This window comes from Mycobacterium sp. Panama NTM2 (assembly GCF_054355555.1).
On record NZ_CM135953.1, the window covers coordinates 1246918 to 1477603 of the forward strand.

The 230686-nt window shown below is 67.2% G+C and carries 213 protein-coding genes and 2 pseudogenes (2 of these 215 running past the window's edge); 117 read left to right on the top strand and 98 right to left on the bottom strand.

The features are described from left to right. A protein-coding gene (locus ACXYX3_RS06060) for an FAD-dependent oxidoreductase (RefSeq protein ID WP_458610664.1) crosses the window boundary here: on the top strand, nt 1-879 show its 3' portion. Its footprint begins 648 nt before the window's first position; only the last 879 of its 1527 coding nucleotides appear in the window; the start codon falls outside the window, past its left edge; its stop codon occupies nt 877-879. Next, nucleotides 876-1886, top strand: a complete 1011-nt coding sequence (locus ACXYX3_RS06065; protein WP_458610666.1) for a DUF5914 domain-containing protein — start codon at nt 876-878, stop codon at nt 1884-1886. Before ACXYX3_RS06060 ends, ACXYX3_RS06065 begins: the two co-directional genes overlap by 4 nt. Here ACXYX3_RS06065 and idi read toward each other — a convergent pair. After that, nucleotides 1883-2428, bottom strand: a complete 546-nt coding sequence (gene idi, locus ACXYX3_RS06070; protein WP_458610668.1) for an isopentenyl-diphosphate Delta-isomerase — start codon at nt 2426-2428, stop codon at nt 1883-1885. The two genes, ACXYX3_RS06065 and idi, sit on opposite strands and share 4 nt — an antisense overlap. A 122-nt stretch (nt 2429-2550) precedes the next feature. Continuing rightward, nucleotides 2551-3036: a CGNR zinc finger domain-containing protein gene (locus tag ACXYX3_RS06075; RefSeq protein ID WP_458610670.1), complete on the bottom strand. Its 486-nt coding sequence runs from the start codon at nt 3034-3036 to the stop codon at nt 2551-2553. A gap of 87 nt (nt 3037-3123) precedes the next feature. On the opposite strand from ACXYX3_RS06075, the gene ACXYX3_RS06080 reads away from it, so the two are divergent. Together ACXYX3_RS06080 and ACXYX3_RS06085 are read left to right on the top strand one after the other, a co-directional pair. Continuing rightward, nucleotides 3124-3990, top strand: coding sequence for an alpha/beta fold hydrolase (locus ACXYX3_RS06080; RefSeq protein WP_458610672.1), 867 nt, complete (start codon nt 3124-3126; stop codon nt 3988-3990). Between the two features lie 30 nt (nt 3991-4020). Further along, the gene (locus ACXYX3_RS06085; RefSeq protein ID WP_458610674.1) at nt 4021-5091 is read left to right on the top strand and encodes an AI-2E family transporter; all 1071 of its coding nucleotides are present in this window, start codon (nt 4021-4023) and stop codon (nt 5089-5091) included. Here the strand turns inward: ACXYX3_RS06085 and ACXYX3_RS06090 are convergent. From ACXYX3_RS06090 to sdhC, 4 genes are read right to left on the bottom strand one after another with little or no spacing between them, the layout of a single operon-like run. Further along, nucleotides 5063-5833 (bottom strand): succinate dehydrogenase iron-sulfur subunit, encoded by a 771-nt coding sequence (locus ACXYX3_RS06090; RefSeq protein WP_241203051.1) that lies wholly within the window; start codon nt 5831-5833, stop codon nt 5063-5065. The genes ACXYX3_RS06085 and ACXYX3_RS06090 overlap by 29 nt on opposite strands. 4 nt (nt 5834-5837) lie before the next feature. Then, nucleotides 5838-7592: a succinate dehydrogenase flavoprotein subunit gene (sdhA, locus tag ACXYX3_RS06095; protein ID WP_221362905.1), complete on the bottom strand. Its 1755-nt coding sequence runs from the start codon at nt 7590-7592 to the stop codon at nt 5838-5840. A 13-nt stretch (nt 7593-7605) separates the two neighbouring features. After that, nucleotides 7606-8079, bottom strand: a complete 474-nt coding sequence (locus tag ACXYX3_RS06100) for a succinate dehydrogenase hydrophobic membrane anchor subunit (RefSeq protein WP_241203050.1) — start codon at nt 8077-8079, stop codon at nt 7606-7608. Continuing rightward, nucleotides 8080-8505 (bottom strand): succinate dehydrogenase, cytochrome b556 subunit, encoded by a 426-nt coding sequence (gene sdhC, locus ACXYX3_RS06105; RefSeq protein WP_241203049.1) that lies wholly within the window; start codon nt 8503-8505, stop codon nt 8080-8082. 218 nt (nt 8506-8723) lie between these two features. On the opposite strand from sdhC, the gene ACXYX3_RS06110 reads away from it, so the two are divergent. Genes ACXYX3_RS06110 through ACXYX3_RS06120 form a run of 3 tightly spaced genes read left to right on the top strand, consistent with a single transcriptional unit; the run spans nt 8724 to nt 11531 of the window. Next, nucleotides 8724-9140 (top strand): cytidine deaminase, encoded by a 417-nt coding sequence (locus ACXYX3_RS06110; RefSeq protein WP_458610677.1) that lies wholly within the window; start codon nt 8724-8726, stop codon nt 9138-9140. After that, the gene (locus tag ACXYX3_RS06115; RefSeq protein WP_458610679.1) at nt 9137-10432 is read left to right on the top strand and encodes a thymidine phosphorylase; all 1296 of its coding nucleotides are present in this window, start codon (nt 9137-9139) and stop codon (nt 10430-10432) included. Before ACXYX3_RS06110 ends, ACXYX3_RS06115 begins: the two co-directional genes overlap by 4 nt. Nucleotides 10433-10442: 10 nt before the next feature. Beyond that, a complete protein-coding gene (locus ACXYX3_RS06120; RefSeq protein ID WP_458610681.1) occupies nt 10443-11531 on the top strand; it encodes an adenosine deaminase in 1089 nt (362 codons plus the stop codon). Between the two features lie 173 nt (nt 11532-11704). Here the strand turns inward: ACXYX3_RS06120 and satS are convergent, their stop codons facing one another. Next, nucleotides 11705-12955 (bottom strand): protein export chaperone SatS, encoded by a 1251-nt coding sequence (gene satS / locus ACXYX3_RS06125; RefSeq protein ID WP_241203045.1) that lies wholly within the window; start codon nt 12953-12955, stop codon nt 11705-11707. Nucleotides 12956-13086: 131 nt separating this feature from the next. On the opposite strand from satS, the gene ACXYX3_RS06130 reads away from it, so the two are divergent. Next, entirely contained in the window at nt 13087-13962 is an 876-nt protein-coding gene (locus ACXYX3_RS06130) for an LLM class F420-dependent oxidoreductase (RefSeq protein WP_458610683.1), read from the top strand. 6 nt (nt 13963-13968) lie between these two features. Here ACXYX3_RS06130 and ACXYX3_RS06135 read toward each other — a convergent pair whose 3' ends face one another. Beyond that, complete coding sequence (locus ACXYX3_RS06135; RefSeq protein ID WP_458610685.1) at nt 13969-15048, bottom strand: C40 family peptidase; 1080 nt, start codon at nt 15046-15048, stop codon at nt 13969-13971. Next, nucleotides 15045-15347, bottom strand: a complete 303-nt coding sequence (locus tag ACXYX3_RS06140) for a type VII secretion target (protein ID WP_458610687.1) — start codon at nt 15345-15347, stop codon at nt 15045-15047. The genes ACXYX3_RS06135 and ACXYX3_RS06140 overlap by 4 nt, the downstream gene beginning before the upstream one ends. A gap of 64 nt (nt 15348-15411) precedes the next feature. Between ACXYX3_RS06140 and upp the strand changes: the two genes are divergently transcribed. Continuing rightward, on the top strand, nt 15412-16035 hold the full coding sequence (upp, locus tag ACXYX3_RS06145; protein ID WP_458610689.1) for a uracil phosphoribosyltransferase: 624 nt from the start codon (nt 15412-15414) through the stop codon (nt 16033-16035). On the opposite strand, the gene ACXYX3_RS06150 is transcribed toward upp, so the two are convergent. After that, on the bottom strand, nt 16017-17633 hold the full coding sequence (locus ACXYX3_RS06150; protein WP_458610691.1) for a phospho-sugar mutase: 1617 nt from the start codon (nt 17631-17633) through the stop codon (nt 16017-16019). The two genes, upp and ACXYX3_RS06150, sit on opposite strands and share 19 nt — an antisense overlap. Next, nucleotides 17634-18077, bottom strand: a complete 444-nt coding sequence (locus ACXYX3_RS06155) for a MarR family winged helix-turn-helix transcriptional regulator (protein WP_458610693.1) — start codon at nt 18075-18077, stop codon at nt 17634-17636. A gap of 89 nt (nt 18078-18166) precedes the next feature. On the opposite strand from ACXYX3_RS06155, the gene ACXYX3_RS06160 reads away from it, so the two are divergent. Further along, the gene (locus ACXYX3_RS06160; RefSeq protein WP_458610695.1) at nt 18167-19294 is read left to right on the top strand and encodes an AbrB family transcriptional regulator; all 1128 of its coding nucleotides are present in this window, start codon (nt 18167-18169) and stop codon (nt 19292-19294) included. On the opposite strand, the gene ACXYX3_RS06165 is transcribed toward ACXYX3_RS06160, so the two are convergent. Then, nucleotides 19240-20034 (bottom strand): purine-nucleoside phosphorylase, encoded by a 795-nt coding sequence (locus ACXYX3_RS06165; RefSeq protein WP_458610697.1) that lies wholly within the window; start codon nt 20032-20034, stop codon nt 19240-19242. The two genes, ACXYX3_RS06160 and ACXYX3_RS06165, sit on opposite strands and share 55 nt — an antisense overlap. A 47-nt stretch (nt 20035-20081) precedes the next feature. Here ACXYX3_RS06165 and ACXYX3_RS06170 point away from each other — a divergent pair, with 47 nt between their 5' ends. From ACXYX3_RS06170 to ACXYX3_RS06180, 3 genes are all read left to right on the top strand, one after another. Further along, nucleotides 20082-21260: a M20 family metallopeptidase gene (locus tag ACXYX3_RS06170; RefSeq protein WP_458610699.1), complete on the top strand. Its 1179-nt coding sequence runs from the start codon at nt 20082-20084 to the stop codon at nt 21258-21260. Continuing rightward, nucleotides 21257-22420, top strand: coding sequence for an amidohydrolase (locus ACXYX3_RS06175; protein WP_458610700.1), 1164 nt, complete (start codon nt 21257-21259; stop codon nt 22418-22420). The genes ACXYX3_RS06170 and ACXYX3_RS06175 overlap by 4 nt, the downstream gene beginning before the upstream one ends. A gap of 158 nt (nt 22421-22578) precedes the next feature. Continuing rightward, nucleotides 22579-23466, top strand: coding sequence for a hypothetical protein (locus ACXYX3_RS06180; RefSeq protein ID WP_458610702.1), 888 nt, complete (start codon nt 22579-22581; stop codon nt 23464-23466). Between the two features lie 71 nt (nt 23467-23537). Here the strand turns inward: ACXYX3_RS06180 and ACXYX3_RS06185 are convergent, their stop codons facing one another. Then, nucleotides 23538-24017 (bottom strand): gamma-glutamylcyclotransferase family protein, encoded by a 480-nt coding sequence (locus ACXYX3_RS06185; RefSeq protein WP_241203034.1) that lies wholly within the window; start codon nt 24015-24017, stop codon nt 23538-23540. Nucleotides 24018-24058: 41 nt separating this feature from the next. On the opposite strand from ACXYX3_RS06185, the gene ACXYX3_RS06190 reads away from it, so the two are divergent. From ACXYX3_RS06190 to ACXYX3_RS06210, 5 genes are all read left to right on the top strand, one after another. Continuing rightward, on the top strand, nt 24059-25474 hold the full coding sequence (locus ACXYX3_RS06190) for an NAD(P)H-quinone dehydrogenase (protein ID WP_458610704.1): 1416 nt from the start codon (nt 24059-24061) through the stop codon (nt 25472-25474). Nucleotides 25475-25522: 48 nt separating this feature from the next. Next, the gene (gene glpD / locus ACXYX3_RS06195) at nt 25523-27247 is read left to right on the top strand and encodes a glycerol-3-phosphate dehydrogenase (protein ID WP_458610706.1); all 1725 of its coding nucleotides are present in this window, start codon (nt 25523-25525) and stop codon (nt 27245-27247) included. Continuing rightward, the gene (locus tag ACXYX3_RS06200) at nt 27244-28119 is read left to right on the top strand and encodes a pseudouridine synthase (protein WP_241203031.1); all 876 of its coding nucleotides are present in this window, start codon (nt 27244-27246) and stop codon (nt 28117-28119) included. The genes glpD and ACXYX3_RS06200 overlap by 4 nt, the downstream gene beginning before the upstream one ends. Before the next feature lie 415 nt (nt 28120-28534). Further along, nucleotides 28535-28873, top strand: coding sequence for an RNA-binding protein (locus ACXYX3_RS06205; RefSeq protein WP_241203030.1), 339 nt, complete (start codon nt 28535-28537; stop codon nt 28871-28873). Then, entirely contained in the window at nt 28873-29643 is a 771-nt protein-coding gene (locus ACXYX3_RS06210; RefSeq protein WP_241203029.1) for an SDR family NAD(P)-dependent oxidoreductase, read from the top strand. The genes ACXYX3_RS06205 and ACXYX3_RS06210 overlap by 1 nt, the downstream gene beginning before the upstream one ends. Here ACXYX3_RS06210 and ACXYX3_RS06215 read toward each other — a convergent pair. Both ACXYX3_RS06215 and ACXYX3_RS06220 read right to left on the bottom strand, forming a co-directional pair. Then, nucleotides 29640-30419: an enoyl-CoA hydratase/isomerase family protein gene (locus ACXYX3_RS06215; protein WP_458610709.1), complete on the bottom strand. Its 780-nt coding sequence runs from the start codon at nt 30417-30419 to the stop codon at nt 29640-29642. The two genes, ACXYX3_RS06210 and ACXYX3_RS06215, sit on opposite strands and share 4 nt — an antisense overlap. A 9-nt stretch (nt 30420-30428) precedes the next feature. Next, a complete protein-coding gene (locus tag ACXYX3_RS06220; protein ID WP_241203027.1) occupies nt 30429-31118 on the bottom strand; it encodes a TetR family transcriptional regulator in 690 nt (229 codons plus the stop codon). A gap of 71 nt (nt 31119-31189) precedes the next feature. Between ACXYX3_RS06220 and ACXYX3_RS06225 the strand changes: the two genes are divergently transcribed. Continuing rightward, complete coding sequence (locus ACXYX3_RS06225) at nt 31190-32245, top strand: ferredoxin reductase (RefSeq protein WP_241203026.1); 1056 nt, start codon at nt 31190-31192, stop codon at nt 32243-32245. A 43-nt stretch (nt 32246-32288) separates the two neighbouring features. Continuing rightward, nucleotides 32289-33416: a fatty acid desaturase family protein gene (locus tag ACXYX3_RS06230; protein ID WP_458610712.1), complete on the top strand. Its 1128-nt coding sequence runs from the start codon at nt 32289-32291 to the stop codon at nt 33414-33416. Between the two features lie 57 nt (nt 33417-33473). On the opposite strand, the gene ACXYX3_RS06235 is transcribed toward ACXYX3_RS06230, so the two are convergent. The 3 genes from ACXYX3_RS06235 to ACXYX3_RS06245 all read right to left on the bottom strand — a co-directional run bounded on the left by ACXYX3_RS06235 (nt 33474) and on the right by ACXYX3_RS06245 (nt 41948). Then, complete coding sequence (locus ACXYX3_RS06235; protein ID WP_458610714.1) at nt 33474-36596, bottom strand: bifunctional cytochrome P450/NADPH--P450 reductase; 3123 nt, start codon at nt 36594-36596, stop codon at nt 33474-33476. A gap of 70 nt (nt 36597-36666) precedes the next feature. Then, nucleotides 36667-37419: an endonuclease VIII Nei2 gene (gene nei2, locus ACXYX3_RS06240; protein WP_241203024.1), complete on the bottom strand. Its 753-nt coding sequence runs from the start codon at nt 37417-37419 to the stop codon at nt 36667-36669. Continuing rightward, complete coding sequence (locus ACXYX3_RS06245; RefSeq protein ID WP_458610717.1) at nt 37419-41948, bottom strand: ATP-dependent helicase; 4530 nt, start codon at nt 41946-41948, stop codon at nt 37419-37421. Before ACXYX3_RS06245 ends, nei2 begins: the two co-directional genes overlap by 1 nt. Nucleotides 41949-42030: 82 nt before the next feature. Between ACXYX3_RS06245 and ACXYX3_RS06250 the strand changes: the two genes are divergently transcribed. Next, nucleotides 42031-44235, top strand: a complete 2205-nt coding sequence (locus ACXYX3_RS06250; RefSeq protein ID WP_458610719.1) for a winged helix-turn-helix domain-containing protein — start codon at nt 42031-42033, stop codon at nt 44233-44235. On the opposite strand, the gene ACXYX3_RS06255 is transcribed toward ACXYX3_RS06250, so the two are convergent. Genes ACXYX3_RS06255 through ACXYX3_RS06270 form a run of 4 tightly spaced genes read right to left on the bottom strand, consistent with a single transcriptional unit; the run spans nt 44232 to nt 47529 of the window. Beyond that, entirely contained in the window at nt 44232-44633 is a 402-nt protein-coding gene (locus ACXYX3_RS06255; protein ID WP_458610721.1) for a nuclear transport factor 2 family protein, read from the bottom strand. The genes ACXYX3_RS06250 and ACXYX3_RS06255 overlap by 4 nt on opposite strands. Then, nucleotides 44630-45640, bottom strand: coding sequence for a hypothetical protein (locus ACXYX3_RS06260; RefSeq protein ID WP_458610723.1), 1011 nt, complete (start codon nt 45638-45640; stop codon nt 44630-44632). Before ACXYX3_RS06260 ends, ACXYX3_RS06255 begins: the two co-directional genes overlap by 4 nt. Before the next feature lie 3 nt (nt 45641-45643). After that, nucleotides 45644-46972 carry a Dyp-type peroxidase gene (locus ACXYX3_RS06265; protein ID WP_458610725.1) on the bottom strand — a complete coding sequence of 443 codons (1329 nt, stop codon included), beginning with the start codon at nt 46970-46972 and terminating at the stop codon, nt 45644-45646. After that, the gene (locus tag ACXYX3_RS06270; RefSeq protein ID WP_241203018.1) at nt 46969-47529 is read right to left on the bottom strand and encodes a hypothetical protein; all 561 of its coding nucleotides are present in this window, start codon (nt 47527-47529) and stop codon (nt 46969-46971) included. Before ACXYX3_RS06270 ends, ACXYX3_RS06265 begins: the two co-directional genes overlap by 4 nt. Before the next feature lie 591 nt (nt 47530-48120). On the opposite strand from ACXYX3_RS06270, the gene ACXYX3_RS06275 reads away from it, so the two are divergent. Further along, nucleotides 48121-48459: a hypothetical protein gene (locus tag ACXYX3_RS06275; RefSeq protein ID WP_241203201.1), complete on the top strand. Its 339-nt coding sequence runs from the start codon at nt 48121-48123 to the stop codon at nt 48457-48459. Between the two features lie 29 nt (nt 48460-48488). Then, entirely contained in the window at nt 48489-48818 is a 330-nt protein-coding gene (locus ACXYX3_RS06280) for a heme-binding protein (RefSeq protein WP_374238295.1), read from the top strand. On the opposite strand, the gene ACXYX3_RS06285 is transcribed toward ACXYX3_RS06280, so the two are convergent. From ACXYX3_RS06285 to amaB, 7 genes are all read right to left on the bottom strand, one after another. Then, on the bottom strand, nt 48815-50158 hold the full coding sequence (locus ACXYX3_RS06285; RefSeq protein WP_458610727.1) for a cation:proton antiporter: 1344 nt from the start codon (nt 50156-50158) through the stop codon (nt 48815-48817). The genes ACXYX3_RS06280 and ACXYX3_RS06285 overlap by 4 nt on opposite strands. Nucleotide 50159: 1 nt before the next feature. Next, entirely contained in the window at nt 50160-51005 is an 846-nt protein-coding gene (locus tag ACXYX3_RS06290) for an ABC transporter permease (RefSeq protein WP_458610729.1), read from the bottom strand. After that, nucleotides 51005-51856 carry an ABC transporter ATP-binding protein gene (locus ACXYX3_RS06295; RefSeq protein ID WP_458610731.1) on the bottom strand — a complete coding sequence of 284 codons (852 nt, stop codon included), beginning with the start codon at nt 51854-51856 and terminating at the stop codon, nt 51005-51007. Before ACXYX3_RS06295 ends, ACXYX3_RS06290 begins: the two co-directional genes overlap by 1 nt. Next, nucleotides 51853-57372, bottom strand: a complete 5520-nt coding sequence (locus tag ACXYX3_RS06300; RefSeq protein WP_458610733.1) for a type I polyketide synthase — start codon at nt 57370-57372, stop codon at nt 51853-51855. The genes ACXYX3_RS06295 and ACXYX3_RS06300 overlap by 4 nt, the downstream gene beginning before the upstream one ends. Then, nucleotides 57342-59102: an NAD(P)/FAD-dependent oxidoreductase gene (locus tag ACXYX3_RS06305; protein WP_458610735.1), complete on the bottom strand. Its 1761-nt coding sequence runs from the start codon at nt 59100-59102 to the stop codon at nt 57342-57344. Before ACXYX3_RS06305 ends, ACXYX3_RS06300 begins: the two co-directional genes overlap by 31 nt. 316 nt (nt 59103-59418) lie before the next feature. After that, a complete protein-coding gene (locus tag ACXYX3_RS06310) occupies nt 59419-60240 on the bottom strand; it encodes an SDR family NAD(P)-dependent oxidoreductase (RefSeq protein ID WP_458610737.1) in 822 nt (273 codons plus the stop codon). A 118-nt stretch (nt 60241-60358) separates the two neighbouring features. After that, on the bottom strand, nt 60359-61903 hold the full coding sequence (gene amaB, locus ACXYX3_RS06315; RefSeq protein WP_458610739.1) for an L-piperidine-6-carboxylate dehydrogenase: 1545 nt from the start codon (nt 61901-61903) through the stop codon (nt 60359-60361). Between the two features lie 82 nt (nt 61904-61985). On the opposite strand from amaB, the gene ACXYX3_RS06320 reads away from it, so the two are divergent. After that, the gene (locus ACXYX3_RS06320) at nt 61986-62456 is read left to right on the top strand and encodes an Lrp/AsnC family transcriptional regulator (RefSeq protein WP_458610741.1); all 471 of its coding nucleotides are present in this window, start codon (nt 61986-61988) and stop codon (nt 62454-62456) included. A 49-nt stretch (nt 62457-62505) separates the two neighbouring features. Then, complete coding sequence (gene lat / locus ACXYX3_RS06325; RefSeq protein WP_458610743.1) at nt 62506-63858, top strand: L-lysine 6-transaminase; 1353 nt, start codon at nt 62506-62508, stop codon at nt 63856-63858. Here the strand turns inward: lat and ACXYX3_RS06330 are convergent. Further along, nucleotides 63827-64387 carry a restriction endonuclease gene (locus ACXYX3_RS06330; RefSeq protein ID WP_458610745.1) on the bottom strand — a complete coding sequence of 187 codons (561 nt, stop codon included), beginning with the start codon at nt 64385-64387 and terminating at the stop codon, nt 63827-63829. The two genes, lat and ACXYX3_RS06330, sit on opposite strands and share 32 nt — an antisense overlap. Nucleotides 64388-64466: 79 nt before the next feature. Between ACXYX3_RS06330 and ACXYX3_RS06335 the strand changes: the two genes are divergently transcribed. Next, a complete protein-coding gene (locus ACXYX3_RS06335; RefSeq protein ID WP_241203006.1) occupies nt 64467-64835 on the top strand; it encodes a hypothetical protein in 369 nt (122 codons plus the stop codon). Nucleotides 64836-64876: 41 nt separating this feature from the next. Here the strand turns inward: ACXYX3_RS06335 and ACXYX3_RS06340 are convergent, their stop codons facing one another. Genes ACXYX3_RS06340 through ACXYX3_RS06355 form a run of 4 tightly spaced genes read right to left on the bottom strand, consistent with a single transcriptional unit; the run spans nt 64877 to nt 69766 of the window. Further along, nucleotides 64877-65461: a carbonic anhydrase gene (locus ACXYX3_RS06340; RefSeq protein ID WP_458610747.1), complete on the bottom strand. Its 585-nt coding sequence runs from the start codon at nt 65459-65461 to the stop codon at nt 64877-64879. A gap of 26 nt (nt 65462-65487) precedes the next feature. After that, nucleotides 65488-65823, bottom strand: coding sequence for a P-II family nitrogen regulator (locus ACXYX3_RS06345; protein WP_241203004.1), 336 nt, complete (start codon nt 65821-65823; stop codon nt 65488-65490). Continuing rightward, the gene (locus tag ACXYX3_RS06350) at nt 65820-68366 is read right to left on the bottom strand and encodes a DUF2309 domain-containing protein (RefSeq protein WP_458610750.1); all 2547 of its coding nucleotides are present in this window, start codon (nt 68364-68366) and stop codon (nt 65820-65822) included. Before ACXYX3_RS06350 ends, ACXYX3_RS06345 begins: the two co-directional genes overlap by 4 nt. Continuing rightward, a complete protein-coding gene (locus ACXYX3_RS06355; RefSeq protein ID WP_458610752.1) occupies nt 68363-69766 on the bottom strand; it encodes a proton-conducting transporter transmembrane domain-containing protein in 1404 nt (467 codons plus the stop codon). The genes ACXYX3_RS06350 and ACXYX3_RS06355 overlap by 4 nt, the downstream gene beginning before the upstream one ends. A 103-nt stretch (nt 69767-69869) precedes the next feature. On the opposite strand from ACXYX3_RS06355, the gene ACXYX3_RS06360 reads away from it, so the two are divergent. Beyond that, nucleotides 69870-70220 carry a helix-turn-helix transcriptional regulator gene (locus ACXYX3_RS06360; RefSeq protein ID WP_458610754.1) on the top strand — a complete coding sequence of 117 codons (351 nt, stop codon included), beginning with the start codon at nt 69870-69872 and terminating at the stop codon, nt 70218-70220. A 56-nt stretch (nt 70221-70276) separates the two neighbouring features. Here ACXYX3_RS06360 and mbp1 read toward each other — a convergent pair whose 3' ends face one another. Then, nucleotides 70277-70513 (bottom strand): microaggregate-binding protein 1, encoded by a 237-nt coding sequence (gene mbp1 / locus ACXYX3_RS06365; protein ID WP_241203000.1) that lies wholly within the window; start codon nt 70511-70513, stop codon nt 70277-70279. A 313-nt stretch (nt 70514-70826) separates the two neighbouring features. On the opposite strand from mbp1, the gene ACXYX3_RS06370 reads away from it, so the two are divergent. Together ACXYX3_RS06370 and ACXYX3_RS06375 are read left to right on the top strand one after the other, a co-directional pair. Further along, nucleotides 70827-71258 carry an ATP-binding protein gene (locus tag ACXYX3_RS06370; protein WP_458610757.1) on the top strand — a complete coding sequence of 144 codons (432 nt, stop codon included), beginning with the start codon at nt 70827-70829 and terminating at the stop codon, nt 71256-71258. 62 nt (nt 71259-71320) lie between these two features. Then, the gene (locus ACXYX3_RS06375; protein WP_458610759.1) at nt 71321-72046 is read left to right on the top strand and encodes an RNA polymerase sigma factor SigF; all 726 of its coding nucleotides are present in this window, start codon (nt 71321-71323) and stop codon (nt 72044-72046) included. Here ACXYX3_RS06375 and ACXYX3_RS06380 read toward each other — a convergent pair. Then, nucleotides 72017-72439 carry an STAS domain-containing protein gene (locus tag ACXYX3_RS06380; RefSeq protein ID WP_458610761.1) on the bottom strand — a complete coding sequence of 141 codons (423 nt, stop codon included), beginning with the start codon at nt 72437-72439 and terminating at the stop codon, nt 72017-72019. The genes ACXYX3_RS06375 and ACXYX3_RS06380 overlap by 30 nt on opposite strands. A 318-nt stretch (nt 72440-72757) precedes the next feature. Between ACXYX3_RS06380 and ACXYX3_RS06385 the strand changes: the two genes are divergently transcribed. The 5 genes from ACXYX3_RS06385 (at nt 72758) to ACXYX3_RS06405 (ending at nt 78367) form a co-directional block, all read left to right on the top strand. Then, nucleotides 72758-73243 (top strand): nucleotidyltransferase family protein, encoded by a 486-nt coding sequence (locus tag ACXYX3_RS06385; RefSeq protein ID WP_458611992.1) that lies wholly within the window; start codon nt 72758-72760, stop codon nt 73241-73243. A 113-nt stretch (nt 73244-73356) separates the two neighbouring features. Continuing rightward, entirely contained in the window at nt 73357-73602 is a 246-nt protein-coding gene (locus ACXYX3_RS06390; protein WP_241202996.1) for a hypothetical protein, read from the top strand. Continuing rightward, entirely contained in the window at nt 73509-75269 is a 1761-nt protein-coding gene (locus tag ACXYX3_RS06395) for an Ig-like domain-containing protein (RefSeq protein WP_458610763.1), read from the top strand. The genes ACXYX3_RS06390 and ACXYX3_RS06395 overlap by 94 nt, the downstream gene beginning before the upstream one ends. 54 nt (nt 75270-75323) lie before the next feature. Then, the gene (locus tag ACXYX3_RS06400) at nt 75324-76868 is read left to right on the top strand and encodes an Ig-like domain-containing protein (protein ID WP_458610765.1); all 1545 of its coding nucleotides are present in this window, start codon (nt 75324-75326) and stop codon (nt 76866-76868) included. A 2-nt stretch (nt 76869-76870) separates the two neighbouring features. Then, a complete protein-coding gene (locus ACXYX3_RS06405) occupies nt 76871-78367 on the top strand; it encodes an Ig-like domain-containing protein (RefSeq protein WP_458610767.1) in 1497 nt (498 codons plus the stop codon). Here ACXYX3_RS06405 and ACXYX3_RS06410 read toward each other — a convergent pair. The 3 genes from ACXYX3_RS06410 to ACXYX3_RS06420 all read right to left on the bottom strand — a co-directional run bounded on the left by ACXYX3_RS06410 (nt 78360) and on the right by ACXYX3_RS06420 (nt 81268). After that, nucleotides 78360-78677 carry a hypothetical protein gene (locus tag ACXYX3_RS06410; protein ID WP_458610769.1) on the bottom strand — a complete coding sequence of 106 codons (318 nt, stop codon included), beginning with the start codon at nt 78675-78677 and terminating at the stop codon, nt 78360-78362. The genes ACXYX3_RS06405 and ACXYX3_RS06410 overlap by 8 nt on opposite strands. Before the next feature lie 89 nt (nt 78678-78766). Further along, nucleotides 78767-80566, bottom strand: coding sequence for an acetyl/propionyl/methylcrotonyl-CoA carboxylase subunit alpha (locus ACXYX3_RS06415; protein WP_458610771.1), 1800 nt, complete (start codon nt 80564-80566; stop codon nt 78767-78769). Between the two features lie 123 nt (nt 80567-80689). Continuing rightward, nucleotides 80690-81268, bottom strand: coding sequence for a TetR/AcrR family transcriptional regulator (locus ACXYX3_RS06420; protein ID WP_458610773.1), 579 nt, complete (start codon nt 81266-81268; stop codon nt 80690-80692). Between the two features lie 79 nt (nt 81269-81347). Here ACXYX3_RS06420 and ACXYX3_RS06425 point away from each other — a divergent pair, with 79 nt between their 5' ends. Beyond that, nucleotides 81348-82184, top strand: coding sequence for an ERCC4 domain-containing protein (locus tag ACXYX3_RS06425; protein WP_458610775.1), 837 nt, complete (start codon nt 81348-81350; stop codon nt 82182-82184). 4 nt (nt 82185-82188) lie between these two features. Here the strand turns inward: ACXYX3_RS06425 and ACXYX3_RS06430 are convergent, their stop codons facing one another. After that, complete coding sequence (locus tag ACXYX3_RS06430) at nt 82189-82968, bottom strand: DeoR/GlpR family DNA-binding transcription regulator (RefSeq protein ID WP_458610777.1); 780 nt, start codon at nt 82966-82968, stop codon at nt 82189-82191. Nucleotides 82969-83095: 127 nt separating this feature from the next. Between ACXYX3_RS06430 and ACXYX3_RS06435 the strand changes: the two genes are divergently transcribed. The 11 genes from ACXYX3_RS06435 to ACXYX3_RS06485 are packed head-to-tail and all read left to right on the top strand — an operon-like array spanning nt 83096 to nt 94219. Then, entirely contained in the window at nt 83096-83968 is an 873-nt protein-coding gene (locus tag ACXYX3_RS06435; protein WP_458610779.1) for a class II fructose-bisphosphate aldolase, read from the top strand. Further along, entirely contained in the window at nt 83965-85290 is a 1326-nt protein-coding gene (locus ACXYX3_RS06440; protein ID WP_458610781.1) for a D-tagatose-bisphosphate aldolase, class II, non-catalytic subunit, read from the top strand. The genes ACXYX3_RS06435 and ACXYX3_RS06440 overlap by 4 nt, the downstream gene beginning before the upstream one ends. Then, on the top strand, nt 85287-86420 hold the full coding sequence (locus tag ACXYX3_RS06445) for an SIS domain-containing protein (protein WP_458610783.1): 1134 nt from the start codon (nt 85287-85289) through the stop codon (nt 86418-86420). Before ACXYX3_RS06440 ends, ACXYX3_RS06445 begins: the two co-directional genes overlap by 4 nt. Continuing rightward, complete coding sequence (locus tag ACXYX3_RS06450) at nt 86420-87415, top strand: N-acetylglucosamine kinase (RefSeq protein WP_458610785.1); 996 nt, start codon at nt 86420-86422, stop codon at nt 87413-87415. The genes ACXYX3_RS06445 and ACXYX3_RS06450 overlap by 1 nt, the downstream gene beginning before the upstream one ends. Continuing rightward, entirely contained in the window at nt 87412-88365 is a 954-nt protein-coding gene (locus tag ACXYX3_RS06455) for a DMT family transporter (protein ID WP_458610786.1), read from the top strand. The genes ACXYX3_RS06450 and ACXYX3_RS06455 overlap by 4 nt, the downstream gene beginning before the upstream one ends. Continuing rightward, a complete protein-coding gene (gene melA / locus ACXYX3_RS06460) occupies nt 88362-89666 on the top strand; it encodes an alpha-glucosidase/alpha-galactosidase (protein ID WP_458610788.1) in 1305 nt (434 codons plus the stop codon). The genes ACXYX3_RS06455 and melA overlap by 4 nt, the downstream gene beginning before the upstream one ends. A 12-nt stretch (nt 89667-89678) precedes the next feature. Then, on the top strand, nt 89679-90959 hold the full coding sequence (locus tag ACXYX3_RS06465; RefSeq protein ID WP_458610790.1) for an ABC transporter substrate-binding protein: 1281 nt from the start codon (nt 89679-89681) through the stop codon (nt 90957-90959). 4 nt (nt 90960-90963) lie between these two features. Beyond that, nucleotides 90964-91908 (top strand): carbohydrate ABC transporter permease, encoded by a 945-nt coding sequence (locus ACXYX3_RS06470; RefSeq protein ID WP_458610792.1) that lies wholly within the window; start codon nt 90964-90966, stop codon nt 91906-91908. Between the two features lie 20 nt (nt 91909-91928). Then, nucleotides 91929-92783, top strand: coding sequence for a carbohydrate ABC transporter permease (locus ACXYX3_RS06475; RefSeq protein WP_458610794.1), 855 nt, complete (start codon nt 91929-91931; stop codon nt 92781-92783). A 4-nt stretch (nt 92784-92787) separates the two neighbouring features. Beyond that, the gene (locus tag ACXYX3_RS06480) at nt 92788-93852 is read left to right on the top strand and encodes an ABC transporter ATP-binding protein (RefSeq protein ID WP_458610796.1); all 1065 of its coding nucleotides are present in this window, start codon (nt 92788-92790) and stop codon (nt 93850-93852) included. Between the two features lie 19 nt (nt 93853-93871). After that, nucleotides 93872-94219 (top strand): hypothetical protein, encoded by a 348-nt coding sequence (locus tag ACXYX3_RS06485; protein ID WP_458610798.1) that lies wholly within the window; start codon nt 93872-93874, stop codon nt 94217-94219. A gap of 7 nt (nt 94220-94226) precedes the next feature. Here the strand turns inward: ACXYX3_RS06485 and ACXYX3_RS06490 are convergent, their stop codons facing one another. The 7 genes and pseudogenes from ACXYX3_RS06490 to ACXYX3_RS06520 all read right to left on the bottom strand — a co-directional run bounded on the left by ACXYX3_RS06490 (nt 94227) and on the right by ACXYX3_RS06520 (nt 101325). Continuing rightward, the gene (locus tag ACXYX3_RS06490; RefSeq protein ID WP_458610800.1) at nt 94227-94523 is read right to left on the bottom strand and encodes a hypothetical protein; all 297 of its coding nucleotides are present in this window, start codon (nt 94521-94523) and stop codon (nt 94227-94229) included. A 100-nt stretch (nt 94524-94623) separates the two neighbouring features. Then, nucleotides 94624-95487: a GGDEF domain-containing protein gene (locus ACXYX3_RS06495; protein WP_458611993.1), complete on the bottom strand. Its 864-nt coding sequence runs from the start codon at nt 95485-95487 to the stop codon at nt 94624-94626. Nucleotides 95488-95499: 12 nt separating this feature from the next. Continuing rightward, nucleotides 95500-96012, bottom strand: a pseudogene (locus ACXYX3_RS06500) (GAF domain-containing protein); the annotation flags it as partial. 169 nt (nt 96013-96181) lie between these two features. Further along, nucleotides 96182-98662, bottom strand: coding sequence for an Ig-like domain-containing protein (locus ACXYX3_RS06505; protein ID WP_458610802.1), 2481 nt, complete (start codon nt 98660-98662; stop codon nt 96182-96184). Nucleotides 98663-98799: 137 nt separating this feature from the next. Beyond that, nucleotides 98800-99213, bottom strand: a complete 414-nt coding sequence (locus ACXYX3_RS06510; protein WP_458610804.1) for a SufE family protein — start codon at nt 99211-99213, stop codon at nt 98800-98802. Between the two features lie 28 nt (nt 99214-99241). Then, a complete protein-coding gene (locus ACXYX3_RS06515; protein WP_458610806.1) occupies nt 99242-100129 on the bottom strand; it encodes a sulfurtransferase in 888 nt (295 codons plus the stop codon). Between the two features lie 35 nt (nt 100130-100164). After that, nucleotides 100165-101325: a beta-ketoacyl synthase N-terminal-like domain-containing protein gene (locus ACXYX3_RS06520; RefSeq protein ID WP_458610807.1), complete on the bottom strand. Its 1161-nt coding sequence runs from the start codon at nt 101323-101325 to the stop codon at nt 100165-100167. Nucleotides 101326-101506: 181 nt separating this feature from the next. Between ACXYX3_RS06520 and ACXYX3_RS06525 the strand changes: the two genes are divergently transcribed. Beyond that, the gene (locus ACXYX3_RS06525) at nt 101507-103129 is read left to right on the top strand and encodes a diguanylate cyclase domain-containing protein (protein ID WP_458610809.1); all 1623 of its coding nucleotides are present in this window, start codon (nt 101507-101509) and stop codon (nt 103127-103129) included. Between the two features lie 285 nt (nt 103130-103414). Continuing rightward, nucleotides 103415-108490 (top strand): Ig-like domain-containing protein, encoded by a 5076-nt coding sequence (locus ACXYX3_RS06530; protein ID WP_458610811.1) that lies wholly within the window; start codon nt 103415-103417, stop codon nt 108488-108490. A gap of 45 nt (nt 108491-108535) precedes the next feature. Here ACXYX3_RS06530 and ACXYX3_RS06535 read toward each other — a convergent pair whose 3' ends face one another. Next, the gene (locus tag ACXYX3_RS06535) at nt 108536-109753 is read right to left on the bottom strand and encodes a sensor domain-containing phosphodiesterase (protein ID WP_458610813.1); all 1218 of its coding nucleotides are present in this window, start codon (nt 109751-109753) and stop codon (nt 108536-108538) included. A gap of 252 nt (nt 109754-110005) precedes the next feature. On the opposite strand from ACXYX3_RS06535, the gene ACXYX3_RS06540 reads away from it, so the two are divergent. After that, entirely contained in the window at nt 110006-110500 is a 495-nt protein-coding gene (locus ACXYX3_RS06540; protein ID WP_458610815.1) for a hypothetical protein, read from the top strand. Between the two features lie 60 nt (nt 110501-110560). Here ACXYX3_RS06540 and ACXYX3_RS06545 read toward each other — a convergent pair whose 3' ends face one another. The 3 genes from ACXYX3_RS06545 to ACXYX3_RS06555 are packed head-to-tail and all read right to left on the bottom strand — an operon-like array spanning nt 110561 to nt 114262. Further along, nucleotides 110561-111928, bottom strand: coding sequence for an O-antigen polymerase (locus ACXYX3_RS06545; RefSeq protein ID WP_458610817.1), 1368 nt, complete (start codon nt 111926-111928; stop codon nt 110561-110563). After that, complete coding sequence (locus ACXYX3_RS06550) at nt 111882-113066, bottom strand: hypothetical protein (protein WP_458610819.1); 1185 nt, start codon at nt 113064-113066, stop codon at nt 111882-111884. The genes ACXYX3_RS06545 and ACXYX3_RS06550 overlap by 47 nt, the downstream gene beginning before the upstream one ends. After that, entirely contained in the window at nt 113063-114262 is a 1200-nt protein-coding gene (locus ACXYX3_RS06555; protein WP_458610820.1) for a hypothetical protein, read from the bottom strand. Before ACXYX3_RS06555 ends, ACXYX3_RS06550 begins: the two co-directional genes overlap by 4 nt. Before the next feature lie 433 nt (nt 114263-114695). Between ACXYX3_RS06555 and ACXYX3_RS06560 the strand changes: the two genes are divergently transcribed. The 3 genes from ACXYX3_RS06560 to ACXYX3_RS06570 are packed head-to-tail and all read left to right on the top strand — an operon-like array spanning nt 114696 to nt 117863. After that, nucleotides 114696-115793: a glycosyltransferase family 4 protein gene (locus ACXYX3_RS06560; protein WP_458610822.1), complete on the top strand. Its 1098-nt coding sequence runs from the start codon at nt 114696-114698 to the stop codon at nt 115791-115793. Between the two features lie 4 nt (nt 115794-115797). Next, a complete protein-coding gene (locus ACXYX3_RS06565; protein ID WP_458610823.1) occupies nt 115798-116751 on the top strand; it encodes an NAD-dependent epimerase/dehydratase family protein in 954 nt (317 codons plus the stop codon). Beyond that, the gene (locus ACXYX3_RS06570) at nt 116748-117863 is read left to right on the top strand and encodes a glycosyltransferase family 4 protein (protein WP_458610825.1); all 1116 of its coding nucleotides are present in this window, start codon (nt 116748-116750) and stop codon (nt 117861-117863) included. The genes ACXYX3_RS06565 and ACXYX3_RS06570 overlap by 4 nt, the downstream gene beginning before the upstream one ends. Here the strand turns inward: ACXYX3_RS06570 and ACXYX3_RS06575 are convergent. Together ACXYX3_RS06575 and ACXYX3_RS06580 are read right to left on the bottom strand one after the other, a co-directional pair. Next, complete coding sequence (locus tag ACXYX3_RS06575; RefSeq protein WP_458611994.1) at nt 117851-118726, bottom strand: acyltransferase family protein; 876 nt, start codon at nt 118724-118726, stop codon at nt 117851-117853. The two genes, ACXYX3_RS06570 and ACXYX3_RS06575, sit on opposite strands and share 13 nt — an antisense overlap. After that, nucleotides 118621-119061, bottom strand: coding sequence for an acyltransferase family protein (locus ACXYX3_RS06580; RefSeq protein WP_458610827.1), 441 nt, complete (start codon nt 119059-119061; stop codon nt 118621-118623). Before ACXYX3_RS06580 ends, ACXYX3_RS06575 begins: the two co-directional genes overlap by 106 nt. 323 nt (nt 119062-119384) lie before the next feature. Between ACXYX3_RS06580 and ACXYX3_RS06585 the strand changes: the two genes are divergently transcribed. Next, a complete protein-coding gene (locus ACXYX3_RS06585; RefSeq protein WP_458610829.1) occupies nt 119385-119708 on the top strand; it encodes a hypothetical protein in 324 nt (107 codons plus the stop codon). On the opposite strand, the gene ACXYX3_RS06590 is transcribed toward ACXYX3_RS06585, so the two are convergent. From ACXYX3_RS06590 to ACXYX3_RS06600, 3 genes are read right to left on the bottom strand one after another with little or no spacing between them, the layout of a single operon-like run. Further along, on the bottom strand, nt 119705-120340 hold the full coding sequence (locus tag ACXYX3_RS06590) for a Maf family protein (protein WP_458611995.1): 636 nt from the start codon (nt 120338-120340) through the stop codon (nt 119705-119707). The genes ACXYX3_RS06585 and ACXYX3_RS06590 overlap by 4 nt on opposite strands. Beyond that, the gene (locus tag ACXYX3_RS06595; RefSeq protein WP_458610830.1) at nt 120337-120618 is read right to left on the bottom strand and encodes an acyl-CoA carboxylase subunit epsilon; all 282 of its coding nucleotides are present in this window, start codon (nt 120616-120618) and stop codon (nt 120337-120339) included. Before ACXYX3_RS06595 ends, ACXYX3_RS06590 begins: the two co-directional genes overlap by 4 nt. Before the next feature lie 32 nt (nt 120619-120650). After that, a complete protein-coding gene (locus ACXYX3_RS06600) occupies nt 120651-122276 on the bottom strand; it encodes an acyl-CoA carboxylase subunit beta (RefSeq protein ID WP_458610832.1) in 1626 nt (541 codons plus the stop codon). A gap of 423 nt (nt 122277-122699) precedes the next feature. On the opposite strand from ACXYX3_RS06600, the gene ACXYX3_RS06605 reads away from it, so the two are divergent. From ACXYX3_RS06605 to ACXYX3_RS06620, 4 genes are all read left to right on the top strand, one after another. Next, a complete protein-coding gene (locus tag ACXYX3_RS06605) occupies nt 122700-123119 on the top strand; it encodes a hypothetical protein (protein ID WP_458610834.1) in 420 nt (139 codons plus the stop codon). 171 nt (nt 123120-123290) lie between these two features. After that, nucleotides 123291-125033, top strand: coding sequence for a DUF4012 domain-containing protein (locus ACXYX3_RS06610; protein ID WP_458611996.1), 1743 nt, complete (start codon nt 123291-123293; stop codon nt 125031-125033). 277 nt (nt 125034-125310) lie between these two features. Continuing rightward, the gene (locus ACXYX3_RS06615) at nt 125311-126780 is read left to right on the top strand and encodes a tyrosine-protein kinase domain-containing protein (RefSeq protein WP_458610835.1); all 1470 of its coding nucleotides are present in this window, start codon (nt 125311-125313) and stop codon (nt 126778-126780) included. A gap of 662 nt (nt 126781-127442) precedes the next feature. Further along, on the top strand, nt 127443-127784 hold the full coding sequence (locus tag ACXYX3_RS06620) for a hypothetical protein (protein ID WP_458610837.1): 342 nt from the start codon (nt 127443-127445) through the stop codon (nt 127782-127784). Between the two features lie 132 nt (nt 127785-127916). On the opposite strand, the gene ACXYX3_RS06625 is transcribed toward ACXYX3_RS06620, so the two are convergent. Both ACXYX3_RS06625 and ACXYX3_RS06630 read right to left on the bottom strand, forming a co-directional pair. Next, the gene (locus ACXYX3_RS06625) at nt 127917-129110 is read right to left on the bottom strand and encodes an O-antigen ligase family protein (RefSeq protein ID WP_458610839.1); all 1194 of its coding nucleotides are present in this window, start codon (nt 129108-129110) and stop codon (nt 127917-127919) included. A gap of 255 nt (nt 129111-129365) precedes the next feature. Beyond that, a complete protein-coding gene (locus ACXYX3_RS06630; RefSeq protein ID WP_458610841.1) occupies nt 129366-130085 on the bottom strand; it encodes a class I SAM-dependent methyltransferase in 720 nt (239 codons plus the stop codon). 418 nt (nt 130086-130503) lie between these two features. On the opposite strand from ACXYX3_RS06630, the gene ACXYX3_RS06635 reads away from it, so the two are divergent. The 5 genes from ACXYX3_RS06635 (at nt 130504) to ACXYX3_RS06655 (ending at nt 136767) form a co-directional block, all read left to right on the top strand. Next, nucleotides 130504-131448, top strand: a complete 945-nt coding sequence (locus ACXYX3_RS06635) for an NAD-dependent epimerase/dehydratase family protein (protein ID WP_458610843.1) — start codon at nt 130504-130506, stop codon at nt 131446-131448. 135 nt (nt 131449-131583) lie between these two features. Further along, complete coding sequence (locus ACXYX3_RS06640) at nt 131584-132675, top strand: glycosyltransferase (protein ID WP_458610845.1); 1092 nt, start codon at nt 131584-131586, stop codon at nt 132673-132675. A gap of 23 nt (nt 132676-132698) precedes the next feature. Then, on the top strand, nt 132699-134309 hold the full coding sequence (gene murJ, locus ACXYX3_RS06645; RefSeq protein WP_458610847.1) for a murein biosynthesis integral membrane protein MurJ: 1611 nt from the start codon (nt 132699-132701) through the stop codon (nt 134307-134309). Between the two features lie 556 nt (nt 134310-134865). Next, nucleotides 134866-135672: a glycosyltransferase gene (locus ACXYX3_RS06650; RefSeq protein ID WP_458611997.1), complete on the top strand. Its 807-nt coding sequence runs from the start codon at nt 134866-134868 to the stop codon at nt 135670-135672. A gap of 87 nt (nt 135673-135759) precedes the next feature. Then, complete coding sequence (locus tag ACXYX3_RS06655; RefSeq protein WP_458610849.1) at nt 135760-136767, top strand: methyltransferase domain-containing protein; 1008 nt, start codon at nt 135760-135762, stop codon at nt 136765-136767. Between the two features lie 125 nt (nt 136768-136892). Here the strand turns inward: ACXYX3_RS06655 and ACXYX3_RS06660 are convergent, their stop codons facing one another. Continuing rightward, complete coding sequence (locus ACXYX3_RS06660; RefSeq protein WP_458610851.1) at nt 136893-138221, bottom strand: UDP-glucose dehydrogenase family protein; 1329 nt, start codon at nt 138219-138221, stop codon at nt 136893-136895. A gap of 185 nt (nt 138222-138406) precedes the next feature. Next, nucleotides 138407-139129: a glycosyltransferase gene (locus ACXYX3_RS06665; protein WP_458611998.1), complete on the bottom strand. Its 723-nt coding sequence runs from the start codon at nt 139127-139129 to the stop codon at nt 138407-138409. Nucleotides 139130-139935: 806 nt separating this feature from the next. Here ACXYX3_RS06665 and ACXYX3_RS06670 point away from each other — a divergent pair. The 4 genes from ACXYX3_RS06670 to ACXYX3_RS06685 all read left to right on the top strand — a co-directional run bounded on the left by ACXYX3_RS06670 (nt 139936) and on the right by ACXYX3_RS06685 (nt 143863). Continuing rightward, the gene (locus tag ACXYX3_RS06670) at nt 139936-140610 is read left to right on the top strand and encodes an ATP-grasp fold amidoligase family protein (protein WP_458610852.1); all 675 of its coding nucleotides are present in this window, start codon (nt 139936-139938) and stop codon (nt 140608-140610) included. 181 nt (nt 140611-140791) lie between these two features. Then, complete coding sequence (locus ACXYX3_RS06675) at nt 140792-141313, top strand: arsenate reductase/protein-tyrosine-phosphatase family protein (protein WP_458610854.1); 522 nt, start codon at nt 140792-140794, stop codon at nt 141311-141313. Nucleotides 141314-141530: 217 nt separating this feature from the next. Further along, nucleotides 141531-143027, top strand: a complete 1497-nt coding sequence (locus ACXYX3_RS06680; protein ID WP_458610856.1) for a sugar transferase — start codon at nt 141531-141533, stop codon at nt 143025-143027. Between the two features lie 317 nt (nt 143028-143344). After that, nucleotides 143345-143863, top strand: coding sequence for a PH domain-containing protein (locus ACXYX3_RS06685; RefSeq protein ID WP_458610858.1), 519 nt, complete (start codon nt 143345-143347; stop codon nt 143861-143863). A gap of 31 nt (nt 143864-143894) precedes the next feature. Here the strand turns inward: ACXYX3_RS06685 and ACXYX3_RS06690 are convergent, their stop codons facing one another. Beyond that, complete coding sequence (locus ACXYX3_RS06690) at nt 143895-145862, bottom strand: cellulose biosynthesis cyclic di-GMP-binding regulatory protein BcsB (protein WP_458610860.1); 1968 nt, start codon at nt 145860-145862, stop codon at nt 143895-143897. A 390-nt stretch (nt 145863-146252) separates the two neighbouring features. On the opposite strand from ACXYX3_RS06690, the gene ACXYX3_RS06695 reads away from it, so the two are divergent. Beyond that, nucleotides 146253-147386: a hypothetical protein gene (locus ACXYX3_RS06695; protein ID WP_458610861.1), complete on the top strand. Its 1134-nt coding sequence runs from the start codon at nt 146253-146255 to the stop codon at nt 147384-147386. A gap of 4 nt (nt 147387-147390) precedes the next feature. Here the strand turns inward: ACXYX3_RS06695 and ACXYX3_RS06700 are convergent, their stop codons facing one another. Next, the gene (locus ACXYX3_RS06700) at nt 147391-149346 is read right to left on the bottom strand and encodes a glycosyl hydrolase family 28-related protein (RefSeq protein ID WP_458610862.1); all 1956 of its coding nucleotides are present in this window, start codon (nt 149344-149346) and stop codon (nt 147391-147393) included. A 992-nt stretch (nt 149347-150338) separates the two neighbouring features. Between ACXYX3_RS06700 and ACXYX3_RS06705 the strand changes: the two genes are divergently transcribed. Further along, nucleotides 150339-150923, top strand: coding sequence for a YdcF family protein (locus ACXYX3_RS06705; protein ID WP_458610864.1), 585 nt, complete (start codon nt 150339-150341; stop codon nt 150921-150923). Here the strand turns inward: ACXYX3_RS06705 and ACXYX3_RS06710 are convergent. Both ACXYX3_RS06710 and ACXYX3_RS06715 read right to left on the bottom strand, forming a co-directional pair. Next, on the bottom strand, nt 150920-151291 hold the full coding sequence (locus tag ACXYX3_RS06710) for a hypothetical protein (RefSeq protein WP_458610866.1): 372 nt from the start codon (nt 151289-151291) through the stop codon (nt 150920-150922). The genes ACXYX3_RS06705 and ACXYX3_RS06710 overlap by 4 nt on opposite strands. Next, entirely contained in the window at nt 151288-151656 is a 369-nt protein-coding gene (locus tag ACXYX3_RS06715) for a chromosome condensation protein CrcB (RefSeq protein WP_458610868.1), read from the bottom strand. The genes ACXYX3_RS06710 and ACXYX3_RS06715 overlap by 4 nt, the downstream gene beginning before the upstream one ends. A gap of 76 nt (nt 151657-151732) precedes the next feature. Here ACXYX3_RS06715 and ACXYX3_RS06720 point away from each other — a divergent pair, with 76 nt between their 5' ends. The 5 genes from ACXYX3_RS06720 to ACXYX3_RS06740 all read left to right on the top strand — a co-directional run bounded on the left by ACXYX3_RS06720 (nt 151733) and on the right by ACXYX3_RS06740 (nt 157749). Continuing rightward, nucleotides 151733-152452: a GAF domain-containing protein gene (locus tag ACXYX3_RS06720; protein WP_458610869.1), complete on the top strand. Its 720-nt coding sequence runs from the start codon at nt 151733-151735 to the stop codon at nt 152450-152452. A 142-nt stretch (nt 152453-152594) separates the two neighbouring features. Further along, nucleotides 152595-154130: a sugar transferase gene (locus ACXYX3_RS06725; protein ID WP_458610871.1), complete on the top strand. Its 1536-nt coding sequence runs from the start codon at nt 152595-152597 to the stop codon at nt 154128-154130. 96 nt (nt 154131-154226) lie between these two features. Beyond that, entirely contained in the window at nt 154227-155306 is a 1080-nt protein-coding gene (locus ACXYX3_RS06730; RefSeq protein ID WP_458610873.1) for an IS110 family RNA-guided transposase, read from the top strand. 398 nt (nt 155307-155704) lie between these two features. After that, the gene (locus ACXYX3_RS06735; RefSeq protein ID WP_458610875.1) at nt 155705-156358 is read left to right on the top strand and encodes an undecaprenyl diphosphate synthase family protein; all 654 of its coding nucleotides are present in this window, start codon (nt 155705-155707) and stop codon (nt 156356-156358) included. After that, on the top strand, nt 156355-157749 hold the full coding sequence (locus ACXYX3_RS06740) for an NAD(P)/FAD-dependent oxidoreductase (RefSeq protein ID WP_458610877.1): 1395 nt from the start codon (nt 156355-156357) through the stop codon (nt 157747-157749). Before ACXYX3_RS06735 ends, ACXYX3_RS06740 begins: the two co-directional genes overlap by 4 nt. Here ACXYX3_RS06740 and ACXYX3_RS06745 read toward each other — a convergent pair. Next, nucleotides 157746-158357: a GtrA family protein gene (locus ACXYX3_RS06745; RefSeq protein ID WP_458610879.1), complete on the bottom strand. Its 612-nt coding sequence runs from the start codon at nt 158355-158357 to the stop codon at nt 157746-157748. The two genes, ACXYX3_RS06740 and ACXYX3_RS06745, sit on opposite strands and share 4 nt — an antisense overlap. Before the next feature lie 130 nt (nt 158358-158487). On the opposite strand from ACXYX3_RS06745, the gene ACXYX3_RS06750 reads away from it, so the two are divergent. Both ACXYX3_RS06750 and purE read left to right on the top strand, forming a co-directional pair. Further along, complete coding sequence (locus ACXYX3_RS06750) at nt 158488-159642, top strand: 5-(carboxyamino)imidazole ribonucleotide synthase (RefSeq protein ID WP_458611999.1); 1155 nt, start codon at nt 158488-158490, stop codon at nt 159640-159642. Then, entirely contained in the window at nt 159639-160139 is a 501-nt protein-coding gene (purE, locus tag ACXYX3_RS06755) for a 5-(carboxyamino)imidazole ribonucleotide mutase (RefSeq protein WP_458610881.1), read from the top strand. The genes ACXYX3_RS06750 and purE overlap by 4 nt, the downstream gene beginning before the upstream one ends. A 96-nt stretch (nt 160140-160235) precedes the next feature. Here purE and ACXYX3_RS06760 read toward each other — a convergent pair whose 3' ends face one another. Beyond that, nucleotides 160236-160361, bottom strand: a complete 126-nt coding sequence (locus ACXYX3_RS06760) for a hypothetical protein (RefSeq protein ID WP_458612280.1) — start codon at nt 160359-160361, stop codon at nt 160236-160238. Nucleotides 160362-160383: 22 nt separating this feature from the next. Next, nucleotides 160384-160476 (bottom strand): annotated as a pseudogene (locus ACXYX3_RS06765) (LuxR C-terminal-related transcriptional regulator); the annotation flags it as partial. Between the two features lie 8 nt (nt 160477-160484). Here ACXYX3_RS06765 and ACXYX3_RS06770 point away from each other — a divergent pair. Beyond that, nucleotides 160485-160781, top strand: coding sequence for a hypothetical protein (locus ACXYX3_RS06770; protein WP_458610883.1), 297 nt, complete (start codon nt 160485-160487; stop codon nt 160779-160781). 316 nt (nt 160782-161097) lie between these two features. Here the strand turns inward: ACXYX3_RS06770 and ACXYX3_RS06775 are convergent, their stop codons facing one another. After that, nucleotides 161098-161289, bottom strand: coding sequence for a hypothetical protein (locus tag ACXYX3_RS06775; RefSeq protein WP_458610885.1), 192 nt, complete (start codon nt 161287-161289; stop codon nt 161098-161100). Between the two features lie 134 nt (nt 161290-161423). Between ACXYX3_RS06775 and ACXYX3_RS06780 the strand changes: the two genes are divergently transcribed. Continuing rightward, nucleotides 161424-162593: an acyl-CoA dehydrogenase gene (locus tag ACXYX3_RS06780; protein WP_458610887.1), complete on the top strand. Its 1170-nt coding sequence runs from the start codon at nt 161424-161426 to the stop codon at nt 162591-162593. 88 nt (nt 162594-162681) lie between these two features. On the opposite strand, the gene ACXYX3_RS06785 is transcribed toward ACXYX3_RS06780, so the two are convergent. The 4 genes from ACXYX3_RS06785 to ACXYX3_RS06800 all read right to left on the bottom strand — a co-directional run bounded on the left by ACXYX3_RS06785 (nt 162682) and on the right by ACXYX3_RS06800 (nt 166197). Then, entirely contained in the window at nt 162682-163446 is a 765-nt protein-coding gene (locus tag ACXYX3_RS06785; protein ID WP_458610889.1) for a biotin--[acetyl-CoA-carboxylase] ligase, read from the bottom strand. A gap of 43 nt (nt 163447-163489) precedes the next feature. Beyond that, nucleotides 163490-163816: a hypothetical protein gene (locus ACXYX3_RS06790; protein WP_458610891.1), complete on the bottom strand. Its 327-nt coding sequence runs from the start codon at nt 163814-163816 to the stop codon at nt 163490-163492. A 201-nt stretch (nt 163817-164017) separates the two neighbouring features. Then, the gene (locus ACXYX3_RS06795; protein WP_458610893.1) at nt 164018-164728 is read right to left on the bottom strand and encodes a TIGR03089 family protein; all 711 of its coding nucleotides are present in this window, start codon (nt 164726-164728) and stop codon (nt 164018-164020) included. Next, on the bottom strand, nt 164728-166197 hold the full coding sequence (locus ACXYX3_RS06800) for an LCP family protein (RefSeq protein ID WP_458610894.1): 1470 nt from the start codon (nt 166195-166197) through the stop codon (nt 164728-164730). The genes ACXYX3_RS06795 and ACXYX3_RS06800 overlap by 1 nt, the downstream gene beginning before the upstream one ends. A gap of 68 nt (nt 166198-166265) precedes the next feature. Between ACXYX3_RS06800 and rfbD the strand changes: the two genes are divergently transcribed. The 3 genes from rfbD to manB are packed head-to-tail and all read left to right on the top strand — an operon-like array spanning nt 166266 to nt 169097. Continuing rightward, on the top strand, nt 166266-167123 hold the full coding sequence (rfbD, locus tag ACXYX3_RS06805; RefSeq protein WP_458610896.1) for a dTDP-4-dehydrorhamnose reductase: 858 nt from the start codon (nt 166266-166268) through the stop codon (nt 167121-167123). A 16-nt stretch (nt 167124-167139) separates the two neighbouring features. Beyond that, complete coding sequence (locus ACXYX3_RS06810) at nt 167140-168018, top strand: glycosyltransferase family 2 protein (protein WP_458610898.1); 879 nt, start codon at nt 167140-167142, stop codon at nt 168016-168018. Beyond that, a complete protein-coding gene (gene manB, locus ACXYX3_RS06815; RefSeq protein ID WP_458610900.1) occupies nt 168018-169097 on the top strand; it encodes a mannose-1-phosphate guanylyltransferase in 1080 nt (359 codons plus the stop codon). The genes ACXYX3_RS06810 and manB overlap by 1 nt, the downstream gene beginning before the upstream one ends. A gap of 38 nt (nt 169098-169135) precedes the next feature. Here the strand turns inward: manB and ACXYX3_RS06820 are convergent, their stop codons facing one another. From ACXYX3_RS06820 to cofD, 4 genes are all read right to left on the bottom strand, one after another. Next, nucleotides 169136-170005, bottom strand: a complete 870-nt coding sequence (locus ACXYX3_RS06820) for a hypothetical protein (RefSeq protein ID WP_458610902.1) — start codon at nt 170003-170005, stop codon at nt 169136-169138. 84 nt (nt 170006-170089) lie between these two features. Next, nucleotides 170090-170638, bottom strand: coding sequence for an NUDIX hydrolase (locus ACXYX3_RS06825; protein WP_458610904.1), 549 nt, complete (start codon nt 170636-170638; stop codon nt 170090-170092). Further along, nucleotides 170635-171978 carry a coenzyme F420-0:L-glutamate ligase gene (locus ACXYX3_RS06830; RefSeq protein ID WP_458610906.1) on the bottom strand — a complete coding sequence of 448 codons (1344 nt, stop codon included), beginning with the start codon at nt 171976-171978 and terminating at the stop codon, nt 170635-170637. Before ACXYX3_RS06830 ends, ACXYX3_RS06825 begins: the two co-directional genes overlap by 4 nt. Further along, entirely contained in the window at nt 171975-172961 is a 987-nt protein-coding gene (gene cofD, locus ACXYX3_RS06835) for a 2-phospho-L-lactate transferase (RefSeq protein ID WP_458610908.1), read from the bottom strand. The genes ACXYX3_RS06830 and cofD overlap by 4 nt, the downstream gene beginning before the upstream one ends. Before the next feature lie 429 nt (nt 172962-173390). On the opposite strand from cofD, the gene ACXYX3_RS06840 reads away from it, so the two are divergent. Next, entirely contained in the window at nt 173391-173654 is a 264-nt protein-coding gene (locus ACXYX3_RS06840; protein WP_221356043.1) for a WhiB family transcriptional regulator, read from the top strand. A gap of 4 nt (nt 173655-173658) precedes the next feature. Here the strand turns inward: ACXYX3_RS06840 and ACXYX3_RS06845 are convergent, their stop codons facing one another. Further along, entirely contained in the window at nt 173659-174081 is a 423-nt protein-coding gene (locus ACXYX3_RS06845) for a metallopeptidase family protein (protein WP_458612000.1), read from the bottom strand. Between the two features lie 131 nt (nt 174082-174212). Between ACXYX3_RS06845 and ACXYX3_RS06850 the strand changes: the two genes are divergently transcribed. From ACXYX3_RS06850 to manA, 4 genes are all read left to right on the top strand, one after another. Further along, complete coding sequence (locus ACXYX3_RS06850) at nt 174213-174632, top strand: DUF3499 domain-containing protein (protein WP_241202899.1); 420 nt, start codon at nt 174213-174215, stop codon at nt 174630-174632. A gap of 79 nt (nt 174633-174711) precedes the next feature. Next, nucleotides 174712-176097, top strand: coding sequence for a phosphomannomutase/phosphoglucomutase (locus tag ACXYX3_RS06855; RefSeq protein WP_458610910.1), 1386 nt, complete (start codon nt 174712-174714; stop codon nt 176095-176097). Beyond that, a complete protein-coding gene (locus ACXYX3_RS06860) occupies nt 176094-177188 on the top strand; it encodes a TobH protein (protein ID WP_458610912.1) in 1095 nt (364 codons plus the stop codon). The genes ACXYX3_RS06855 and ACXYX3_RS06860 overlap by 4 nt, the downstream gene beginning before the upstream one ends. A gap of 5 nt (nt 177189-177193) precedes the next feature. Further along, nucleotides 177194-178420, top strand: coding sequence for a mannose-6-phosphate isomerase, class I (gene manA, locus ACXYX3_RS06865; protein WP_241202896.1), 1227 nt, complete (start codon nt 177194-177196; stop codon nt 178418-178420). Here manA and ACXYX3_RS06870 read toward each other — a convergent pair. Further along, a complete protein-coding gene (locus tag ACXYX3_RS06870; protein ID WP_458610915.1) occupies nt 178365-179738 on the bottom strand; it encodes an FAD-dependent oxidoreductase in 1374 nt (457 codons plus the stop codon). The two genes, manA and ACXYX3_RS06870, sit on opposite strands and share 56 nt — an antisense overlap. A gap of 78 nt (nt 179739-179816) precedes the next feature. On the opposite strand from ACXYX3_RS06870, the gene ACXYX3_RS06875 reads away from it, so the two are divergent. The 5 genes from ACXYX3_RS06875 (at nt 179817) to alkX (ending at nt 183862) form a co-directional block, all read left to right on the top strand. Continuing rightward, nucleotides 179817-181292: an APC family permease gene (locus ACXYX3_RS06875; RefSeq protein ID WP_458610917.1), complete on the top strand. Its 1476-nt coding sequence runs from the start codon at nt 179817-179819 to the stop codon at nt 181290-181292. 329 nt (nt 181293-181621) lie between these two features. Then, a complete protein-coding gene (locus ACXYX3_RS06880; protein ID WP_458612001.1) occupies nt 181622-182761 on the top strand; it encodes an alkane 1-monooxygenase in 1140 nt (379 codons plus the stop codon). Then, nucleotides 182758-182931: a rubredoxin gene (locus ACXYX3_RS06885; protein ID WP_458610919.1), complete on the top strand. Its 174-nt coding sequence runs from the start codon at nt 182758-182760 to the stop codon at nt 182929-182931. The genes ACXYX3_RS06880 and ACXYX3_RS06885 overlap by 4 nt, the downstream gene beginning before the upstream one ends. Then, complete coding sequence (locus ACXYX3_RS06890; RefSeq protein WP_111511717.1) at nt 182928-183110, top strand: rubredoxin; 183 nt, start codon at nt 182928-182930, stop codon at nt 183108-183110. Before ACXYX3_RS06885 ends, ACXYX3_RS06890 begins: the two co-directional genes overlap by 4 nt. 107 nt (nt 183111-183217) lie before the next feature. Further along, nucleotides 183218-183862: a TetR family transcriptional regulator AlkX gene (alkX, locus tag ACXYX3_RS06895; RefSeq protein WP_241202892.1), complete on the top strand. Its 645-nt coding sequence runs from the start codon at nt 183218-183220 to the stop codon at nt 183860-183862. Here alkX and ACXYX3_RS06900 read toward each other — a convergent pair. Further along, a complete protein-coding gene (locus ACXYX3_RS06900; RefSeq protein ID WP_458610921.1) occupies nt 183846-185081 on the bottom strand; it encodes an MFS transporter in 1236 nt (411 codons plus the stop codon). The two genes, alkX and ACXYX3_RS06900, sit on opposite strands and share 17 nt — an antisense overlap. A gap of 259 nt (nt 185082-185340) precedes the next feature. Between ACXYX3_RS06900 and ahcY the strand changes: the two genes are divergently transcribed. Next, entirely contained in the window at nt 185341-186807 is a 1467-nt protein-coding gene (ahcY, locus tag ACXYX3_RS06905; protein ID WP_241202890.1) for an adenosylhomocysteinase, read from the top strand. A 1-nt stretch (nt 186808) separates the two neighbouring features. Next, the gene (locus ACXYX3_RS06910; protein ID WP_458610923.1) at nt 186809-187285 is read left to right on the top strand and encodes a hypothetical protein; all 477 of its coding nucleotides are present in this window, start codon (nt 186809-186811) and stop codon (nt 187283-187285) included. 6 nt (nt 187286-187291) lie between these two features. Here ACXYX3_RS06910 and ACXYX3_RS06915 read toward each other — a convergent pair whose 3' ends face one another. From ACXYX3_RS06915 to ACXYX3_RS06925, 3 genes are all read right to left on the bottom strand, one after another. After that, nucleotides 187292-188986, bottom strand: a complete 1695-nt coding sequence (locus ACXYX3_RS06915; protein ID WP_241202888.1) for a metallophosphoesterase — start codon at nt 188984-188986, stop codon at nt 187292-187294. Further along, the gene (locus ACXYX3_RS06920; RefSeq protein ID WP_458612002.1) at nt 188983-189963 is read right to left on the bottom strand and encodes a glycerophosphodiester phosphodiesterase; all 981 of its coding nucleotides are present in this window, start codon (nt 189961-189963) and stop codon (nt 188983-188985) included. Before ACXYX3_RS06920 ends, ACXYX3_RS06915 begins: the two co-directional genes overlap by 4 nt. Before the next feature lie 103 nt (nt 189964-190066). Continuing rightward, the gene (locus ACXYX3_RS06925; RefSeq protein ID WP_458610925.1) at nt 190067-191401 is read right to left on the bottom strand and encodes an alpha/beta hydrolase fold domain-containing protein; all 1335 of its coding nucleotides are present in this window, start codon (nt 191399-191401) and stop codon (nt 190067-190069) included. A 53-nt stretch (nt 191402-191454) separates the two neighbouring features. Between ACXYX3_RS06925 and ACXYX3_RS06930 the strand changes: the two genes are divergently transcribed. The 9 genes from ACXYX3_RS06930 to secA all read left to right on the top strand — a co-directional run bounded on the left by ACXYX3_RS06930 (nt 191455) and on the right by secA (nt 202200). Continuing rightward, nucleotides 191455-192093: a dTMP kinase gene (locus ACXYX3_RS06930; protein ID WP_458610927.1), complete on the top strand. Its 639-nt coding sequence runs from the start codon at nt 191455-191457 to the stop codon at nt 192091-192093. Between the two features lie 72 nt (nt 192094-192165). After that, nucleotides 192166-192846, top strand: coding sequence for a hypothetical protein (locus tag ACXYX3_RS06935; protein WP_458610929.1), 681 nt, complete (start codon nt 192166-192168; stop codon nt 192844-192846). A 67-nt stretch (nt 192847-192913) separates the two neighbouring features. Next, nucleotides 192914-193600: a two-component system response regulator MtrA gene (mtrA, locus tag ACXYX3_RS06940; RefSeq protein WP_221355749.1), complete on the top strand. Its 687-nt coding sequence runs from the start codon at nt 192914-192916 to the stop codon at nt 193598-193600. Nucleotides 193601-193610: 10 nt separating this feature from the next. Continuing rightward, nucleotides 193611-195263, top strand: a complete 1653-nt coding sequence (mtrB, locus tag ACXYX3_RS06945) for an MtrAB system histidine kinase MtrB (protein WP_241202884.1) — start codon at nt 193611-193613, stop codon at nt 195261-195263. Nucleotides 195264-195271: 8 nt separating this feature from the next. Further along, nucleotides 195272-197020, top strand: coding sequence for an MtrAB system accessory lipoprotein LpqB (gene lpqB, locus ACXYX3_RS06950; RefSeq protein ID WP_458612003.1), 1749 nt, complete (start codon nt 195272-195274; stop codon nt 197018-197020). Between the two features lie 22 nt (nt 197021-197042). After that, nucleotides 197043-197477 carry a QcrA and Rieske domain-containing protein gene (locus ACXYX3_RS06955; protein WP_458610932.1) on the top strand — a complete coding sequence of 145 codons (435 nt, stop codon included), beginning with the start codon at nt 197043-197045 and terminating at the stop codon, nt 197475-197477. Between the two features lie 184 nt (nt 197478-197661). Continuing rightward, nucleotides 197662-198303 (top strand): ComF family protein, encoded by a 642-nt coding sequence (locus ACXYX3_RS06960; protein ID WP_458610933.1) that lies wholly within the window; start codon nt 197662-197664, stop codon nt 198301-198303. Between the two features lie 287 nt (nt 198304-198590). After that, on the top strand, nt 198591-199274 hold the full coding sequence (hpf, locus tag ACXYX3_RS06965; protein ID WP_241202881.1) for a ribosome hibernation-promoting factor, HPF/YfiA family: 684 nt from the start codon (nt 198591-198593) through the stop codon (nt 199272-199274). A 112-nt stretch (nt 199275-199386) separates the two neighbouring features. Then, nucleotides 199387-202200, top strand: a complete 2814-nt coding sequence (gene secA, locus ACXYX3_RS06970) for a preprotein translocase subunit SecA (RefSeq protein WP_458610936.1) — start codon at nt 199387-199389, stop codon at nt 202198-202200. An 18-nt stretch (nt 202201-202218) separates the two neighbouring features. Here the strand turns inward: secA and ACXYX3_RS06975 are convergent, their stop codons facing one another. Continuing rightward, complete coding sequence (locus ACXYX3_RS06975; RefSeq protein ID WP_458610938.1) at nt 202219-202710, bottom strand: Rv3235 family protein; 492 nt, start codon at nt 202708-202710, stop codon at nt 202219-202221. Between the two features lie 165 nt (nt 202711-202875). Between ACXYX3_RS06975 and ACXYX3_RS06980 the strand changes: the two genes are divergently transcribed. From ACXYX3_RS06980 to ACXYX3_RS07000, 5 genes are all read left to right on the top strand, one after another. Further along, nucleotides 202876-204285: a WS/DGAT/MGAT family O-acyltransferase gene (locus tag ACXYX3_RS06980; protein WP_241202878.1), complete on the top strand. Its 1410-nt coding sequence runs from the start codon at nt 202876-202878 to the stop codon at nt 204283-204285. A 60-nt stretch (nt 204286-204345) separates the two neighbouring features. Continuing rightward, entirely contained in the window at nt 204346-206127 is a 1782-nt protein-coding gene (locus ACXYX3_RS06985) for a BCCT family transporter (protein WP_241202877.1), read from the top strand. A 58-nt stretch (nt 206128-206185) separates the two neighbouring features. After that, nucleotides 206186-206653 carry a DUF6912 family protein gene (locus tag ACXYX3_RS06990; RefSeq protein WP_458612004.1) on the top strand — a complete coding sequence of 156 codons (468 nt, stop codon included), beginning with the start codon at nt 206186-206188 and terminating at the stop codon, nt 206651-206653. Nucleotides 206654-206721: 68 nt separating this feature from the next. After that, nucleotides 206722-207861 (top strand): ferredoxin reductase, encoded by a 1140-nt coding sequence (locus tag ACXYX3_RS06995; RefSeq protein WP_458610940.1) that lies wholly within the window; start codon nt 206722-206724, stop codon nt 207859-207861. A gap of 72 nt (nt 207862-207933) precedes the next feature. Then, nucleotides 207934-209184 carry a fatty acid desaturase family protein gene (locus ACXYX3_RS07000; protein ID WP_458610942.1) on the top strand — a complete coding sequence of 417 codons (1251 nt, stop codon included), beginning with the start codon at nt 207934-207936 and terminating at the stop codon, nt 209182-209184. A 72-nt stretch (nt 209185-209256) separates the two neighbouring features. On the opposite strand, the gene ACXYX3_RS07005 is transcribed toward ACXYX3_RS07000, so the two are convergent. From ACXYX3_RS07005 to aroA, 3 genes are all read right to left on the bottom strand, one after another. Further along, the gene (locus ACXYX3_RS07005; protein WP_458610944.1) at nt 209257-210102 is read right to left on the bottom strand and encodes an aldo/keto reductase; all 846 of its coding nucleotides are present in this window, start codon (nt 210100-210102) and stop codon (nt 209257-209259) included. A 171-nt stretch (nt 210103-210273) separates the two neighbouring features. Continuing rightward, nucleotides 210274-211248 (bottom strand): ribosome small subunit-dependent GTPase A, encoded by a 975-nt coding sequence (gene rsgA, locus ACXYX3_RS07010; RefSeq protein WP_458610946.1) that lies wholly within the window; start codon nt 211246-211248, stop codon nt 210274-210276. After that, nucleotides 211245-212558, bottom strand: coding sequence for a 3-phosphoshikimate 1-carboxyvinyltransferase (gene aroA, locus ACXYX3_RS07015; protein ID WP_458610948.1), 1314 nt, complete (start codon nt 212556-212558; stop codon nt 211245-211247). The genes rsgA and aroA overlap by 4 nt, the downstream gene beginning before the upstream one ends. Nucleotides 212559-212604: 46 nt before the next feature. Here aroA and ACXYX3_RS07020 point away from each other — a divergent pair, with 46 nt between their 5' ends. Further along, complete coding sequence (locus ACXYX3_RS07020; protein WP_458610950.1) at nt 212605-213357, top strand: SOS response-associated peptidase; 753 nt, start codon at nt 212605-212607, stop codon at nt 213355-213357. Next, the gene (locus tag ACXYX3_RS07025) at nt 213354-214865 is read left to right on the top strand and encodes a DUF7782 domain-containing protein (RefSeq protein ID WP_458610952.1); all 1512 of its coding nucleotides are present in this window, start codon (nt 213354-213356) and stop codon (nt 214863-214865) included. Before ACXYX3_RS07020 ends, ACXYX3_RS07025 begins: the two co-directional genes overlap by 4 nt. Here ACXYX3_RS07025 and ACXYX3_RS07030 read toward each other — a convergent pair. After that, nucleotides 214850-215617, bottom strand: coding sequence for a class I SAM-dependent methyltransferase (locus ACXYX3_RS07030; protein WP_458610954.1), 768 nt, complete (start codon nt 215615-215617; stop codon nt 214850-214852). The two genes, ACXYX3_RS07025 and ACXYX3_RS07030, sit on opposite strands and share 16 nt — an antisense overlap. A 26-nt stretch (nt 215618-215643) precedes the next feature. Here ACXYX3_RS07030 and ACXYX3_RS07035 point away from each other — a divergent pair, with 26 nt between their 5' ends. Continuing rightward, complete coding sequence (locus ACXYX3_RS07035) at nt 215644-216363, top strand: YqjF family protein (RefSeq protein WP_458610956.1); 720 nt, start codon at nt 215644-215646, stop codon at nt 216361-216363. Nucleotides 216364-216435: 72 nt separating this feature from the next. Here ACXYX3_RS07035 and ACXYX3_RS07040 read toward each other — a convergent pair whose 3' ends face one another. Further along, nucleotides 216436-217281 (bottom strand): SDR family oxidoreductase, encoded by an 846-nt coding sequence (locus ACXYX3_RS07040; RefSeq protein WP_458610958.1) that lies wholly within the window; start codon nt 217279-217281, stop codon nt 216436-216438. A 10-nt stretch (nt 217282-217291) separates the two neighbouring features. Continuing rightward, entirely contained in the window at nt 217292-217780 is a 489-nt protein-coding gene (locus ACXYX3_RS07045) for an aminoacyl-tRNA deacylase (protein WP_458610960.1), read from the bottom strand. A gap of 222 nt (nt 217781-218002) precedes the next feature. On the opposite strand from ACXYX3_RS07045, the gene ACXYX3_RS07050 reads away from it, so the two are divergent. Then, nucleotides 218003-218668, top strand: a complete 666-nt coding sequence (locus ACXYX3_RS07050) for a sigma-70 family RNA polymerase sigma factor (protein WP_241202866.1) — start codon at nt 218003-218005, stop codon at nt 218666-218668. Nucleotides 218669-218673: 5 nt separating this feature from the next. Then, the gene (gene rsrA / locus ACXYX3_RS07055; RefSeq protein ID WP_458612005.1) at nt 218674-218979 is read left to right on the top strand and encodes a mycothiol system anti-sigma-R factor; all 306 of its coding nucleotides are present in this window, start codon (nt 218674-218676) and stop codon (nt 218977-218979) included. 90 nt (nt 218980-219069) lie between these two features. On the opposite strand, the gene ACXYX3_RS07060 is transcribed toward rsrA, so the two are convergent. Beyond that, nucleotides 219070-219162 carry a 50S ribosomal protein bL37 gene (locus tag ACXYX3_RS07060; RefSeq protein ID WP_104863173.1) on the bottom strand — a complete coding sequence of 31 codons (93 nt, stop codon included), beginning with the start codon at nt 219160-219162 and terminating at the stop codon, nt 219070-219072. Between the two features lie 135 nt (nt 219163-219297). On the opposite strand from ACXYX3_RS07060, the gene ACXYX3_RS07065 reads away from it, so the two are divergent. Both ACXYX3_RS07065 and ACXYX3_RS07070 read left to right on the top strand, forming a co-directional pair. After that, nucleotides 219298-219513 (top strand): biotin/lipoyl-binding carrier protein, encoded by a 216-nt coding sequence (locus tag ACXYX3_RS07065; protein ID WP_090281687.1) that lies wholly within the window; start codon nt 219298-219300, stop codon nt 219511-219513. 27 nt (nt 219514-219540) lie between these two features. Then, complete coding sequence (locus ACXYX3_RS07070; RefSeq protein WP_458610963.1) at nt 219541-221031, top strand: sensor histidine kinase; 1491 nt, start codon at nt 219541-219543, stop codon at nt 221029-221031. A 137-nt stretch (nt 221032-221168) separates the two neighbouring features. Here ACXYX3_RS07070 and whiB1 read toward each other — a convergent pair whose 3' ends face one another. After that, nucleotides 221169-221423, bottom strand: a complete 255-nt coding sequence (whiB1, locus tag ACXYX3_RS07075) for a transcriptional regulator WhiB1 (RefSeq protein ID WP_046364816.1) — start codon at nt 221421-221423, stop codon at nt 221169-221171. Between the two features lie 269 nt (nt 221424-221692). Beyond that, nucleotides 221693-222649 carry a diacylglycerol/lipid kinase family protein gene (locus ACXYX3_RS07080; protein WP_458610965.1) on the bottom strand — a complete coding sequence of 319 codons (957 nt, stop codon included), beginning with the start codon at nt 222647-222649 and terminating at the stop codon, nt 221693-221695. An 81-nt stretch (nt 222650-222730) separates the two neighbouring features. Between ACXYX3_RS07080 and aroQ the strand changes: the two genes are divergently transcribed. Next, entirely contained in the window at nt 222731-223174 is a 444-nt protein-coding gene (gene aroQ / locus ACXYX3_RS07085) for a type II 3-dehydroquinate dehydratase (RefSeq protein ID WP_458610967.1), read from the top strand. Then, complete coding sequence (locus ACXYX3_RS07090; RefSeq protein ID WP_458610969.1) at nt 223171-223584, top strand: hypothetical protein; 414 nt, start codon at nt 223171-223173, stop codon at nt 223582-223584. The genes aroQ and ACXYX3_RS07090 overlap by 4 nt, the downstream gene beginning before the upstream one ends. On the opposite strand, the gene ACXYX3_RS07095 is transcribed toward ACXYX3_RS07090, so the two are convergent. From ACXYX3_RS07095 to ACXYX3_RS07105, 3 genes are read right to left on the bottom strand one after another with little or no spacing between them, the layout of a single operon-like run. Continuing rightward, nucleotides 223533-224018, bottom strand: a complete 486-nt coding sequence (locus ACXYX3_RS07095) for a GNAT family N-acetyltransferase (protein ID WP_241202860.1) — start codon at nt 224016-224018, stop codon at nt 223533-223535. The two genes, ACXYX3_RS07090 and ACXYX3_RS07095, sit on opposite strands and share 52 nt — an antisense overlap. Next, nucleotides 224011-225111: an isochorismate synthase gene (locus tag ACXYX3_RS07100; protein WP_241202859.1), complete on the bottom strand. Its 1101-nt coding sequence runs from the start codon at nt 225109-225111 to the stop codon at nt 224011-224013. The genes ACXYX3_RS07095 and ACXYX3_RS07100 overlap by 8 nt, the downstream gene beginning before the upstream one ends. Further along, entirely contained in the window at nt 225108-225719 is a 612-nt protein-coding gene (locus ACXYX3_RS07105) for an acid phosphatase (protein ID WP_458610972.1), read from the bottom strand. Before ACXYX3_RS07105 ends, ACXYX3_RS07100 begins: the two co-directional genes overlap by 4 nt. An 82-nt stretch (nt 225720-225801) precedes the next feature. On the opposite strand from ACXYX3_RS07105, the gene ACXYX3_RS07110 reads away from it, so the two are divergent. Further along, on the top strand, nt 225802-226605 hold the full coding sequence (locus ACXYX3_RS07110) for a ParA family protein (protein WP_458610974.1): 804 nt from the start codon (nt 225802-225804) through the stop codon (nt 226603-226605). Between the two features lie 11 nt (nt 226606-226616). Here the strand turns inward: ACXYX3_RS07110 and ACXYX3_RS07115 are convergent, their stop codons facing one another. Together ACXYX3_RS07115 and ACXYX3_RS07120 are read right to left on the bottom strand one after the other, a co-directional pair. Beyond that, complete coding sequence (locus ACXYX3_RS07115) at nt 226617-227831, bottom strand: Rv3212 family protein (protein ID WP_458610976.1); 1215 nt, start codon at nt 227829-227831, stop codon at nt 226617-226619. Nucleotides 227832-227837: 6 nt separating this feature from the next. Beyond that, nucleotides 227838-229316, bottom strand: coding sequence for a DEAD/DEAH box helicase (locus tag ACXYX3_RS07120; protein WP_458610978.1), 1479 nt, complete (start codon nt 229314-229316; stop codon nt 227838-227840). Between the two features lie 277 nt (nt 229317-229593). On the opposite strand from ACXYX3_RS07120, the gene ACXYX3_RS07125 reads away from it, so the two are divergent. Beyond that, complete coding sequence (locus ACXYX3_RS07125; RefSeq protein ID WP_241202854.1) at nt 229594-230304, top strand: ferritin-like fold-containing protein; 711 nt, start codon at nt 229594-229596, stop codon at nt 230302-230304. A 6-nt stretch (nt 230305-230310) separates the two neighbouring features. Here the strand turns inward: ACXYX3_RS07125 and ACXYX3_RS07130 are convergent, their stop codons facing one another. Next, nucleotides 230311-230686, bottom strand: the end of a protein-coding gene (locus tag ACXYX3_RS07130; RefSeq protein ID WP_458610980.1) for a hypothetical protein. Its footprint extends 473 nt past the window's final position; only the last 376 of its 849 coding nucleotides appear in the window; its start codon lies off the right edge, out of view; the stop codon is at nt 230311-230313.

Consider the following 230686-nt stretch of genomic DNA (forward strand, 5'->3'; position numbering starts at 1 on the left):
ACGATGTTCCACATCTACTTCCTGGGCTCGAGCGAGGGCCTCATCTTCGATGTCGCGAACGCCAATTTCGATGTGGCTCTGTGGAATCCGTTACGTACCTACCTGAGCGGACGCGGCGTGGTGTTCCACACCGGGAAGACCGTCGACGCGGTGACGGACGGGGACGGGGACGGGGTGACGGTCCACACGACCGGCGGTGACGTTTTCGACGCCGACGGTGCGGTTCTCGCCACCGACGTCGCGGGTCTGCGGCGCATCGTCGCGGCGTCGCCCGAGCTCGGTGATGCGCCCTGGCGGGATCGGGTGGCGGCGATGGGCACGGCGCCGCCGTTCGTGGTGCTGCGGTTGTGGCTCGATCAGCCGGTGCGCCCGGATCGCGCCGCGTTCGTCGGGACCGGCGGGCGCGAACCGCTCGACAACATCAGCGTGGTGGAACGTTACGAGCGGGAAGCGGCGCGCTGGTCGGCACGCACCGGGGGGTCGGTCGTGGAGCTGCACGCCTACTCGGTGCATGAACCGCTGAACACCGTGCGCACCGCGCTGATCGAGCGGATGCACGGGCTCTACCCTGAGACGGTGACTGCCTCGATTGTCGACGAGCGGCTGCTGCACCGCGACGACTGCCCACGCTTCGCTCCGGGCGACTTCGCCGACCGGCCCACCGTGCGCACCCCTGATCCGCGAATCATGCTGGCGGGCGACGGGATTCGCATCGATCTGCCGGTCGCCCTGATGGAGCGCGCCGCGACGACGGGTTGGACGGCTGCCAACGAGTTGCTGGGCGGATTCGGAGTGGCCGGACACGCGCTGCACACGGTGCCCAACCAGGGGCGCTCAGGGCTGCTGAGGCGCCTGGCGACCGCAGGAGCACCCCGATGAGCGACGCGACGGGCTGGCGCGCACGGGTGGCCGCGGCCTCGCCGTTCGAGCTGCTCCCGGCGCTCGACTGGGCGGGCCAGACCCCGACCTACGCCGAGGCCAGCCCCACGCTGATCACCGCCGCGCTGCGTCGTGCCCAGCGCAAGGCGGGCGGCAACTGGTTCGCGTTCGCCGAGAGCTCGACGCTGACCACCGCGGCGCTGGGGACGAGGGTCGCGGGCCGCGAGATCGTGGCGTGGCGTGGGGCCGACGGCGGGCTGCTGGTCGCGCCGCGCGCCTGCCCGCATCTGGGCGCCGATCTGGCCACCGCTCCGGTGGAGTGCGGCACGCTGGTGTGCCCGTGGCACGGCCTGCGGCTCGGGGAGCGCAGGCATGGCACGTGGAAGCCGTACGCCTCCCACGACGACGGCGTGCTGTGCTGGGTGCGATTCGACGACGCGGTCGACCCGGCGACGTCGCCGTTGTCGGACACCCCGCCGCCGATGCCGCGCCCCGGCGCGCCGGCGCTGGCCGCCGTGACCCGGCTCGAGGGGATCTGCGAGCCGGCCGACGTCGTGGCCAACCGGCTCGATCCCTGGCACGGCGCCTGGTTCCACCCGTATTCGTTCACCCAGCTCAAGGTGCTCAGCGCCCCGCCGGCCGAGGACGATCTGCCCGACGCGCTGGACCGGTTCGTCGTCGACGTCACGTTCCGCATCGGCCGCTTCGGGGTCCCGGTGATCGCCGAGTTCACCACACCCGGCCCGCGCACGGTCACGATGCGGATCATCGAGGGCGAAGGGCAGGGCAGCGTCGTCGAAACCCACGCGACACCGCTGGGCCCGGGCCGTGACGGGCGACCGAGGACCGCGGTGGTGGAGGCCGTCATCGCGCATTCGGATCGACCCCACTTCGGCAAGGGGCTGGTGGCCGGTCCACTGTTGCGGCCGCTGATGCGGCGCGCGGCGGCCCGGCTGTGGCGCGACGATCTGGCCTACGCCGAGCGACTGTTCGAGACCAGGAACTAACGACCCGACGGGACGCCGGCGTTGTCGAGCAGCGGGATCTGCTCGGCGGCCCACGGGCTGATCGCCCAGCCCAGGCCGGCGGCGGTGCGGGCGTGTTCCCAGGGCACCCACCGGTAGTCCATGACTTCCTCCGGGTCGGCGCGCACGGGCCCGTCGACGCGTCCGCAGTAGACCGGGCACAGCTCGTTCTCGGCGACGCCGTCGGCTGCCACGGCGTAGTAGCGGAAGTCGGGGAGCACGCACGTCAGCTCGGCGATGCCGACGCCCAGTTCTTCGCGCACGCGGCGGTGTACGGCGTCGGTCATCGACTCGTCGGGGGCGGGGTGGCCGCAGCAGGAATTGGTCCAGATGCCGGCGAAGGTGCGTTTGTGCAGGGCCCGCCGCGTCAGCAGGACGTTGCCGGAGTGGTCGAAGAGGTAGCAGGAGAACGCCAGGTGCAGCGGTGTGGCTTCGTGGTGCACCTGGGCCTTCGGTGCGGAGCCGAGGGGCCGGCCGGCGTCGTCGACCAGGACGACCAGTTCAACAGTGTGCGAAGGCGCCATGACCGGCATTCGTCACCACCCCCGCACCGGATGGGTCCGTCCGGCGAGCGCGCGCGTCTGTACACCGACGCGCCGCCACAGCTGGCATTTTGCGCGCGCTCAACGGCAGCGAGCGCGCGCGGTCAGTCCGCTCGGCTCCGCCGGTAGTGCCGCCGGGCCTTCATCCGGTTGCCGCAGATCGCCATCGAGCACCATCGCGCGGTGTTGGGCTTGCTGCGATCGAGCAGGAACAGCTGGCATTCGGTGTTGGCGCACGGCCGCAGACGCCCTGGACTGCTGATCCGTAGCGTGTCCCACGCCATGACGGCCCGGGCAGCGGCATCGACGGCCTCGAGTTGCCAGTCGATGCCGTCGTCGGTGACGACAGGTCGCAGCGCCACGCGGTCGAGAAACGGCTGCACCGCCGACCCGGACTGATCGCCCCGGACCACCGCCTGCAGCACCTGTCGAGCGGCGATGAGGTCCGCGCGCTCGCGCTCGTCGATCTGGCGCTCGGCGAGCCAGCCCGACGTCAGGAGGTCGGTGGGCACGCCGTCGACGATCGGGGTGGTGTTGAGCAGATCGAGCAGCAGTGTCTCGTCGGCGGGATCGGCTACCGGCAACTCCATGACTAACCTCCTAAATGCTATTGACAGGTTACACCGCGACCGGTTCACTGGGTGCTAACCGTTAAAAACAATTTTAGGAGTTACATCGTGAACGTGGTCCACCATCGGTACGCCACCGTCGCCGGTCGCCAGATCTTCTACCGTGAGGCAGGCACTCCGGGCGCGCCGGTGATCGTGCTCCTGCACGGCTTTCCCACCAGCTCGTTCATGTTCCGCAACCTGATGCCCGAACTGGCCGACCGCTACCACGTGATCGCGCCGGACTACCTCGGCTTCGGCTACTCCGACGCGCCGCCGGTCGACGAGGTCGACTACACCTTCGACGCCCTGACCGATCTGGTCGCCGGCCTGCTCGACCAGCTGCAGGTGACCGACTACGCCATCTACGTGCAGGACTACGGCGCCCCGGTGGGCTGGCGGCTGGCACTGCGCGATCCGCAGGCGATCGCCGCGATCATCACGCAGAACGGCAACGGCTACGACGCAGGCTTCGTCCCCGAGGGCTGGAAGGCGGTCTGGGACTACCAGCGTGAGCAGACACCCGCGACGGCGGCCGCGCTGCGAGAGTTCCTGTCGTTCGAGGCGACGCGGAGCCAGTACGTCACCGGAGTGCCGGACCCGAGCGTCGTCAGTCCCGACACCTGGCACCACGACGCCGCGCTGCTGTCCCGTCCCGGCAACGACGCGATTCAACTGGCGCTGTTCAAGGACTACGCGAGCAACCCGCGGCTCTATCCCGCGCTACACGACTATCTGCGCACCAGTGCGGTGCCGGTGCTGGCGGTCTGGGGAGACAAGGACCCGTTCTTCGGGCCCGACGGCGCCCGCGCGTTCGCCGCCGACGCCGTCGACGCCGAGATCCACTTACGCGACGGCGGCCACTTCCTGCTGGAGAGCGACCTCGCTGCCGTCACCGCGTTGATCCGCGATTTCTTGGCCCGCCGCTGGCGGTGAATTCACCGTCTGGGTGGGTAGAAGGGGCGGGTGGACCGCGGCGAGGTTTTCAACAGGCATCTTCACTCGACGGCGAGTGCAGCGGGTCGCCTCGTGGTGGTCGCGGTGGCGCTGTGGGTGCTGGCGTGGGTGATCGGGAAGACGTGGGTGATCCTGCTGCCCGTGGCGCTGGCCCTGATCGTCTGCACGGTGTTGTGGCCGCCGGTGCGCTGGTTGCGCGGCAAGGGGTTGCCCCCGGCCGCGGCCGCGTTGCTGGTGCTGGTGGCGGCGGTCGCCGTCGTGGCCGGCATCATCGCCGCGATCGCACCGGCGATCGTCAGCCAGGTCAGCGAGATGGCCGAGCAAGCGAGCGCCGGCGTCGTGCAGGTGCGTGACTGGCTGGGCGGCCCGCCGCTGAACATCAGTGACGCGCAACTGAATTCGGCGGTCGACGCGATCAACGACACGTTGAATTCCAGTAGCACCAAGATCGCCACGGGCGTGTTCACCGGTGTGGAAGCCGCCACCTCGGCATTGGTCACGCTCTTCACCGCGGTGGTGGTGGCGTTCTTCTTCCTCAAAGACGGGCCCGGCTTCCTGCCGTGGTTGCGGCGCGTCACGGGTCTGCCGGCAGCCCCGCATCTGGCGGAGATCCTGCAACGCGTCTGGTCCACCCTCGGCGGGTTCATCCGAACACAGGCGCTGGTCAGTCTCGTCGATGCGGTCCTCATCGGCATCGGGCTGCTTATCGTCGGCGTACCGCTGGCCTACGCGCTGGCGATCATCACGTTCATCGGCGGGTTCGTGCCGATCGTCGGCGCGTTCGTCGCCGGCGGGCTCGCGGTGCTCATCGCGCTGGTCGCCAACGGCCCGGTCAGCGCCTTGATCGTGCTGGGCATCATCGTCGCCGTACAGCAGCTCGAGGGAAACGTCCTGCAGCCGTGGCTGCAATCGAAGTCGATGAAGCTGCACGCGGTGATCGTGCTGCTCGCGGTGACGCTGGGGGCCTCGACCTTCGGGGTGATCGGGGCGTTCCTCGCGGTGCCGGTGGCCGCGACGGTGGCGGTGATCCTGCGCTACTACGACGAGCAGGTCAGCGGGCGAACATCAACGCCCGCTTGACCTCCTGGATCGCCTTGGTCACCTCGATGCCGCGCGGGCAGGCCTCGGTGCAGTTGAACGTCGTGCGGCACCGCCACACCCCGTCGACGTCGTTGAGGATGTCCAGCCGCTCGGCCGCACCTTCGTCGCGGCTGTCGAAGATGAACCGGTGGGCGTTGACGATAGCCGCAGGGCCGAAGTACGAGCCCTCGCTCCAGTACACCGGGCAGCTCGTGGTGCAGCACGCACAGAGGATGCACTTGGTGGTGTCGTCATAGCGGGCGCGGTCGGTCTGGCTCTGAATCCGTTCCCGGGTGGGCTGATTGCCCGACGTGATCAGATACGGCTTGATCGCGCGGTAGGCGTCGAAGAACGGCTCCATGTCGACGACGAGGTCCTTCTCCACGGGCAGCCCTCGGATCGGCTCGATCGTGATGGTCAGCTGCTTGTCGGGGTTCTTCGGCAGCATGTCGCGCATCAGCACCTTGCACGCCAACCGGTTTACGCCGTTGATGCGCATGGCGTCCGACCCGCACACGCCGTGCGCGCAGGACCGGCGGAACGTCAACGTCCCGTCGAGGTACCACTTCACGTAGTGCAGCAGGTTCAGCAGCCGGTCGCTCGGCAGGCACGGCACCCGAAAGCTCTGCCAGCCGGCGTCATCGGGTGACTCGGGGTTGAACCGGGCGATCTTCAGCGTCACCATCACCGCACCCTCGGGCACGGGGGGAGTGTCTTGCTTGTCCAGGACAGGCGCGCTCATGTGATCAGTACTTCCGTTCCATCGGCTCGTACCGCGTCTGCACCACCGGCTTGTAGTCCAGCCGGATGTCGCTCAGCAGGTCCGATCCGTCCTTGTAGGCCATGGTGTGACGCATGTAGTTGGTGTCGTCGCGGTTCGGGTAGTCCTCGCGGGCGTGGCCGCCGCGGGACTCCTTGCGGTTGAGCGCACCGACCACGGTGACTTCCGCCAGCTCCAGCAGGAAGCCCAGCTCGATGGCCTCGAGCAGATCGCTGTTGTAGCGCTTGCCCTTGTCCTGCACGGTGATTCGGGCGTAGCGCTCCTTGAGCGCGTGGATGTCGGTGAGCGCCTGCTTGAGCGTCTCCTCGGTGCGGAACACCGCCGCGTTGTTGTCCATCGACTGCTGCAGCGCCCCGCGGATCTCGGCGACGCGCTCGTTGCCGTGTTCGGAGAGGATGTCGCCGACCCAGCCGACCACCATGTCGGCTGGCTTCTCGGGCAGGTCGACGAAGTCGTGTCCGAGTGCGTAATTCGCGGCGGCGATGCCGGCACGGCGGCCGAACACGTTGATGTCGAGCAGCGAGTTGGTGCCCAGCCGGTTGGCGCCGTGCACGGACACACACGCGCATTCACCGGCGGCGTACAGACCCGGGACGACGGTGGTGTTGTCCGAGAGCACCTGGCCGTTCACGGTGGTCGGGATGCCGCCCATGACGTAGTGACAGGTCGGGTAGACGGGCACCAGTTCCTTGACCGGGTCGACGCCGAGGTAGGTGCGGGCGAACTCGGTGATGTCGGGCAGCTTGGCCTCGAGGACGTCCTCGCCGAGGTGACGCACGTCGATGTAGACGTAGTCCTTGTTCGGTCCGGCGCCGCGGCCCTCGAGCACCTCGAGCACCATCGAGCGGGCGACGATGTCGCGCGGTGCCAGGTCCACGATCGTGGGCGCGTAGCGCTCCATGAACCGTTCGCCTTCGCCGTTGAGCAGTCGGCCGCCCTCGCCGCGCACGGCCTCGGAGATCAGGATGCCCAGACCGGCCAGACCTGTCGGGTGGAACTGGTGGAACTCCATGTCCTCCAAGGGAAGTCCCTTGCGGAAGATGATGCCCAGCCCGTCACCGGTCAGCGTGTGGGCGTTGGAGGTGGTCTTGTACATCCGGCCCGACCCGCCGGTGGCGAACACGATCGCCTTGGCGTGGAAGACGTGGATGTCGCCGGTGGCGAGTTCGTAGGCGATGACGCCGGTGGCGACCGGGCCCGACGGGGTCTCGGTCATCGCGATGTCGAGGGCGTAGAACTCGTTGAAGAACTCCACGTCGTGTTTGACGCAGTTTTGATACAGCGTCTGCAGGATCATGTGGCCGGTGCGGTCGGCGGCGTAGCAGGCCCGCCGCACGGGGGCTTTGCCGTGGTCGCGGGTGTGGCCACCGAAACGGCGCTGGTCGATGCGGCCCTCGGGGGTGCGGTTGAACGGCATCCCCATCTTCTCGAGGTCGAGCACCGCGTCGATGGCCTCTTTGGCCATGATCTCGACGGCGTCCTGGTCGGCGAGGTAGTCGCCGCCCTTGACGGTGTCGAAGGTGTGCCACTCCCAGTTGTCCTCTTCGACGTTGGCCAGCGCGGCGCACATGCCGCCCTGGGCCGCGCCGGTGTGCGAGCGCGTCGGGTACAGCTTGGTCAGCACGGCGGTGCGCACGCGCGGGCCGGCCTCGACGGCGGCCCGCATGCCGGCGCCGCCGGCACCGACGATGACGACGTCGTAGCGGTGTTCTTGAATCATCGTGAGCTCCCGATCAAGAGATGGACGCGTCGAACGTCAGCAGCACGTAGGTGCCCAGCACCAGCACGAACACCATCGACAAGGCCAGCAGGGAGTTCAACCAGAACTTGGTCGAATCCTTGCGGCTGTAGTCGGCGATGATCGTGCGCATGCCGTTGCCGCCGTGCAGCTGAGCGAGCCAGAGCAGCAGCAGGTCCCAGGTCTGCCAGAACGGCGAGGACCAGCGCTGCGCGACGAAGTTGAAGTCGATGCGGTACACGCCGCCGTCCCACATCAACATGATGAACAGGTGGCCGAGCGCCAGGAAGACGAGCACCAGGCCCGAGAACCGCATGAACAGCCAGGCGTACTTCTCGAAGTTGGGCATGCCGCCCGCGCGCCGCGGCGCCCGGGGGTTGTCGAGGCTGGCCGGCCGGTCGTGGCTGCGCTGCATGACCGGCGCGCTGCCGCCGCGGTCGCTGATGTGGTCGTACGGGTTCTCGGGCATTTAGAGGAACCTCTCCGCCATGTGCATGCCGATGACACCGATCGACGCGATCAGCACCGCGATGAACACGCCGGCGACGACCCACAGCATCTTGCGCTGGTGGCGCGGGCCCTCGGACCAGAAGTCGATCAGGATGACGCGGATACCGTTGAGCGCGTGGTACAGCACAGCGGCGACGAGGCCGAGCTCCATCAGCCCGATGATGGGTGTCTTGTAGGTCTCGATGATCTCGTTGTAGGCCTGCGGGCTGACCCGCACGAGCGCGGTGTCCGTCACGTGGACGAACAGGAAGAAGAAGATCGAGGCACCGGAGATCCGGTGCAGAACCCACGACCACATCGCGGGATCGCCGCGATACAGGGTTCGTCGGCGCGACGGCTGCGAGCGTGGTGCCGCAATGTCGTCCGATGATGTTGCCGTACTCATCTGACCCCTCCAACGCCATCGGTGGATGCTCGGAGATGTGCCCGTCGGTCGGTTCTCCGAACCTCGCAGCGACTCTAATCTCCTTTGTACTGCCGAACGAACTAGCCTGTGGCCGTATGCCCTCGGAAAAGGGCGTTTATTAGGGTCACCTATCTGATACTGCTGGTCACGAGGCGGGGGGTTCGGAATGGATTCAGAATCTGCTGGAAAGGCCTGACGTGAGCGCCGACATCGACTGGGAGTTGTTGCGCCGCAAGGCTATTGACGTGTCAGGTCATGCGTACGCACCCTATTCGCAGTTTCCGGTGGGGGCGGCTGCGCTGGCCGACGATTACCGAATAGTTACCGGCTGCAATGTGGAAAATGTCTCATATGGCCTGGGTCTCTGCGCCGAGTGCGCAGTGGTCTGCGCCCTGGTCTCCAGCGGTGGCGGGCGCCTGCTCGCACTGGCCTGCGTCGGCCCCGACGGCGCGACCCTGATGCCGTGCGGACGCTGCCGCCAGGTGCTGCTCGAACACGGCGGCCCCGACATGCTCGTCGACCACCCGGCGGGGCCACGCCCGCTGAGCGAGCTGCTGCCCGACGCGTTCGGACCGGACGACCTGGCCCGTGCGCCCGGAGGGGAATCGGCGTGACCCAGAACACTTTCGGACCGCGTTTCGATGCCCCCACCGTCATCCGGACCAAGCGGGACGGCGATGCGCTCTCCGACGCCGCGATCGACTGGGTGATCGACGCCTACACCCACGATCGCGTCACCGACGGGCAGATGGCCGCGCTGCTGATGGCGATCTTCCTGCGGGGCATGTCCGGGCACGAGATCGCGCGCTGGACCGCGGCGATGGTGGCCTCGGGGGAGCGGTTCGACTTCTCCGACGTGGGCCGCCCGACCGTCGACAAGCATTCGACCGGTGGGGTCGGCGACAAGATCACGATTCCCTTGGTTCCGATGATCATGGCGTGCGGGGGCGCTGTCCCGCAGGCGGCCGGGCGGGGCCTGGGACACACCGGCGGCACCCTGGACAAGCTGGAGTCGATCGCCGGGTTCACCGCCGAGATCACCAAATCGCAGATCCATCAACAGCTTCGGGATCTCGGTGCGGCGATCTTCGCCGCCGGGGAGCTGGCGCCCGCCGATCGCAAGATCTACGCGCTGCGCGACGTCACCGGCACCACGGAATCGCTTCCGCTGATCGCGAGTTCGGTGATGAGCAAGAAGATCGCCGAAGGGGCTGCCGCGCTGGTGCTCGACACCAAGGTCGGCTCCGGGGCGTTTCTGGCCACCGAAGCGGAGTCGCGTGAGCTCGCGGCCACGATGGTGGCGCTGGGGCGCGAGCACGGGGTCGCCACTCGCGCGCTGCTGACCGACATGGAGGTGCCGCTGGGGCGCACGGTCGGTAACGCGGTCGAGGTGGCCGAATCACTGGAGGTACTCGCCGGCGGTGGACCGGAGGACGTGGTCGAGCTGACCGTTGCGCTGGCGCAGGAGATGTGCGACGCGGCGGGGCTCGACGCCGTCGATCCGGCCCAGACGCTGCGCGACGGGTCGGCGATGGACCGGTTCCGCGCGTTGATCGCCGCTCAGGGCGGTGACCTCGCGGCGCCGTTGCCCATCGGTGCCCACAGCGAGACCGTGGTGGCCCCCCACGGTGGCACGATGGGGGACATCGACGCGATGGCCGTGGGACTCGCGGTGTGGCGGCTCGGAGCGGGCCGCTCCGCACCGGGTGAGCGCGTGCAGTTCGGCGCCGGGATGCGCATCCACCGTCGGCCCGGTGAACCCGTCGCCGCGGGGGAGACGGTGTTCACGCTCTACAGCGACACCCCCGAGCGCTTCGGGCCGGCGCTGTCCGAACTCGACGGGGCCTGGCGGGTGGGCGACGAGGCGCCACCCGTGCGTCCGCTGATCATCGACCGGATCACGTGAGGAGAGCCAGATGACGACACCGTTGACGCTGGAGAACATCCGACAGGCGCCCAAGGCGCTGCTGCACGATCATCTCGACGGCGGGCTGCGGCCGCAGACGGTCCTCGAACTGGCGGAGGAGACGGGGTACGACCAGCTGCCCGCACACGATGCCGAGTCGCTGGCGACGTTCTTCCGCACGGCCGCGCACAGCGGCTCCCTGGTTCGGTATCTCGAACCGTTCGCCCACACGGTCGGCGTGATGCAGACTCCCGAGGCGTTGCATCGGGTCGCGTTCGAGTGCGTGGAGGACCTCGCTCACGACAACGTCGTCTACGCCGAGATCCGGTTCGCCCCCGAGTTGCACATCGATGGCGGGCTGTCGCTCGATGCGGTCACCGAGGCGGTGTTGGCGGGCTTCGCCGACGTGGAGAAGGCGGCCGCGGCTGCGGGGCGCCCCATCGTGGTGCGGACTCTGGTGACCGCGATGCGGCACGCCGCGCGCTCGCGCGAGATCGCGGCGCTGGCGATCCGGTTCCGCGACCGCGGGGTCGTCGGGTTCGACATCGCCGGCGCCGAAGCCGGCTACCCGCCCACCCGTCACCTCGATGCGTTCGAGTACATGCGAAGCAACAACGCGCGCTTCACGATTCACGCCGGTGAGGCGTTCGGGCTGCCCTCGATCCATGAAGCGATCGCGTTCTGCGGGGCTGATCGGCTGGGCCACGGGGTGCGCATCGTCGACGACATCACCGTCGATCCGGACGGCACGCCGCGGCTCGGTCGGCTGGCGAGTCTGCTGCGCGACAAGCGCGTGCCCTTCGAGATGTGCCCGAGCTCCAATGTGCAGACCGGCGCCGTGGGCAGCATCGCCGAGCATCCGTTCGACCGGCTGGCTCGGCTGCGGTTCCGGGTGACGGTGAACACCGACAACCGGCTGATGAGCGACACCTTCATGAGCCAGGAGATGTTCCGGCTGGTCGAGGCGTTCGGCTACGGGTGGAGCGATCTCGAGCGGTTCACGATCAACGCGATGAAGTCGGCGTTCATCGCCTTCGACGAGCGGCTCGCGATCATCGACGAGGTGATCAAACCCCGCTACGCCGTCCTGATCGGCTGACCCCCGTCCCGCGAGCGCTGGGGGCACCTCCCGCTTGCGGGGGAGCGTCTGCACAGCGGCACGCCGCGCAGGGCGAGCATTCGCGCGCGCTCGTCACGCCCGAGCGAGCGCACAGGCACGCCACACGCCGCGCGGGCGCGTACAAACACGCTCGCTCGCCAGAGAACCGGTCATCACTCCGAACGCAGGCGTGACTCCACGAAGCGCTCCAACGACTCCCACTGCGTGACGGCCTCGGCGTACGGCGCGCTCGGGCGTGACACCGAACCGGGCTCCAGCGAGTAGGCGATCAGCCGGCCCAGCGCGGTGTTCTTCTCGAGCTTGGCTGCAACGCTGGTGTCGTCGGCGTAGTCGGCGATGTCGCGCAGCAGCTCGACCGCGAGTTCGAGCTGGTCGTGATCGAGCGCGTCGGGGCCCTCGGCGAGGTCGTCGACGATCCCCGACAGCACGTAGATGTTGTCGTCGGTGACGTCCACCCGCAGCGACCCGTCGGTGGCAGCGGTGCGGATGTCGTCGTAGGTCGCCAGATCCGACAGGTCGTGATCGTGTTCGTCGGCCAGATAACGCGCCAGTGCCCGTTCCGAGCCGAACACGCTGATGCGGCCGTTGCGACCCAGGAAGATGGGACGATCGTCGAAATAGCAGCGCAGGGTGAAGAAGGTGCCGCTGCTGGTCATGATCCGGACGGGGTCGATGCCGACGCGCGCCCAGAAATCCTCGTCGCTGCCCAGCACCTTGTCTTCGGCTGCCGCCGCCAGGTCGTCGGCTTCTTCCGGGGTGTCGACGATGTCGTCGATGACGACCTCGTCCTCCTCCGGCTCGGGGGCGGGCGCGTCGAGCTCTGCCTGGGCCTTCTCGACCGCGGCGCTGTCGACGTCAGGCTTGGTGATGATCTCGTCGATCGACTCGATGACCGCATCCCACCCGCGGTTGATGATCTTCTCGATCTCGGCCCAGCGCTTGCGTCCGGCCCGGCCCGCGTACGCCTCGACGCCTCCGCCGACGGTGCCCAGGATCGGGTTGCCGTTGAAGAACTTCGTCACCGCGGGAAGTTCGCACACCGACCCGATGGACGACACCACCGACAGCGCGCGGTGCAGGGTGCGCACGCTGTCCTCGGTCGGCTTGTTGGACAGGATCTCCTCGAACCCGGCGAGGTCGTAGGAGTGCTCCTCGTCGGGCACCAATCGGTGCGCGTTCGCCGTGGTCAGCTTCTCCCACGCCGGGTGATCGTTCAGGTCGTTGTCGGTGTTGGTCCGCACGAACGCGGCCAGGTCGGCCACGGAATCGAGCACGTAGAGGTCCTCGTCTTTGCCGAGGAACGCCTCCCACTCGTCCCCGTCGGCGCGCCACCGCGGCGCCCACAGCGTGTACACGTCGCCCTTGGTCAAGCTCAGCCCGATCGGCACGATGTCTGCAGCCATGCGGCACAGCCTAACGACACGCCCGTCAGCGGTACCTGTGGTCCATGGGGACGGCCGTCCACTGCGGGTCGTTAGCGGATCGCAACGCGATCGTCGCTCAGTGCAGTGGGCGGCGCTGCCACGATGGCCAGGTGGTCAGCCTCGGGTTGCATGGTCTGGGCATCGGCGCGGGAGCGTCCCGGCCTGTGATCGACGCCGTGGCCGCCGCCGCCGAACGGTCCGGCTTCGCCACCCTGTGGATCGGCGAGCACGTCGTCATGGTCGACGAGCCGTCGTCGCGGTATCCCTACAGTCCCGATGGCAGGATCGCGATTCCCGCGGACGCCGATTGGCTCGATCCGTTGATCGCACTGAGTTTCGCCGCGGCCGCCACCAACCGGATCGGGTTGGCGACCGGGGTGTTGCTGCTGCCGGAACACAACCCTGTCGTCACGGCGAAGAGTGCCGCGTCGCTGGATCGTCTGTGTGGTGGTCGGCGGTTGTCTCTGGGGGTCGGGGTCGGCTGGTCACGGGATGAGTTCGACGCGCTGGGGGTGCCGTTCGAGCGCCGCGGTCGGCGCACCGAGGAGTACGTGGCCGCGATGCGCACGCTGTGGCGCGACGACGTGGCTACCTTCACCGGTGAGTTCGTCTCGTTCGACGGTGTGCGCGTCAATCCGAAGCCGGAGCGGCGCATGATCCCGGTGATCTTCGGCGGGAACTCCGACACCGCTCTGCACCGTGTCGCCGCGTGGGGAGACGGCTGGTACGGGTTCGGTCTGGCCGACGTGGAGGAGGTCGCCGAGCGGGTCTCGGTGCTGCGCCGGATGTGCCGCCGGCTCGGCCGCGACTTCGGTGACGTGAAGCTGTCCGTCTCGCTGCGGGAGTCGGGGCCGGCGGATCTGGCCGCGTTGGCCGATATCGGCGTCGACGAACTCGTCGTGGTGGCGGCACCGCCCGCCGATCCGATCGTCGCGGAGGGCTGGGTCGACGAGTTGGCTCGCCAGTACGTGGGCGCCGTGCAGTAGGCCCGCCTACGCGGTCGGTCGCCAGAAGCCCTGAAAACCCTGGCCGGCGTTCGTCGTCCTGATCGGGGACAGTTTCACGGGATCGCCGGCCTCGATCATGGTCCCGTCCCCGACGATCATCGCGACGTGGCCGTCCCACACCGCCAGATCTCCGGGCAGCAGGGCGCCCGGTGCCACCGCCCGGCCGACGTCCTGCTCCTGAGCCAGGCGCGGAAGATCCAGCCCGGCTTGGTGATAGGCCCATTGGGTCAGGCCGCTGCAGTCGAGGCCTCGGCCCGGCGTGGTGCCACCCCACTGGTACGGGACGCCGAGCTGGGTCAGCGCGTGGCGGACCGCGCTGGCGGCGACGGCGTTGGGCGCCATCACCACCGTGCCGTCGGGCAGGCGTACCGCCACGCCCTCCCCGAACGTCGCGGCGTCGGGGGTGTCGATCGGCGCCTCGGGCGCCATGGCGGAGGTGAAGGCGGCCGGTTGCGCGCTGGGGCCGCCCATCCCCGAAACACCCCCGTCCGGTAGCGCGCCGCCCAGTCCGGCGGGACCGGTGCCCGACCAGCCGGTCGGCCGCGTGGGGGCGGCGGATGCAGGCCTGCTCTCGACAGCCGCGGCATGCCGGTCGAGTTCGGCGAGCAGTTCCTCGACCACGTCGATCGCGCGGCCCAGCGCGTCGCGTGCCTCGGTGAGCAGCTGCTTGGCCACTCCGGGTTCGGAGAGTCGAGGCTCGAGTGCGGCCGCCTTCGCCTCGAACTCCTCGACGATGTCCTGCAGTCGCCGGTGAGCCGCCGCCACGGCGCCGGCCGCGGCGTGCGCGACAGAGCCCAACCGCCCCGCCCGCTCTGCGGCACCGTCGATCGCCGCCGTCGTCGTCGCTGCGAACTCCGCCGCCGCATCCGCGCCCGACCCCGACCAGTCCGCATCGGCCTCGCGCCACGCCTGCGACGCGGCGTCGGCCACGTCGGTCAACGTGTCGCGGACCCCGGTCAGCACCGCGGCGGGATCGCCGGTCGGATCGCCCGACCAACCCGGACCCACCAGCGCCTGCACTCGGCGCAGCGGGGCCGCGAGCGCGCTGACCAGGGCGCTGGTCACCAGAGGGCGATCCGGGTCGCGGCGTCGGCGTCGGTGGCGCGGTAGGCGAGCGCCGAGGCGTCGGCGGCGGTGCGGGCGCCCGCAAGTGACGCGCCGAGTGCGGTGAGTGCGGTGGCGTCGTCCCCGGTGGCGCGGGTCAGTGCGGCGAGGAACCGCGCTCCGACCGGGCCGTAGGCGGTGCCGCCCGCCGCACCGGTGAGCTGCGCGGCGGCGGTGTGCAGCGCGGCGGCGTGGGCATCGGCTGCGCGGCCGTAGGCGAGGACGGCGTCGGTGTCGACGGACAGGGCATCGACGGGCATACGGGCGAACACAGACAGTTAGACGCCGGGAAACGTCATCCGGTTCCCATTAAGGTCCAATCCCATGGATGTGCGCGTTGTCGACCACCCGCTGGCCGCGGCGCGGCTGACCACCCTGCGCGACGAGCGCACCGACAACGCGGCGTTCCGCGCCGCGCTGCGGGACCTGACGTTGATGCTCGTCTACGAGGCGACCCGCGAATCGCCCATCGAGACCATCCCGGTGCGCACCCCGATGGCCGAGACGGCGGGTGCGCGGCTGGCGAATCCCCCGCTGCTGGTTCCGGTGCTGCGCGCCGGGCTGGGCATGGTCGACCAGGCGCATGCCCTGATCCCGGAGGCTCAGGTCGGCTTCGTCGGGGTCGCCCGCGATGAGGAGACCCACCAGCCCACGCCGTATCTGGAGTCGCTGCCCGCCGATCTGAGCTCGCGCCCGGTCATCGTGCTCGATCCGATGCTCGCGACCGGCGGCTCGATGGTGCACACACTCGAGCTGCTGTTCGCCAGGGATGCCGTCGACGTGACAGCGCTGTGTGTGGTGTGTGCACCGGAAGGTGTTGCAGCACTGAAGAAAGCGGCTCCACAGGTGAAGTTGTTCACCGCCAGCATCGACGCGGGCCTCAACGACGTCGCCTACATCGTGCCGGGCCTGGGCGATGCCGGCGATCGTCAGTTCGGTCCGCGCTGAGTCAGGTCGCGGACCTGCTCGGCCAGGGTGGTGAGCACCTGCGCGGCGCGCGGCCGGGCCGCCGCCACCTCGCCGTCGCACCGAACTTCGAGGTAGCACTTGAGTTTCGGTTCGGTGCCCGAGGGGCGCACGACGACGCGGACCGACGTCGACGCGTCGCCGCCCGTGCACACCAGGGCGTCGGTGCGCGGCGACAGATCGATGGTGTCGACGGGGTAGGAGGCCAACTGTCGCGGCGGGCGAGAGCGAAGGGCGGCCATCAGTTCCGCTGCGGCAGAGGCCGATTCGACGCGGCGCGTGATCGCCGTGGTCAGGTGCACGCCGTGGCGGTGCGCCAGCTCGTCGAGGGCGCCGGTCACCGACGTCCCGCGCGCGCGTAGCGCGGCCACCAGGTCGCAGGCCAGCACCGCGGCGCTGATGCCGTCCTTGTCGCGGACCGCCGTCGGATCGACGCAGTGTCCGATCGCCTCCTCGTAGGCGTACAGCAGCGTCTCATCGAGCCCCTCGTCGGCGCGGGCCAGCCATTTGAAACCGGTCAGCGTCTCGACGTGGTGCGCGCCGTATCCGGCGGCGATGCGTGCCAGCATCCGGGACGACACCACCGTGCTGGCCACGACCGCGCGCGGGGCGTCGCTGTGTGAGAGCAGGTAATCGCCCAGCAGCCAACCGGTTTCGTCGCCGGAGAGCATGCGCCACCCGTCCTGCGTGGGCACGCCGATCGCGCACCGATCGGCGTCGGGGTCCAGCGCCACGGCGATGTCCGCCTCCACGTCGGCGGCCAACGCCAGCAGTGCGTCGGTGGCCCCGGGCTCCTCGGGGTTGGGGAAGGCGACGGTGGGGAAGTCGGGGTCGGGCGCGAACTGGGACTCGACGACGTGCACGTCGGCGACGCCGGCCAGTGCCAGGGCGTCGAGTGCGAAGTCGCCGCCGACTCCGTGCATCGGGGTGAGCGCGACGCGAACGGACCCGCCGCCGCGCCGGACGCTCGACGCGCGTTCCAGATACCGCGTCAGGAACTCGGCTCCCGACGGAGAGACCGGCCGGCGGGGGATCTCGTCGGCCGGTGGCGCGAGCGCGATGGCCGCCTCGATCTCGGCGTCGACGGGGGAGACGATCTGCAGTCCGCCGGCGAAGTAGACCTTGTAGCCGTTGTCGGGTGCCGGATTATGGGATGCCGTGATCTGCACCCCGGCCGCCGCTCCGGTGTGCCGGACCGTGAACGCCACCGCGGGTGTCGGCACCGCAGAGAACATCAGCGTCACCGAGAAACCCTGTGCGGCAAGTACTTCTGCAGCGCCGCGCGCGAAGCCCGCGGAGTGGTGCCGGGCGTCGTAGCCGACGATCACCTGCTCGCCGCCCCGTCCGTGGCGCGTCAGGACGGTGCCCAGGGCCCACGTCGCGCGCAGCACCACTGCCAGGTTCATCCCGTTGGGCCCGGCGCGCATCGGTCCGCGCAGCCCCGCGGTGCCGAACGTCAGTGATCCCGCGAAACGGTCGGCCAGTTCGTCGGCGCCGCAGGCGGACAGCTCCGCGGCGGCGTGAGGGTCGGGATCGTGGGCCAGCCACTCCCGAACGGCGGCGTTCAGATCGGACGTCACTTACGTCAGTGTGCCCGCCTCCGGGTCGGCGAGTTTGCGCAGGATCGGCGCGACGAGCATGAGCAGGTCGAACTCGAGGGTGGAGAGCCGTTCACGCATCGTCGTGTGCAACCACGCGTCGCGTTCGGCGCGATCGGCGTCCAGTATCACGGTCCCTTCGGGGGTGATCTCGACGAGCTGGCGGCGCCGGTCGGCGGCGTCGGGCCGGCGCGCGATCAGGCCGCGTGCTTCGAGTTCGTTCAGCGAGTCGGTGAGTGACTGCACCCGCACACCCAGCCGCACACCCAGTTCCGCGGGCGCCGTCACTCCGGCGCGGCTGATCTCACCGAGCAGCTGCATCTGGCTCAACGTCAGGCCGTTGTCAGGCCGGTGCCGGCGCAGCTGCCGTGTCACCGCCATCATCGATTCCCGCAGCTCGGTGGCTGCCGACGCCTCGATACCCATTACCAAGTTATACCTTGGCAAAACCTCGATGTCATGAGGAAATAGCTGCGTTGCGATCAAGAATTAGTAAGCGCATACTTGTCATCACGATGGCGTGGTGGAAACAGATACTCAGGTGGGCGGTGCTGTTGGCTGCGACGGTGGCGGTCACCGTTCCGCTGACCCTGGTCGGTGTGCCGTCGGCGGCGCTGTTCGCCGCGCTGGTCGTCGGCATCGTGCTCGCGCTCGCGTCGGCCGGCCCCGCCGGGGTGCCGCGAAAGCTCGGCGTCGCGGCCCAAGGGGTGCTCGGCGTCTACATCGGCACGATGGTGCAGCAGGACTCCCTCGGCAGCCTCGGTGCGCACTGGCCCGTCGTCGTCGGTGTCGCGGTGGGCACGCTGCTGCTCAGCGTCATCGCCGGGGCGCTGCTCGGACTGCGCCGGGATGTGTCCCCGCTGACCGGCTCGCTGGCGCTCGTCGCCGGCGGCGCATCGGGCCTCGTTGCGATCGCCCGTGAACTCGGCGGTGACGACCGCGTGGTCGCCGTCGTGCAATACCTGCGCGTCGGGCTGGTCACCGCGTCGATGCCCGTCGTGGTCACGCTGGTCTATCACGCCGACAAGTCCCGCGCCGACGCGGACGCCGGGGCCGCCGCGGGCCAGGCCCCCTGGTACCTGAGTCTCGCGATGCTCGTCGTGCTGGTGGTCGCCGGGGCGACCGCGGGGCGGCTCATCCGGCTGCCCGGCGCCGGCCTGCTCGGCCCGCTGGCGCTGACGGTCGCGCTGGAGGTCAGCGGGTTCTCGTTCGGCCTCTCGGTGCCGACGTTGCTGGTCCAGGCCGGGTACATGCTGATCGGCTGGCAGGCCGGCCTGGCGTTCACTCGGTCGTCGCTGCGCGCGGTCGGGCGACTGCTTCCGGCGGCCATCGCGTTGATCGTCGCGATCGGTGTGACGACGGCCGGTTTCGGCGTGCTGCTGTCCCATCTCACCGGGCTCACGCCGCTGGAGGGCTATCTCGCGACGAGCCCTGGCGGGGTGTACGCGGTGCTGGCGACGGCTGTCGAGACCGGGTCGAACGTGACGTTCGTGATCGCGGCGCAGGTGGTGCGGATCCTGCTGATGCTGTTCGCGGCCCCGCTGATGGCTCGCGGTGTGGTGTGGGCGAGCCGGCGCCTCGGCCGGGATCAGAGTCGGGCGATCACCGCCGAGAGCAGGGAACCCATCCGCGTGGCCGACTGACGGCCGGCCTCGAGCACCTCGTCGTGACTCAGCGGCTGCCCCGTCATCCCGGCGGCGAGGTTCGTCACCAACGACACTCCCAGCACCGCGGCGCCGGCAGCCCGCGCGGCGATGGTCTCGTGCACGGTCGACATCCCGACCAGGTCGGCGCCCAGCGTGCGCAGCATCCGGATCTCGGCGGGCGTCTCGTAGTGCGGCCCCGGCAGGCCGGCGTAGACGCCCTCGGCGAGAGATGCGTCGATCTCGCGCGCCAGTGCCCGCAGGTGCGGTGAGTACGCGTCGACGAGGTCGACGAACTGCGCCCCCACCAGCGGCGATCGTGCGGTCAGGTTGAGGTGGTCGCTGATCAGCACCGGCTGACCCACGCTGAACTCGGGACGCAGCCCGCCGGCAGCGTTGGTCAGGATCACCGTGCCGGCGCCCGCGGCGCACGCGGTGCGCACCGGGTGGACGACGTGCCGCAGATCGTGGCCCTCGTAGGCGTGGATGCGGCCGAGCAGTACCAGGACCCGCTGCGTGCCGATCCGGAGCGAGATCGCCTGCCCTGCGTGGCCCTGCGTGGTGGGCGGGCTGAACCCGGGGAGATCGGCCATCGGAACGACGGCGGTGGGTTCGCCGAGCGCCTCGGCGGCCGGCGCCCATCCCGAGCCGAGCACGACGGCCACGTCGTGGCGTTCGATTCCGGTGCGCTGCGCGAGAGACCGGGCAGCATCCTGTGCGACTGCCCCGGCGTCTTCCACGACCGGCAGCTTAGTGCCGGTGCGGCGGCAGTGAGATACTTGCCCGCATGCCCACCGCCGCCGCCACGTCTGTCGCCGACGTGATCACCAGCCGCCGGCGCGACCTGGTGGAGCTCTCACATCAGATCCACGCCGAACCGGAATTGGCGTTTGCCGAGCACCGCAGCTGTGCCAAGGCCCAGGCCCTGGTCGTCGAGCGCGGGTTCGAGCTGACGCCGGGGGTGGCCGGGCTGGACACCGCGTTTCGGGCGGTCTACGGCAGCGGAGACCTCGTGGTCGGGATCTGTGCCGAATACGACGCGCTGCCCGGCATCGGGCACGCCTGCGGGCACAACATCATCGCTGCGTCGGCGGTCGGTACGGCGCTGGCGCTGGCCGAGGTGGCCGACGATCTCGGCCTGACGGTGGTGCTGCTGGGCACGCCCGCCGAGGAATCCGGCGGTGGCAAAGCGCTGATGCTGGACGCGGGCGCGTTCGATGACATCGCGGCGACGGTCATGCTGCATCCCGGGCCTCTCGACATCGCGGCCGCTCGCTCGTTGGCGTTGTCGGAGGTCGTCGTGCGCTACACCGGCCGGGAGTCCCATGCTGCCGTCGCGCCGTATCTCGGCCTCAACGCCGCCGACGCGGTGACGGTCGCGCAGGTCGCGATCGGATTGTTGCGTCAGCAGCTGGCCCCGGGGCAGATGTGTCACGGCATCGTCACCGACGGTGGCCAGGCGGCCAACGTCATCCCGGCCCACGCCGAGATGGCCTACACGATGCGCGCGACGAACTCGGAATCGTTGCGCGCGTTGGAAACTCGTATGGCGGGTTGTTTTGCCGCCGGTGCGGTGGCCACCGGATGCGAGCACGAAATACACGAGCCGGCACCCGGCTACGCCGAGCTGACGCCGGATCGCTGGCTGTCGTCGGTGATCCGTGCCGAGATGCTGCGGTTGGGTCGCACCCCGGTTCCCGAGGAGGTCGAGGCGTCAGTGCCGTTGGGTAGTACGGACATGGGCAACGTCACGCAGGTGATGCCCGGAATCCACCCGATCGTCGGGATCGACGCCGGTGGCGCGTCGATCCACCAGCCGGAATTCGCTGCCGCGGCGGTGGGCGAGAGCGCGGACACCGCCGTCGTCGAGGGCGCGATCATGTTGGCGCGCACCGTCGTGGAGCTCGCCGGCGACGCAGGTGAACGCGACCGCGTCATCGATCTGCAGCGCAGGCGCGCCGCATGAGCGTGTTGGCGCACGCGGCGGCGCGTTTCCTGTCGGCCCGTTACGACGACCTCGTCGCCTGGCGGCGGCATCTGCACATGCATCCCGAGTTGGGTCGCCAGGAGTTCGCGACCACGCAGTTCGTCGCGTCGATCCTGGCCGATGCCGGGCTCAATCCGAAGGTGCTGCCCGGCGGCACGGGGTTGACGTGTGACTTCGGTCCCGACGACGGGCCGCGCGTGGCTTTGCGCGCCGATATGGACGCGCTGCCGATGACCGAGCGCACCGAGGCGCCGTACGCGTCGACGGTGCCCGGTGTCACGCATGCGTGCGGTCACGACGCGCACACGGTGGTGCTTCTGGGTGCGGCGCTCGCCATGGCGTCGGCGCCGGAGCTGCCGGTCGGTGTGCGGTTGATCTTCCAGGCCGCCGAGGAGCTGATGCCCGGCGGCGCGATCGACGCCATCGCCGCGGGCGCGCTGACCGGTGTGTCGAGAATCTATGCGCTGCATTGTGATCCGCACTTGGAGGTCGGCAAGGTCGCGGTGAAGCCAGGCCCCATCACCTCAGCTGCCGATCAGCTCGAGGTGGTGCTGCACTCGCCCGGTGGGCACACGTCGCGCCCGCATCTGACGGGCGATCTGGTCTACGGCATCGGCACGCTGATCACCGGTCTGCCCGGGGTGCTGTCGCGGCGCATCGACCCGCGCAACAGCACGGTGATGGTGTGGGGGGCGGTCAATGCAGGTGTCGCCGCCAATGCGATTCCGCAGACCGGCACGCTGGCCGGCACCATCCGCACCGCCAGCCGCGAGACCTGGGTGGGGATGGAAGACGTTGTCACCGAGACCATTTCGGCTCTGCTGGCGCCGTTGGGCATCGAGCATGTGGTGAACTATCGCCGCGGCGTGCCGCCGGTGGTCAACGAAGAGGTCTCCACGCGCATCCTCACCCACGCGATCGAGGCGATCGGCCCCGATGTGCTGGCCGATACCCGTCAATCCGGTGGCGGAGAGGACTTCTCCTGGTATCTGGAGGAGGTGCCGGGCGCGATGGCGCGGCTCGGCGTGTGGAGCGGTCAGGGCCCGCAGCTGGATCTGCACCAGCCGACGTTCGACCTCGACGAGCGTGCGCTCGGTGTCGGGGTGCGACTGCTCACCAACATCATCGCCCACTCCTAGGTCCGTTTCGGCGAGCGCGCGCGTTTGTACGTCGACACGCCGCCGTTATTGGCATTCAGCGCGCGCTCGCGCCCCGCGAGCTGTGCATAACTGCCCATCGATCCCCAGACGGCAGCCAACCCCTGGACCGGCGCTGAGCCCGCACCCAGCATGGCCGCATGGACGAACACCTCATCGCACTGTTCGAAGCCCAGGGCGGCGTCGCCACCAGCGCACAGATCCTGCGCTACCTCACCCGCCGCCGCTTCGAGAAGGCCGTCAACACTGGTGTCCTCGAGCGTCTTTGGCAGGGCATCTACTGTCTCGGCGAGCCGACCGACGAACTCCGACTGCGCGGCCTCGACCTGATCTGCGGCCGGCCCGTGGCCGTCTGCCTCGCCACTGCGGCAGCAATGTTCGGCTTCGACACCGAGCGGCCGGCCGAACTCCATGTGCTCGACTCACCGGCCTGCGGGTTGCGAGACGCCGACGGGTTGGTCGTGCACCGCCGCGACGGTGCGCCGTTGGTGCGGGTCGACGATCGGCGGGTGACGTCGCCGGCGTGGACGGCCATCGAGGTCGCGCGCAGTCTGCGACGCCCGCGGGCGCTGGCCACGCTCGACGCCGCGCTGCGCAGCGGCACGTGCACTCGCGCCGATCTCTGGCGTGCGGCGATCGAGCAGAAGGGCCGCCGCGGCATCGTGGCGGTACGCGATCTGCTGGCCATCGCCGACCCGCGGGCCGAGTCGCCGATGGAGAGTGAGGCCCGGCTGGCGATGCTCGACGGTGGCTTACCCGGGCCGGAGCTGCAGTACGAGATCCTCGACGGCAATGGAGATCTGCGTCGGCTGGATTTCGCCTGGCCCGACCGACACGTGGCTGCGGAGTACGACGGTATTGCGTGGCACTCGGGACCGGAGGCGATGATCGAGGACAGGAGGCGCTTCAATGCACTGGCGGACGTCGATTGGACCGTGGTGCCGATCGTGTTCGACGACGTCCGCTACCGGGCGTGGGAGATGGTGGCGCGTATCGACCGGCAGTTGACGCGTGCTCGGGCGGCGTGAGCGCGCGCAGAGTGCCACCCAACGCGGCGTGTCGATGTGCAGACCCGCGCGCTCGCCGAACCGAACAGCAGCTACCCGCCCGGGCCGGGGCCGATGTTGCTCGACGGGCGGGTCCGCAGATCGTAGACGTATTCCGCTGGGGCGCCGGCGATTTCGGCGGCCTCGGCCATCACCCCGAGATAGCGTGCCGACGGGATGCCGCCCTCCCAGGCGTCCACCACATACAGCCACGCCAACGCCGGGTCGTTGGAGGTGTCCGACGACGTGCGCTCCACCCGGCAGCGGATCTTCTTGTGGATGCCGAGCTCCGAACCCTCCCAGCGGTCGAGGTTCTCCTCGTCCTCCTTGGTCACGTCGTAGAGCACCACGAAGACCTTCGAGTCAGGATCCTCGACGATCGTCGCGAGAGCGCCCTCCCAGCCGATGTCCTCCCCGCCGAAGGTGAGCCGCCACCCGTGCAGCCAGCCGGTCCCCGCCATCGGCGAATGAGGAGCCCGCTGCAGCATCTGCTCGGGATGCATGTTCGACCCATAGGCGGCGTAGAGCGGCACGCGAGAAGCTTAAACGTATCTGTGTGCAATAGGTTGGTGGCGTGGTAACGCGGATCGTGATCATCGGCGGAGGACCGGCGGGCTACGAGGCGGCACTGGTCGCGGCGAGCCGGGGGCGCGATGTCGCACAGGTGACGGTGGTCGACTCCGACGGCATCGGCGGCGGATGCGTGCTCTATGACTGCGTGCCGTCCAAGACGCTGATCGCCTCGACGGGCGTGCGCACCGAGCTGCGCCGCGCGCAGGGGCTGGGCTTCGACATCAGCATCGAGGACGCGACGATCTCGCTGCACGGCATCAACAACCGGGTCAAGACGCTGGCCGCCTCACAGTCGGCCGACATCGGGAGCCAGCTGCTCAACCAGGGTGTGACGATCATCGGTGGCCGCGGTGAGCTGGTCGACGACATCGCCGGCATGGCCCATCACCGCGTCAAGGTCACCACGCCCGACGGCAAGGTCGGCGTCCTCAAGGCCGACATCGTGTTGATCGCCACCGGGGCCAGCCCCCGCGTGCTGCCCAACGCGGTGCCCGACGGCGACCGGATTCTCACCTGGCGCCAGGTCTATGACCTCGAGGCGCTGCCCGAGCACCTGATCATCGTCGGCTCCGGGGTGACCGGGGCCGAGTTCTGCAACGCCTACACCGAGCTCGGCGTCACCGTCACCGTCGTCGCGAGCCGCGACCAGATCCTGCCGCACGAGGACTCCGACGCGGCGGCGGTGCTCGAGCAGGTGTTCAACGAGCGCGGGGTGACGCTGGTCAAGAACGCCCGCGCCGAGTCGGTGACCCGCACAGACAAAGGGGTGCGGGTCGCGATCGCCGACGGACGCGTCGTCGAGGGCAGCCATGCGCTGATGACGGTCGGTTCGGTGCCCAACACCGCAGGTCTGGGCCTGGAACGCATCGGCGTCGAGCTGAAGCCGGGCGGCTACATCCCCGTCGACCGCGTGTCGCGCACACCCGCGCCGGGCGTCTACGCGGCGGGTGACTGCACGGGCTTGCTGCCACTGGCCTCTGTCGCGGCGATGCAGGGCCGGATCGCGATGTACCACGCGCTGGGCGAAGGCGTGTCCCCGATCCGGTTGCGCACGGTCGCCTCGGCGACGTTCACCCGGCCCGAGATCGCCGCGGTCGGCATCCCGCAGTCCGCGATCGATGACGGCAGCGTCCCGGCCCGCACCTTGACGCTTCCGCTGAGCACCAACGCCCGCGCGAAGATGTCCCTGCTCAGGCATGGTTTCGTCAAGATCTTCTGCCGGCCGGCCACCGGGGTCGTGATCGGTGGCGTGGTCGTCGCGCCGATCGCGTCGGAGTTGATCCTGCCGATCGCGCTGGCGGTACAGAACCGGATCTCGGTGACAGATCTGGCGCAAACTCTGTCGGTCTACCCCTCACTGTCGGGTTCGATCGTGGAGGCGGCGCGACGGTTGATGGCACACGACGATCTGGACTGATGCCACGTACCCTGGACTCTGTACTGACCGGTAACAAGGAAGGTGCACGTGAGCACCCAGGTGGACGATCTCGGCCCTGATCAGCGTGCCCAGGCGTGGCAGCTGCTCGGCAGTGAGCAGTTCGACGTCGTGGTGATCGGCGGGGGAGTCGTGGGCGCCGGCGCTGCCCTCGACGCGGCGACCCGTGGTCTGAAGGTGGCGCTCGTCGAGGCGCGTGATTTCGCGTCGGGCACCTCGAGTCGCAGCAGCAAGATGTTCCACGGCGGGCTGCGTTATCTGGAGCAGCTGGAGTTCGGGTTGGTGCGCGAGGCGCTGCACGAGCGCGAGCTGTCGCTGACGACGCTGGCGCCGCATCTGGTCAAGCCGCTGCCATTTCTGTTCCCGCTGACCAACCGCTGGTGGGAGCGGCCCTACATCGCGGCGGGCATCTTCCTCTACGACAGCCTGGGCGGCGCCAAATCCGTTCCTGCGCAGAAGCATCTGACGCGCGCCGGGGCGCTGCGGCTGTCGCCGGGACTCAAGCGCAGCGCGCTGATCGGCGGAATCCGCTACTACGACACCGTCGTCGACGACGCCCGGCACACCATGATGGTCGCGCGCACCGCCGCGCACTACGGGGCGGTGGTGCGGACGTCGACGCAGGTGGTCGCGTTGCGCCGGGAGGGGGACCGGGTCACGGGCGTGCGGGTACGGGACTCCGAAGACGGCTCGGTCACCGATGTCCGCGCCCACGTCGTGGTCAACGCCACCGGGGTGTGGACCGACGAGATCCAGGCACTGTCCAAGCAGCGCGGCCGGTTCCGGGTGCGTGCCTCGAAAGGGGTGCACATCGTCGTCCCGCGTGACCGCATCGTCAGTGAGGTCGCGATCATCCTGCGCACCGAGAAGTCGGTGCTGTTCGTGATCCCCTGGGGCACGCACTGGATCATCGGCACCACCGATACCGACTGGAATCTCGACCTGGCGCATCCGGCGGCCACCAAGGCCGACATCGACTACATCCTCGGCACCGTCAACACCGTGCTGGCCACGCCGCTGACCCACGACGACATCGACGGCGTCTATGCCGGGTTGCGGCCGCTGCTGGCAGGGGAGAGCGAGGAGACCTCGAAGCTGTCGCGGGAGCACGCGGTCGCGGTCCCGTCGCCCGGCCTGGTGGCGATCGCCGGCGGCAAGTACACCACCTATCGGGTGATGGCGGAGGACGCGATCGATGCGGCGGCGGAGTTCGTGCCCACCCGGGTGGCGAAGTCCATCACGGAGAAGGTGCCGCTGATGGGTGCCGACGGCTACTTCGCGCTGGTGAATCAAACGCAAAGTGTCGGAAAGCGATACGGGCTGCATCCGTACCGCGTCCGGCATCTGCTCGACCGGTACGGCTCGCTGATCGACGAGGTGCTGTCGATGGCCGACGAGCGGCCCGAGTTGCTCGAGCCGATCACCGATGCGCCGGTGTACCTCAAGGTGGAAGCGGCCTACGCCGCTGCTGCCGAAGGGGCATTGCATCTGGAGGACATCCTCGCCCGGCGCATGCGGATCTCGATCGAGTACCCGCATCGCGGGGTGGACTGCGCTCGCGAGGTCGCCGACATCGTTGCGCCCGTGCTGAATTGGTCCCCGAAGGATGTGGATCGCGAAGTCGAGACCTACCGCGCCCGGGTCGATGCCGAGGTGCGCTCGCAGACCCAGCCCGACGACGAGTCGGCAGACGCGCTGCGGGTCGCGGCGCCCGAGGCGCGCGCGGAGATCCTCGAACCGGTCCCGCTCACGTGAGACGCCCCGCGCCGCTCCCGGTGCGTGACGGGCTGGGGCCGGCGCGGGTGCGGCTGCGCGGTGGTGCGGTGCTCGTCGAGCTGGCCGATCGGTTCGGCGAGGATGCGGCGGCGAAAGTGCTTGCGGGAGAGGTGGTGTGCGCGGACGGGGCGGTCGTGACGACGTCGACGGTGCTGCCGCCGGGCGCGTACGTGTACCTGTATCGGGACCTGCCCGACGAGGTGCCGGTTCCGTTCGAGATCCCCATTCTGTATCGCGACGACAACATCGTCGTCGCCGACAAGCCGCATTTCCTGGCGACGATGCCGCGGGGAGGCCACGTCGCGCAGACGGCCCTGGTACGGCTGCGCCGGGAGTTGCAGCTGCCGGAGCTGAGTCCGGCGCACCGACTGGACCGGCTGACCGCGGGTGTACTGGTGTTCACCGTTCGCCGCGAGGTCCGCGGTGCCTATCAGACGCTGTTCGCCCGGGGCGAGGTCGACAAGGTGTATCTGGCGCACGCCCCGGACGTGGACATCGCTTTGCCGGTCACGGTGCGCAGCCGCATCGTCAAGCGGCGCGGCTGCCTGCAGGCGGCGGAGGAGCCGGGTGAACCGAACGCCGAGACGCGGGTCGAGCGGGAGGGGGCCGAGCAGCACGGAGCGCGGTACCGGCTGTCTCCTCGCACCGGCCGTACGCACCAGTTGCGGGTGCACATGGCGTCACTGGGCGTGCCGATCACCGGTGATCCGTTGTACCCGGAGGTCGTCGACGTGGCGCCGGATGACTTCTCGACGCCGTTGCAACTGCTCGCGCACAGCGTGGCGTTCGACGATCCGGTCACGGGGCGGCGTCACGTGTTCACGAGCGCCCGCACTCTGCGCGACCTTTAGTGTGCGTCCAGATCGCAACTCCCCTCGAACTGCGATCCGCGGTTGCGATCTGAACACACACCATGCGCCGCGAGTGCGCACCCCGGAAATGTACGACATCGTCAACGAGTTCGCTGACCGAATACTTGAAATCGACAAAATTCCTTCGACGTGGCGTTCTTCTCCGAAGGAGAGGCAACATCGAATTTGCTCGGCACCCTCGATCAGTCGCTACGACGAGCCGGTCGGGCGGTACCGCCGGGTCGGCGCCCGTGCGCTGTGGCGATGGCGCGCGCCGATACGCGAACGTCCGATGCTGGCAAAGTCGGCCGCCGTCGGCTCGAGCGGTGTTGCGCGTGTTCGACCGCGCCGACGATCCAGGGCTGCCACAATCGACGCTGATCCGCGCCGTGACTGCGGACAGGGAGGAGTGCGTGTGCGCATCAGCTGGCTCGTGGCGACGGCCGTGACGGTCGGGGTGAGTCCCCTGCTGGTGCCGTCACCGCCCGCGCAGGCGATCTGCGGCTCGATCGGAGGCCGGATCGTCGACGTCACCGGGTGTTCCGACCCGCTCTGGGAGCTCAACGGAGTGCTGACCCCGCCACCACCACCTCCGCCGCCCCCACCCCCTCCACCGCCACCGGGGGCGCCGCCACCGCCGCCGCCACCACCTCCGCCTCCGCCACCCCCACCCCCGCCGCCGGTGGCCTGGACGCCGGACGTCAGTGTCTGCGCCGATGTCGGCCGACGGATCAGCGTCGGCGGGTGCATCTAGTGGATCGACCCACCTTCGATCGACTCTTCGACATGTCGGGGCGGACCGTGATCGTGACCGGCGGCACCCGCGGCATCGGTCTGGCGCTGGCGCAGGGCTATGTGTTGGCGGGCGCGCGGGTGGTGGTGGCCAGCCGCAAGGCCGACGCGTGCGAGCATGCCGCGGCGGCGCTGCGCGAGCTCGGTGGCGAGGCGATCGGCGTGCCCACCCATCTCGGTGAGGTCGACGACCTCGGCGCACTCGTGGAGCGCACCGTCGCCGAGTTCGGTGGGGTGGACGTGGTGGTCAACAACGCCGCCAACGCGCTGGCCCAGCCGCTCGGTCAGATGACGCCCGATGGGCTCACGAAGTCCTTCGAGGTGAATCTGCGCGGGCCGGTGTTCCTCGTGCAGGCGGCGCTGCCCCATCTGAAGGCCAGCGAGCATGCCGCGGTGCTGAACATGGTGTCGGTGGGGGCGTTCATCTTCGCGCCGATGTTGGCGATCTACGCGTCGATGAAGGCCGCGCTGATGTCGTTCACGCGGTCCATGGCAGCGGAGCTGGCGCACGACGGGATCCGGGTCAACGCGCTGGCCCCCGGACCCGTCGACACCGACATGATGCGCAAGAACCCGCCCGAGGCGATCGACGGGATGGTCAGCGGCACGCTCATGCGTCGGTTGGCCTCCGCTGACGAAATGGTCGGCGCCGCACTGCTGTTGACCTCGGATGCGGGCAGCTTCATGACCGGACAGGTCATCATGGTCGACGGCGGCGGCACCCCGCGCTAGGTCTTGCGCAGCACCTTCGCCGCCGCCTCGCGCATCTCGCCGCTGGTGCTGGACAGTATCTGGCTGCGGTTCTCCAGGTGCAGCGCGGCCTCGAGGCTACCCGCGTCGAGGTTGGCCCACAGGACTTGCTTCGTCGATTCCACGCCGAATTTGCCGTAGCCGCAGAGTGTTTCGGCGATCGCAAGCGCCTCGGCAACGGCGTCGTCGGCCACTCGGGACACCAGGCCGAGGCGCAGTGCTTCGTCGGCGGCGACGACGCGGGCGGTGAGGATCAGGTCGAAGGCCTGGCCCGCGCCCACGATGCGGGGCAGGGTGTAACTCACGCCGATGTCGCAGCCGCCGAGGCCCAGCTTGATGAACTGCGTGCAGAACCGCGCGGTGGGCGCGGCGACGCGAAGGTCGCACGAGGCCGCGATGCCCAGCCCGCCGCCGTAGGCGACGCCGTTGACGGCGGCGATCACGGGCTGCCGGAGCCGGTGGATCTTGGCGGTCAGATCGGCGATGCGCTCCTGCCACCGCATTCCGGAACGGGGGAACTCGAGGCCACCACCGGTCCGCTCGGGTTCAGAGGTGCGTAGGTCCAGACCCGAGCAGAAACCGCGGCCCGCGCCGGTGAGCACCACGACCCGGCACGTGTTGTCCGATGCGACGTCGTCCAACGCTGCGTGCAGCGCTTCGACCAAGTCATAGGACAGCGCATTGAGGGAATCGGGTCGGTTCAGGGTCAGGACGGTGATCTCGGGCTGCGGTCGTGTCACTTCCAGGACGGACGCCATGGCGTCACGTTAGCTGCTGCGCCATTCCGCCACCCCGATGGTGATCATGCGTAGCTGCTTGATCGCGATCCGGCGGATCTCGGCGACGGCCACCGGGTCGGTGGTGTCCTCCAGCGCCTCGGCGATCGAGATCATCGAGTTCACGAAGACGCTGGCCAGGATGTTGAGGTCTTCGCCGCTCCACGTGTTCAGCCCGGGGAAGCGGGCCAGGTCGATGGCCAGCTCGGAGGTGATCAGGCGGATCTCGGTCCGGATCGCGTACCGCAGCACCGTCACCCCGCTGGAGCGTTCCCGCCCGATGAACAGCCAGTGTTCTCGGCGGGCTTGCACGCCCTCGATGAGGATGTCCACCGAGGATTCGATGACCCTGTTGGGGTCGAGCTTGCCGGCGCGTCCTCCGCGCAGCATGTCGCGCAGCGTGCGGAAGGATTCGTCGATCAGCACGAGGCCGAGCGCTTCCATCGACTCGAAATGCCGGTAGAACGCGGCGGGCACGATCCCCGCCTCGCGGGTCACCTCGCGCAGGCTCAGCGCACTGAAGCTGCGCTCGGCCAGCAGGTGCAGGGCCGCATCGACGATCGCACGGCGGGTCGCTTCCTTGCGTTCCTCGCGGCTCTGCGTGTCGCGGCCTGCTCCCGACCGTGACCTGCTCGACCGTCCGGACCGGTCCGAGTGTGACCTGGGCGTACGACTGTTCACTGGCTGTGAAACCTACCACACGCTGCACCGATCTCTTGACTCGGGGTGCGTGAAGCGCGCACGGTATACACATGTTCACTCAAACTTTGACCACCCGGGCACGGCGGTCGAGGCTGCTGGACCTCCTGACCGGACCGCACGGCGTCGACCGCTACACCGAGCTGGTCGATCCGACGTGGACGCGCGGGGACGCCCGGGCACGGGTCGTCGCGGTGCGCCGCAGCACTCCCCGCAGCGTCACGCTGACGCTGGCGCCCAATCGCGCGTTCGCCGGCTTCCGGGCCGGGCAGCACATCAACCTGTCGGTCGAGATCGACGGACGCCGTCGCACGCGGCCCTACTCGCCGGCGGGCTCCGAGACCGACCGGCACATCGAGCTCACGGTCGGCCGCCACGACGGCGGCCTGGTGTCGAACCACCTCTACGAGCACGCGCGCCCCGGCATGGTCGTGTACCTCGACTCCGTGGCCGGCGACTTCGTTCTGCCCCAGACCCTGCCGGACCGGATGTTGTTCGTCTCCGGCGGCAGCGGCATCACGCCGGTGATGTCGATGCTGCGCACGCTGCGCGCACGTGGCCACCGAGGGGAGGTCGCGTTCGTCCACTACGCGCGATCGGCTCAGGAGGCGTGCTACCGCGACGAACTCGCCGAGATCGCGGCCACGATGCCGAACGTGACGGTGCGCCACGGCTTCACCCGTGACGCGGCCGGCTCGGACCTCTCCGGCCGGTTCGGCGCCGACCACCTGCCGTTCACCGACCCCGGGGCGGTGTTCGTCTGCGGCCCGACGCCTCTGGTCGACGCGGTCCGCGAGATGTTCCCCGACGCTCTCCACGAGAGCTTCGTGCCGCCGGTGTTCGACGGCGAATCCTCGGGCGGTCAGGTCACGTTCAGCGACAGCGGCATCGAGTTGACCGACGACGGCCGCCCGCTGCTCAACCAGGCCGAGGACGCCGGCCTGACCCCGGAGAGCGGATGCCGGATGGGCATCTGCTTCTCCTGCACCCGGCGCAAGAACAGCGGCCTGGTGCGCAACGTCATCACCGGTGCGGTGTCATCGGCGGACGAGGAGGACGTGCAGATCTGCGTCTCCGCGCCGCTCGGCGACGTCGACATCGCGCTGTAGAAACCCGACCGAGTAAGTCAATCTCCGCGAAAGGAACGAAGAGATGACCGAGACTTTGGACACCACAAGCACTTCCGAGAAGGCCCAGGCCAAGACGCTGTCGAAGACCGTCGGCGGCCGCACCATCACCATGACCCCCGGGCAGGCCGAAGCTTTCGGCCGCGAGCTCGACGCGCTGAAGGAAAGCGTGATCGCCGACCTCGGCGAGCGCGACGCCACCTACATCCGCCGGATGATCAAGGCGCAGCGAGGACTCGAAATCGGCGGACGTGCACTGCTTTTCGGTGGCATCTTCCCGCCGTTCTGGCTGGCCGGCACGGCGATGCTGGGATTGTCGAAGATCATCGACAACATGGAGATCGGCCACAACGTCATGCACGGCCAGTACGACTGGATGGGCGACCCGGCGATTTCCTCGCGCGGATTCGAGTGGGACACCGCCTGCCCGGCCGACCAGTGGCGTCACTCGCACAACTACATGCACCACACCTACACCAACATCGTCGGCATGGACCGCGACGTGGGCTACGGCATTCTGCGGATGAGCGCGGACCAGAAGTGGCACCCCTACTACCTGGGCAACCCGCTGTGGGCGTTCCTGCTGATGGTGCTGTTCCAGTACGGCGTCGCCCTGCACGAGATGGAAAGCGAGCGCATCGCCCGCGGCGAGATCACCGTCGCCGACAAGCGCGAGATCCTCGACGGCATCTGGCGCAAGACCAAGCAGCAGACCCTGAAGGACTATGTGGCATTCCCGCTGCTCGCCGGTCCGTTCGCGCCGTGGGTGTTCGCGGGCAACGTGACCGCCAACCTGATGCGCAACGTGTGGGCCTACATGATCATCTTCTGTGGCCACTTCCCCGAGGACGTTCAGGAGTTCTCGATCGAGGAGACCAAGGCCGAGACGCGGGGTCAGTGGTACTTCCGTCAGGTGCTCGGTTCGGCGAACCTGACCGGCGGCAAGCTGTTCCACATCCTCAGCGGCAACCTCAGCTTCCAGATCGAGCACCACCTGTTCCCGGACATCCCGGCGTTCCGGCACGCGGAGATCGCGCCCAAGGTGCGCGACATCTGCGAGCGTTACGGCGTGCCCTACAACACGGGCCCGCTGCCGCGGCAGTTCGCGACGGTGGTCCGCAAGATCGTCAAGCTCGCGCTGCCCTGGAACTGAATCATCGAAACGCGAAGGCCCCCGGCTCAGCCGGGGGCCTTCGGCGTGTGCGGGGCGTCAGCCGGCCCAGACGTCCTCCACGTAGTGGTCCGAGGCCACCAGGCCGTCGAGCCAGGTGACCGCGGCGGCGTCGTCGGCCCCGGTGCGGGACCGGTAGATGTCCCGGAACGCGGCCCGCACCGCCGGCGCCATCCGGGCGCCGTCGCCGCAGACGAACACGTGAGTGTTCTTCGCCGGATCGCCGAGCAGTTCCCAGACGTCGTCGGCGTCGGCCGCGATCCGGTCTTGCACATAGCGCACACCGTCTTCCGGTGCCCTCGAGAAGGCCGGCCGCATCCGCACGATGCCCTCGCGCTCGGCGTCCTCGAATTGCGACCGGAAGATGTAGTCGACGTCCGGGTCGCGCACCCCGAAGAAACACAGCGCCGGGGCGAACGGTTCCCCTGCCTGTTTGGCGGCGAGCCGGTCGCCCAGGAATCCGCAGAACGGGGCGACGCCGGTGCCCGCGCTGACGAGGATGACATTGCGTTGCGGGTCCGCGCCGGCGCGGAAAGCCTGGCGTGCCGGGTCGATACGTGCACGTACGCACGTTCCGGGGGCCATCGCCGCGAGGTGGTTGGACGCCACACCCTTGAACGGTCCGTAGCCGGAGCGGGCGGGGGTGTCCAGCACGCTGACGATCAGCGCCACCTCGTGCGGCGACAGTTGTGACGACGAAGCGATCGAATAGTGCCGCGGGGTCATCGGCTCGAGGAGCTCCAGAAGCTGCGCGCCAGTCAGCGCGCAGGCCGGGAATCGGTGCAGCAGCTCCACCGGGCTCAGCCAGCACGGTTCGTCGGACTCGGCGAGCTGTTCGAGGGCGGCACGCTCGGGATCGCAGGGGTTCGTCCCGGCCAGCCGGCGCAACTGGCTCGTCGTCGCCGGCTTGCGCAATTCGACGAAGTGGGTCAGCAGTTCGCGGACGCTCACCTCGCGGTCCAGCGCGATCGATCGCCGTGAGGAGCGGCGCGGATTGACCGACAGCCGCAGCTCCGGGTCCAGGGACAGCATCTGGAGGACGGTGTCGACGACCTCCGGGGGATTGTCGGCCAGCACCGTCAGATGATCTCCGGTCGAGTACTCGGCCCCCTCCGGGAGGGCCACCCGCACATATTGTTTCTGCTGTCCCGGCACGGCGACGAGCTCGTCGTTGAGGGTGACCGTCATCGGCTGCACCGCGAACCGCTCATCGAGTGCACTGGTCACCGGTCCGGTGATGAGGCGCAGGTCGTAGAGCGGCTCGTCCGCCGCGGTCAGCGGCGTGGCGTCCGGATCGCCGAAGCGTTCCGACAGTGCCGCCCACAATGCATCCTCGAACTGCTCGACCGTCGCCGTCAGATCGCCGGAGGTGTCGGCGGCCGCCCGCGGCACCAGCGGTCGGCCGCCGAGGCCCGTCAGGCGCTCGTCGATCAGGATCGGGATGGCCTGATAGGTGTCGGCCCAGTTGTGGTCGCCGACGCCGAGCACGGCGAACAACGGATCCCCCTGCAGCGCAACGGTGTCCGACTGCAGCCACGCGACGAAATCCCGCGCGTCGTCGGTGGGTTGCCCGTTGTAGGACGAGGCGACGATCACGACGGCGTCGGTGGCGGGCAGCCCGTCCGCGGCGTTGTCGAGCGGTGCGACGGTGACGGTGCAGCCGAAGTCGGTCGCGTCGTCGGCGAGCTGTTTGGCCAGGGCGCGGCACGTCCCGAGATTCGATCCGTGCAGGATCGCGACCGTCGTCCCGGTCTTGACGGGCAGGCGGGCCGAGGAGGACGACGTCGGAGACGACACGGCCGCTGCGACCGGTACCGCGGTCGTGCTGCTGCGTTCGTCGGGGGTCCGGCGCAACAGCTCGACGGTGAAGCCGACCGGCCGCCGGCTGAGCCCGTCCCAACGCAGTTCGTAGTGAGAGGAGTCGATCAGCCGGTAGCGGTGCACGACGCGCGCGACCAGAAGGGCCGCCTCGTGCAACGCGAATTGGCGGCCGATGCAGGACCGTTCTCCGGTGCCGAACGGTTTGAACAGCGCCGTCGAACGACGTTCTGCGACAGCGGGATCGAAGCGAGCCGGATCGAAGACCTCGGGATTGTCGCCCCACTGCGGCTGCCGGTGCAGTGCCCCTGTCAGAACGGTCACCGCTTCACCGGCCGCGACCGGGTAGCGGCCCGCGAGGACGGTGTCACGCAGGGCCATCCGATCGAACGTCAACACGGGTGGTGAGAGGCGCAACGTCTCACTGATCACCTGCCGCAGGAAGGTCAGCTTGCCGATTTGGTCGAACGTCGGCACGTGGTCGTCGTCGCTGCCGAACACCGCGTCGACCTCTGCGCGGACGCGGGCGAGAACCGCCGGGTGGTGGAGCAGGTTGTAGACGGTGTTCGGCATCAGTTCAGACGTCGTCAACTGCCCGGCGATCAGGAACGTCATGATCTGGTTGCGGATGTTGTCGACGTCGAGGTGCCCGTCGAGCATGACGTAGAGCAGGTCGCCGGCGCCGCCAGCCGAATGGTCGGCGATCAGCTCGTCGAACGAGGCGTGCAGCGAGGCGAGTTCGTCACGGAACGCCGGTGTCTCGCCATGGGTGAACACTTCGTGCAGTGCGTCGGTGAATGCCTGGGGGATCGGCGCGAGTCCGTCGTGGTCGAAGGAGTCGAACCGCGCCCCGAAACCGGCGAGTGCGACGGTGTCCATCGCGAGCTTCTGCAGATCGGCGGAGACGTCGACGGGTCGCACACCGGTGCTGGCGTCCCATCGCGCGATGAGCTGATCGTTGATGTCGAGCATCGCGTCGTGGTAGGCCCGCAGCCCGGCATAGCTGAAGCCCGGCAACAGGACGTCGTGGGCTGTGCGCCAGGTGGGTTCGCCGTGGAAGGCGGTGAACAGACCGTCGCCGGCGAGCGGTCGGACCCGCGCCAGCGACGCCGTCAGGTTCTTGGCGAACCTGCTCTCATCGCAGAGCTCCTCGACCAGCTCCAGCGAGCACGCGTAGAGCTTGCGCGTCCCGCTCCAATCGCCGTAGAAGATTGGGCCGTGCATGTCGGCGAGGACGTCGACGGGCAGCGCGTAGGGCCGCCCCGGGAGGTGCTCGGCACCGGGCAGCTCGACGACCGGCACGTCGTCGAGGACCGGCGGTTCGGAGGGGGTGAACTCGGTCATGCCGCGCAGCTTAGGCCCGCGCAGCACGGTATCTGACGGGTCCGGTAATTTTGCCGGCGTCGCCCGGGGCTCAGCGCTGGCAGGTGGGGCACCAGTAGGTCACCCGGTCGCCGTCCTTGTCGGTCTCGATGCGGGTGCCGCACCGTCGGCACGGCAGCCCCGCCCGGCCGTACACCCAGACGTCCTGACCGGGCCGGGTGTTACCGGTCGTGGTGCGATTGAGGCGTAACCGGTTCTGCCACAACATCTGCTGTGCCCGGGTGGCCATTCGTAGCGGGTCGGCGAGTTCACCGACCGGCGTGGTGGGCCGCAACCCGAACACGAACGACAGCTCGTTGGCGAACACGTTGCCCACTCCGGCCATCACCCGCTGGTCGAGCAGCGTCTCGGCGACCGGACGCGCCGGATCCGACATCAGATTCGCCGCCGCCACCGTCGGTGCCCAGTCGTCGCCGAGCAGGTCCGGCCCCAGGTGCGCGACGGCATCCATGTCGTGTTCGCGCTCGAGCACCTCGAGCACGCCGAGGTCGATCCCGGAGGCCACCGAATCGGCGGTGCCCAGGACGATCCGGATCTTGTAGGCGGGCGCCTTGACCCGACCGATGATCCACGCGCCGTCCATCTTCAGATGCGAGTGGATGCTCGCCTGGCCCACCCGGATGAACAGATGCTTGCCGCGGCTGAGCACCTCATCGACGACCTGGCCGCTCAGATCCACTGCCGCATAACGCGGCACCCGTACATCGCAGCGCGTCAAGGTCTTGCCCTGCAACGCTGTGCGCAACTTGTCGGCGGTGCGGAAGACGGTGTCACCCTCGGGCATCAGCGCAACCGCAGCCCGCGGGGAGTCCTGGAGAACCCCGCCTGTGTCAGCGACTCGACGACCAGCGATTCCCGGCTCTCCAGTACCGGAACCCCGTCGATGCGTTCGACGAGCAGCGCCGGCACACGCTGCCGGGTCACCAGTTCGGCCAGGGCCGCGGCCGCGGCGTTGTGGACGCCGGCGTCGTCGGTGAAGCTGAGCAGTGACCTGCCTCCGCGCTCGACGAACCACACCAGCTCGCCGTCGACGAGCACCACCAGCGCGCCGGCTTTGCGGCCGGGCCGGTGGGCGCCCTCACCCTGGCTGGGCCAGGGCAGCGCCGCCCCGAAGGGGTTGGCGGGATCGGTCGCCGCCAACGCGACCGCGCGCAGACTCTGCTGCTTGTCGTCGATGCTGTCGGCATGGCTGCGCAACCGGTCGACGGTGCTCGCGGTCGCGAACTGCGCCCCGCCGAGCGATTCGACGAAGTACCCGCGCTGGCAGCGGCCGGCATCTTCCATTGCGCTGAGCACCTTGTACATCGACGCGAACCCGCCGGCGATGTTCTCCGCGGCCACCGCGCCTTTGGTCAGCACACCGTGGCGTGCCAGCAGTTGATCGGCTTGGTAGGAGGCCCGCAGCGTGGTGTCGAGCTCGGCGATGGGCAGTGCCGCCCACCGACCCGCCACGGTCGGGTCGGTGTCGCGGTGCGCGCCGAGCCCGGCGGAGCTGATGCTATAGCGGCTCAGTCGTGGTGCACGGCGATGCCGGTGCGACGGTGCCGCCGATCGGCGGGCACCGGGGCCGCGGGACCCGGCCAGCAGCGCACGCACGGGTGCGAATGTGTCGCCGCCCACGTAACCCGCCCAGATCAGTTGCCACAGAGCTTCTTTGAGAGCCTCGGTGGTGACCCCGTCGACGGAGAGCTGACGGAAGAAGTAGGCGCCGCCACCACTGAGCGCGCCGAGAACGGCGTGGTGGGTGTCGGTGAGGTCGAGGTCCCCCGGCGGGGCCAGGGACAGCGGCGCGGTGTCGGCGGGATGAAAGGCCACCCAGCCGTCGGCGGACGAGATCGCGCCCGCGCCGGACCACAGGACCTCGCCGGAGGCCAGAAGTTCGTCGAGCATGCCGGGCTGATAGTCACGCACCCGCTGTCCGAAGATCAACGGCTCGACCGCTGATGCGGGCAGCGATACCCCGGCGAGCTGATCGATCACCGATGCCAGACCGTCGACCCCCGAGACGCGGTCGGTGCCCAGCTGCTGCCAGGCCGGCAGGAAACGTCCGAACGCCGCGGTGCTGACCGGCTCGATCTGGGCGCGCAGGGCGGCCAGCGAGCGGCGCCGCAGAATGCGCAGCACCTCGGTGTCGCACCACTGGTCGCCGGTGTCTGCGGGCACGTCGGTGAACTCGCCGCGCACGAGCTTGCCGTCGGCGGCCAGCCGACCCAGCACGTCGGCGGCCACCCGCACACCGAGGCCGAACCGCGTCGCCGCCTCCGCCGTCGTGAACGGCCCCCGGGTGCGGGCGAAGCGAGACATCAGTTCGCCCAGCGGGTCCAGCACGGGTTCGAGGAACGCGACGGGCACCCCCACCGGCACCGCCACACCGACGCCGTCGCGCAACCGCCCGATGTCCTCCACCGACGCCCACCAGGTGCGCCCCGCGTAGGACATCGTGACCAGCCGCTTGGCGCTCAACAGTCCTTCGAGCCAGCCGCCGACGTCGTCGACGGTGGCGCGTTCGGTGATCTCCTCGACCGTCAGCGGACCCAGCATCCGCAGCAGGTCGGCCACGCCTTCGGCGTCGCGGGCCAGCCGTTCATCGGTGAGGTGTTGGAGCTGGCGGGTGGTGCTGGCGATGACATCGGTGTCGAGCAGCTCCCGCAGTTCGACCCGGCCGAGCAGCTCGGCCAGCAGCGTCGGGTCCAACGCGAGCGCGGCCGCGCGGCGTTCGGCCAGCGGGCTGTCGCCCTCGTACATGAACGCACCGACGTAGCCGAACAGCAGCGAGGCCGCGAAGGGCGACGGCGTCGGCGTCTCGACCTCGAGCAGACGCACCCGACGCTGCGCGATGCGGGCCATCAGATCGGTGAGCATCGGCACGTCGTAGACGTCTTGCAGGCATTCGCGAACAGCTTCCAAGACGATGGGGAAGTCCGGGTAATTGCGCGCGACATCGAGCAGTTGGGCGGCACGCTGGCGCTGGTGCCACAGCGGTGAGCGCTTGCCGGGGTGTCGGCGCGGCAGCAGCAGAGCGCGTGCCGCACATTCGCGGAACCGGGAGGCGAACAGCGCCGACGAGCTGACCTCCGTGGTGACCAGCGGCTCGATCTCGTCGGGGTCGAACACGAAGATGTCGGCGCCCGGGGCGGTGTCGTCGGTGTCGGGCAGCCGGACGATGATGCCGTCGTCGGACGCGGTGGGCTTCTCGTCGATGCCGAACCGCTCGTAGAGCCGTTTACCCACCGCGAGCGCGAGTGGCCCGTGCACCCGCAGGCCGTAGGGGGAGTGCAGGATGATTCGCCAGTCACCGAGCTCGTCGCGGAACCGTTCCACCACCAACGTGGTGTCCGACGGTACGGAGGAGGTGGCGTTGCGTTGCTCGTCGATCAACGTCCACAGGTTGTCGGTGGCGAAGGCATCGAAACCGACCTCCGCGCATCGGTTTTCGAACGCCGGGCGGTCGAGCCGGGCCAGCTCGCCGTTGAAGGCGCCGATCGCGGCGCCGAGTTCGGCGGGCCGTCCGACACCGTCGCCGCGCCAGAACGGCAGCCGCGCCGGCTCGCCCGGAGCGGGGATCACCAGCACCCGGTCATGGGTGATCTCGGTGATCCGCCAGCTCGTCGCGCCCAGTGAGATGACGTCACCGGGCCGGGACTCGTAGACCATCTCTTCGTCGAGTTCGCCGACCCGCGAGGGCTTTTCGGAGTCGGCACTGGAGGCGAGGAACACTGTGAACAGCCCGCGGTCGGGGATGGCCCCGCCGGAGGTGACCGCGAGGCGTTGTGCGCCGGGCCGCGCTGTCAGCGTGCCGGAGTCCCGGTCGTAGACGATGCGAGGCCGTAGCTCGGCGAACTCCGTTGACGGATACTTACCCGAGAGCAGGTCGAGGGTGGCTTCGAACGCACTGCGCGGCAAGGTGGCGAACGGGGCGCTGCGCCGCACGGTGTCGAACCACGCCTCGACGTTGATCGGTTCCAGCGCGCAGGCCGCCACGGTGTGCTGGGCGAGCACGTCGAGCGGATTGGCCGGCACGCGCATCGTCTCGATCTGCCCGCCGAGCATGCGTTGCACGCTGACCGCACAGCCGATCAGGTCGGTGCGGTGCTTGGGGAACAGGACTCCTTGGCTGATCTCGCCGACCTGGTGGCCCGCACGGCCGATGCGTTGCAGCCCGCTCGCGACCGACGGCGGAGTCTCGACCTGGATCACCAGGTCTACGGCACCCATGTCGATACCCAGCTCGAGGCTGGACGTCGCGACCACGGCCTTGAGCCGGCCGCTCTTGAGGGCGTCCTCGACGTCGGCGCGGGCTTCCTTGCTGACCGAGCCGTGGTGCGCCCGCGCGAGCAGTGGTTCGGCGCCGAAGCTCTGCCCGCTGCCCATCAGGTGGGCCGGGGCGCCGCCGGCCACGCCGGGATTGGGGCCGCCCAACTCGATGCCCAGGCGTTCTGCATGGATCTCGTTGAGCCGCGCGGTGAGACGCTCGGCCAACCGGCGCGAGTTGGTGAACACGATCGAGCTGTTGTGCGCCTCGACCAGGTCGACGATGCGTTCTTCGACGTCGGGCCAGATCGAGTTGTTCTCGAGGTTCGCCATGTCGGGCACCGGAACCTGCACGGTGAGATCGAACGTCTTGGCCGCGGGCGGCGCCACGATGGTCGTCGGTGCGGCACCGGCCAGGAACCGGGCCACCTCCTCGGGCGGGCGGACCGTCGCCGAGAGCCCGATCCTCTGCGCAGGCCGCTCGAGCATCGCGTCCAGCCGCTCCAGCGACACCGCCAGATGCGCGCCGCGTTTGGTGCCGGCGACCGCGTGCACCTCGTCGACGATCACCGTCTGCACCCCGGCGAGTGTCTCCCGCGCCGCGGAGGTCAGCATCAGGAACAGGGACTCCGGCGTGGTGATCAGGATGTCCGGCGGCTTGGTGATGAGCTCACGACGCTTCGCCGCCGTGGTGTCGCCGGAGCGGACGCCGACGCTGATCTTCGGCGGCTCCTGACCGCCGCGCTCGGCGATCCGCGAGATCCCGGTCAGTGGGGTGCGCAGGTTGCGTTCGACGTCGACGGCCAGCGCTTTGAGGGGGGACACGTACAGCACCCGCGTGGTGGGCTCGCTCGACGGCGACCGCGCCAGGCCGTCGATGGCCCAGAGGAACGCCGCGAGTGTCTTACCGGATCCTGTCGGCGCGATGACCAGGGTGTTGTCCCCGTCGGCGATGGCGTTCCATGCCTGTGCCTGCGCGGCCGTCGGCTCGACGAACGTGCCGGTGAACCACTCGCGCGTCAGCGCGCTGAAGCGCTGGAGCGGCTCCGACGTCAAAGGCATGACTCCATGGTGCCAACGACCACCGACAACAGCGGCAGGTGAGGTCAAACGGGCCCATCGGCGCAGGTGAGGGGCTTACGATATGGGCGTGGTTGCAGGGGGCTGGCGAGCTTTCGTGCCGGTGGCCACGATCGGCCGGCCGCGCATCGCTGCGAGTGCGGTGCCTCGCGTTGGCCTGGTCGAACGATTGACCGGGGCTCTCGACGCGCGCGTGGTCACCGTGACGGCTCCCGCCGGCTACGGCAAGACGACAGCCGTGGCGCTGTGGGACGAGGCCGATGCCCGGCCGTTCGCGTGGACTCGGCTCGACTACCTCGACAACGATCCCGCTCACCTTCTGCTGCATGTCGCCACCGCCGTCGCTGCGGTGTCCCGACTCGACGACGCCGTCGTCGATTACCTTCGCGGCCCCGGCCGTGAGCCGCTCGCCCAGCTGCTGCCCTCTCTCATCGCCGCACTCGAGGCGGCAGGTCCGCTCGTCATCGTGTTCGACGACGCCCATCACCTCGATGCAACGGAGGCGGTCGTCGTGCTCCGTGCATTGATCGACAGGGTCCCGCGGTCGACGGTCATCGCCGTGGTGGGCCGCCGCCCCGTGCCGATGGATCTGGCCCGCCGCCGCCTTGCCGAAGACGTTGTGGATGTCGACGCCCGCGAGCTGCGAATGGCCGACGACGAAGCGGCTGCTGCGATCGCCTCGGTGGGGGTCGTGTGCGACCGCGCGACGACCACGCGGATCACCCGGCTCTGCGAGGGCTGGGCCGCAGGAATCGTGTTGACCAGTATGGCCTTCCGCGACGGCGCCCCGATCGACGCGACGGCGGGCAGGAACGGACTGATCGGACAGTACCTCGTCGAAGAAATGCTCGACCGCCTGGACGGGACGATCGCCGACTTCGTCGTCGAGTCGTCGGTCCTGGACCGCTTCAGCGCAGCACAACTCGACGATGTCCTCGATCGCACCGATTCAGAGCTGTTGCTCGACGACCTGTCAGCGTCGGCGAACGGGTTCCTGGTCGCCCTCGATCACCATCGTCAGTGGTACCGCTATCACCGACTGGTCGCCGACGTGCTTCGAAACCGTCTGCGCTCGAACGACCCGGATCGGTTGCGCATGTTGGCTTCTCGCGCCTCGGCGCTCTTCGAGCGTGACGGTGACATCGATGGTGCGCTGGTGCACGCGGTGATCGCCGAGGACAGGGCCCGGTCGGCGGCCCTGGTGGGCCGCGACGCCGTCCGGCTCGGTTTCGACGGTCGCGCAGGCGTACTCGCGCGTCGGCTGGGGATGCTCGACACCGCCACGTTCGCCGAATATCCCGACGCGGCGCTCGCTCGGGCGTGGCTGGGGGTGACGACCGGCGACGCCGAGATGATCGGGCGCTCTCTGCTCGATGCTCAGGCGGCCGACCGTGGCTCGCCGTTGTCGGACGGCACGCCGTCGGTGAAAGTTGCCGTCGCACTGATCGGTTCGTTGTTGGGTGTGGGCGGGGTACGCGACGTGATTCGGCAGGCGGACATCGTGCGCGATGCGGGGGACCAGCTGGTCAACCCGTGGTGGGGTGCCGCCACGGTCATGATGGGTGCGGCGGAGTCGATGCTGGGCCATGTCGCGCGAGCCCGGATGTTACTCGAGGCCGCGCTTCCTGCTACGGAGAACGTTCCGGGATTCCAGGCTGCCGCGCTGGCCCACCTTGCGCTGCTGCATCTGACTGCCGGCGATGACGACACGGCCATCGCGCGCAGCGAAGCCGCGCGACTGCTGGCCGACAAGTACGACCTGTGCGATGTGGTGCCGATGGTGGTCGTTTATGCGACGAGTGCAGTGATGTCCGCCCGGGTCGGGAACGAGGCGGCAGCGCGGGTGTCGGTGGCGATCACCGAGAGGTTGCTCGACCGCCTCGGGGAGATGGCCGCGCGCACAGCCTTGCTCGGGCACGGGTTACTGGCATGGACGGCGGCGGTTGTGCAGGACTCCGCGATGCTCACCCGCCACCTCAGCGCGGCCGAGCATGCCGGGCGCCGTGAGCCAGACGCCACCGCGCTCTTGCAGAGGATCGATCGGGTGCGCGCGTTGGCCTGTGGTGGGCACAGTCCGCTGACGGCCGCGGAGTTGCGGTTGCTGCCTTATCTGTCCACTCATCTCACCTTGCAGCAGATCGCCGACTCGCTGGTGATAGGTCGCGAAACCGCAAAGTCGCAGGCGACCGCGATCTACCGCAAGCTGGGTGTGTCGTCACGTGCAGATGCCGTCACCGAATCGAAAAGGCTTGGCTTCACCTCGGTCTAGCCGCCCTTGGACCAGCTCCACGCGGTCAGTCGCCACACGTCGTCGCAGTTTCGCAGTGCGACGGTGAACGTCGCACCCTCCTGGACGTGGCGTCGGCCACCGAGTGTGAACGCCATGGCGGCCGGGATCACCGCATAGGCATCATGGTCTTCGATGTCCACGTGTCGCGGTGTGCCCAGCGTGATGTGGTAGTCGCCGGTGCCGAGGTGATCCGCCTCGACGAGCACAGCGGCCCACCATTCTTCGCTGGCCGTTGGTCCCTGCCACACGTGCGGGGCCATACCATCGAGAATCTGCATGCTGTCCCCGCATTCGGATGCCATTGCTGCGGGGTCGGCCCGGTTCACGGCGTCGACGTAGCGACGCACCGCGGTCATCGGATCGTCTCCTGCCCTCATGACATCGTCACCAGGTTGCGCCACAGTGTCCGCAGGCTCTCGGTGCCGCCGAACAGGGTGGTGAAGTGGGTGGAGTCGATCAGCAGGATGTCCCCTGCTCGCTCACCTGTGGGTGGCATCCAGATCACACAGTTGAATTCAGTGTTGCCCGCGGCGGTGAAGGGGTGCGGCCGGTGCGGATCGACACGTTGCCGCGCCAGCACTCGCAGGCTTGCGCTCTCGGGTGCGGTGAGTTCGTAATGCGGAAGGTGCTGGTGGAAGCTCAACGTCGGAACGTCGGTGAGGAAGCCGCGCTGGTCGAGATCGGAAAACGTTGTCAGAGGCGCGATGTCGCGTGTCCCGTCGATGACCGCTGGACGCAACCCCCAGGTGTTGTGCACCGGCACGTCGAGTGCCCGCATCAACGACCGGGTGTACTGACTGAACCGTTGCTGCCGAGGGACCAGCCGATCACCGTGATGTTCGTACTCCATCTGGCGTTGGGCGAGGTCGTCGGTGAACCCGACGTCATGATGCGGCGCGAGCAGCAGACACGTCCCCTCGCGGCGGAGCCAGGCCTCGAGGCTCTGCACCTCAGCGTCACTGGCCTGAAGTCCTGACGTCAGATGGTCCAGCCCGAACACCATCAAGGTGTCGGTGTCGGCGAGGATCCGCTCGTCGATCGGTTGCGCGTACCCGGCCTGGTCGACACGCTGGAACACCGCGGCCGGATGGCCGGTCAGCTCGACCGTGAGGTCTTGGAACGTCAGCGTGGAGCGATGAAACAACTCGAGGGTGCCCGCGATGCCCTGGAGGAAGTTCGCGGCCTCGAACTCCGGGTGCTCGTAGGCGGGGTAGACGACGTTGCGCACCTCGGTCATCGTGGAGAAGCGATTGGAGATGGCCGCGGGATCCCGCTGTGCCTCCCAGGGGTAACTCCACGTCCAGTAGATGCTCACCCGACGCCTGCCGTCGGATGCTCGGCGCACATGGTCCTGGTTGTAGGTTCGGGCGGCCCGCACGGTCATGCTCTACGCATCCTTCCCCCGCTCGGCCAGGTAGCGGAGGCCGCGCAGGCCCGGCAGAAAGAAGTAGGCGCCCCCGCGCAGCGTCGTGAACGCAGGGATGCCCTTGTGGACCTTGCGGATCGGTCGCTTCGGCACCGTGAAGTCGAGGCTGCCGTCCTGGCTTCCGCAGATCGGGTCGTGCTCGTTGCCCAGTTCGTGAAAAGTCTTGTCGTTGATCCACACGTTCTGCGCAAACTCGAACTGGCGGACGAGGCTGGCGCAGATGATGAACGCGGCGATTCCGCGGTCGACACCGTCCTCGGGCGCACCGTCCGGTAGCGCTGGACCGTAGGTGGCGCCGCGACGAATCATTCTGCGGCGATTCATGTTCGGTGCCGTGTCGCGGGGATTGAGCCGTCTGGCGTGTGAACCCAGCGGACATGCGTACCCGAACGGATCCATGTCCTTGTACGTGAAATCGTTGTTGCGCATGGGGTCGGCCCCGAGCTCGGGATCGTCTGCGGTCGGGGCGAGAACCAGCGGCGCACCGCTGCGCCAGCGGCCCATGAACTTCGCTGCCAGCAGCTCCTGCTCGTCGGGGCTTCCGGCATTGTCGGCGAGGTATGCGCGAAACGCCCCGACATGCTCCTGGAGTCTCCGGTAGGCCATGAAGCTGCCGTTGCGGGAAAGGGCATCGGGTCGAGGCAGATTCGCCGGTGGTCCGTACTCGTCGGGGTATCCGAGGATGAATTCCCCGGCTTCGAGGGCAGCGCCCGACCCCGGGGTGGGCTCTTCTCCGGTTCCTTTGATGGCGGGCTGGGACAGCCGGTCGCGGAACCCAAAGTGATCGTGGGCGTAGTTGAACGGGGGGTGGGCGTTCAGATCGAGATGGGACAGGCTGCGGACACCGGGGCATCGTGCCAAAAACGCGTCATGTTCACCCACACACCGCCTGTGCTCGTCGTCGTCACGTGCGAAGAGGATCGCGATGGCATGGAGGTCATCGCCGGCCAGACCGCCGATCCAGTGCTCCGGAGCGTTGGCACCCGTGTCGCCGAGGATGTCGGCCCGGGCGGCCATGCCCTCCCGGAACTCGTCGGGGAAACTCGCCAAAGCCTCGGGCGGTACACCCAACGCGCGCAGGCCGTTCCACGTGAACGCCAGCGTGATCCACCGCTTGGAGGCATCCATCGTCTCGGCGACGTCGGCGGCCGACTGTGCGCGCTGTGCCATCTCGGCCAGCCAGGTGCGCCCCGCTTCGGGAGTGTCGAACGTGAGGAACTCGTACCTCCCGGTCATCGCGGGGGTGCGGGTCAGCAGGATGTGCTGGATGTCGTCGAGTTCGAGGGTCACTGCATCTGGTCGAGCATGTCGGAGAACGCCGCCTTGAGCTTCAGCGCCTTCTTGATCTCATCCGCCGTGACGTAGGGGTATTCGCCGTACTCCAGGAAGCTCGGGCACTGGTGTGCGCGAACGAACTCGATGAAGGCCTGCGGGTTGGTCTTCCAGTCCTCCGGGAAGCCTTCGAGGTTCGTGAAGACGGTAGTGATGCCGGTCTCGCTGAACAGTCGAACGGCGTCTTCGGTGTACTTGTCGAAGTCGGTATCGAAGATCCCCTGATACTGGAAGTGCAGACCTGAGCCGACGTCGAACAGCACCCACCGCAGATAGTGCAGCTTCAGCGGCGCCAGAACGTCCGGGCTGCCCTTGATCGCGTCTTCGATCTGCTTGCCATAGGCGCGGACAGCCTCCTCTCGGCCCTCCTTGACCTTGGCGATGATCGAGAAGCCGTAACACGCGGGCGTTCGGGGATAGGTGGGGCCATAGCGTCCCCGCTCCAGTTCGAAGTAGCCCTCCGGCGGGATGGCCATGGCCGCCGGCCGCTGCCAGGCGTCGTCGTGGATGCCCATGGGAAGCCTTTCGTGCGACTGGCCGCGGGGAGGCCCGGGGTCAACGACTCTCCGGCGCAAGGGTTGCCGGTTCACGCCGACCCCGGGCGATCGCAGCGTACCTCCGCTGGGCGCGGTTGCTCACGGGATTGCGAGACGGCGGTCGATTTCCCCCAGTGTGGGGGATGTCCGCCCGGCGGGGGCGCTCCTAGTCTCTGTCCACCAGGACTTCGTCGTCACTTGGCCATGCGCTCACCGAGAAAGTGGGGCAGCGATGAGAACCGCGAAAGTGATTGCCACATCGACGCTTCTGTTGACCTCCTTGGTCACGGTGCCGGCAGTCACCGCGCCCTCTGCCGCTGCCGGATGTGTCAAGAGCAGCGGAATCACGGTCTGCGATCAGAACGGCGGATCGGACAACGGGCCCGTCGTGCCCTACCCGTGCGAGTTCGACTGGTATTGCTACGACGGATCAGAATGGGATCTCGGCTTGGACGTCTCGCCGCCGCCTCCACCTCGGCCCAACAACGACCTTCCACGTCCAGATCGCGGTCGACCGGGCACGCCCGGGAACCGACCCGGTGGTGGCGGCGGCGGGGGTGGCCGCCGATGATGCGCGCAATGGGCGTGGTGGCGGCCGGCGTCTTCGTCGTCGCTCTCGTGGAGTCGGCACCGCCCGCGGTAGCCGACTGCACCAGCGCGGGCGGCACGACCATCTGCTCCCAAGGCGACGTTCGTGGCGCGAACACAGGTGACGGACCCAGCGGATCGTCAGGCCCGTACATCCCCTATCCCTGTGAGTACGACTGGTATTGCAACGACGGCGTCACCTGGGACATCAACATGGACTGGGACCCCGGTATCGGCATCGGTGCGCCGGGACGCCCAGGCAACCGGCCGGGGGGCGGCGGTGGCCGGCCCGGTGGCGGTGGACGAGGCGGACGACGATGACGAAACCCCGAGCAACCGAGGAGAAGACAGTGGCCATCTCATTCAGCATGGCGCGGAGGATGATCGCGGGCGCGCTCGGGGCGGGCGCCGTCCTGGTCTGCGCGGCTTCACCGGCGCAGGCCCAACCCAACTGCACCGCAGCAGATCTCGCCGGCATCATGGCGGGAGTGACGGCGTCGACGTCGGCGTATCTGTTCACTCATCCGCAAGTGAACGACTTCTTCACCTCGCTGAAGGACGTGCCCAAGGACCAGCGGCAGTCGGCGCTGGCGGACTACGCGTCGGCCAACCCGCAAGTGCAGGCGGAATTGCAGGGCATCCGCCAACCCGCGGTCGACTTCCGTAATCGCTGCGGCTAAGTGCGGGTCACTACGGCGTCGACCGGCTCCACCCCGTTGGGCCCGAACCGGTTCCCGGTGCGTTCCAGCCGCCGCGCGAAGAGGCGCTGCAGCGGCGTCGCGACGAACGTCGTGATGATCGTCATCACCGCCAGGATCGTGTAGAGCTTGCCCGTGATCAGCCCGGCTTCCAGACCGATGTTGAGCAGGATCAGCTCCATGAGCCCGCGGGCGTTGGCCAGTGCCCCCATCGAGCCGGCCTCGTACCAGCTCATGCCCTGCCAACGCGCGGCCAGCCCGATGGCGCCGAACTTCGCCGCGAACGACACGACCAGCACGACACCCGCCATCAGCAGCGTGGAACTGTCCAGGATCAGGCTCAGCTGAGTGTTCAGCCCCGAATAGATGAAGAATCCCGGCAGCAGCAGGTAGGCGGTCAGCGGCTCGAAACGATCGCGAATCCTGTCGAGGAAATCTCCGCGCGGCATCATCAATCCGGCCACGAACGCGCCGAAGACCGAATAGATCCCGACCAGATCGGTGAACCAGCTCGCGGTCAGCAGCACCAGCAAGACGATGCTCAGCTTTGCGATCGGCAGGCCGCCGGTGCTCTCGGAGTCGCGGCGGGGCGTCCACGTCTGAAGCCGCGCCAGCAGGGGGCGCCCGGCGTAGATCATGAACACCAGGTAGACCAGGCCGCCACCGACGGCGATGACGGCGCCGAGCACGCTGCCCTTCGCGGTGGCGACCACCGTCGCCAGCAGAACCCACGAGCAGGCGTCGTCGACCGCGGCGCACGACAGCGACATGGTGCCCAGCCGGGTGTTCAGCAGCCCGGAGTCGTAGACGATCCACGCCAGCATCGGGAACGCCGTGATGGCCACGGCCGCGGCGACGAACAACCCGCCCTGCCAGTGCGCGACCTTGTCGGTGAAGTAGCCGCCGGAATCGACCATCCACCAGCCCAGTAGGCCGCCCAGGACGAGCGGAACGACGATCCCGGCCGACGACGTGGCACCGGCCTGCCGGGTATGGGCGCCGAGGATGTCCAGCTTGAAGGACGAGCCCACCAGGAACATGTAGAGCACGAGGCCGAGCTGGCCGACGACGTAGATCGCGATCAGATTGGGGTGCGTGATGGTTTCGGTCCCGATGGTCAGCTTCGTCGGGAACAGCCAGTGCTGCGCCTGCGGCCAGATCGCGCCCAGCACAGAGGGTCCGAGCAGGAACCCGGCGACCATGATCGCGACCACCTGCACCTGGCCCAGACGCCGCAGCAGCGGCCACAGCAGCCGATAGGTCGCCAGGATCACCACGATCTGCAGGAAGAACTGATAGGTGATCGTCAGCAGAGGCGGCATGTCAGCGCGTCTCCGACCACCGGAACACCTTGAGGCAGGCCAGCAGACCGATCACGGTCCACGCCGCGAGCACCCAGAAGATGCGTTCGTGCTCCCAGCTGCCTGCCGGTTCGAAGGCCTCCATCTCGGGCGGCAACAGCACCGACCGGAACCCCTGTGCCATCCACTTCACCGGGAACAGCGAGCCGATGGTGAGCATCCACGCGGGCAGCACCATGATCGGCACGTAGGTGCCCGAGATGAACTGCAGACTGACCGCGGGGCCGTTGGTCAGCACAGCGGCCGAGACCGCGTTGTTGGCGACGTTGCTGATCAGGATTCCCAGCAGCGAGCAGCTGGTGATTCCGAGCGCGAACACCCAACCGAGAGTGAGCCATTCGCTGATCCCAGTGGGTAGATGCAGCCCGAAGACGAGCAGCCCGACCAGCAGCAGGATCGCAGCCTCGGCCAAGCTGGCGATCGCGACGAGGGCGATCTTGCCGACGAAGTAGGACGTCGCGGTCGCCGGGGTACCGCGCAGCCGCCGCAGCGCACCGGTCTCCCGGTCGGCGGCGACGCTGATGCCGAGGTTGATGAAGGACGTCGACAGAATCCCGTAGGCCAGCATGCTCGCGGCGATCACCGCGCTCGTCGACGTTCCGGTGCCCGGAAGGTCCTGGGAGAAGATCGAACCCAGCAGAAGGCAGATGACCGCAGGCATCGAGAAGGTCAGCACCATCTGTTCGGGGCGCCGGTAGAACATCTTCAATTCGGGGATCACCCGGGACGCTCCGATGCGCAGCGGCGAGGGCAGCGCGATGGTGGACCGCGAGCTGTGGCGGGCTCTCGATTGCGACGAGGCGGTCATCACGTCGCGCCGATCAGCTGGAGGTAGGCGTCTTCCAGGCTGGGTCGGGTGATCGTCAGCGCGGTGAGCTCGCCGCCGTCCGCGGCCTGCTGCCTGACGAACTCGGTGGGACGGTCGGTGTGCACGATGCGTTCCTCGCCGCGTTCGATCCACCGCACCGTCGCGGTCGCGTGCGCGGCGGCGGTGAGGCGGTGTGGCGTGTCGACGGCAACCAGGCGTCCGGCGGCGATGACGGCGACCCGATCGGCCAGTGCGGCGGCCTCCTCGAGGTAGTGCGTGGTGAGCACGATCGTGGTGCCGTCGGCGGCGAGAACCTTGATCAGATCCCAGAATTGGCGTCGCGCCTCGGGGTCGAATCCGGTGGTCGGCTCGTCCATGAACAGCAACTCCGGTCGTGCGATGATGCCCAGCGCGACGTCGAGCCGTCGGCGCTGACCGCCCGACAGCGTCCGAACCCTGACCTCGCCCTTGCCGGCCAGCCCGACGAGGTCGAGCACGTCCTCCGGAGCGCGCGCTCTGCTGTAGCACTGCCCGAACATGCGGAGCGTCTCGGCGACGGTCAGCGTGCCGAAGTCACTGGCGTCCTGCAGCACGATGCCGATGCGCGCACGCCAGGTCCGGTCGGCGGTGCCGGGGTCTTCACCCAGCACTCGCACGGCGCCGGCGTCGCGTCGACGGTGTCCTTCGAGGATCTCGATCGTCGTCGACTTGCCCGCACCGTTGGGGCCCAGGATCGCGACCACCTCGCCGTAGGCGACGTCGAGGTCGATGCCCCGCACCGCCTGCACGCGACCGTAGGACTTGGTCAGCCCTCGAATGTGCACGGCGGGCGCGAGATCTGCTGCGGTCACTGCGCGTCCGCACTTCCTTCGATGTCGGCCAGCAGAGCCCGCAGCTCCTCGTCGGACAGCGTGGCGATCAGCTGGTCGAGGTCGTCGGCGGCCATCTCGGCGGACACGGCGGCCTCGGCCTCGACGCTGTCGGCGTGGATCTGGCGCAATTCGGCGAGAATCCGGGCGGCCAGCGAGTTCACGGTCACACCCCGCAGGATCTCCAGCACCGGCAGGTCGATCGAGAACATCGTGTTGATGCGTACCCGGAACTCCATCGCCATCATCGAGTCCAACCCGAGGTCGTCGAGCATGGCGTCGGGTTCGACATCGTCGGCCGCACAGTCGAACACCGCAGCAACGATGCCGCGGACGTGCTCGGTGACGACCGGGAGCCGGTCGGCGTCGGGCAGTGCGGAAAGGGTGTCGATCAGGGACGCCGCGCCGGCACCTGCGGAAGAATCACCACCGGTCTCGAGGTCACGGTAGATCGCAGGCAGCCGCGCGCCGAAGCCCTGGCGGGCCCGGTTCCAGTCGGCGGTGATCGCGACGACGTGAGCGACCTTCTGGGACAGCAGGCGATCCAGGATCCGGACGCCGGCGCCCGGGGTGATCAACTCGATACCCCGGTTGGCGTAGATCTTCTCGAGCTTGAGCTCCTCGACCATCCCGACCGACCACGGCCCCCAACCGATGGTCAGCGCCGGTAAGCCGCGGGCGCGTCGGTAGTGGGCGAACGCGTCGAGGAAGGCGTTCGCGGCGGCGTAGTTGGCCTGCCCGGGGGAGGCGATCACCGAGCCTGCCGAGCCGAACATCACGAAGAAGTCGAGGTCAGCCTTCTCGAAGGCGTTGTGCAGCAGGCGAGTACCGATGACCTTGGGCGCCATGACGGTGGCGAAGTCCTCTTCGGTCATGCTGACGAGGAGGCGGTCGTCGACCGATCCGGCGGCGTGCACGATGCCGCGGATCGGCGGGCTGCCCGCGCGGTCATGCTCGTCGCGCCAGCGTTCCACGTGCTCGGCGTCGGTGATGTCGACGGCGACGCACCGCACGTGGGCGCCGAGCCGTTCGATGCGGCGGATCGTCTCGACGGTCGCGTGCTGGGAGTCCGCCGGATCCAGATGGGACCAGCTCGCGCGCGGCGGGAGCTCGCGACGGCTCAGCAGCGTGATGTGTCGTGCTCCGCGTTCGGCGAGATGCAGCGCCACACTGCGCCCGAGTGCACCGGTGCCGCCCGTGACGACGTAGGTGGCGGTGGCGTTGAGCTTGGTGGGGAAGGGTTTGGTCAGATCGGGGCACGGAAGCAGACGCGGGGCGAGCGTGCGGTCGCCGCGCAGCGCGATCTGGTCTTCGGCCTCCTCGTCGAGCAGGTGTGCGTGGAGGCGTCTGGCGACCAGATCCGGGTCGTCCGTGTCGTCGATGTCGACGAGACGGCCCCACATCTCGGGGAATTCCTGGTGTCCGATCACCCGGCCCAGGCCCCACACCGTCGCCTGGTCGACGGCCAGGTCTTCGGTGCCTAGCGCCGGCTGGGCGTTGGCGGTGACGATGTGCACCCGCGGTGGCGGGCCGTCGCGCCCGGCGAGGGCGGTCACCGCGTGGAGCAGGGCGTGCACACCGAGTCGGTGATCGGAACCGTAGATGTCGATCGGCCAGAAATCGACGAGTGCACCCACGCCGCCCTCGTCGCGGTGTATCCGGTCGATCAGCTCCCGAAGCTGTTCTCCGCGTTGCGGATCGACGGCATATCCCGTGTCCGTCCGGGTGATGGCGGGCACCGACTGATGCGCGATCTCGATGACGCGGTGCCCGTCGGCGGACAACCGACGGGCGAGTGCCGACCCGAAACCGACGGTGTCGCAGAGGATCAGCCAGGGACCGGGGGGTGCCGCGGCGGTGCCCCGCGCTGTTGGAGGGCAGTCACGCCACTGGACGCTGAAGAGACCTCGGTCGATCCGTTCGGTGGACATGGCCGACGAGGCGCTCAGCGACTGCACGGTGAAGCCGCGCAGGACCACCAGCGTCTGCCCGAGACGATCGACGACCGTGATGTCGCTCTCGATCTCCTCACGGGTGGCCGCGACGACCTTGACGTGCACCGTCATGTCGGATTCCGGGCGCCCGTAGACGGCGCAGTGGCGGATGCGGGTGGGTAGATACGTTGCCTTCGTGGCGTTGTCGGCCACCGTGGACGTTCCGAACAGGCCCTGCAGCGCACCGTCGAGCAGCGCCGGATGGAACGAGAAGGCATCCGAGTACGCGTCGATGTCGTGGCTGACCGTGGCGGGAATGCGTAACCGGGCCCGCGCCCATCCGTTGCCGCCGGTGACGTCGCGCACCGGCCGGAACGCGTCGCCGTAGGCGAACCCGAGTGCGGTGGTGCGCGCATAGAATTCGTCGGAATCCAGTGTGGCGACGGAGCGGTCTTCGGCTCCGTGGTCGTGGGCCGGTACGGAGGGCAGGGTGTTCAGTTCGGCCGTGGCGGTCACGATCCAACCGAAGTCGCCGTCCCCGATCCCGGTGAATGCCGTGAATTCGATCTTGCCGTCGTCCTCGTTCAGGGTGGTGCGCACCAGTGGATCGCATGTGTCGTCGAGCAGGAGCGCCCGGTGCAGCACGAGATCGTCGACGCTGCAGGCAGTTCCGTAGGTCTCCATGGCCGCCGCGAGCGCCATCTCCAGGTAGACGGCGCCGGGCACCACGACTGCGCCCTGGACCTGGTGGTCGGCCAGGAAGGGCAGCGACACGACGCTGAGTTCGACCTCCCAGGTGGGGTGCGCGCCCGTCACCGGCTGGCCGAGGAGGGGGTGCACCGGCGTGTAGTGCAGGTCTTCGGCCGCCTCCTGTGTTTCGTGCCAGAAGCGTTTCGACTGCCACGGGTAGGTCGGCAGAGTGACCAGATTGCCGGCGGGATGGAATGCCCGCCAATCGATGTCGTGGCCGTGGCCGTACAGCGCGGCCACGCCGCCCAGCAGGGTGCGGGCGTCGTCCTCACCTCGGCGCTGGGTCGCCACCACCGCGACACCCTGTGAACCGGCGATCTCGAGAAGGGACGACGCCAGCACCGGATGCGGACCCAGTTCGATGAAATGGGTGTAGCCGTCATCGAGCATCCGTCGTGCGGCGGCCTCGAAAAGGACGGTGGCGCGGCAGTTCTGCCACCAGTACGCCGCGCCGGCCGCATACTCGGTGAGCCGTTCCCCGGTCACGGTCGAGTACAGCGGGATGCGTGCGGGTGCCGAGGACAACGCGTCGAACGCGGTGAACAGATCGTCGCGGATGAGGTCCATGTAGTGGGTGTGATAGGGCACCTTGACCGCGAGCTGGCGGTTGAAGACCTCCGCGTCGTCGAGTTGGCGCACGATGTCGGCGAGCACGTCCTCGTCGCCGGCCACCGTCACGGCGAACGGGCTGTTGATCGCAGCGATCGACACCCGGTGCCCGAACTCGGCGACGGTGCCGGCGTCGAGGGTCTGCATCAGCGTCTCGGCGTTCAGGCCCACCGCGAGCATGCGGCCCATGCCGGTGGTGCGCTGCTGCAGGCGGCTGCGGTGATAGATCACCTCGACGGCCTGCTCGAAGGTCAGTAATCCGGCCAGATGATGCGCCGCCACTTCGCCGGCGCTGTGCCCGATCACGGCGTCGGGCGTCACGCCGTAGTGGGCGAGTTGTTCGGCCAGGGCGAGCTGGATGGCGAAGTTGGCCGGCTGGGCCACCTCGGTCTCACCCATCCGCGACTCGGCTTCGTCGCGGCGGAGTTCGGCGAGCAGCGACCAGTCGGTGTAGCGGGAGAGTTCGCGATCGGTGCGCTCCATGCTGGCGGCGAACACCGGATGGGTGTCGAGCAGGCCGCGGCACATCTTCCACCACTGCGGGCCCATCCCGGTGCAGACGAAGGCCAGCTTCGGCGCCTCGGTCCCGGTGCGGGCAGCCGCCGATTCACCGCCGGTGTCGGCCAGTTTGAGCAGTTCCTCGCGGCCTTGGTCGATGTCGGCGGCGGTGAGCGCGCGGCGGTGGCTCAGATGGCTGCGGCGCCTGCTCAGGGTGTGACCCAGATCCGCCAGGTCGATGTCGGGGTGGCCCTGCAGGTGGTCGGCCAATTGGCGGGCCGTGGCTGCCAGCGCTTCCGGGGAGCGTGCCGACACGGGCAACAGGGTGAGCCCCCGCTCGGTCGCGTGACCGTCGGACTGCCGTGTGGCGGTGGGGGGTTCGGCGATGACGACGTGGGCGTTGGTGCCGCCGAACCCGAACGAGTTGACCCCGGCGATACGTCGCTGCCCGTTCGGGAAGGGCATCGTGGTGCGGGGGATGTCGAGGTTCAGTTCCGCGAGCGGGCTGCTCGGGGTTTCCAGGTGCAGGCTGGCGGGAATCTGGCCGTGCTGCAGGGTGAGCGCGGCCTTGATGAGTCCCGCGACACCGGCGCCGGCTTCGAGATGGCCGATGTTCGTTTTGACCGATCCGATCAGCAGCGGGTTCTCGGGTGTCCGGTCCGCCGCGAGTGCGCCTGCCAGAGCGCGGGTTTCGACCGGATCCCCGACGGGGGTTCCGGTGCCGTGCGCTTCCACGTAACCGATCTCGGTGGCTGCGACACCGGCGCGCTCGAGCGCCGTGGTGATCGCGGCGCGCTGGGCGTCTTCGCTGGGGACTGTGATGCCGTCGGTGTGGCCGTCCTGGGTGACCGCGGAGCCCAGGATCTGGGCGTAGATCCGGTCGCCGTCGCGCACCGCCTCATGCAGAGGTTTGAGGACGACGACGGCGCCGCCCTCACCGCGGGCGTACCCGTCGGCCGATGCGTCGAAGGCCTTGCAGCGCCCGTCGGCCGAGAGGAAGCCGCTCTTGGATTCGGCGATCGCGGTGTTCGGGCCCACGATGATGTTCACCCCGCCGGCGAGCGCCAACCGGCAGTCGCCGTTCCAGATACTCTGCGCGGCAAGGTGAACGGCGACGAGTGAACTCGAGCACGCGGTGTCGACGGCCATGCTCGGGCCGCGGAAGTCGAACGCGTAGGAGATGCGATTGGCGAGCATCGTCATCATCATCCCGGTCGCCGAGTGCGGCTTGAACCGGAATCGGCTGGTGCGTCCTTGGTTCTGCAGCAGCTGGTAGTCCAGCGTGAACCCGCCGATGAACACCCCGACGTCGGTGCCGGCCAGCGAGTCGGCGGGAATTCCGCCGTCCTCCAGAGCTTCCCAGGTGGCGTGCAGCAGTAGTCGCTGCTGCGGGTCGAGCAGGTTGGCCTCGCGGGGAGAGATGCCGAAGAACGCCGCGTCGAACTGGTCGATCTCCTCGAGATAGCCGCCCCGGCGGGTCACCATCTTCCCGGCCTTGCCCGCCGTGGGGTCGTGGAATCGCGGCGCGTGCCAACGAGATTCAGGTACCTCGCGAGTCGCATCGACCTCGTCGAGCAGTAGGCGCCAGAAGTCGGCGGGGGAGTCGACGCCTCCGGGCAGTCGGCATCCGATGCCGACGATCGCCAGTGCCTCGCGGTCCTCCCGGTGGGCTGGGCTCATCGGGCTGCCGCGGTGCTCAGCACCCATCCGGTGGAGATGGGGTCGATTTCCTGCTGCTCACGGAAGATGGTGCGCAATTCGCGCAGCAGCCCGTCACGCTGCCATGCCTGCGCCTGGGCCACCACGTCGTCGTCGGAGAACCGAGACGCCTTGTCGCTCATCACATCGTCGACGACCTGGCCCGCGATCTGTCGCAGCAGCAGCGCGTTGGCGTCGAACTGTTCGCGGACGGCGTCGGAGGTGCCCATCATCGCGTGGTGCAGCGTAGCCATGAAGTTCAGCGGAACGTAGAGGTCGACGAATCGGGCGGGGGTGGGATCGCGCTCGACGGCGGCCCACTCGCGGAAGAACAGCTGCATGCGATTGCTCAGGTCGATGAGACCCTGCAGATACGGCACCAGTTCGGGATCGTCGGCCACTTGGGTGAAACGGTCGTTGCTGTACAGGAATCCGATGAAGCCCCAGTAGAACGCGATGTCCCAGATGACTTTCACCGACATGACCGTCGGCGACCCCATCAGCACGTATTGGTCGCGGTAGATGTTGCACCACATGTCGGTCAGTGAGCGGAACATCGAGTCACCGATGGCGGCGCGGGCGATCACGTCGGATCCGTCGAGGTTGCGGGTGATCATGTCGGTGACCAGACCGTTGCCGATGGCGACCAGGTCGAGCCCGGAGGAGTAGAGCGGGTCGAGGAAGACGCCGGCATCACCGGTGAGACACCAGCGGGCCTGCCCGTCGTAGACCTTGGCGACCGTGTGGCTGTACTGCTTCATCACACGGAAGTCCTTGATGAGCCCCGCGTTCTCGTCGAGGACCGCGGCGCACTGCGGTTCGCGCTCACGCAGCCACACCAGGGCCTTGTCGAGCGTGTTGAACCCGTCGAAGGGGTGAAAGGCGGGGTCGGCCACGATGCCGACACTGGTAGCGCCGGACGCCAGCCGGATCAGCCACACCCAGTAGCCCTCGCCCATCAGGTGGTTCGTCGAATACTCGCGTCGCCCCTCGGACAGTCGGGCATGCCATGCGGGGTCGTCGCTCCACTGCCCGACGTCGATCTCGGTCGCGATGCGCAGCCAGGCGGCGTTGCAGTGGTGTCCGTTGCCCCGCTTGAGGTCGAGCTCGCGCGGCAGCAGCCGGTTGCGCCCGGATGCGTCGACGACCCACCGTGCCGTTCGCTCGACGACATCGTCGTCACGCTGGATGGTCACCCGGTGCGGCGCCTCCGAGCCGCCCAGCGCCACCGCCCGCGCTCGCCCGGTCAGGAACTCGACACCTTCGGCCACGCATCGCCGGTGCAGTTCGTTCTCCAACCTGCCGCGGTCGATCTGATAGGTGGTCTGTGGAACGAACGCGCTGCTGCCCACCTCGATGCGTCGGCTGATGTCGGTGTTGTTGTCCTGGCTGAAGAACATCCGCAACCCCATCTTGCGGATCTGGTGGTTCTGCAGGTGATCGGCCAACCCGAGCCGCTCGCGCAGGTAGTGCGCCGAGATCTCGACGGTCGATTCGCCGACCGTGTGGGTGATCTCGGGGACCGGGTGCGGGCTGGGTTCGACGACGAGGATGCGGGTGCCGGGCCGGACGGAGCGCAACTCGAGGGCCAGGGTCAGTGCGGCGACGCCGCCGCCGACGATCGCGACGTGATGATCGCTCGTATCGTCGTCACGGGCCGCGAGCCGGGTCTTGATGCGGCGCGCGAGTGCGTCGCGCGCAGTCTCGTCGAGTTGTGACAATTGCGCTCGAACGTCCACCCTCGTCCCTTCCTCGTGGAGCCCAAACGGGTGTCCAGAGTTCGGAGATTACACGCGGCGCAGCCCCTACCGGGGGCGATGAAACGAGCCGACCGGGCGGTGTACGGGGGCCGCGGTGCGGGCCCTGGCGGAGGTGGCCGCAGCCGGAAATCACCGGTCCCCGCGGGTCGTCCGGCGCGTATTAGCGGACGCGGTACCCGATCTGATCTAGCTGCTCAGACGTACGGCTGTGGCTTTGCTGTGACAGGGAGTCGGCGCAGGTGCCCGCATCCAACAGGGGCGGCGTCGGTGGCACCAGGGTCGGGAGGTGACGGGATTATGACGTCTCGCCCTGGGCGCGCAGCGCGCGCTGATAGCGCCGCATCCCCGAGATCCACCGGTCGTAGTCACCGCCCTTGTGCCGGTACATGTCCAAGAGTTCGAGGTGCGGCAGCACCATGAAGTGGTCGGCGAGCATCGCCTCGATGGTCGCCGTCGCCACGTCGTCGGCGGTGAGCACCGCGGCGGACTGTTCGATCGACGAGGCGCCGAGCCGCGCATCCGGATCTTCGGTGCTCCGAACCGCCTGCAGCAGTGGAGTTTCCACCCCGAGCGGGCACACGCAGCTGACGCCGATGCCGTCGTCGCCGTAGGTGATCGCCAACCATTCCGCGAACCCGACGACGGCGTGTTTGCTCACCGCGTACCCGGCCGCGCCGAGTTGGGTCAACAGCCCCGCGGCCGAAGCCACCGACACGAAGTAGCCCGAACCCTTCGATTGCCAGTGCGGCACAAGCAGTCTCGCGGCCCGGATGTGCGCGCGCAGGTTGACGTCGAGGATGGTGTCCCAGTCCTTCTCGGTGCCGAGCCCGGGCCGGCCGATGATGCCGGCGTTCGCGATGTAGATGTCGACGGGGTCGAATTCGCGGCCGGCCAGCGTGATCATGCCCTCGATGTCGACGACGTCGGAGGCGTCGGCTCTCAACCCGGTGGCCTGACCACCCTGCGACCGGATCGCCTCGGCGTGGGCATGCGCGCCCGCTTCGTCGAGGTCGCCGAGGACCACCCGCACGCCGCGGGCGGCGAGCCCGGTCGCGAGCGCCGCACCGATGCCCGACCCCGCGCCGGTGACGATTGCGACCTTGCCGTCTAGTTCCATAGCCACAATTCTCGACGGCGAGCGCGCGCAGAATGTACGCCCGGCGCGGCGTGTCGGCGTACAAACCCGCTCGCTCGCGAGCGGGTGGTGCCCCCAGCGCTCGCGGCACGAGGGGGGCCTAGCCGAAGTGGACGCCCTGGGCCAGGGGGAGCTCCGCGGAGTAGTTCACGGTGTTGGTGGCCCGGCGCATGTACGCCTTCCACGCATCCGAACCGGACTCGCGGCCGCCCCCGGTCTCCTTCTCGCCGCCGAACGCGCCGCCGATCTCCGCGCCCGAGGTGCCGATGTTGACGTTGGCGATGCCGCAGTCCGACCCGTCGGCGGCCAGGAACCGCTCGGCCTCGCGGACGTCGAGAGTGAAGATCGCCGAGGAGAGACCCTGGGGGACAGCGTTGTTCATCGCGATGGCCTCGTCGAGCGTCTCGTAGGTCAGCACATAGAGGATCGGCGCGAAGGTCTCCAGGTGCACCACCTCGCTCTGCGCGGGCATCCGCACCACCGCGGGCCGGACGTAGAAGGCGCCCTCGTCTCCGACGTCCACCCGATCCCCGCCGATCACCTCGCCGCCCTCGGCGGCCGCCTGCTGCAGCGCGCCGACCATGTCGCGGTAGGACCGCTCGTGGATCAGCGGGCCGACCAGCGTGCCCTCGGCGGCGGGGTCGCCGACCGGCAGCTGCTCGTACGCAGCGACGATCCGGGCCACCAACTCGTCGGCGATCGACGAGTGCACGATCAGCCGGCGCAGCGTCGTGCAGCGCTGACCGGCGGTTCCGGCGGCGGAGAACACGATGCCGCGCACGGCGAGGTCGAGGTCGGCCGACGGGGTGACGACGGCGGCGTTGTTGCCGCCGAGTTCGAGCAGGACCTTGCCGAAGCGCTGCGCCACCCGCGGCCCGATCTCCCGGCCCATGCGCACCGACCCGGTCGCCGACAGCAACGCGACGCGGCGGTCATCGACCAGCTGCTCGCCCACCGCGCGGCTGCCCTGCACCAGCTGGGAGACGCCGGTGGGCGCGCCCACGTCGGCGCAGGCGCGGGCCAGCAGCGCGTGGCAGGCGATCGCGGTCAGCGGTGTCAGTTCCGACGGCTTCCACACGACGGTGTCACCGCAGACGAGCGCCACCGCGGTGTTCCACGCCCACACCGCGACGGGGAAGTTGAACGCGGTGATGACGCCGACGACGCCGAGGGGATGCCAGGTTTCCATGAGCCGGTGCCCGGGCCGTTCGGAGGCGATGGTCTTGCCGTAGAGCTGGCGGGACAGGCCGACGGCGAACTCGCAGATGTCGATCATCTCCTGCACCTCGCCCAGTGCCTCGGATGTGATCTTGCCCGCTTCGATCGTCACCAGGGTGGCCAGCGCGTCCTTGTGTTCGACCAGCAGCCGGCCCAACCGGGCCACCAGCGCGCCGCGCACCGGGGCGGGTGTGGTCCGCCAGATGGCGAAGGCGTCGGCGGCCGCGGCGATCGCGGCGTCGACCTCGTCGGTGGATGACTCGGTGACGGTGAACAGCACGTCACCGTTGATCGGGGAGCTGGCGGTGATGCCGCCGGCGTTCGGCGCGCCCAGGGCCACCCGGGCGCCCACCGCGTCGAGCGCCTCCTGCACCCGGGCACGCAAGTCATCGGAGGTGGGGAGCGCGGACAAGACGGTGGAGGTCATGAGGCGGCGGCTTTCTCGTAGAGGTGGTGGGGGTCGCGGCGGATGTGGTTGTCAGGCACGGGTCCTCCGATACAGTGCGGCCATGACCGGGCCCGACGAATGCCAGCCGCTCGACGAGATCGACCGTGTGCTGGTCCGCGAACTCGTCTCCGACGGGCGCGCCACCCTGGCGCATCTGGCGGCGACCGCGGGGCTGTCGGTGTCGGCGGTGCAGTCGCGGGTGCGCCGGCTGGAATCGCGAGGCGTGGTGACCGGATACACCGCCCGGATCAATCCCGAGGCGGTCGGCAACATGCTGTCGGCGTTCGTGGCCATCACCCCTCTCGATCCCTCGCAACCCGACGACGCCCCCGCCCGACTGGAACACATCTCCGAGATCGAGGCGTGCTACTCGGTGGCCGGTGACGACAACTATGTGCTGCTGGTCCATGTGAAGTCGGCCCGGGCGCTGGAAGGCCTGCTGCAACGCATCCGCACCGCGGCCGACGTCAAGACCCGCAGCACGATCATCTTACATAAATTTTATAGCGACAGGCGCGTCATACCGGACTAGTCACGGTAAAGACTGGTGCAGACGGGAAAAATTCCGTTAGGATTCCGGCATGACCGATGTTCTGGCGGCTCCCGCTGTCGCGTCCCGGATCACCCCCGATGACGTCCGCCCGGTGCTGGCTCGCAGCATCCTGGCCGACGGGCTGGACCTCGTGCTCGACGTCGAGCGTTCGCGTGGGTCCTATCTGATCGACGCGCGGTCCGGTCGCGGCTATCTGGACATGTTCACGTTCTTCGCGTCGTCGGCGCTGGGCATGAACCATCCGGCCCTGGCCGACGACGAGCAGTTCCGCGCGGAGCTGACCGCGGCCGCGCTGAACAAGCCGAGCAACTCCGACGTCTACAGCGTGCCGATGGCCCGCTTCGTGGAGACGTTCGCCCGCGTTCTCGGCGACCCGGCGCTGCCCCACCTGTTCTTCGTCGACGGTGGGGCGCTGGCCGTCGAGAACGCGCTCAAGGTCGCGTTCGACTGGAAGAGCCGGCACAACGAGGCGCACGGTCGCGACCCGGAACTGGGCACCAAGGTGCTGCATCTGCGCGGCGCCTTCCACGGCCGCAGCGGGTACACGATGTCGTTGACCAACACCGATCCCAACAAGGTCGCGCGCTTCCCGAAGTTCGACTGGCCCCGGATCGACGCGCCTTACCTGCGGGCAGGGGCCGACGTCGAAGCGCTGGAGGCCGAGTCGCTGCGCCAGGCCCGGGCCGCGTTCGAGGCCGCGCCGCACGACATCGCCTGCTTCATCGCCGAGCCGATCCAGGGCGAGGGCGGCGATCGACACATCCGGCCACAGTTCTTCGCCGCGATGCGTGCGCTGTGCGACGAGTTCGACGCGCTGCTGATCTTCGACGAGGTGCAGACCGGCTGCGGGATCACCGGAACAGCCTGGGCGTACCAGCAATTGGGCGTGCAGCCCGACGTGGTGGCGTTCGGCAAGAAGACGCAGGTGTGCGGCGTGATGGCAGGCGGCCGTGTCGACGAGGTGGCCGACAACGTGTTCGCGGTGAGCTCGCGGATCAACTCCACGTGGGGCGGCAACCTCGTGGACATGGTGCGCTCGCGCCGCATCCTCGAGGTCATCGAAGCCGAGGGGCTCTTCGAGCGCGCCGCCGACAACGGTCGCTATCTGCTCGAGCGTCTGGACGAGGTGGCGGCCGCGTTTCCCGCGCTGGTTCGCGACGTGCGCGGGCGCGGCCTGATGTGTGCGTTCAGCCTGCCGGGGGCGGAGCTGCGGGACACGTTGGTGGCCCAGCTCTGGGATGCCGGGGTGATCATGCTCGGGTGCGGAGCCGACAGTGTCCGGTTCCGGCCGGCGTTGACGGTGTCGCGCGGGGAGATCGACGCCGCGGTCGACGCGGTGCGCGCGGTGCTCAGGTCGATGTCGGTTCGATCGGCCGGGTGAGCCGGCGGATCGTCGAGCGCAGCCGCGGGAGCTCGTCCCCGGCCACCAGCTCGCACCCGTGAAGCTCGGCGAGTTTCCGTGCTGCAGGGGTGAATTGGTGGTTGGTCACGACCATGGTGCGTGTGCAGTCCTGCATCGGCGCGCCCGCCACCACCTCTTGGACGGCGCCGGTGCCGACCGGGCGTGACTGCCGTTTGCACTGCACCGCCAGGCGATCGGGCCGGTGCCCGACGATCAGGTCGACGCCCCAGTCGCCGGAGAGCGGTGTCATGATCACCGGCACCCCGACCGAGCGTGCGATGCGGGCCACGTAATCCTCGAACTCGGTGCCCGACATCTCGTCTCGGGCATGGGTCTCCCGGGCGCCCGGGGTGGCCGCGCCGACGACGACGGCCGCGACGAACCCGGGCACCAGCGGTGCGGCGATCGCGATGACCAGACACCACCACGGGGACACACCCGACAGCGCCGCGCCGACTCCGGCGGCGATACCGAGCGCGCCCGCCAGGCGCCACCGAGTCCGCGTCACCACCGGATCGTAAACAGCGGCGGTGACACGGCGGCCCACCGACGTTTACCAGTGCAGATCACTGGGAAGTCACGATCCCATGACGGACCTGTCGGGCCACGAGCGCCGGTCGGGCATCGGTTACGCCGACCGAGTGGCGGATCGTGGTGTGCGCGACGCCGTGCGCACCGGGCTCGGTTTCGCGGCGGCGGGTCTGCTGTTCCTCCTCACGGCGTCACTGTGGATGAGCACCTGCACCGGCTCCACCATCGACGCGGTGGCCTGCGGCGCTCCGCAACAGGCAGGCGCCGTCGTCGGCGCGCCCCTCATCCTGCTGGTGGGTGGTGCGGTGGCCCTGCTGCGCGGGGCGCGGGTGCAGCGCGAGACGCCGGCATGGTGGGCCTGGCAGGTGGCCGGGTGGACGCTGATCGTCCTGATGGCGACCACCGCCGTCCTCGCCGTGGCGTAGCTGTCAGTACACCCAGCCCCCGCCCGAACCACGCCCCGGCGTCAAACCATCTCCACCAGAACGCCGTTGGTTTCCTCGACGCCGAGCGTCGCGTGCACCCGGATCGCTCCGTCGGAGGGGTTCACGGTTGCGCAGACGATGCCGCATTCGCCGCGATCGACCCTGCGGGCCAACGCCGGGGAGCGCTGCGTGAGGCCCAGGCCGGTTTCGACGATGTGGGCTGAGGCCACCGACTCGACGGAATCGGCTGCGGCGCCGCGCCGCACGACCGACAGCAGCGCATGCTCGACGGCGCTGCGCATCGCGCCGTCGGGGAGTTGGGCCTGTTGCCATGCCCGCAGCGCGGCGGTCATCGCGGGGCAGTCGTCGTGGCCCAGCACCACCACGAGCGGGACGCCCAGCGCCTCGACCGCGTACTCGAGGCTGGCCAGCACGCTGGTGTCGACGGTGTGTCCCCACGTGCTGACGTCCAGCAGCGCGCCGGCGGACTGGCCGAAGACGTTCTCGCTGCTGATACCGGCGTCGGCGCAGCGAAACACCGCCGCGACCGGTCCATCGCCGGGTGCGGGTACCCCGGCCTTCAGTTTCTGCCAGACGGTCGTCGCGTCCGTGGTGTCGTGTGCCATGTCGTTCATTTCCTTTCGTGGGGTTCTCAGCTGAAGTACTCGGGGCGGCTGACGTAGGTCTCGGTCACGAACAGCACGCCGGGGGAGGAGTCGAGGAGTCGGCGTAGTCCGGCGAGCAGCGCCTCGACCTTGTCGTCGGGCACCACGGTGATGATCAGTTCGAGGGTCGCCTGCTGGTTGAACAGCAGCCGGCCCTGGTGGTAGCCGTGGTGGCCGAGCCCGGAGACTCCGGACAGGCTGGTGAAACCGGTGGCGCCGGCACCGGCGATCAAGTCCCGCACCGCTGCGGCGTCCTGTCCGGAGACGACGACCTCGACTTTGGTCATCCGGGTGAGGGCGTTGGGTGTCGTAGAGGGTGTCACGGGATCATCTCCTTGTCTCCTGGGGTGTCTTGTGGAGTTGCTGCACGCGTGTCGAGCCACGTGCGCCAACCAGTCCGGGTGCGACGGCGCCAGCTGTCGTGGGCGTGCTCGCGCGCGGCGAGGGTGACCCAGTCGTTGTCGAACAGTTGCCGCAGCAACGGGTTGCGCTCGATCACGGTGTCGATGCGCGACAGCGGAGCCTGGATCACCGCGAGCAGACGTTGCGGTTCATGAATCAGCTTGTCGCCGTAGCGAACCGACTGCCGGGGCAAGCCGAGGCGTAGATCTCCGACGTGCCCGGAGAGCACCCCGGCATCGCCGACGACGTTGTGGATCGTCTTGCTGCCCGCGCCGAACGCATCGGGTGCGACCGTCGAGAAGTAGTACTGGCAGTTGATCCACTGCGCGACCACCAGCGGTGCGGTCATGATGGTTTCCAGCGCGGTGCCGTCGACATCGACGTCGGCGTCGTAGGAATGCAGGAAAGCGCGGCGCTGCAGGTCGATTCCGGTGCTGATGGCTCGGGGGCCGATGATGAACGCGGCGTTTCCCGCCAGTCCCCATTCGGGGTACACCTGCGCCCAGTCCAGCGACCGCGCGGTGACATGGCGCGCGGCCCTGGCCGACGTTCGCCGACGCGGGGCGCCGGGCAGCTCAGCGCACCGCTCGGCGGCCAGCGCCTCACCCGCATGGGCGAGGTCGGCTTCCAGCCGGGTGATGTCGTCACGATGGGTCGTCGGGATCAGATGATGGTCGAGCACCATGACCCGGTCGGTGGCGGTGTCGTGGTCGGCGGCGACGACCAGAGTCTGCTTCGGGATGTCGATTCCGTTGTCCCGCAATTCGTCACGCACCGCGGGGTCATTGAGGATCAGCGCCGCGGTCCGCGCGTTCGGCCCGCCGCCCTGCCCACCGCAGGCGCCGCAGTCCAGCGATGCCTGGTACGGGTTGTTCTCCGTCGTGCTGTGATGCCCGCACAGCACCAGCAGGCGGCCGAAGTCGCGGACCAGCCCGATCGACTGCAGCACTGTCTGCGCGAACAGGACTCGCTCGCCCAGCGGCATCCCGTCGATCGCGAGCACGGTTGCCGTCGGAGGCGCGATGGCCTTCCGCAGGCGGTGGCGGACCTTGCCGACGGCGCCCGGCGCCGCGGTCTTCGCCACGGCCAGCGGCGCCGCGAGCCAACCGGCCGCTTCGGCGAGCGTGAAGGGCCCCGTCAGGGATTGTTTGGCGGTGTGGAACGCGGTCTCGGCGGCGGCCAGCCCTGTGGCACCGCGGATCTCACGCGTCGGGTCGGCCGCGGCGTGTTCGGTGACGTCGTGGTTGGGGGAGATCAGCACCGGGCAGAGGTCGGCAGAGTCACCGCCGAGCAACCCGGTGAACCGGATCGCGACTGCGAAGAATCCCGCGAACCCGAAAGTCTCGTAATCGCCGCGGCTCTCGAGATGCCGGCGAAGCCCCTCCGAGCGGGTGTCGATGCAGGTGACCAGCTGAGTGTGTGCCGCAGCCCGGGGGGACGGCGTCGTGTCGGCCAGCGCGGTGAGCAGCCCGTCCTGGTAGTGGGCCTCGAACGCCTGCTGCCACACCATGGCCCGGGCGGCCACCGGCATCGCGGCCAGAATCCGTGCCGCCGCGGTCAAGTCACTCTCCGGGATCGCGACGCCGGTCGAGGTGGCCAGCAGCTGGGCGGCGCGGTCGCGCGCGGTGGGCGTCGACGACCGGCGCGGTCCGTCCGCCGGTGCGGGCGACGGCTCCGGCACGAACGCGGCCTCGTAACTCAGCCGCATCGCCAGATACTGCAGCAGGTCGATACCCGCGGCGCGATCGGCTCCCCATTGGATGTGAGCGGCCCAGCCCGGTAACCGGGTCAGGTGTGCCTGAAGGTAGGTGACGCGCTCGTCGTCGCCGACACCCAGCGCGTCGAGCGCGGCCAGGATCGCGTCGTCGGCGCGTTCGGGCAGCGCAGTCAGCCGGCGGCGCACAGCGCGCGGCAGCGTCCGTTCGGTGCGGACCAAATCGCGCCATGCGGGGTAGAAACCCTCGTCGCGTCCCGGCATCGGCCAGCTCCCGCCGCCGAGGAACGCGGCACACCAGGTCGCGGCGTGGGCGTCGATGTCGGCGGCGACCCGGGCCGAGATGCGCTCGGCGTGAGTGGTGAAGCGGCGCAGCGGTTCTGGCGCTGCCTGACCGTGCAGCAGGTCCGACCGCAGCAGCTCGATCGCCGTCATGGTGCGCCCGGCCAGCTGCAGGTCCGGTTCGTCAGCCAGGTTGGGGTGACGTCGCATCAGCACGGCGTCGAGATCGGCGTCGGTGATGCGGCCCTGCCGGTGCAGCGCCCGGTAGAGCTCTTCGGAGAGCGTGCCGCGCATCCCGTACACGTCGCTCGCACGGCGCACCGCCTGCTCGAAGGGCATGGTCTGCAGGCCGGCGAGCGGGTTCACCGCGATGAAGGTGCCGAGCGGGTAGTGGGTGGGCAGCGCGCGGGCGGCCAACCGGATATCGCTGCGGAGTTGGGCACGCCGGGAGGCGACAGCGGTGGTCATCGAAGGGCTCCTGTCGGGTGAAGGGTTCCGGCGGACAGTGCGTGGGTGTAGAGCCGCGGTGAGGCGCGCAGGCTGGCCACGGCGCCCAGCACGATCAACGCAGCGGCGATCACGGCCCACACCGTGGCCGCTGAGGCGCCCGGCCCGGGCAGCGCCGGTTGCAGATACCGGCTGAGGACGCTGACCACTGCGACGTAGGCAATCGCGGCCGGTACCAGCAGCGCGGCCGCACCGGCGAGGCCTCCGATCGCGGGTTGGCGGCGCAGCCACCCCCACAGTGCGATCGATCCGGTCACCCAGGCGAAGACGAGAAGGGCGAGTTCCGCGGAGTGTCCTTCCTGCCAGGTCGGCACCAGCACCACGCCGATGCCGAGGGCCAGCGGTGGCAGGAGCACGGCCCCGGCGGCGATGCCGAAGCGTCGCGGCCGGGAGGGATCGCGCGGCGGAGCGAGAACGTGGTGCCTGCGGTGCCGGGCGATCGCCGAGCCGGAGGACAGGAACAGCGTCGCCTTGTAGAAGCCGTGGCCGATCAGGTGGATCACCGCGGCGGCCCACAGCCCGAGCCCGCAGGTCAGCATCATGAAGCCCATCTGCGCCATCGTCGAGTAGGCAAGTGCGCCTTTGATGTCGGGCCGGACGAGCATCAACACCGCGCCGTAGGCCATCGAGGCCAAGCCGGCGGCGATGACGATTCCGGCAGCCAGGGCAGTGTTGAGCGCGCTGAGTTTCACCAGCAGCACACCGCCGCCGTTGACCACCCCGGCGTGCAGCAGCGCCGACACCGGGGTGGGCGCCGCCAGCGTGGCCGGCAACCAGCGATGGAAGGGGATCTGGGCGGAGCGGGACAGGGCGGCGGCGACGATGAGCACCGCGATCACGGGACGTGCTGTCTCGCCGGCGAATTCATGTAATCCCACGGCGAGCCACAGCGCACCGTCGCCGACGGCGAAGGCCAGTACCGTGCGCCGCACCCCGTCGCGGGCCGCCGGCAGCTCGCGGTAGGTGGCCAGCAGAAGGCAGAGCGCCAGACCGACCCCGGTCCAACCGAGGGCAAGCTCGACGAAGGTGGTGGCCGACGCCATCGCGGCGGCGGCTGACGTCAGAAGCAGTGCGCCACAGGTGAACCACGTGGCGCGATCATCGCCGGCCAGATAGCGCACCGCGAAACCTTTTGCGACAGAGGACACTCCGAAGATCAGCAACAGGAGCGCGGCCGCGAGATGGTCCTGTGCCATCGGCGCGTTCACGATGGCGATCACCAGTCCGGCCGTCGCAGTGGCGGTTCCGAGGCGTGCGACGACGCGCGGGGCGCGACGCCCCACGATCGCGGCGACCGCAGCCACGAGGGCGGGGACGACGATCAGCGCCGCCAGGGCCGAAGTCGCGAGTGCATCAGACATGCGAAGTAAATTACGTGTATTACGTATCGCGTGTCAAGCTTCGTAGATTGTGACGGAGGTCAAATGCCGAACCGTGCTCTGTGCATCACCTATGCTGTGGCCGATGCCCGCCTCACGGAAAAGCCCTGGCAAGGTGGCACCGCGCGTGGCGGCAGCCCCTCCCGTCGCCGACGTCGCACCGTCGGCGCGGACGTGGACGTTTTTGACCAATCACGGGCACGTGCTTCTCTGTCTCGCGCAGGGGCAGTCGCTGACCGCACGCGAGTTGAGCGTGCTGATCGGCATCACCGAACGGTCGGTCCAGACGATCCTCGCCGACCTCATCGCCGACGGATACGTCACCAAGTCGAAGGTCGGCCGTCGCAACAACTACACGGTCAACCGAGACGGGCGGATGCGCCACCCGGTGGAAGCCGCGCACACCGTCGGTGAGTTGATCGACGCGCTGACCTGACCCGGAACGACAACAGGCCCGACCGGAGAGTCCGGTCGGGCCCGTCGAGAGTCCTCTTACTGGTTGGCTTCCTGGCGCTCCTCGGCGGCCTTGGCGCCGGCACGAGCCGATTCGGCCTCGGCTTCTTTCTCCGCGACCTCGCGCTGAGCGTCGGCCTTGTCCTGCTGGGCCTCGCCCTCACGCTTCAGATCGTCACGGCCGGCGACGGTGCCGACAGCCTCCTTGGTCTTTCCCTTGACGTCCTCGACGACGCCCTTGATGCCCTCTTCGGGACCGCTGTTCTTGTCAGTCATGATCACCTTTCGGCTGGGTCTTCGACTTCTGGCTCCGACGCGGGGCCGGCCTGCGTGGGCTTCCCCGGGCCACGGGGCTTAAACAGGTGACGCGCGTCTCACCGCGGCCGGTCAGATTGCGCCTCGACGCAACGCTTTTCGGCCCCGAGTTTGCCGTTTTGGGGGCCGGGGTATGGATTCCGCACCATGTCAAGAACAGTTCATCGGCGGCGCGCGGACACGGATTCGGCGCTCGTCGATACGGGCCGGAGCACCCATGGGTAGCAGTCACGCGCCCTGGGGTAGTCTCTCGGGGAAGTTTTCGGGAGGTCAGATGGCGCAGGGCGCGAGCCACGTCAATGGGAATCGGCACGGCGCCCAGTCCGTGGAGCTGCGTGTCGCGGCGACGCTGGAGAACCTGGCGGTGCTTCGCACGCTGGTCGCCGCGATCGGCACCTTCGAGGACCTCGATTTCGATGCGGTCGCGGATCTTCGGCTGGCCGTCGACGAAGCCTGCACCCGGCTGATCAGGTCCGCGGTGCCCGATTCGACGTTGCTGCTGGTCGTGGATCCGCAGCCCGAGGCCTTGGTCGTGCACGCGTCGACCACCTGCGACAGCCCCGATATTCTCGCTCCCGGCAGCTTCAGCTGGCATGTCCTGAGTTCGCTGACCGACGAGGTCACGACGTTCTCCGACGGTCAGTCGCCCGCAGGTCAGGTTTTCGGCATCTCGATGACGACAAGGCGAGCGAGTTCGTTGCAGTGACGCGTTCGTCCTCCCAGGGTTCGTCCTCGCGATCGAGCTCTGAATATGCGGACGTGGTCGCCATGTTCCGGAAGCTCGAAGGGCTCGAGCAGGGGTCGGCGGCGTTCCAGCGTCAGCGCGACGCGATCGTCGAACGGTGCCTGCCGCTGGCCGATCACATCGCGCGTCGATTCGACGGGCGCGGGGAGCCTCGCGACGACCTGGTGCAGGTCGCCCGGGTGGGGCTGGTCAACGCGGTGATCCGGTTCGACGTCAACGCCGGCTCGGACTTCGTGTCGTTCGCGGTGCCCACCATCATGGGCGAGGTTCGCCGGCACTTCCGGGACAACAGCTGGTCGGTGAAGGTGCCCCGTCGGCTCAAGGAACTGCATCTGCGGCTCGGCGCGGCCACCGCGGACCTCTCGCAACGTCTCGGACGCGCGCCGACGGCCACCGAGTTGGCCGCCGAGTTGGAGATGGACCGCGACGAGGTCATCGAGGGTCTGGTGGCCGGTAGCTCGTACAACACCCTGTCGATCGACAGCGGCGGGAGCGGCAGCAACGAGGATGCCCCGGCGATCGCCGACACCCTCGGTGACTTCGACATGTCACTCGACCAGATCGAGAACCGCGAGGCGCTGCGTCCGCTGCTCGACGCCCTGCCCGAGCGGGAACGCACGGTCCTGGTGCTGCGGTTCTTCGAGTCGATGACCCAGACGCAGATCGCCGAGCGGGTGGGCATCTCGCAGATGCACGTGTCCCGGCTGTTGGCGAAGTCGCTAACGCGGTTGCGAGACCAGCTTCAATAGTCGCGGGGGGTCGCTGTGCACAGTGGTCAGTGCATTGGCGATGTCGACGCATATCGGCAGCGTGGAGTCCGGATCGCAGAGCCGTAGCAGCCGGTCGACGGCGAGGCTCGGGATCAGCGCCCATCGGATGTTCTCGCCGGCGCACTGCACATTGAGTGTGTGCAGGGCCGAGAATCCCGCGGTGGCGAAAAAGCTCAAGCCGCTGAGGTCGATGACCAGCCATTGCGTCTGCTTCGCATCCCGCAGGGCGTAGGAGACGAACGCATTGCCGTTCGCGGCGTCGAGCTCACCTGATGCGGAGACGACGGCGGTCGATGGTTGCGGGCGACGGGTCTGGAACTCGGCGGGGTGACACACGTAGGTGTCGAGCGTCGTGTCGGGCGCTTCAGCCATTGTCGGCTCCATCAGTCGAAATGGAATTCGGTCTGTGGTCGCGCCAAGGGGGCCGAGATGCAAGAAGCCTGCGCGGGAATTGCACACCCGCGTGACGATGACGTGTCCTCAAAACGAGCTGGTCAGTCAACCCGTGATCTCGACCATACGCCGACGCGGTGATCTTGGACAATGACTTTCAGGAGATGTTCACAATTGCCGCTCGCGCGAATGTCAAAATTGCCAAAGCATCAGAGGTGTGTCGTCAAAGTGTCTGTCGTGCAGCAACATTCAGATGTGGGTGTGGTCCTCGCCGCCGGGGCGGGCACGCGCTTCGGCATGCCCAAGGTGCTCGCTGACACTGGCCGGTGGTTGGCGTCGGCAGTGGCGGCTCTCCACGGAGGCGGATGTCGCGACGTCGTCGTGGTCCTCGGTGCGGCCGTCGACGGAGTCACCATCCCTCCTGCGGCCCGGGCCGTCGTCGCCGACGACTGGGCCGACGGGCTCAGCGCATCGGTGCGTGCCGGTGTGCGCGCGCTCGATGACGGCACCGACCGCGCGGTGTTCCTGCCCGTTGACACGCCCGACGTCACCGTCGCTGCGGTGCGGCGGGTGCGCGACGCCGCGCGAGACACCGGAGTGGCGCGCGCGGTCTACGCGGGCAGACCGGGGCATCCGGTGGTGATCGCTCGCCGGCACTGGCCGACGCTTCTCGACACGCTGGCCGGGGACGAGGGCGCCGCGCCGTTCTTGCGCTCCCGTGACGACGTCGTCACCGTCGAGTGCGCCGATCTGTGCTCGGGCGTCGACATCGACAGTCGGTGATGTCCGCCGATCGGGGGACATGGCGATCCACCGGCATATCGCCTGATCACGGGACAGACGGGAGGCGCGCGGCGGGAGAGAGTTGAGTCATCACCTCAACCAAGGAGCCCCACATGAACCGCATCGCCCGCATCATCGCCCTGCCCCTGCTGTCGGCCGGAATCATCGGCGGCGCCGCGCTCGGCCTGGCCGGGCCGGCCAGTGCCGCGATGACGGTCAACGACGACGGCAGCATGGTCGCGACCCCCGACACCGTCGCGCAGCCGTGGGTCGGCTGGCCGCGGGTGGGCTACGGCTACTACTACTGGCCGCAGCAGGGCTTCTCGACGCCCAGCTGGTCGATTCAGCAAAGCCACTGACCTGGTGCCCAAAACCAAGCCTGGCAAACGAGGTTGCTGTACGCTCCCAGTCAATTGACAGGGGGGTCAGTAATATGGCGAAACACCGCCGTCGGCGTGCGGAAAGCTTTGCAATCAAGCGTTGGCTTCAGCTGGGTGCGGCTTCGGCGGGGCTGGGCGCGGCTTTGCTCGGCCTTTCGCTCGCCGGCCCGGATCTCGGTGTGGCCTTGGCCGACACGGGTGACACGCCGTCGGTGTCTGCCGGCCCCGTACGTCACGAAGCGGCGGGTGTCGGTAGCCAGCGGAGGTCCGCCAAGGCCGCGCGGGCGGAAGCGCGGAGCACCCGGGCCGAAGCTCGAAGCGCACAGGCCGACGACAACGACGAGGATGGGGCGCCAACCGAGAGCACCCGTCAAGAGCGCGTCGCCGCAGCGATCGAGAAGCTCTCCGAATCGGTGCACGCCAGAATCGATTCCCGTCCGGTCAGCGACGCCAGGAAGGAAAGGCTGGAGGACCGGTGGGAGGCCACCCAGCGCAGGTTCCTCAACCAAGCCCCGACACTGGCTCCTGTACAGGTCAGCGGAGTCATCGACGGACCGGTCACCGGTTCGCTCAACGCCGTGGATCCCGACGGGGACCGGATGCGCTACCGGGTGGTCAAAGGCCCGTCGTCGGGTTCGGTGACGGTCGCCAGGGACGGCTCCTATACCTACACGCCGGGGGACGGGTTCACCGGTGTGGACACCTTCGAAGTGCGGGCAGTCGACCTCGGCCTGCACGTGAATCTGCTGCAATGGTTCCGGCCGGCAGGCACCCGCGCGAGTTCTCTGGTGAACCAGGGGGCGATCATCTTCGACTTCAGGTATCGCGACGGTGCCGACTACTGGACGGAGGAGCGCAGGGCCGCGTTGGTCGAGTCGGCGAACGCTCTCGTGTCCTACTTCAGGGTCATGGCGCCAGTCGTCATTCGCTACGACATCACGGGCGTGGACGACTCGTCGGTCGGTTGGCTCGCCGGCGCCGGCAGCAACATCATCAGTGAGGATCCGGGATTCTGGCCCACGTTCGTGCAGAACAAGCTTCTGACGGGAGAGGACGCCAACGGCGACGCGGCCGACGGATTCATCGAATGGAACTTCTCCTTCGCGTGGGCACTCGGCGATGTGGTCGGCGACGGCGAATACGACTTCATGAGCACGGCCATGCACGAACTGCTGCATTCCTTCGGCTTCGCGTCGTGGTTGAGTCGGCCGGGCGGCAACGATTACACCGGCCGAAGCGTGTTCGCCCGCTACCTGAGTACCTCAGACGGCACCGCGATCATCGGGGACGACTACGCATGGCCTCAGTGGGCTGACGCCAATCTGGTCGGCGGGAACGGCGGCCTCTTCTTCAACGGAGCCAATGCCGTTGCGGCATACGGTGAACCGGTGCCGTTGTTCGCTCCCGATCCATGGGAGCCCGGCAGTTCCGGTAGTCATCTGGACACCTTCACCTTCACCGGCGACAACTTCCAGATGATGAACCACCAAAGCAAAGGCAAGGGCGCACTGGATATCCGCACCCTGAGTCCCATCGAGATCGGAATCCTGCGGGACCTCGGCTACACGGTGGTGCCGTCGAGCCAGTCGATAGCGGCGCTGAGCTTCGTCATCCTGTTGTGGCGTCGGCGCGCGAAGAAGGCCTGAACAAACAATCATGCTGCACAACAACGGAATAGGAAAACCAATGGGGGGTAATCGGTGAGCGCTGTCAGCAACAGTGTCCGGTTGGGTTTGGCATCGGCGGGGGTGGGCGCGGGCCTGCTGGGTTTCGCGCTGCTGGGTCCGCAGATCGGATCGGCGGCGGCCGACTCCGGCGATACGTCGGTCTCGGCCGGCGACGCAGGCGGTTCATCGTCGACGCCGAGCCGGCAGGATCGCGCGGATCGCATCGCCGAACGGAAGAGCGCCGCGCAGCGCGCCCGCGGTGAGCGAGCGGCCCGCCGCGCCGACGTCGCGCAGAAACGTCGGGATCGGGTCGCCGACAAGGTCGACGACTGGGCGTCCGACGCCCAAGCCCGGATCGACTCCCGCCCCGTGAGCGAAGAGAGGAAAGACCGACTGGAGCAGCGGTTGACGAATGTGCAGCACACGTTCTTCAACCAGGCACCCTCCGTTGCGCCCGTGCAGACCAGTGGCGTCGTCGAGGGGCCCATCAGTGGGACGGTCGGCGCCTCGGACCCCGACGGCGACGTGCTGAGATATCGGATGGCGAAGCGTCCCAAGACAGGCGCAGTGACGCTGAACCCCGACGGCACCTACGCCTACACGCCGGGCAAGAGGTTCAACGGTGTCGACTCCTTCGTCGTGAACGTCCGCGACGTCGGGTCCAACCTGAACCTCCTCGGCGTGCTGCGCGGAGGGGTGACCAGGGCCGAGGTGCTGATCAACCACGGCGCCGTCACGTTCGAATTCCAGTACCAGGTGGGAGCAGAGAACTGGACACCGGACCGGCAGGCCGCCCTCGAGCGCGTCGCCGACAACATCACCGAGTATCTGCGGGTGTATGCGCCGGTGACACTGGTCTATCGGGTCGACGGTGCCAACGATCCGGACGCCAAGTGGCTCGCGGGAGCCAGTAGCAGCCTGATCAGCAAAGAAGCCGGGTTCTGGCGGACGGTGGTGCAGAACAAGATCATCTCCGGCGTCGACTCGAACAGCAGCCGACCAGACGGCTTCATCGAGTGGAACTTCGCTGCACCAACGGCCATCGGCGACGTCGTCACCGGCGAGGACTACGACTTCACCAGCATCGTCATGCACGAGCTGATGCACTCCTTCGGCATGATCGGCACGGTGGGCCCGCCGGGGAGCAACGGTGATCACCGCGCATGGTCGATCTGGGACAGTCTGATGGTCTCGGCCGACGGCACGCCGCTGATCTCCGCGGACTACACGTGGTCGGAGAACTCCGACGACTATCTGCTCGGAGCGAACGGCGGCATGAACTTCGGCGGATCCCGCGCAGTCGAGACGTACGGCAAGCCGGTCCCGCTGTATTCGCCCGGTACATGGGAATCGGGCAGTTCGGCCTACCACCTCGACACGAACACGTTCACCGGCGATGACTATCAGCTGATGAACCACCGCATCAAGGCCAAAGGCGCGCTCAGTGTCCGCGAGCTCAGCCCGATCGAAATCGGGATTTTGCGGGACCTCGGCTACACGGTGGTGCCACCGACGCACTCCATGGCAGCACTGAGCTTCGTGGTGCTGCTGTGGCGTCGACGCGCGAAGAAGGCCTGACCATGGCGACCAGGAGTGAGCAGTTCGCGGTGCGGCGCTGGTTGACGCTCGGTGCTGCGTCGGCGGGCATGGGTGCGGCGTTGTGGGGTCTGTCGTTGACGGGCCCGCAGGTCGGGGTGGCGTCGGCAGACACCGAGACGTCGGTGTCGGCGCCGGCGGGTGAGTCGGCGGGCCCGTCGAAGCCGGCACGCCTGACCAGGGCCGAGAGGGTCGAGAAGGCCGAGGCGCGGCGGCAGCGCGTGACCGAGAAGCGTCGCGCTGCCCATGCCGACGATGCCGACGAGCCCCTCGTCATGCCGAGAGAACGCCGGCAGCAGCGGGCCGCCGAGGCGATCAACGAGATGACCGCCGCTGCGCTGGAACGGATCGATGACCGGCCGATCAGCGACGCCCGCAAGGAGCGGTTGGAGAAGTCGTTGGCGGCGACACGTCGCGCGTTCTTCAACCAGGCGCCGACGGTGAACCCGGTCCAGGTCACCGGCGTCATGGACGGGCCGATCAGTGGCACCGTCGGCGCGGAGGACCCCGACGGGGACCGGCTGCGGTACCGGCTGGTCACAGGTCCGTCGACGGGATCGGTGACGATCAACAAGGACGGTTCCTACACCTACACGCCGGGCGAAGGCTTCACCGGCGTCGACACTTTCGTCGTCGCGGCGAGGGATCTCGGCCTGCACGTGAACCTGCTCAACTGGTTCCGGCCTGCCGCCACCCGCGCCGAATCGGTGATCAATCACCGGGCCATCACGTTCACGTTCACCTACGCCGGTCTGATCGACGAATGGACGCCGGAGCGGAAAGCGGCGTTCCAACGGGCGGCCGATTTCATCGCGGGGTATTTCGTGGTCAGAACGCCGATCGTGCTCTCCTATGAGCTCACCGCGATCAACGAACCCGAGTATCACGTCACCGCGGACACGGGCGTCGAGTTCACCGATCCGCCCGGCTATCTGCAGTCCGTCATCCAAAAGGACGTGATCACCGGCGTCAACGACGTGGAGGGTCCGACGCAGAGTCAGATGAACTGGAACTTCGCTCTGAAGTGGGCGACCGGTGACGTCATCGCCGACGACGAGTACGACTTCCAGAACACGGCGCGCCACGAGCTGCTTCACTCGTTCGGCATCTACTCGCTGATCAGTTCAGACCTGGGTTACTGGTCCGTCTACGACAGCTTCCTGACCACCGCAGACGGTACGTCGCTGTTCGGTCCGGACGGCAAACTACGCCCCGACGCCGAGGACTACATCAACGGACTCAACGGAGGCGCCTACTTCGGTGGCCCGCATGCGATCGCCGCATACGGCTCGCCGATCCCACTCTCGAAGCAGGGGTTGCCGGCGCACCTGGACCGTTTCGTGTTCTCCGGTGATGACTTCAAACTGATGAACGACAAGAGCCCCGGGCCAGGGTGGCACAACGTGCGCTTCATCAGCCCGATCGAGTACGCGATGCTGCAGGACATCGGGTTCACGATGCGGCCCATGCCGATCAGCTGAGCATCGCCTCGGCAAAGCGGGCCACGGCCTCGGCTCCGGTCTGCGCGGCTTGCTCGTGGCCCGAGCGCGCGCGGGTGGCGACGGCATGGGTGGTCGGGTCGAGGGTCACTTCGGCGAGTAGTTCACCGGTCGTCGGCTCGCACACCGCCCAGGTGAACAGGGTCTCCGAATCCCACTGCGCCGCAGCCTGATCGACGTACTCAGCCCGCTGCTCCCCGAGGTCGGCGAGCGCAGGCCGGTCATCGACCCGGTCGTCGGCCCGTAGCGCGCGCAGGTACCAGGCGCCGGCGTTGATCTCGACGGGCTCCATGCGCTCAGTGATCAGTCGACGAGCGCGCGCTCATGCACACGACACGCCGCGCGAAGGTGTACAAACGCGCGCGCTCGCCGAACGGGGGGTCACTCGCCCTTGAGCTCGCAGAGGACGGTGCCCTGGGTGATCGCGGCACCGGGCTCGACGGCCAGGCCGGTCACGACACCGTCCTTGTGGGCGGTCACCGGGTTCTCCATCTTCATGGCCTCGAGCACGGCGATCAGGTCGCCGGCAGAAACGTTCTGGCCCTCTTCGACGGCGACCTTGACCACGGTGCCCTGCATCGGTGCGGTCACCGAGTCGCCCGACGCGGCCGCTCCGCCGCCACCGCCACGCTTGCGCGGCTTCGGCTTCTTGCGGATGGCGCCCGACGGCGACGCTCCGCCGTTGCCAAGCGCGAGATCGCCGGGCAGCGACACCTCGAGGCGGCGGCCGCCGACCTCGACGACGACGGTCTGTCGGGGCAGCGTGTCCTCTTCGGAGATCGGGTCGCCACCGGTGAACGGCTCGACGGTGTTGTTCCACTCGGTCTCGATCCACCGGGTGTGCACGTCGAACTTCGTGCCGTCACCGATGAACGCCGGATCGGACACCACGGCGCGGTGGAACGGGATGACGGTCGCGAGGCCCTCGACATGGAACTCGGCCAGGGCCCGGCGGGAACGCTCGAGCGCCTCCTCGCGGGTGGCGCCGGTGACGATCAGCTTCGACAGCATCGAGTCGAACTGACCGCCGATCACCGAGCCGGCCTCGACACCGGAGTCCAGGCGCACACCGGGGCCGGTGGGGATGTCGTAGCGGGTGACGGGGCCGGGGGCGGGCAGGAAGCCGCGGCCGGCGTCCTCGCCGTTGATCCGGAACTCGAACGAGTGGCCGCGCGGGGTGGGGTCCTCGGTGATGTCCAGAGCTTCGCCGTTGGCGATCTTGAACTGCTGACGCACCAGGTCCAGGCCGGAGGTCTCCTCGGTGACGGGGTGTTCCACCTGCAGGCGGGTGTTGACCTCGAGGAAGCTGATCAGCCCGTCCTGGCCGACGAGGTATTCGACGGTGCCTGCGCCGTAGTAGCCGGCCTCCTTACAGATGCGCTTGGCCGACTCGTGGATCTCCTTGCGCTGCGCGTCGGTGAGGAACGGCGCGGGCGCCTCCTCGACGAGCTTCTGGAAGCGGCGCTGCAGCGAGCAGTCGCGGGTGCCGGCGACGACGACGTTGCCGTGCTGGTCGGCGATCACCTGGGCCTCGACGTGGCGCGGCTTGTCGAGGTAGCGCTCGACGAAGCACTCGCCGCGGCCGAATGCCGCGACGGCCTCACGCGTGGCCGAGTCGAACAGCTCGGGGATCTCTTCGAGGGTGCGGGCCACCTTCATGCCGCGGCCGCCGCCGCCGAAGGCGGCCTTGATCGCGATCGGCAGGCCGTGCTCCTTGGCGAAAGCCAGGATCTCTTCGGCGTCCTTGACCGGATCGGGGGTGCCGGGCACCAGCGGCGCCTGCGCCCGGGCGGCGATGTGGCGGGCCGTCACCTTGTCACCGAGGTCGCGGATGGACTGCGGGCTGGGCCCGATCCAGATCAGGCCCGCATCGAGCACGGCCTGGGCGAACTCGGCGTTCTCGGAGAGGAAGCCGTAGCCGGGGTGCACGGCGTTCGCGCCGGACTTCGCGGCGGCGTCGAGCAGCTTCTCGATCACCAGGTAGGACTCCGCGGAGGTCTGCCCGCCGAGCGCGAATGCTTCGTCGGCCAGCCGCACGTGCGGGGCGTCGGCGTCGGGCTCGGCGTACACCGCCACGCTCTCGAGTCCGGCGTCCTTGCATGCTCGGATCACCCGGACGGCGATTTCTCCGCGGTTGGCGACGAGCACCTTGGAGATCTTTGAGCTGGCGTGAGTGGCCACTGCGCCTCCTGATGGCATGTCATTTCTAAGAGCGTCTTAAAGAATGTATCCCGAGGGAGTTTAAGCGCCGCAATCTGAGTCTCGGCGAGCCGGTCCCTTACCCGCCAGTAACCCGCAACGGATTCACGGGGCGAGTGTGGACTCGAGGACGTCCAGTGCTTCGGCAAGTGCCTCCTCGGGCAGCGGATCGCCATGGGAGACGGCCATCAGCACCCCGATGATCGCCCCCGCGATGACGCGTCGTTCGGGAAATCCCACCGAGGACCTCAGTCGATACTTCAGCGCATCGGTCATCAACTCGATCAGCAGCGTGTACTCCGCATAGAGGACGCCGCGGGCCTCCGGAAGGGAGTAGAGCATGTGCTGGGCGACGATCGTGTCGTGCCGCTCGTCGTCGCTGAGGCCGGCGAAGTATGCGTCGACCGCGTGCCGGTAGGCGGCGACCGGGGACAGCTCGGCGGGGGCATCGCGGAACGCGGCCATGATCGGTTCGGCCTGGTCGCAGATCAGCACGGCTTCCTTGGTGGGGAAGTAGCGGTAGAACGTGCGGGCCGAGACATCGGCCGCCGAGGCGATCTGCTCGACGGTCGTGTCGGCGAAACCGTGCTGTTCGAACAGGTGGATCGCCGCCCGCCGGATGGCTCGCTGGGTGGCGACCTTCTTGCGATGACGCAGACCCCGCGCCGGCTCGGAGGTCGACATCTGACCAGTGTGACTGTTCGCTTCGCGGCTGTCTGCCGCTCACGCGAACATTCGCCGTTCTACGGCACACTGAATTGCTGTGGCGGAGTTGCTCATCGCGGTCAACCCGGACGAGGGGTCGAGTCTGCGCTTCCTGTTGCGGGTCCCCCTGCCGAGCGGGGACCTGCTGTTCCGCACCTCCGACGTCTGGCCTCGTACCAAGGCGCTGTACTGCCACCCGGTCGATCTCGAGGAGTGGCCCGAGGCCGCTGACATCGTGGAGAGGGTGCCGCTGCGGTCATGCCGGAGGTCGGGTGCGGCGATCGACGTGATCGCCGAGCGCGGGCGCGAGAACCGCTCTCAGATCGTCTTCACCACCGCGCGCGGGCGCGACATGGTGTTCTGGCAGTCACCGCGCACCCGCAAACAGGCTCGCCCCAACGTGCGCACACCCACGGCGCGGGCACACGGTGTCGACCGGATGCAGATCGTCGTCGACGCCCACGAGCGATATGCCTATGGATTTGCCAAGCAGCAGGCCGACACGGTGCGTCGGGCGCTGCCATGCGGGGATTACGGAGTCGACGTCAACGGTCGTCTGATCGCCAGCGTGGAGCGCAAATCCCTGGCGGATCTGGTCAGCAGTCTGACCAGTGGCAGGCTGCGGTACCAAGTCGCCGATCTCGCCACGCTAACCCGCGCAGCGGTGGTCGTGGAGGAGCGGTACTCGCGAATCTTCAAGCTCGACCACGTCCGGCCCGCACTCGTGCTCGATGGCCTGGCCGAGGTCCAGATCCGGTGGCCGAATGTGCCGATCGTGTTCTGTGAGACGCGGCAACTCGCCGAGGAATGGACCTATCGATTCCTCGCGGCCGCGCACGCCTGGGTCGCCCCGGAAGACCCGCCATCACAAGAAGATTCGGAACAACGGGAGTGATCCGTCACTCCGCGTCGACGACGTGCACGCGCACGCCGGCGGCGGCGATGCGGTCGAGTTGATCCCCATCGGCGGTGGAGTCGGTGACGAGGTGGTGCATCTGCGCCGGCGCGATCATCTTCGCCAGCGTCACCTTGCCGATCTTGGACCCGTCCACCGCGACGACGACGCGTTGGGCGTTGGACGCCATCGCGATCGCCGTGCGGGCCTCGGCCTCGTCGTAGGTGGTCGCGCCGATCTCGGCGGACATCCCGTCGGCGCCCAGCACGGCGGTGCCGACGGTGATCACCTGGAACGCGTGCTCGGACATCGGTCCCACGGCCTCGAGGGAGTTCGCACGCACCAGACCTCCGGTCGCGATCACCTTCATGTGGGCGTCGACAGCGCAGTCGGCGGCGATGGTCAGCGAGTTGGTGACGACGGTGATGTGTGCGCGGCCCTTGAGCGCCCGGGCCACCTCGCCGCAGGTGACACCGCCGGTGAGTGCCACGGCTTGCGGGCCGGGCGGGATGAGCGCGGCGGCGTGCTGGGCGATGCGGCGCTTGATCGCGACCATGCGGTGGTCGCGCAGCCGCACCGGGATCTCGCTGCCGCTCGGATCGAGAGCGCGGGCGCCTCCGTGCGTACGCACCAGCAGACCCTGCTCCTCGAGCTCGGCCAGGTCACGGCGCAGGGTGGCGGGGGAGACGCGCAGTTCGCTGCACAGCACCGTCGACGCGACCTCGCCACGGTCCCGCAGAACGGACAGGACCTTGCGCATGCGGTCGGTGCGCTTGATCGACATCGCCGTCCTCCTCTGTCAGCTCCCGCTCAGTTTTACTGATCGTTTGACCGCTTGGCATTGCGCGCTATGAGCGAGCTTCCCACACTGGGGTGATGTACGGCACACATCTGGCGAAGGAGCCCACCGCGTGACCCTGGCGTCCACCTCCGATCTCGTCGCCGCGGCGATCGAAAACCGCTGCGCGGTGCTGGCTCTTAACGCCATCACCGTCGAGCATGCGGAAGGGATCGCTGCGGGCGCCGAGCGGGCGGGTGCTGCGGCGCTGATCCAGATCAGCGAGAACACCGTGCGATTCCATGGCGGAGCGCTCGCGCCGATCACTGCCGCCTGCGCGCAGATCGCCGCCGCGGCCGCGGTGCCGCTGGCTCTACATCTCGACCACATCCAGGATCCTGCGCTTCTCGACGAGGCGATCACCGCCGCACCCGCCCTCGGCGTCACGTCGGTGATGATCGACGCGGCACATCTCGACGCCGACGAGAACGTCCGCCAGACAGCCGCTTTCGTCGAGCGAGCGCACGCGGCCGGCCTGTACGTGGAGGCCGAACTCGGCCAGGTGGGTGGCAAGGACGGCCGCGTGCTCGGCGCTCACGAGCCCGGTGCCCGTACCGACCCCGCCGAGGCGGCGGACTTCGCTGAGCGGACGGGCGTGGACGCCTTGGCCGTGGCCGTGGGGAGCTCGCACGCGATGACCACCCGCGACGCCGAGCTCGACATGACGCTGATTCGCGACATCGCCACCGCGGTGTCGATTCCCCTTGTGCTGCACGGTTCCTCCGGCGTGTCCGACGAGAACCTGAGCGGCGCGGTGGCCGCCGGAATCCGGAAGGTCAACGTCGGCACCGCGCTCAACATCGCCTACACCGGCGCGGTGCGCAGCGTTGTGGAGTCCGATGCCGCACTGACCGATCCGCGCAAGTATCTGGGGCCGGCCCGCGAGGCGGTGGCCGAGACGGTGGCGCAGCTGTGCCGCGTGGTCGCGGGGGTGCAGGCGCGATGACGGGGACGCAGATGCTGCGGCGGACCGACTGGCTCGCCGCCATGGTGGATCGACACAAGGGTGGGGAGCCGGTCGGGGTGTACTCGGTGTGCTCCGCGCATCCCACCGTGTTGGAGGCCGCGATCGTGCAGGCGGCCGCCGACGGCGGGTTCGTCCTCATCGAGGCGACGTCCAACCAGGTCGACCAGTTCGGCGGTTACACGGGTATGCGGCCCGCCGACTTTCGCGATCTGGTGTTCGGCATCGCCGACGCGCAAGGCTTCGCCCGCGACCGCGTGGTGCTGGGCGGAGATCACCTGGGCCCGAATCGGTGGCAGCGCGAGAACGCCGACGTCGCGATGGACAACGCGGAGACGCTGATCGCCGCGTACGTCGCCGCCGGCTACCGCAAGATCCACCTGGACTGCAGCATGCGCTGCGCCGACGATCCCGCCGTGCTCTCCGACGAGGTGGTCGCCGAACGCAGCGCGCGGCTCCTCGCCGTCGCCGAAAAGACCGCACAGCAGGCCGGTGTCGACGCGCCGGTGTACGTGATCGGCACCGAGGTGCCTGTTCCCGGTGGCGCCCACGAGACGCTGGACCAGCTGACCCCGACGCCCTCCGACGCGGCACGTGCCACGCTGGCCGCGCACCGCAGTGCGTTCGCCGCTGTCGGCCACGACGACGTGTGGCCGCGGGTGATGGCGCTGGTCGTGCAGCCCGGCGTCGAATTCGACCACCTCCAGGTCATCGACTACGAGCACGCCGCCACCGCCGAGCTGCGGCGCGTGCTCGACGACGAGGACCACCTGGTGTTCGAGGCGCATTCCACCGATTACCAACGGCCACAACAGCTGCGCGAACTCGTCGAAGACCACTGGGCCGTCCTCAAGGTCGGGCCGGGGCTGACGTTCGCGATGCGCGAGGCGCTGTTCGCGCTGGCGATGATCGAGACCGAGCTGATGCCTCGGCCGTCGCGGTCGAACCTCATCGAGGTCATCGAACGGCGCATGCTCGCCGAGCCGAAGTACTGGCAGGACTACTACGACGGCGATCCCGTCGCGCAGCGAACCGCCCGGCGTTACAGCTACAGCGACCGGCTGCGCTACTACTGGGCCGACGAGGAGGTCGACGCCGCGCGGCGCACGCTGCTTGCCAACCTCGACCGCGTCGGTGTCCCGCTGCCCCTGATCAGTCAGTTCCTACCCGTGCAGTACGAGCGCATCCGCGCCGGCCTGCTCGCCCACGACGCGGCGGCCCTGGTGGTCGACCGCGTCCGCGACGCGCTGCGGCCCTACGCCGCCGCGTGCCGCGCCGACAACCCCGGAGGTAGCCCACGATGACCCAGACGTCTGTGCCCGATCAGAAAGACGGCGGCGCAACCATTCTCGAGATCGGCCAGCAGCCCGACGCGTGGCGGGAGGTCGCCGGCCGGTCCGACGAGCATGCCGACGCTTTCGTGCGGGATCTGCTGGCCCGCCCTGATCTGCGGATCATCCTCACCGGGGCCGGGAGTTCGGCGTTCGCCGGCGAGATCGCCGCGCCGCTGCTGCGCCGCCATCTGCATCACCGCGTCGAGCCCATCGCCACCACGAGCATCGTCGCCAGCCCGCTCGATCACCTCGAGCCCGAAACCCCCACGCTGCTGGTGTCATTCGCGCGCAGCGGCAACAGCCCGGAAAGCCTGGCCACCACCGCGCTGGCCGATCAGCTGGTCGATCAGGTCTGGCATCTGGTGCTCACCTGCGATCCGGATGGCAAGCTGGGCCGCGCCCACGCCGACCGTCCGGACTCGCTGGTGGTCTACATGCCCGACCGCACCAACGACTCCGGGTTCGCGATGACCTCGAGCCTGACTTCGATGCTGCTCACCTGCCTGCTGACGCTCGGCCCGGTTGCGCCGAACCAGATCGAGGCGCTGGCCCGCGCCGCCGAACACGTTGCCGGCCTGCAGGACGACATCCGTGCGCTGGCCCGGACCAAGAAGCAACGCTTCGTCTACCTGGGCAGCGGACCGCTGGAGGGGTTGGCGCGTGAATCAGCGCTCAAACTCCTGGAATTGACCGCTGGTGAGGTGGTCACCTACTTCGACTCCCCGCTGGGCTTCCGGCACGGCCCCAAGTCGGTGCTCGACGAGGACACCCTTGCCGTCGTGTACGTGTCCACCGACCCCTACACGCGCCGCTACGACCTCGACATCATCGCCGAGTTGCGCAGCCAGCTCGGCGCCGAGGCGGTCCGCGTGATCAGCGCTGTCCCGCTCCCCGACGAGTACGGCACGGCGCTGGTGCTCCCCGGCCTCGACGAGCTACCCGACGCGCTGGTGGCCCTGCCGTACCTGGTGTTCGGGCAGTACCTGGCGCTGTTCACGTCGCTGGAGTACGGCAAGACGCCGGACAATCCGTTCCCGTCCGGGGAAGTGAGCCGCGTGGTGCGCGGTGTCACGATCTATCCGATGACCGGAGCCCGGTGATGGCGCGCTATCTCGGTGTTGACGGCGGCGGCTCGAAGACGGCGTTCGCGTTGATCGACGACGCCGGCCACGTGCTCGCCCGCGCCACCGCACCGACCTCCTACTACTTCAACGACGGTTTCGACGTCGTCGAACGTGTTCTGTCCCAGGGCATCACCGACATCTGCACCCAGGCCGGCATCGACACCGCCGGGATCGACGCCGCGTTCTTCGGCCTGCCCGGCTACGGCGAGGCCAGCGGTGACATCGCGGCTTTGGACGCGGTGCCCGCCGGGGTGCTCGGGCACGACCGGTACAGCTGCGACAACGACATGGTGTGCGGGTGGGCCGGTTCGCTCGGCGGCGAGGACGGCATCAATGTGATCAGCGGGACCGGGTCGATGACGTACGGGGAACGCCAGGGCGTCGGGCACCGTGTCGGCGGCTGGGGCGAGCTTTTCGGCGACGAGGGCTCGGCCTACTGGGTGGCCACCCGCGGGCTCAACGCGTTCAGCCGGATGAGCGACGGCCGCATGACCCGCGGCCCGCTCTACGATCTGCTGAAGGCGCGCCTGGAGGTCGGGGGCGACCTCGACGTCGTGAGCCTCGTGATCGACACGTGGAAGGGCAGCCGTGGCTCCATCGCCGCGTTGGCGACCACCGTCTGCCAGGCCGCGCAGGACGGTGACACCGCTGCGTCGCAGATCATCGATGATGCCGTCGCCGAACTCGTCGCGCTGATCGAAACCACCCGCACGCTCGTCGGTTTCACCGACGGCGAGACAGTGCCGGTGTCCTACTCCGGTGGCATGTTCTCCGACACGGGTCTCCTGGACGGCTTCACGGCCGCCATGCACGCCCTGCCCGCCGCCTACGACCTGCGGCAGCCACTGCTCGACCCGGCAGTGGGGGCAGCTCTCTACGCCGCCAAGCACAGCGGCCACCCGCTGAGCGCCGCGTCGGTCAAGCAACTGGCTGATGCCGCAACCACATCCGAGAAGGTGACGACACCATGACCGACACAACCACCTCTGGTAAAGGCACCCGCAGCTGGATTTTCTACGCCGCCCTGCTGATCCTGTTCTGGGGCGTGTGGGGCGCGTTCTCCGCGCTGCCGGCGACCTGGTACGGCTACCCGGACGAGATGATCTACATCATCTGGGCGCTGACCATGATCATCCCTGCCGCGTTCGCGCTCAGAGGCGAGACGTTCGACCGCCGTAAAGAAGCCACGATCTACGGTCTGTTAATCGGGCTGACCGGTGCGGGTGGTCAGCTGCTGCTGTTCCAGGCGCTGACGATCGGCCCCGCGTACCTGATCTTCCCGATCGTGTCGATCTCCCCGGCGATCACCGTGCTGATGGCGATGGTGTTGCTGCGCGAGCGCATCCGCGGGCTGGCGATCGTCGGACTGATCTGCGCCCTGGCGGCGATCGTGCTGTTCAGCATCACCAGCGGCGACTCGGACGCCTCCTCGGGTCCCTGGCTGCTGCTGGCAATCCTGATATGCGTGGCCTGGGGCGTGCAGGCGTACTTCATGCGCAAGACCGCCACGCTGGGCGTCAACGAGGCGACCACGTTCGGCTGGATGGCGATCTCCGGAATCGTGCTCATCCCGGTCGCGATCCTCTCCATGGGCGGGCTGCCCCTCGACTTCCCCTGGCAGGCACCGGCGTTGACCGCCGGCACCCAGGTGCTCAACGCCGTCGGCGCGCTGTTCCTGGTGATGGCGCTGGCCCGCGGCAAGGCCACCATCGTGGCACCCACCACCAACGCGCTGGCCCCGGCCCTGACCATCGTGGTGTCGCTGATCGCCTACCAGACCCTGCCCACCCCCTACGGGGCCATCGGTATCGTGCTGGCGCTGGTGGGTTCGACGCTGATGGTCTACGCCGACGAAAAGCGCGGCGAGGAGCCGGCCGCAGCCCTGCGCGATCCGTCCGTCGCCAAGGCGCCGCGCCGATGAAACCGACGATCACCATCATTGGTGCCGGCAGCGTCGAGTTCACCCGCGAGCTTCTCGGCGACATCCTGTCGTTCCCCGAACTCGGCTCGGTGCGAGTGGTGTTGCACGACATCGACGACGAACGGTTGGAGACCGCCGAGGCCATCACCCGGGCGACCGCCCGGGCGGCCGGCGCGAGCCCCGAGGTGGTCTCCACCACCGACCGCCGGCGCGCCCTCGACGGCGCCGACTACGTGATCAACACGATCGCCGTCGGCGGACACGAGGCGACGGTGCGCGACTTCGAGATCCCCGCCCGCTACGGCCTGAACCAGACGATCGCCGACACCATCGGCGTCGGCGGCATCTTCCGCGGGCTGCGGACGTTCCCGGTACTGGCCGGGATCGCCGCCGACATGGCCGAGATGTGCCCGGACGCTTGGCTACTCAACTACACCAACCCGATGGCGATGAACGTCACCTACCTTCACCGGGTCGCGCCGACGCTCAAGGTGCTCGGCCTGTGCCATTCGGTGTACTGGACGATGGTCGGCCTCTGCGAGGTCATCGACGTGCCCTACGACGAGGTGTCCTACTGGTCGGCCGGCGTCAACCACCAGGCGTGGGTGCTGCGCTGGGAGCGCGGGGGCCAGAACCTGTACCCGCTGCTCGATGAGCGCATCGCCGCCGATCCGGAACTGCAGCGCCGCGTGCGGGTCGACATGTACCGCCGGCTCGGCTACTACCCGACCGAAACCAGCGAGCACAGCAGTGAATACGTGCCGTGGTACCTGCACAACCCCGGCGAGGTCGAGCGGCTGCGGCTCAACATCGGCGAGTACGTCGGGATCAGCGAGGCCAACCTCGCCGAATACCGCCGCCTGCGCGCCGAATTGGCCGACACCGACACGCTGCCGATCGACACCGGGTCCACCGAGTACGCCCCGCAGGTCATCCACTCGCTGGAAACCGGCACACCGCGCGTCATCTCGGCCAACGTCGTCAACACCGGCCTGATCACCAATCTGCCCGACGGGTTGGCCGTCGAGGTTCCGACACTGCTCGATTCCCTCGGTGCCCACCCGATGGCGGTGGGCGACCTGCCCGCCCAGTGTGCCGCGCTGAACCGGAACTTCCTCGGCCCGGTCGAGCTGACGGTGCGTGCCGCCGTCGAGGGCGATCCCCGACTCGTACGTGCCGCGGCGATGGTCGACCCGAACACCGCCGCGTCGCTGAGCGTCGACCAGATCGCCGAGCTGTGCGACGAACTGACCGCTGCCCACGCAGATCTTCTGCCCGAACCGTTGCGAACCCACCACTAAGGAGTGTCCACCGTGATCAGACGCCGCCTCTGCATCGCACTGCTCGCCGTCATCGCGCTCGTCCTCGCCGGGTGCGGGGGCGGGGGTTCGTCGTCGTCGGGACCCACCGAGATCGCGGTGTGGCACGGCTACCAGGACACCGAAGGCGAGGTGTTCAAAAACCTGATCGCGCAGTACAACAAGGACCATCCCGACGTGAAGGTCAACGAGCTGTACTCCAGCAACGACCTGGTGCTGCAGAAGGTGCTGACCGCCGTCCGGGGCGGCAGCGCACCAGATGTCGCGTACATGTTCGGCTCGTGGTCGCCGAACATCGCCCAGATCCCGCAGGTGGTCGACATGGCGGACGAGGTGAAGAAGCCGGATTGGCAGTGGGATGACTTCTATCCGGCCGAGCGCGAGGCCGCGACCGTCGGTGACAAGGTCGTCGGCGTGCCGGCGCTGGTGGACAACCTCGCGATCGTCTACAACAAGAAGCTGTTCGCCGACGCGGGTGTCGCGCCGCCCAGCCCCGACTGGACGTGGGACGACTTCCGCGCCGCCGCAGCCAAACTCACCGATCCCAGCAAGGGCCAGTACGGCTGGCTGATCCCCGCCGACGGCAGCGAGGACACCGTCTGGCACTACATCCCGATGCTGTGGGAGGCCGGCGGCGACATCCTGTCGCCGGACAACGAGAAGGCCGTGTTCAACTCCGAGGCCAGCGTCAAGGCGCTCACCGTGCTGCAGCAGATGGCCGTCCAAGACAAGTCCCTGTATCTGGACACCACCAACGAGAACGGCCCCAAGCTGATGAACAGCGGCAAGGTCGCGATGCTCGTCACCGGCCCGTGGGATCTCAGCCAGCTCACCGACATCGACTACGACGTGCAGGTGATGCCGACCTTCGCCGGCTCGCCCGGTGGCCACCAGACCATCGCGGGCCCGGACAACTGGGTGGTGTTCAACAACGGCGACAAGAAGAAGCAGGCCGCTGTCGACTTCGTGAAGTGGCTCTCCGCACCCGAACAGGTCAAGGCGTTCTCGCTGGGTACCGGTGACCTGCCGATCCGGCAGTCGGTCGGCAAGGACCAAGAGGTGCTCGACAAACTCAACCAGAACGTCCCGGGCACAGCCGCGTTCGTGGAGAATCTGAACAACGTGAAGAAGGTCCGGCCCACCGTCGAGCAGTACCCCGACGTCTCCGACGCGCTCGGGCAGGCGATCGTCGCGGTCATGCTCGGCAAGCAGCAGCCCGCCGATGCACTGAACTCCGCCGCGCAGGCCGCGGACGCGAAGCTGGCCGAGAAGTAGCTCGATGGCGACCACGGACGCTCGGGTGGCGGCACCGCCCGCGCCGCCACCCACCCGGCCACCGCGCCGGTGGCGGCCGCGGGGCACCGACGGGCTGACCGGGTGGGCGCTGGTCACCCCGGCGATGGTGCTGATCGGGATCTTCGGCCTGCTGCCGGTGCTGATGTCGCTGCAGCTGTCGTTCCAGCACTCCGACCTGCTGACGCCGGAGACGCCGTGGGTGGGTTTCGACAACTACCGCAAGATGGCCGACGACCCGGTGTTCCTCGATGCAATCAAGCACACGATCATCTACACGGCGCTGTTCGTGCCGGGCACGATGATCGTCGGGCTGCTCGTCGCCGCGGCGATGAACCGCTCGGTGCGGTTCATCTCGGTGTACCGGACGGCGGCCTACATCACGATGGCGGTGTCGACGATCAGCCAGGGCATCATCTTCCTGTGGCTCACCGACCGTGACTACGGTTTGGTCAACGCCGCGCTCAACGCGGTCGGGGTGCCGTCGCAGCCGTTCCTGGCCTCGCCGTCGCAGGCGATCTACGTGATCGTCGCGATGACGATCTGGGGCTGGACCGGCTTCTCGGTGATCGTGTATCTGGCTGCGCTGCAAGGTGTCCCAGCTGAGCTGCACGAGGCGGCGGCGATCGACGGGGCGAGCGCGTTCACCCGGTTCCGCACCATCACGGTGCCGCTGCTGGGCCCGGCAAACCTGTTCCTGCTGGTGTGGCTGACCATCAACGCGCTGCAGTTGTTCGACGAGGTGTACGCCACCACCCGCGGCGGCCCGCTGCGGGCGACCACGGTGATCGTCTACTACCTGTGGGACCAGGCGTTCGTGCACTTCGACGCCGGCTATGCCGCGGCGATGGCCTATGCGCTGTTCGTCGTCATCCTGATCGTCACGGCCGTGCAGTTCCGGCTGGCTCGCAGATTCGCGCACCACCCATGACCGCCGCAACGACATCCGCAGTGACGACCCCACATCGCCGGCGGCTGCCGTTCAGCCCCTGGCATCTGGTGCTGATCCCGCTGAGCTTCCTGCTCATCGTGCCGCTGCTGTGGATGCTCATCACCTCGCTGGAGACCGAGGGGGAGGCCAATCACTTTCCGCCGGTGCTGTTCCCGGCCAGCCCCCGGTTCGCCAACTACACCGAGGCATGGGCACAGGCCCCGTTCGGGCACTTCTTCCTCAACAGCCTCACCGTGACCGCGGTGGTGCTGATCAGCAACCTCGTGGTGTGCAGCCTCGCGGGGTATGCATTCGCCCGCATCAGGTTCCTCGGCCGCGGAGCGCTGTTCGTGACGTTGATGGCCACCCTGATGGTGCCGTTCCAGGTGACGATGATCCCGGTGTTCCTGATCGTCAAGTGGTTCGGCGACACCGTGTGGGAAGGCCTGGGCATCGACCACATCGGCGCGCTGATGCTGCCGAACCTGGCGACCGCGTTCGGGATCTTCTTCCTACGTCAGTTCTTCCAGACCGTGCCGGTCGAACTCGAGGAGGCAGCCCGGGTCGACGGCACGTCGCGGCTGGGTGTGCTGTTCAAGATCGTGCTGCCGCTGTCGATGCCGGCGATGTCGACGCTGGCCGCCTTGACCGTGCTGACGTCGTGGAACGACTTCCTGTGGCCGCTGATCGTCATCACCAGCCAGGACCAGATGACGATCCCGTTGGGTCTCAGTTACTTCCAGGGGGCACATCACGTGCAATGGCCGCTGTTGATGGCCGCCAACGTGATGAGCCTGCTGCCGATGCTGCTCGTGTTCGTCGTCGCGCAGCGGTATTTCGTACAGTCGGTCGCCAGTACCGGAATCAAGGGGTAGGACGTTGGCAGAGGTCGAGTTTCGCAATGTGTCCCGTCGCTACGCCGGCGGTGTCGCCGCGCTCAAGGACCTGAGTCTGACGGTGGCCGACGGAGAGTTCCTGATCCTGGTGGGCCCGTCGGGCTGCGGCAAGAGCACGGCGCTGCGGCTGCTGGCCGGGCTGGACAAGCCCAGTGACGGCGAGATCCGCATCGGCGGGCACGTGGTCAACGGGCTGGGCCCGGGCCAGCGGGACATCGCGATGGTGTTCCAGAACTATGCGCTGTACCCGCACATGACGGTGTACAAGAACCTGGCCTACGGGCTCAAACAGCGCAAGACCCCGCGCACCGAGATCGAGCGCCGGGTCCGCGACACCGCGGAACTGCTGCAGATCGGGGAGCTGTTGAACCGCAAGCCCGGTCAGCTCTCCGGCGGGCAGCGCCAACGCGTGGCGATGGGCCGAGCGCTGGTGCGGGAGCCGCAGGCCTTCCTGCTCGACGAGCCGCTGTCGAATCTGGATGCCAAGCTGCGCAACCAGGTTCGCGGCGACCTGAAGCGGCTGCACCGCGAGGTGCCGGTCACGTCGGTGTACGTCACCCACGATCAGGTGGAGGCGATGACGCTGGGGGACCGGCTGTGCGTGATGTCGGCCGGCGAGGTGCAGCAGATCGGCAGCACCGACGACGTGTACCACCGGCCGGCGAACACATTCGTCGCCGCGTTCATGGGCAGCCCGCCGATGAATCTGCTGCGCGGTGAGGTGCGTTCGGGCATCCTGCAGCTCGGCGGGGCGGAGCTGTCGTCGGTGCCGTGCGCCGACGGCCCGGTGACGGTCGGGGTGCGGCCGGAACATCTGCAGCTGGGCGGTGCCCAGGCCGACGGTGCGGTGCCGGCGCGGGTCGATTTCGTCGAACCGCTGGGCAGCCACAAGTTGGTGACGGCGGTGGTGGACACCCCGGAACCGACGCGGGTGATCGCGCAGGCGCCGGCGGGGGAGTCATACGACGCGGGCGCGCCGATCGGGTTGATCGTTCCCCGGGAGAAGACGTACCTGTTCGACGCGGAAACCGGGCGAGCCATGCACTGACGCGCCTACCGTTGACGTCGTGTCGGAGAGGGTAGGTCGATGGGCTCAGCGGCGCGCTCAGGAGTTGAAGCAGCGCCGAGCCGAGCTGGCTGCCGACCACCCGGTCACGGAAGAGGACGTGAGTTTCGCGCGGCAACGGGCCGAAGAATCGCGGCAGCGCGCGCATGACGCTCATGAGTCCGCGGCGATCGCGCATGAGCAGGCGGCCACGACGCATGAGCGTGCGGCGCTGAGTATGGATCAGGCGGCCGCGGACGGAGTCGGTGATGTCTCGGAGTATCGCGCCGCGGCGGCACGACACCGGCTCGCCGCCCAGCAGAACCGCGACGCTGCCGATGAGGCGCGCCGAGCCGCCGCCGAGGAATGAAAGTCGTTTACCAGCCGCCGATGCCGGGCCCGACCCGCACGCCGTCGAAGCCGCCGGCCTTGGTGTTCGGGGTCGCGACCGGGGACTGGCGGATCGCACCGCCGGCGGGGGCCAGGATGTAGCCGTCGCGCACCTCGCCCTGGGTGGCGTCGCGGCGCACCTCACCGGCCCCGGGGCTCTTCACCCACGGGCTGGGGCGCATGTCGTCGGCCTTGGCCATCGCGGTGCCGAAGCTCATGGCGCCTGCCGTCATCGCCGCGGCCAGTGCGGCAATGGCAATTGCCGAACGCTTCGTCAGTGACATGGTCACAGGTGCCCCCCAAAGTAGGTGTTGTCTCAATACGTCGGTCCCCGAGCGCCCGACGTTACCGGAGGGGCAGATGTTCCGGTGCCCATGGGCCAGATCAGTCGGCGAACGGCTCCGGGCCGCACCAGTGATTGCCGCCCAGGCGCTTGGCGCGGTACATGGCTTGGTCGGCGCGATGGAGAGCATCACCGACGGTGTCCGGGGTGACCATGGCGATGCCGACGCAGACGCCGCCGGGGGACAGCGCCTCGACCTGCTCGACCAGCGTCTGGGCCAACCGTTGGGCTTGGGCGGCGGTGGTGTGCGGCATCAGGACGGCGAATTCGTCACCGCCGATGCGGGCGACGGTGTCCGACACGCGTAGACGACGTCCGATGGTGTCGGCCACGGTCTTGAGGTAGGTGTCGCCGGCGGCGTGGCCGTGCTGATCGTTGATCTGCTTGAGCCCGTCGAGGTCGATCATGAACAAGGCCGCCTCGTCGGTGCTTCCGTGCCGTTCTGCGGCCACGGCGTGTTTCGCCAGCTCTTCCTCGAACCTGCTGCGGTTGTAGACGCCGGTCAACGCGTCGAGCGTGGCTTGGCGTCGCAGGCGCTCCTCGTCGCGGCGGCGCGCGGAGATGTCTTCGATGTGGGAGATGAACGAGAGCGGCTGACCGGTGTCGTCGTAGGCCATGAACACCGAGAGCCTGACCCAGATGAGGTGGCCGTCCCGGGAGTAATAGCGCTTGTCCATCTGGTAGCTCGCGATGTCACCGGCCAGCAGTCGCGACGCCTCGGCGAGGTCGATGTCGAGATCGTCGGGATGGGTGATGTCCTGGAACGTCAGGCGCATCAGCTCCTGCTCGGAATATCCGGTGATGCGGCAGAACTCGTGGTTGACGCGGTGAAAGCTCCCGTCGAGTCCGACGACGGCCATGCCGATCGGCGAATTGGAGAAGGCCGCGGCAAAGGTCGCGTCCATGCCGGCGGATCCTGCTTCGGGGACCAGGTCCGGCCGCTCGGCGATCGTCTGCTCCAGCACGGCATGCACCTGCACGCTCTCGATCGCCACGGACGTGGCGTCGGCCAGCGCCTGCACGAGGGCCACCTCGTGCTTGGTGGGTTGCCGCTGCTGCGCCCAGTACGCGCCGATGGCGCCGATCGGGTCGCGCCGGCGGATGGGCACCATGACCAGGCTCTTGACGGAGGTGGCGCGGTACGCGTCGTGGGGGATGCGGTCGTCGAGGTAGATGTCGGGGATGACCGCGGGTTGCTTGTGCAGCATGGCCCACCCGCTGACGCAGGAGTGCATCGGGAAACGTCGGCCCTTCCACAGCGGAGCGATCGCATCCTCGTCGGCGTAGAAACACATGTGCTGGTCACGGAGCACGAAGGTGGCTCCGTCGCAGCCGGTGGCGTCCCTGGCGGTGGCACTGACGATGTGCTGAACGTCGTCCATCGTCCGCGCGAGAGAGAGCTGCTGGATGGCGTCGGCGAGCCGCGTCATACCCCGCACAAAGTCGGCTTCGGTGAAGTGGCGCACGTCGTCAGCGGACGGATCCTGCGGCTGCTCCCCGAGGGACGACGCACTGAATGTCACACCACACTCCCTCGGGTCGTGGCATCGAGAATAGTGCTCGATCGCAACGATCGCGAAGCGGTTCAGCCCCTTCGGCTCAGAGGTCCTTGATGTGGATGTAGCCATTGAAGTAGCTGCGGCTCACCGTTCTGGTCTTGTAGACACCGGTGTAGCCGTAGTTGTACTCCTCGATGACGACGCTGTCGCCGTTGACGGCAGCGACCCAGGCGACGTGCCCACTGCTCAGCCACCCGACCGACCCGACCGCGGGGGTGTTGTTGACGGTGTAGCCCAGCGCCCGCGCATTTGCGGCCCAGTTCGTCGCGTTGCCCCAGCGGCCGCCGCGCATGGTGTTGGTGAAGGCCACGCCGTTGACCGAGTTGAGTCGCCACGCTACGAAAGAGGTGCACTCGCGGTTGTAGAAGCCCCACGGATCGACCTTCGTGTCGAGCCCGGCGTTCTTGAGGCTGGCGGGATAGTCGTCGCCGTGTACGCCGCCGGAGCCCGCGTTACCCCCACCGCCGCCGCCGGGGTTCAGACGGCCGGCGTGCCGATCCCACAGGGCTGTAGATCCTTGATAAACAACGAGATTGCCGTCGTCCTGCAGCACGATCCGCGAACCGGGATATCCGTTGGTCTTGGTGCTCCACACACCGGTCTGAGGCGCTGGGGTGTACAGGACGAAGTTCCCGTCGCCCTGCATCGCCGCCCGCAACCCTGCCCGCCCGTTGGTCCCGGACGCCCAAAGCGCGGCGTTGGTCTGATTGTCGTACTCGACGAGGTTGCCGTCGCCCTGCATGACGAGTTTGTAGCGGCCGTTGTGAGACAGGATGTACTGGTTCGGCTGCAGCCACTGCCCTGCGTCGAGGTGGTCGGGTATGGGCGCGACGGGCACGGAGACCGTCGCAACAGTGGACAACGTGCCATCTGAGACGACGACGGTGAAGGTGTCGGTGAGGCCGCCCGTGGTGGGGCGCTGCGATGCGGTGGGCGTGTAGGTGAAAGAGCCGTCCGCGCCGACGGTCACCACGCCTCTGCCCGGCCCTGAGCCGAGTGTGAAGTCGAGCGGATCGCCGTCTCCGTCGGAGGCGCCGACTGCGCCGGACAGCACGCCGCTGATGGCGTCAGGCTGGCCGACAGTGACGGGGCCGACGACGGGCGGGGTGTTGCCGTTAAGGGCCGCGATGGTGACCGTGACCGTCTTCGTGGCGACTCCGCCGTGTCCGTCGCTCACTACCACGGTGAGGGTGTCGGTTTTCGTGGCTTTGCTTGCTCCAGGCGCGCCGGCAGCGCGACGCGCGGTGATCGTCGGTATGTAGGTGAACGTCCCTGTGGAGGTATCGATGGTGACCGAGCCCTTGGTCGCACCGGTCACGCTGAACGTCAGAGCATCTTTGTCGGGGTCCGAGCCGGTGGCGCTTCCGGTGACGATGCCGGTGAGCTTGTCGGGCTTCTTGACGCTCACTCTGATCTTCGGAGCGCGATTGGTCGGGCTGAGGGCGACGGTGATGATTTGGCTGGTCAGGCCGCCGTGTCGGTCGTCGACGGTCACCGTGAAGGTGTCGGTACGGTCGGCGACTGACGCTGCGGTCGAGGACGCGCCGTGGCGTGCCGTTGCCAACGGCGTGTAGGTGTAGGCGCCTGTCTTCGCGTTGATCTTGACGGTGCCCTTGGCGGCGAGGGTCGCGCTGTAGACGACACTGTCGTTGTCCGGATCGTGCACCTCGACGGTTCCGGAGATAGCTCCGCGCGAGTTGGCCGGGCGTGGGGTGCTGTTCGTGATCACCGGCGCGGTGTTGAGCGCCAAGATCGGCACCACGACCGACCCCTGGGTTCGTCCGCCGTAGCCGTCCTGGACTTCGATGGCAATGGCCGTCGAGGTGGGTCCGCCGGGGGCTGCGGCCGCGTGGCGGGCGGCAGCGTTGGGCGTGTAGATGAACGACGCTGACGACGTCGAGCCCGACACGATCATCTCCGGAACCCACTCGATCGTTCCGCTCGGAGTGGAGCTGCTGCCGAAGAAGCCTGCGGGCTCGCCGTCCGGGTCGTCGGCGACCATGATTACGCGAACCGCCCCCGTGGCGGGGTCCGGCCCGTGGACACTGGTAGTGAACGTCGGCGGGGTATTCGGCGGAGCCGCCGAGAGAGCTTGTGGGGCAACGGTGTTGGTTGCTTTGTCGGCGGGGCTTCGGCGGATTGCCGCAAAGACGGCCGACACCACGGGCGTGTCGACGGGGCCGTCGGTGTCGTCGGGTGGTGTGGCACGTCGCGCCACGCGTTCGGTGCGCTCGACGTTCCGGAGCCGGACGGTCCCCCGGTTCTCGGTGTCGGACCTCGTCTGTTCTGTCGTGCGCGTGCGCGTCACGTGGCGGTCGCGGTGCGTTTCCGTAGAGGCGCCTGGTGAACCGACACGTGCGTTGTCGCTCTCCGACGATGACGACGAGGTGTCGTCGGCGCTGGCGATGCCGGCGCCCGCGAGCGCGGCGGCGCCGACGCCGAACGCAACCGCTCCGGCGCCAAGCCACGCGTACGGTTGGCGGTGCCGCCGATTTTTGCGAATCGCAGAATGTGCACCCATGGTGTGGACCCCCGTCCCAGACCTGCGCCCGGCTACAGCCAGCGAAAGACGTCCGGCACGGGGCACCTATCTATTTACCACACCGTTAGTTTGTAAACCGGGTTTGCTGAAAATGTGCGTGGCGGATTGTCGGCCAGTTATCCGCGCAGCCGACGCTTGATGCGGGTCAGCATCGCCGACATGCCGCGCAGCCGAAGCGGGCTGATCAGCGCGCCAAGGCCCAGGTCGGTGTAGAAGTCGTCGGGCACGGCGAGGATGTCGTCCGCGGATTGCCCGTCCAGACCAGCGGCCAGGATCGCGGCGAAGCCCCGCGTGGTGGGTGCCTCCGCGGGCGCGCTGAAGTACAAGCGCACGTGGTCGCGATCGTCGGCGTCGACGTGCAGGAACAGCGGGGACTGGCACTCGGGTACCGGTTCCATCGCCGCCTCTTCCAAAGACGAAGGCAGCTCGGGGAGTTCGTTCGCGAACTCCAACAGCATCGCGAGCTTGTCCTGGCCTTCGACTTCTTGGAAATCGGAGACCACCTCGGCCAGTGCCGACGGCACGCTCATCGGTGCCTCGTTCGCTCGCAAGCTTCGCTCACGGTGCCTCGCCGGGCTCTTCCCCGACCGCCACCGGAACCCGCACCGCGTTGCCCCACTCGGTCCAGGAGCCGTCGTAGTTGCGCACGCCCTCGCGGCCGAGGAGATGAGTGAGCACGAACCAGGTGTGGCTCGAGCGTTCGCCGATGCGGCAGTAGGCGATCGTGGGTCCGCCGTCGGGGAGGAACCCGTAGAGCTCGTCGAGCTCGGCACGGCTGCGGAACTTCCCGTTGTCCTGAGCGGCCTTGCCCCACGGCACCGAGACCGCGGTCGGGATGTGGCCGCCGCGCAGGGCGCCCTCTTCGGGGTAGTCAGGCATGTGGGTGCGCTCGCCGGTGTACTCCTGCGGGGAGCGGACGTCGATCAGCGGTTCGGTGCCCAGTGCGGCGAGGACGTCCTCCTTGAACGCGCGGATGGGGGCGTCGTCGCGCTCGACGACGGGGTAGCCGGTGGTCTGCTTCTCCGGCACGTCGAGCGTGGTGTCGCGGTGGTCGTTGATCCACAGCGAGCGGCCGCCGTCGAGCAGGCGCACGTCGGGGTGGCCGAACAGCGTGAACACCCACAGCGCGTAGGCCGCCCACCAGTTGCTCTTGTCTCCGTAGATCACCACGGTGTCGTCGCGGGAGATGCCCTTGCGGTTCATCAGGTCGGCGAACTGCTCACCGGTGATGTAGTCACGAACATTGGGGTCGTTGAGGTCGGTGTGCCAGTCGATCTTCACCGCACCGGGGATGTGGCCGGTGTCGTACAGCAGCACGTCCTCGTCGGATTCGACGATGGCCAGGCCCGGCCGCCCGAGGTTGCTCGACAGCCAGTCGGCGGTCACGAGCCGTTCGGGGTGGGCGTAGGACTGCAGCGCGGGGCTGGGATCAGGCGGTAACGACACGCCGTTCAGCCTACCGGTGAGCGCTCACGGCATCCTCAGGCAACGGGGGCGAGGACGACGGCCGCGTTGTGGCCTCCCATGCCCAGCGACGTCTTCAGCGTCAGCCCGGCCCGCATCGGCGTCAGGCCGTCCAGTAGTCGGGGATGGCCGGGTGCCACGGTCGGTGGGGCGGGCACCTGCTCCTCGGCGTAGCCCAGCGCTGCCGCGGCGACCTCGACGGCAGCCGCGGCACCCTGGCAGTGGCCCGACAATGGCTTGACCGAGTAGATCTGGGCGGCGCCGCCGAGCACCTCGTCGAGAACAGCTGCCTCGACCGTGTCGCACTGTTTGGTGCCGGGTCCGTGCGCGTTCAGGTAAGCGATGTCGGTTGCTGCGACCCCTGAGGACGACAACGCCTCGAGCACGCAGCGGTCCACCTCGGTCCGCGCCGGGTCCACCGAGGTGAGGTGGAAGGCGTCGTGCGTCATCGCGCCACCGAGCACGTGCACGTAGGGCGCGTCACTTCGTCGGGACAGCACGAAAGCCACGGCGGCCTCGCCGGCCGGGAATCCCCGACTGCCGTGCTGGAACGGACGGCAGGCGTCGAGCGGATCGGTGTCGACGACACCGACGCCGAGCCGGACGAAGTGCTCGACATTCTCCGGTGTCAGCGACAGGTCGGTCGAGACGAACACGACGTCGTCGACCATGCCCGTGTCCAGCCACATCTTCGCGGTGATGAGCGCGGCGTTCCCCGACGCGCACATCGCTGACACATTCATCGCAGGACCGTGAAATCCGTACTCCTGCATCAACATTGACACCGGGGTCGACGGCATCAACGCCAGGTAGTCGCGAACCCGGCGGGTGGCGTGATCCTCCAGGTAGAACGCGCGCCAGCCCTCGACCTCGGCGATCACGACCGCGTGCAGCAGGCCCACCCTCGGTCCGGGTGACCAGCCGCGCAGGCGGGCGTCGGTGATGGCTTCGCGCGCCGCGGCGCGCATCGCCTGCGCGAAGCGGCTCAAACCGTCGCGGGGATCGCCCTCATCGCGGACCCGGGCCAACCAGGCGTCGTCGTTCTCGCCAGGCCCGAAACCCGGATACAGCGTGGCGGCCGGCTTCCCGCTGGCCAGCCCGTTCCACAACATGGTCCTGCCCCAGCCGTAACCGGTGACAGCCCCGATTCCCGCGATGCCCATGTGCGCTGTGTTCATGTGATGTCCCTTCGTGGTCGCGTTGCCCCGGCGGGGCCCTGGTCTGATTAGCCCCCAATCAGCGTCAGAGCACTAGCCCAAACGCCAGGTCGCGGCCATACTGAGAAGCAACGCATTCCGTGACAGCTGCTGCCAGAGTTGCTGAATATGACTGCGCAGCAAACGGATTGTCGGGGGGAGCGTGAGCACAACGTCGGAATCGAGCACGGGGGGCAACTCCGGACGCCACGTCGACACGGTGGAGGAGCGCTACCGGCGGCTGGTCGACGTCAGCCCGGACCCGATGTGCGTGCATTCCGATGGTCGCGTGGTCTACGTGAATCCCGCCGGGGTACGAGGATTCGGCGCGCACAGCGCCGAGCAATTGGTAGGGCGTCCGATCACAGATTTCGTCCAGCCCGACTCGATCGGCTCGATGCTGACCCGGATCGTTGCACTGCGCGAAGAAGGCGACAGCTCGCCGGCCTCAGAAGCCGCCCTTCGGCGCCTCGACGGCAGCCCGCTGGTGGTCGAAGCGGTATCGGTGCTGACCAGCTGGGACGGCGAACCCGCTTATCAGGTCATCTTCCGCGACTTGACCGCGCAGAAGGCGGCCGAGGCGACGCTGCGCTACCAGGCGGCGTTGGTGAACCATGTCAGTGATGCCATCATCGCCACGACGGCAGACGGCGTCGTCGCCAGTTGGAATGCTGCCGCCGCGGCGGTCTACCGCCGTCCGGTCGAGCGGGCTCTCGGCCTGCCGCTGTCCGAAGCCGTCGACGGCGATGTCGACCTTGCCGGCATCGTCGCCGGCGGCGGCGTCGGGCACGCCACGCATCGCTCGGCAGACGGCTCTCCGGTCAATGTCCGGCTGTCGGTCACGCCGATGGATGAGGGTTACGTGGTGCTGTGTTCCGACTACACCGCGCAGCGACGAGCCGAAGTTCACTTCGAGTCCGTCGTGCGGTCCCTGCATGACGGAGTCGTCGTCCTCGATCGACGTGGGAAACCCCAGACGATCAACCCGGCGGCGCGGCGGATCCTGCGGTTGGACACCGGCGAACTGGTAGCTGACTACACCAGCGGCGCCCTCAGGTTCCCGGTCTTCAATCGCCGAGGCGTCAAGATCGGCGACAACGAATTGGGCTCCGTCAAGCTGATGTTCGCCAACGCGCCGCTGGAGAACATGGTCATCGGAATCGGACGGGCGGACGGGTCACGCGCGTGGCTGTCGGTCAACTGCTGCCTTCTCGACCCGGATGATGGGGAGAACTCAGCGCTGCTCGTGTCGTTCGCCGACATCACCGCAGAGCACAACGCCAAAGCCGACCTTGCCTACCAGGCGCACCACGACCCGCTGACGGGGTTGCCCAACCGAGCTCAGATCGAGGTGAGGCTCGTGCAGGCGGCGAAGACGGATGCCCAGCCACTGGCGGCGGTGCTTTTCGTCGATCTCGACAACCTCAAAGCCATCAACGACGATCTGGGCCACCACGCCGGCGACGGTGCTCTCCGGGAAACCGCGCGGCGGCTGCGGAACAGCGTGCGGGACGGCGATTTCGTCGGCCGCCTCAGCGGCGACGAATTCGTGGTGCTGCTGTACGGAGTCCTGGACCGTCCGGCGCTGGAAGCTCTGACCGTGCGCATGCATGACGAGTTCGCAGGACCGATTCATCTCGGTGGCACACTTCGTACGGTCAGCGTGAGCATTGGAGTCACCGAGCTGGCACCGCAGGACGTGCGCACCGTCGAGGACATCATGCGCGACGCGGACGCGGCGATGTATCGGGCCAAGATCCTGCGCGCTGGAACGTGTTTCGGGTGACGGGCCGTTCGCGGTGGGCGTAGGACTGCAGCGCGGGGCTGAAATCAGGCGGTAGCGCGCGTTCGTCGGCTTACCGCTGGCATGCCGACGCGCTGAGCCGCTGAGTGAGCACATGAATTTCGGCCCCCGGATCGGGCATTCGCCCTGGCAGGCATAGGTCGGATTATTCGCTTCGCAAGGAACCGAAAACGATGTGACGCGAAACTCTCGGCAAATCCGCTGTCGTGAGCTAATTTCCCTGGCGAGGGAGTCTTGTGGGGGACTCTAATTTCATATGGGGGGATCATGGGTCACGCACGCCATATCGGCCGTGTCGGAGCACTTGCTGTCGCATTGGGAATCGGGTCGGCGATCGCGTGGCCGTCGGGCGTCGCCTGGGCCGAGCCCGACACCGGCACGTCTGTCAGCCCGGGGGGATCGGGCGACACGCCTTCGAACACCGGCAACACCGTCAATCGGCCCTCGACGTCGGAGTCCACCGACGACTCGCACGCTAAGTCCGACGCTGATGCCGGGGACGACGACACCGGTGCTGCGCCCACAGATGAGGGCGTGGAGGCCCCGGACGACGACGACGAGAGTCCGGCACCAGAGCTCGATGACTCCAAAGTGACTGTGAACGAGGAGGTTTCGCGGCCGGAGGGCGAAGCCGACGCTCCCGATGTCGAGACGCCGGAGGCCGGCGGAGGAGACGACGCGCCGCGTCCCACGCATCGCCAACGCACAGTGCTCCGCACCGCCCCCGTCGAGAAGCCGATGCCGGTCGTCGCACCGACGGGAAGTGCCGACAAGACGCAACTGCGCGCCGAGGTGGCACCCGTTGCGCCGGCACCCGCACCCGTCGTTGCGACCCCGACGGTCACGCCGGCCGTCGAGCACGACGTCACGGCCGAGGCTCTGCCCGAGGAACCAGCGATGACGACGGCGCTGCTGTCGACGTTGCTGCTTCCGGGCGGCACCGACAGTCCGGCGGCGCCGGCGGATTCGCCGCTGGCGTGGGCGCTGCTGGCTTTCGCCCGGCGCCAGGGGAACCAGCAAAGCACCCGCATCGGTTCCGGGGCGCCGACGGTGTCCACCGGTGAGCTGATCGATACCGCCGCCGAGGACAACAATCCGCCCACCGCGCGCGTGGTGGTGGGTTCGCCGTCCTTCTTCGGCGGCCGGGTCAGTGGCCGGGTGATCGGGTCCGACGCCGACCGTGATCGGCTCACCTACTCCGGTCCCACCGAGACGGCCAAGGGCACGCTCGTCGTGTCGCCGACCGGGCGCTTCACCTACACACCCACCGACGCCGCACGCCACGCGGCCGCGCAGGACGACGCCACCGACGCCGACACCACCGACACGTTCGTGGTCACCGTCGACGACGGCAACGGCGGCGTGACGCCGGTCAGCGTGACCGTGCGGATTCGCCCGGCCAACGCGCGACCCGACGCCTCGAGTGTGGTGGGCCGGCCCGACCTGACGACCGGCGCAGTTGCCGGACAGGTCGCCGCCACCGACTCCGACGACGACCCGCTCACCTTCGAGGCCACCGACCCCGCCAAGGGTTCGGTCGTCATCGACGAGGACGGCAGCTTCGTCTACACGCCGACTGAGGAGGCCCGCGACGCCGTGCGCGGGGGCCGCTACAGCGATCGCTTCGACCGCTTCTCGGTGACCGTGAACGACGGGCACGGCGGCACCGACACCATCACCGTCACCGTCGCGATCGCGGCGAGCGACAACGCCGCGCCGGTGCCCGGCGAGGTGAGTACCGGGAGCCCCAACGTGTTCAACGGAGCGGTGCGCGGCCAGGTGCGGGCGACCGATCCCGACGGGGACCGGTTGACGTTCTCCGGCTCGACCACCACCGAGAAGGGCTTCGTCTTCGTGACCTCGTCGGGGCGGTTCGTCTACACGCCGACGTCGGAGGCCCGCCACGCCGCTGCGGCCACCGGCGCGGGCGCCGCCGACACCACTGACACATTCGTCGTCACCATCGTCGACGCTTACGGCGGCACCGCCGTCGTCCCGGTGACGGTCGACATCGCACCGTTGAACAGCGCGCCGACCCGCGCCCGCGCGACCGCGGGCGCACCGGACACCGAGACCGGCGCGGTGGCGGTCACCGTCACCGCCCGTGACGCCGATCGGGACCCGCTGACGTTCACCCCGGCGGTGAGCGAGAAGGGCGCGGTCGTCGACAACGGCGAGGGCAGCTTCACGTTCACGCCGACGGCGGCGGCCCGCCAGGCCGCGGCGGCTCCGGACGCGCCGGAGGCGGCACGCTTCGAGACCCTCAGCTTCACGGTCGACGACGGTCACGGCGGCACGACCACCACGACGGTGCGGGTCGCGATCAGTCCGGCCGCCGGGCCGGTCAACAGTGCTCCGACCGGCGGGACTTTCACTGCTGGACAACCGGATTCGGACGGCACCGTCACCGGTCAGGTAAGCGCCACTGATCCGGATGGCGATCCGCTGTCCTACAGCGGACCGACGACGTCCGCCAAGGGTGGCACCCTCGTGATCAACGACGACGGCACATTTACCTACGACCCGACCGATACCGCGCGGCACGCCGCGTCGGCGCTGGGCGCATCGACGGCCGACAAGCAGGACACCTTCACGGTGACAGTGTCCGACGGCAACGGCGGCACGTTGGCGGTCCCGGTGACGGTGACGATCCTGCCGCGCAACGCAATTCCCGTGGGGTCCTACACCGCCGGCGAGCCTGATGCGACCGGAAAGGTCACTGGCGCGGTTACCTCGACCGACGCCGACAACGACACCCGCACCTACAGCGGCCCGACCACGTCGGCCAAGGGCGGCACGCTCGTCGTCAATGCCGACGGCACGTTCACCTACACCCCGACCGCGGCGGCGCGGCAGACGGCCGCGAAAGCCGGTGCCACGGAGGCGGACAAGACCGATTCGTTCGTGGTGACCGTCAACGACGGTCACGTCGGCGGCACCATCACGGTCGCGGTGTCGGTGGCGATCCTGCCCGCACCGAACAGTGCACCGACCAACGGCACAGCCAATCCCGGGGAACCGGATGCGAGCGGCAAGGTCAGCGGCACGGTGACCGCCACCGACGTGAACGGCGATCCGCTGACCTACAGCGGCTCCACGTCGACCGCCAAAGGCAGCGTCGTCGTCAACGCCAACGGCACGTTCCTCTACACGCCCACCGACGCCGCGCGGCACGCCGCCTCGGCGCTCACCGCGAGCGCGGCCGACAAGCAGGACACGTTCACGGTGACGGTGTCCGACGGCCGGGGCGGCACGCTGCAGGTGCCGGTGACGGTGACCATCAGCGCGAACAACGCTGCGCCGCAGGGGAGTTTCTCCGCCGGCGCCCCGGCCTCCGACGGCACGATCAGCGGAACGGTCACATCGACCGATGCCGACGGCGACACCCGGACCTACAGCGGACCCGCGACGTCGGTGAAGGGCGGCACGGTCACCCTCGATGCGGCGACCGGTGCGTTCACCTACAAGCCGACCGCCGCGATGCGGGAGCAGGCCACGCAGACACCGGGAATCGACACTGACACGTTCACCGTCACCGTTACCGACGGCCACGGCGGCTCCACGCCGGTGCAGGTGAGCGTGACGATCGCACCGAATATCGTGACCACGGAATCGACGCCGGGCCTTCCGATCACAGGGGTGATCGCCGCACCCGGCGGTGCGCTCTATCAGGTGACCTCGAGCTTCTCCGGCAACGATACGACCACAGCGGCGACCCGCATTAGTGTCCTCACCCCGGACGGACGTGTCCTCAGCACCACGGCCGACGTCGCAGGGTTCGCCAGTCTGCCGCTGGCCCAGCCCGACGGGAGCTTGCTCGTCACCGTGGCTCGTCTTCAGGGCGGGGTGACGTTCGTGACGGTCAGCCCGACCGGAGCACTGACGCAGGTCCTCAGCATCGCTGACGCCTCACCCGTCGGCTATCCCGTCGTCGGCGGCAATGGAACGGCCTACTTCCTGACGGCGGCCCCCGGCGGATCCGGGAGTGGGACATACACTTTGGTCGCTGTCACCGGCGATCAGGCTCGGACGTACGCCATCCCGGGGGCGCCGGGTGGGTTCCCCGTGGTGGGCCCTGACGGTACGGCGTATGTGGCCGCGGGCTCGACGTCGGGCACCCAACAGACGTCGGTGCTGGTGGTTCGGCCGGACGGCACGTCGTCGACCACGCAGGCCATCCCCGGCAGAAGTCTGGTCCCCATGGTCGTCTCGGGCGGAACGGCGTACCTGGCCACGATCACCACCGATGAAACAACCGGACTGCCAACGACCGTGGTCGCGACGATCACTGGCTCGACGGTGACGACGCGCTCCTTCGACGGCATGCTGCAGTCGCAGTTGGTCACATCGCCCGACGGTTCGGTGCTGATGACATTGATGACCTACGGCGAGAACCTGACGTATCGGATCGTGCGCGTGACTCCGACGACTGAGTCCCAGTCGAACTCGGCGTCCGGGTCTGTCAGGTCCTGGCCGCAGGTGGCGCCCGACGGCACCGCGTATCTGGCGATCGTCGGTGACGACGGGACGGCAGGGCTGCTGGTGCTGCGGCCAAGCGGTGCCAGCTCAGTGATCACCCTGCCCGGCGAATTCGCCGAGTCGAACCTGATTCAGACCAATGTGGCGACGATCAAGCCGGACAACACAGTCTATGTGCCGATGGTGGACGGCGACGGCGGATCCTTCATGGCAGTGGTGAGCCCGACAGGGCTTGTGGTGTTACGCAGCCTCGACGGCTATCCGGTGGGTCTGCCTGTCGTCGGTCCGGACGGGACGGGCTACCAGTTGGTCGAGACCTACGACGACGAATCGGGCGCCGTGTCCACCCATGTCGCCGTGCTGAACGGCGCCACCACGGTGTCTCTGCCCGGCAGGGCGACTCAGGCCCAGGGCGGTGTGTCTCTGCTGACCGTCGCACCCGACGGCACGGGGTTGCTCATCGTCACCGACAGCGACGGATCGGTGCGGGGCCTCGCCTTCGACAAGACCGGGGCGACCCTCGGTACCTTCACCGATCGGGGGACACCTACAGCGGCCGTCGAATTGGGTGGTCTGCAGGGGCTGACCGGTAAGGCGTTCGTTTTCGCTCCGGATGGGACGGCGTACGTGACCCTCATCGAGCTCTCCGTCGACGAGGAGACGGGCGATTCGACGGCGGTCGGATCGACGGTGTACGCGATGAGCTCGGCGGGCGTCACCAAGGTCCTGGACGTGCCCGGAGCCGTCGCGACGGCCCCGACCGTTGCGCCCGACGGAACGGTGTACGTCAGCACCGCGACACTGAGCGGAACCGCCGACGGCGTCACGACGGTCAAGGTGATCACGCCGCCGTCGGTCGTCTAGTAGCGCACGGGTGGGCTGGGTCCTCCGGGACCCAGCCCATCGCGATCAGCTGGCGAGCCGGCCGAGCAGGCAGCGGGCGCCCAGCGTGACGAGGGCACGATCGAACGTGATGACCATGTCGAAGCGCCGCTCCGCTTGCGGAGTGCCGGCGGGGGAGACCTCCCGGGCGATCAGCCCGGCGGCGATGTCGGGGCCGAGGATGAGGACCGTCCACTCGTACATCAGCGGATCGTCGGCGGCGAGGTGGACGCCGCGAATGCTGTTGCCGAGGTCCGACGGCACGTTCGCGCCGAACATCGCGACCAGCGGTGCCCGGTGTGCGAGCTCGACGTAGGTACGCATCGTCGTGGTGCTGAGTTTGGACTGGTCCTGGACGGTGGCCAGGACCATCGGCGGACTCTCTGCGGAGATGGCCAATCTCTCGATGTGCCGGGACAATTCGTGCAGGGTGGCGAAGCGCACCGTGCGAGGCTGGAGACGATCACGCACCAACGCGAAGGTCGATGCATCGTCGGGTAGTGATCTGATCGATGCGCGGGCCGGCCCGCGAAACGGCGCCGGTTTCTGGGTGAGCGGCCCCGGCCGGCCGAAGCGATAGCCCTGGCCCAGGGTGGCACCGTAGGCCAGCGCCTGCTCCAGGTGCTCCTCGGTCTCGATGCCCTCGGCCAGGATCACCGCTCCGGTGCGCTCCTGGTGGGCGATGACACCCGCGATGGTGCGTGCCTGGACCCGATCCGGTTGGCGTTGGACCAGGTTCAGGTCGAGCTTGAGGATCTCCGGTTCGATGATGTCCAGCAGGGCCAGCGAATCCGTGTGCGCGCCAAGATCATCGAGGGCGACCTTGAAGCCCTGCGCGCGCAGGATGGCGACCTTGGCGAGCAGTGCCGCAGGGTTGGTCAACAACCCGCGCTCGGTGACTTCGAAGACCACATCGAAGGCGGATGCCGCAACAGCCAGCGCGCCGGACACCGTCATGTCGATGGCGGTGGTGGGTTCGCAATTGATCAGCAGCAGCATGCCGGGACGCCACGCACCGTCCAACGCTTCGCGCGCGGCGGAATGAATGCATTGTTTATCGAGCGCGTCCAGCAGGCCGGTGAGCTTGGCATGGGCGAAGACCTCGAGTGGACCGCACCCGTCGAGTGCGGGCCAGCGCGCCAGCGCCTCATAGCCGACCACGGCACCGTCGGGCAGGGAGACGACCTGTTGGAAGCTGGGGACCAGACCGGTGCCTGCCGCGGCCGCGGTCAGTTGATCGGTCACTGCCGTCCCCCTCGGCTCGTCTCGCCCACGTGATCGAGCCTCTCTGTACTCGCACCGCTGGACTCGGAACCAAGCTACCTGGTCAAACGTATGGTCCGCGAGAAGAACGTATGGTCCGCGAGGAGGTGGCCGGGTGCGTTTCAGCGACAGACGGCGAGCGGTGTTGCGAAGAGGGTGGAAGCCCGCACGGAGTGAGCGCACGTCGGCAGGCGAGAGATATCGAGTATTGCTGATCGCGAACGGTCTGTCGGATTGACAGATAATTCTCAGCTTGACAGAATCGACTGCATTATTCGTTTGCTGTTCTCGGGGGCTCGTATGAACGCTATTTCGTCGAAAATCAATGTGATCGCTGCTGCGGTCGTGGTCGGAGCTGCTGCAGCTCTGGCGCCTGTCGCCGCGAATGCGGCTCCCGCGGTGACGCTTCCCGCAGCACCGGTGAACCAGGTGGTCGGTGGTGTGGCGGAAGCGCCGGGTGACTTCATCTACGCCAGCCAGGTCATCTCGCTGCAGATTCTTGCATCGAATATTCGGCTCCGGTCGGCGTCGCTGGACCGTCGGGCGTCCCGGCTCGAGGCGTATGCGGCGGCCCACCCGGATACGTTCTTCGGTCAGCGCGCTGCGGCCACGGCCGAACGCCTTCGTGATCGCCGCGCGGATTTCGGCACCATCTCGTTCACGGCCTGCCGCGGTGGCACCGGCGTCGCAGTGGGACCGTACGGAACGGTCACCGAAGGCCCCTGCTAGTTCGTTGCCGAAGTGCCCGCCCGCCGTTTCGGCAGGGCGGGCATTTCCGTATGCGCAGACTCAGGATGCGTCGCCACGGCGCGCCGCGCGCTCGGCCGCCCACGTCGCGATGAATGCGGCGGCGACGGTCAGTAGCAGCAGGAAGATGACGAAGCCGTAGCTGACGATCTGGATGCGCCACACCTCCGAGAAGCAATAGGCCAACACCCCGCCCGATCCGGCAATCACCCCGGGATAGTTCATGATCCGAGCCATCATGTAGCCGGCAATGCCGTAGAGCACGATCGTGTACGGCAAGCCCCACATGCCCCAGTCGGCGTAGGTGTCGGCGAAGACCGAGTTGGTGAACATCTGCGGGGCGAACACCACGGCGTTGCCGTAGACGTCGGCGCCCTTCCAACTGTCGTCTTTCTTCACCTTTGTGAACTGCAGGAAGGTGGGTTGGACGGCGTTGAACGACGTCACCGGACTGCCGGTGTTCTCCCAGGCGCCGTGCATGACTGCATCGGCCACCCCGATCTGCACCTGTGCCGGCACGCCCAGGTAGGAGCCCATCTGATAGAGATTCATGGCGGCCGGGTTGGTGACGCCCGCTTCGCGGTAGTAGTTCGCGTTGCGGAAGAAATTCAGCATGGCCAACGTCGAAAAGCCCAGGACGAAGATGAGCAGTGCCGCCGCGATCTTCTTGCCGCCACTCCAATTCAATTGTCCCCGTGTGCTTCTCACCCACAGCGCTAGATAGACCACGCTGGCCATCAGCAGCGACAGCCGTGATGCGATCAGCGAGTTGGCCGCGAGGATCACCACGCCCGCCACTGCGAATGGCCAGCTCACGACTTTCCTGCGCCACAAGTACACCCCGATCGGGGCGACCAGAATTGCTGCGTAGCGCAGGGTTTCCACTCCGGTGGATCCCGACAGGGAGTTCGTGAAGTTGTTGCCGGACTGCGACGCCAGAGATTCCAGGATCGACGCGTTGCGCATGATCTTGAGGTAGGAGTAGCCGACACCGGCCGCCGCGGTGACCAGGATGACCAGGAAATAGCTGCGCTGGAACACCGCGGTGTCGGATACCGCAGCCACCCGGGGGAACGGCTGCTTGTGGCGTCCCAGCCGCCACCCGATGGTCGCCACCGAAATCACCCCGGCGTACCAGAGTGCTAGCAGCACAATGCCTTGCACGCTGGACTGCGACGGCGTGTTGAATCCGGTCAGTTCCTGTGCCGATGCGCTGACCGGCTGGTACTGCCGTGACAGGGCCAGCATCCACCACGCCCCGAAGGAGAGCGCGACGGGGACGGCGGTGAAGAGGCCGGGCACGAACCAGCGCGGCAGGGTGGGCTCCACCGTCGGGGAGCCGGCCACAGGCGGGGCCATGGTGTCACTGCTCAGCATCGCGCTGCCCGCGTCGGGAAGGCATTGTGCCACCGAATGATTCACGGTACTCAGGTGCCCCGCGGGTCGCGGCCACGTGATAGACGAGTGTGGTGATGAACTCGGCGAGGACGAACGCGAGGAAGATCGCCGCTGTGCTGTGCCAGAGCAGCAGGAACGCCACGCCGACCGCGAGATAGATGAGGGTGCTCAGAGCCCGGACGCGGAAGACCAGCTCGGTCTCGCCGGCCTTGCGCAGCGCGGCGAAGGGCACGGTGGACGCCAGCATGAACCCTTTCCACAGGCATGCGAGCAGGAAGGCGATGACACCGACGTCGTTCCATGCGGGCCCGAAGACCAAGCTGCCCAGCCCGGCGAATGCGCCGACGATCACGGCAGCCATGCCGGCGGTGAAGATCGCCGAGAAGATCGCGAGTTCACCTTTGTGGCCATGGGCGAGCAGACGGTACCGGCCGTAGGACAGGATCGGTTCCAGCGCGCCGGACACCGTGGAGATGACCCGGAACGCCACCGATGCGGCCGGGCCCATGACCACCAGCACGATCGACGTCATGGCCGGCTGGACGATGCCGACGACGGCTGTTTCCGCGGTGACCCAGCTGGAGCGGCGGATATCTGGAGGCAAGCTGTACCGACCGAGCGACGTGCGAGGCCAGTACCGGATCATGACCGCCACCACAGCGCCGGCCGCCAACAGTCGAACGCTGTGGCTGCGATAGTCGGTGCCGGTGAGTACCAGTGCGACGACGCCGGCCGTGGTCAGGATGCCGGCGGCAACCGCCTCCCGCTTCCATTTCCCGGTGACCACACCGATGGTGCGTGACATCAGCAACCCGGACATCAGGCCGGTCGAACTGATCATCAGCACCGCCGGGGACGCCACCGTCGGCCCGGCGATCAGCAGCGCGCCGGCGCCGACGCACAGGGCCGCGACCCAACTCGGCAGCGAGAGGTTGTGATCGGCGTCGGGGGTGGCGAGTCTGCCTTCGACGATGAAGGCGTTGAGCAGCTGGGCGATGTAGACGCCCACCGACAGCGACAGCGCGAGGAAGCCCTGACTCTCGATCGGCGCCACGCGTGCGTAGATGGCGATGAAGATCGCCGGGAAGATGTTGAGCGCCAGCCCTGCGCTGACCTGGACGACCGCTTGCAGGTGTGCCTTCGTGATCATGGGCGTGTACCACCCGCGTGTCGCGGGGAACGCCGTCGCCATGCGGAGGCCCAGCGGGTCCACCACGGCTGGTAGGTGAACACTGCCAGCACCCGCGTGCCACCGGATCGAGCGGCCGTGCAGGTGGTCAGCGCCTGCTCGGCGGTGTCGCCGTTCAGTTTGGTCACCACGACGACGGTGTCGGCGGTGCGGAGCGCCTCCTGGGTGCGCTGGGCCGGGCCGGTCGCTCCGGCGTCGACGATGTGTGCGCTGTTAGTGGAACCTCGTTCGGCGGCAACGGATTCGAGCATGGCGGCTACTACGGGGGCCTGCGACCGCGGGCTCGTGCCGAGCACGGCGATGGTGTGCGGGGAGACGGCACCGGCGCAGTGCGTGTACAGGGTGCGCGACACCGACCCGCGATCTGCGTTCGATGACCGCCCGGTGTTCACCGCGGGGATGACGATGCCGTCGACGATCTGCGCGATCTGCTCGACGAGGAATGGATGGCCGGCTCGGCGGCTGCGCGCCATCAGGGCGAGAATCACCACGGCGGCGCCCAGCAGTCCGCCGAGTTGGGCGCCGATGAGCCACCGGCTGGTGCCCTGATCGGCAAGGGTCGGTGGCTGCACGACGTCGACGTGCTCTGCCTGAGCGGATTGCAGGAGCACGGCCTGGCGCAGTGCTGCGATGTCGGCAACGGGCTGACCGTCGGCGGCGTTGGTGCGTTGCCACTGATCGAGGGCGGGAAGAACAGTTTGCAGCTGGCCGTCGACAGTCCTTGCGAGAGTGCGGTTGTAGATGTCGATGGCGGTCTGCACGACGCGCCGAGCCTGCTCGGGTGTGGCGGAGCGGTTGCTGATCGACACGACCGCCGATTCTTGCGCTTGCGACACGATGATGGGCGCCGGTCCGGCGAGCCCGACCTCGTCGCCGATCGCTTTCGCGAAACCCTCGCCGGACAGGTAGGCCACTTCGCCGGACACATACTGTTTGGGTCCGTTGCCGATGTTGGGGGTGGTCTGCTGCGCCCCGCCCGCGAGCGCCGTCAGGTCGGCCGGCGGGGTGATGCGGATGAACGCGGTGGCGGTGGTCGCTGTGCTCAGCGGGCTGAACGCCAGTGCGCCGAGGACTGCGCCGAGGATGAGTCCGACGATCGCGCCGATCGCCAGACGTGCATGCCAGCCCCGGCGTTCGAGTTCAACCATCGCCTCCACAGGCGAACCTGGCGATGAGATGACTGACAAAGTGCGTCGCTCCGTCCCTGTGTGCGCAGTGGGATCTTAGATCGGAAGTTTGCAGCGCGATTCGAACAGCGCGAAATGGCCGGAGTCGCGTCGCGCTCCGCCGAGGTTGAGCGCCCCGGATAGGCAAATGTCGCATTGATGGGAATCGAGATATCTGGTGAGGTGGACACCGTGGGGCGTGTGCCCGCGGTGCGGGCACGTGCTCGGAGTTCGTGTTCGGCTGAATAACTCGCCTTTGCAGCGTTAACATACGAACGATTTCGAGGCGATGACGCCCGTGGGACCGGTGACGAGGCCGCGCAGTGGCTTAGCTGATTCCGTGGATCGCGGGTACTGGAGCTAATGCGGCTGGGGGCGGGTACTGATGCAGGTGCTGGTTCGGATCGGCGAGGGGCGCTGTTAGATGCGATTTGCGTTCCTGACCGAGCTCTATACGCCGAGCGTCGGTGGGCAGGAAGTCTTCTTCCAGGAGCTGGGCGAGGCGATGGTCCGGCGCGGTCACACCGTCGACGTGTACTGCATCGGCCACGTGCCCGACCTCCCCGACGTCGAGGTGATCAACGGTGTGACCGTGCACCGCGAAGCGAATTCGGGCCGCTACAAGGCCCCGCGATTGAAGGCGCTGCGGCGTAACTGGTCGGACATCGCGAGATACAGCGCACGGATCCGACGGGTCGCGGCGCGCGGTGATCACGACTTCTACCTGCTCAACGAGTGGCCATTGATGCATGTACTCGCACTTCCGAGCAAAGTTCGCCCCCGAAGTGCGTTGCACTGGTGCGAGATTCGCGACGACCGACTTCTCCGCACTTTGCAGGGGCAGTTCCCCAAGTTGGTCGGCTCGAATTTCGCGGTCGGCGAGGCCGTCGCGGCCGCCATCACCGAGCAGTCCGGGCGGGAGTGCGGGGTGCTACCCAGCGGCATCGAGGCCGGCCGGTACCGCGCGGCACCCGGCGCCGAACGCTCGGGCGTGCTCTACGTCGGCAGGCTGGCGCCGCATAAGAACCTGCCGCTGCTCATCGACGCGTTCGGGTTGGCGGCTGAGCGCGGCTTCGTCGGTGACCTCGTGATCGCCGGGGCGGGCCCATCGCTCGACGATGTGACAGCGACGGTCAGGCAGAGTCCCGTCGCCGATCGGGTGCAGGTGCTGGGGTCGGTCGACGAGGCGCGCAAGCTGGACCTGCTCGCAACGTCGTCGGTTCTCGGCATGCCGAGCAAGCGCGAAGGGTTTCCCCGGGTGATCGCCGAGGCGATGGCCAGCGGGCTGCCGGTGGCCACGGCGAATTTCCCGGAGAACGGCGGCAAGGACGTCGTCAAGCAGTACGGAGCGGGCGTGGTTTGTGGCACCACTCCTCTCGCCTTCGCCGACGCGCTGCTCGACGCCCAGGCCGGCTGGGAGGGTTACTCGCAGGCGGGCCGCGCCGGCGCGATCGACCTGGACTGGACACACATCGCCGAAAAGCTGGAAAAGCACGCCGAGATGAATCGACACGGGGGGTAAACGCATGCGGGTCATGGTCACCGGCGGAGCCGGATTCGTCGGCAAGGAGCTGGTGCGGACGCTCACGGACGGCAACGAGGTGCTCGTCGCCGACCTGTTGCGGTACGGCACACCGGACTGGTTGTCCGGTGAGCTCGACGGATTCGCGTTCGAGCGGGTCGACATCCGCGACGCAGCCGCGACCGCGGCCGTGGTGGAGCGTTTCGCTCCCGACGTCGTCGTCCATCTGGCGGCCATCCACTACATCCCGGAGTGCGACGCCGATCCGGCCAACGCGGTCGCCACCAATGTGACCGGCATGGTGAACGTGCTCTCCGCCCTCGCCCCGGGAACGCGGTTCGTGTTCGCCAGCAGCGGCGCGGTGTACGAGCCGGACGAGGAGCCGCACCGGGAACTCGAGTCGGTGGTGAAGCCGGTCGACATCTACGGCATCACCAAGGATCAGGGCGAGGACTACGTGCACATGTTCGCGGCGAACCGCGACATCGCGGGCGTGATCGTGCGGCTGTTCAACGTGATCGGCCCCGGTGAGACGAATCCGCACCTGCTGCCGGCGATTGTCGTGCAGTTGCGCGACAATCCCGACGCGATCAGCCTCGGCAACACCTGGCCCAAGCGGGACTACATCGACGTGCAGGACGCCGCGGGTGGCTTCGCGGCGGCCGCCCTAGGCGCCACACCAGGCCCCGGTGGCGTGGAGATCGTCAATCTCGGCAGCGGACAGCAGTATTCGGTGGACGACATCGTCGACAGGATGCGCTCAGTGCTGGGCCTGAACTTCGAGGTGCGCCAGGACCCGAGCCGGATGCGCGCGGTGGACCGGCCCTATCTGGGTGCGGACATCTCGCGGATCGAGGAGCTGTTCGGCTGGTCGCCGAAGTGGGAGCTCGACGAGACCCTGAAGCGGATGTGGGCCAACCCTGACCTGCTGCCGCAGTTGGAAGGCCGGTTGACTTGACCGACCGCCGGGTCGACTTGCTGTTCGACGCACGGCACATCCGGCAGAGCGGGATCGGCACCTACATCACGACGTTGTTGCCGAGTCTGGAGGAGACGTGCGCCGAGCGCGGGCTCTCGTTGGCGGTCTTGGTGAACGAGCATGCGGTTCCGGAGGTGCGGTGCGCGCGCATCGTCACGGCGGCGCCGGCCGCGATGTACACGGTGGGGGAGCAGCGGGTGTGGGCCCGCGCGCTCGACGACGTGCGGCCGCGTGGCTTCTGGACACCGCACTACCCGTTTCCGTTCGCGGCGCTGCGGCATCGTGGGATGCGGCTGTTCGTGACTGTGCACGACACCATGCACGTGCGGGAACGGGAGATCAGCGGTCAGAGCGCGGCGCGCCGGGCGTATGCGCGGGCAATGTTCATGCTCGACGGACGATTCGCGACGCTGGTGCTGACGCCGTCGGAGGCGACGTCGTCGACATTCACGGCGATCGCACCCGGGGCGCGGGTGACGGCGACGCCGATCCCGGTCGATGAGCAGTGGTTCGCGCCGGTGGATCCGGCGCTGTCGCCGGTGGCTGAGCCGTATCTTCTGTACGTCGGGAACGCCAAGTGGCACAAGAACTTGCCGCTGTTGTTGTCGGCGTTCGGTGATGTGGTCGACGACATTCCGCACCGGCTGGTGATCGCGGGCAGCGGTGAGGCGTTGCGCGGGGGCGACGAGCGGGTGCCGGCCCTGGCGGCGGCGCTGGGCGATCGGGTCGAGGTGATGGGGCGGTTGGACTTCGACGTGCTGCGCGCGCTGGTGGCTAGTGCCGACCTGCTGGTGATGCCCTCGCTGCACGAGGGGGCGGGACTGCCGCCGATCGAGGCCATGGCCTCGCGAACAGCGGTGATCGCGGCCGACATTCCCGCCCTTCGGGAGACGTGCGGCGACGGTGCCGATTACTTCGACCCGCGCGACCGGCCCGGGCTGGCGGCGCTGCTGCGCTTTTTATGCCGCGACGGTGAGGCTCGCGAGAGGCTGGCGGAGCGCGGCTGGGCGCACGTGATGGCGCGACAGACGGGTCTGTCGCTGAAGCCGGCGGCCGAGGCCGTGGCTGACGCGCTGGCTCAGCCGACGTGACCGCAGCACGGTAGGGCGTGCTGGGCAGGTTCGAAGCGGTCGGGGCGGGCGGCGAAGCTGATGACTGACAGCGTAATGAGCACCAACGCGGCGACCGCGGCAACTTTGGTACGCCGTTCGACGTGATACAGCCCGTGCTTCATGTCCTGGCGGGCCTGCCGGACGGCGATCCAACTCGCCTGTCGGAGAGGTTCTTCGACGAAGTGATGTAGTGCGATAGCCAGCCCGAACGACAGCGACAGGGCGCCGACGTAGAAGTAGAGGCTGGTTTCCATCGCGGCGGAGAGCAGCACGATGACCGGCCAGTGCACGAGGTAGAGCGCGTAGGAGAGGTCCCCGACGTAGGTCGCGGCGCGGTTGCGCAGCAGCGGCTGGAACAGCGGCTCGGAGCCGACGCCGGCCGCGATGACGAGGACGGTGCCGGCAGCGGGCAGCAGAGCCCACGGCACGGGGAAGCCACCGGCCTCGGGATCGACGATGAATATGGCGGCGACGATGAGCGCGACACCGAGCCACGAGAGGACCGGCTTCACCCACATCGGGGTGAGGGCGAGGGTGCCGACGGCGGTGGCGAGCAGGGCGCCGGCACCGAGTTCCCAGACGCGAGCGAACGTGTTGAAGAATGCCCTGTGCGGCGCCGCGGCGGTCTCGTAGGTGGCCCAGGCAAGTGAGGCGGCGGTGATGAGGCCGGTGGCGGCGGCGATGATGCCGAGCCAGCGCTCGCGACTCCACGCGCGGCGCGCGACGACGGCGGTGATCACAAGGATGAGCAGCGGCCAGACGAGGTAGAACTGCTCCTCGATGGCGAGTGGCCAGTAATGCTGCAGCGGCGATGCGGCGATGCGGCGTCTGCGGCAGTCGATGCGTCGGCACCCTGAGAATCGAAGTGCCAGTTGGCGAGGAACGCGAGCGAGAACAGCGCGTCGACTCCCGACTGCTGGGTGCGACTGGGCAACAGCTCCATCGAGGCGAGATAGGTGGCGAGAACAACGATGATCGCGGCGGGCAGGATGCGGCGTGCTCGGTCGAGCCAGAAGTGGCCCAGGGACACCGATCCGGTGGGTTCGGCGCTCCGCAGCAGGATGTCGGTGACGAAGAACCCGGAGATGACGAAAAAGACGTCAATGCCGACAGTGCCACCGCGGGGCCAGTCGACGAGGTGAGCGGCGAGCACTGCGACGATAGCCAGTGCGCGCAAACCTTGAATGTCTAGACGAAAGTTTGCTCGCTCTGCACGGCGACGCCGACGCAGCGACGATTCTCGGTAACGGTCCAGCGCAGTAACCATGATTGCCCCCCGGCGCACTATTGACGGTCGAGGCTAATGATCGCTGCAACCGCGATACATCGCAAACGGCAATGCACATTGACGCGAGTCAACGCAGTGTCAGCAACGTTCGCGGCAAATCGCCGGGACTGTGCCGACCTGTGAAAACGACCGCGACACAGGCGATGCCCACCGTCGCCGCGTTCGATGGGCTAATGTTCTAGGGGCTTTCGACGAGACCAAAGGGGTGGACGATGCGCAAGAGCATCATTGCGGCGGGAGCGACCACGGCTGCCGTGGTTGTCGCGATGACCGGGCTGGCCGGGCCGGCTGCGGCTGCAGATAAGTGGACGATGCCCGATGTGCGGGGCGAAGTTCTGGAATCGGCGATCAAGGACGTGCGTAGCGTGACCGGCGACGTTGAGCTCGACCTCCGCTTCCAGCCGAACGTCAATCAGGTTGTCTATAACTACTCCAACTGGGCGGTGTGCGCGACCTCCCCGCGGCGTGGTGGTGAGATTTCGCAGAAGACGAAGCGCGTGATCTTCGCACTCCGCCGACTTAACGAGAAGTGCTAAACGCGCTGCCAAAAATCAGCGGCTGTCAAGCCGATCGCGTCGAGCATTCGGCGGACCAACGGCAAGCTGATGCCAATGACGTTCGAGGGGTCGCCCTCGATCCGCTCGACGAAAAAGCCGCCGTATCCGTCGAGTGTGAACGCTCCCGCGACGTGCACAGGCTCACCCGTCTCGAGGTAGGCGGAAAGCTCGTCGGTCGATGGCTGTCCGAAATGAACTGTTGTGCTGCCAGTTTCGCCCTGGGTGTTCGTGATGACGCCGTCAACGAGACGCAATAGCGCATGCCCGGTCAACAGGTGGCCAATCGAACCGGCCATCTCAGACCACTCATCGCGCGCCGCGTCGTCGCTGCCAGGCTTGCCGCGCAGCGATCCGTTGAGGTACAGCATCGAATCACAACCTATGACAACGCAGTTTGCCGCGACATTTGACGGCAGCTGCGCAGCGACGCTGAGCGCTTTGGCGTTGGCCAGTTTGAGCACTACAGCTTCGGGCGGTGTCTCGGGATCAAGCGATGCGGTGAGCGCGTCTTCGTCCACATCTGAGACAACGACGAGAGGCTCGATGCCGGCCTGGCGCAGAACCCGTAACCGACCGCTTGAGCCGGAACCGAGGACAACGCGCGTCATCAGTGCCGCATGTGCATCCGCTCCAGCAGCGTGACTCGCTGCCAGCTGGTCACGTCGTAACGCAGCTTGTCGACCGGATGACCCCACGGGTTGAGTTCCTGCGGACCGGGTTCCACGTGCCCCGCGCCGACGGCTCCGGCGAGCACGGTCACCAGCGCGGCGAGTTCCTCGGGGCTCGGAGAGCCCTTCACGATCTGAAGGTGCGTGTCGGGCTGGGGTGGGTTGTCGATGGTCATGTCCCGCGGATCGGACACCTCGACGATGTCGGCAATGTGGTCCACAGCTGAACTCCTTGTCGTGCAGGTGGGTTGATCTACAGCGGGATGTTGCCGTGCTTCTTTGGCGGCGTTTGGGTGATTTTGCGCTCCAACAGCCGCAGCGCTGTGCCGATGTATCCGCGGGTGTGCGACGGCGGGATGACGGCGTCGACGTAACCCCGCTCGGCGGCGATGTAGGGATTGACAAGGGTGTCCTCGTATTGCTGCTGCAGTTCCAGGCGCAGCGCGTCGACGTCTTCGCCGTTCTTGGCGGCGTCCTTGAGTTCCTTGCGGTAGACGAAACCGACGGCACCTGAAGCGCCCATCACCGCGATCTGCGCGGTCGGCCAGGCGACGTTCACGTCGCAACCCATGTCTTTGGAGCCCATGACGCAGTACGCGCCGCCGTAGGCCTTGCGGGTGATGACGGTGACCTTGGCGACGGTGGCTTCCCCGTAGGCGTAGAGCAGCTTGGCGCCGCGGCGGATGATGCCGTTGTACTCCTGGTCGGTGCCGGGTAGGAAGCCGGGGACGTCGACGAGCATCACGATCGGGATGTTGAAGCAGTCGCAGGTTCGCACGAATCGGGCGGCCTTCTCCGAGGCGTTGATGTCGAGGCAGCCGGCGAACTGGGTCGGCTGGTTGGCCACGATGCCGACGGGCCGTCCGTCGATGCGGCCGAAGCCGACGATGATGTTCTGCGCGTAACCCGCTTGAATTTCCAGGAATTCGTCGTCGTCGAGGATGCGGGTGATGACTTCGTGCATGTCGTATGGCTGGTTCGGCGAATCCGGAATCAGCGTGTCGAGCTCGAGGTCCTCCTCGGTAAGGCTCTCCTCGATGGGACCGGGGTGCGGAGCCGGGTAGCGCGGCGGCTCGGCGTAGTTGTTGGGCGGCAGGTACGAGAGCAGGTCGCGTACGTAGTCCAGGGCGTCCTGCTCGCCGGAGGCGACGTAGTGCACGGTGCCGGACTTCGCCATGTGGGTGTGGGCGCCGCCGAGCTCCTCCATGGTGACGTCTTCGCCGGTGACGGTCTTGATGACGTCGGGACCGGTGATGAACATCTGGCTGGTCTGGTCGACCATGACGACGAAGTCGGTGAGGGCGGGGGAGTAGACGTGGCCGCCGGCAGCCGCCCCCATGATCAACGAGATCTGCGGGATGACGCCCGAGGCCTTGATGTTGTTGTGGAAGATCCGGCTGTAGAGGCCGAGGGAGACGACGCCTTCTTGAATGCGGGCTCCGGCACCGTCGTTGATACCGATGAGCGGGCGGCCGGTCTTGATGGCGAGTTCCTGCACCTTGACGATCTTCTCGCCGTAGACCTCGCCGAGGCTGCCGCCGAAGACGGTGGCGTCCTGGCTGAAGATGCAGACATCGCGCCCGTCGATGGTGCCGTACCCCGTGACCACGCCGTCGCCGGTGGGGCGGTTCTTGTCGAGGCCGAAGTTCTTGCTGCGGTGCTTGGCGAGCGCGTCGAGCTCGACGAACGAGTCCTCGTCGAGCAGGGCGAGAATGCGCTCGCGAGCGGTGAGCTTGCCTTTGGCATGAACCCTCTCGACGGCCTCCTCGCCGACCGGATGCAGAGCCTCCTCCGCGCGCTTACGGAGATCGGCCAGCTTCCCGGCGGTGGTGTGGATATCGATCTCGTGCTCGGCGGAGGGCTCAGTCACGCTCGTCATGGTTCTCGATGCTAGTGGGGGCTGCCGTTGTACGTTGCGCGGGGGTCTTAGTAGTCCCTTAAGAAGATCGCGGATTGGAGGCCACGCCTGCGAATGCAAACTCCTTTCATGCGGAAAGAGCCGCTGATAGCCATTGACCGCTGAATCATGATCACAGTCTGGACCACGCGAAATGCTCAGCTGCAACACTGCCAGCAAACATTTGATGGCTGCGATGAGAGGACTGCCGCCCTGGCGCAAAGACGGCCGGAGCGCGACGTATGCGTGGCATAGCCGCAGTACAGCGACGCGCTGGTTACGACGTATTTAGGTGGTTGCAGAGAAAGTCAACGAAACATTGCCGAATTGTTTGACAGCACCCCCCTCGTCTGCGATGCTTCCAGCAACTTGTTCTGAGATGGGGACTCGAGAAAGTGGGGGGACATGACCACCATTGCTACTAAATTCCAGGTGACTGTCGCCGCGGCTGCGGTCGCGGCGGGCGCAGCGTTCGTTCCGGTTGCCGCGAATGCGGCTCCGCAGATTCAGCTTCCGGCCGCGCCGAGCTTCGCCGACCTACCGCTGCAGCCCAAGGGGCCGGTGTACATCGTGACGGCGGCCTCGCTGCAGCTGTACTCGGTCTTCTTGAAGCAGAGCGCTGCTTCGCAGGATCGTCGGGCCACTCGCCTTGAAACCTATGCCGCGGCCCACCCGGACACGTTCTTTGGACAGCTCGCCGCCTCTCGGGCCGCACAGCTGCGCGCGAACGAGGCCGTCACCAACGGCATCTCCTTCGATGTGTGCTTGGGTGGCAATTCCGTGGGTGTCGGACCGTACGGGACGACGACCAGCGGCAGCTGCTGATAGCCCGACTTGCCGATCATCAATCGCACTGAGGCCTGCCCGTCGCAAGACGTGCAGGCCTTGGTCATTCACAGGACAGTCTGAGTGCGCTTCTTTTCCGGACGGCATGCCGATAATTCTGCAGAAGCTGACGAAAGCTCCGAGGGAAGTGACGGCCGACCGCGTCGCCGTGTGATTCTTTGGAGCGGGGTATTCGTTGCTCTAATAGTTGTGGCGCTCGGCTGTTGGGTGACCATCGGAGCATTTCAAGCGAGGTCGCATCTCGACTCGGCCCGTGCAAGCGCTATTGCAGCCAAAGATCAGCTGCTGGAAGCAGATACAAAGGCAGCCGCTGCCTCTGCCAGTGATGCTCGGTCCAGCGCGCAAGCGGCACGTGACGCCACGCATTCTGTTGCATGGAACATTGTTTCGGCACTGCCGTGGGTAGGCAGTCCATTCAAGGCAGGGCAGCAGATCACCGACGTCGTGCTCGGTCTCGCTGCAGACGTCCTCCAGCCGGCGACTGATGTCGGGGTGACGATCTCGCCTGATCAGTTGTACAAAGACGGTCGGGTCAATGTGGAATTGCTCCGCAGCCAAGAGCCTCAGCTGAGCAGGTTGGCGGCAGATGCGACCCGGTTAAATAATGCCGCCGGTGCCATCACCGATCCGCGCTACGTATCGCTCATCAGCGACGCGCGCTCGCAGCTCCAGAATCAGATCGCCGATCTCACGTCGGTTTTGGAAAACACCGCCCTGGCGGCCAGATTGGTGCCATCAATGATGGGGGCCGATGGCCCGAGGACATACTTCATGGGGTTTCAAACTAATGCCGAGGCTCGGGGGACGGGCGGCCTCCTCGGTGGATTCGGGATCATTCGATTCGATAAAGGCACACCGACCGTCGACACGCTAGCGTCGAACAATGACCTCGACGACGCCATCGCGCCGGTCGATCTCGGGCCCGAATACGACAAGATGTATGGCTACGCCAACGCGTTCACCGACTTTCGCAATAGCAATTTGAGCCCGCATTTCCCATATGCCGCTCAAATTTGGCAGTCGATGTGGGCTGTGGAGACCGGCACCACCGTCGATGGCGTGATTGCTATCGACCCGGTTGCCTTGAGCTACATACTCGGCGCGGTCGGGCCGATCACCTTGGCGGACGGTCAGAGCGTGTCGAAAGACAACGTGGTCGAACTAACGGAATCCACTGCCTACCAGAGATTTCCAGAAGACCAACTCGCGCGAAAGCAGTATCTACAGGATATCGCGAATGCGGTCGTCACCAAGATCACGGGTCCGGTCAAATCGCCTCGGCAGTTGCTGGATGCATTGGGGAAGGCTGTGGGTGAACGGCGCATCGCCATCTGGAGCTCCGTGCCGGAAGAGCAGAAGCTGCTGGAAGAGACCCCGCTTGCCCACACCATCCCTGACGACGCCGCTCCGTTCGCCGCCGTGGTGATTAATAACCTCGGTGGCAACAAGCTCGACTACTATCTGCGATCGCAGATCGAATACGCCGCTGACGCATGCAAAGGCGACACCAGAGCGTCGACGGTTACCGTCAAGCTGACTAACACTGTCCCAGACGAGCCCTTGCCGGATTATGTTGCGTCGATAGCGGGACTCTCGCCCAACGTGCAAATCCAGGTACCACGGGGGACCAACATTACCTCGGTTCGACTATTCGCGACAAAGGGCGCGAAATTGTCGGCTGCAATTCTGAATGGAGAACGGGTACCTGCGATCATTGGTACGGAACGGGGCCATCCGGTATTCGAGGTCCAGGTAATAATTCCGCCCGGGCAACCCGCGGACGTTAGCTTTCAGCTTTCGGAGCCAATTACGCCGGGGATGCCGCGGGTGCCAAGTCAGCCAATGGTGGAGACGGTTGCGCCGGAAGTGAAGGTGCCCGTGTGCAGAGGCTGACCGATTCACTTATAGCACCGTGCGGGCAAGTAGCCTGTCCCTCTCTCCATGCAGATGGCCAAACTGTCGGCACGCCTCGGATGCGAGATGCTCATTTACGCATCCGCGCATATTCGCTAGTAGCCTTACATTCTCAAGCAACTGAGCCTGCGCGCCTTCGTCGTAAAATGCTGCCAATACCAACGCGGCAGTTATCGTCACAGTTGTCAGCTTGTAAGTTGATTTTGTTGTGGCAAAGTGTATTTCATTCAGAGCGATCAGCAGTGGAGGATTAGCCTTGGATTTGCAAAGCTTCTTGAAACTGCTACGCAGTAGATGGGCCACCATAGCGATTTTGACGGTGGTCGGTATTCTTGGAGGTGTGGCCTTATCGGCGCTCACGACTCCTCTGTATCAGGCTTCGACTCGCCTTTTTGTATCTACTTCATCTGGCTCTTCGTTATCCGACATCTACAACGGCAACAGACTTTCGCAAGAGCGGGTAGTTTCGTACGCGCAGTTGCTTACTGGTGAGACCCTGGCCCAGCGCACCATCGATAAGCTGGGGCTCGCGATGACTGCCGGAGAGTTGCAAACGAATATCAAAGCGAATGTGAAACCCCAAACTGTTTTGATAGACGTGAGCGTGCTCGATGAATCGCCTGTTCGTGCGCGCGATATAGCGAATACGCTGTCGGATGAATTCGTTGCATTAGTACGCGAGTTGGAAACACCCCCTGACGCTGGCGCCACGCCAGATGCACGAGTAGTGGTGGAACAGCGTGCCTCGATCCCGCAAGATCCCGTGGTTCCAAAAGTATCTCGCAACATTGCGGCCGGGTTCGGTTTGGGCCTGCTCTTCGGTCTAGGCGCCGCAGTTATTAGGGACACGTTGGACAACACGCTGAAGAGTCGGGAGTCCGTAGAAGAGATTACAAAGGTGGGCGTTGTAGGAAACATTCCGCTGGACAAAGAACGGCGTGATAATCCGGCTATATCATTTGAAAATGATAACTCAGCAATTGCAGAGGCCTTCCGCAAGCTTCGAACAAACTTGCAGTTTTTATCAGTTGATAATCCTCCCCGGGTAATAGTCCTGACTAGTTCGATGCCCAGCGAAGGTAAATCGACAACCGCGATTAACCTTGCGCTCGCTTTGGCCGAATCGGACCACAACGTAGTGCTCGTCGACGGTGACATGAGACGGCCCACTCTGTCGAAATATCTCGACCTAGTTGGGCCGGTAGGGTTCAGCACAGTCTTGAGCGGTCAGGCGTCACTCGACGAGGCGCTTCAAAAGACGCGCTTCCCGGGCCTAACGGTCCTTACTTCGGGTGCGATTCCCCCGAACCCCAGTGAATTGCTTGGCTCGCAGTCCGCCAGAAACTTGCTCGCCGAATTGCGCGCGCACTTCGACTATGTTGTCGTTGATTCAACACCCCTGCTCGCGGTCACAGACGCCGCAATCCTTGCGGCTGGGGCCGACGCCGTCCTAATCATGACTCGATTTGGGAACACGAAACGGGAACAACTGGCCCATGCCGTCGGGAGTCTGGAGAGTGTCGGCGCGCCACTGCGCGGTGCGGTGTTTACGCTGATGCCCACCCGCGGAAACTCTGTTTACAGCTATAACTACACCTACTACGGGCTCGACAACGATCACCGGAGGACCGGCAAGTCTAAGGCTTCGCCCGACGCGGAGAAGAAAGCCAATTCCGGCATGCGTGCTGAAGATGCTGCTCATCGCGCGCCCGGACGAAAGGCATAGCGTCGTCTGCCCGCTGGATATTTGCTTTTCGCCGCAGTGGCCCCAGCCGAGTCTGGTGGAGGTTACCGCTGTTACGCGCGTCTGATATGTCGGCTGGCTGCAATAGCGAGGCGCAGCTTCCAACAAACTTTTCGGCCGAGTCCTGCACGTAGCGCTTGAAGCCGTACGTCGTGCTTGAGTCTCGACATGGAAATATCAGCGGGTAAGCCGCGCGAGGTTATTGGAAGCGTACACGGATAGGATTTGTAGGCATGCGAGGTATACGAGTCGCCGCCGTGCCACTCTTCACGGCATTAATTGCGGGGTGCGCTCACACGCCGCCACCATACGTATCCCGTTACACGCCACCCCCTCCGCCCGAAAGTGCGCCGGCCCCGTTGCCTCCAGGCGCGTCATTCGTTGACGATTTCAATCGACCTGACAGTCTGCTGGGGTTGGGCGACGGTTGGGATATGCGTGGGTTCGTCGCGGGCCGCTCAGTTCTGCCGCCAGCAACCGACGGATTCATAAGTGGAGGTCGATATACGTACGCGGGTAACAGCACGGTCTACGCTGCTCGTACGTTCCGCGAACCCGTTCGGCGAGTTGGCGTCGAAGGCGGCTGGAGCGGCAGCGGCGCCGCAACCATGATCCAGATGGGAATTACCGCTAACGATCGGCTAGTGAGTGACAACATCCTATTTGCGGCTACACCCAACCAGTGGCAAGTAACTACTCGGCAGAACGGAGGCGTCGCACGAGATATTGTTAGCGGCACATTCAATCCACCCTTGAAACTGAATCGCGACTATCGATTCGAAATGGATGTCGCCGATAACGCAGTGACTGTTCGGGTGCCTGACGGTCAACGGAGTGGCAGGGTCGGAACGATTGGCCTCGTGGGGAATCGAGCATTCTGGGAACTTTTCGCCGATCCCGAGGCCGGCCACTCCGGCCTACTATTCTCTGCCGACGTGGTGTGGGCGGCAGAACAGGGCGCGACGCTAGCAATCGTTCCTGACTGAACATTACTCGTCGTCACTTTACATATGAATTTTCCGCTCAGTGACTGCCTGAATTTTAGGTTGACGCTCAGCACTGTGCTTCTTTCAACACATTCGGTGCCCGCTGAAACCAGCAATAGCGCCGAGCAGAAGCTATTCGACACGCACATGAAAGGTTTGCTGACTCCCCTCACCAGGTCCGACTGACTGTGGACACTCATTGCGACGGACATTGTTGTCAACTGCCGGCGCGACGGCACAGACAATTAGCGGGGCAATCAGCGCGAGAAGCGCTGTATTCGAATCTATAGCGTTGAACCCGCTTACGGCAACGATAAAGGCCGCGAGGCCTGCAGCGACGCCGGCGCGCGCGCGCCGCATCGCTAGATAGCCAATCAGTCCTAACCCCGTCACGAGGAGCCCCAGCGCGGGAAATCCGAGCGAGATCAGCAATTGAAGAGCGGAGTTTTCGAGTGCGCCGCTTGATAGATGAGCATAAGCCCACGGGGAGGTGCCGGGACCGTAACCGAATAGCGGTCGCTCCGAGAACAGCGTCAGTGCGGTGTGAAAGGCTGCAGAACGGTAAGCGGAAGAGTCGAGACCGTCGGCCGACTGGTTGCGTGCAGCGAGCAGTGGCGACCACGCCAGTGCTAGTACAAAAAGGGCTGCGACGAACGCCGAGGCCAAGCGGCCGCGTCTGATTGCACCAAATCCCCTACCCGCGTAACGCGAGGAGAAAATGCCGACCAGCGCAGCGCTGCCGACGGCGAGGACGCTGGCTCTTGAAACAGTGAGTAAAAGTGCGATGACTGCGCCGCCCGCACCTATCAGGTATGGCCAATGACGGCCCGTTCCAGGGCCAAACACGCAAACCGCTAGGCCAACGCTCGCGACCGTCGCGGTAGTGAGGGGGTGCCCAAGGCTAGTGGCCGTGCGGAACACAGACCAAGAGTTATCAGCCACCTCGTAACGAAACAACTGCGTCCATGGGTTCAACCCAAAGAAGAAATCCGTCAGCGATAGTGCGCCAAGAAAAATACTAATACCGGCAAAGGTTTTCCGGATCGTAGGCCAAATATCGATCAGACACATTTGACCTAAGAGCGCTGGAGCTGCGATGCAGACTGTAAACACAGCCATCCATGCAAAGGGAATCAGGAGGCGTTCGTCACTTAAGAACGTAGACGTCAGCATTAGCACGGACAGAGGTGTAACGAGTAGCATACCGCGAACCGACATCGCTGCCGAGCCTGATGTGCGCTGGCGAAGTGCAAGCCGGATTATCCAGACAGCGATGATGAGCACGGCCGGGGAGAAGTATCGGCCAATCGCTCGTGTCACATCCATGTAGCCTACTGGAATAAGAACGAGGGCCCATAACGCTATCGCGGGTACTAAATGCTCAGGAAGGAGAAAAATCCCAGTAAGGCCGATAAGGGCTCCGACTGCCACCATCGCAAACGATGGTGTTAATAGCCCTGCCGCAGCAACGGCAGCGGAAGTTGCCAGCAGAACAATACCAGGAGCGGCCGGTGAATCCGAGCGGCTCGGGGCATGATTAGCGTTCACTCTGAAGCTCAATCTACAAAAGACTGGGCGCTATCAAAGCTTGACGCATCTTACGACAAAGTGTTTCTCCGCTTCGTCGACTATCTCGGCGGCCGTGCCAAACTTTTGCTTCAACGTTTCGTAGCCGTTAGTGCCTTTTCTGACATCTACGAGCAGCACACCACCTGCCGACATTACTCGCCACACGCTTTCTAAATATAAGGCTATCGGATAGTGGAAGCCCCACGAAATTGTGGATATTACGAAGTCGAGGGAACCACTGTCTAGATTGAGATGTCCGTCTTCTGGCGCGTCAATGCAAATAACTCGGTTCTCAGGCACGCCTTTAAGCATGAGGTTCGTTTTGGCGAGCTCAAGCGAATTGTAAAACGCGCCCCTTGCCTCATACCGATACCAGACCTGCTGCTCGGTGCTTGTTCGGTCGAGCAAATAAATCATTGGACCGTCGCCGCGCATGCGATTATAGATGTGATAGTCAATGCTCGCTAAGCCGCAGCCAATGTCCAATATCGAATTTCCATGATCAGGAATGAATTTGGCGCGGCGTTCATACTCGGCCAGCATCTCGTCGTCGTAACTCCGCAAAATCTCCTTCGAGTTACGTGATGCGTGCGTTCGAACAAAGCTGCCATACGACTGTCTTAGGTGCAGCTTTTCCGCGAAATTAAGAATTTTTCCATTGCGGCGGTCGGGAAGCAACTTAGTACGTTGGTAGAGCGCGTACTCAGCAGCCCGTTCGTCGAATTTTTCCAAGATGTCCCCTCCGCGTGTATTGCTTGCTGGGTGATGATTTCACCTAGGACTACGCCCTGGCAAGCATGGGCGTCCTGCGTTCGTTTATGTGAGAAGGAAACAGGTTGCTGAGATGTCGACTAAAACATGACTTGGGTAGTCCTTGTCATGATCCGGACGAAGCGGCGGTTGCGGGCTGCCCAGTCAGTGGATAGGTCCGGTCTGTTCATCGTGCCTTGGTCGCGCGGCGATGAAACGCGGTGGTGGCCGCGACGCGGGTCGTGGAATTGGGAACTGGACGTGTAGCAACCACCATAAGTTCGCCGGGTGAAGTAACCTTTTCCGGGGGTTTAGTGAACCCGATCTGATATCGCTTGGACGTCCACACGGAGGTGAGGCTCCTCGTGCCGCCCAGTCGACCGATCGTGAGGGAGGGGCCATGAAGGTACTGGTGACGGGGGTAGCCGGGTTCATTGGAAGCAATGTTGCTCGTCGACTGTTGGATGAGGGCCACGAGGTTGTTGGCATCGACTCACTGACCGACTACTACGAGCCGGCAATGAAGCGGTCCAACCTCACGCGTCTCACGTCAGAACGGTTCGAGTTCATAGAGCAAGATATCGTCAGCGCCGATCTCGACGCCCTGTTGCAGGGCGTCGCCGTGGTGATCCATCAGGCGGGCCAGCCGGGAGTTCGCAGCTCTTGGGGGGCTGAATTCGATATCTATGTGAGTGCTAACGTGCTCGCCACCCAGAAGTTGTTGGAAGCTAGCACCAGAGCGGACACGCGTATTCGTTTCGTGTACGCCTCCTCATCGTCGGTGTACGGCAATGCAGAGGTTTATCCCACGGTCGAGGCTACTCGGCCCGCTCCTTTAAGTCCTTATGGTGTCACGAAATTGGCAGGCGAACACCTTGTAAATCTATATGCGGCGAACTTCGGACTGTCGACAGTTTCGCTCCGCTACTTCACCGTATATGGTCCGCGGCAGCGGACGGACATGGCGTTCACACGATTTGCCAGAGCCGCAGTTCGTAATGAACCGATCACAATCTTTGGCACGGGCACGCAGATTCGAGATTTTACGTACGTAGACGATGTTGTTGACGCCAACATGCTGGTCGCTTTTAAGCCCGTTGTTCCCGGAGCTGTCTTCAATGTGGCGGGAGGCGGTTCCACTACAGTGAACGAGGTAATTGCAATTCTAGAGGAACTCCACGGATATCCGCTTACCGTGACAAGACAGGCAGGTGTCAAGGGCGACGTGTACAGAACGGGTGGCAGCACGGACGCCATTAACCGCGCCGTAGGCTGGCAGCCCGTGACGCCTCTCCGTGAGGGTCTCGCCAAACAATACGAGTGGGCAGCGTCCTGGTTCGGGTAGATACTCCGCTGCCCGAGGCTGAGGCCGCTAGCTAATCCGTCAATTCATCGGAACGCCGCATGTAATGGCGCAATATAAGGAAGAAGTGTTGCCGCCTAAGCTCTACCTTCACTCTCAAATTGAGAAAGAACGCTTATGAAAGTTCTGATTACGGTCAGCTGCCTCTCGGGCGGGGGTGCGGAATTTGTAGCCGCTCAGTGGGCGCTTCATTTGGCGCAATGTGGCGACAGCGTGACGGTGTATTTAACTCACCCCATACCGGACGACATCGCCCCACCAGGGGTGAAGTTGGTTGAAGCGCCGCACAAGGGCGCCATAGCGCAAGCGCGTGACTTGGCCGCTTACCTAAGGATTGAGGATTTCGACGCTGTGGTTGCGTTGATGCCCTACTCCAACCTGATCAGCATCGCGGCAGCACGCAGTCTTGGCAGCGGGCGTCCTAGGGTCATCATCAGTTGTCACACCCTTGTCGCGCATGGGCTTCGAAAGGCATTCGGCGGAGGGTCATTCGCCGCTAAACAATGGCTCGCTCGACGTACCTACAAATACGCTGATTTGTTTGTTGCCGTGTCTCACGCGGTGAGCGCAGAGGCGATCGCTGAGTATGGCCTCTCTCCTGAAAAGGTAACTGTTGTGCCGAATCCCGCCTTCGCCAAGTTGCGCGACCGCGTCTCACGGCCATCTGCTGCTTTACACGACGACGGTCAGCCGATAAATATCGTACTGCCAGGCAGGCTAGTCCCACAGAAGCGGCCTCTAGTCGCTCTCGACGTCGCAGTCGTCTTGTCGCACGTAGCCGAGCGCGCAGTGCGGGTCCACTATTTCGGGGTCGGGCCTCTTCACGAAGCGATTCTGAAGCGAGCCAACGAAGTCGGAATTGACGTACAGATGCATGGGTGGGTCGCCAATTGGTTCGATGACTGCCCAGAGGGTGCAGTCGTGTTGATGACGTCTGTTGTGGAGGGTTTCGGCAACGTGCTTGTCGAAGCGGCAGCGGCCGGCTTTAGAAGCGTGGTTTCATCGCGCTGCAGGGGAGCAGCCGACGCGATCATCCCCGGCATAACGGGGGAATTGATTGCCGGCGACTCGACCGAAGAATACGCGAACGCGGTTCTACGAACTTTGGGCCAATCAGTAGGGGACGTGCGCATGTGGCTCGAACGATTCTCGTCGGAGTCGAGCGGGGGCATTCTCCGGGATCAGATGATTCGCGTAGCAGCATCTTGAAGTCCACCCGGGAGGAACGCGTCGTGAAAAGCAGTGTCGGCCGCATGTCTCTCATGGCATCTACCGGCACGCTATTCTCCACCATACTAGGATTTTGCCGGAATCTCGCACTTGCCGCTGCTATCGGTACGGGGCTTGTTGCTGATTCGTACAACATTGCGAACCAAGTACCAAATCAGATTTTCCTCCTTCTTGGCGGAGGAACTATTGCCTTTGTCTTCGTGCCACACCTGATGCGCAATTCCGGCATTTCCCAGCAGCGTGGAGATGAGTACGGCAGTTTCCTGATCTTCGTCGGTGCCGCTTTTGCTCTTGTGATAACAGTGGCTCTTGTGGCTGCAAGCCCATTGATAATCAAATTGATGGGCGGATCTTCATGGGATGCAGCGCAATCGTCACTGGGGCTTAGGCTGTCACTCTGGTGTATGCCCCAAGTCTTTTTCTATGCGCTTTATGCGGTAGTAGCTCAGCTAATGAATGCTAGGGGTCGGTTTAGTGCGGTGGCCTGGGCGCCAACCGCCAACAGCCTAACAATTATTCTCACTTGCCTTCCGATTGTGGTGGCTGGCTCGATAGAAGCCAACTCTCCCGGATCTGTTGGCAGTTGGGAGCTCATTGCTTTAGGGGGCTCGACGCTCCTGGGATCCGCGTTGCAAGCATTTATCTTGATCACCATACTGCGTCGGGCAGGCTTCAGATTATTTTTTCGGTTTCGAATTCGGGGCTTGGGTTTACGCACAACGGCCCTCGCTGGTGTCCTGACGCTGGGGGCGGCTGTTTGCTTTCAACTCGCTAACCTCACTGCGGCGGCGCTGTCTACCCAGGCGGGCTCGGACGCCAAATTGGCCGGATTCGACGGCCGTGGTTACACCGCGTTCTTCTATGCCCAAACATTGCTTTCGGTAGCATCAGGTGTCGCAGCCGCAAGTTTGGCTAATATTCTTCTCCAGCGGTTATCCCGGCACTATTCGCAGCACGACGAGCGGACCGCGGCAGCAGAGCTGAACGAAGCTCTCCTTGCTATTGGCGCTTTATTAATCCCAGTGATGTCTCTCTTTATCTGCTTGGGTCCGCTCGGAACCGGGGTGCTCTTCACTCGTGGCGAAACAAATTACGCAGCAGCCCATTATATTGGAATAGTTTTAGCAGTTTTAGCAATTGGCCTGCTCCCGTACGCACTGCATGATGTCCTGGTCCGCCCTTTCTACGCTGTCCATAATGCCCGAACCCCTCTTCGAAGCGCTGCAATAATCGGGTCGATTCGAATCGCGGGCTCATTTTTGGCGAGCGTATTTTTGCCTTCGCATGAAGTACTGCTCGGAATTGCTGCTGCATTCAGCTTGTCCTACGCAATCGACCTGCCTCTGAAATTGCGAAGTCTTGATGTCCAGCTCAAGTTCAGAATCTCTTCGGAAGTCGTCCGTGGATACTCGATAGCGTTAGCTGGAGGGCTGGCTGCGGGGTTGACGGTCGGCGGAGTAATTCTATTCGTCGATGCGAAGTTGCCAACACTTTGGTGGATTCAGAGCTTGGTGCTTGTCGCCGGTATAGCAAGCTTCTTTGCGGTCTATTACCCGATAACTGCACGCAGTCCAGCTTCGCTGAGGAAACTGGTGCAGTGGCTGCGGACGTAAGACGGTCGCGCGTCGAGTGGATGAATGTAGATGACGGAAACGGCAGCCCGGATACAGCCTGACAAATATCTAAGCGAGAGAGTTGCACGCGCACGGTGGTGCACGGCTTCGAAGTCAGGAAGGATGGAGGCTCAGGTTGTCCAACAAGAATGGCGACATCTGTAGAGGAGGACAGTTGAGCACCGCTGGCTATTCACGTGCGGGGGCTGACGCAATACCTGATCATATTGATCGGGTCATCGTCCATCGTTTTGATCCTGCGCGCACCGCCCCCGGAGGAATTCAGACATGCCTGCGCGGTATTGCCCGGTATTTGCCGCCTGGAGCCCGTATTGCCTTTGTCGGACTAGACGCGGGTGGTGATGTGCCAGGGCGGAAGCTCGGGCGGTGGGAAGAATACGACTGGGGGGGTGGGAAATTCTGGTTCATGCCAGTCCTGAGACTTGATCCGGGCGGGCATCGAAAACGACGATTGCCGCACTCGCTCCGCTTAGTCTTTGCCGCAGTTCGTTTCCGTAGACGGATCCCCGAAGCGGACTGGTTTCAAGCCCACCGTATGGACACGACCTTAGTTCTGAGCAAGCTAATTGGACGACGCATAGCGTACTTTATACATACGCAGGAGAATGGGCTCGCTGGAGCGACTTCGGATTCGTTCTGGCGCTTCGCGCCTACCCTGCACCGACGGCTCGAACGTCGCGTGGTACGGAGCGCATCGCAAGTGGTTGTATTCAACGAGCAGTACGCGGACGTCGTCCGGCATTGGAACCCGCGGGCGAGGGCATCGCCTACATGGTTCGACCCGGACTTGTTCGTTGCTGACGAAAGCGGCATGCGAGATCCTCACACCGTGATTTGGGTCGGTCGCCTCGAGATTCCCAAGGACCCGCTTCTGGCGCTCGCTGCGTTTCGTTCGCTTTCAGAGTCGGCCCCTGGCATGCCGTGGCGCCTTCAGTTAGTGGGCACGGGAACTTTGAAGGACAAAGTAGATGAGATCTTGAATTCTTCGCCGCCCGAGATTCGAGAACGCGTGCGGGTACATGGGCGAACGCCGCCGGGTGACGTCGCGCAGCTTATGTCGCAGGCGGGGTTGCTATTGATGACATCTCACCCGGGCTACGAAGGATATCCCCGCGTTCTGGTAGAGGCTCTCGCTTCAGGATTGCCGGCAGTGGTTACTGACGGCTCAGATACTGGAAGTCTGATCGTGAATGGTGAGAATGGCTATGTGACGTCTAGAGAACCCGCGCAAATCGCAGAGAGGCTGAAGGATGCCCTACACCTCTCGCGGTCAAGCGCAAGGAACAGTGTCGCTCATCTGAGCGCCCCGGAAGTCATCTCAAGGATGTACGCGGACTCTTAACTCGTGCCTGGGATGTCCGCGACTGCGTCCGCACTGTCAATGGCTACGCTGGAGCTGGTGCTTGAGTGGAAGATTTTAGGGGGTTAAATGAGTGACGATCGGGAGAAACTTAGCCGTTCGATGAAGACTAAATTGCGTTGTCCGGTATGCGCAGGCGCCTTGGAGCTTACTTCGGAAAGCGCCCATTGCCAAAGTCGCCAATGCTCTAAAGAATATCCGATCGTCCGCGGTCGGCCGGTTCTGATCAATGACAGTAATAGCGTTTTTCAGATTGACGATTTTGTGGCGGCTCCTAGAGCCTCGTTGGACGAGCCCTTGGCGCCCCGACGAGGGCGATTATTGGCTCGGAAGATCAGCAACGCGATTCCCTCCGGAACCCGCAATCTTCGCGGAAGGGACAATTATAAGAAGTTGGTACAGCTGTTGGTTGATGGCCGACACGGAGATGTGCCGCAGGTATTAGTCGTTGGCAGTGGCCCGCAAATGGGCGAAGGCATGGAAAGCCTGGTTGATTCGGACGCAATCGAGCTTATCGAAACTGATGTCGCATTTGGGCCATCCACTGCATTAATTTGCGATGCGCATGACATCCCGTTCGAGTCCGAGAGCTTCGATGCCGTGGTTGCACAAGCTGTCCTGGAGCACGTCGCAGATCCGTATCGGTGCGTTGAGGAGATGTTCCGCGTACTAAAGTCAGACGGACTTATTTACGCTGAGACTCCGTTTATGCAGCAAGTTCATATGGGCGCTTACGATTTCACGCGCTTCACCCATTTGGGTCATCGGCGTTTATTCAGGCGGTTTACGGAGATTGATAGCGGTATCGGGTGCGGGCCTGGCATGGCACTCGCTTGGTCTTTCCGATACTTCCTTTACAGTTTCACCACATCTCCTGCACTTCGTGGCATTTTGAAGTTCGCCGCTCGGCTGGTTACCGTCGGATTGCCGTATTTCGACCCACTACTTTCTAACAGGCCTGCCGCGTATGATTCAGCTTCCGGGTTCTATTTTTTGGGCCGAAAGAGCGGAACCATTCTCTCCGACCGACTTCTGATCGAAGGTTATCGCGGCGCTATCGGGGTGCGGAAAGGCTAAGTATACTTGCCGCTTAACTTAGCTATCAGCTGCATCTCCTCGAGCGCAAACGATCCTTCCTGAGGCAAATGTTGATTTCTGTTAGTATCGGCAAGTTTCGTGGAACGTGGAGCGTGCAGCCGATCTTAGGGTTTGCCAATTCCCCGATATATCCAGCCGGCCTGGCGCCACATCTGGGGGTTCAGACAGTTCCTACCGTCTATCACTGTGCGCTGCCGCACTTCTTTGGCTAGCCGCGTCGGATCGAGCGAGACGAATTGGTTCCATTCGGTCAGTATCATCACGACATCGGCTCCTGCGCAGGCTGCACGAACATCCGGGGCGTACTGCAACGTAGGGAACAATTGCCTTGCGTTTTGCATAGCTTCGGGATCATAGACACTTACTGCAGCGCCTTGAAGTTGGATCTGCCCGGCGATGTTTAACGCGGGTGAGTCACGCACGTCGTCGGACTCGGGTTTGAACGCGGCGCCAAGAACTGCAACGCGTGCGCCTATAAAAGACCCTCCAGCGGCGAGCCTGGCCAGTTCGACCATCTTGTTGCGTCGTCGCATATTAATGCTGTCGACCTCCCGGAGCAGCGCAAACGCTTGACCAGCGCCGAGCTCGCCGGCCATTGCAATAAATGCCCGGATATCCTTCGGTAGGCACCCACCGCCAAACCCTATTCCCGCATTAAGAAAGCGCCTTCCGATCCTTGCATCGTGCCCGATAGCATCTGCCAACACCGACACATCGGCACCAGTTGCTTCACAGACTTCTGCGATCGCATTTATGAATGAGATCTTCGTTGCAAGAAAGGCATTGGCCGATGTCTTTACTAATTCGGCGGTCGCCAAGTCGGTGACGATCATCGGGATTTGCTCGGCGAGAAGAGCTGCGTACACCTCACGGGCAATACGTTCGGCATTGCCTTGTCCGTTGGAATTGACCCCAAGGACGATTCGATCTGGATGGAGGGTGTCTTTGACGGCAAAGCCTTCTCGTAGGAACTCGGGATTCCACGCGAGTTCTACAGCGTCCGCGGCAGGAGCGAGCTCGCGGACCATTTGACCTAACCGCGATGCTGTACCGGCGGGCACGGTCGACTTGCCGAAGATTGCTGCCGGCCGCTGAAGAAGTGGTGCAAGAGATTCTATGACAGAGTGCACGTGCGTGAGGTCTGCAGCAAGCTCACCGTGTTTCTGAGGAGTGCCGACTGCTACGAAATGGCAGTCGGCGAATTCGGCAGCTTCCTCGTACGAACTTGTGAAACGCAGCCTCCCGGCATCAAGATTCCGTCTTAAAACTTCAGGCAGGCCAGGCTCGTAGAATGGTAGTTCGCCGCTCGCGAGCTTCGCGAGCTTTGCTTCATCGACGTCAACACCCAGTACTTCATGACCTAATTCAGCCATGCAGGCGGCATGCGTTGCTCCCAGGTAACCCGTACCGAAGACTGCGATGCGTTGGCTCATATCCGTCATCCTCCCCATTTTGTCGGCCATCGCCTTTGTGACAAGTGTGCTCTGTTGGTACTCTGAATGGTCTTGATCGCCCGCATGCGGCATCGGTCTTCAGGGCCGCATGAGTCCTCTACTCAAAAGGATCCGTGCAATCGTTTCACTGCCAAGCTGAGGCTGCCAAAGAGCACGCGTGAACGTCACTGATCCGCCGGTTCGCGCCGAACTACGGTAAACGCGGACGCCTGCAATAACGAGGTTCGGTCGAGATGCTCGGCTTCAATTACTGCTGCGATCCCTCTGTTTTTTAGCACGCCTGCGACCTGAACTTGGTGATCGTCAACATGTTCGCGTCTCCTAGCTCTGCGGGGCACTACAAGTGGGTACACGCCCATGTCTAGAAGATCCATCAAGGTGCCCACGCCCGAGTGTGTTACGACCACGTCGGCACCGCGTACGCACCGTTCGAACTCGTCGTGACTCAATTGCGTGGCCACCGTTCCTGGAAGGTCTCTCCGGGTCGTGACACCGAGCTGCCAGACAGTCTCGGAGTTGGCTAGGCCCGTATCGAGCACCGCGTCTACGAGGGCGTCGAAACGATATGGGCGAATAGTGCCGAGAGTGACAAATAGACGTGGGGTTTCTACCGGGCTTCTCCGGACCGCTACGTAGCTATCAAAGAGTGAACCCCGAAAAGTCCATCCCCCGCGCGCCCAGTGCTCGTACTGACACGATCTGCTGACTCCAGGATCTAGGCTCACAAGCCTGCCCGTAAGCGAGGGTCCATTCACTCTCGACACGCTCTCGAAATAGAACGAGGGTATCCCGTGTAAGCGAGCCGCTCCGAGGCCGGCCAAGCCGACAGCCGCGCCGGTTGTCATTGCTGAGGTGAAACGCTCGGTGCGCCAATCAATCTCTTTCATCAGTAGCGTGAATGCGCGCGTCAACCTTCGGTAATCGCGGGGTGCAACATAGGGCACATGCAACACCCGCCGGCCCGAAAGGAGAGATTCGCTCTGCGGCGATTCGAACGTCACAAACAGCGAGTCGGGAGCCGCGCCAACCCTTGGGGCCCACTTAACGAGTTGCGCCAGGTGGCCCCCGGTTGACGCGATAAGAAGTTGACGTCCCGGGATCGGGTCTTTCGCCACACTCACTCCTGCCTTCTGGTGACGCGTTCACAGTAGTCTGTGTGCAACTGTCACGGGGGCTGCGTTCCTATCGATGAAAAGTTTTCACCGTTCGTTGCGGGCAGACACTGCGCACCCAGCCCCTTCTGTCAGGTGTGTGGACTCGTTGAGCGCGATATTGCGGCTGATCGGTTCGCTGCACCCTCCCGGCGCTAATGCCGATAGCAGTTCTGACGCGAAGGCTTGAATTAAACGAACGGTTAGATTACTACTGGGTCGCGGATTTGGGCGGGGATGTCGGCCCATCTACCGACCGTCGCAGTATGTACTGTTTGAGCTGAAAACGTCACGTGCGTGGAACTATGGTCAGCTGGATGCTTGGCCACGTCGCTTCATGGAGGCTGACATTGAACCCGAGAACGATAAGATCAGATGCGAGATCGGTGGCGCGGGGCTTGGTAGCCAGGTTGCCGCTAAAGTTGCGAAGGCGCTGTACCTACGCCGTATGCCAACGGCGTTGGCTCAGGTTAAGGCATCCGCAAACGTTCAATGAGAAGATCAACTGGCGGATAGTCAATGATCGCAGGCCGATACTAACGATGACCTGCGATAAGTTGGCGGCGAAGACGTATGCCGCAGAGCGCGGCATACAACCGCCGATAACGGTTTGGCACGGTACCAATCTCGACGAGCTGCGGTCTGTAGACCTTCCGCCCCACTGGGTTCTCAAGCCAAATCACCGAACTGGGCTTGTCTATTTTGGTCATGGAGGTGCTGACATAGCTGATATTCGACGGGCTACACGCGGTTGGTTGGAGGAGAGGTTGTGGGCCGTTGAAGGTGAGTGGGCGTATCGGGATGCCAAGCGTTGTTTTGTCATTGAGGAATTAATCGGTGAGCCATACGGTGATCTCCCCGACTACAAGTTTTTCGCTTTCGATGGTCGCGTCGAAATGGTGCAGGTGGATAGCCAGCGCTTCTCTGGCCACCTCCGCCGGCTGTATACCCGCGCGTGGGAACCCCTCGACGTGCAGTTTAAGTATCCGCTCGGCGAGATTCAATCGCGACCGGACTGCTACGAGGAGATGCTTTCTGCAGCCGCAAAGCTCGGCGCAGGGTTCGATATGATTCGCGTCGATCTGTATGAATACGAGGGAAAAATGTATTTCGGCGAATTGACTCCATATCCAGATTCGGGGCGAGGCCGATTCATCCCGCATCGACTGGACGTGAAGTTGGGCGAATACTGGCAGCTGCCGAGCGCGACACGTTAACGACACTTGCGACAGTTGATGGTAGGACTCGTGCAGGATGCATCTCGGATGCGCAGCGGGGATCGGGGCGCGGTTGCGAATGGCTTACGTGGGTGAAGCGGGATTCCTTGCAGCGGCCACGACAGCGCGAAAGCTTTAGTTTCGTCTGTTTGCCGCACGATGTTGACGATTGAGAGGCCTCATGCATGTGCTCTTTGTCTGCACCGGCAACATCTGTAGGTCGCCGATCGCTGAACGACTTGCCTTGGCATACGCGCGGAAGCTTGAAATCGCTGATTTCCGCGCCTCGAGCGCGGGTACTCGTGCGGTCATCGCCCATCCAATGGATCCAGAGTCGGCTCGAGTTGTGCAGGAGATGGGTGGCTCTGCGTCCGACTTTGCAGCGCGCCAATTAACAGCAAAAATTGCTGCCAGCGCGGACTTGGTCGTCACGATGGCAAGGCAACACCGTGACGCGGTGCTCGGACTCGCCCCGCGGTTGATGGGCAAAACTTTCACGATTGCGGAGGCGTCGATACTTGCAAAAGATTTTGGCGCCCGCAGGGCGGAGGATCTTCGCGTGCTCCGTCCGCAACTTGCCGGCAAAAGCCTGCTAGATGTACCGGATCCAATTGGCCAACGCCGCGACGTCTTCGAAAGCGTCGGTCAGCAGATCGCTTCGATGGTGCTGTCAATCGTCCCAATCTGCCGGTGCACAAACTAGGGGAGACCTCGCGGGTCACACGCGCCTGAACGTCCGTTGCCCTCACTGCGGTCTCTGCTTCAAGCGTCCGGCTACCGCCGGAAGCTTCCGGCCCGGCAATAAGCCCACGTCAACGCCATGGCCGCTCGAGGTGCTGAGCGAACCTGGCCGTTACCTTGAGATGTTTGCAACTACTACGTTAAAGTTGCTGCGCAAGGGGAGAGCATGGGGGGTCTTTATGACGGCTGTAAATGATCGGGTGGACTTCGCAGCAAATATTGTTCCGATACCGACGAAGGTGCCAGCCTGGCAGCGGGGGTATGCGCGCCGGCTCGTCTTTGTCGATATGGTCGGGGTCTTAGGGGCTGTCGGTCTTGCGCAGTGGTTGCGCTTCGGAGCGCTCACCGGGGACGTCTCCACGTCGACGTTCAAGAACCTCGACTACGCCTTGGTGTCGATCTCCATCGCGGTCGCTTGGCTAGCCGCGTTAGCCATCAACCACTCACGCTCGACCCGGGTCATCGGTTCCGGCGCTGAGGAGTATCGCCGAGTTTTGCTCGCCACGCTCGCTGTGTATGGCGGCGTCGCGATCATCTCGATGCTGTTCAAGCTCGAGATCGCTCGTGGGTACCTGATGATCGCGCTGCCGGTCGGCATCATTGTCCTTGAGCTTCTACGGTGGGTTGCCCGCCAGGTTGTTGTGAGAGTTCGGCAGAAGTACGGGCGCTGCATTACCCGAGTCTTGGTCGTCGGCAGCGCTCCCGCGGTTCGCGATTTGACGACATCGCTGCACCGAGATTCTCGGTCTGAGTACGAAGTCGTCGGTGCGTGCATTCCCGGGCCGCTGCCGCGGACCAAGATCGATGTCCCCGGCGTAGGTGCGATCCCCACATTCGGCGACGAGTCAAATGTCGTCGGTGCAGTGACTGCAACGAACAGTCATGCCGTCGCCGTTACGGCAACGGAGCGCCTCGACGGACGCGGCATCCGCGACCTGTCATGGGAACTGGAGAAACTCGACATTGATCTGCTCGTCGCCCCCGGCGTCGTCGACATCGCCGGCCCGCGGCTGCAGATGCGGCCCGTCGCCGGCCTGCCGCTCATTCACGTGGAGAAGCCGCAGTATCACGGCGCCAAGCGATTCCAGAAGCGACTCTTCGACCTTCTGTTCTCGGGGTCGGTGCTTCTGTTCGGGCTGCCGATTCTTTTAGCCGTCGGATTGGCCGTGAAACTCACCAGCAAGGGTCCGGTCTTCTACCGCCAGGAGCGTGTGGGTCTCGACGGGCGTCCCTTCGAGATGATCAAGTTCCGCACCATGGTCGTCGACGCAGACAAGATGGTCGACAAACTCGCCTCTCTCAACGAGAGCGAGGGTGGGGTGCTGTTCAAGATTCGCGACGATCCGCGCGTGACGCGCGTCGGAAAGATCCTGCGCAAGTACAGCATCGACGAGCTGCCCCAGTTCATCAACGTGCTGAAGCGCGACATGAGCGTCGTCGGTCCTCGGCCTCCGCTGGCCAAAGAAGTGAAGTCATACGACGACCATGCCAGGAAGCGTCTTCTCGTCCGTCCCGGCATCACCGGCCTGTGGCAGGTCAGCGGTCGGTCGGACCTCTCCTGGGAGGACTCGGTCCGTCTCGATCTTTTCTATGTCGAGAACTGGTCGATGATCTCCGACCTCATCATCGCCTTCAAGACCGTCAAAGCGATGCTCGGACATTCCGGGGCGTACTAACCGCAGCTTGCGACGTGTGGCCCAGTCAGCGATTGAGCCATCGTCCGAGGACGCGATCGAACCAGCCCTGCATGGTGCTGTCTGCCAACTGGTACCGCGGACACTCGCACTTCGAGCAATCGCTCCCCGCACGGTAGTGCTCATGGGCGAACCCATCGTGGCCGCACCGACACATTTCCGCCGACATCGAGTTCAACATACGCTCTGCCAATCCTTGCTGGCAGCAAATACTGAGAAATTCCTGAGCGGCGTGTCGATGACCCGCGTGAGCGCCACATCAGTCCGCGCTTCCCGGCGCGAGTGAGTACAGTCTTCCCGTGGGATATCCAGAGAACGTGCTGGCCAGAGACGAACAGGTCGTCCTGCACCGGCATCCGCACTGGGGACGTCTTCTCGTGCCGGCATTCGTGCTCATCCTGGCAAGTGCGGCGGCGGCGTTCCTCGCCGGCTACGTCAATTCCCTCACATGGGAGCCGAGTGCCAAGAGGATCGTCTTCCTCGTCATCGCGGCCGTCTGGCTCATCCTCATCGGCTGGCTGTCGGTCTGGCCGTTCCTCAACTGGTGGACCACCCACTTCGTCATCACCGACCGCCGCGTGATGTACCGCCACGGGCTGGTCACCCGCTCCGGGATCGACATCCCGCTGGCCCGCATCAACAGCGTCGAATTCCAGCACGGCCTGCTCGACCGCATCCTGCGCACCGGCACCCTCATCATCGAGTCCGCGTCCCAGGATCCCCTGGAGTTCCAAGACATCCCGCAGGTCGAACGCGTGCATTCGCTGCTCTACCACGAAGTGTTCGACACGCTCGGCTCGGAAGAAGCCCCCAGCTGAGCGACGCTGTACCGCTCGCCGCCCCCAACACCTACTTCGCGCTGGGGGATCGCCGGCGCCGCAGCAGCACGCCGACTCCGACCGCCATCGCCGCCAGCAGCGCAACGCAGCCCACCCCGATCGCCACCCACAGCGCCCAGTTCACCGGCTCGTCCGCGGGTGCGGCCGCGTCATCTGCAGATGCCACCGCGAGGTTGGTGACTGCGCCGGCGGCACCGGCGGCCAGAACGTTGCCGGTCAGGCTCGCCCAGCCGCCCGGCTGGGCGTCGATGTAGCCGAAGAGCGGGTCGACGAGTGACCACGCGCCGCTGGAGGTGACCAGCACGACCGTGCGGTTGCGCGGCTGATCGGCGAACACCTGGATCGACCCCAGGCCGTCGTTGATCTCGGCCCGCAGTTCGTCCCGAAGGTCCACCGCGACATCGGAACTCGGCCCGCCGACCGGCGGGCGCAACGACGTCGGCTCCAGCGTCTTGGCGTTGGCGACGATCAGCGCGCCCGTCGTCGCTTCCGCCGCCGCTTTCACATCGACCACGCGCGGCATCATCGGCGTCCCGCTCTGGCGCGCCATGTCGGCGACCACGCGGGCCGCATAATCCAGCTGATCAGGACTGCTGCCGTCGAGCGCCACCAAGAACTGCGGGCTCAGCTCCGACGGCACGGCGCCGAAGCCGCCGCCGGCCTGGCCCCCGCGCGTCGCCGTGATCGTCGAGCGCGGATCCAGCTGGAACGTCAGCGGCGCGATCATCGGATTGCACAGCTGCCGTGGGCTGTACGTCAGACCGAACGTCACGGTGATCCGCTGTTTGAGGAATTCCCCGGGAACGTCGAAGGTGGCATCAATGCGGCCGCTGGTGTCCAACGGGGCGCTGTAGACCGCCTGATCGTTCACGCTCACCATCAACGCCGCCGCGTCCTGCGACATGACCGGCGTGTAGGTGGCCAGCAGATCCATCTGCAGGCCGTCGACGCGCCCGCCCAGTGCGGAACGGTCCACGCCCACCGTCAGATCCGCAGTCCGCAGCACCTGCGTCTCACCGGTGATGTTCAGGTCGGCGAAGCTGAGCGCATCGGCATCCGGCCCGCCGGCCGATCCGGCCTGGTCGACGCGGGCGGTGGGCACCTGCGCCAGCGACTGCAGGTTGTTGACCGCCAGAGAGACCTGGTCGCTCAGCTGATCCCCGCGCCCGCTCACCTTCAGATAGACATCGGCGCGATCGGGATTGGCGACGGTGAGGCCGGCATCCCCGTTCTCCACGACGATGGCGCGTGTCAGCTGCGGCGCCGCCGGGGGAGCGGAGCCGCGGGGCTGTTTCACCACGGTGATCGCCGTCGGCTGCGGGCGGTACAGGCGCGCCGCTGCCGACGCCAATGTGAGCGCGGCCTGCTCTTCGGAGGTGTCGGCATCGATGGGGGTGTAGATGGTGAGTCGCTGCAACACGGGCGGGAAGAACCCGGCGATGGTGCTCGGCGCCGGCTCGATCCCCGCGTAGACGGCCGACAGATCACTGATCTGCACTCGTTCGCCGAGCCCGCATCGCTGCTCCGGCGACACACCCGCCTCTCGCACGGTGAACGACAATCGCGCCGTGGTGCCGATGACCTGTGCCTGCGACACGTCGACATCGAAAGGCACCACAGCGGTATTCGGAGCCACCGGCGGCAGATCCACTGTGGCGAGCAGCGTGCCCCGGCTGTCGTCGATCTCCACGAATCCGGCGCCGAAATCGATGGGTGCGTGAATGAGTCCGCGCAGTCGAGCGACCGTCAAACCCGCCGGAACCGGCACCGTGAAGTCTTGGTTGACGTTGGCGCCCGCCAGCGTGAACGACTGTGGCAAGCCCAGGGCGGTCCACGGTAGGCCCAGCTGATCACCGCTACCGGGTTCGGTGTTCAGCGGGTCTGCATGCGCGGTGGCGGGTGCACTCAGCGCGGCCGCCAAGACGACCGACAGGAGCACGCTCCAGACCTTGCGGATGCCCGCGCTACGAGACACCACTTACGCTCCCGCCTCGAGTGAGTGCGTCCGAATTCCTTGGCGTTGCACCCTACTGATGGTCGACGGGCTCCAGATGGTGGCGCGCCGCTTGGCGGCTAACCCCAGCGCCCCCGCCGGTATAAAGCTGGGCAAAATCATAGACGACCGCAATGCTCTCTGCGCCTGAACAACTCAGCGGCACAGATCTTGTTATCTTCTTGGTCCACCCGGACAGAGCTTTCAACCAGCAATCCCGAATGACCGTTCGCCACTATTTCGGGTGTCCCGGCGGCAAAACGGGCGCGCCCAATTAGCATGTGGAGGCATCGCGAGGGTCAGGATGGAGTGCCGTAAAAGTTGTCTGTCAACGGGTCGAAGGTGCCGCCGTCCGCCGTCGCAATGATTTCGTCGGTGGAGTCTCGCGTGCTCCGGGTGAAGTTGTTTGCCGCTGCGGTGGTCGGGCTCGTTGTCGGCGCTCTCATTGGCGCCGTGGTGGCGATGACGATCGCCGCCGAGGCGACGGCAACGGCCTTCGTGCGACTGCACAATCCGGCGGACCTGAGCGCCATTGCCGGCGGCGCCAGCCAGGTCACCCCCGACAACCAGTCGAACACAGGCACTTTCGTCGCCGGCGAGATCGCCTATCTCTCCGGTGAGGGGTTCGGCCAGGCCGTGGCTGCCAAGCTGGCCAAGAACAAGCCGGTGACGCTGGAGGTGGCTCAAGCCGCCGAGTCGTCGGTGGTGACCATCAGTGCCACTGCCCCCACGGCGCAGGAAGCCGTCCGCGCGGTACAGACCGCCATCGACGTCTACGGGCAGCAGCTTCAGGCGCGCATGGATGCGCAGCTGCGGACCATCGTGCCGACGCTCGATCAGTGGCAACGCAATGCCGGTGGCGACATCGAGCGCCTGCAGGATGTCCAGCGCCTGCGCGACAGCGTCGAATTGCAGGCACTGCAAGCCAGCAAGTTGGATGTCGTGCAGCCACCCACCACCGACCCGGCCGGTTCGCATCGGTGGGTGACGGGAGCGGTTCTCGGCGCCGTCGTCGGTGCTGGGCTCATGGTCGCGACGCTCCTCGTTCTGCGGCGCCGCTCCGGTCGTGCGGCACTGGTCAAAACCGTCACCGACACCGTCGACGGGATCATGCTGCCGGCAGTCGATTTCACCGCTTTGCCCCCGGAGCAATTATGGGGCGACAAGGAGGAGCGGCTGGCGCGCACCCTCTACACCCAGTGTGCGAGTGCCGACGCGGAGCGCACGATCCTCGTCGTTGGCGTGTCGGCGTCGTCCGGTGCCGGGCGGGTGGTGGACTTGCTGCGCTCCGCGGCCGGGGCAGCGGGCGGTAGCCGCGTCGTCAGCGGGGGAGCGGTGGGCGACGCGACGCTGACACCCGAGGCCGTTGCCGCGGCGACCGACATCGTGCTCGTCGCCCGACTCGAGCACGACACGATGGCGCAGGCGCTGGCGGCGCGATCGGTCACCGCGTCAGGCTCGGTGCCAGTTGCGGCGGTGTTCACCTACCGCCGGTCGCTGAAACCCTGACCGATCAGACTGGGCTGGTGTCTCCGTACAACCACGAACGCCACTGCGGGGTCGCTTCGCCCTGGTGCAGCCAGTGCACGCTGATGTACCAGTCGGCCGGTCCATAGGGGCCGCCCTGGATGCCGATGTCCGGAGTCGTCGCGTCCCGGTCGCTGACGTAGGTCACGTTGTGGATGTGCACGTCCGATCCGGCGATCGATTCGCTGGGGTTGCCGCCACTGAGTTCCACCGCCCACCAGGAGGATCCGACGTGGTCGTCCATCGTCACGGCGATGTCGTCGATCTCGATGCCGGCCACCTGCAGCAGCCGCACCCCGTAGCCGTCGCCGGCGCCACGACCGGGTAGATAGGCGGTGATGCTGTCGAACGAGGCGTCCTTGACCCGATACAGCATCACGGCGGCCCCATCCGCTCTGTAGGAAGCGATGTCGCCGAACTGCACGCCGGCGATGTCCTGGATGAGGATGCGCCCCGGCCCTTGCAGCACGAGATCGTTCACCGTCAGATTCGACGAGGGCAGCTGAGCGACGGTGAGCCCGTTGCGCAGCTGCCCGGCGCCGAAGAGATGAATGTCGGACGGGTGGTCCGCGACCAGCCGCACGTTGTCGATGACCGAGTCCCGCAGCGAGGCCAGCAGGATCCCGCCGTTGCCGCCACCGAACGGTCCATCGGCGGAATGGGTTTCGGCGTAGATGTTCCTGAGGGTGACCCCTGAGAACTTGCTGGTGGTGGTCGCCGGTGTCTCGACCGCCAAGGACCAGTTCTTCGACCCGAGGATCGTGACGTCGCTGATCGTGACACCGGAGAAGTCCCACCACTTCGAGTCTTCGGTGCCGTCGATGTTGTTGGTGGCCAGCACGATCCCGGTTTGCGCACCGGAAATGGTGACATCGGAGATGTCGATGTTCTGCGACGCGATGCTGGTCCAGTCGCCCGGTCCGGAGGCGATCGCCGAGTTGACGTGGAAGCCGAACTCCTTGTCGGTGACGGTGACATCGGAGATGGTGATGTCGTAGCCGCCCTGGACGCGGAAACCATTGGCGCGCCCGCCGGTGACCGTGATGTGGGTGGCGACGGAGCCGCCGTTGTTCCACTCGCCGAGCCCGGCCTGGTTGAACGGTCCGTCGGTGGGTCCGTACGTCCATGGCTGCGTCGGGTCGTAGTAGGTGACGAAGGCCAGTCCGTCGTCACCGGTATTGGTCGCCGTGAGCCCGTCGACCGTCACGCGCCGGTTGGCGTTGAAGTGCAGGCCGTCGGCGAGGGTGCCGACGGCGGTGAAGTCGGTCACCGTGACATCCGAGCAGCCCATGAACACCGCACCGGCTTGAGGCGCGTTCTCGACGCGGCCGTTGATCACGGAGACGTTCTGCACGGTGCCCGTCGAACCGCTCCAGCCGCTGGGCGGAGGGGAATCGGAGGGCCACCCCAGCACCGAGATACCGTCGCCGAAGCTACGAGCCGACGGCCGCGTGACCCATTCGATGTCCGGGTTCAGCAATGTGATGTTCGCGGCGGCGCCCTCGATCCGGATGCCGTGACTGGTGCCGTGGCCACTGGCGTCGAGGTTGTCCATCAGCAATCGCGCGCCGGGCGCGAACTCCACGGTGACATCGGACAGGCCTTTGAGCAATATGGCCGCGTGGCCGGCCGGATTCTGTTGCGCGAAGCGGTAATTGCCCTCGGGGAAGTACAGAGTGCTGCCGGAGGTCATGGCGGCCTCCGCGGCTTTGAGCGCGGCCGAGTCGTCGGTGACGCCGTCGCCGACGGCGCCGTAATCTTTGACGTTGACCGTGTTCGTCGTCGTGATCAGTGATGTCGTGGTGATCTGCCCCGAGCCGGATGTGGCCCCCGCGGTGTCGGCCGGTCGCACCGTCCAGCCGAGCAGGGTCCACAGCAGCGGTGATTCTGCCGGTGCGTTCCCGCTGTCGGCGCGCAGCCGGCTCACGAACCTCGTGAGCACCGGGACAGGCTTGGTCGTCAGCTGCTCGGTGGGCGCGGCAATAGGTGGTGGGGAGGCCACTTGTCGTGACGTTGTTGCTGACGTCGCCGTAGTCGCGAGCAGCGTAGCGGGCTCGGGCGCCGTGGGCAGAGTCCGGGGGTTGTCGTTCTCGACTGCACGGGCAGGCGTCCGGCGGGCATCGACCTCGTCATCGGCATCAGCTGAATCATCAATCTTGGCAGCCGAATTGCGAGGTCGCGAAGGTGTATTCGACTCGGCGGCCGACATACGGTCATGGGTGCGCCGGGCATGTGCGCGGACCGATGGGCCCGCGTCCCCGTCCGGACCGTCGGGCGATTCGACCTCGGAGGTCGACGGCTCTGCGTCGTCGGACGACGTGGTCGCCGGTTCGCGTGCAGTGTGGCGGTTCGGAACGTCGGAGGCGGACGCATCCGTCGCCGTGGCGGTCGCAGTGTCTGAGGAGTCGGCGAGGGCCACTCCATGTCCGGTCGACAACGCCAGGCCGATCCCGGCGGCGACCACAGCTCCCCGGAGACTGCACGCTCTCTTGTCCACGATTTGACCCCCGATCATTTGTCACAATCGTCAACAACCCTCTAGGGGTGAACATAGGCGCTGGTTAACTGAATTGCCAGCCCGATTCCCCGGTCACGGAAGGAAGCCTGCGCTGCTCGCCGCACTGGGGGTCAGCGGCGGGGCTGCGGTTCCCCACGGCCCGGCGAGCCAGCAGCCGGTCGCTCGAGACGACAATCGGCCGGTTGACCTCGTAGTTCGACGGCATCCGTCTGTGTCCGCCCTGCAGCTCATACCCGGGTCGGTCATGGCCCGAGCGGCGTTCCTGCGGTCGCATCGTCGGGAGATCCTCGCCTCAACCGACCGCGCGCGGCAAATCCGTCACACCGGGCGCTTGTCCCGGCTGCTACGTTCTCCAGCCGCTTTCTCCGCAGGATAGGGGACTGCAGAGTGGTCCCTACTGCAATACGGTGCACGGCATGCGGGAGCGGCGGCGTTCCGGGGTGCGGGCAGGGCCGCTGCCGGCCGCCGTCTACACGTTGATCGCGGTGCTCTTCCTCAACGGGGTCAGCGGCACCCTGTTTTTCGCTCATGCCCGACCCGACCCACTGGTCAAAGCCGACGCGATCGTCGTCCTCGGTGGCGAGCACGACGGTCGCGAGGCCTACGGGCTCGAGCTCGCCGAGCAAGGTTATGCGCCCACCGTGCTGATGTCCGATCCTTATGGAGCCCGCGACAAAGTGATGAAGCGCTACTGCCGCACCCGTTCCGACATCGAGGTCATCTGCCGCCCGCCCGTGCCAGGCACCACCCGCGGTGAGGCCCTGATGACCCGCTCGCTTGCCGAGCAGCGCGGCTGGCGCTCGGTGATCGTGATCAGCTGGCGCTACCACCTGCCCCGCGCCCGGCGGATCTTCGACGTCTGCTTCGCCCCGCCCGACCGCACCGTGATCATGCGCGACGTGCCCCGCACCTACCCGTTCTCGGTAGCCCAATGGCAGTACACGTTCCTCTACCAGTACGCCGCCTGGGTCAAAGCCGAAGTGCAAGGCTCCTGTGACTAGCCGAGCTTGCGGTACAGCGTCGCCCCGCCGCGCACCGAGAGGTAACCCAGCAGCGCGAACGTCACCCCCACCGCGCAGTACATTGCCACCTTCTTGCCGGCCGCCACCGTGCTGCGCACCGGCACGTCCCCGCCGACCCACATCGGCGACGCCAGCGCGAACGCCACCATGCTGGCTGCCGAACCCAGCACGCCGTAGCCCAGCACAGCCGACGCGATCGATGAAACACGTTGTGTCGACAGCATTCCCGCCAGACCGCACACCACCGCCGTCGCCGTCACCAACCGTGCCGACGACGGCCGGCGCAGCAGCAGCGCGCCGACTGTCGACCCGATCGCCCCGCCGAGCGCGACCAGCACCCACGTCATCGCGCCGCTACCCGCGCGGCTAGGAGCCCGCACAGCAGGCCGGCGAGCGCTGCGGCCGGCACACCGATCAAGAACGCGAGCGACAGCCTCGGCGGCTGACTGATCGTGAGGACCGACCACGCACTGAGACTTGCTGCGCTGGCGCACATTCCGAACAGGGCCGCGCGCACCGTCGACATGACCCCGCTGGCGACGATGAAGCCGGCCACCGCGAACGCGACCGCTGCCGTCACCGTCGTCGACACCCACAGCTGCCTCGGCTGCGGCCACGCGGTCGCAATCCCATACCGCACAAGCGCGCCCGCAGTGCCGCCGATTGCCAACGCCACGGTGTGGGTACGCGGTGGACGATGGCGAGCCGGCACGCAGCCAAGGCTAGCGTCACTGATACGTTCGGGTGCTTCGACAACCGCTGACGCTGATGTCAGATACCGTTGTGTGGTGTCCGGCTCCCTGAAGCGTTTCGACGAATGGCTCAACCGCCAGCTCGAGCAGTGTGCGCGCGACGCGGGCGAGGACGTCAACACCTATGTCGCCCGCGCGGTCGCCTCGAAGATGCTGGCCGACCAGCGTCTGGCCGAGAGTGCGGCCGTCGAGCGGCTGATGGAGCACCTGTCGGAATCCGGCGTCTTCGCCGGCACCGACATGCCCAGCGTGTCCACCGTGATCGCCGACCCCGAACGGTTGCGCGCGCTCTATGCCACCGGTCTGCTCGACTCACCCACCGAAGAGGTGTACGACCGCATCACGCGCGCGGCGGCCGATGCGCTGGACGCCCCGCACGCGCTGGTGTCGTTGGTCGACGTCGACCGGCAATTCTTCAAGAGCGCGGCCGGCATGGAAATGCGGACCCCGGAGGAACGGCAGACGCCACTCGAGCGCTCGCTGTGTCAGTACGCCGTGGCAAACGGCCAAGCGCTGGTGCTCGAAGACGCCCGACTGGACCCGGTGTTCAAGAACCACCCCGCCGTGCAAGACGGCACCGTCGTCGCCTACCTCGGCATCCCGCTCACCGACACCCACGGCAATTCCATCGGCACGCTTTGTGTTTACGATGACAAGCCTCGCCTCTGGGGTACCGGCCACGTGCAGGTCCTCACCGACCTCGCCGGGCTCGCCTCCGAACGGATCTTCGGTCCGGGGTCCGGCCACACACGATAGCCGTACACGGCCGCAGTTAACCCGACTGCCGGAAATAGTTACGGCTAAGCGGCAAATTGCCACTGACTGATGGCATTTTGACTGCGCCGACCTCTCAGCACACCTACAGTGAGACCCACAGGAGGCGTTTCGGGGGTCGGGGATGCAGGCAGGTACGGAGCAGGCGACGCACACGCCGAGCACGCGTGCCACGCAACCGCACCTGCGTGCCGTCGCCCCGCCTCTCGTCGTCGGCAAGCCCCCTCTGCGGCAGCGCGCTTTCGACCACCTGCGCAACGAGGGCGGATTTGTCGCCCTTACCGTGGGGTTGGATCTCTGCGCCGCCTTGTGCGCAGTAGCGCTGGTGCACTGGATGCTTGACCAGAACGATGCGTTGGGCGTTTTTCCGTGGACATGGCTGTTCATTCCTTTTCTGATCGTTCTGATGGCCGGCCGCTCGCTGTACACGCGCAAGCTCAGTGATCGATTCCTCGACGAGTTCGAACCGGTCGAAACCTCGGTCGCGGTCGCGTCCCTCCTCACGTTGGCGGTCATCATGTACGCCGTGCCGGCCTTCCAGCCTGGGACCACAGTGCCGGAATACATTCGTCCCAGCGACGCCGTGGTCCGAATCTGGCTGGTCGCCGCCGTGCTGATTCCCCTGGTCCGTTTCTGTCGCTCCCTGGCGCAGCGCTATCTGAGACGCAAGTACAACTTCGGAAAGCGCGCCATCGTCGTCGGCGCCGGACCCATCGCCCACCAACTGATCGCCCGGATGCGACAGGTACCCGACTACGGGCTCCGCCCTGTCGGCATCATCGACGACACACGACCGGTCACCATCGAGGCCGAAGGCATTCCCTATCTGGGCACCACGGGCAATTTCGAACGCGCTGTCGTGCAAACCGGGGCGGAGAAGCTGATCATCGCGCACTCCGCGGTGAGCGATGAGACGCTCGCCGCGCTCGCGCAGCGCGCCCACCACATGGGCATGACGGTGCGGGTGGTGCCCCGCATGATGGACGTCGTCGGCGTCGGCGCGACCATCGAGCACATGGGCGGCATCCCGCTGATGACGCTGTCCCATGCCAACCCGACCGGGTGGCAGTTCGCGCTCAAACACGCCATCGACCGATCATGTGCCGCAGTCGGTCTCGTGCTGATCTCGCCGCTGTTCCTGACGCTCATGCTGATGGTCCGGCTCAGCTCGCCGGGGCCGATCTTCTTCGGCCAGGAGCGAATCGGCCGTGACGGCAAGGTGTTCCAATGCATGAAGTTCCGCAGCATGCGGCCCGCTGACCCGGCGGCGGCCGCGTTCACCGTCGCAGACGGGGCGGCGCCCGGCGGTGTCGAGGGCGAGGACCGGCGCACCTGGATCGGCAAGATCATGCGCAAGACGTCGATGGACGAGTTGCCGCAGCTGCTGAACGTGGTCAAGGGCGAAATGAGCCTGGTGGGTCCGCGACCCGAACGTCCCGAGTTCGTCGAACTGTTCGAGATGCAGATACGCCGTTACGGAGACAGGCACCGCGTCAAGGCCGGCATGACCGGATGGGCGCAGGTGCACGGTTTGCGCGGGCAGACCTCGATTGCCGACCGCGCCGAGTTCGACAACTTCTACATCGAGAACTGGTCGATTCTGCTCGACATGAAGATCCTCGCACTGACTGTGCTGGCCGTGCTGAAGAGTGCCGAATAGACGGTATGGGGAGGCTGGGGCCTCACCACATGTGAACGTGGGTTGCCGTCAGGAATTGGGTCCTGGCCGGTAGAGCCACAACTGTGGGAGGCCCCAGTGAAGATTCAGCGTACGAGTGTTGGTCTGGACGTGCATGCACGTTCGGTGTTCGGATGTGGGTTAGACGGTGAAACCGGTGAGGTGTTCTCGCGCCGGTTGAGTACTGATCACCGCGAGATCCTGGACTGGGTCAGCGGGTTACCCGGGCCGGTCGCGGTCACCTACGAAGCGGGCCCGACGGGTTTCGGGTTGGCCCGTTTTCTTGTCGATACCGGCGTGCCGTGTCTGGTGGCGGCGCCGTCGAAGTTGGTGCGCCCCAGCGGTGATCGGGTGAAAACCGATGCCCGTGACGCCGCGCATCTGGCCCGGTTGCTGCATTTGGGCGAGATCACCGAGGTGTGTGTCCCCAGTGTCGAACGCGAAGCAGCCCGGGATCTGGTGCGGGCACGCGAGGACTGCCGCGCTGATCTGATGCGGGCCCGCCACCGCGTGCTGGCGCTGCTGCTGCGCCACAACATCATCTACTCCGGCGGGCCGGCCTGGACGCTCACACACCTGGCCTGGCTGTCCCGCCAGCACTTCCCCACCCCGGCCCAGGCCGCCTATGACACCGCGCTGGAAGCCATGCTGGCCTGCATCGATCGCCGTGACCGGCTGGATGCAGCGATCGCCGCGATGGCCACCGACAGTGAGTTCACCCCGGTGGTCCGGCGGCTGGGCTGTCTGCGTGGGGTCTCGACACTGACCGCGTTCGGATTGGCCGTGGAGATCGGGGACTGGTCCCGGTTGAGCGGGCGCGCGATCGGCGCCTACCTGGGTTTGGTGCCCACCGAGTACTCCTCGGGCGCCTGCCGGGCGCAGGGCTCGATCACCCGCACCGGAAACGCCCATGCCCGGCGCTTGTTGATCGAAGCGGCCTGGCATCATCGCCGGCCCTACCGTCCCGGTGTCGAGCTGCGGCGGCGCTGGCAGGCCGCCAGCCCGGCCGCCCGCCGGCGCGGCCAGCAGGCCAACCATCGCCTCCACACCCGGTGGCGCGGATTCGATGCTCGCGCCAAACGCCCCGCGGTGGCCAATGCGGCCATCGCTCGCGAGTTGGCCGGCTGGTGCTGGTCACTGGCCATCCTCGAGGAGTAAGGGGCTTACCGATAACGTTCAGTAGCTGACGTCGTTACCGGTCCTGGCGGGCACGCTGACGATGACCCGCGTGAATGCTATGAGTAACCCCGAGCGCCAGCGACGGGTCACGCTCGTGAATAGACAGCGGTCCATCGTCACTCGAAACACCGATCTGCGGTAGCCAATCCGCGCATTTCAGACTGACAAGCCGTCGCTACGACACGCGCGCCAGTCCCCGGTACACCGACACCCAGCACTGACCGAGGAAGCGGCGGCCACGACGACGGTCGAGGCCGCCGCTTCACCCTGCCCACTTGACAAACCACTCCCCATATCAGCATTTCCGCCATTCGAATTCGCAACGTCACGTTCCGTATTAGGCTTTGCTGGGGCACTACGCAAGGGTTGGGGGAGGTGTGGAGCACGGGCCGAACCACGTCGGACTGATTCCCGATGGGTTGCGACGTTGGGCCAAGGCTCACGACACCACGCTGGCCGATGCGTATCTGCGTGGCGCGCATCAGGTCGTCGCCATCCTGGCGACCCTGCAGCGCCACGGCGTCCGCACCGTCACCGTCTACAACCTCAGCCGAGCCAACCTCGGACGCACCGACGACGAGCTCGACGCCGTGTATCAGGCCTCGCTGCAGTTCTTGACCACGCTGATCCCCGAGGCCTTCGACGCGCAGATCTGCAGCCTGCGTCTGCACGGTGATCGAAAAGCATTGCTCGACAACTACGTTGCCGCCGCACACGATCTCGAAGTGGGTATGACGGGCACCGACTTCCGCATCAACCTGCTCGCCGCCTACGACGCCTACGACGAACTGCGCGATGCCCAGCAGCGGGCGCAGCACACCGGCGGCGACATCGCCTCAGCCATCGAGATCGGCGACGTCGACCTCGTCATCCGGACTACCGCCGAACCCCTGCTCAGCGGATTCCTGCCGCTGCAAAGCCAATACGCGCAGCTCTACTTCCTCACCACCCCGCTCAACGATCTGACGATGGACCAGATCGACGAGCTCATCGCCCGCTATCGCGGCGTCCCGCAACTGCGGGGGCGGTGACCGTGACGCGACACCCACTGATCATCGGCGCCGGACCCGCCGGCCTGTCCGCCGGCCTCGAACTCGTCCGACGCGGCATCACGCCGACCATCCTCGAATCTTCGAGCAACGTCGGCGGACTCGCCCGCACCCACACCGACGGGGACTGGCGCATCGACCCCGGCGGACATCGCTTCTTCACCCGCAACGAGGAAGTGTCGGAGATCTGGCGGTCCCTGCTGCCCGAGGACCAGTGGCTGGCGGTGCCCCGCAGCTCGGCGATGCTGGTGCACAACCGTTTGGTGCGCTACCCGCTGATGGGACGTGACCTGCTGCGCCAACTCAGTCTCCGCGACGGGCTCGCCGGGGCGGGCAGCTACGCATGGGCCCGGCTACGCCGCCAGACCCAGATCGAACCACGGCACGCCAACTTCAAGGAATGGGGTCGCGCGGAGTTCGGCCGCCGCTGGTATGAACTCTTCTTCGACGGCTACGTCCGCAAGACTTGGCTCGCCGACCCCGAGAACATCGCCAGCGACTGGGCAAACCAGCGCATCAAGCCGATCGGCTGGCGGCTGTCGGACGATCACAAGATGGCCGATCAGGACGTCTTCCGCTACCCCCGCCACGGCCCTGGGCAGGTGTGGGAAGCAGCGGCCGACAAGCTCCGCGCGGCCGGTGCCGACCTCAAGATGAACGCGATGGTGACGCGCGCCCACTTCCGGGGCGGCACCTGGACATTGACGACGGAACGCGGCGACACCGTCACCGGGGATGCCCTGTTCTCCAGCATGCCGCTGCGCACCCTGGTCAATGCGCTGCGCCCCGCGCCGCCGAAATACATCCAAACGGTGGCGTCCAATCTGCGGCACCGCTCACTCATCACCGTGGCGGTGGCGCTGTCGCGCAGCTACGACATCCCCTACAACTGGGTCTACACGCCGGGGCCCAACTTCCACGCGGGCCGGATCCAGAACTACCGGCGCTGGTCACAGGAGCTGGTGCCGAACGGCTGGAACGGCACGTTTCTCGGGTTCGAGTACTTCCTGCTGCCCGACCAGGATCTGTGGCTCGCCGACGCCCACAGCCTCAGCGCCATCGTGGAACACGACCTGGCGCAGCTGGGGTTCGCCACAACCGAGATCGAAAAGGTGATGATCACCCGGTCCGAATTCGCCTACCCGATCCACGATCCGATCCGCGATCGCAGCGTCGTGCGCATCCGCGACCACCTCCGCGAGCACTACCCCTCGCTGCACACCGTCGGACGCAACGGCATGCACCACTACGACAACCAGGACCACGCGATGCTCAGCGCGATCCGCAGCGTGGGCAAGTGCTTCGGGGAGAACGTGGATCCGTGGCAGGTCAACACCGACCTGAGCTACCACGAGCAGGGGCTGCGCCGCTAGGAAGCTTTTGAACTCCGTGTTGCGGGGTTGGTGCGCGGGTGCCGCAACTCGTACTCGTCCTCCAGCGCCTCGGCGATACCGCCGCCGGTCAGCGTGGACTCCAGCGCCTTCTCCGGGTTGCGCGCGAACTCGTCGGGGAAGACGAAGCGGCGGAACGCCCAGAACCGGAACGCCATCTGCAGCAGGTTTCCGACGATGTAGGCGGAGATGAAGTCGGCGATGTTCTCGGTGAACAGCGACACCATCGGCACCCGCAGCATCAACACGTAGCTGGAGAACCACAGCGGCGCCATGCTGAGCACCACGCCCACGGCGCTGACCCCGAAGAACAGCAGCGCCTCGTGATGTTTCTCGCGGCCGCCGCGGTCGCGGAAGCTCCACTCCCGATTAAGGATGTAGGAGGCGATCACCGCGACGATGCCGGCGATGATCTTCGCCGTCACCGGCTTGGGCTCCAGAATCGTCAACTTGAGCGTGAAGAAGATCGCGGAGTCGATGACGAACGTCGTGGCGCCCACGATGGCGAACTTGATCAGCTCGTGGTGCCGCTCCGCGTAGGGACGGAGCGGCCCAGGGAGACGCTTGATCGTCGCATCGGCAAAGGACACAAGGAGCGAGTCTACGTAACCAACCCGCCAAACTCCCAAGCGCGCAGTAACCGCAGGTCAACCGTGTGGCCCACGTCATGACACGATAGACGCCGTGCCACGAACCGCAACTTCTCGTCCCGTCGTCGCCATGGTCGGCGGCGGGCAACTCGCCCGGATGACCCACCAGGCCGCGATCGCGCTCGGACAGACCCTGCGGGTGCTCGCGATCCGCGCCGACGAGTCCGCCGCCCAGGTCACCCCCGACGTCGTCCTCGGCCACCACACCGACTACGACGCGCTGCGCCGAGTCGCCGACGGCGCCACCGCGCTCACGTTCGACCACGAGCACGTGCCCACCGAACTGCTCGAGAAGCTGGTCGCCGACGGAGTGGCCGTCTACCCGCCGCCCGAGGCGCTGGTGCACGCGCAGGACAAGCTGGTGATGCGGCGACGGTTGGCAGCGCTCGGCGCGCCCGTGCCCCGCTTCTCTGAGGTGACCAACACCGGCGAGGCCGAGGCGTTCGCCATGGAGGTCGGCGGGCCGGTGGTCATCAAGACCGTGCGCGGCGGCTACGACGGCCGCGGCGTGATCATGGCCGATTCGCCCGACGAGGCCCGCGAGATCGTCGGCCGCTACCTGGCCGACGGGGTACCCGTGATGGTCGAGGAGAAGATCGCGATGCGGCGCGAACTCGCGGCGCTGGTGGCCCGCTCCCCGTTCGGGCAGGGCGCGGCATGGCCTGTGGTCGAGACCGTGCAGGAAGACGGCATCTGCGTGACGGTGATCGCGCCGGCACCCTCGGTGGGTGAGTTGGGTTCGGCTGCTTCGGAATTGGCGCTCGGTCTGGCGTCCGAACTCGGAGTGGTCGGGGTGATGGCCGTCGAACTGTTCGAGACCGTCGACGGCAGGCTGCTGGTCAACGAGCTCGCGATGCGGCCGCACAACTCCGGGCACTGGACCATGGACGGCGCCCGGACCTCCCAGTTCGAGCAGCACATCCGCGCGGTGCTGGATTATCCGCTCGGCGACACCTCCCCGCTGACGCCGTACACGGTGATGGGCAACGTGATCGGGGCTGCTGTTCTCCCCGAGATGTCGATGGACGAACGCGTGCACCACCTGTGCGCGCGGCTGCCCGAGGCCAAGGTGCACCTCTACGGCAAGGAGGAGCGGCCCGGCCGCAAGACCGGACACGTCAACATCGTCGGCGAGGACTGGGAGTCGTTGCGCGAGCGCGCGGAGCGGGCGGCACACTGGCTCTCGCACGCCGAATGGACCGACGGATGGGACCCCCACGCATGACCGCACGTGTCGGCTTGATCATGGGCAGCGACAGCGACTGGCCGGTGATGTCGGAGGCCGCGGAAGCGCTTGCGGAGTTCGACGTGCCGTTCGAGGTCGGTGTCGTGTCCGCGCACCGCACACCGGGCCGCATGCTGACGTACGCCCAGGAGGCCGCCGGGCGCGGCATCGAGGTGATCATCGCCGGTGCCGGCGGTGCGGCGCACCTGCCGGGCATGGTCGCCTCGGCCACACCGCTGCCGGTAATCGGGGTGCCCGTCCCGCTGGCGCGGCTCGACGGCATGGACTCGCTGCTGTCGATCGTGCAGATGCCCGCCGGTGTGCCGGTGGCGACGGTGTCGATCGGCGGCGCGCGCAATGCCGGCCTGTTGGCCGTGCGCATCCTGGGCGCCGCCGATCCTGCGCTGCGCGAACGCATGTCGGCGTTCCAGGCCGGACTGGAGAAGATGGTGCTGGAAAAGGACGAGGCGCTGCGGCGAAAGCTACTGGGGGAGTAGGCGGGTCCGCACGCCCTCGACAATGCGGTCGACCGGCCGGCCCGCCAGGCGGCACGCCACGGTCACCGCTGTCGCCGAACCCGCCTCGAACACCCCTTAGGTGACCTCGTCAGCCGCGGCAGCGATCGCGCCGAGCACGCGCACCTCGCGCCCGTCGGCCCGCATCTGTGCGCACGCGGTCTGCAGCGCCGCCACGGTCCCGTCGACGTCCGGATGACTCATGCGGTGACGCCCGGGCGTCGTGGAGGCGTGAATGCAGTTGGGCGCGCGAGCGGATACCGAGCTTGCGGTAGACCTTGCTGAGGTTCATCTCGACGGTCTTCGGCGACAGGAACAATTCCGTTGGTGACCACGCAGCAGGATGCGGTTCAGCGCGTCCCTCTGCACACCCGCGAGCCCATCGATGACCGCCTCGTCGATGTCGGTCAGGGGATCCGCCAACCCGGCGAAGGCCAGCGTCACCTCGCTCGGAGTTCCTCGGGCGAGCAGCACTCGGAAACCGCGAGCCGCCGCCACGTCGCGCGCGTGCAGGGCGAACGTCGTCTTCCCGATGCCGGCTTCGCCGTCGACGATCAGTCCGACTGGACCGGACGAGGCAGTGTCCAGCAGGACGCGGAGGGCCTCCGCTTCGGCCTCCTGTAGGACCGCGCGCAGGCTCTGAGCGTTGTGACCCGGCATCGTCCCCCTGAGCTGACCACCGTGGTGGATCAACAATAAGAGGGGTGCGCAAGACCGTCGGTACGGGCTATCGGTCGGAGATTCGCCTACAGCAGCGACGCGTACGGAAGATACTGTTCAAGACGGGATATGGGCTTGCTTCCCGTTTGCTGACGGGAGCGTTAGTTTGGGAAATATTGGTTTGCTTAGCAAACTCGACGCGGCGCACCGATGGAGCCGCGTTTTGGAGGAGATATACTGCGGTGTGATCTTCGTCACACCGGCGGGTTCGGCGCCCTGCTCAGGATGCGCGGAGCACGACGACAGGCTCGGCGCTGTGCACCGGAGCGGCCAGCTGGATGTGGCCCGTCTGTGCCGCGTGCATGCCCGCGTCGACGACAGCGGAAGCGCGCAGCGCGTGGCGGGAGCCGTGCCAGCCGCACTCGCAGTGAGCGGTGCGCCGGAGAGCCGGACCATCGATGTAGACCTGCATGTTCCGGAGAGTAGCCAGGCAAGATGTGAATTAACCACGTCTGCTGCTGAGCTTCGGCTGAGAGCGCGGGCGGGCGGACTTCGCGCCGACGCGCGAGCACGGTAAAGTTACCGGCGAGTAGCAAGGAGATGATGATGGCTGGTTGGGGCGGAAATCCCTCGTTCGATCTTTTCCAGTTGCCGGAAGAGCACCAAGAGCTGCGCGAGGCGATCCGCGCGTTGGCGGAGAAGGAGATCGCTCCGTACGCGGCGGACGTCGACGAGAACGCTCGGTTCCCTCAGGAGGCACTCGACGCGCTGGTGGCCAACGGCTTCAACGCCGTGCACGTGCCCGAAGAATACGACGGACAAGGCGCTGACTCGGTGGCCGCGTGCATCGTCATCGAAGAGGTGGCCCGCGTCGACGCGTCGGCGTCACTGATCCCGGCGGTCAACAAGCTCGGCACCATGGGCCTGATCCTGCGCGGCTCCGACGAGCTGAAGAAGAAGGTGCTTCCTTCGCTCGCCTCGGGCGAGGCGATGGCCTCCTACGCGCTGTCGGAACGTGAAGCGGGCAGCGACGCGGCCTCGATGAGGACCCGCGCCAAGGCCGACGGCGACGACTGGATTCTCAACGGCGCCAAGTGCTGGATCACCAACGGCGGCAAGTCATCCTGGTACACCGTCATGGCCGTCACCGATCCCGACAAGGGTGCCAACGGCATCTCGGCGTTCATGGTGCACGTCGACGACGAGGGCTTCACGATCGGACCCAAGGAGCGCAAGCTCGGCATCAAGGGCAGCCCGACCACCGAGCTCTACTTCGAGAACTGCCGCATCCCCGGCGACCGGATCATCGGCGAGCCCGGCACCGGCTTCAAGACCGCACTCGCGACGTTGGACCACACCCGCCCGACCATCGGCGCCCAGGCCGTCGGCATCGCGCAGGGTGCGCTCGACGCGGCAATCGAATACACCAAGGACCGCAAGCAGTTCGGCAAGAGCATCGCCGACTTCCAGGCGGTGCAGTTCATGCTCGCGGACATGGCGATGAAGGTCGAAGCGGCCAGATTGATGGTCTACAGCGCGGCCGCCCGGGCCGAGCGCGGTGAGGGCAACCTCGGCTTTATCTCTGCAGCGTCGAAGTGCCTGGCCTCTGACGTCGCCATGGAGGTGACGACCGACGCGGTGCAGCTGTTCGGCGGGGCCGGCTACACCATCGACTTCCCCGTCGAGCGGATGATGCGCGACGCCAAGATCACGCAGATCTACGAAGGCACCAACCAGATTCAGCGCGTCGTCATGAGCCGGGCGCTGCTCAAGTAGTCCTGTCGCCGCGAGAGTGGCCTCACGGTAGTGCCGACGCGTCGGGAGCTACCGCTGAGGCACTCTCGCGACCCCGGCCGCGCGGTGCTCAGTCGGCCGGCCGCAGGTGCGTGATGTCGCCGGCCGACACCGTGACGGGCTCGGCTCCGCTGTCGATGATCAGCCGCCCGTCGTCGTCGACAGCGATCGCTGTACCGACGAGCTCGTCATCACCCGGCAGCAGCGCGCGCACCCGGGTGCCGATCGTGGAGCTCGCCGCGCGATAGTCGGCGGCCAGCGTGGCGTCGGCCGCGCGCCACTGCTCGATCCTTGTGCTGAGAGTGCGCAGGAGCGCGACCGCGAGGTCGCTGCGGTCGACGTCGTGACCGAGCATCGTCATCGACACGGCGTTCGGATCCGGTGCGTCGGCCTCGTCGAAGCCGACGTTGAGGCCGACGCCCACGACGACGACGGGCGCCGCGACCTCGGCCAAGATGCCGGCCAACTTCCGGCTGCCGACGAGGACGTCGTTGGGCCATTTGACCGTTGCGTCGACGCCGACGGTCTCGGCGACCGCCAGGCCGGTCAGCAGCGGCAGCCAGCCCCACCTGTCGGGCGCGACGCCCGCGGTGTCGACGCCGACAGACATCGAGATCTGCGTGCGTGGGGGAGCCGACCACCGCCGCCCGTGCCGGCCGCGTCCCGCCGACTGATGCTCGGCCAACAGCACCGCACCGGCGATGTCCTCACCGCCGGAGGCGCGGGCGATGAGATCGGCATTCGTCGACCCCGTGTCCTCGACGACGTCGACGCGGCGCCACACGGTTCCGTCGAGCGCGGAACGCAGGACTTCGGTATTCAGGGCGGCAGGCACCCGACGACCCTAAACGACGAGTCGTTTCGCTCGGCGTATCGAACTACTTCGCTGCAGCGTCCGAGTGTTCGATGGCCTCCACCTGCTGGGCTGCCCACGCATGAGCGGCGGTGGCGCGGTTGAGATGCCCGAAACCCGCCACGAACGAGACCATCGCGGCGAGCGCCCACAGGTTTCCGAACGCCCACTCCCAGGTGGTGGCGGTGGACGCCGACTGCAGCCAATAGGCGGCGATGGCAACCAGCGCATATCCGCTGAACACGAAGAATCGACCATCGGCGCTGGCCAGCCACCCGGCATGTCGCCGGTTGCGAAGGTGCCACAGGGTGAGCGCCACGAGGACTGCCAGTGCGGTGACGGTGGTGTCCATCGGCGCCGTCCTTTGCCAGGTTTGCCGCTGTCGGTCGTCGATCAGTCTGCGCGATCAACCTGTGAACAGCATGTGGTTACGGGAACAGTAAGGTCACAGTAACGATCATGTCAATTATGTCGGGTAGGACGTCACTTTCGGTGAGGGTGGCGTCGGACTTCGCCAGAACGGCACGTTCGTGACAGAAAATCTACAGCCGCGTCAGCCGCGCGTGACTTTCTCCGTTGCCCGCCGACGATCCAGCGCCGCAGCATCCGGGTGCGCGACGTACACCAGCGAAGCCCCCACCGCGTAGGGCGCCAGCAGGTGAGCAACCAGATCGTCGGCGGTGTCCCACGGCGCCGAAGACAGCACGCGATCGTCGCCGCCCAGGCCCTGAGCATCGGCAGCGGAACGGGCCGCCGCGAGAACGTCGTCGCCGGAACGCCCGTCCAATGCCGGACCCGGGTACTGCTCGGCGACGATCTGATCGCCGTGCACCCGCACGGCCGTCGCGTAATCCGTCACTCCCACAGGAAGATCCGCTGCGGGCCGACCGAACGGATCCAACGACAGCACCGCGACCTCGCCACCGCTGACCGCCGCGTCCGCATCGTCGAGTCGACCCTCGGCGCACAGGGCCAGATCCGCGCTGTCAGCCTCCAGAACCGCTTCCGCGCCGATCCACCAGATCCCGAGCAACACCGCGGCCGTCTGCCAATGCGCCGGCAACAACACCGCCACCCGACTGCCGGGACCGGCCCCCATCTCGTCGCGCAGCAGGTTGGCGGTCTTGGCCGCCCAGTTCGCCAACGTCACCGTCGAGCACTCGATGCGCTCACCGGTCGCGTCGTCGTAGTAGGTGATCCGCGGCCCCGCCGGATTGCGGGACAGCAGAGGATCGAGAATCGCCGAGGAGAGATTGATCGCCATCAGTTGACGCACTGCGGGTCGTCCGACCCCGCCGTGATGATCGGCGAGGCCGCCGGCAACGCCTCGCCGCCGCCCGAGGCATTGGTCACCGGGGCCGACAGCGTGACATCCGTGCCGTCCAGCCCCGAGCCGGGACCGGTGTAATCGGCCGACAGCACCACCCGCACCGCGCCCTGGGGCACCGAGGCGTCCTCGACCACCGGCAACCCGCCCAACTGCTTGGCCACCTCCTGGGCGCCCATGTCATCGCTCGAGGCGGCCTGCACCTGGCTGTTGGTGACCTTGGTGCCCTCGTTGTTGCCGACGTTGCCTGCCGAGAAGCCCTTGCCCGTCAACACCTGGGACACCGCCGCGGCGAGGCCGTTGACGTCGCTGTCGTTGATCACGTCGACGGTGGTCTTGTCGGGGCTGTAGGCGATCTCGTCGGTCTTGCCCTCCTCCTGATCGTGCAGCAGGCTGCTCACCCAGTCCTTGACCTCGGGGGGATTGACCCGCACCACCGACTGCATACCGTCGTCGCTCCAGCCGGCCTCTTCGACGATCGGAATCGTGGCGAACGCGATGTTGCCGCCCGAGAGCTTGCTGAGCTGATCGGCGAAATCCATGATGCTCCAGCCGTCGGAGAGCACCACCGACCGCTGCACCGCGTCTTCGAGCCGGTTCAGCGTCGCCGGGCTCGACAGCGTCTTGCTCGAGATCACCTCGTGTGCCAGCGACGCCATGAACGCCTGCTGGCGGGTGACGCGGTCCAGATCGCCGCGCGGCAGGTCGTGGCGCTGCCGCACGAAACTCAGCGCCTGCGGCCCGTTCAGCTTCTGCCAGCCGGCCGGAAAGTCGGCACCCGAAAGAGGTTCGTAGACAGCATCTTTGAGGCAGACGTTGACCCCGCCCAGGGCGTCGGTGATCAACGCGAAGCCCAGCAGGCCGACTTCGGCGTAGTGATCGACCGTCACGCCGGTGAGGTTGGCGACCGTCTTGATCAGCTCCTCGCGGCCCGCCTCGGTGGCCTCCTTCTCCGCGACCTTCGGGTCCTCGCCCTCCTGCTCGACGAGTTGCTTCATCTTCTCCAGATGCACCGAGCCGTAGACGCCGTTGATCTTCATCTTCCCGATGCCGGGCGCCTCGACGTAGGAGTCGCGCGGGATCGAGATCGCTGTCGCCGAGCGCCCGTTGTTCGGGATACGGATCAAGATGATCGTGTCGGTGTTGGTCGACACGTCGTCGCCGGCGCGCAGCGTCGCCAGCTCCTCGGCGCTGAGCGGATTGCCGTGCGCATCGGTGCGGCTGTCCATGCCGACCAGCAGGATGTCGATCGCGCCGTCCTCGCCGCCCTCGCCGAGCGCAACCGGGCTGACGTGGTTGATGCCCGATTCGAAGGACCGGATCTTGCCCCATGCGACGCCGGTGCCGACGACGATCGCCAACGTCACGATGACGGAGACGACACGGGTCATCTGAGCTGCAGGCATCCGCCCAGGTTACTGGCGGGCAGGCGGGAGGCGGGGGAGCCGACCTCGGCGTGCCACACTCGCTACCTATGGCTGACCGAATCGTGATCACTGGCGCCGGCGGCATGGTCGGGCGCTTCTTGGCAGGTCAGGCGGCCTCTCAGGGCCGCGACGTTCTCGGCTTCACGTCGAGTGAGTGGGACATCACCGGCACGCCCCCTACGGAACTCCGCGCCGGCGACGTCGTCGTCAACTGCGCCGCCTTCACCCAGGTCGACCAGGCCGAGGCCGACCCGGACCGGGCGCACGCCGTCAACGCCACCGGGGCCGGCAACGTCGCTGCCGCCTGCGCCCGGGCCGGGGCGTCGCTGATCCACATCTCCACCGACTACGTGTTCGGCGCCTCGGGCGCTCGGCACCCGTATGACATCGACGACGACACCGGGCCGTTGTCGGTGTACGGGCGCACCAAGCTCGCCGGTGAGCACGCGGTGCTCGCCGCCCTGCCCACCGCATTCGTGGTGCGCACGTCGTGGGTCTACGAAGGGGCAGAGGGCACCGACTTCGTCGCCGGGATGCGGCGGAGCGCCGCCGGAACGGACACCGTCGACGTCGTCGCCGACCAGATCGGCTCCCCGACCTATGTCGGCGACCTGTGTGCGGCGCTGCTGCAGATCGCCGACGGCGGGGTGGGAGGGCCGATCCTGCACGCCGCCAACGCCGGCGAAGCAAGCCGATTCGACCAGGCCCAGGCCGTGTTCGCCGAGCTGGGAGCCGACCCGGCGCGTGTCCGTCCGGTCGGCACCGACCGTCATCCACGCCCCGCGCCCCGGCCGTCGTACTCCGCGCTGTCGGCGGCCGGCTCGGCGCGAGCCGGACTGACCCCGCTGCGGGGGTGGCGCGAGGCGCTCACCACAGCACTGCGACCGCTACCCTCTACGCGATGAGATGGGTGGCCGATAGGTGAGCGACGAGCTGTACGTCGTCACGGTGACGTATTCACCGGGACCTCACCTGGATCGTTTCCTCGCGTCGCTGGCCCACGCCACCGAGCGGCCGGTGACGGTGATCATGGCCGACAACGGGTCCGAGGACGGCTCACCCGAAGAAGCTGTCGAGCGATATTCCAACGCGCGGCTGCTGCGCACCGGGGCGAACGTCGGCTACGGCACCGCGATCAACCGCGCCGTCGCCGAGTACGGATTATCCACGACGACAGACATGTTCGTCATCGCGAACCCCGACGTGCAGTGGGGGCCCGGCAGCATCGATCTGCTGTTGGAAGCCGCCGACAGGTGGCCTCGGGCCGGGGCGCTGGGTCCGCTGATCCGCGACCCCGACGGGTCGGTGTACCCCTCGGCGCGGCACCTGCCGTCGATCATCCGGGGTGGCATGCACGCCGTCGTCGGGCCGGTCTGGCCGTCCAACCCGTGGACCGCTGTCTACCGCCAGGAACGAGAGGACCCCAGCGAACGCGCCGTCGGCTGGCTGTCCGGGTCGTGCCTGCTGGTGCGCAGCGCGGCCTACGCGGAGATCGCAGGCTTCGACGAGCGCTACTTCATGTACATGGAGGACGTCGACCTCGGTGATCGGCTCGGTCGCGCCGGCTGGCAGAACGTCTACGTCCCCTCGGCGGAGGTGCTGCACGCCAAAGGTCACTCGACGGGGCGCGATCCCGCTCGCAACCTCGCTGCCCATCACGCGAGCACCTACACTTTTCTCGCGGATCGGTACCCGAAACGGCGACATGCTCCGCTACGGTGGGCGTTCCGGACGGCGTTGGGGGCGCGCTCCCGGCTGGTGGTGCGGAGTTCGATGAAAGCCCGAAGGGGGCAGGGGTGATGGTGAATCCCGCTGATGTCGATGCGGTCGTTCTGGTCGGCGGGATGGGCACGCGCCTGCGGCCCCTGACGCTGTCGGCGCCCAAGCCGATGCTGCCGACCGCCGGGCTGCCGTTCCTGACCCACCTGCTGTCGCGGATCGCCGACGCCGGCATCGAGCACGTGGTGCTCGGAACCTCCTACAAGGCGGGCGTGTTCGAAGCGGAGTTCGGAGACGGCTCGAAACTCGGGCTGCAGATCGAGTACGTGGTCGAAGACGAGCCCCTGGGCACCGGAGGCGGTATCGCCAACGTGGCGTCCAAGCTGCGCCACGACACCGCCGTCGTCTTCAACGGCGACGTGCTGAGTGGATGCGACCTAAGCGCACTGCTGGATTCGCACACCTCGACCGACGCCGACGTGACGCTGCACCTGGTCCGCGTCGGCGATCCCCGCGCATTCGGTTGCGTGCCAACAGAATCCGACGGCACGGTGACGGCCTTCCTGGAGAAGACGCAAGACCCGCCGACCGACCAGATCAATGCCGGCTGCTACGTGTTCAAGCGCTCGGTCATCGAACAGATCCCCACCGGTCGCGCGGTGTCGGTGGAGCGCGAGGTCTTCCCGGGTCTGCTCGCCGACGGCAAGAAGGTCTGCGGCTACGTCGACTCCACCTATTGGCGTGACATGGGCACGCCGGAAGACTTCGTGCGCGGCTCGGCAGACCTGGTGCGTGGCATCGCGCCGTCGCCGGCTCTGGGCGGGCATCGCGGTGAGTCCCTGGTGCACGACGGCGCATCGGTGGCGCCGGGTGCACTGTTGATCGGTGGCACCGTGATCGGCCGTGGTGCCGAGATCGCCGGCGGCGCACGGCTCGACGGTGCGGTGATCTTCGACGGCGCGAAAGTGGGTGCGGGCGCGGTGATCGAGCGGTCGATCATCGGCTTCGGCGCACACATCGGGCCGCGGGCGCTGATCCGCGATGGTGTGATCGGCGACGGTGCCGACGTGGGGGCCCGCTGCGAGCTGCTGCGCGGCGCCCGGGTGTGGCCGGGCATCACGATTCCCGACGGCGGCATCCGCTTCTCGACAGACATCTAGAGTCTGCCGCGGCGAGCGCGGAATAGCATTCCTGGCTGTTATGCCGGCCTTTTCGCAGCCATGGCTTCTCGTTGGCGCCGTGCCCATGCCTGCTTGACCCAGCTGATGATCTCGTCGTTGCGATCGCCCGCCATCACCCTGACGACGATCCAGTCCTGGTCTGCGATTCTGCGGAGGCGCCGCGCGTCCCATCGATACTGATCGACGTCTGTCCGGTGATGGTCTCCGTCGTACTCCACAGCGATGCCGAGCGCCTCCCAACCCATGTCGAGGTAGGCGAATGTGTGACCGTTCTCGTCGATCACCGGGATCTGCGTCTGCGGTCGGGGAAAACCCCTGTCGATCAGCAGAAGTCGCAGTCGCGTTTCCTGCGGTGACTGCGCGCCTGCATCCATCAGGTCGACTGCGTCGCGGCAGCGTCGAACGCCGTGCCGGCCTTTGTATCGGTAGGTGAGGTCGAGGATTTCATCAGCCGTGATGGCCGTCGCAGCGGCGAGAGCGTCGAGATGCGCCACGGCGGCGTTGCGTGGGAGGTAGCGGCCGAGATCGAGGCCCGTGCGGGCGGGCGTGGCGACGGGCAAACCGTTGATCCACAAGATCTCACCGGGCGCGATACGTTCTCGCCGGGTGATGATGCCGGCAGGGCAATGATTGTTGGCCCACAGCACCTCGACTGGGGTGTCATCGTCGATCCACCGTGCCCCGTGCAGAGCCGCAGCCGCCCGTCCAGTGATCACGCCACGGCGACGAGACCACAGCCACGCACCCGTTGTGCGATGGGCCAATGTGGGCTCGACATCTTTCGGCAGATAGATGTCCGGATAGATCGCGCGATAGTTCCACCGCAAGGCCGCGCGCGTGATGGTGCCGGCGAGAACAGCGTGCGAACCGACGATGACTTCCCCCATGGGAAGAGCATGGCGCCTGAGCGCGCGCCCCCAGCACGTGAGAAGCCACGGCTGTGGATAACCAGAATTTCGCAGCCAGGAATGCTATTCCGCGGAGGAGTGGGGCGTGGCGAGGGCGGCTAGGTGGCGCAGGCCGAAATCGCTGCCGCCGGGCAGGCCATCGAGCGGCCACCACCGCAGATCGAGCGACTCGTCGCTGATCTCGGCGTGCGCCCCTGCCGGCGCGCGCACGACGAACTGCACGTCGAGGTGGCGCGTCGGCACCCCCAGCGAACACGTCACCGGGTGCACGTGGATCGCGGTCGGCAAGTCGTCGATGGTCAATCCGGCGATGCCCGACTCCTCGGTGGCTTCCCGCAGCGCCGCGGCGACCAGCGTGGGATCGTCGGGTTCGCAGTGCCCGCCCAGTTGCAGCCAGCGGCCGAATCGTGGGTGGAGCGTCAGAAGGGCATGCGTGCCCTCGTGGTTGAGCACCAGCGCCGAGCCCGTGATGTGCCCGGGCACCGACTCACGCAGGCATGCCTTCGGGTTCGCGTCGAGGAACGCCAGCACCGCGTGCCGCATCGACTCCTGCGCCGGATCGGCCGGCTGCCACCGCGTCAGGGTGTCGATCGCCGATTGGTGCAGACTCATCGCTCGAGCAGCAGACCGTCGGTGGGCACCGGATCGCGTGGCGCGGCCGGCCCGTCGGCGGCGTAGCCGATCGCGATGGCCCCCAACGGCTCCCACTCCGCCGGCAGATCCAATTCCGTGCGCACGAGATCGGCAGCGAAGATCGTCGACCCGATCCAGCAGCTACCCACCCCGCGCACCGCGAGCCCCACCAGCAGGCCCTGCACCGCCGCACCGACGGCCACGGTGAACATCGTGTGCTCGGCCGCGGTGCGATGCGCGTCGGGGTAGCTGTGCGCTCCGTCGGGCACCATGAACGGGATCACCAATTCCGGTGCATCGTAGAGAATCTGACCGCGCGAGACTCGGCGTTCGACCGCGGCGGGGTCGCGGCCGTCGCCCAGAAGGTCGGCGCGCCATTGGTCTTTCATCGCGTCGAGCAACCGGGTGCGTACCGCCATGTCACGCACCCAGACGAAGCGCACCGGGCGGGTGTGGTGTGGCGCGGGCGCCGTCAGCGCCACGGAGACAGCAGCCTCGATCAGCTCGGGCGCCACCGGCTCGTCGCTGAAGCTGCGCACGGACCGGCGCAGCAGCTGAGCCTGCGTGCGACCGAGCGCGATCGCCTCCTCGGTGCCGAGCCAGAACAGGTCCTCCTCACCCGCGCGGACCAGATTGCGGGCAGTCGACCCGTCGTCGCGCACCGTCAACCCGCGCACCACCGCGACGGGGACCGCGGTCAGCTTGCCCTTCACCAAATCGGCGGCCGCGGCGATCTCGTCGGCGACCGCGATCTCGGTGACGATCAACTCGTTGCCGTGCTGATCGTGTTCGCCCGCATAGCCGTGCAACACCTCGAGCCCGGCGGCGCCGATCGCGACGTCGGTCTGTCCCGTGCGCCACGCCCTGCCCATCGTGTCGGTGACGACGACGCCGACGCGCACGCCGAGCCGCTCGTGCAACGCCGCCCGCAGCGCGGCGGCGCTGCCGTCGGGATCGACGGGAAGGAGCGCGAGTTCGTGGCTGTCGACGTTCGAGCCGTCCACCCCCGCCGCTGCCTGCACCAGCCCGAGCGCGTTCTCGGTGATGAGCGTGCGGCCTTTGCGCGCCAGGACTCGCACCGCCTCGCCGTCGATCAGCCTGCGGCGCAGCGTGTCTCGCAGCTCCGGATCGGATGGTGCGTCGACCATGCGACCCTCGCATTTGGACAGCACCTTGCTGGTGACGACCACGACGTCGTCGTCGCGCAGCCAGGGCGCGGCCTCGGCGATCGCGGCGCCCAGATCGTCACCGGGGCGGAACTCCGGCAGCCCCTGGACCGGCAGCAGCTCCAGCCGCGCCGACGTGCCGTGGTCCCTCACAGTGTCACGCCTGCCAGATCCAGACCGGCGCGCACCATCTCCGCGGTGACCGCGGGTTCGCTCATCAGCAGGGGCGCCGACCGCACCGCGACGCCGTCGATCACCGCGTCGTCACCGGTGTGGACCAGCCAGCCGTCCAGGATGCCGGTACCCGCGCGGGCGCCGTAGTGCGCACCGACCGCCTCCGACGTGCTGTCCACCCCAATCACCGACAGGCATGCATCGGCCATGCCGCGCAACGGCTTTCCTGCCACGATCGGGCTGTAGCCGATCACCGGGGCCGGGGTGGCGCGCAGCGCTGCCCGGATGCCGCCGACCCGAAGGACGGAGCCGATGCTGACGACGGGGTTCGACGGTGCGATCAGCACGACGTCGGCGCCCTCGATCGCGTCGGTGACACCCGGTGCGGCAGTGGCACTGTCGGCGCCGACGAACGCGAAGCTCTCGGTGGGCACCTGGGCGCGGTACCTGACCCACCACTCCTGGAAGTGGACGGCCTTCTTCTCTCCGTCGGCCGGATCGATGATCACGACATGGGTTTCACTGCGGTCGTCGCTGGCCGGCAGCAGCCGGGCGCCGGGATTCCAGCGCGCGCACAGCGCCTCGGTCACCTGCGACAGCGGATAGCCCGCGCGCAGCATCTGGGTGCGCACCAGGTGGGTGGCCAGATCGCGATCGCCCAGGCCGAACCAGTCGGGTTGCACACCGTAGGCGGCGAGTTCCTCCTTGGCGTGCCAGGTTTCATCGCGGTGCCCCCACCCGCGCTCGGGGTCGATCCCGCCGCCCAGGGTGTACATGCAGGTGTCGAGGTCAGGGCAGATCCGGACGCCGAACATCCAGGCGTCGTCGCCCACATTGACCACAGCAGTCACTTCGTGCTCATCGGTATCGTGAGTACTGAACTGCCCCAAGCCCAGTAGATGTTGGACACCCAGGAGGAAGCGCGCGCCACCCACACCGCCGACCAGAACAGTGACCTTCACACCGACCGACACTAGGCGCACGCCGCCGCGGCCCGCCCCCCGGAGGTGCCCGGATCGGCAACGTGACAGACACGCCACAGCGCGACGCGCCGTATTCGAGTCACGGAATGGTATGAATTCCTGTTCCAGCGCTTGACCGAGGCAGCTAACGCGTGTGTAATCACAGCAGTGTCATTCGCGGTTCTCCGGCCGGTTCCGGTGTCGCAGACCGAGATTCGATCACTTGTTCGAATTGGGTGGCCACACTTAGAAATAGTGGGCTGGCATACAACGGATCTACGAGACCTGTGGAGGAGGGGAACAATGGCTTTTGAACAGGCCGATTTCGGCAATTCGGTTCATTTCGACAGCAGGCTCCTCGGCTCGGTGGGGAGTGCACCGCACATCCAGACCGATCCGGTGGCGGCAAGCATCGGGGGACGCCCGCAATTGAGCGTGGTGCCCGACCCGATCGATGACGAGCTGGCAACCGACGAGGACCAGTGGCAGGAGCGCGCGCTGTGCGCTCAGACCGACCCCGAGGCCTTCTTCCCGGAGAAGGGCGGCTCGACCCGCGAAGCCAAGCGCATCTGCCAGGGCTGCGAGGTCAAAGACGCCTGCCTCGAGTACGCGCTGGCCCACGACGAGCGCTTCGGCATCTGGGGTGGACTGTCCGAGCGGGAGCGCCGGCGCATCAAGCGCGGCATCATCTAGGCGGCTACTCGTCGTCGATCGTCGGATCGATGACGGACGGCTCGACGCCCAGATACGTGGCGACCTGCGCCACCAGAAGCTCATGCAGTAGGTCGGTCAACTCGACGGTGTCCTTGGCCCGTCGCTCGATTGGCTTGCGGAACAACACAATTCGCGCTCTCGTCGAGTTGCCGCGAACATCCACCCCGGCAGGGATCAGCCGCGCCAGCGCGATCGGCCCGTCGGCGACGACCTCCGGCGGCCACTGCACACTGTCCGGATCCTTGGGCGCCAGCCGCGGGATCTCGTCGACCGCGACGTCCAACGACGCCACCCGCTCCTGCCACCGCCGCTCGATCGGCTCATAGGCCTCGAGCACCGCCATGTCGAAACGTTCAGCGCGGCTGCGCCAGCCCGGAACGGTGGGCGGCAGCAGCGGTCCCCGCATCCCACGGCCACGCCGGGACCCTCGATGATTGCGCCCGGTCACGAAAAAGATCGTAACGGTTGGGCTTCGGGCCCCCCGCGGCTCGCGTGTCCGCCGCGGCGCGGACGAACACAGACGATAACCTTCCGTTCGTGAATGTTCCCCGTCGCTGCTGCCGTCCAGGCTGCCCGCACTACGCGGTCGCGACGCTCACGTTCGTCTACTCGGACTCCACCGCCGTCGTCGGCCCCCTGGCCACCGTCTCCGAGCCGCATTCCTGGGATCTGTGCGTCATGCACGCCGGGCGCATCACCGCCCCCCGCGGTTGGGAACTGGTTCGCCACGCCGGTCCACTGCCGTCCCATCCCGACGACGACGACCTCGTGGCGCTTGCCGACGCGGTACGCGAAGGCCGGGAAGCGCCGGCCGGACCTGTTGCCGGCTTCACCGGATTCACCGACCCCGTCACCGGCACCCAGAGCGGCGCGCTGATGGCACCGCCCGTGCGTCGACCCGAGCCCACCGGGCGTCGACGCGGGCATCTGCGGGTACTGCCGGACCCGCCGGACTGAATCACCGTGGCGGCCGTGCGCGCGGTTTCCGACGGCTAGGCTGGCAGCACTGGTCAGCACGTCAGCGTGAGGAGCCCACATGTCCCGGCCCGCCGAGGCGGTACAGCGCGTCATCAAGGCCTACGACGTGCGCGGACTCGTGGGCGAGCAGATCGACGAGCACTTCGTCGCCGAGGTGGGCGCCGCGTTCGCCCGGCTGGTGCGCGACGGAGCGACCCAGATCGTCATCGGCCACGACATGCGGGAGAGTTCGCCGGTACTCTCCGCCGCGTTCGCCGAGGGCGTGATGGCGCAGGGACTCGACGTCGTCCGCATCGGTCTGGCCTCGACCGACCAGCTCTACTTCGCCTCCGGGCTGATGGACTGCCCCGGGGCGATGTTCACCGCCAGCCACAACCCGGCCGCCTACAACGGCATCAAGCTGTGCCGCGCCGGCGCCAAACCCGTCGGCAAGGACACGGGGCTCACCACCATCAGCGACGAGGTGATCGCCGGCGTGCCCGACTACGACGGTCCGCGCGGCACCGCGTCCGACCGTGATGTGCTCGCCGACTACGGCGACTTCCTGCGCTCACTGGTCGACGTGAGTGGGCTGCGTCCGCTCAAGGTCGCCGTCGACGCCGGCAACGGTATGGCCGGCCACACCACCCCCGGCGTGCTGGGCCCGATTGCGTCGATCACGCTGTCACCGCTGTACTTCGAGCTCGACGGCACCTTCCCCAACCACGAGGCGAACCCACTGGACCCGGCCAACCTCGTCGACCTGCAGAGCTTCGTCCTCGAAACCGGAGCGGACATCGGGCTGGCGTTCGACGGCGACGCCGACCGCTGCTTCGTGGTCGACGAACGCGGCCAGGCCGTGTCCCCGTCGGCGGTCACCGCGCTGGTCGCCGCCCGCGAGTTGACCCGCGAGATCGGCGCGACCGTGATCCACAACCTGATCACCTCCCGCGCCGTGCCCGAGCTGGTCACCGAGCGCGGCGGCACACCGGTGCGCTCGCGTGTCGGACACTCCTACATCAAGGCGCTGATGGCCGAGACCGGCGCGATCTTCGGTGGCGAGCACTCCGCGCACTACTACTTCCGCGACTTCTGGGGTGCGGACTCCGGCATGCTCGCCGCGCTGCACGTGCTCGCGGCGCTCGGTGAGCAGGACCGACCGCTGTCGGAGATCATGGCCGACTACGAGCGCTATGAATCGTCCGGCGAGATCAACTACACCGTCACCGACGCCCCCGCCGTCGTCGACTCGGTCCTGGCGGCGTTCGGTTCCCGGGTGCACGCCATGGACCACCTCGACGGCGTCACCGTCGACCTCGGCGACGGCAGCTGGTTCAACCTGCGCATGTCGAACACCGAGCCGCTGCTGCGGCTCAACGCCGAGGCCCGCACCCCCGAGGAGGTGGCGGCACTGGTCGACGAGATCGGTGCGCTGATCACCAAGGGAGCCGGGGAGCTCACGTGACGGCCACCGCGGTGGTCGACCTCGACGACACCGAGGGCCTGCTGGCCGCGGATCGGCACGGGCTGCTGCGTGCTGCGTCCATGGCCGGTGCGCAGGTGCGTGCCACCGCGTCGGCGCTGTCCGAAGGCGACCTCGACTCCGTGCGCTCCGATGCGCCGCCGCGCACCGTGGTCTGGGTCGCCGGCCGCGGAACAGCCTCCACCGCAGGCTCGATGCTCGCTGCCGTGCTCGGCGGCTCCCTGCCCGCGCCGATGGTCATCGCCACCGAGGCGCCGCCGTGGATCGGTGCCCTCGATGTCCTGATCGTCGCCGGCGACGATCCAGCCGATCCTGCGCTGGTGACCGCCGCCGCGACCGCGGTGCGCCGCGGCGCCCGCGTCATCGTCGTCGCCCCCTACGAAGGGCCGCTGCGCGACGCGACCGCCGGACGCTCGGTCGCGCTGCCGCCGCGGTTGCCGGTGCCCGACGATTTCACGTTGGCCCGCTACCTCGCCGCCGGTCTGGCCGCGCTCGAGGTGGTCGCCCCCGGTGTCCGTGTCGACCTCGCCGCCCTGGCCGACGACCTGGACGCCGAGGCTTTCCGAAACAGTGCTGCGCGTGAGCTTTTCACCAACCCGGCCAAAGAGTTGACCCAGCGCATGCTCGACCGCGACGTCGTGTTCGCCGGTGACACTCCCGCCACGCTGACGCTCGCCCGGCACGCCTGCACCGTGATGCTGCGGGTGGCGCAGCAGACCGTGGCCGGCGTGGGGCTGGCCGACGTGCTGGTGGCGTTGGGCTCAGGGTGGGGACGCGACCGTGGTGAGGTGTCCATCTTCCACGACGAGGAACTCGACGGGCCGCTGCCGAACCGCGCGCGCACGATCGTGCTGACCTCGGATGAGGATCGGCCTGCCGTCTCGGCGCGGCTGCGTGGTTTTGACGACGTCTCCGTGCTCAATGCGAACGACGTACCGGAACTCGGGGGAGTCGGAGAGGAGGGGCCGGGCTCAACAACGATGCCCGGTACCAGCCGACCCGAGCAACAACTGGCGCTGCTGGCGGTCCGCCTGGAGATGGCGGCCGTCTACCAGCGTCTGATTCGAGGTTGAGGCGAGTGCATCTGCTCAGGGGCGCAGTGCGGACCTATGCGTGGGGTTCGCGGACCGCGATAGCCGAATTCACCGGGGCGCCCAGCCCCACCCCGCATCCCGAAGCCGAACTGTGGTTCGGTGCCCATCCCGGTGACCCGGCGCACCTGCAGACCGAGGACGGCGACCGCTCGCTGCTCGACGCGCTGCGTGCCGATCCCGAAGGCGAACTGGGACAGGTGGTTCGGGGTCGGTTCGGTGACTCGCTGCCCTTCCTGGTCAAGGTGCTCGCCGCCGACGAACCGCTGTCGCTGCAAGCGCACCCCAGCACCGAGCAGGCGATCGAGGGCTTCGCCCGCGAGGAGCGGATGGGGATCCCCGTCAACGCGCCGACCCGCAACTACCGGGACCGCAGCCACAAACCCGAGATCATCGTCGCGCTCAGCCCGTTCGAGGCGCTGGCCGGTTTCGCTCCGGCCGCCCAATCGGTGATGTTGATGCGCGCCCTCGGCGTCGCCGAGCTCGACCCGTTCATCAACCTGCTGTCCGGCCAGTCCGACGCCGACGGCCTGCGCGCTTTGTTCACGACATGGATCACGTTCCCGCAACCCGATCTCGACGTCCTCGTGCCCGCGGTGCTCGACGGCGCGATCAACTACCTGCGTTCGGGCGCACAGGAATTCGAGCGGCAAGCCAAGACCGTGCTGGAGCTCGGCGAGCGCTACCCCGGTGACGCGGGCGTGCTCGCGTCGATGCTGCTGAACCGGCTCTCGCTGCAACCCGGTGAGGCGATCTACCTGCCCGCCGGCAACCTGCACGCCTACCTGCAGGGGGTCGGTGTCGAGGTGATGGCCAACTCCGACAATGTTCTTCGTGGCGGGCTGACGCCCAAACACGTCGACGTTCCCGAGCTGTTGCGGGTTCTCGATTTCACCCCCGCCGTCGACATCGTCGTCTCACCCGATCCGGTCCGCGACGGCGCCGAGCTGGTCTATCCCACGCCCGCACCGGAATTCGCGGTGTCCGTGCTCGCCCTCGACGGCGAGCAGCTCGGACACGAGATCGACGCACCCACCCGCCACGACGGGCCCCAGATCCTGCTGTGCACGCAGGGGTCGGCGACGGTGCACGCGAAGTCGTCCGCGGTGACGCTGCAGCGCGGCGCGGCGGCATGGGTGGGGGCCGACGACGGGCCGATCAGGCTGATGTCGCAGGAGCCGACGCGACTGTTTCGCGTGACCGTCGGCCTCTAGCCTTCTTCTCAGCGGCCCACAACCGCATGTTGTGACGCACGGTGCGGCCCACCAGCTTCGCCGACGGCACCATGTAGAGAGTGTCGAGCAGGCTGAACCGGCGCAGAAACCATTCGGCCAGAACAGGATCCGTCTCCGCCGCCCCGAGGAACTGGTCGAACAGCGATCCTACCGGGCGGTACCACCACGGCATCGGACCCTCTGCCCGGTGTAGTACCAGATCACCGATCGCGTTCATCGTCCACACCGGCCACGTCGTCTTCGTCGTCGCCTTCGCGAACGTCAGCCCCAGACTGTCACCGGGTTCGTCGAGCGCGCGCTGGAGGTGACCCGCCTGCAGCGACGTCATCGTCATGCCCTGACCGAACGTCGGATTGAAGCTCGCCACCGCATCGCCGAACGGCAGAATGCCCTCGGGAAAACGGTCGAGTTTGTCATAGCGTCGCCACCGGCTGGTCGGATACTTGTGAAACGCGGGCTCGCCGATCGGCTCACCCTGGCGCAACGCGGCGCTGACGTGCGCCGGCAGGATCTCGTCGGCGAGCTCGCACATGCCCTCGAAATCCTTCGGCGGCGGCACCTTTGCGATCCCGAACGTGGTCAGCCCCCAGGTGCCGTCCTCGTAGTACAGCATGCCCAGGCCCAGCGGCTGCTCTCGCGATGCGCCGGCGACCACGACCTTCTCAGCGATGAGACCGTCGGGGATGCGCACCTGGTGGGTGGCATAGCCGATGCCCACGTCGACGGTGTCCTCGGCTGGTCGGTCGAAACCCCACTGTGCCAACCACACTGGCAAGCGGGTGCCCCGTCCGGTGGCGTCGACCACCAGATCGGCGTCGATGGTCTCGCCTGCCACCGTCACACCGGTGACACGACGCCCGTCGAACACGGGTTCGTCGACACTGTCGTTGACCAACGTGACGTTGGGCAGATCCAGCACGCGCCGGCGGATCTGCCACTCCAGGTGCGGCCGGCTCGGCACATACGCGGTGAACTCGTTCTGCAGCCGGTGCTGCGTGCCCAGGACGTGGCCGGCCGCGCCGAAGTGGATGCAGTCCGGCCGGTTCTCCAGGATCGGCACGCCCGCGGCGACCATGTCGTCGAGCAGTCCCGGGAACAGCGCTTCGAACTCCTTGGCGCCACGAGCCATGAGCAGATGCACGTGGCGGCCCTGCGGAACCGCCGGTCGATTGGCCGGCCCGTCGGGAAGATCGTCGCGCTCGATGAGGGTGACTCGCTCGAATGTCTCGGAGAGCACCTTGGCCGCGCACAGCCCGCCGAGGCTGGCGCCGATGACGATCGCATGGGTTCGTGTCATGAGAGGTGCCATTGAGGGTCATTTTAAGAGGGGTTGTGGGTACATTCCCGCAGAAGCGATGACGAAACGAGGACGTTGATGACGCAGGAGTCCGCGGAACGGGCCACGAACAAGCGGCGTACCAAGTCGGTGGAACAGTCGATCGCCGACACCGACGAGCCCGACACCCGGCTCCGCAAGGACCTGACCTGGTGGGATCTCACCGTCTTCGGTGTCTCGGTGGTGATCGGCGCCGGCATCTTCACGATCACCGCGTCCACCGCGGCCAACCTGACCGGCCCGGCGATCTCGATCTCGTTCATCATCGCCGCGATCGCGTGCGGGCTCGCCGCGTTGTGCTACGCCGAATTCGCCTCGACAGTGCCGGTGGCGGGTAGCGCCTACACGTTCTCCTACGCGACGTTCGGGGAGTTCGTCGCGTGGATCATCGGCTGGGACCTGATCCTCGAGTTCGCGGTGGCCGCGGCCGTGGTCGCAAAGGGCTGGTCGAGCTACCTGGGCACGGTCTTCGGCTTCGGGGGCGGCGTCGCGAACGTCGGTGGGCTGGAGGTGGATTGGGGGGCTCTGCTGATCATCGGCTTCGTCACCGCGATCCTCGCCTACGGCACGAAGCTCTCGGCCGGCGTCAGCCTGGCGATCACCGCGGTGAAGGTCAGCGTGGTGCTGCTGGTCGTCATCGTCGGCGCGTTCTACATCAAGACCCAGAACTACACGCCGTTCATCCCGCCCGCCGAAGCGGGCGAGGGCGGTTCGGGCACCGAGCAGTCCCTGTTCTCACTGCTGACCGGCGCCGAGGGCAGCCATTACGGCTGGTACGGGTTGCTGGCCGGCGCGTCGATCGTGTTCTTCGCGTTCATCGGCTTCGACATCGTCGCGACGACGGCCGAGGAGACCAGGAATCCGCAGCGCGACGTGCCGCGCGGCATCCTTGCCTCGCTGGGCATCGTGACCGTGCTCTATGTCGCGGTCACCGTCGTGGTGTCCGGCATGGTCAGCTACACGCAGCTGCGCGACGCCGAAACGCAGAACCTGGCGACCGCGTTCGCGCTGAACGGCGTGGACTGGGCGGCCAAGGTGATCTCGATAGGCGCGCTGGCCGGGCTGACGACCGTGGTGATCGTGCTGGTGTTGGGTCAGACGCGGGTGCTGTTCGCGATGTCGCGCGACGGCCTGCTGCCCCGCGGCCTGGCCAAGACCGGGAAGCACGGGACCCCGGTGCGGATCACGCTGCTGGTCGGCGCCGTCGTCGCGGTCACCGCGACCGTGTTCCCGATCGGCAAGCTCGAAGAGATGGTGAACATCGGCACGCTGTTCGCCTTCGTGCTGGTGTCGGCCGGGGTGCTGGTGCTGCGGCGGACGCGGCCCGATCTCAAGCGCGGGTTCACGACGCCGTGGGTGCCGGTGCTGCCGGTGTTGTCGATCATCGCGTGCGTGTGGTTGATGCTGAACCTGACCGGGTTGACGTGGATCCGGTTCCTGATCTGGATGGCTGTCGGCGTGGTCGTGTACTTCCTGTACGGCCGGCGCCATTCACTGGTCGCCCGCCGGGGCTGACTCTCGCTGTTCCGCGAGCGGGCGCTGTGGGTACGTCGGCGCGCCGTGGTCTCTGGCATTTCGTGCGCGCTCGGCGGGCTCGAGCGCGCGCTCACGCACACGACACGCGGGGCGACTGTGTGCAGACACGCGCGCCCGCGGAACGGGGTGATCTTTACAAAAGTAGGTTTCGTGTCTAGACGGGTGACAAAAACAGCTTTATAGTCAAACTCGACAGGTGATCGCACTCACAGCGAGGAGGCACTCGGGTGACCACACAGGAACTGAACGGAAGCTCCCAGAGCCCGGAATTGGGGGAGTGGCGCGACAAGAAGCGCTACCTGTGGCTGATGGGGTTGATCGCGCCGACGGCGCTGTTCGTCATGCTGCCGCTGGTGTGGGCCCTCAACCAGTGGGGCTGGCACGGCGCGGCGCAGATTCCGCTGTGGATCGGCCCGATCCTGCTCTACATTCTGCTGCCCGCCCTGGACCTGAAGTTCGGGCCCGACGGTCAGAATCCGCCCGATGAGGTGATGGAGCGGCTGGAGAACGACAAGTACTACCGCTACTGCACCTACGTCTACATCCCGTTCCAGTACGCCAGCGTGATCCTGGGCGCCTATCTGTTCACCGCCTCCGACCTGAGCTGGCTCGGCTTCGACGGCGGGCTGCCGTGGCCGGCGAAGATCGGACTGGCACTGTCGGTGGGCGTGCTCGGCGGCGTCGGCATCAACACCGCCCACGAGATGGGGCACAAGAAGGATTCGCTCGAGCGGTGGCTCTCGAAGATCACGCTGGCGCAGACCTGCTACGGCCACTTCTACATCGAGCACAACCGGGGCCATCACGTCCGCGTCGCGACACCGGAGGATCCGGCGTCGGCCCGGCTGGGTGAGACGTTCTGGGAGTTCCTGCCGCGCAGCATCTTCGGCAGCCTGCGCTCGGCATGGGAGCTGGAGGCCAAGCGTCTGGAGCGGGCCGGCAAGTCGAAGTGGCACTGGTCCAACGACGTGCTCAACGCGTGGGCGATGTCGGTGATGCTCTACGGCATCCTGATCGCGGTGTTCGGCGTCGGGCTGATCCCGTTCATCGTGATCTCGGCAGTCTTCGGCTTCACGCTGCTCGAGACCGTCAACTACCTCGAGCATTACGGGCTGCTGCGGCAGAAGAACGCGAACGGCCGCTACGAGCGGTGCGCGCCGGTGCACAGCTGGAACTCCGACCACATCGTGACCAACCTGTTCCTCTACCACCTGCAGCGCCACAGCGACCATCACGCCAATCCGACGCGGCGTTACCAGACGCTGCGCAGCATGGCCGACGCGCCGAACCTGCCCAGTGGGTACGCATCGATGATCGCGCTCACCTACTTCCCGCCGTTGTGGCGAAAAGTGATGGACCACCGTGTGATCTCCCACTACGACGGCGACGTCTCGCGTGCCAACGTCCACCCGCGGATGCGGGCCCACTACGGGGTGCCCGCCGCATGAGCACCTACCGCTGCCCGGGTTGCGACTACGTCTACGACGAAGCCAAAGGTGCTCCGCGCGAGGGGTTTCCGGCCGGCACCGCGTGGGACGACATTCCCGACGACTGGGCCTGCCCCGACTGTGCGGTGCGCGAGAAGATCGATTTCGAACCGATAGGAGTGAACCAGTGACCGACTACAAGCTCTACGTGTGCGTGCAGTGCGGCTTCGAGTACGACGAAGCCAAGGGCTGGCCCGAGGACGGCATCGCCCCGGGCACCCGCTGGGACGACATTCCCGACGACTGGAGCTGCCCGGACTGCGGCGCAGCCAAGTCCGACTTCGACATGGTGGAGGTTTCGCGGCCGTGAACGCACCTTCGTGGCCGGTGAGCGTGCGCTCCGGCGCGCGACACACCGGCCACGAGCGTGCAGACACGCGCGCTCGCGGGACCGGGGCGACCGATACAGTCGCGCGTGTGAGCAGTCCGGCCGACAAGCGCATCAGCTACGCCGAGGCGTCGCGCGTACTGCTGCGCGACTCCATCCTCGACGGGATGCGTGACCTGCTGCTGACCCGCGACTGGTCGGCCATCACGCTGTCCGACGTCGCCAAGGCCGCCGGCATCAGCCGGCAGACGATCTACAACGAGTTCGGCTCCCGCCAGGGCCTGGCCCAGGGCTACGCGCTGCGGCTCTCCGACCGGCTCGTCGGCCAGATCCAGAACGCGATCGGCGCCAACGTCGGCGACGTGTACGCCGCGTTCCTGCAGGGTTTCCGCGACTTCTTCGTCGAGTCGGCCGCCGATCCACTGGTCATCTCGCTGCTTACCGGCACCTCGAAACCCGATCTGCTGCAGATCATCACGACCGACAGCGCGCCGATCATCACGCACTGCTCGACACGGCTGACCGAGCTGTTCATGACCAGCTGGGTGCGCTGCAGCGCAGAGGACGCGGGCGTGCTGGCCCGCGCCATCGTCCGGCTCGCGATGAGCTACATCTCGATGCCGCCCGAAGCCGACCTGGGGGCACCTCCCGCTGGCGGGGGAGATGTGGCGCGCGACCTGGCCCGGTTGATGACGCCGTTCGCCGAGCGCTACGGCGTCATCGAACCGCGGTAGCGACAGGGCCCGAGCGCTCCGGTGCGATGACGCGCCGGAACCGCACGAAGATCCCCACCGCGACGACCGCGACAGCGGCGCTGAGCAGGTGCGACGCCTGGTAGCCGTAGGCGCTCACCACCGATCCGGCCACGACGTTGGACAGCGACGCACCCACGCCCTGCATGGTCATCACCGCGGCGAGCCCGACGTTGAAACGGCCCGACCCGGCGAGTAGGCGTTCGACCGCGATCGGCGTCGCGATACCGATCAGGCCCGCGCCCACCCCGTCGAGCGTCTGCACCGGAAAGATCGTCCAGAAGCCCGAATTGGTGCCCGCGATGAGCCCGCGCACCGGCAGCGCGCACAGCGCCACCAGCAGCACCGCCGCCAGCCCGAACCGCCGGATCATCAGCGGCGCGAGCACCGCGACGGCGATCATCGCGACCTGCGACACCCCGGTGATGATCGCGGTGGTGCGAAACGGCGTCCCGAGCTCGATCGCGAAATCCTGAGCCACCAGCCTGCTCATCGGCGCGTTGCCGAAGTGGAACATCAGCAGCACGACGGCCAGCAGCAGCAGACCCGGCGTCCTCACCAGCACACGGAACCCCGACGGCGTCGCACGACCGCCGGCGTCCTCGAGGCCGCGCGCCGCGTCGTGATCGATGCGGGCCGGATCGATGGCCACCGCCGCCACCACCGCGCCGATCGCGGTCACGATCATCAGCGTGATGATCGCGTGCTCGCCGTAGAGCGACACGAAGACGAACACCGCGGCCAGCGAGGCCACGTTGCCTGCGTGGTTCCAGAACTCGTTACGAGCGATCTGCCGACCGAACAGCCGCGGCCCGATCAGACCGAGTGTCAGCCCCGTCAGTGCCGGCCCGATCACCGCGCCGACCACCGCAGTGCCCACCTGACCGATCCACACGATCGCCGGCGTCGGCGCCACCAGCGTGGCCAGCCCGACCACGGTCACCACCACCACCGGTACCGCGACCAACGCCCGTTTGTACCGGGTGCCGTCCACCAGCGCCCCGAACGCCGGCGTCACCGCCAGCCCGATCAGGCCGCCGACGGTCGCGATCGCGCCGAGTGCGAACGGCGACCAGCCGCGCGTGGCGAGGAACGCGTCCAGGAACGGGCCGAGCCCGTCGCGGGCGTCGGCGAGGAAGAAGTTCAGCGCGGCCAAGGCGATCAGAGAGCGTCGGCCGATCGTCGATGCCCGCTCGTCCACCGCCCACTGACCTCCTACTGCGGCCGAATGTCGGCGCCGCGGTGTACCCCGGCCGCAACCGTGACCAAACATGACGTCAGGGACGGGCGAATTGGAGACCGCCTGTGCCGCCCGCTAGGGTGTTGTGGATACCTCTCGGCTGGCAGTGTGCGTCCGCGTGTTCGGACTGAGCGCCTGTCCCGCGAGCCCGCAGGCCGAGTGTGTCGCCCGCGCACGACGGTGCGCTCTCGAGGCAAAAGACGAATCAAAGGGGCTCTACATGACTGCACCGACACTGACCGCAGATGTCCGCAACGGCATCGACTTCAAGGTCGCCGACCTCTCGCTGGCCGAGTTCGGCCGCAAGGAGATCCGGCTCGCCGAGCACGAGATGCCCGGCCTGATGGCGCTGCGCCGCGAATACGCCGACGTCCAGCCGCTCAAGGGCGCGCGGATCTCCGGCTCGCTGCACATGACCGTGCAGACCGCCGTGCTGATCGAGACGCTGACCAGCCTGGGCGCCGAGGTGCGCTGGGCCAGCTGCAACATCTTCTCCACCCAGGACCACGCCGCCGCCGCCATCGTCGTCGGCCCCCACGGCACCCCCGAGGAGCCGCAGGGCACCCCGGTGTTCGCGTGGAAGGGCGAGACGCTCGAGGAGTACTGGTGGGCCGCCGAGCAGATGCTCACCTGGGAAGGCGAGCCGGCGAACATGATCCTCGACGACGGCGGTGACGCCACCATGCTGGTGCTGCGTGGCGCGCAGTTCGAGAAGGCCGGCGTGGTTCCGCCCGCCGAAGAGGACGACTCCGCCGAGTACAAGGTGTTCCTGAACCTGCTGCGTTCGCGGTTCGAGACCGACAAGGGCAAGTGGACCGCGATCGCCGAGTCGGTCAAGGGTGTCACCGAGGAGACCACCACCGGCGTGCTGCGCCTCTACCAGTTCGCCGCCGCCGGCGAGCTGGCGTTCCCGGCCATCAACGTCAATGACTCGGTCACCAAGAGCAAGTTCGACAACAAGTACGGCACCCGCCACTCGCTGGTCGACGGCATCAACCGCGGCACCGACGCGCTGATCGGCGGCAAGAAGGTGCTGATCTGCGGCTACGGCGACGTCGGCAAGGGCTGCGCCGAGTCGCTGGCCGGCCAGGGCGCGCGTGTCCAGGTCACCGAGATCGACCCGATCAACGCGCTGCAGGCGCTGATGGACGGCTACGACGTCGTCACCGTCGAGCAGGCCATCGGTAACGCCGACATCGTCATCACCTCGACCGGCAACAAGGACATCATCACCCTCGAGCACATGAAGGCGATGAAGGACCACGCCATCCTGGGCAACATCGGCCACTTCGACAACGAGATCGACATGGCTGCCCTGGAGCGTTCCGGTGCGACCCGCATCAACATCAAGCCGCAGGTCGACGAATGGACCTTCGGTGAGTCGGGCAAGTCGATCATCGTGCTGAGCGAGGGCCGCCTGCTCAACCTCGGCAACGCGACCGGCCACCCGTCGTTCGTGATGAGCAACAGCTTCTCCAACCAGGTCATCGCCCAGATCGAGCTGTGGACCAAGAACGACGAGTACGACAACGAGGTCTACCGCCTGGCCAAGCACCTCGACGAGAAGGTCGCCAAGATCCACGTCGAAGCGCTCGGCGGCACGCTGACCAAGCTGACGAAGGATCAGGCCGAGTACATCGGCGTCGACGTCGAAGGCCCGTACAAGCCGGAGCACTACCGCTACTGACATGACGGATCGGGCGCGCGCAGCGACACTCAGTGTCGTTGTGCGCGCCCTTTTCGTTGCCGCGTGCCTGCTGCTGACCGGCTGTCAACAGACGTCCGAGACGGCCGAGCCGTCCCCGACGCGGCCCGCGTTCGACGTCCGGCACGACACCGACGAACTCGCCCGCACTTTTCCCCCGCTGGGCTCTCCGGTCTCGGCGTCGTGGATCCGCTGGAACAACGCCGCCGGGGCGGTGTGGATCGACGCCGTCGTGACGGTGACCCCGCCGACCATGGATACGCTTCTGCGACAGCATGTTTCCGAGCCGACCACGCACCGTCCCGCGGTGCAGAAGGTGCTCGAGGACGACGTGCCACCCGGACCGTTCCGCACCGGGGTGGAGCTCAACATGGCGTTCTCACCGGGGCGGATGAGTACGCGGGTGTTCCTCGACCCGCCCCGCGACACCGTCGTGCTGCAGTCCTTCGACCTCGGCTAGCAGTCGTCAGACAGCCTGCCGCACCGGGCGCCGAAACGTCAGCATGTCGAATTCACGCCCGTACTCGTCCACCGCGACGACGTCCATCTCGCTGACGAAGACCCCGGGTCGCACATCGACACGGATGAACGCGTAGTTGAGGAACCTCACCCGTGACCACGCCACTGATTCCTGCTGCTGCACGCCATCGGGACCCCACACATAACTGTTCGGCACAACGGTGTCGGCGGCCTCGTGCCCGCGGTAGCTCTCCTGCTCGCCGGGCTGGAACGTGTAGCGAGGCCGACCGGCTGACCCCACCGTGTAGTACACCGTGCCGTCGGCGTCGGGATAGACGATCGCGTGGTCGGCGGCCACCCTTGTCGGTGCGCCGTTCCGAATCGGATCGGACCGTTCGAAGGCGTGATTGTGCGCCTGCAGCACGACGTCCACGCGGTACCGGTCGAACAGGTCGGCCCACGCGTCACGCACCCCACCGTCACTGGCATGCGCCTGCACCGTCGAGTAGGCGCAGTGATGAAAGAAGCACACGATGAAATCGATGCCTGGATTGGCTCGATGCCCTGCCAACGTGTCTGCGACCCAACGCGTTTGAGATCCGTCGGAGTAGCCGGTGTTGGCGGTGATCTCGTAGGACACATCGTTGGCATCCAGCGAGAGGATCGCTACGTTGCCGTAGACGAACGAGTAGACCGACGGGCAGGCTGCCGGCCCGTTGCCGGGGAAATCGAGGCGCGCGAGATGACCGCCGTAGCCGTGCACGGGATACGCAGCTTCCATGTCGTGATTGCCGGTCGCGAACATCCACGGCGTTGTCGAGGCGCTGCGTTCGATCGAGTTCAGGTACACGTCCCAGACGTAGGGATTGAACTTGTCGAAGCCCGTCGCAAGCGCGCCTCCCGAGGGCACGAACGTCGGTGGCTTGCCCAACCCTGACGGATCCGCGTATGCGATGTCGCCGGCGAGAACGTGGAACTCCGGACCGGACGCGACGATCTGGTTCAGCACGTTCTCGGTGTGAGGCACCGTCGGATCGTTGTCAGGTTTGTAGTAGCTGTCGTCGTAGTCGCCGCGAGCCAGACCGGCCGGGAGCAGCGGTGTGGTGTCGGTCCCCTGATCGCCCATCATCGTGAACCGGAACGGCGACAGCGCATTCCGCGCGTTCGGCATGGCCGTTCCGGACGATCGGACATCGGTGACGAATCCGTCCTCCGTCCGCCAGCGATAGAAGTGCCGACTGTGCCCGGCGAGCCCGTCGAGGGGAGCATGGACATAGAACTGTTCAGCGGCCAACACCCCGCCGCTGCTGTCCGGGATCTGGGTCACCAGATTGCGGACCTCCGCCTCGACTGTCGCACCCAGGGCTTGTGTGGGGCCGTGGTCGACGAACACCCTGGTGCCGGCGGGGTTGCGCGAAAGCTGCGCGGCCAGGCGCAGCTGGCTGGACGCGTCGGCGCCGTAACCGACGCGACGGTTGGCCACCGTCAGCGGCGCATCTTGGGCATAGGCGAGTCGGCTGAACGGTGACACGCCGGCGACGCCGACAGCGGCGAGCGCTGCCGATCCGCGTAGGAAGTTCCTGCGCGACACGCGGTGTCGCCGCAAGTATCGCTGGTGCCACTCGTACTGTTCGGCCATGGTCATCTCGGCGGCCTGCGCCGCCGGAATGCCGGTGTCGGGGATGTCGCCGGAGCCGGTCATGTCGGACGGTAGGCCGGCGGCAGCGGCATGCCCAGTTCCGCCATCACGGAACGCAGACGCGTCGGGTAATCGGTGATGATCCCGTCGGCGCCCGCAGCGATCTGAGCCCGCATCGCGCCGGGGTCGTTGATCGTCCAGGGGATGACCTTCACACCGAGTCCGTGTGCGCGCGAGATGAATTCCGCGTCGGCGACCAGCGCGAAACCTGGGTCGCCGGGAACCTGGCCGTAGGGCACCGAATAACCCGGGGACAGGATGTCCGCGCCCACCATCGTCGCCGCGACGATCGGATCAGCGACCACGGCGGGGTCGATGCCGTTCAGCCACACCGACCCGGGCCCGAACGTCGTCTCGTCCCACAGGGCCACGCGCGGGATCGACGGCGCGGCGGTGCGAACCAACGGCAGGGTGCGCCAGTCGAAGCTCTGTATCTCGACCAGGTCCTGTTTGCCTGCTGCCCGCACCGACGCGAGGATGACGTCGACGAACTGTTCTGGCGACGCGGACATCTCCGGCTTGTCGGCTTCGATCTTGGTCTCGATGTTGTAGCGGACAGGGGCTCGGTAGCGGTCCGCGAGTGCGAACACCTCGGGCAGCGTTGCGATCTTGTTGCCCGCCACCACCTCGGCCTGGGGGAAGGCGGGCAGCAGCTTCCCGCAGTCCAGGGTGCGCAGTTGAGCGGCTGTCAACTGCCGCACCGCCTTGCCGACATAGGGGTACTCGCGATCTCCTGGCGAGGCGGGCGCGGTGTCGGAGCATTTGTCCGCTTGGATCACGGGGTCGTGCCAGACCATCGGCTGACCGTCCCGAGACAGCACGATGTCGAGTTCCAGCGTGCTGACGCCCAGTTCGATCGCCTTGGTGAAGGCCCGAAGCGACTCCTCGGTGGTTTCACCGCGGCCGCCGCGGTGAGCCTGCAGATCGAAGTCGGCTGCCGCCGAGGCGCTCGGCGCGGACCCGACGAATCCGGCCAGCATCAGTCCCGCGATCACTCCGGCAAGAACGCGCATGCATCAAGGCCTAGCATCGTAAGACGACGCCGATGTGTCCACTACGTGAACAGCACCGTTGCCGCGAACGCTAGACCAGTCCCAGCTGCTGGTAGATGGTCGAACGCCATTTGCGCGCTTGGGAATTGACGAAGATGCCGCCGAGTGCCCAGTCATGCATCTGCCCGTCGCCGATCACCACGGTGAAGTTCGCATCGGGATCCTGGGCGAGCAGCTTGTCGCGGAACATCAGGTCGCCGGGGTAGGGCCGTTCCACGGTGCCGACGTAGATCGCCGTCGGCGGCAACCCGGTCAGATCGTCGACCATGATCGGATTGATGTGCGGGTCATCAGGATTCAGGCCGTCGCCGGGTGCCGGCGGGGTGCGGGGCGGGATGATCGGATCGTTGATGTCGTCGACGATCGGCCCCGACAGCGTCAGGTGCAGGACCGGGGAGATCAGCACCATCCGCGACGGCTGATCCTCGTCGGGATCGCACTGCGCGTCGGCCCGGCAGCGGCGCACAAGCTCCTGGGCCACGAGCATCGCGTACGTGCCGCCCGCGGAATCGCCGTACAGCGCCACGTTCTCGGCCCCGTGCTCGGCGATCATCAGCGAGAGGTAATCCGCCATCGGCGGCACCAGTCCCTCGACCGTCGCGTCGCCTTTCGGCGGGGCCAGCGGGTAGATCGGCACCACCACGGTCGCGCCGGTCTGACGGGCCATCGCGGTGTAGTCGGCCCAGTTGATGATGTTCGCCTCGGCGACGAACCCGCCGCCGTGCAGCGCCAGCACGTATTCGCCGGTCGGCTTGCGCTTCGGCGTCACCGTCACGACTTTCATGCCGCTGTACGTGCTTTCGGTGACCGTGACCCGGCCGGTGACCCACTTCGGCGGGCTCGTGTAGGTGACGTTGCCGCCGTCCCCGACGAAGATCGGCGAATCGTCGGCGCGCAGCTTCTGCAGCGTCCGCAGGATCAGCTTGTCCTGCAGCGACGGGGGACCGGTGACGACGGTCTGCGGCCCTTCGGTGATGTCGTGGATGCGCTCGCGCCGGGTGGCGATGCTCGACGGCAGCAGCGGCGCGGCGACTGCGGGCGCGGTGGGCTCGTCGGTGTCGGACGACTCTGCAGCGACCCGCTTCGTCGGTGCGAAGAGACGCTTCCGTTCCGTCGCCGTCTTGGTGTGGGTGTGGGCGTCGCGGTCGCGCGTGCGCTCGGCCAGCCTCGTGCGCAGCCGGGGGAAGTCGGCCCTGTCGGCCTTCTCTGTCTTGGCTGCTCGCACCTGGCTGTGCGTCGCGGTGTGCTTGGCCCCGCCGTCGTCGGCCGCGGCCACACCGCAGCCCAATCCCAATAGCGCCGCCGCTCCGACCCCCGCCGCGACGGCGCACCCAGCTACCGTTGCGACATTGCTCTGACCCCGCATCGTGCATACCTATCACCTCCGGCCGCCATGCCGCACTGGATTAGGCTCACCTCGTGCTCATCGTCATCGAAGGCGTCGACGGCGCAGGGAAACGGACCCTGACCGCCGGGTTGCGGTCAGCGTTCGAAGCAAACGGCCACTCGGTGGCGCAGCTGGCCTTCCCGCGGTACGGAGAGTCGGTGCCCGCCGACCTGGCCGCCGAGGCGCTGCACGGTCGGCACGGCGACCTGGCCGAGTCGGTCTACGCGATGGCGGTGCTCTTCGCGATGGACCGGGCGGGCGCGCGCGCCGACATCGATCACCTCACCACGGCGTACTCCGTGGTGATACTCGACCGCTACGTCGCCTCCAACGCCGCCTACAGCGCGGCCCGCCTGCACCAGGGCGCCGACGGGGACATGGTCGCCTGGGTGCACGAGCTGGAGTACGGACGGCTGGAGCTGCCCGCGCCGCACGTGCAGGTGCTGCTCGACGTGCCGACCGAACTGGCCGCCGCCCGCGCAGCGAGTCGGGAGGCCGCCGACGCCGACCGCGCGCGCGACGCCTACGAACGTGACGACGGACTGCAGCGCCGCACGGGCGGCGTCTACGCCGAGCTCGCCGCGGCGTCCTGGGGCGGCCCGTGGGCCGTGGTGCCCCCGGACGTCGACGCCGCCGCACTGGCCGAACGGTTGCTCGGCGAAGCCGGTTAGCGAGACGAAACCGCGCGATCGACGTACGCTCCGGTCGGGGAGTCGCACAGCGACGCACGACAGGGGGAATCGATGGTCGTTCGTTCTCGGATCCAGACCGACGCTCTGGCGCGGGTCGACGAGCTCGTGGCCGAGCTCAGGACGGCGGCGCAGCGATTCGATCAAGGGCGCCTGCTGGAAGGCCGCGACGTGGCCCGGCACGTCAGTCGCCTGGTCCACGGCACCGCGTCGTCGCGCGCCCTGATCGACGAGCTGGGGGTCCGACGGGCATTCACCTGGGTCGACACCGCCGGTGTGGTCAACCCCAAGACCGCCGCGTCGGCGGCGTGCCTGACGCTGATGAAGATCCGCACCGGATCGCAGCGCTGCGGAGAGTTCGTCCCGAAGCTCGGGATGTACCCGCCCGCGCCGATCCGCACCCGCGACGGCGACCACATCGACCGCGGATCGCGCATCCCGTTCGAGCACTGGTGGACCAATCCCGTCGTCAAAGACGCCGACGGCGCCGAATTCTCCCGCAAGCAGCTGGTGTTGGCGCTCGCCGCCGGACGCGACGCGGAGCGCCCCGATGACGAGGCCGCCGCGGCGCTGGCCGCGCTGGCCGGCAGCCCGTCCCTGGGGCGGGCACTGCGCGACGACGCGGCGGCGACCGGACTGGAACGCAACCCGGTGATGGCCAGCGCACGCCAGATCGGCTACGAAGTCCTGCAGTCGATCAGCCAGCAGCGCGACGTCATCGCCACCTGCGCCTGACATCCGGCCCGGTTGAAGCGCGAAACGCCCGTGTGGTAACCGGGGTTTATCGCGTATCGGTGACACCATGGACACCATGAGGCAAAGGATCCTGGTCGTCGACGACGACCCTTCGCTGGCTGAGATGCTCACCATCGTGCTGCGCGGCGAGGGTTTCGACACCGCCGTCGTCGGGGACGGCACCCAGGCGCTCACTGCGGTCCGGGAACTGCGGCCCGACCTGGTGCTGCTGGACCTGATGCTGCCCGGCATGAACGGCATCGACGTCTGTCGCGTGCTGCGGGCGGACTCGGGTGTGCCGATCGTCATGCTGACCGCCAAGACCGACACCGTCGACGTGGTGCTCGGACTGGAGTCCGGCGCCGACGACTACGTGATGAAGCCGTTCAAGCCCAAGGAGCTGGTGGCCCGCGTGCGCGCCCGGCTGCGGCGCAACGAAGACGAACCGGCCGAGATGCTCTCGATCGCCGACGTCGACATCGACGTCCCCGCGCACAAGGTGACCCGGCAGGGCGAGCAGATCTCGCTGACCCCGCTCGAATTCGACCTGCTGGTGGCGCTGGCACGGAAACCGCGCCAGGTGTTTACTCGTGATGTGCTGCTCGAACAGGTGTGGGGTTACCGCCACCCCGCCGACACCCGTTTGGTGAACGTGCATGTGCAGCGCCTGCGCGCCAAGGTCGAGAAGGATCCGGAGAACCCGCAGGTGGTGCTGACCGTTCGAGGAGTGGGATACAAGGCCGGACCTCCGTGATCCGCCGCCCATGATCTTCGGCTCGAGACGGCGCATCCACCGTCGGTCGGCCCCGCTGATCCGCGGTATGGGTGTGCTGGGCCGCGCCGTCAGCCTGGCGTGGCGCCGCTCCCTGCAGTTGCGTGTCGTCACGCTGACGCTCGGGTTGTCGCTCACCGTCATCCTGGTCCTCGGTTTCGTGCTCACCAGCCAGATCACCGACCGCATCCTCGAAGTCAAGGTCGGTGCGGCGACCGAAGAGATCGAACGCGCACGCACCACCGTCAGCGGCATCGTCGGCGGTGAGGAGACCCGGTCGCTCGACAGCAGCCTGCAACTGGCCCGCAACACCCTGATCGACCGCAAGGCCGATGCGGGAGCCGGGCTGGCCGGCGCCTTCGACGCGGTGCTCATCGTCCCCGGGGACGGTCCACGCGCGGCGACCGCCGCCGGACCCATCGACCAGATCCCGAACTCGTTGCGCGACTTCGTCAAAGCCGGACAGGTCAGCTACCAGTACGCCACCGTGCACACCGACGGCTTCTCCGGTCCGGCACTGGTGATCGGCAGCCCGACATCCTCGTCGACCGCGGCGGTCACCAATCTCGAGCTGTACCTGATCTTTCCGCTGAACAACGAACAGTCGACCATCGCACTGGTCCGCGGCACCATGGCCACCGGCGGCGTGGTGTTGCTGGGCCTGCTCGCCGCGATCGCGCTGCTCGTCGCTCGACAGATCGTGCTGCCCGTCCGGTCGGCGTCGCGCATCGCCGAACGGTTCGCCGAAGGCCATCTGAGCGAACGCATGCCGGTGCGCGGCGAAGACGACATGGCGCGGCTTGCCGTGTCGTTCAACGACATGGCCGAGAGCCTGCAGCGGCAGATCACCCAACTCGAAGAGTTCGGAAACCTGCAGCGGCGCTTCACCTCTGACGTCAGCCACGAGCTGCGCACCCCGCTGACCACCGTGCGCATGGCCGCCGATCTCATCCACGACCACGCCGAGGAACTCGACCCCGCGCTGCGCCGCTCCACCGAACTGATGGTCAACGAACTCGACCGGTTCGAATCGCTGCTCAACGACCTGCTCGAGATCTCGCGCCACGACGCCGGTGTCGCCGAGCTCGCCGTCGAGGCGGTCGACCTGCGCTCGATCGTGCGCAGCGCACTCGACAACGTCGGACATCTGGCCGAGGAAGCGTCCGTCGACATGATGGTCGACCTGCCCGGCGACGAGATCATCGCCGAGGTCGACGCGCGCCGCGTCGAACGCATCCTGCGCAACCTGATCGCCAACGCGATCGACCACGCCGAACGCAAACCGGTGCGCATCCGGATGGCCGCCGACGCCGACACCGTCGCGGTCACCGTCCGCGACTACGGCGTCGGACTGCGACCCGGCGAGGAGAAGCTGGTGTTCAGCCGGTTCTGGCGGGCCGACCCGTCGCGGGTGCGGCGCTCCGGCGGCACCGGCCTGGGCTTGGCGATCAGCATCGAAGACGCGCGCCTGCACCAGGGCCGGCTGGAGGCGTGGGGCGAACCGGGCAAGGGCGCCTGCTTCCGGCTGACGCTGCCGCTGGTGCGGGGGCACAAGGTGACCAGCAGCCCGCTGCCGGTCAAACCCATCGGGGAACCGGCCGGGGTGCCGACCCGCCGCCGGGAACCCGCCGGGGAGACCGTGTGACGCGCGCACTGGCGGCGCTGCTGACTGCGCTCGTGCTCACACTCGCCGGCTGTGCCGGGGTGCCGAGTTCGTCGTCGCCGCAGGCGATCGGCACCGTGGACCGGCCCGCCCCGCCGAGCCTGCCCAAACCCACGCCGGGCATGGACCCCGACGTGCTGCTGCGCGAATTCCTCAAGGCCACGGCCGATCCCGCCAGCCGACACCTCGCAGCCCGACAGTTCCTCACCGAATCCGCGTCCAGCGGGTGGGACGACGCCGGTAGCGCTCTTCTGATCGACAACGTGGTGTTCGTCGAAACCCGTACGCCGGATCGAGTGTCGGTCAACATGCGCGCCGACATCCTGGGCTCGCTGTCGGACATGGGAGTCTTCGAGACCGGCGAGGGCGCGCTGCCCGACCCGGGTCCGATCGAACTGGTCAAGACCCCCGGCGGCTGGCGCATCGACCGGTTGCCCAACGGGGTGTTCCTCGACTGGCAACAGTTCCAGGCCACCTACAAGCGCAGCACCCTGTACTTCGCCGACCCGACCGGCAAGACCGTGGTCCCCGACCCGCGTTACGTTGCTGTCTCCGAAACCGACCAGCTGGCAACGGAATTGGTGAGCAAGCTGATCGCGGGGCCGCGGCCGGAGATGGAGAAGCCGGTCCGCAACCTGCTCGGTGCACCGCTGCGTCTGCGCGGGCCGGTGACTCGCGCCGACGGCGGCAAGACGGGTGTCGGGCGCGGTTACGGCGGCGCGCGCATCGACCTGGAGAACCTGTCCACCACCGATCCGCACAGCAGGCAACTGCTTGCCGCGCAACTGATCTGGACGCTGTCGCGGGCCGGTATCAACGGGCCGTACGTGATCAACGCCGACGGCGCCGCGCTCGACGACCGGTTCGCCGACGGGTGGGACACCGCCGACGTCGCGGCCACGGACCCCGGCGCCGCCGACGGCGCCGCGGCCGGCCTGCACGCCCTTGTCGGCGGCTCCCTGGTGTCGCTGGACGGTCAGCGTGCCCCGCGGGTGCCCGGCTCGTTCGGCGCCATGCCCGGCCAGACCGCGGCGTCATTGTCGCGCTCCGGTCAGGAAGTCGCGTCGATCGTCACGCTGCGCGCCGGCGCCCCCGACATGTCGTCGTCGCTGTGGGTGGGCCCGCTGGGCGGCAACGCGGCTCAGGCCATGGACGGACGCAACCTGACCCGGCCCAGCTGGGCGCTCGACGACGCGATCTGGGTCGTCGTCGACGGCATCAACGTCGTCCGCGTCATCCAGGACGCCTCCGGCCAACCCGCCCGCATCCCCGTCGACGCCACGCTGGTGTCCGGCCGGTTCCCCGGCGTCATCACCGAACTGCAGCTCTCGCGGGACGGCACCCGCGCCGCGATGGTCATCGACCGGCACGTGATCCTCGCCGGCGTCGAACAGACGCCCGGCGGCGGATACGCGCTGACCTATCCGCGCCGGCTCGGGTACGGGCTCGGCGACACCGTGGTGTCGCTCGGCTGGCGCACCGGCGACGACATCGTGGTCAGCCGCACCGACCCGCAACACCCCGTGTCGTACGTCAACCTCGACGGGGTGAACTCCGACGGGCCCAGCCGCAACCTGCTGATGCCGGTCACCACAGTGGCCGCCAACCCGTCGGTGGTCTACGTTGCCGACGAGCGCGGCGTGCTCCAGCTGTCCGGTTCGGGCGCCGAAGGCGACCCCACCTGGACCGAAGTCCGTCCGCTCATGGGAGCGGGGACGCTGCCGGTGCTGCCGGGCTGACCGACCGACGAAAGGGGCTGGAATGGACATCAACGCAGAGGTGACGCGCAAGGCGGTGCTCACGGGCGTGGGCGTCGGGGCGGCCGCGGTGGCGCTCGCGGCCTGCTCGGGAGGAAGCTCCTCCGACGGTGGCTCGTCGTCGTCCGAGCCGCCGGGATCGTCGGGCTCGGCCGGCACGGACGAGGCGCTGGCGACAACCGCCGACGTGCCGGTGGGCTCGGGTGTGATCGTCGGCAAGACCGTCGTCACGCAGCCCACCGCCGGCGACTTCAAGGCCTTCTCGGCGGTGTGCACGCACTCCGGATGCCTGGTCAACAAGATCGCCGACGGCACCATCGACTGTCCCTGTCACGGCAGCAAGTTCAGCCTCGACGGGGCCGTCGTCAACGGCCCCGCGAAGAAGCCGCTCGAGCCGGTTGCTATTCGGGTGCAGGGGGATTCGATCGTTGCGGGGTAGACCGGTGGGGCCCGCCTCTCCCGCAGGCCCACCGGTCTCGCAGCAGAAGTTACCGGCCCGGGCGTAGGGGTCCGCGCACCAGTTTCCCGCCCGCAGCAGAGAAGCCACGGCTGTGGGTCGGCGTTGATCGCAGCCATGGGTGCCATCTGGCGAAGGTGTCGGTGGGGGCGGCCATAGTGACGGCGTGCTCGACCTCGTCCTGCCCCGTCAGTGCGGCGGCTGCGGAGCCCCCGCGACCGCGTGGTGCGAGGCATGCGCGCAGGAGTTGGCGGTCCGGCCCGACGAACCCCACCTGGTCACCCCGCGCCTGGATCCCGGCGTGCCCGTGTTCTCCCTCGGCCGCTACGCCGGTGCCCGTCGGCATGCGCTCGTCGCCGCCAAGGAGCGCGGCCGCACCGACCTCCTCGGCCCCCTCGGCGACGCCCTGCACGTCGCTGTGGTCAACCTGCTGACCTGGGGTCTGCTCGCCACCCCGCTGACCTTGGTGCCCGCGCCCACCCGGCGTACCGCGGCCCGACGCCGCGGCGGCGACCCCGTCACCCGCCTCGCGAGGCACGCGGCCGACGGTCTGCCCGGCGTCGCCGTCGCACCGTCGCTGCGGCTGGCACCGTTCACCCGGGACTCGGTCGGCCTGTCCAGCGCCGCCCGCCAAGCCAACATCGCCGGCCGCATCCGGCTCACCCGAAAGGCCCCCGGTGACATCCCCGGCGACGTCGTCGTGGTCGACGACATCGTCACCACCGGCGCCACCGCCGCGGAGTCGGTCCGCGTCCTGCAAACACACGGGGCCGCGCTCGTCGCCGTCCTCGCGGTCGCGCACGCCTGACCGGCCGCATTACCCTCACATCAATCTGCCGTGAAGAACTGAAAACAGGTCGGTCGAATCAGTGGCACGAACACATGAACAGCGACTACCTTCGACACCAACCATCCGTGAACAGCTCACGGCGGCGCTCAGACTCGAGACGCCGATATCGCGCCAGCGGTAGGAGGTGAGTAGTCGACACCTTGCACCGGCGAGCGGCGCCAACCCGATATGCCCCGTCGGCGCGATTTCTTCATCAGCAGGCACGCATGAACGTGCATCCGCGAGAGAGAGTCGAGTTGCCAAGCATGTCAGTAAATTCCGTGGACTCCGACAACACGATGGTGATGGACCCCGACGCGACAGGAGCGTCCGACCCGGCCTCCGGCGCCGAGGTGGTGGTGACCGGTCGCAACGTCGAGGTTCCCGACCACTTCCGCACCTACGTCGCCGAGAAGTTGTCACGCCTGGAACGATTCGACCGCACCATCTACCTCTTCGACGTCGAACTCGATCACGAGAAGAACCGACGTCAACGCAAGAACTGTCAGCACGTGGAAATCACGGCGAAGGGGCGCGGCCCCGTCGTCCGTGGCGAGGCCTGCGCCGACAGCTTCTACGCCGCATTCGAATCCGCCGCGAGCAAACTCGAGGCACGGCTACGCAAGAGCAAGGACCGTCGCAAGATCCACTACGGCGACAAGCGGCCGGAGTCGCTGCACGAGGCGACCGCCCTCGAGCGCCTCGACGCCGCGTTCGCGCGGCCGGCCGAGACCGCGGCGCCGGCGGCCGACACGCTCGACGACCACGAACCCGGCCGGATCGTGCGCACCAAGGAGCATCCGGCCACCCCGATGACGGTCGACGACGCGCTCTACGAGATGGAGCTCGTCGGCCACGACTTCTTCCTGTTCCACGACAAGGAGAGCGACCGGCCCTGCGTCGTGTACCGACGCCACGCCTACGACTACGGGTTGATTCGCCTGGCGTGAGCTGATCCGGCGCGCTCGAGCACCGTCACGGTTGCCGGGCGCGCCGGGTTCGCCCCGTACGATGGGGACGTCCAACGCGTGACGCATCCATCGACGCAAGAGGTTATACAGCGTGCTCTCGAAGTTGCTCCGTCTCGGCGAAGGCCGCATGGTCAAGCGCCTCAAGGGGGTGGCTGACTACGTCAACACCCTGTCCGACGACGTCGAGAAGCTCTCCGACGCCGAGCTGCGAGCCAAGACCGCCGCCTTCAAGGCCCGCCTGGCCGACGGTGAAGACCTCGACGATCTGCTGCCCGAGGCGTTCGCCGTGGCGCGGGAAGCCGCCTGGCGGGTGCTCAACCAGCGCCACTTCGACGTCCAGGTGATGGGTGGCGCCGCCCTGCACTTCGGCAACGTGGCCGAGATGAAGACCGGTGAAGGCAAGACGCTGACCGCCGTGCTGCCGGCCTACCTCAACGCGCTGACCGGCAAGGGCGTCCACATCGTCACGGTCAACGACTACCTGGCCAAGCGCGACGCCGAGCAGATGGGTCGCGTGCACCGCTTCCTCGGCCTCGACGTCGGCGTGATCCTGTCCCAGCTGACCCCCGACGAACGTCGCACCGCCTACGCCGCCGACATCACCTACGGCACCAACGTCGAGTTCGGGTTCGACTATCTGCGCGACAACATGGCGCTGCGGCTCGAGGACTGCGTCCAGCGCGGCTTCAACTACGCGATCGTCGACGAGGTGGACTCGATCCTCATCGACGAGGCCCGCACGCCGCTGATCATCTCCGGCCCGGTCGACGGTTCGTCGAACTGGTACAGCGAGTTCGCCCGGTTGGCGCCTCTGATGGAGAAGGACACCCATTACGAGGTCGACCTCAAGAAGCGCACCGTCGGCGTGCACGAGGCGGGCGTCTCGTTCGTCGAAGACCAGCTCGGTATCGAGAACCTGTACGAGGCAGCCAACTCGCCGCTGGTCAGCTACCTGAACAACGCGCTGAAGGCCAAGGAGCTGTTCGAGCGCGACAAGCACTACATCGTGCGCAACGGCGAGGTCCTCATCGTCGACGAGTTCACCGGGCGCATGCTCGTGGGTCGCCGCTACAACGAGGGTCTGCACCAGGCCATCGAGGCCAAGGAGCAGGTCGAGATCAAGGCGGAGAACCAGACCGTCGCGACCGTGACGCTGCAGAACTACTTCCGCATGTACGACAAGCTCGCGGGAATGACCGGTACGGCGGAGACCGAGGCCGCCGAGCTGCACGAGATCTACAAGCTCGGCGTGGTGCCGATCCCGACGAACAAGCCGATGATCCGGACCGACCAGTCCGATCTGATCTATAAGACCGAGGAAGCCAAGTTCATCGCGGTCGTCGACGACGTCACCGAGCGCTATGAGAAGGGTCAGCCGGTGCTGATCGGTACGACGAGCGTGGAGCGCTCGGAGTTCCTGGCCCGGCAGTTCGAGAAGCGCCGCATTCCGCACAACGTGCTGAACGCGAAGTACCACGAGCAGGAAGCCGGCATCATCGCCGAGGCGGGACGGGTCGGCGCGGTCACGGTGGCCACCAACATGGCCGGCCGCGGCACCGACATCGTGCTCGGCGGCAACGTCGACTACCTGCTGGACCGGCAGTTGCGTCAGCGCGGCCTCGATCCGATCGAGACCCCTGAAGAGTACGAAGCGGCGTGGCACGAGGAGCTGCCGGCGGTCAAGGCGCAGGTCGCCGCCGAAGCCAAGGACGTCGTCGCCGCGGGCGGGCTGTACGTGCTCGGCACCGAACGGCACGAATCCCGTCGTATCGACAACCAGCTGCGCGGCCGCTCCGGCCGCCAGGGCGACCCCGGTGAGTCCCGCTTCTACCTGTCGCTCGCCGACGAGCTGATGCGCCGCTTCAACGGCGCGACGCTGGAGACGCTGCTCACCCGGCTGAACCTGCCCGACGATGTGCCGATCGAGGCCAAGATGGTCTCCCGCGCCATCAAGAGCGCGCAGACACAGGTGGAGCAGCAGAACTTCGACATCCGCAAGGAAGTCCTCAAGTACGACGAGGTGATGAACCAGCAGCGCAAGGTCATCTACGCCGAGCGCCGCCGCATCCTGGAAGGCGAGAACCTCGCCGAGCAGGCCCACGCCATGCTCGTCGACGTCATCACCGCCTACGTCGACGGTGCCACCGCCGAGGGTTACTCCGAGGACTGGGACCTGGAGAAGCTGTGGGAGAGCCTGCGTCAGCTCTATCCGGTCGGCATCGACCACCACGATCTGATCGACTCCGACGCCGTGGGTGAGCCGGGCGAACTCACCCGCAAGGAACTGCTCGACGCCCTGATCGCCGACGCCGAACGCGCCTACGCGGAGCGCGAAGCGGAGATCGAGTCGCTCGCCGGAGAAGGAGCGATGCGCCAGCTCGAGCGCAACGTGCTGCTCAACGTCCTCGACCGCAAGTGGCGCGAACACCTCTACGAGATGGACTACCTGCGCGAGGGCATCGGCCTGCGCGGGCTTGCCCAGCAGCGTCCGGAGGTCGAGTACGCGCGCGAGGGCTTCGACATGTTCATCGGCATGCTCGACGGCATGAAGGAGGAGTCGGTCGGCTTCCTGTTCAACGTGCAGGTCGAGGCCTCCCCGCAGCCGGCTGTCGCGCCGGTCGCGGCGCCGCCCGGGCTCGCTGACTTCGCCGCCGCGGCTGCGGCCGCGCAGGAACAGGGTGGTGTGGCGACCAAGGAGCGGCCGAACCCGTTGCGCGCCAAGGGGATCGACGGCGACGGCCAGCCGCCACTGGTCTACACCGGACCGTCGGAGGACGGCTCGGCAGAGGTCAAGCGGTCCGGTGGCGGCGGGGGCAGCACCAAACCCGGCGGCGGCACCACGCGCCGCGAACGCCGGGAGGCCGCCCGCGCGCAGAAGTCCGGCAAGCACGCCCGTCGGCGCTGACCGGGTCGGATCGTCCGCCTAGCCGATCTGCAGCGCCACCATCCGCCACGCGTCGCCGTGGCGCTCGATGCGCGCGGCGATCGCATGGACGCGGCCGGACCGGCTGAACGAGGCGAACACCTCCGCCGCCGTCGGCTCACCGGGGCCGCTGTGCACGGCACGCACCCGGACCCGGTGCAGCGTCGCGCTGCCCGTACGCGGAGCGCGGGCCCGTGTCAGGACGCGGTCGATCAGTGCCGGCGTCATCAGCGGCCGCAGTTGCGCCACGGGCCGGCGTCGGTCGATCACCTCGATCGTCTGCAGCAGGGCGGCCTCGGCGAACATCACGGCCGACTTCGGGGGCGGCGCTTCCCGCGGGGCGGGCCGGTGCGGGCGGGCCCCGTCACGGACCCGGTGCAGAGACGACGCCGACGGGGTGGGGCACGGCTGGCCCACCGGTGCCGGGGCGGGTTCGCAGTCGATCACCGGTGAGGTGACCCAGGTGGGCGAGGATAGGGACGTTGAGGTCATGACGGTTCTCCAGCAGTCGGCGAGGATGGCGCGTCTGCTGGAGAGTCGCAGACCTGTCGATGATGACACGGCCGGCCGACCCCTCTGTGCACCCGTTATGCGCCACCGGCACCCATGCCGTTACCGTGAGGCGTCTCGAATGCACAGTGAGGGGGCGACGCGGCAGTGGTGACCAGGTTGTCGTCGTCCGACTCGTCGTTCTTCCGGCTGGAGAACTCGGCCACCCCGATGTACGTCGGGTCACTGCAGATCATCCGCAAACCGCGCAACGGCCTGAGCTACGAGACGCTGCTGGCGACCGTGGAACAGCGCCTGCCCCAGATTCCCCGGTACCGGCAGAAGGTTCGCGAGGTCAGCTTCGGGCTCGCCCGGCCGGTGTGGATCGACGACCGCGACTTCGACATCACCTACCACATCCGGCGCTCGGCGCTGCCGTCCCCGGGCAGCGATGCGCAACTGCACGAGCTGGTCGCCCGACTCGGCTCCCGGCCCCTCGACAAGTCCCGGCCGCTGTGGGAGATGTACCTGGTCGAGGGGTTGGCGAAGAACCGGCTGGCGATCTACACGAAGTCACACCAGGCCCTGGTGAACGGTATGACGGCGCTGGAGATCGGCCATGTGATCGCCGACCGCACGCAGAAGCAGCCCGAGTTCGACGAGGACATCTGGATTCCGGGACGTGAACCGTCGGACCGCCAACTGCTGCTCGGCGCGCTCGGTGAATGGATCGCCCGGCCCACTCAGCAGGCGGCCGCGGTGCGGTCGGCGCTGACCGAGGCGGTCACCAACACCGGCCAGCTCGTCGAGCTGGGCCGGCGAGCAGCCGACGCCGCCCGCATCGTCGCCCGCGGCACCGCGCCGAGCAGCCCGCTGAACACCACGGTGTCCCGCAACCGGCGATTCTCGGTCGCCTCTGCCGACCTCGACGAGTTCCGGATGGTGCGGGCGCGCTACGACTGCGACATCAACGACGTGGTGCTCGCCGTCGTCGCCGGGGCGCTGCGCAACTGGCTGCTTTCGCGCGGGGAACCCGTCACCGCGACCACCACCGTGCGTGCCATGGCCCCGATGTCGGTCTACCCCGAGACCGAGAGCGACTCGTCGGGCCCCGGGCAACCCATCGGCGACGTCGCGCCGTTCCTGATCGACCTGCCCGTCGGCGAAGGGAATGCCGTCGTCCGGTTGTCCCAGATCGCGCATGCCACCGAATCGCACCCCACGGCGGGCGCGCTGGTCGACGCCCGCAGCATCATCACACTGTCGGGTTTCGCGCCGCCGACCCTGCACGCGATGGGCATCCGGGTGGCCACCAGCTTCTCGGCCCGACAGTTCAACCTGCTGATCACCAACGCCCCCGGCGCGCAGAAGCAGATGTACATCGCCGGGGCCAAGCTCCTCGAGACGTATGCGGTACCCCCGCTACTGCACAACCAGGCGCTGGCGATCGGCGTCACGTCCTACAACGGGACGTTGTACTTCGGCATCAACGCCGACCGGGACGCGATGAGCGACGTCGACATGCTGCCCGATCTGATGCGTGAGGCGCTCGACGAACTGACCGAAGCCGCCCGATAGCCGGCCGGTGACCGGGGACGGGATTTGACGACTGCTCCGAGTCGGAGTCGAATGTCTGAGATGTCGACTTCAGAAGACGAACTGACGACGGGCGTGGCGGGCGGCAAGGATTCCACGGACACCGGTCCCATCCCGATCGCTCACCCGGTGCTCGATGTGCCCGTCGAAGAAGGACACCTCACCCGCTCCCGCGGCGTCGACTGGGCCGTGTTCGGTGTCACTGCTGTCATTGCGCTGGCGTTCCTGTCGTGGGGCTTCGTCAGCACCGACTCGCTGGCCGGCGTCGCCCAGACCGCGCTGACCTGGGTGATGGACAAGACCGGATGGCTGTTCGTGCTGACCAGCACCGGCTTCGTCGTCTTCGTTCTCTATCTCGCGCTCGGACGCTACGGCACCATCCCGCTGGGCCGCGATGACGAGCCGCCGGAGTTCAACGGCATCTCCTGGGTGGCAATGATGTTCAGCGCCGGCATGGGTATCGGCCTGATGTTCTTCGGCGTCGCAGAGCCGCTCACGCACTTCGTCACACCGCCCCCCGGAACCGGTGCCGAGGGCAATCCCGAGGCCGTGCAGCACGCGATGGCCACCACGCTGTTCCACTGGACGCTGCACCCGTGGGCGATCTATGCCGTCGTCGGCCTGGCCATCGCCTACGGCGTCTACCGCAAAGGCCGTCTGCAGCTGATCAGTTCGGCGTTCGAGCCGCTGCTCGGGAGCCGGGCCAACGGGTCGTGGGGCAAGGTCATCGACATGCTGGCGATCTTCGCCACGCTGTTCGGGTCGGCAGCCTCACTGGGGTTGGGCGCCTTGCAGATTCGCAGCGGCCTGCAGATCGTCGCCGGAATCGGGGAGACCGGCAACGCGATTCTGATCGTCATCATCAGCGTGCTCACCGTGTGCTTCGTGTTGTCGGCGGTGTCGGGGGTGTCGCGCGGCATCCAGTGGCTGTCGAACATCAACATGGTGCTGGCCGTGCTGCTGGCCGTCTTCGTCTTCGTCGTCGGCCCAACGGTTTTCATTCTCAACCTGCTGCCGACCTCGCTGGGGAGCTACTTCGCCGACCTGAACATGATGTCGGCGCGCACCGGCGCCGAGGGTGGCGCGGTGGACACCTGGCTGCAGTCGTGGACGATCTTCTACTGGGCCTGGTGGGTCTCGTGGACGCCGTTCGTCGGCATGTTCATCGCGCGAATCTCGCGGGGCCGCACCATCCGTCAGTTCGTGGCGGGGGTGCTGGTGGTGCCGAGCGTGGTGTCCCTGGTCTGGTTCGCGATCTTCGGTGGTGCGGCGATCAACGTGCAGCAGAACGGAACCGACCTCGCGGGGCAGGGCGGTGTCGAGGAGCAGTTGTTCACGCTGCTGGACCAGTATCCGATCGCGATCATCGCCAGCATCGTGGTGATGATCCTGGTCGCGATCTTCTTCGTCTCCGGCGCCGACGCCGCGTCGATCGTGATGGGCTCGCTGTCGCAGAAGGGCACCATTCACCCCAGCCGGGGCACCGTGATCTTCTGGGGTGTGGCGACCGGTGCGGTGGCTGCGGTGATGCTGCTGGTGGGCGGCGAAGACGCCCTCAACGGTCTGCAGACGATCACGATCATCGCGGCGCTGCCGTTCCTGCTGGTGATGGTGGCGATGGCGGTGGCCCTACTGAAGGATCTGCGCCGGGACCCGAAGATCCTTCGTCGTGCATATGCCGCCGAGGTGGTCGACAGCGCGGTGGTCGCCGGCGTCACCAAGCACGGTGACGACTTCATCATCTCCGTCGAACCGGATCCGAACCGCTCCACCGACGGCGACGCGACGAACGGACGCGAGTCAGCCGCGCCGTCGAGCACCTGAGGCTGCTGCGGCCACTACGCTCGGCGGAGTGCGCGTCTTCGTTCCCGCGACCCTGACCATGCTGCAGAGGCTGGTGGCCGACGGAACCCTGCGTCCCGTCAACGGCACCGCGTTCGCGGTGACTCCCACGCTGCGGGAGGCCTATGCCGAAGGCGACGAAGAGGAACTGGCCGACGTCGCGCTGCGCGATGCCGCGCTGGCGTCGCTGCGGTTGCTCGGCGACGAGGGGGAGACCACGTTGCCGAGCCGGCGGGCGGTGCTCGAAGTCGACGCCGACGAGGTCACCCTGCGGCCGGACCTCGACGATGCCGTGGTGCGCGTGGCGGGTGAGATCGCGCTGGGGAAGGTGATCGCGGCGTACGTCGACAACGCCGCCGCAGAGTCCGCGGTGTCGGCGGCTGTTTCGGCTGTCGACGAGGCGGATCTCGGCGATGAGGATGCCGAGCTGACGGTGGGAGACGCACAGGACCACGATTTGGCCTGGTACGCGGCGCAGGAGCTGCCCTTCCTGCTCGAGCTGCTGTGATGGACTGGCTACGGTTCCGTAAGTTACGGTACCGTAGGTCGAGCAACAGCGACTCGGCAGGAGTTCCGATGGCCAAGACAACGATCAAATCGACGGCCAATGTCGCCGACACCGTGCGGCCGACCGTCGCGGGAGCACACGAGCGGCCCGGGCTGCATCTCTTGCGCACCGTCGCCGGCCGCATCACCACGCCGTTGCTGCCCGACGACTACCTCAAGCTGGCCAATCCGCTGTGGTCGGCGCGGGAACTGCGCGGCCGCGTGCTGGAGGTGCGACGGGAGACCGTCGACTCGGCCACCCTCGTCATCAAGCCGGGATGGGGCTTCTCGTTCGACTACGAGGCCGGTCAGTACATCGGCATCGGCCTGCTGGTCGACGGTCGGTGGCGGTGGCGGTCCTACTCGTTGACCAGCAGTCCCGTCACCAGCAAGGGTTCGCGAACCATCACGATCACCGTCAAGGCGATGCCCGAGGGATTCCTCTCCAGCCACCTTGTCGGTGGCGTCGAACCCGGCACCATCGTGAGACTGGCTGCGCCGCAAGGCAATTTCGTCATGCCGGACCCGGCTCCGGCGTCGGTGCTGTTCCTCACGGCCGGCTCGGGCATCACCCCGGTGATCGCGATGCTGCGCACCCTGAGTCGCCGCGGCCAACTCGGTAACGTGGTGCACGTGCACTCCGCACCGACCGAGTCCGACGTGATGTTCGCCGAGGAACTGTCCGCGATGGCCTACCGCCACCAGGGCTACGAGCTCGTGTTGCGGACCACCCGCAGCCAGGGCCGGCTGGACCTCGCCCGCCTGGGCGAGGTCGTGCCCGACTGGCGGGCGCGGCAGACCTGGGCGTGCGGGCCGGAGGCGATGCTCGAAGCGGCGGAGCGCACATGGGTCGCCGCCGGAATCCCCGACCGGCTGCACCTCGAGCGATTCGCGGTCGCGCGAGGCGGACACGGCAGCGGCGGCACCGTCACGTTCGCCCGCGCCGACAAGGAAGTCGTCGTCGACGGTGCGACCTCGCTGATGGACGCCGGTGAGGCGGCCGGCATCCAGATGCCGTTCGGGTGCCGAATGGGCATCTGCCAGTCATGTGTCGTGGGCCTGCTCGACGGGCATGTGAAGGATTTGAGAACAGGCGTCGAGCACGAACCCGGCAGTCGAGTGCAGACCTGCGTCTCGGCGGCGTCGGGTGACTGCACACTGGACGTATGAGCTTTACCGGCTAGTAACCTACGCATTCGTAGGTTACGCTAGCGTAGGTATGCGAGAGGAGGGTTGGAACCCATGGCAGTCACCGACGTACCGGAGTTCGCACATCTGTCGGACGCGGACATCGAAGGCCTCACGCGTGAACTCGACGCGATCAGGCAGGACATCGAAGACTCCCGCGGGGCGCGCGACGCGCGCTACATCCGCCGCACCATCGCGTTCCAGCGCGGCCTCGAGGTCGCCGGTCGGCTGATGTTGGCCGGCAGCTCCAAGCGCGCTTACTGGTGGGCCGGCGCGACGACCCTGGGCGTGGCCAAGATCGTCGAGAACATGGAGATCGGCCACAACGTCATGCACGGCCAGTGGGATTGGATGAACGATCCCGAGATCCACTCCTCGTCGTGGGAGTGGGACATGAGCGGCGCCTCCAAGCACTGGCGCTTCACCCACAACTTCATGCACCACAAGTACACGAACATCCTCGGCATGGACGACGACGTGGGCTACGGCGTCATCCGCGTCACCCGCGATCAGCGCTGGACGCCGATGAACCTCGCCAACCTGTTCTTCAACACCTTGCTGTGTGTGGCCTTCGAGTGGGGTGTGGGGCTGCAGCATCTCGAGCTGGGCAAGATCTTCAAGGGCCGCGACGATCGCCGGGCCACGATGGTGCGCGTCAAGGAGTTCGGTATCAAGGCGGGCCACCAGGTCGCCAAGGACTATGCGCTGTGGCCCGCGCTGACCTCGCTGTCTCCCAGGGCATCGTTCACGTCCACGCTGAAGGCCAACGCGATGGCCAACGTCATCCGCAACGTGTGGGCCAACGCTGTGATCTTCTGCGGTCATTTCCCCGATGGCGCAGAGAAGTTCACGAAGACCGACATGGTGGGTGAGACCCGCGGTGAGTGGTACCTGCGTCAGATGCTGGGCAGTGCCAACTTCAAGAACGGCCCCGTGCTGCGCTTCATGAGCGGCAACCTGTGCCATCAGATCGAGCACCACCTGTTCCCGGATCTGCCGAGCAACCGGTACTACGAGATGTCGCTTCGGGTCCGCGAGATCTGCGACAAGTACGACCTGCCGTACACGACGGGCTCGTTCCTGGTGCAGTACGGCAAGTCGTGGCGCACCATCGCGAAACTGTCTCTGCCCGACCGGTTCCTGAGTGACACCGCAGACGATGCGCCGGAGACGCGCAGCGAGCGGATGTTCGTCGATCTGGCGCCGGCCGAGCGGCGTGGGTTGAAGTCCGCGATCGCCGCGGCCCGCGCCCGCCGGAGGGCGCGCAAGGCCGCCGTCCTGCAACAGCGGGAATTGGCCGCCTGATCTCCTGCTGACCAGACACGAACTCGAGCTGACACGCCGCGGCGCAGCTCGAGTTCGTGTCTGCTCGCGGTTCTACGGGACGTAGTCGAACGTGTCCGGGTTGGGGCCGGTGCGGCCGTCCTCACCCTTGTCGAGCGCCGAGATCGCATCCAGATCGTCGCTGCTGAGCTCGAAGTCGAACAGCTCGAAGTTGTCCTTGATGCGCTGCTCGGTCACCGACTTCGGGAACACGATGTCGCCGCGTTGGATGTGCCAGCGCAGCGTCACCTGGGCCGTGGACTTGCCGACCTTGTCGGCGATCTGCTTGATCACCGGGTCGTCGAGCACCTTGCCCTGAGCGATCGGGGACCAGGCCTCGGTCGCGATGCCGTGCTCTACGCCGTAGCCGCGCACCTTCTCGTTGGTGAAGTAAGGGTGCACCTCGATCTGGTTGACGGCCGGGACGGTGTCACTTTCCTTGGCGAGCCGTTCGAGGTGCTCGATCTGGAGGTTGGACACGCCGATGCTGCGGGCACGGCCGTCCTTCGCGAACTCCTCCAACGTCTTCCACGTCGAGACGTAGTCGCCGTCGTACAGCGTCGGTAGGGGCCAGTGGATCAGGAACAGGTCGACGTAGTCGAAGCCGAGTTCGGACAGCGTCTTGTCGAACGCCCGGCGCGCATCGTCGGGCTTGTGGAATCCGTTGTTCAGCTTGCTGGTGACGAACACCTCGCCGCGGTCGACGCCGGCATTGCGGATGCCTTCGCCGACGCCCTTCTCGTTCTGGTACATCTCCGCGGTGTCGATGTGGCGGTAACCGATGTCCAGCGCGGTCTTGACTGCGTCAGCGGTGTCCTCGGGCGGGATCTGGTAGACGCCGAATCCCAGCTGAGGGATTTCCGCGCCGCTGTTGAGCTTGATGGTGGGTACGTGTGTCACTGTGCTTCCTCCTTCGCGGGGCAGCGTGCCCGGTGGACGGGGCAGGCAAACACCGCTGCGAGATCGTCGGCGGGTGGTCAGATTCTCCCCTCGATCAGCGGCGAGCGCGCGCTCGATGTACGCCTGCGCCGGCGCGTCGCTGAGCAGACGCGCGCGCTCGCCGGACAGAGTTCACCCGAGGACTGCGAGGAGGCGGCGAGCCGCTGCCACCCGGTCGGCCGCCGGACCCTCGAGGCCGTCCAGTGCGCACTCGGGATCGGCCGGCGGCCCCATGTGTCCGCAGCCGCGGGGACAGTCCTCGATCGCGTCGGCGAGATCCGAGAACGCCATCACCACGTCGTCGGGGGCGATGTGCGCCAGCCCGAACGACCGAATCCCCGGCGTGTCGATCACCCAGCCGCCGGCGGCCAGTGGCAGGGCCACCGACTGCGTGGACGTGTGCCGCCCCCGGCCGATGTCGGTTACGGCGCCCGTAGCCCGATCCGCCTCGGGCACAAGGCGATTCACCAGCGTCGACTTGCCGACCCCGGAATGGCCCAACAGCACCGTGACCTTGTCGGTCAACAGTGCCTGCACCGCCTCGAGCGGGTCGGCCCGACCCGCCGTCGCGATCGTCACGTCCAGCCCCGCGAACTGCGCAGCGAACGGTTCGGGCGCGGCGAGGTCGGTCTTGGTCAGGCAGAGGATCGGCGTCAGGCCCCCGACGTAGGCCGCGATAAGTGCCCGCTCGACGAGCCCCGTGCGCGGCGGCGGATCGGCCAGCGCCACCACGATCAACAGTTGGCCGGCGTTGGCGACCACCACCCGCTCCGTCGGGTCCGTGTCGTCGGCCGTGCGGCGCAACACCGTCCTGCGCTCGGCCCGCCGCACGATGCGCGCCAGGGTGTCCGTGCGGCCGGACAGGTCACCGACCACGTCGACGTCGTCGCCGACGACGATCGGGGTGCGGCCGAGTTCGCGCGCCCGCATCGCGGTCACACGGTGGGCGGGGTCACCGTCGAGTACACAACCCCAGCGGCCCCGGTCGACGGTGACGACCATGGCCGACCGCGCGTCGGCATGCTCGGGCCGGGTCTTCGTTCGCGGCCGCGAGCCTCGACCGGGCCGCACCCGGACGTCGGACTCGTCGTACTCGCGTCGGGTCAAAGGCCGACCGTGGTGTCGGTCTGGCCGGCCAGCATGTCGGCCCACAGCTGAGGAAACTCCGGCAGCGTCTTGGCCGTGGTGCCGATGTTCTCCACCTCCACCCCGGGCACTCGCAGGCCGATGATCGCGCCGGCGGTGGCCATCCGGTGGTCGGCGTAGGAATGCCACACGCCGCCGTGCATCACCCGCGCGGTGATCGTCAGCCCGTCCTCGGTCTCCTCGCACTGTCCGCCGATCCGGTTGATCTCGGTGCTCAGCGCAGCCAACCGGTCCGTCTCGTGCCCGCGCAGATGCGCGATACCGCGCAGATGGCTCACCGATCCCGGGGTGGCCAGCGCGGCCATCGCCGCCACCGACGGCGCCAGTTCGCCGACGGCGCGCAGGTCGACGTCGACGCCGCCGAAGGTCGCGGTGCCCTGCACCTCCAGGTAGGAGTCGCCGCGGCGGACGACCGCGCCGAACCCTTTGAGGATCGACAGGATCGTCTGAGCCGGCTGGACGCTGACGTCCGGCCACCCGGTCACCCGGACGGCGCCGCCGCTGACCACCGCGGCCGCCAGGAACGGCACCGAGTTGGACAGGTCCGGCTCGATCGCCCAGTCGCGGGCCGCAATCGGACCTTTAGAGACCCGCCACCGATTGGCGGTGGCGTCGTCGACGGTGACACCGGCCTCCCGCAGCATCGCGACGGTCATCGCGATGTGTGGCGCGGACGGCACCTCGGCGCCGGTGTGCACGATCTCGAGGCCCTCGTCGAAGGCCGCGCCCGAGAGCAGGAGCCCGGAGACGAACTGCGACGAGCCCGACGCGTCGATCCCGACGGTGCCTCCGCGTACTGCTCCTGCGCCGCGCACCTCGAACGGCAGACCGTCGCCCTCGATCCCGACGCCGAGTCCGCGCAACCCGTCGAGCAGCGGTGCGATCGGCCGGGCGCGCGCCTGTTCGTCACCGTCGAACGTCACCGATTCCGAGCTGAGCGCCGCGACCGGCGGCAGGAACCGCAGCACCGTGCCGGCCAACCCGCAGTCGATGCGGGTGCCCGGCCGCGGCGTCAGTCCGCCGCTGATCGTCAGCGTGGTGTCGTCTGTGGCCGACGCGTCGACCTGGAGCCCCAGCGCCTGCAGTGCGGCGATCATCAGGTCGGTGTCGCGGCTACGCAACGCCCCGGAGACGGTCGATGGGCCGTTTGCCGCGGCGAGGGCCGCCAGCACCAGCGCCCGGTTGGTCTGCGACTTCGAGCCGGGCACCGTCACGGTGGCATGGACAGGGGTCTGCGTCGACGGGGCCGGCCAGGTGCTCACAGCGTTCATTGTGGTCCATCCTGTCCTGTCACCGGTTTCTGCCACCATGGGGATCATGTGCGGGCGATTCGCGGTGACCACCGATCCGGCGCTGCTGGCCGAGAAGATCAAGGCGATCGACGAGGCCACCTCGGAGATGAAGGACGCGCCGTCCCCCAACTACAACGTGGCCCCGACGACGACGGTTGCCACCGTCGTGAAGCGGCACACCGATCCCGACGACGAGTCCACGCGCCGGGTGCGGCTCATGCGCTGGGGCCTGGTGCCGCCATGGGTCAAGGCCACCGACACCGGTGCCCCCGAGACCAAGGGCCCGCTGCTGATCAACGCGCGCTCCGACAAGGTCACCAGCTCGCCGGCGTTCCGCAGCTCCGCCAAGGCCAAGCGCTGCCTGGTGCCGATGGACGGCTGGTACGAGTGGCAGGGCCAGAAGGGCGCGAAGACACCGTTCTTCATGCATGCGACCGATGGTGAGCCGCTGTTCATGGCCGGGCTGTGGTCGTCGTGGCGGCCGAAAGTCGCGCCGAAGGACGCCCCTCCGCTGCTGAGCTGCACGATCATCACCACCGACGCCGCGGGTCCGCTCGCCGAGATCCACGACCGCATGCCGTTGACGATCAGCGCCGGCGATTGGGACCACTGGCTCGACCCGGACGCCCCGATGGACGAGGGGCTGCTGCGCGGCCACGGCGATCTGGACCGCATCGCCATCCGCGAGGTATCGCGGCTGGTCAACAGCGTGCGCAACAACGGGCCCGAGTTGATCGAGCCGGTGGAACCACAGGCCGAGCAGGGCACTCTGCTGTGAGCAGCCGTCCGCTGTCCGATCCGGCGGTCCTCGACACCCTGGCCGCAGATCTGGCGGCCGCGCAGTACACCACCGACGGGGTGGGGGAGCTGCTCGGCGCCGACGCCGGCGGTGCGTTCAGCAGGGGGCTGTGGTGGTCGGCGCTACGCGCCACCGAGCGCTGCGCTGCGGGCACGGAGTCGTTGGCGACGCTGGTGCGGCTGTTCCTGCTGGGCGCCGAGGAGTCCCGCGACCGCGTCGGTCAGGCGTTCCCCCGCACCGGTGTCGATACGCTGATCGCTGCGGGCGTCGTGCAGTCCACCGGCGCGGACACCGTCACTGCTGTCCTCGACATCCGGCCGCACAGCGACGGGGCGCGCGACTTCCTCGTCGTCTCCGATCAGGATGCGGCGCTGCGACCCGGCCCAGTCCGACACGACCACGTTCTCGGCATCGGCGGTGCATCGATCTCGTTGGCGCACGCGGTGATTCGTTCCCCCGTCGGCCGTGCGCTGGATGTCGGGACGGGTTGCGGGATCCAGGCGCTACACCTGGCCGGGCATTGCGACGAGGTCGTCGCCACCGACACCAACGACCGCGCCCTGGCGTTGGCTGCGGCGACGGCCCGGCTCAACGGGATGTCCTGGGATCTGCGGGCCGGCAGTCTCTTCGAGCCGGTGGCGGGGGAGCGCTTCGACCTGATCGTGTCGAACCCGCCGTTCGTGGTCGGCGTAGGGGACCTCGACTACATCTACCGCGACTCCGGGATGGTCGGAGACGCGTTGTGCGAGAGCATGATTCGGGAGGTCGGTGAGTATCTGGAACCGGGTGGCACCGCGCAGATCATGGCGAACTGGATCATCCGTGACGGGCAGGACTGGCGCGAGCGGCTCCGCGCGTGGCTCGACGGCAGCGGGCTGCACGCGTGGGTGGTACAGCGCGAGTTCGCCGATCCGATCAGCTACGTCTCGCTGTGGACCTCCGACGCCGGCGAGCTGCCCGAAGACGCGGCCCGGCGCGGTGGGCGCTGGCTGGACTGGTTCGACGCCGAAGGCATCGCCGGGGTCGGCATGGGGATGGTCGTGGTGCGCGCACCGCGCCACGGCGAGAACCGGGCACCCGAGCAGATCTTCGAGGAGATCACCGGCGCCGACGAGCAGCTGACCGGACCCGAGGTCGAGGCATTCTTCGCCCGTCGTGAGTATCTGCACCGCGTCAGCGACGACCAGCTCCTCGCCACCCGGCTGACCACTGCGCCGGTGTTCCTCGAGGAGCAGTCCCTGCCGGGGCCCGAGGGCTGGCAGACCGTCGGCGCCGCGGTCCGCCGCCCCGGCGGGCCGGGAGCGGTCATCGGTGTCGACGAGGTGTCGCGGGCGTTGTTCGCGGGATGCCGGGGCGAGGTGCCGCTGGGCATGCTGGTCGAGCTGCTCGCCGCCCACCACGGTGTCGACGCCGACGCGCTGGCCGACGCCGCGATGCCCGTCGTCCGGGAGGCGATCGGCCGCGGCATCCTCTACGAGGCGCGATAGGTGGCGGTGACCACGACGTAGGGGGACGTGACCGTGACGGCACCCGACGGTGCGGCGTGCTGCTGCAGCGCCCGGGTGAAGGCGTCGGCGAGGTCCCGCCGTGCGGCGCCGGCGCGGTCGAAGGTCGCGACGTGCATCGGTGAGCCGGTCTGCAGCCACTGCAGCCCGTCGGCGACCGACGCGAACCCCCATCGGTGTTCGCCGTGGTCGAACTCGACGTCGTCGAACTGCGCGAGCCGCTGCGCGACGATGCGCTCGTCGCCCCACTGGTCGGGGGTGTGGGGCGCCGGCGGGGGTGGGCCCAGGACCTCGACGATCGGGTCGAACAACGGATTGCTTCCGCGTCGCACCCACGCCGAAAATGCCAGCACACCAGACGGTTTGAGGAGTCGCATGATCTCGGCGACCTGCCGGTCCGGGTCGACGAAGATGATGCCCATGTTGGACACTGCGACGTCGAAGGACGCTGCAGGGAGCCCGGTGTCGGCGGCGTCGGCGACCGTCCACGTGATGTCGGGTGCCCGCTGCGCGGCGAGGTCGATCAGCTCACCGGTGACGTCGATGCCGGTGACGTGGGCTCCCAGGGCAGCTGCGGCTCGTGCAGCGCTGCCGGTGCCGCAGGCGAGATCGACGACCCTGGCGCGCGGCAACGGGACTCGGCGCCCGGCGGCGTCGACCACGCGAGAAGCGATGTGCGCAATACGGTCGCCGACGGCGTCATAACGCCCGCTGGCCCAGATCGACGAGGACATGTCGATCAGCGTGCCACGATGAGCCGATGAGCGGGTTCCTACGCGAGGCGCCACCGCTGCCGCGGCCGGTCACCTTCGATCAGTTCTGGGCCGACCTGACATTCCTCCACTGGCCCGTCGATCCCGGCACCGTCGCCCGATTCTTCCCGCCCGGCGCGCGGCCCGACGTCATCGACGGCGTGACGTACGTGGGCCTGGTGCCGTTCGTGATGCGGAATCTGCGACTGGGCAGCGCGCTGCGGCTGCCGTACTTCGGCACGTTCGCCGAGACCAACGTCCGGCTCTACTCCGTCGACGACGCGGGACGGCACGGCGTGCTGTTCCGATCATTGGAGACCGAACGGTTGGCAGCAGTCGCAGCGAGCCGTGCGGCGCTGGCCATCCCCTACACCTGGGCGAAGATGCGAGTGGACCGCGACGGCGAGAGCCTCCGCTATCGCAGTGTCCGGCGCTGGCCGCAGCGGGGGCTGGGCTGCCAGGTGATCGTGCGCGTCGGACCGCCGATCGAGCCGACACCGCTGGAGGCGTGGCTGACCGCGCGGTGGGGTGCGCACACCCGCAAGGCGGGCCGCACCTGGTGGCTGCCCAACGAGCACGCGACGTGGCCGTTGCACTCCGCTGAGATCGAAGGTCTGGCAGACGAATTGGTGGCTGCGGCCGGTGTGGTCGGCACCGGGCCACCGCTGCGGCCGCTGTACTCACCGGGTGTGCACGCACGCTTCGGCCGCCCGACGCGGGTCGCCTGAGTCGCGAAAGTGCATTCCCGGTAGTGCCAACGAAAATTCGCTACCGGGAGTGCACTTTCGCGGCGTGGAACGTCAGGGTTGGGTGTAGCCGGGCGGGTTGGCCGCGTCGACCCAGAAGTCCACGCCGAGATCGGATCCCGGCACACAGTCGTACACCGACAGATCGGTGACGCCCGATTCGAGGAGCACGTCCTCACACAGCAGGGTGTTGCCTGTGTAGCTCGACGGCTTGGTGAGCACCGCGTATGCCGCGTCGGAGTACACCTCCGGCTTGCGGGAGCGCTTCATGGATTCCTCGCCGCCGAGCAAGTTCTGCACCGCGGCGGTCGCCACCATGGTGCGTGGCCACAGGGTGTTCGACGCGATACCCGCCTCACGCATCTCTTCGGCGATACCCAACGCGCACAACGTCATTCCGAACTTCGCCATCATGTACGGCGTCGGCGTGAGCCACTTGGGCTCCAACAGCACCGGCGGCGACAACGTCAGGATGTGCGGGTTCTCCCGGCCCTTCATGTGCGGGATGCAGGCCTGCGACACCGCGTAGGTGCCCCGCACCTGGATGCCGTTCATCAGGTCGAAGCGCTTGAGCGGGACGTCTTCGATCGAGCCGAGATTGATGGCCGAGGCGTTGTTGACACAGATGTCGATCCCGCCGAACTGCTCGACCGCGGCCGCCACCGCCGCCGCCACCGAATCCCCGTCACGCACATCCCCGACGATCGGCAACGCCTGGCCGCCGACCTCCTCGATCTCCTTGGCCGCGGTGTAGATGGTGCCCGGCAACTTCGGATGAGGCTCAGCGGTCTTGGCGACCAGCGCGATGTTGGCGCCGTCGGCCGCGACCCGTTTGGCGATCGCCAGACCGATACCGCGGCTGGCTCCGGAGATGAACATCGTTTTTCCCGCGAGTGACATGGGCTTCACCCTAGAGTGCGGTGATCTCGGCGGTGACCGCGTTCGTCAGTCGCACCAGATCCCGCGGGTCCAACGCGACGTCCAGACCCCGCTTGCCGGCGCTGCACAGCACCCGGTCCCACCGCAGCGCCGAAGAGTCCACCACCGTCGGCAACGGCTTGCGCTGTCCCAGCGGGCTGATCCCGCCCACGACGTAGCCGGTGGAACGCTGCGCGGCGCCCGGCTCGGCCATCGTCGCCTTGGCGGCCCCCAGCGCTGCGGCAGCCGACTTGAGCGACAGTTTGTGCGGAACCGGCAGCACCGCGACACCCAGGCCTTTCGGCAGCGCCACGACCAGCGTCTTGAAGATCTGCTCGGCCACCACCCCGTCACCGGCCAGCTCCGCGACCGCCTCGTCGCCGAAAGCTTCCGAGCGGGGATCGTGCCGGTACGTCAGCACCGTGTGCGGCACGCCGGCCGCCACCAGGGCTGCGATCGCCGGTGTCGCTGCGCGGACCACCGCAACAGAGTACGGCGGGGAACAGCTGTGCCGCCGCCGCTGTTGTCACCATCAGCTGTGCTGGTGTCCGGGGCAGCAGAAGAGAAGCCGTCAGTCATGACCTTTAGGATCGACAGAAGGGGATACATGGTGCCAACGTTGGCCGCAGAGGCCCCGTTGCGTCTGGTGCGTCCACCGGACCGCCTCGCTGGTGCCGCAACAGAAGGGACGGTGTTCCTGAGAATGACTGACACCGACGGGTCGGCCGTTGAGGCCACCCTCGATCCAGACACGAAACCCGCGTCGGAGGAGACCGACGCAGAGCTGACCGCTCGTTTCGAACGAGACGCCATTCCGCTGCTCGATCAGCTCTACGGCGGCGCGCTGCGCATGACGCGCAATCCCGCCGACGCCGAGGATCTGCTGCAGGAAACCATGGTCAAGGCCTACGCCGGGTTCCGCTCCTTCCGAGCGGGCACCAACCTCAAAGCGTGGCTCTACCGCATCCTGACCAACACCTACATCAACAGCTACCGCAAGAAGCAGCGTCAGCCCTCGGAATATCCGACCGAGGAGATCACCGACTGGCAGCTGGCGGCCAACGCCGAGCATTCCTCGACGGGGCTGCGGTCGGCCGAGGTGGAGGCGCTCGAGGCGCTGCCCGACAACGAGATCAAGGAAGCCCTGCAGGCGCTGCCCGAAGAGTTCCGGATGGCCGTCTACTACGCCGACGTCGAGGGTTTCCCCTACAAGGAGATCGCCGAGATCATGGAAACGCCGATAGGGACAGTGATGTCGCGGCTACACCGCGGCAGGCGCCAATTGCGCGAGTTGTTGGCCGATGTGGCCCGCGACCGCGGCTTCATCCGCGGCCAGCAGGCCGACGCAACCCAGGAGGTCACGTCATGACCGGCATGCAGAGCGGTTCCGACGAGGAACGCTGGAGCCCGCCCATCGGTCCGGTCGACCCCGAGCACCCCGAATGCGCTGCGGTGATCGCCGAGGTGTGGACGCTGCTCGATGGTGAGTGCACCGTCGAGACCCGCGACCGGCTGCGCCACCACTTGGAAGAGTGCCCGACCTGCCTTCGCCACTACGGCATCGAGGAACGGGTCAAGAACTTGATCGCCACCAAATGCAGCGGTGAACGTGCCCCGGAGAGCCTGCGGGAGCGGCTGCGCATCCAGATCAGCCAGACCACGATCATCCGCGGCGGCTGATCGGGGGCTCACCCCAGCAACGTGCACCGAGAACGACGAACCGCCCGGCTTCCGAAGGGAAGTCCGGGCGGTTCGTCGTTGCTCAGGCGGTCAGCGCACTGACTTCGACCCGCAGTTGGGTCGCTTGCCGTGGTTGGCCTTGCTGTGCTTACGATCGCGCTTCTTGCGGCCACGCTTGGCCATCATCCACCTCCGAATTTCTCGACTGATTGCAGCTATTGTCTCACGGGCCGGTTGATGCTCTGTCCACAGTTCAGATCCAGCAGGGGTGTGGTTCGATAGACCGGACAAGACGCCGGTGGATGAGTGGGGTTGAAGATGGCCGAGGACGTTCGCGCCGAAATCGTGGCCAGTGTGCTCGAGGTCGTGGTCAGCGAGGGCGATCAGATCGGTGAAGGCGACACGTTGGTACTGCTCGAGTCGATGAAGATGGAGATCCCGGTGCTCGCCGAGGTCGCCGGCACGATCAGCAAGGTCAGCGTTTCCGTCGGCGACGTGATCCAGGCCGGCGATCTCATCGCCGTCATCAGCTAGCCCAGCGACGACAACACCGGTAGGTCCATGTCCACCCTCGGTGACCTGCTCGCCGAGCACACGGTCCTGCCCGGCAACGCCGTCGATCACCTGCACGCCGTCGTCGGTGAATGGCAACTGCTGGCCGACCTGTCGTTCGCCGACTTCTTGATGTGGGTGCGGCGCGACGACGGCCGCGTGGTGTGCGTGGCCCAGGTCCGGCCCAACACCGCACCGACGGTGCTGCTGGCCGACGCCGTCGGCACCATCGCCGAGACCACGACCGTCCCGATCATCGCGACAGCTTTCGATTCCGGCGCCATCGGACGCTCCACGATCGAGGGCACCGACGGTGCGCCCGGCCTGAACGTCGAGGCCGTGCCGGTCCGTCACGGCTCCCACGTCGTCGCCGTCCTGACCCATCAGACATCGCTGGCCCCACGGCAGGCGAGCCCGCTGGAAGCCGCCTACGTCGACTGTGCCGCCGATCTGTTGCTGATGCTGTCGGAGGGCACCTTCCCCAACGTGGGTGACCTCGCGATGTCGCGGTCGAGTCCCCGCGTCGGTGACGGCTTCATCCGGCTCGACAAGGCCGGGATCGTCACGTTCGCCAGTCCGAACGCGATCTCCGCCTACCACCGCATGGGGTTGACGGCCGAACTCGAGGGACACAACCTCGTCACGGTGACCCGGCCGCTGATCTCGGATCCTTTCGACGCCCAGGAACTGGCCAACCACGTGCGGGATTCGCTGGCCGGCGGGTCCAGCATGCGGATGGAGGTCGACGCCGGCGGGGCGGCCGTCCTGCTGCGTACGCTGCCGCTGCTGGCCCACGGCGAAGCGGTGGGGGCGGCGGTGCTGATCCGCGACGTCACCGAGGTCAAACGCCGCGACCGGGCGCTGCTGTCGAAGGACGCCACGATCCGGGAGATCCACCACCGGGTGAAGAACAATTTGCAGACCGTGGCCGCCCTGCTGCGGTTGCAGGCGCGTCGCACCACCAATGCCGAGGGGCGCGAGGCGCTCATCGAATCGGTTCGCCGCGTATCGTCCATCGCCCTGGTGCACGATGCGCTGTCGATGTCGGTCGACGAAGAGGTCAACCTCGACCAGGTCATCGATCGCATCCTGCCGATCATGAACGACGTCGCCACCGTCGATTCGCCGATCCGGATCAACCGGGAAGGGGACCTGGGGGTTCTCGACGCCGACCGCGCGACCGCGCTGATCATGGTGATCACCGAGCTGGTGCAGAACGCCATCGAGCACGCCTTCGATAGCACGACGGCAACGGGTTGCGTGACGATCCGGTCGGAGCGGTCGGCGCGCTGGCTCGACGTCGTCGTCCATGATGACGGTCGCGGACTGCCCGCGGGCTTCAGTCTCGAGAAATCCGACCGTCTCGGGTTGCAGATCGTGCGGACCCTGGTGTCGGCCGAGCTCGACGGTTCGCTCGGCATGCACGACGTACCGGACGGCGGAACCGATGTGGTGCTGAGAGTGCCGATCGGCCGTCGAGCCCGCACGAGTCAATTCTGACTAATTGCGACGGTTCAGATAGTGGCTGAAGCTGCCATTCTTCGCGTTCGCATTACGGATAGCTGGCATGTAATTCAGCTCACACAGCGACGGCCCCTACTTTCGTCGGGGCCGTCGGCAGAAGTGCGCGTCGGAGATCAGACGCCGGAGCGAGCCTTCGTGCGAGCGTTGCGACGCTTGAGCGCGCGGCGCTCGTCCTCGCTCATGCCACCCCAGACGCCGGCGTCCTGGCCGGAGTCCAAAGCCCAGCTCAGGCACTCCGCGGTGACGGGGCACCGGTTGCACACGAGCTTCGCGTCAGCGATCTGGGCGAGGGCCGGGCCGCTGTTCCCCACCGGGAAGAACAGTTCCGGATCCTCGTCGCGACAGACCGCCTTGTGGCGCCAATCCATGTGTTCTACTCCTTATCGTGTGCGCAGCGAAGCGCACGAGCTTTTCCTTCGGCTGTTAACGCAAGCGCTCCAAATGTTTCTGCGCTGTTGCATCCGATGCTTTCACAGGCTGAACAGATGTCAATAGCAGTTCGTTAACACGTGGGCTATCTCACTACAGCAGGCCGTTTTCCGGCCCTCCATTCCGTTGTACTACTCTTAACCCACCTGCGCCCTCGATCGCCCCTGTGAGGTGTCTCCCAGTCGGCTCCGGCGCAGGTCAGAACCCGTCAGGAACGGGGAGCCGGCGGCGGCGCGACCACCGCGAGTGCGTTCGGAACCGACGTGAACGTCATGTCGTCGCGCGTTCCGACGAAATCACCGTCGATCTGACAGGCGACCGGCCCGTCACTGGTGATCGTGAGGCTGGGCAGGTCGTCGTCGCGCACCAGATGCTTGGCGGTCAGCCGCGGCTTGCGGGAGAGCATCTGCCGGACCAGACGCAGATTGGCCCACACGTTCATGCTGGTCGTCGCGAACACGCCGAGCCCGGTCTCGAACGTGGTGTCCGGATTCGTCCACACCGGGCGGGCGTTGGCGTAGGTCCACGGACTGGAGTTCGACACGAATGCGAAGTGCACGCCGGTGACAGGTTCGCGGTCGGGCAGATGCACGGTGAGCGTCGGCTCCTCCCGCGTACTGGCCAGCACCTCCCTGATCGCCACCCGGATGTAGCGCCCCGCGGTGACCTTGCGGCCTTTCGCGCGCTGCTCCTCGACCGCCGCCACCACGGCTCCGTCGACGCCCATGCCGGCGGTGAACACCCCCCAGCGTTCCCCGCAGTCCATCAGGCCGATGCGTCGCCACCTGCGGGTGCGCCGATACTCCGAGAGCAGATCGACGAGTTGGTTCGTGGCCTCCAGCGGGTCGGGGCTGATGCCCAGGGCGCGGGCGAACACATTGGCCGAACCGCCGGGGACGACGCCGACCGCGGGGCCGCGATTGGTGGGCCCCAGCTCGCCGAGGATCCCGTTGACGACCTCGTTGACCGTGCCGTCGCCGCCGTGCACGATCACCACGTCGACGCCGTCGCGGGCCGCTTCCGCGGCGATCTCGATCGCGTGTCCGCGGTGGTCGGTGTGTGCGACGGACAGCGTGGTCCGGCTCTCCAAGGCGTGCGCCAGCAGGTCGCGGCCCGCCGGCGTCGTCGACGTCGCATTCGGGTTCACGATCAGCACGGCACGCACGAGGGGTGAGCCTAACGGTCGGCTGTGAACGCGCTGCGCGCTGTGAGTCGGCGGCCCCGCCGGTGGCGGTACCGTACCTGCGTGACCGCACGTCGACTGCTCCTGCTCAACGGGCCGAACCTGAATCTGCTCGGGACCCGGCAGCCCGAGGTGTACGGGACGACCACTCTCGCCCAGATCGAGGCGAGAGTCAGCGAGGTGGCCGCCGACCACGACCTGAAGGTGCGTGCGGTGCAGAGCAACCACGAGGGCGAACTCGTCGACGCCATCCAGGCGGCCCGCGACGACTGCGTGGCGATCGTGATCAACCCGGCGGCCTACAGCCACACCTCGATCGCGATCGCCGACGCGTTGCGATCGGTCGGATTGCCGGTGGCCGAGGTGCATTTGAGCAACATCCATGCGCGTGAACAGTTCCGGCACCACTCCCATGTGTCGGCGGTGGCCGACATGGTGATCGCCGGTGCCGGTCCGCTCGGCTACGAGATGGCGGTCCGCTATCTGGCGGACCGGCTCGCGCGGTGACGCCGGCACCGGTGCGCGTCGCCGGCGGGATCGCGGGTCTGCAGGGCGCGCTCGCCTTGGTGGCGGCCGTCGTGCTCGTCGTGCGGGAGGCCGCCGGACACCACGAGGACGCGATCAGTGGCTACGGCACCGCCGTGTGGTTCGCGATCATGGGGTCGGCCGTCGTGGCCGCGGGCTGGGCGCTGGTGACCGGGCGGCGGTGGGGACGCGGCATCGCGGTGTTCGCCAACCTCGTCCTGTTGGGCGTGGCCTGGTATGTGTTCAGCTCCGGCCAACTCGGCTATGCGATAGCGGTGGCGGCCGCGTCGATCGCCGTGCTGGCGCTGTTGTTCAGCCCAGCTGGTCTGGCCTGGTTCACTCAATCGGATTCGGATGCCAGCGCCGACAGTTCGGGGCCCGACACCCGATAGGTGATCCACTCGCTCTGCGGACGCCCGCCCACCGCGTCGTAGAGGGCGATGGCGTTGGAGTTCCAGTCCAGCACCGCCCAGGTGAGACGGGTGTAGCCGTGGTCGACGCATTCGCGCGCCAAGGCCGAGAGCAATCGGCGCGCCAACCCTCGTCGCCGAAATGCCGGACGGACGAACAGGTCTTCGAGGTAGACGCCGGCCACGCCGTCCCAGGTGGAGAAGTTGCGAAACCACAGCGCGCCGCCGGCGGCCTGGCCGTCGACCTCGGCCAGCAGGCCGTAGACCACCGGGTCGTCGCCGAAAAGGGCGCTCCGGAGCTGGGTTTCGGTGACGGTGCACTCGGCTGACGCACGTTCGAAGTCGGCCAGCTCATGGATCATCGCGGTCAGCTCGGTCTCGTCGCCCGGTCGCACCGCCCGGATCACCTCACTCATCGCGCACTCCCAACGCCGCCAGTATGGTCTTGAATTTCGTTGTGGTCTCTGCCAACTCGTCGTCGGGATCGGACTCGGCGACGATGCCGCCACCGGAATGAGCCACCGCCGAGCGGCGGTCGGCGGACAGCTGCGCGCAGCGGATGGACACCACCCAGCGGCCGTCGCCACGCTGATCACACCAGCCCACGGCACCCGCGTAGAAGCCGCGATCGCCTTCGAGTTCGGTGATCAGTTCCGTCGCCGCAGCGGTCGGGGAGCCGCCGACGGCCGGGGTGGGATGCAGGGCGATCGCCAAATCCAGCGCCGTGGTCGCCGTCTCGCGCAACAGGCCGGTGATCGGGGTGTAGAGATGCCACACCGCGGCGGTCTTGGCCAACTGCGGCCGCTCGGCGATCTGCAGGTCGGTGCACAGCGGGTCGAGCGCGTCACGCAACGCTTCGACCACGAGCTGGTGCTCATGCCGGTTCTTGGTCGAATTCGCCAATGCTGCACCGCTTTCCGCGTCGGCGTCGGGATCGGCGAGTCGGGGTGCCGAGCCCGCGAAGGGCCGGCACATCACCTGCTGGCCGCGGCGCGCCACCAGCAGTTCGGGGCTCGCCCCGATCAGCGCCGTGCCGGAGTGACCCTCGCCCGCCGCGGACAGGTCGACGAGGTATTTGACGGCCTGCGCGTCGTTGCCGGTGAGCCGGTGCAGCAGCGTCCGTGCGTCCAGCGGTCCCTCAGCGCTGACGGTCAACGCCCGCGCGAGCACCACCTTGTGCAGCGCCGTCGCCGGATCGGCGAGGCGCGCGACGGCGACCGCGACACGGCGGCGGTGCTCCTCGGCGTCGGGCGTGGTCGCGGTGATGCGCGCCGGCGGGAGTTCGCGCAGTGGCCACGCGGGCAGATCGGGGGAGAAGCGGATCGTTTGAGGCCGCATCAGCGCCGCCGGCTGGCTCAGATCGAACGGCAACGCCCCGACGATGATCGGCGCGCTGTGCGACGCGAGCGCGGCCCGTGCGTCGGCGATCCGGGGAAAGGCGGTGTGTACGCCGTCGGCCACCACCACCTCGTCGGGTCCGGCGAGGACGAACGTCGGCTCACGGGTCACGTGGACACGGCCGGATCGGGGCGGCCGGTCAGGCCGAGCGAGGTGAGCTGACGCACCCCGTGCTCGAAGCCGCACACCGCGATCGACACGGCCGGCATCGCGAAGCGGATGCCTTCATAGACGGGCTGTTCGATCCAGCGGGTGATCACCGCGCGGGAGAAATGACCGTGGCCCACGAACACGACGTCGCGAGTCTCCATGTGCTCGAGCGCCACCGCGATCGCCCGGTCGGCGCGCTCGCAGACCGCGGCCGTGGTCTCGCCGCCGGGGCAGCCGTGCGTCCACACCAACCAGTTCGGCACCGCCTTGCGGATCTCCTCTGTCGTGGTGCCCTCGTAATCGCCGTAGTCCCACTCCCGGATCAGCTCGTCGACCTCGTCGACGTGCAGCCCCGCGAGCTCGGCGGTGGTGCGGGCGCGCACCCGGGGGCTGCTGATCACCACGGGGTTCTGCAGGCGCAGCTGGGTGACGGTCTCGGCGGCGGCCGCGGCTTGCGCGCGCCCGTGCTCGGTGAGCTCGAGTTCCGTCCGCCCGGTGTGCTTACCGGATTTCGACCATTCGGTCTCGCCGTGGCGAAGCAGGATCAGCCGGTGTTGCAGAAGAGCCACGTGTCCGATTCTGCCGCACGGTCGGATGTGTGCCGCACGAGCGGTACCACCGAACGGCGCGATCGGGGCAGGCCGTGCCAAGATGGGTGCTGTGACGCGGGTATTGGCGATCGCCAATCAAAAGGGTGGGGTCGCCAAGACGACGACGGTGGCGTCGCTGGGCGCGGCGATGGTCGAGATGGGCAAGCGAGTGCTGCTCGTCGACCTCGATCCGCAGGGCTGTCTGACGTTCTCGCTGGGACAGGATCCCGACAAACTCGCGGTCTCGGTGCACGAGGTGCTCCTCGGCGACGTCGAGCCCGATGCCGCGCTGGTCGACACCGCGGAGGGGATGACGCTGCTGCCGGCCAACATCGACCTCGCCGGCGCGGAGGCCATGCTGTTGATGCGTGCCGGTCGCGAGTACGCCCTCAAGCGGGCGCTGGCCAAGCTGACGGACCGCTTCGATGTGGTGATCATCGACTGCCCGCCGTCGCTGGGGGTGCTGACGCTCAACGGCCTCACCGCGGCCGACGAGGTCGTGGTGCCGCTGCAGTGCGAGACGCTGGCGCACCGCGGCGTGGGCCAGTTCCTGCGCACCATCAACGACGTGCAGCAGATCACGAACGCGGACCTGAAGCTGCTGGGCGCGCTGCCCACGCTTTACGACTCCCGGACCACCCACAGCCGTGACGTACTGTTCGACGTCGCCGACCGCTACGGGTTGCCGGTGCTTGCGCCGCCGATCCCACGCACCGTGCGCTTCGCCGAGGCCAGCGCATCGGGGTCGTCGGTGCTGACGGGTCGCAAGAACAAGGGCGCGATGGCCTACCGGGAGTTCGCCGAGTCGCTGCTCAAGCACTGGAAGAACGGCAAATCGCTCGCGACGTTCACCCCGGAGCTCTAGTCGGCAGGGCCCTACCCCGACAGGGCGACGATCTCGTCGCCCCTCTGCTCCACCAGCACCGATCCCGCGACCGCCGGCACCACCGGCCCGCTGACCGGTGGCCGCTGCAACGCGATGTGGCGCTCACCCGCGCCGCTCACCGGATCGAAGACGTCATAGCCGGTGGTCACCGGCACGAGCAGGCGGCCCGCCATGACGGTCGCCGGCCCCACCGGCTTGTCGGGTCCTGACGCGGCGACGGTGTAGCGGTAGCGGAAGCCGTTGGCGGAGAACACCATCACCGCGTCGCCGGTCCACCACGTGATCAGGTCTCCGACGCGTGACATCGTCGCGTCCGGCGACGGTGTGCCAGCGACCACGGTGCTGTCGATGGTCGCGCCGGTTTCGTCGACGATGTCGAGTCGAGGCTTCGGCGTGGGCACGTACAACGCCGTCGTGGTGTCTGACACCGCGACCACGCGCGCACCGGTGCCGTCGGCCACGCCCTTCTGCGGCACGTACTTGAGCTCGGGGGTGTCCTCTTCATCCGACGGGCGAAGCAGCGTCAACCGCAGATCGAGTTGGTCGGGGCACGCTTCGAGCACGGAGACCGCCGACGAACTCGCCGCGGCCGAGGTGAAGCGGCACTGCGAGGAGGCCGGCTTGCCGGGGTTGAGCGGTGCGTCGAGCGCCCCGTAGCTGAGCATCCGCACCAGGTCCGAACGCCACATCTCCAGCCTGGTGTCCCCGGCCGACAGCACGGTGGTGCCGTCGCCGGACAGCGTCACGTGCTTGTCCGCATAGCTGGTCCGGGTCGGCCCCCGCATCCCGGTGCGGGCGTCCACGGCGGTGACCTGCCCGCATCCCCGCACGTCGGGGTAGACGGCCACCGCATAGTTGTAGACCCAGGTGACCCCGCACAGGTCGAGGTCGCGGGTGTAGCTCCACAGGCTGTCACCGGTGGCAGGGTCGCGGCCTTGCATGGTGCGGCCGTCGCCGGTGACCAACGCGCCGGCGACGACGAGCGGCTGGCTGGTCCGGGCACTCGGCGCGGTCCACAGTTGGCGCAGTGCGTCCGGTACGGCGGTGGCGGGGGTGAGGGTGGGCACCGGCGCCGCGGCAGGCGTGCTGATCGTGGCTCTGGCGTCACTCGTCCACCAGACGATCGCGGCGACGAGGGCGACGACGGCGGCGATCGCCACGGCCGCCACCACATCTGCCCGGGTGCGGCGCTCGGGTCTGACCATGCGGCGCTAGTTGGCGGCCGCGGCCTTGTTCGGCCGGCGCCGGCGCCGCCGCCGCGGAGCCCGCGGGGCCTCATCGGCGTCGGTCTGCTGTGTCTGACCGTCAGCCGGCTGTTCGGCCGTCTCGGGGTGGGAGCCGACGGGCTGGCCGCCGCGGGTGCGACGACGGCTGCGGTTGCGGGCCGGCCGCTCGGTGCGCTCGCGGGGTTCACGGGCTTCGCGCTTGGGCTTGTCGCCGACGCGGGTGGATTTGCCGATCGAGCCACCGGCATCAGTCGGGATGTTCAGCTCTTCGTACAGATGCGGTGAGCTCGAGTACGTTTCGGCGGGATCGGGGGTCTCCAGTCCGAGCGCCTTGTCGATCATCGACCAGCGGGGCAGTTCGTCCCAGTCGACCAGGGTCACGGCGATGCCCGTCTTGCCGGCGCGGCCGGTGCGACCGATCCGGTGCACGTAGGCCTGCTCGTCCTCGGGGATCTGGAAGTTGATCACGTGGGTGATGTCGTCGATGTCGATACCGCGCGCCGCGACGTCGGTGGCGACGAGCACGTCGACGTCACCGGTGCGGAACGACTTCAGCGCCTTCTCGCGGGCGCCCTGACCGAGATCGCCGTGCACGGCGCCGACCTTGAAACCGCGCTCGGCGAGTTCGTCGGCCACCTTCTGGGCGGTGCGCTTGGTGCGGGTGAAGATCATCGTCGCGCCGCGGCCCTCCGCCTGCAGGATGCGACTGACCATCTCGACCTTGTCCAGCGCGTGCGCCCGGTAGGCGAACTGCTCGGTGGTGTCGTGGGTGGCCGACCCCTGAACGCCCTCGGCGCGGATGTGGGTCGGCTGGTTCATGAACGTGCGGGCCAGCGTGATGATCGGGTCCGGCATCGTGGCCGAGAAGAGCATCGCCTGACGCTGGGCGGGGATCTGCTTGAGGATGCGCTCGATGTCGGGCAGGAAGCCCAGGTCCAGCATCTCGTCGGCCTCGTCGAGGACCAGTGTGGACAGGCCGCCGAGCTGCAGGTGACCCTGCTGGGCGAGATCGAGAAGGCGACCCGGGGTGCCGACGACGACGTCGACGCCCTTCTGCAGCGCCTCGATCTGTGGCTCGTAGGGCCGCCCGCCGTAGATCGCCGTGACGGTCAGCTTGCGGGTGTCGTCGGCCTGCAGGTACTTCGAGGCGCCGACCAGATCCTCGTAGACCTGAATGCACAGCTCACGGGTGGGCACCACGACGAGGGCCCGGGGAATGCCGGTCAGCGGGCGCTCGGTGTCGGTGGTGATCCGGTGCAGCAGCGGCACGCCGAAGGCGAACGTCTTGCCCATACCGGTACGGGCCTGGCCGATCAGGTCATCGCCGGCCAGGGCCAGCGGCAGCGTCAGCTCCTGGATCGCGAAGGCGTGTTCGATGCCGTTCTCGGCGAGGGCGCGCACGATCTCGTCGCGCACCCCCAGCTCGGCGAACGTCGGAGTGGGATGCGGGGTAACGGGTGTCATAGAGGGGGAGACCTTCCACTTGTCATCTCATGCGTTGTCACGCGCGCACGAGTTGAGCAAGTGAACTTCGCTCCGGCCCTGCTCTGTCGGGGCGGGCCAGGCGGTAACTCGAGACTGTGCACGCACATTGCCACGGTGCCTGCGGCGTGTCACACGCCAGCCCTGACCTGTATCGATCGGTCGGCCGATCCGCCGACACCGGAACCCATGGTAGCTGGTCGGCCGGTACTCAGTCACATTCACGGGTGCGGTGTGCACGCCGTCTACAGTTGCACCCATGACTTCCACGCCGCCGGCGGCTTCTGCATCTGCCCCCGCAGCGCGGCCGAGCGCCGCGGCCGCGGCGCTGCCTGCCGATCATCCCGGTGTCGTCGAATTGTTCGCTCTGCTGGCATACGGCGAGGTCGCAGCGTTCTACCGGCTCACCGAGGAAGCGCGGATGGCGCCGAACCTGCGAGGCCGGATCAACATGGCCAGCATGGCCGCTGCGGAGATGAACCACTACGAGGTCCTGCGCGACGAGCTGGAACGCCGCGGGGTGGACGTGGTGCCCGCGATGACGCGCTACGCCTCGGCGTTGGAGAACTATCACCGGCTGACGACGCCGAGCACCTGGCTCGAGGCCTTGGTCAAGACCTATGTCGGTGACGCGCTGGCGGCCGACTTCTACCTCGAGATCGCGGACGCGATGCCCGGCGCGGTGGCCGACGTCATCAGGTCCGTGCTGTCGGAGACCGGCCATTCTCAGTTCGTGGTGGCCGAGGTGAGGGCCGCGGTGACAGCCAGCGACCGGCAGCGGCACCGACTGGCGCTGTGGTCGCGGCGGCTCCTCGGTGAGGCGATCACCCAGGCCCAGTACGTGCTGGCCGACCACGACGAGCTCGTCGAGTTGGTGATGTCGGCAGGCGGGTTGTCGCAGATCACCGAGTTCTTCGACCGCCTTCAGAAGACCCACAGCACCCGCATGCAGGAGCTGGGGCTGGCCTGAGGCGGGTCAGCGGGTGCAGTTGGTGATGATCGAATTGCCGTTCTGCGCCGCGATCACCGCACCGTTCGCATCCAGCACCTCGCAGTTCAACTGACCGGTGACGCTGGTGCCGGTGACCGAACTGAGCGTCACCCCGGGGTCCAGCGTGATGGTCTTGGACCAGGGCAGTGCGACGTTCACGTCGGTCTGCAGCGCGCCCTGGGCGTCGGTGTAGATGACGGTGACCAGGTCGAGAAGGCCCTTGGTGCCGGTGATCCGGTAGGTGACGGTGCCGGGGGCCGCCGACGGCGGCGGGGGAGCGGCCTGTGGTGCGGGCAGCAGCGGCGCACCTGGCGCGGGCACCGGCGCCTGGGCGGACGGTGTCGGGGTGATCGTGGTGACG

Bases quoted from the DNA above. Each gene is read 5' to 3' on its own strand.
- ACXYX3_RS06065 (WP_458610666.1), top strand. From the start codon at position 876: ATGAGCGACGCGACGGGCTGGCGCGCACGGGTGGCCGCGGCCTCGCCG.
- idi (WP_458610668.1), bottom strand. From the start codon at position 2,428: ATGGCGCCTTCGCACACTGTTGAACTGGTCGTCCTGGTCGACGACGCC.
- ACXYX3_RS06075 (WP_458610670.1), bottom strand. From the start codon at position 3,036: ATGGAGTTGCCGGTAGCCGATCCCGCCGACGAGACACTGCTGCTCGAT.
- ACXYX3_RS06090 (WP_241203051.1), bottom strand. From the start codon at position 5,833: ATGAGCGCGCCTGTCCTGGACAAGCAAGACACTCCCCCCGTGCCCGAG.
- sdhA (WP_221362905.1), bottom strand. From the start codon at position 7,592: ATGATTCAAGAACACCGCTACGACGTCGTCATCGTCGGTGCCGGCGGC.
- ACXYX3_RS06100 (WP_241203050.1), bottom strand. From the start codon at position 8,079: ATGCCCGAGAACCCGTACGACCACATCAGCGACCGCGGCGGCAGCGCG.
- sdhC (WP_241203049.1), bottom strand. From the start codon at position 8,505: ATGAGTACGGCAACATCATCGGACGACATTGCGGCACCACGCTCGCAG.
- ACXYX3_RS06120 (WP_458610681.1), top strand. From the start codon at position 10,443: ATGACGACACCGTTGACGCTGGAGAACATCCGACAGGCGCCCAAGGCG.
- satS (WP_241203045.1), bottom strand. From the start codon at position 12,955: ATGGCTGCAGACATCGTGCCGATCGGGCTGAGCTTGACCAAGGGCGAC.
- ACXYX3_RS06140 (WP_458610687.1), bottom strand. From the start codon at position 15,347: ATGCCCGTCGATGCCCTGTCCGTCGACACCGACGCCGTCCTCGCCTAC.
- upp (WP_458610689.1), top strand. From the start codon at position 15,412: ATGGATGTGCGCGTTGTCGACCACCCGCTGGCCGCGGCGCGGCTGACC.
- ACXYX3_RS06155 (WP_458610693.1), bottom strand. From the start codon at position 18,077: ATGGGTATCGAGGCGTCGGCAGCCACCGAGCTGCGGGAATCGATGATG.
- ACXYX3_RS06160 (WP_458610695.1), top strand. From the start codon at position 18,167: ATGGCGTGGTGGAAACAGATACTCAGGTGGGCGGTGCTGTTGGCTGCG.
- ACXYX3_RS06170 (WP_458610699.1), top strand. From the start codon at position 20,082: ATGCCCACCGCCGCCGCCACGTCTGTCGCCGACGTGATCACCAGCCGC.
- ACXYX3_RS06175 (WP_458610700.1), top strand. From the start codon at position 21,257: ATGAGCGTGTTGGCGCACGCGGCGGCGCGTTTCCTGTCGGCCCGTTAC.
- ACXYX3_RS06180 (WP_458610702.1), top strand. From the start codon at position 22,579: ATGGACGAACACCTCATCGCACTGTTCGAAGCCCAGGGCGGCGTCGCC.
- ACXYX3_RS06215 (WP_458610709.1), bottom strand. From the start codon at position 30,419: ATGGCGTCCGTCCTGGAAGTGACACGACCGCAGCCCGAGATCACCGTC.
- ACXYX3_RS06225 (WP_241203026.1), top strand. From the start codon at position 31,190: ATGTTCACTCAAACTTTGACCACCCGGGCACGGCGGTCGAGGCTGCTG.
- ACXYX3_RS06230 (WP_458610712.1), top strand. From the start codon at position 32,289: ATGACCGAGACTTTGGACACCACAAGCACTTCCGAGAAGGCCCAGGCC.
- ACXYX3_RS06235 (WP_458610714.1), bottom strand. From the start codon at position 36,596: ATGACCGAGTTCACCCCCTCCGAACCGCCGGTCCTCGACGACGTGCCG.
- nei2 (WP_241203024.1), bottom strand. From the start codon at position 37,419: ATGCCCGAGGGTGACACCGTCTTCCGCACCGCCGACAAGTTGCGCACA.
- ACXYX3_RS06245 (WP_458610717.1), bottom strand. From the start codon at position 41,948: ATGCCTTTGACGTCGGAGCCGCTCCAGCGCTTCAGCGCGCTGACGCGC.
- ACXYX3_RS06250 (WP_458610719.1), top strand. From the start codon at position 42,031: ATGGGCGTGGTTGCAGGGGGCTGGCGAGCTTTCGTGCCGGTGGCCACG.
- ACXYX3_RS06255 (WP_458610721.1), bottom strand. From the start codon at position 44,633: ATGAGGGCAGGAGACGATCCGATGACCGCGGTGCGTCGCTACGTCGAC.
- ACXYX3_RS06260 (WP_458610723.1), bottom strand. From the start codon at position 45,640: ATGACCGTGCGGGCCGCCCGAACCTACAACCAGGACCATGTGCGCCGA.
- ACXYX3_RS06270 (WP_241203018.1), bottom strand. From the start codon at position 47,529: ATGGGCATCCACGACGACGCCTGGCAGCGGCCGGCGGCCATGGCCATC.
- ACXYX3_RS06275 (WP_241203201.1), top strand. From the start codon at position 48,121: ATGCGCGCAATGGGCGTGGTGGCGGCCGGCGTCTTCGTCGTCGCTCTC.
- ACXYX3_RS06285 (WP_458610727.1), bottom strand. From the start codon at position 50,158: ATGCCGCCTCTGCTGACGATCACCTATCAGTTCTTCCTGCAGATCGTG.
- ACXYX3_RS06290 (WP_458610729.1), bottom strand. From the start codon at position 51,005: ATGACCGCCTCGTCGCAATCGAGAGCCCGCCACAGCTCGCGGTCCACC.
- ACXYX3_RS06300 (WP_458610733.1), bottom strand. From the start codon at position 57,372: ATGGGTGCTGAGCACCGCGGCAGCCCGATGAGCCCAGCCCACCGGGAG.
- ACXYX3_RS06310 (WP_458610737.1), bottom strand. From the start codon at position 60,240: ATGGAACTAGACGGCAAGGTCGCAATCGTCACCGGCGCGGGGTCGGGC.
- amaB (WP_458610739.1), bottom strand. From the start codon at position 61,903: ATGACCTCCACCGTCTTGTCCGCGCTCCCCACCTCCGATGACTTGCGT.
- ACXYX3_RS06320 (WP_458610741.1), top strand. From the start codon at position 61,986: ATGACCGGGCCCGACGAATGCCAGCCGCTCGACGAGATCGACCGTGTG.
- lat (WP_458610743.1), top strand. From the start codon at position 62,506: ATGACCGATGTTCTGGCGGCTCCCGCTGTCGCGTCCCGGATCACCCCC.
- ACXYX3_RS06335 (WP_241203006.1), top strand. From the start codon at position 64,467: ATGACGGACCTGTCGGGCCACGAGCGCCGGTCGGGCATCGGTTACGCC.
- ACXYX3_RS06340 (WP_458610747.1), bottom strand. From the start codon at position 65,461: ATGGCACACGACACCACGGACGCGACGACCGTCTGGCAGAAACTGAAG.
- ACXYX3_RS06350 (WP_458610750.1), bottom strand. From the start codon at position 68,366: ATGACCACCGCTGTCGCCTCCCGGCGTGCCCAACTCCGCAGCGATATC.
- ACXYX3_RS06355 (WP_458610752.1), bottom strand. From the start codon at position 69,766: ATGTCTGATGCACTCGCGACTTCGGCCCTGGCGGCGCTGATCGTCGTC.
- ACXYX3_RS06360 (WP_458610754.1), top strand. From the start codon at position 69,870: ATGCCCGCCTCACGGAAAAGCCCTGGCAAGGTGGCACCGCGCGTGGCG.
- mbp1 (WP_241203000.1), bottom strand. From the start codon at position 70,513: ATGACTGACAAGAACAGCGGTCCCGAAGAGGGCATCAAGGGCGTCGTC.
- ACXYX3_RS06370 (WP_458610757.1), top strand. From the start codon at position 70,827: ATGGCGCAGGGCGCGAGCCACGTCAATGGGAATCGGCACGGCGCCCAG.
- ACXYX3_RS06375 (WP_458610759.1), top strand. From the start codon at position 71,321: ATGTTCCGGAAGCTCGAAGGGCTCGAGCAGGGGTCGGCGGCGTTCCAG.
- ACXYX3_RS06380 (WP_458610761.1), bottom strand. From the start codon at position 72,439: ATGGCTGAAGCGCCCGACACGACGCTCGACACCTACGTGTGTCACCCC.
- ACXYX3_RS06385 (WP_458611992.1), top strand. From the start codon at position 72,758: ATGCCCAAGGTGCTCGCTGACACTGGCCGGTGGTTGGCGTCGGCAGTG.
- ACXYX3_RS06390 (WP_241202996.1), top strand. From the start codon at position 73,357: ATGAACCGCATCGCCCGCATCATCGCCCTGCCCCTGCTGTCGGCCGGA.
- ACXYX3_RS06405 (WP_458610767.1), top strand. From the start codon at position 76,871: ATGGCGACCAGGAGTGAGCAGTTCGCGGTGCGGCGCTGGTTGACGCTC.
- ACXYX3_RS06410 (WP_458610769.1), bottom strand. From the start codon at position 78,677: ATGGAGCCCGTCGAGATCAACGCCGGCGCCTGGTACCTGCGCGCGCTA.
- ACXYX3_RS06420 (WP_458610773.1), bottom strand. From the start codon at position 81,268: ATGTCGACCTCCGAGCCGGCGCGGGGTCTGCGTCATCGCAAGAAGGTC.
- ACXYX3_RS06430 (WP_458610777.1), bottom strand. From the start codon at position 82,968: ATGTCGATCAAGCGCACCGACCGCATGCGCAAGGTCCTGTCCGTTCTG.
- ACXYX3_RS06440 (WP_458610781.1), top strand. From the start codon at position 83,965: ATGACGGGGACGCAGATGCTGCGGCGGACCGACTGGCTCGCCGCCATG.
- ACXYX3_RS06445 (WP_458610783.1), top strand. From the start codon at position 85,287: ATGACCCAGACGTCTGTGCCCGATCAGAAAGACGGCGGCGCAACCATT.
- ACXYX3_RS06450 (WP_458610785.1), top strand. From the start codon at position 86,420: ATGGCGCGCTATCTCGGTGTTGACGGCGGCGGCTCGAAGACGGCGTTC.
- ACXYX3_RS06455 (WP_458610786.1), top strand. From the start codon at position 87,412: ATGACCGACACAACCACCTCTGGTAAAGGCACCCGCAGCTGGATTTTC.
- melA (WP_458610788.1), top strand. From the start codon at position 88,362: ATGAAACCGACGATCACCATCATTGGTGCCGGCAGCGTCGAGTTCACC.
- ACXYX3_RS06470 (WP_458610792.1), top strand. From the start codon at position 90,964: ATGGCGACCACGGACGCTCGGGTGGCGGCACCGCCCGCGCCGCCACCC.
- ACXYX3_RS06490 (WP_458610800.1), bottom strand. From the start codon at position 94,523: ATGTCACTGACGAAGCGTTCGGCAATTGCCATTGCCGCACTGGCCGCG.
- ACXYX3_RS06495 (WP_458611993.1), bottom strand. From the start codon at position 95,487: ATGGACGCGACCTTTGCCGCGGCCTTCTCCAATTCGCCGATCGGCATG.
- ACXYX3_RS06505 (WP_458610802.1), bottom strand. From the start codon at position 98,662: ATGGGTGCACATTCTGCGATTCGCAAAAATCGGCGGCACCGCCAACCG.
- ACXYX3_RS06510 (WP_458610804.1), bottom strand. From the start codon at position 99,213: ATGAGCGTGCCGTCGGCACTGGCCGAGGTGGTCTCCGATTTCCAAGAA.
- ACXYX3_RS06520 (WP_458610807.1), bottom strand. From the start codon at position 101,325: ATGAACACAGCGCACATGGGCATCGCGGGAATCGGGGCTGTCACCGGT.
- ACXYX3_RS06530 (WP_458610811.1), top strand. From the start codon at position 103,415: ATGGGTCACGCACGCCATATCGGCCGTGTCGGAGCACTTGCTGTCGCA.
- ACXYX3_RS06550 (WP_458610819.1), bottom strand. From the start codon at position 113,066: ATGATCACGAAGGCACACCTGCAAGCGGTCGTCCAGGTCAGCGCAGGG.
- ACXYX3_RS06560 (WP_458610822.1), top strand. From the start codon at position 114,696: ATGCGATTTGCGTTCCTGACCGAGCTCTATACGCCGAGCGTCGGTGGG.
- ACXYX3_RS06565 (WP_458610823.1), top strand. From the start codon at position 115,798: ATGCGGGTCATGGTCACCGGCGGAGCCGGATTCGTCGGCAAGGAGCTG.
- ACXYX3_RS06585 (WP_458610829.1), top strand. From the start codon at position 119,385: ATGCGCAAGAGCATCATTGCGGCGGGAGCGACCACGGCTGCCGTGGTT.
- ACXYX3_RS06600 (WP_458610832.1), bottom strand. From the start codon at position 122,276: ATGACGAGCGTGACTGAGCCCTCCGCCGAGCACGAGATCGATATCCAC.
- ACXYX3_RS06605 (WP_458610834.1), top strand. From the start codon at position 122,700: ATGACCACCATTGCTACTAAATTCCAGGTGACTGTCGCCGCGGCTGCG.
- ACXYX3_RS06625 (WP_458610839.1), bottom strand. From the start codon at position 129,110: ATGGATGTGACACGAGCGATTGGCCGATACTTCTCCCCGGCCGTGCTC.
- ACXYX3_RS06635 (WP_458610843.1), top strand. From the start codon at position 130,504: ATGAAGGTACTGGTGACGGGGGTAGCCGGGTTCATTGGAAGCAATGTT.
- ACXYX3_RS06640 (WP_458610845.1), top strand. From the start codon at position 131,584: ATGAAAGTTCTGATTACGGTCAGCTGCCTCTCGGGCGGGGGTGCGGAA.
- ACXYX3_RS06650 (WP_458611997.1), top strand. From the start codon at position 134,866: ATGGACACGACCTTAGTTCTGAGCAAGCTAATTGGACGACGCATAGCG.
- ACXYX3_RS06655 (WP_458610849.1), top strand. From the start codon at position 135,760: ATGAGTGACGATCGGGAGAAACTTAGCCGTTCGATGAAGACTAAATTG.
- ACXYX3_RS06660 (WP_458610851.1), bottom strand. From the start codon at position 138,221: ATGAGCCAACGCATCGCAGTCTTCGGTACGGGTTACCTGGGAGCAACG.
- ACXYX3_RS06665 (WP_458611998.1), bottom strand. From the start codon at position 139,129: ATGAAAGAGATTGATTGGCGCACCGAGCGTTTCACCTCAGCAATGACA.
- ACXYX3_RS06670 (WP_458610852.1), top strand. From the start codon at position 139,936: ATGACCTGCGATAAGTTGGCGGCGAAGACGTATGCCGCAGAGCGCGGC.
- ACXYX3_RS06675 (WP_458610854.1), top strand. From the start codon at position 140,792: ATGCATGTGCTCTTTGTCTGCACCGGCAACATCTGTAGGTCGCCGATC.
- ACXYX3_RS06680 (WP_458610856.1), top strand. From the start codon at position 141,531: ATGACGGCTGTAAATGATCGGGTGGACTTCGCAGCAAATATTGTTCCG.
- ACXYX3_RS06705 (WP_458610864.1), top strand. From the start codon at position 150,339: ATGCGGGAGCGGCGGCGTTCCGGGGTGCGGGCAGGGCCGCTGCCGGCC.
- ACXYX3_RS06710 (WP_458610866.1), bottom strand. From the start codon at position 151,291: ATGACGTGGGTGCTGGTCGCGCTCGGCGGGGCGATCGGGTCGACAGTC.
- ACXYX3_RS06725 (WP_458610871.1), top strand. From the start codon at position 152,595: ATGCAGGCAGGTACGGAGCAGGCGACGCACACGCCGAGCACGCGTGCC.
- ACXYX3_RS06750 (WP_458611999.1), top strand. From the start codon at position 158,488: ATGGTCGGCGGCGGGCAACTCGCCCGGATGACCCACCAGGCCGCGATC.
- purE (WP_458610881.1), top strand. From the start codon at position 159,639: ATGACCGCACGTGTCGGCTTGATCATGGGCAGCGACAGCGACTGGCCG.
- ACXYX3_RS06760 (WP_458612280.1), bottom strand. From the start codon at position 160,361: ATGAGTCATCCGGACGTCGACGGGACCGTGGCGGCGCTGCAGACCGCG.
- ACXYX3_RS06775 (WP_458610885.1), bottom strand. From the start codon at position 161,289: ATGCAGGTCTACATCGATGGTCCGGCTCTCCGGCGCACCGCTCACTGC.
- ACXYX3_RS06780 (WP_458610887.1), top strand. From the start codon at position 161,424: ATGGCTGGTTGGGGCGGAAATCCCTCGTTCGATCTTTTCCAGTTGCCG.
- ACXYX3_RS06790 (WP_458610891.1), bottom strand. From the start codon at position 163,816: ATGGACACCACCGTCACCGCACTGGCAGTCCTCGTGGCGCTCACCCTG.
- ACXYX3_RS06795 (WP_458610893.1), bottom strand. From the start codon at position 164,728: ATGGCGATCAATCTCTCCTCGGCGATTCTCGATCCTCTGCTGTCCCGC.
- ACXYX3_RS06800 (WP_458610894.1), bottom strand. From the start codon at position 166,197: ATGCCTGCAGCTCAGATGACCCGTGTCGTCTCCGTCATCGTGACGTTG.
- rfbD (WP_458610896.1), top strand. From the start codon at position 166,266: ATGGCTGACCGAATCGTGATCACTGGCGCCGGCGGCATGGTCGGGCGC.
- manB (WP_458610900.1), top strand. From the start codon at position 168,018: ATGGTGAATCCCGCTGATGTCGATGCGGTCGTTCTGGTCGGCGGGATG.
- ACXYX3_RS06820 (WP_458610902.1), bottom strand. From the start codon at position 170,005: ATGGGGGAAGTCATCGTCGGTTCGCACGCTGTTCTCGCCGGCACCATC.
- ACXYX3_RS06825 (WP_458610904.1), bottom strand. From the start codon at position 170,638: ATGAGTCTGCACCAATCGGCGATCGACACCCTGACGCGGTGGCAGCCG.
- ACXYX3_RS06845 (WP_458612000.1), bottom strand. From the start codon at position 174,081: ATGCGGGGACCGCTGCTGCCGCCCACCGTTCCGGGCTGGCGCAGCCGC.
- ACXYX3_RS06855 (WP_458610910.1), top strand. From the start codon at position 174,712: ATGTCCCGGCCCGCCGAGGCGGTACAGCGCGTCATCAAGGCCTACGAC.
- ACXYX3_RS06870 (WP_458610915.1), bottom strand. From the start codon at position 179,738: ATGACACGAACCCATGCGATCGTCATCGGCGCCAGCCTCGGCGGGCTG.
- ACXYX3_RS06875 (WP_458610917.1), top strand. From the start codon at position 179,817: ATGACGCAGGAGTCCGCGGAACGGGCCACGAACAAGCGGCGTACCAAG.
- ACXYX3_RS06880 (WP_458612001.1), top strand. From the start codon at position 181,622: ATGGGGTTGATCGCGCCGACGGCGCTGTTCGTCATGCTGCCGCTGGTG.
- ACXYX3_RS06885 (WP_458610919.1), top strand. From the start codon at position 182,758: ATGAGCACCTACCGCTGCCCGGGTTGCGACTACGTCTACGACGAAGCC.
- ahcY (WP_241202890.1), top strand. From the start codon at position 185,341: ATGACTGCACCGACACTGACCGCAGATGTCCGCAACGGCATCGACTTC.
- ACXYX3_RS06910 (WP_458610923.1), top strand. From the start codon at position 186,809: ATGACGGATCGGGCGCGCGCAGCGACACTCAGTGTCGTTGTGCGCGCC.
- ACXYX3_RS06915 (WP_241202888.1), bottom strand. From the start codon at position 188,986: ATGACCGGCTCCGGCGACATCCCCGACACCGGCATTCCGGCGGCGCAG.
- ACXYX3_RS06920 (WP_458612002.1), bottom strand. From the start codon at position 189,963: ATGCTGGCCGGATTCGTCGGGTCCGCGCCGAGCGCCTCGGCGGCAGCC.
- ACXYX3_RS06925 (WP_458610925.1), bottom strand. From the start codon at position 191,401: ATGCGGGGTCAGAGCAATGTCGCAACGGTAGCTGGGTGCGCCGTCGCG.
- ACXYX3_RS06935 (WP_458610929.1), top strand. From the start codon at position 192,166: ATGGTCGTTCGTTCTCGGATCCAGACCGACGCTCTGGCGCGGGTCGAC.
- mtrA (WP_221355749.1), top strand. From the start codon at position 192,914: ATGGACACCATGAGGCAAAGGATCCTGGTCGTCGACGACGACCCTTCG.
- mtrB (WP_241202884.1), top strand. From the start codon at position 193,611: ATGATCTTCGGCTCGAGACGGCGCATCCACCGTCGGTCGGCCCCGCTG.
- ACXYX3_RS06955 (WP_458610932.1), top strand. From the start codon at position 197,043: ATGGACATCAACGCAGAGGTGACGCGCAAGGCGGTGCTCACGGGCGTG.
- hpf (WP_241202881.1), top strand. From the start codon at position 198,591: ATGTCAGTAAATTCCGTGGACTCCGACAACACGATGGTGATGGACCCC.
- ACXYX3_RS06975 (WP_458610938.1), bottom strand. From the start codon at position 202,710: ATGACCTCAACGTCCCTATCCTCGCCCACCTGGGTCACCTCACCGGTG.
- ACXYX3_RS06985 (WP_241202877.1), top strand. From the start codon at position 204,346: ATGTCGACTTCAGAAGACGAACTGACGACGGGCGTGGCGGGCGGCAAG.
- ACXYX3_RS06990 (WP_458612004.1), top strand. From the start codon at position 206,186: ATGCTGCAGAGGCTGGTGGCCGACGGAACCCTGCGTCCCGTCAACGGC.
- ACXYX3_RS06995 (WP_458610940.1), top strand. From the start codon at position 206,722: ATGGCCAAGACAACGATCAAATCGACGGCCAATGTCGCCGACACCGTG.
- ACXYX3_RS07000 (WP_458610942.1), top strand. From the start codon at position 207,934: ATGGCAGTCACCGACGTACCGGAGTTCGCACATCTGTCGGACGCGGAC.
- aroA (WP_458610948.1), bottom strand. From the start codon at position 212,558: ATGAACGCTGTGAGCACCTGGCCGGCCCCGTCGACGCAGACCCCTGTC.
- ACXYX3_RS07020 (WP_458610950.1), top strand. From the start codon at position 212,605: ATGTGCGGGCGATTCGCGGTGACCACCGATCCGGCGCTGCTGGCCGAG.
- ACXYX3_RS07030 (WP_458610954.1), bottom strand. From the start codon at position 215,617: ATGTCCTCGTCGATCTGGGCCAGCGGGCGTTATGACGCCGTCGGCGAC.
- ACXYX3_RS07035 (WP_458610956.1), top strand. From the start codon at position 215,644: ATGAGCGGGTTCCTACGCGAGGCGCCACCGCTGCCGCGGCCGGTCACC.
- ACXYX3_RS07040 (WP_458610958.1), bottom strand. From the start codon at position 217,281: ATGTCACTCGCGGGAAAAACGATGTTCATCTCCGGAGCCAGCCGCGGT.
- ACXYX3_RS07050 (WP_241202866.1), top strand. From the start codon at position 218,003: ATGACTGACACCGACGGGTCGGCCGTTGAGGCCACCCTCGATCCAGAC.
- rsrA (WP_458612005.1), top strand. From the start codon at position 218,674: ATGCAGAGCGGTTCCGACGAGGAACGCTGGAGCCCGCCCATCGGTCCG.
- ACXYX3_RS07060 (WP_104863173.1), bottom strand. From the start codon at position 219,162: ATGGCCAAGCGTGGCCGCAAGAAGCGCGATCGTAAGCACAGCAAGGCC.
- ACXYX3_RS07065 (WP_090281687.1), top strand. From the start codon at position 219,298: ATGGCCGAGGACGTTCGCGCCGAAATCGTGGCCAGTGTGCTCGAGGTC.
- ACXYX3_RS07070 (WP_458610963.1), top strand. From the start codon at position 219,541: ATGTCCACCCTCGGTGACCTGCTCGCCGAGCACACGGTCCTGCCCGGC.
- whiB1 (WP_046364816.1), bottom strand. From the start codon at position 221,423: ATGGATTGGCGCCACAAGGCGGTCTGTCGCGACGAGGATCCGGAACTG.
- ACXYX3_RS07095 (WP_241202860.1), bottom strand. From the start codon at position 224,018: ATGAGTGAGGTGATCCGGGCGGTGCGACCGGGCGACGAGACCGAGCTG.
- ACXYX3_RS07110 (WP_458610974.1), top strand. From the start codon at position 225,802: ATGGGTGCTGTGACGCGGGTATTGGCGATCGCCAATCAAAAGGGTGGG.
- ACXYX3_RS07115 (WP_458610976.1), bottom strand. From the start codon at position 227,831: ATGGTCAGACCCGAGCGCCGCACCCGGGCAGATGTGGTGGCGGCCGTG.
- ACXYX3_RS07120 (WP_458610978.1), bottom strand. From the start codon at position 229,316: ATGACACCCGTTACCCCGCATCCCACTCCGACGTTCGCCGAGCTGGGG.
- ACXYX3_RS07125 (WP_241202854.1), top strand. From the start codon at position 229,594: ATGACTTCCACGCCGCCGGCGGCTTCTGCATCTGCCCCCGCAGCGCGG.